Raw genomic sequence first — 225,787 nt, 5'->3', positions numbered from 1 at the left:
TCAAATGTGTGCTTGGTGGCAGGACTACAATCAGCCTGCAGAAGTCAGGGTATGCGCGGCCCTGACATGGCTGTGCCTCACCGACGGCCCTGCCCCCGACAACCTTCGAGCCTTCCTGGAGCTGTCCATCACGGACGATCTCGCCGCTCTTCTCGAATCGATCCCGTGGTTGGACCACATCGTCGACGGCGGGTTGCGTCGCTGTCTTGATCAGATGTTCTATCCAGAGAAATACCCCCACTTTACTACTGAACTTGATTGAGTGATGTCGGAGCCGTTCGCCTGACGGCGGTGGGTGGGTTCCGGTAGCTTTGGCTCCTGTCGACGCCGCTGTCCTCCGCCTGCTGGCGAAGCCTCATGTACTCCCAGAACGCCTTCTCTTCCTGGGCGGCGCGGTCAGCTTCGGCGATGGCTTGCGTCTGTGCGGCGTCGCTGATCGCGGCGGCGTTCTCGGCGGACTGGCGGGCGGCGGCGACGGCGGCGACGGCGGCGGAGGCGATGTCGGCGGAGGCCCGGGCGGCGGTGGCGCTGCCGGCCGCGCGCAGCGCGAAGGCCTGGGCGTCGACGGCGCTGGCATGGGCCTGGGCTGCGGCTTGGTTGGCCTGGGCAGCGGAGGTGCGGGCCGCGGTGGCGGACGTCTGCGCGTCCTTGGCGTAGCCGGCGGCATCCTTGGCGTAGTTGTTGGCGTCGGCGGCGGCTTGGTCGGCTTCGGCGCTGGCGTTGTTGGCGTCGGCGGCGGCTTTGGCGGCGAGTGCGGCGTTCTGCCCTGATCCGCGGACGCTGCGACTGGGCGCGGACCGCCGGACGGTACTCCGACGCCCGGCCCCTGTTTCCCGCCACGCACCACCACGGAACGAGCAGGCGAGCGGCCCCATCGAGGTACCGGCCACCAGGGGGCAGATGACCTTGACGAGCGGCGACCCACGTAGCCGGTGACTCGGTGGCCACCGGGGAGGCGACTCACCGCCGCCGCTTCGCGACAGCTCCGACACAGGGATCTCAACAGCTCCAGACTAGAGAGAGTTACCTCACCTGGTACGCCCGCAGTCGGCGCAACAGCGCCCTCGCCCACCTCGCCGGCACCGACCACCTCACCCAGCCCGGCACCGACCGCACCCACGCCCAGGCGCTCCGGCACATCCACCTCGCTGCCCGCCGCTTCGACTTCCGGTGCCGCAGCATCCAACAGCTACTCGAACAGGTCCCCGGGAGCGAGCGAGCCCGCTGGGATCCGTACACCCGCGCCCTCTCGGCGTTCGCTCTCCTCGGAAGCTCCGCCCCCGGTGCCCTCGAAGCCCTGGACCGCAGCCTCGCCGAGGCCGGCGACAACCCCCAGGTCTGCCACGCCCTGCTCCATGGCCTCTGGTTCGGAGACGGACTACCAGACCAGGCCGAGCGGATCCTCGAGCTGGCCGCATGGCCCACCTTCGACGACACCGACCCGATCATGCTCTTCCGCACCGCCACCGCCTGGCGGAGCCTCGGGCGCCGATCCGAAGCCCTCGACGCGATCGACAGCGCCATCGAAGCCCTCGACCCGGACCAGCCCGACGTCCACGCCCACATGGTCCGTGAGCGCGCTCTGATCACCGCGCTGGCCCGAGAACCGCGGCACCACCGAGGACACTGACCCCGCTCGACTCCCGGCGGCGCCGGGAACCGCCACCCCCTGACGCAGAGGACCAATACATCGAACAGCCGAACCCCCAGGACCATCAGCCCGCAGCCCCTCACCCGAGCCTTGTTGGAGGGGAGGAAGCCCGGACCTACCAGCTCGACCTGAGCCGCTGGGCCGCCCGCCGCGCCCACATCCAGCAGGCATCAACTCGGCCTCCGCCCCGCGGGCAAGCGAACCGACCGCCACCGCACCACCCCCGCCTTCTCGGCCCCGCCGGCGGTAACCGCCTCGCTGGCCAACCCGGCACCGCTGAAGGTCACGGTCCGCCCCGCGGACCCGGCCCTTGAACGAGCGGGCCAACCAACGGCGATGGGCCGCACCCCTGGAATTCGCCCGAAGGGGTGCGGCCCATCGCCGTTGACGAGCTACGCGGCAGCCGCGTAGCTCGTGCGCAGCAGCTCCATCGACCGATCGAGGTCCTCCACCGACCCGATCCGGACCTCCAGCTCGCCCGTCCCGAGGTGCCCGATTCTCCGGACGTCCCGGGTCCAGCCCGGGACCAGGTGGACCGTCGTCGGGTCGACCCGCAGGAAGATGACCAGAGCCTGAGCCTGCGCCAGCACCCGGACGCAGGCGAAGTTCCGTCGGCGGCGGTAGGCAACGTAGTGCTGCAGCGGCACCGCGTGGCCCTCGCCCAGGTCGAGCAGTCGGGCGTCGAGCTCCTCGTACAGCCCGCGGATCTCGCCACTGGCCTGCGCGAGGACGTCGGTGACTGTCCGGCGGCTGGCCGCGACCGGGCGGGCAAGTTCCGTCCGCCGACCCGAGAGGGCGCCGCACCCGCCGGCGACCGACGCCGCCAGCTCCAGCGTCACCAGGTCGTCCCCGTAGCGCCGGTAGACCACCATGTCGATCCGGTGGTGGGACATCCCGGCCGCCACCAGGTCGTACCGGGTGAAGTCTGCCGCGATGCAGACCACCCGAGGGTTGCTCCAGTCCACCTGCTCGGCGACCTCGGCGCCGAGCCGCTGCTCGACGAGCGCCTCGAACTCGGCGCGGTTCTCCACCAGCCACGAGAGGTAGAACAGCCCCTGCGCCAGGACCGACTCGCTGCTCGTGCGCTTGTACTCGATCAGCACCGGGCTGCCGTCCTCGTCCAGACCGAGGCTGTCGATCCGGCCCCGGTGCACCGGACCGGTGGAGTACTCGCTCGCCAGGAAGCGGACACCGCCCAGCATCTCCTCCATGTTCGCCTCAACGAGAGCCTGGAGATGGCGCTCCAGCTCCACGGTGTCGCCCCCGACACGATGAACATCCCCATCAGAAACGCGGAACACCTGCAGACCCGCCACGTACCCCCCAGCACACCATCCACCGGACTACCCGGGGATGAGCCGGACAATGTACATGCCGGAAGCAGGACAATCTAGTTCTTGTTGCGTTTATCGCACTTTGCGTCAGCAGGGAATAGAGGGGAACGCCGGTGGGCCGGTGTTCTCGACGTGGCAGCTCTACTGGGGCAGTTGCGGCACCGGCAGCCCAGTAGCTGTCCCGATTCCGGTGAGAACCATGTTCTGAGCCATAGGGTTCGTCGCCACGCTTTGGACCACCGAGCCCACGCGCGCGCCCGGCCCTTGGTCAGACGAGCGGTTCGCGGTGGGCGGTGGCCTCGCGGACGAGCTGGGCGAAGCGCTTGCGGCTGCGCCGCTGGTGCTGTTCGGCCTGTTCGTCGGTCCAGACTTCCGCGCTGGTGTCGTCGTCCTCGTCGTCGAGGTCGTCGTACTCGGTGTGGAGGAGCCAGCACGCGTGGATGCCGGTGAGGAGGTCTTCGAGGAGGTCGCGGGCCGGGCGCTTCGGGTCGAGCGGAGTCAGGCGCAGTTCGACGTCGGCGAGGTCGGGCGCGTCGTCGCCGTAGTCGGCGAGGGTCTCCTCCAGGTCGTCGAGCTGTTCGCGCAGGGCGTCGGGGTCGGGCAGGAGTCCGTCGGTGATGCGCAGGGCGTGGCGCACAAGGTTGGTGACGGCTTCGTACGGAGTGGCGCCGGCGTCGATGAGGCCGAGGACGAGAGTGGGGGTCTCGTGGGGGAGGGCTTCGATGTTGTCGGCTTCCTGGACGACGTCGACGGCGTCGTGGCCGGAGGCGTCGGCAGTGACTTCGGCTGCGGCGGCGAGCCAGTGGGCCGCGGCGACGGCGGCCGCGGTGGGATCGACGGCGGAGAACAGCTCGGCCGGGCCGAAGGGGTCCTGTTCGAGGAACCGGTTGGCGGCGGCGACGACGGGGGAGGCGTCCTCCCGGCTGAGGAGGACGGCCTGCTGGGCGCGGCCGGTGAGGTCGCCGAGTTCGGCGTTCTCCACAGCGGCGAGCTCGGTGGCGGCCTCGCCCAGGACGGCTTCCGTCAGCGCCGTGTCGGCGAGTTCGTGGAGGGAGCGGCCGGTCTGGTGGGCGGATTCGAGTAGGCGGCTGTAGGTGACGATCGTCGCGCCGCCGCTGGGCAGGTTCGGCTTGGCGATCGCGTCCGCGACCGCGCCGAAGTGCCCGCGTTCCTGTTCGCGGCGCCAGCCCTCGGTGTTGGGGTCCTGGGAGGCAGTGGCGCTGGCCGGGTGGGTGTAGGTACGCCACGCGGCCTCGGACAGGTGGGTGAGGGCGCGGGCCAGGCGCAGTAGCGCGTCCGTGTCCGTGCCGGCCGGGAGGGCGGCGATACGGGTGGCGAGATCACCCTCACCGGTTCCCCAGGTGGCGATCAGTTCGTGCCGTTCGGAGTCGATGCTGTAGCGGGTCATGAAGCCGCACCTCCGGTGATCTGCTCGGCGGCGTCGCCGGGCATCGAGCCATTCTGGCGCATCGTCAGAACGCTCTGGCTCGTGCAGCTGGCTGGCGTCGACGGCCGGGAGAGGGCGAGCCCCCTCGTGGGCAGAGGCGGTTGAGCCCGGGTTGCGGGCTCCTCGGCGGGTTCGGCCGAGACCAGCGGTGCGAGTGGATCGCGGAGACCATCGTGCTCGAGTGACCGCCGGATGGGAGGTTCCGACCTGCGCAAGGGGCAGGTTCGGCCCGCGCATGCCGGGGCTCGTCGGCTACCAGCGGCGGCGTTCTCGGCCGACTCCAGGAGGCACTCGGGGCGGCAGGTGGCTGCGGCTTCGGCTGTGGGGCTGGGTGTTCTTCGCCTGGTGGGACGTGCGGCTGGAGTGGCCGGTGGCTCGAAGGGGCGAGCCATGGGGGGTGGGTTCTCTTCTCGGGATGAGGCATCTCGAAGCATGTCATATGGTGCAAATCCGAACTCTTGGTGCCGCCATCTCGGGCTATGGCGTGAACAGGGGACGAGGGCTGCGTCGTGTCCGACAGTGCCGAGCCGATCCACGCGCGCCTTGCGGAGCTGGCCCGCTTGCAGGAACCCGGCCAGGTTGTTGTTGATCTCGGCTGCGGTGCGGGACCGACGCTGCGGGCCGTCAGCCGGATAGCGCCGCAGGCTTCCCTCATCGGGATCGACCGTTCGGCGGCGTCGCTGCACCAGGCCCGGGTGGGTCTGGCAGGCCACAAGGGGTCGACGGCGGCGATCGTTGCGGATCTGCGCGATCCTCTCCCGTGCTCCGACGAGAGCGTGGACGTCGTCCTGTCGTACAACACCATCGAGTGCCTGCCGAACCCGAAGGAGATGCTGGCCGAGGTGGCACGAGTCCTCCGGCCTGGCGGGCGGGCGGTCATCGCGCACGTCGACTTCGACTCGATCGTCGTCGCGGGCGCGGACACCGATCTCGACCGGCGGGTGTGCCACGCGTTCGCAGACGACGCGCAGAGCTGGATGGATCACACGGATGGCAGGATCGGCCGCAAGCTCGGGCTGCTCCTCGCCCGCAGCCCGCTGGACCTCGTCGGCGTCGAGCCGCTGCTGGCGTGGTCGACCGAGTTCACGGGGCACGCACAGGACCGGGTTGGCCAGACCCGGAAGGCCCTGCTGTCCGCCGCCAGGCACGGTCGTGGCGCGGTCGCCCCTGAAGAGGTCGAGGCTTGGTACACCTCGGTGTGCGATGCGGACCGGCTGGGTGGCTTCTTCTTCTCCGAGCTGGCGTTCATCGCGGTGGCGGAGAAGGCCAGGGGCGGCCGCAGCGGGCATGGGGCCGGCTCGCACGACGGGCGGCAGACGGCCCCCGTGAGAGCCGGTTCGATGCCGCATCTCCCGACTGCTGCTTGACCGATGTCTATGGAGAAGTGGCGTTCGCGAGGACGGTGGCGGCGAAGGTGTACAGGGCGTTCGCGGTGGTGTTGAGAGGGACCGTGGTGTCGAGCGCCAGCGCGGGCTGTTCGGGGCCGGACCACGACAGCTCCGGCGCGTCCGGTGCCGGGTTGGTCCGGTAGGCGCGGACGGCGTCGCGGGCGTGGCGCACCGGTTCGGGGGCGTGGACGTGGATGAGGTGGAGGCGTTCTCCGAGGAGGTCTGCGGCCAGCCGTCGTTCCGCTTCGGTGGAGGTCATCAGGGTGACGATGCCGACCTGATCCTGGCGGCGGCGTGCGCGAGGGATCGGAGCGTGGCGAACGCTTGCTTTCCCCACGTCGGGCGGGTTCGTGCTTGTTGCTGATGGCCACTCAGGATGAGCTGCGATCAACGGTCTTGAGTGTTCGGGCTGCGCTCCGTAGCGAAGGAAGTTGGGCCGTTGGCTGTGGGGGGAATGGGATACTCGGCAGACGACGCTGGCTGACTCGACGTTGCGGCGCTGTGCGACGCCTGCGGCCCGGCCGCGGATCCGCCCTCTCACAGAAGTGGTCCTTCGTTCTATGCCTACGGTCCTCTCCATCGCCGACGCGCTGCGCGAGCGCTTCGCACAGGCGATCTCCACTGCGTTCCCCGACGCCGCGGACAGCGACCCCCAGCTGCGACGAAGTGACCGCGCCGACTTCCAGGCCAACGGCATCATGAGCCTGGCCAAGCCGATGCGCGCGAACCCTCGCGAGGTGGCCGCGCGTGTGCTCGAGAACCTTGGTTCTGACCAGGTGATCGCGAACCTGGAGGTCTCCGGGCCCGGCTTCATCAACGTCACCGTCACCGACGCCGCCATCCTCGAGAGCCTGGCCGCCCGTGCTGCCGACGCCCGACTCGGTGTCGGCAGCGACGCCGAGGCCGGCGTCACGGTGATCGACTACAGCCAGCCGAACATCGCCAAGGAGATGCACGTCGGGCACCTGCGCTCGACGATCATCGGCGACGCGCTGGTGCGCACTCTGGAGTTCAGCGGAGAGAAGGTGATTCGGCGCAACCATCTCGGGGACTGGGGCACGCAGTTCGGCATGCTCATCCAGTACCTCATCGAGCACCCCGACGAGCTCGGCGACGGCACCGAGCCGGACGACTCCGGGCCGTCGATGTCCCGGCTGAACCGCCTGTACAAGGCGTCGCGTGCCAAGTTCGACAGTGACACCGACTTCGCCGACCGCGCCCGCCAGCGCGTCGTCGAGCTGCAGGCCGGCCACGCCGAGACCGTCGCCTCCTGGCAGGGCATGGTCGACGAGTCGAAGGTCTACTTCGAAGCCGTCTACGCCCGTCTCGGCGTCCTCCTCGAAGACGCCGACGCCATCGGCGAGAGCTACTACAACCCCATGCTCGCCGACGTGTGCGCCGACCTCGAAGCGTCCGGCGTCGCCGTCCGCTCCGACGGCGCCCTGTGCGTCTTCTTCGACGACATCAAGGGCCCCAACGGCGAACCCACCCCGCTGATCGTCCAGAAGAGCGACGGCGGCTACGGCTACGCCACCACCGACCTCGCCGCCATCCGCGACCGCGTCGGCCTGCTCGGCGCCGACCAGCTCCTCTACGTCGTCGACAGCCGCCAGGCCCTCCACTTCCAGATGGTCTTCGAAACCGCCCGCCGCGCAGGCTGGCTCCCCGACAACGTCCGCGCCCTGCACCTCGGCTTCGGCACCGTCCTCGGCAAGGACGGCAAGCCCTTCAAGACCCGCTCCGGCGAGACCGTCCGCCTCATGGACCTCCTCGACGAAGCCGTCGACCGCGCCCGCACCGTCGTCTCCGAGAAGAGCCCCCAACTCGCCACCGAGGAACTCGAAGACCGCGCCAAGCAGGTCGGCATCGGCGCGGTCAAGTACGCCGACCTCTCGACCTCCCGCACCCGCGACTACATCTTCGACGCCGACCGCATGGTCTCCCTCAACGGCGACACCGGCACCTACCTCCAGTACGCCTACGCCCGCATCCAGTCCATCCTGCGCAAGGCCCCCGACACCGTCACCCCCACCGCCCATCAGGACCTCGCCCTGGAACCGGCCGAACGCGCCCTCGGCCTCCTCCTCGACGAGTTCGGCGCCACCATCACCCAGGTCACCACCACGTTCGAGCCACACCGCCTCTGCGCCTACCTGCACAACCTGGCGTCGGCGTACACCACCTTCTACGAGCGCTGCCCCGTCCTCAAGGCCCCCAGCTCCGAGGTCATGGGGACCCGCCTGCTGCTCTGCCAGCTCACCGGCCAGACCCTCCGGCAGGGCATGGACCTCCTCGGCATCGGAACGCCCGAGAGGTTGTAGCTCTATAGGCGGCTGTCGGCCTGTACCTGCGCGGGCGTGTTGGCGAAGTGGGCGCTGGTGTCGAGGAAGTCGGCGTCGACCACGCAGCTGAACAGCATCCGCATCAGCACGTCACGGCTCAGCTCGCAGGCCAGGCCTGTCGCGCGGGCGAGCCAGGCCGGCAGGGGGATGCGTCCGGTCGGGGCGATCTTCGGGGCGACGGCCGCCGTGCGGGCGATGACCTGGAGTTTGGGGAGTCCACCGTGGTGCCCCTGCACGACGGCGCCGAACGGGACTCCCGCGTGCGAGGTGGCCAGCCACGCGCCGGCCTCCTTGTGGGGGACGGCGACCTTGCCCTGCTTCTTCTCCGCCTCGTCCAGGCCGTGCTGCCAGGCGCACGAGCCCTTCCCGACGTCGTGGACCAGCGCCAGGTACTCGGCCAACTCGCCTGCGCCGAAGGGCGATCCGAACCGGCGCGCCAGCGAGGCAGAACCCCGGAGATGGTCCTCCAGAGTGTGGCGGGCACCTGGTAGGTTCCGGCTGTGGGCCCACAGTGGTGCCGCTTCGCTGTTTGAACTGTCCATAGTGGTTACCTTGTTCACGGCCGGACCGTACCGCTGCTGACTGACGTCGGCGGGCAGCGGTTCGGAACCCCGAGTGTGCAGCCGACACGCGGATCGCACCGAAGCAGGATGTCCGAAGTCTGTAGATTTGCCTGTCCGGTGGTCGCGCAAGAGCACGTGAGAAGGCCGGTTTCTGCTGATGGGCCGGTGTGGCGGTCGCCCTTCGGGGCGGCCGAGGATCGCAACGCGTCGGCGGTCATGTGGGCGGCCTGCTGCTGCAGGGTGGCGGTCGCCCTTCGGGGCGGCCGAGGATCGCAACGGGTTGGCCGGCCGCCCGGTGCAGGCGGCCGGCGGGGTGGCGGTCGCCCTTCGGGGCGGCCGAGGATCGCAACATGTCGCCCCGGACGATCTCCGAGGCCAGGAGACGGGTGGCGGTCGCCCTTCGGGGCGGCCGAGGATCGCAACATGTCGGACGGGGGTGGCACTCCGGACCGGCTCAAGTGGCGGTCGCCCTTCGGGGCGGCCGAGGATCGCAACCTCGACTACGTTGAGCGGTCCGGCCCGCAGCTGGCAGTGGCGGTCGCCCTGCGGGGCGGCCGAGGATCGCAACGTCGACCGCGGCGACGTGGACGCATGAGTCGGAGGTGGCGGTCGTCCTCCGGTGCGGCCGAGGATCGCAATACCATCGCCGGGGTGCTGGCCGCGACCGTGCTCTACGTGGCGGTCGCCCTGCGGGGCGGCCGAGGATCGCAACCCCGGCTGCGCTGAACCCAGGGAGCCCAAGGTCGTCGTGGCGGTCGCCCTGCGGGGCGGCCGAGGATCGCAACCGCAAGGGGGTCGCGGGCATGATCGGCCGGGGCCAGCGTGGCGGTCGCCCTTCGGTGCGGCCGAGGATCGCAACCCGCAGACCAGACCCGCCCGTCAGCCCAACCCGCAGTGTGGCGGTCGCCCTCCGGTGCGGCCGAGGATCGCAACCTCGCTGGCCCGCCGCAATTCGTCGGCACCCAGTCCGTGTGGCGGTCGCCCTCCGGGGCGGCCGAGGATCGCAACTCCGAGGTGAGCGAGCACCAGGACGGCGGCTACCTCGCGTGGCGGTCGCCCTCCGGGGCGGCCGAGGATCGCAACCTGTCGCTGCTGGCGGTCGCCGCCCTCGCGCTGACGTGGCGGTCGCCCTTCGGGGCGGCTGAGGATCGCAACCATGTACTGCACGTCCGGTGCCGGGCCGGGCCAGCGGTGGCGGTCGTCCTCCGGGGCGGCCGAGGATCGCAACGTTGCCGACGCGGTCCGGCGCGCCCACCAGGTCGGGACTGCGCCCAAGTGCGGTCTCGTGGTCGGCGTGCGTGGAACGAGGGAGGCTCCGGGGCGGTTTCCGCGCTGAGGAGGACTCAGAGGAGGAAGGCGGTTCGGTCTTCGGGTTGGGCGGGGTCGAGTCCGCGGTGGGGGTGGTAGGTGCCGTTCCACAGGAGGAGGTTGCCGATGACGGGTTCGGCGAGGCCGGCGGTGAGGGCGGTGTCGGCTTCGTGGCGGGGGAGTTGGGCGGTGTGGGGCTGGAGCCGGCGCAAGGGTTCCGGGCCGCACGGGTAGGGGGATCTGAGGGCGGTGATGTCGGCTTCGACGGCGGCGCGGTGGGCTTCGTCGCGGATGACGACGACGGGCTGGTTGAGGGTGTTGTCGATCATGCGGAAGGCGTCGTCTACGGCGGGGAAGTCGAGTTGGGCGCGCAGGGTGTCGATGTGGGCGCCCATGCCGGTGGGGCCGCTGCCTTGGAGGGTGTAGCGCAGCGGGTAGTACTTGTCGAGGGCGTCGAGGTTGTCGGGTCGGGCGAGGTCCGGGCCGATGTGGGCGGCGGTGGCGTCGAGTGCGGCGGTGTAGGCCTTGTCGCGGGGCTGTCCGGCGTCGTGGACCTTGAAGACGACGACAGTGCCTTCGTCCTGGTGGCCTTCACGGTTGCACCGGCCGGCGGCCTGCTGCAGGGACTCCGCGGGCGCCCAGGCGCGGAACACACGGGGGAAGTCGAGGTCGACGCCGGCCTCGATCAGCTGGGTGGACACGACGTGGACGTCGCTGCCGGGCTCCAGGAGCCTGCGGATGTGTTCGATGACGCCGCCGCGGTGGCCGGCGGTCATCCGGGTGGACAGGTGCAGGACGGTGCCGCTCGCCCGTTCTTCCAGGAGGCGGTGCAGGTGTGCGGCGTCCTTGGTGGTGTTCACCACGGTCAGTGTCTGGCGGCCGCTGCGCCGGCCGATCTCGTCGGCCATCGACTCCCAGGTGACGTCGGGGCCGGTGCGCCAGTCGTAGGTGACGCGCCGAAGTTTCTCGAACAACTCGGCTGGGTCGGCGATGAGTTGGCGGCGGGGGAGGCCGTCGAGCTGGGCGAGGGACCAGAAAGCGGGCTGGGTGGCGGAGGTGAGGACGACGGCGGCGCCGAAGTGGTCGACCAGGCCGCGCAGGGCGCTGAGGATCGGGGCCAGGAGCCGGTCCGGCAGGGCCTGGACCTCGTCGAGGACGATGACCGCGCCGGCCAGGCGGTGGATCTTGCGCATGGCGGCGGGCCGGTGGGAGAAGAGCGATTCGAAGAGCTGGACGGTGGTGGTGACGACGAACGGCGCGTCCCAGTTCTCGGCAGCGGTGCGCGCCCAGGTTCCCTTAGCGCCGTCCAGATCGACCGAACTGTGGTGCTCCAGGACGGTCGGGGGAAGGTCCGGGTCGTCGGGGTCGAGCATGCGACGGTAGGTGCGGGCGTTCTGCTGGGTGATGCTCGTGTAGGGGACAGCGACGACGACACGGCGGTGGCCGTGCGCGACGGCGTGGTGCAGGGCGAAGCCGGCGGAGGTGAGGGTCTTCCCGCCGCCGGTGGGCACGTGGAGCACGTACATGCCGGGCGCGCCGGTCGCTGCGGCCACCGTCTCCTCGTAGACCCGCCGGCGGATGCCGTCGATCTTCGAGGCGCGGCGCCGGGACAGGGCTTCGTTCCGGCGCGTGTCGAAGACCTCCAGCAGGTGCGTCATGTCGGCGTCGGCCCGGACCTGCGCAGGCGTGTTCGCGAAGTGGGCGCTGGTGTCGAGGAAGTCGGCATCGACCACGCAGCTGAACAGCATCCGCACCAGCAGGTCACGGTTCAACTTGCCTTCCGGGCCTGCCGCGCGGGCGAGCCAGGCCGGCAGGGGGATGCGACTGGTCGGGACGATCTCGGGGACGACGGCCGCCGTGCGGGCGATCGCCTCCTCGATCAGCGCCTGGTTCGCGTGGGCGCCGGTCTTCACGGCGTGGACGAGGTCCTTCACCGCCTGGAGTTCGGGGAGTCCACCGTGGTGCCCCTGCACGACGGCGCCGAACGGGACCCCCGCATGCGAGGCGGCCAGCCACGCGCCGGCCTCCTTGTGGGGGACGCCGACCTTGCTCTGCTTCTTCTCCGCCTCGTCCAGGCCGTGCTGCCAGGCGCACGAGCCCTTCCCGGCGTCGTGGACCAGTGCCAGGTACTCGGCCAACTCGCGTGCGCCGAAGGCCGATCCGAACCGGCGTGCCAGCGAGGCGGATCCCCGGAGATGGTCCTCCAGGGTGTGGCGGGTACCTGGTAGGTTCCGGCTGTGGGCCCACAGTGGTGCCGCTTCGCTGTTTGAACTGTCCATAGTGGTTGCCTTGTTCACGGGCCGGACCGTACCGCTGCTGACTGACGTCGGCGGGCAGCGGTTCGGAACCCCAAGTGTGCAGCCGACACGCGGATCGCACCGAAGCAGGATGTCCGAACTCTGTGGATTTGCCTGTCCGGTTGGTCGCGCAAAAGCGCGAGAGACAGCCGGTTTCCGCTGGGCCGGTGTGGCGGTCGCCCTTCGGGGCGGCCGAGGATCGCAACTGGGCGGGGCCGGTGCCACTCCGACCTGAAAAAACTGTGGCGGTCGCCCTTCGGGGCGGCCGAGGATCGCAACGACACCGCCACGAAGGCGCTGCGCACCTGCACCGACGGTGGCGGTCGCCCTTCGGGGCGGCCGAGGATCGCAACGACATGCCGGTCCGCGCGAGCCAGTCGGCCAACTGCGTGGCGGTCGCCCTTCGGGGCGGCCGAGGATCGCAACCCGCACTGGGCGACCCCTTCGGGGCGGCCGAGGATCGCAACGACGCGGGGATCTACGCGCCGCCGTACCTGGACCCGGGTGGCGGTCGCCCTTCGGGGCGACCGAGGATCGCAACCCCACATGCAGACCGGCCTCGGCCGCGGAGCCTGGGGTGGCGGTCGCCCTTCGGGGCGACCGAGGATCGCAACTGGGTCCCGTACCAGGGCGGGATCAGGTCGCCGACCAGTGGCGGTCGCCCTTCGGGGCGACCGAGGATCGCAACTTTGCTCCGGGGAGCTGTGCGTAGGCCGAGGTCAGGGGTGGCGGTCGCCCTTCGGGGCGGCCGAGGATCGCAACGTGAAGCACCGCGCCCGCACCGCCACCGTCGCCCGCCGCGTGGCGGTCGTCCTTCGGGGCGACCGAGGATCGCAACGTGAAGCACCGCGCCCGCACCGCCACCGTCGCCCGCCGCGTGGCGGTCGTCCTTCGGGGCGACCGAGGATCGCAACTGCACAGTACGCCGGGTTACGCCCAGCACCCGACCAAGTGGCGGTCGTCCTTCGGGGCGACCGAGGATCGCAACACGAACGCGCTGACGAGGGGGTAGAAGAAGTTCGCGGGGTGGCGGTCGTCCTTCGGGGCGACCGAGGATCGCAACACCGCGGGCAGCGCCATCACCCGCGTGACACCCGCGGTGGCGGTCGCCCTTCGGGGCGACCGAGGATCGCAACCCCGGCCCGTCGCCGGACGGGTCGAGGAACACGGTGTGGCGGTCGCCCTTCGGGGCGACCGAGGATCGCAACAGCGAGGCGTACGACTCCCGGCCGGAGGACCCCCGGGGTGGCGGTCGCCCTTCGGGGCGACCGAGGATCGCAACACCTCAACCCACTGCCTGTCGCGGTTGGACAGTCGCGTGGCGGTCGCCCTTCGGGGCGACCGAGGATCGCAACCGGTTCGCCGCCACCCGCGAGATCACCACCCGGTAGTGGCGGTCGCCCTTCGGGGCGACCGAGGATCGCAACGGCTGCGCGGTACACGCGATCTCCCTGGAAGCGGCGGGTGGCGGTCGCCCTTCGGGGCGACCGAGGATCGCAACTGCAGTAGGGACAGCAGCCCGGATTCCTGCGCCAGCGTGGCGGTCGCCCTTCGGGGCGACCGAGGATCGCAACACCCTGTCCGACCGGCCGTCCTTCATCGAAGCCAAGGTGGCGGTCGCCCTTCGGGGCGACCGAGGATCGCAACTGGCAAACCTTCTACGAGGAACCGCACCTGATGGTCGTGGCGGTCGCCCTTCGGGGCGACCGAGGATCGCAACCGCTCCGCAGCGGCGGCCGCTGCCGAAGCGGGGGACCGGTGGCGGTCGCCCTTCGGGGCGACCGAGGATCGCAACCGCCCTGGCCGGGACGCTGGAATCGCTGTCGTCCCCGGCCGCCCAGTGGCGGTCGCCCTTCGGGGCGACCGAGGATCGCAACCCCTTGCCTCGGCCGGAACGGACGACCGGCAGCGGGGTGGCGGTCGCCCTTCGGGGCGACCGAGGATCGCAACAGCGGTGTCGACCATCGCAGGACGGTCGCGCCGTGGGTGGCGGTCGTCCTTCGGGACGGCCGAGGATCGCAACCGGGCAGAACTGTGGCCGTGCGGCATGGAGATTTCCGGTCATTTTTGACTGCTGTTCGGTCGCGGATCGGTCGTCACAAGTCCCCGGCTGGTCTTCGGGGTGGGGTTTGTTGAACTTTCTGTCTGTTTTTTGGCTGATGCCGACCGAACCTGTTCTCCATGGCGGGTGCGGGGGAGTCTGCGCTCCGGTCGTTGTCGGTGGGCTGGTCTACGGTCGCCTCGGCGCAGCAGAACTGATGTTGCGTCATTTTCTGTGTACGGAAAGGCGATTGTGGTGGCCGGAAGGGTTGCTGCGGCGGGGGAGCGGGATGCTCTTGCTCGTCGTCGGGGGAATGCGGGGTGGGTGTTCCCGGATCTGGTGGTGGAGGTGTGGGGGCCTCTTGCGTGTTTCACCAGGCCGGAGTTGAAGTCGGAGCGGGTGAGCTATCCGGTGATGACTCCGTCGGCCGCGACGGGGGTGTTGGAGGCGATCTACTGGAAGCCCGAGTTCCGGTATGTGGTGCGGGCGATCGAGGTGCTGCGGCCGGTGCAGTGGATGCAGGTGCGTCGCAACGAGGTGAAGTCGGTCGTCACGGCGAAGAAGGTGCAGGAGCTCCAGACCGTCCCGGGCGCCCGGTACGACGTGGAGGAGGATCGGGACCAGCGGAACACGATGGCGCTGGCGGACGTCGCGTACCGGATCCGGGCGCAGATCGTGGTGGCGCGGCACGCGAACGCGCCGGAGGAGAAGTTCCGGGAGCAGCTGCGCCGGCGGGTGGATCGGGGTGCGTGTTTCTCGCAGCCGTTCCTGGGGTGCCGGGAGTTCAGCGCCTCGTTCGGGCCGGCGAGCGAGGCGCCCGCGCCGGCGGGGCGGATCGAGGAGCTGGGGGTGATGCTGCACTCGATCGTCTACACGCCGAAGGGCGAGCGCTACCGGTGGTTCCGTGCGCGGCTGGTGGACGGGGTGATGGAGGTGCCCGAGGAGCCGCTGTCCGCGGACGCGGTGGCGATGCCGTCGGCACCGTGGCGTGTCGACGGCGAGGGGTGAGCCGGTGCTGCTGCAGCGGTTGGCCGAGCAGGCCGGGCGGTTGGAGGGCCTGCCGCCGGAGTTCTATCGGTACCGGCAGGTCGACTGGGCGCTGGTGATCACGACCGGTGGCGCGGCCCCGTCTTTGGCCGATCGTCGGCCGCCGCCGAAGTCACGGGGCGAGGCGACCGTCGAGGCGGTGCCGTACGTGCAGCGGTCGGGAACGCGCGTACCGCCGTTCCTGCTGGTGGACACCGCCGAGTTCGTCCTCGGCCGAGCCCGCGGCGAAGGCGACGAACACGGGCCGAGCGAGAAGGACGTGGCCGAGGCCGCCCGCCGAAGAGGGGAGTACCTCGCCCTGCTGCGCCGCTGGGCGGACGAGGTGCCTGACGATCCGTCGGCCGGCCTGGCTCTGGAGGTGCTCACCCGCGGCCTCGCCAAGGACAGGATTCCTCCGGAGGTGGACGCCCGGCACACGGTCGGCGTACTGGTGGACGGCCGCTGGCTGCACGAGCGTGCATCGGTGCGGGAGTTGTGGGCGCGCGTCGTGCGCGAGCGCAAGGGTGCTGGCGGTGCGCAGCAGGAGCTGTGCCTGGTGTGCGGCGAGCCGGGCGACCTGCTGTCGACGATCCCCGAGCCGATCAGGAAGGGCACGATCCCGTCGACCGGGGGCAGTAACGAGGCGCAGCTGGTGAGCGTCAACTCGCCCGCGCAGGGTAGGGGCGGAGCTGTCAAGCTGGTCAACACCCCGGTGTGCGACCGCTGCGGAAGCCGCTCCATGGCCGCGCTCAACACCATGCTCGCCTCCGCCCGGCACCGCCGTTCCCTGTCCGACGGCGTGCTGCTGTGGTGGACGCGCGAGCCCGTCGACGAGCCGCTCATCGAGCTCATCGACGACAACGACCCGGATCCGGACGCCGTCGCCCACCTCATCGACACCCTCCACCACACCCCCGACCCGGCCGCCGCCGGCCGCGTCGACCCCAACGACTTCTACGCCCTCACCCTGGGCCTGAACAACGCCCGCACCGTGGTGCGGGAATGGCTCGACGTCCCCCTGCACACCGTCAAGGCCAACCTCGGCGCCTGGTTCGAGGACCACGGCGTCCACGACGGTTGGCGCGGCACCACCCGCTACCTGGCCCTGTGGCACCTCACCCTCGCCGCCGGCCGCCACAACGGCACCCAGTACGTCAAGGGCACCGCACCCCACGGCATCGAACGCGAACTCCTGCACAGCGCCCTGCGCCGCACCCCGCCACCGGCGCGCCTGCTCCCGCTCCTGCTCCAGCGCATCCGCGCCGACCACCGCATCGACGCCCCGCGCACCGCGCTGCTGCGCCTCGCCCTCAACCGCTCCCACGACCGAACGGACCGCCCGATGCCCAGGCTCGACTCCGACAGCACCGACCCCGCCTACCTGTGCGGGCGGGCGTTCGCCGTCCTGGAGGCGATCCAGGCGGCGGCCCTGCCCGACGTGAAGGCCACCATCGGCGACAAGTACTTCGGCACCGCGATGACCGCCCCGGCCGCGGTCCTGGCCAACCTCCGCCACGGCGCCAACGCCCACCTCAAGCGCCTGCGCCGTGACAAGCCGGGTGCTCACGCCGCCCTGAGCGAGCGGCTGGCGCAGGTGCTCAGCGCGCTCACCGACGACCCGCCCACGCACCTGTCGCCCCGCGAGCAGGCCCGCTTCGTCATCGGCTACGAACAGCAGCGTGCCGCCGACTTCGCCGCCCGCGCCGTGGCAGCAGCTGCCAAAGCCGCCGCGAAGGCAGCCAAGGCCGCCGCGAACACCCCCGACGAACAGCCCTCCTGACCAAACGCCAATCCCCGTCCGTGTACCACTTCTTGGAGAACGAGACCGCCATGACCGACGCCCACCTCGACCCCGCCCGCAAGCACGACTTCGTCTTCCTCGTCGAGGCCGTCGACAGCAACCCCAACGGCGACCCCGACGCCGGCGGAAGCCCCCGCACCGACCCCGTCTCCGGGCAGGGCCTCATCACCGACGTCGCCATCAAGCGCAAGATCCGCAACACCGTCGCCATGCTCAACCAGCACCAGCCCAGGCCCGGTTACGACATCTACGTCGAAGCCGGCGTTGCCCTCAACAGCCAGCACGAACGCGCCTACACGGCCCTCGGCGCCAAGACCCAGCAGGCCGACGCCCGCGCCTGGATGTGCCAGACGTTCTACGACATCCGCATGTTCGGCGCCGTCATGAGCACCGGCAAGAAGCCCGCCGGCCGTGTCCAGGGCCCCATGCAGCTCACCTTCTCCCGCTCCATCGACCCGATCACCCCCCTCGAGATCGGCATCACCCGCGTCACCCCCACCAAGCAGGAAGACGTCGACGCGTTCAACAAGCCCACCGAGGACAAGAAGGGCAAGGAGACCGAGATGGGCACCAAGCACATCGTCCCCTACGCCCTGTACCGCGGAGCCGGCCACTTCAGCGCCCCGCTCGCCAAGCGCACCGGCGTCACCAGCGACGACCTCGTCATGTTCTGGCGTGCCTTCGAGATCATGTTCGAACACGACCGCGCCGCCGCCCGCGGCAGCCTCGCCCTGCGCGGCCTCTACGTCTTCACCCACGACGACGCCTTCGGCCGCCTGCCCTCCCACACCCTCTTCGACCGCATCCGCATCAAGCAGCTCCACGACGCCACCGCCCGCAGCATCACCGACTACGGCCCCATCGACATCGACGAAACCGGCCTCGCCGACAAGGGCGTCACCCTCACCCGCATCGTCGGATGACCCACCCCAACCCCCGCCCGGGAGACGGCGACCAACCCCAAGTCGCCCTCTCCTGGCCGGAGCACTACACCTGTTTGCCCTCTTAATGGCGGTCGTCCTTCGGGACGGCCGAGAATCGCAACACCGAGGACGCCGCCACCACCCGCGGAACCCTCCTCCACCAACGCGTCGACACCCCCGGCAACCGCGGACGCGGCACCATCCGCACCCTGTACGCCCTCCGCGTCTGGCACGACGACCTGGGACTCACCGGAGCGTGCGACACCGTCGAACTCCACGACAACGGCACCATCCCGCCCGTCGAACACGAATCAGGCCGCTACCACCCGGGCGGACCCGCCGACGTCCAAGCAGCAGCCCAAGCCATCTGCCTGCAACACATGTTCCAACAACCCGTACCCCACGCCGCGATCTACTCCGCAGCCGACCGACGACGCCACACCATCACCATCACCCCCGAACTGTACCAACGCGTCGCCACCACCACTCAGGCCGTCCGCCAGCTCCTCACCACCCGCCAACTACCGCCACCCGCAAACGACAACCGCTGCCGCCGCTGCTCCATGGCCGCCACCTGCATCCCCATCATCCTCACCCGAACCCGCCACTACCACCACGCCCTCACCGACCTCTCACCCTCCCCGACGAAGATTCCACACACCCATGACCCTCGAACTCCTCAACACCCTCTACGTCCAAACCCAAGGCACCGACCTCCGCCTCGACCAGGACGCCCTCCGCATCCACCTCCCCGACACCCCCGGCCGCAAGACCCTCCCCCTGCGACGCCTCGACGCCATCGTCCTCTACGGCCACATCAACCTCTCCACCGAACTCCTCACCCGCTGCGCCCAGGACGGACGCCCCATCACCTGGATGACCCGCGGCGGACGCTTCCAAGCACGCCTCGAAGGCCCCGTCCGCGGCAACGTCCTCCTGCGCCACGAACAACACCGCGCCCACACCGACCCCCACCAACGACTCGCCATCGCCCGTAACACCGTCGCCGGAAAAATCCGCAACAGCCGCTGGATCCTGCTCCGCGCCGCCCGCGACACCAACCCGACCGCACAGACCCGCATCCGCGTAGCCGCCGCCAAACTCGCCGAAGCACTCACCGATACCCAGTACACGGACTCGCTCGACATCCTCATGGGCATCGAAGGCAACGCCGCCCGCAACTACTTCGCCGCCCTCCGCGACATACACCGCCCCACCGACGACATCCCCGCCTTCACCCACCGCAACCGCCGCCCACCGACCGACCCCGTCAACGCCACCCTCTCCTTCACCTACGGACTGCTGCGCAACCTCGTCCACGGCGCCATCGAACAGATCGGCCTCGACCCCTACATCGGCTTCCTCCACGGCCTGCGCCCCGCGAAACCGGCACTCGCCCTCGACCTGATGGAAGAATTCCGGCCCGTCCTCGCTGACCGATTCGCCCTCACCCTCCTCAACCGCCGAGAACTGAGGGCCCACCACTTCGACACCCTCGCAGGCGGAGCCGTCAACCTCACCGAAGACGGCCGCAAAACGGTCCTCGCCGCCTGGCAGGAATGGAAGACCCAACCCTGGGAACACCCGGCAGCCGGCCGGACAGTCCCCGCCGCACTCCTCCCGGTCCTGCAGTGCCGCATCCTCGCCCGCCACATCCGAGGCGACCTCCCCGGATACCTACCCTGGACGGCCGGCTGATGGACCTGCTGCTCACCTACGGCGTCGACACCACCACACCCGAAGGCCGCCGCCGACTCCGGAAAGTCGCGAAGCTGTGCGAAGGCCACGGCCTGAGGGTCCAGAAGTCCGTCTTCGAGATCGCCGCGACCGACGTCGACCTCCTGCACCTCCTCAACGACATCGGCAACACCATCGACGAGAACACCGACAGCATCCGGATCTACCGCCTCCCGCACAACGGCTTCAACGACGTACGGACACTCGGCATCGCCCAAGTGCAAAGCCACCGTGAGGACCTCATCCTGTGACAGAGCAAGCTTCGGAACCCCAAGTGCACACACGCCACGCGGATCGCACCGAAGCGCGATGTCCGAGTTGAGCGGAATCAGCCGGTGAACAGCCTCCGCATCGCAGTCACTCGGGACGTGTTCACCCTGGTTATATGCCGTGGCGGTCGTCCTTCGGGACGGCCGAGGATCGCAACGCGCCCGATACCCCCGGGTACCGCCCTGATGCCCCGGTGGCGGTCGTCCTTCGGGACGGCCGAGGATCGCAACTCCCAGGCTCCGGAGTCGAGCAGGCCGAGGCCGTGGGTGGCGGTCGTCCTTCGGGACGGCCGAGGATCGCAACTTCCTGCGGCCGGCCTACCGGCTGTGACCCCGCGCCGGTGGCGGTCGTCCTTCGGGACGGCCGAGGATCGCAACTTCCTGCGGCCGGCCTACCGGCTGTGACCCCGCGCCGGTGGCGGTCGTCCTTCGGGACGGCCGAGGATCGCAACCGGAGCGCTGCGTCGTCACGGCCGATCATCAGCTGGGTGGCGGTCGTCCTTCGGGACGGCCGAGGATCGCAACATCGGCGGCAGCAGCAGTGCCGGGTGCGGCGCCGGGTGGCGGTCGTCCTTCGGGACGGCCGAGGATCGCAACATCTCGTCTGCCCAGACTCACGCGGAGGTGCGCCGGGGTGGCGGTCGTCCTTCGGGACGGCCGAGGATCGCAACCTTCCGGGGGTGTCGTGACGGCTGCGGGGGGCGGGCCGTGGCGGTCGTCCTTCGGGACGGCCGAGGATCGCAACCTGGCACCCGTCTTGTCCTCGGCACGGAACGTCGACGTGGCGGTCGTCCTTCGGGACGGCCGAGGATCGCAACTGCACCGGGATCATCGTCTCGCCCCGCTGCTGCCACAGTGGCGGTCGTCCTTCGGGACGGCCGAGGATCGCAACCGGTGAACAGTGCCTCCACCACGGCCGTCGCACTGGTGGCGGTCGTCCTTCGGGACGGCCGAGGATCGCAACGACGCAATCTACGCCCGCCGGGCGGAGCTCGGCCCGGTGGCGGTCGTCCTTCGGGACGGCCGAGGATCGCAACGGCGAGGGCACGCCCATCGCGCTCGACCGGGTCAAGGTGGCGGTCGTCCTTCGGGACGGCCGAGGATCGCAACCGTTCGACGTACCGCACCTCGGGTGCCGGGCCGGGGTGGCGGTCGTCCTTCGGGACGGCCGAGGATCGCAACATCCGTCTCCCCGGAGGCGGGCGCCAGGAACAGTCCGTGGCGGTCGTCCTTCGGGACGGCCGAGGATCGCAACACTGTTGCCGCGACGTCGGTCCGCTGCTCGCCGTCTGCTACATCGGCGTCCGGCGGCGGCACCTGGGGAACCTCGTTCACGAGTGGGCGCCCATTCCATTTTGATGGCCCGTTGCCGGACGAACCGCCTCGCAGGCCGGCTGCTGCCCGCTCTGCTCGGGGGAAGACTTCCTCCGCTACGGCCGCAGCCATTCCGTCCACCACGCCAAGCTCGGCTCGGGTGTTGGCCAGTTTCATCCTGGCGGATGATGCGCGCACGACCCGCGCACGATGTGACGGGGCGGGGCAGTGGATGAAGGTGTGGTTCCCGCGACTGAGGAGGGAACCCGCAATGGATCGATTGGACCGGGTGGGTCGGCCGGCTGCGTACGGGGCGGCGCTGGTGATGACGCCCTATCTGTTGATCAAGGTCTCGTGGGTGGTCGGCGCGATCGCCGGACTCTTACCGATCGGCGACGGATTCGGCCTGGCCGGCTGGGTGGTGCTCAACACCGTGACCATCGGCATGGCAGGCACCGGGATCGTCATGGCCCTCGCTCTCGTGCGGCCCTGGGGAATGCGGATACCGGGGCCGCTGGTGGCGTTCGCGGCCTGGGTGGGTTCGGGATTCCTCGTGGCCATGGAGGCGGAACCAGACGCCGACGGGCGGGCAAGGTGACCAACGCCGCGTCCGCCTCGGCGTGGGACCCGCAGGGGAGGCGGTGCACAGCGGCCAGGCACAGGTCTGTGTGGCGGTGCAGGCATGCTCGCCGAAGGGCAGGCGCGGGGGGCGGGCGTCTGCGCGAAGGCGCCCGGCCGCAGCGGCCCCTTGGCGCGGCCGCATGGCGGTGCGGGCCTGCCGGACACGGGCGCGCCCGGGGCGCTGACGTGGGCCGGCCTGGCCGGTGGCGGACTGCTGACGGTGGGCGACGTACTGCTGGTGCGGGCCCGTAGTGGGACCGACTGACGGGGCAGTGCTTGTCCTCCCTCGCCAGATGAGAGGAGAAGCGCGGAGCCAGCTGGTTGCTCCTGGGGCCCTTCGGGCGCGAGGGGCGTTGTCACGCGTCCGGCCCGGTGCCGGAACGCGCGAGCGACCCCGCCACCAGCCGAAGCCGGGATGGCCGCATCGCCCCAGCCACCTACTCCCGTCCTGATGGGCGGTATGCATTCGATTGCCGTGACACCCCTTGCTGCCGCGCGCCGACGGCAGCAGCGGTTCGGATTCCCTGGCTAGAACGTGTGGTCGAAGACCGCTGTGACGGGGGCGTGATCGGACCAGCGCTCGGCGCTGGAGGCCGGGCGCTCCACGTAGGCGTCGGTGCAGCGGCTTGCGATACCCTGCGTTGTAAAAATCATGTCGATCCGCCAGCCGGAGTCGTTGTCGAAGGCGCGGCCCCGGTAGGACCACCAGGAGTACGGGCCCTCCTGGTCCGGGTGGTGCTGACGCAGGACGTCGACGTAGTCGTGGTCGTCGAGGACACGGGAGAGCCAGGCGCGTTCCTCGGGGAGGAAGCCGGCCTTCTTCGAGTTGCCCTTCCAGTTGCGCAGGTCGATCTCGCGGTGGGCGATGTTCCAGTCGCCGCAGACCAGCACCTCGCGGCCCTCGGCGGCGGCGCGCTCGCGCAGCGCTCCGAGGTGGACCAGGAACTCGGCCATGAAGCGTTCCTTCTCGTCCTGCCGCGGGGTGCCGACCTCGCCGGAGGGAAGGTAGAGGGAGGCGACGGTCACGCCGGGGAGGTCGAGTTCGGCGTAGCGGCCGGAGACGTCGAACTCGGCCGAGCCGAAGCCGATCCGGGTGGCGTCCGGCTCGCGGCGGGAGAGAACGGCAACGCCGGCACGGCCCTTCGCCGCGGCCGGCGCCCAGACCGCGTGCCAGCCGTCGAGCCGGGCCAGTACCTCGCCGAACTGCTCGGGCTCGGCCCGGACCTCCTGCAGGCACACCACCTCGGACTTGGTGTCGTCGATCCACTCCAGGAAGCCCTTCTTGGCGGCAGCCCGGATCCCGTTGACGTTGACCGTGGAAACACTCTTCACCCGGCGAGAGTACCGGGTTGCGGTCGCGCGCAGGTTCGCTTTGCCCCGAAGGAGCCCACCCATTGGTCTTGACCATGTCCACGGGCACCCCCTACTGTCGCTTACTGCAAAGACCTTTAATAAAGAAGCACGGATAAAGCCCGCCCTCCCCACCTGCCGAAACCGGGGGAGCAGCGGCGGGGCCGTCGCTCTTCAGGGTGGAGGACACGGTGGGGCAAGGAACGCTCACGGCGACTGCGGAGCCGAAGTACTGGCACCTGCGCTCGGTGCTGCTGCGCACCATGGACGCCGAGTTCTCCACCGGCCAGATCCTGCCCAACGAGCGTGAGCTCTCGGCCCGTTTCGGCGTGGCCCGCGCCACCCTGCGGCAGGCGCTCGACCAGCTGGAGCTGGAGGGCCGCCTGGTGCGCCGTCGCGGCATCGGTACGCTCGTCGCCGCCCCGCGCGTCGGCATCCCGGTCGGCGAACGCGAGTCCGCCCGGGCCGGGGCCGCGCGCGGCCAGGAGTGGAAGGTCGTCGACTGCACCACCGGCGCCGCCTCCGCCGCACTGGCCCGCACCCTCGGCATCGCCGAGGGCGAGCAGGTGCACACGGTGCGCCGGCTGCGGATCGCGCAGGGCGTGACGGTCGCCGTCGAGTCGCTGCACATGGCGGCCGCCGGGCAGCCGCGGCTGGCCGTGGTGGTGGACGAGGGCGACCGCGCCCGCGGCGTGCTGCGCCAGCTGGAGCGCCTCGGCGCCGACGGCGAGTCCCGCTCGGTGGAGCTGGGCGTGGCGGAGTCCGCCGAGGCCGCGCTGCTGGAGCGCCCCCCGGGCACCCCGGTGCTGGTGGTCACCACCCAGTACGCCGCGGCGGGCCGGCTGGCGGCCGTCGGCATCTCCACCTACCGCGCCGACACCTGCAAGCTGACCTTCGGCGAGTTCGGCACGGCCGTCCAGGTCGCGACGCCGGTCACTGCCAACGCGGCGGCCAACGCTGCGTCCTGACGGTCCGTCGGAAGATTTTCAGCTGCCCGTGCCACCCCTGGTCACCGATGCGGAACGGTGAACAGGGGTGGCACGGCTTTGAGCCGGACCGGTCGCGAACCGATGCCCGCGACCGGGGTGGGGGCCGGGTCGGGGACCGGTTCGGCGGTCGGTTCGGGGACCGGCTCGGCGGCCGGGAGTTGCGCCGTCTGCCGTGGGACGGCGTGCGTTACCGCACCGGCGGATCGACGGCGAACAGCTGCTCCTCGACGTGGTCGAGCGCGATCCGCAGGGCGCCCATCGCCACCACCTCGGAGCCGAGTGCGGCGAGGGCGACCTCGGGCGCGCGCAGCGTGTAGCGGGAGAGCTGTTCGCGCAGCGGTTCCAGGACGCCGTCCAGGCCGGCCGCCCAGCCGCCGACCACGACGAGTTCGGGGTCGAGGGCGAGGACGAGCGCGGTGACGTCGTGGACCAGGCGGCCGAGGAAGCGGTCCATGGCGACCTGGGCGACCTGGTCGCCCTCCCGGGCCAGGCGCAGGACGCGCGCCACCGCGGCCTCGTCCAGCGGGTCGAGGGGCTGGCCGGTGGTGGAGAGCAGCCGCTCGGGGGTGGCCTGCCGGCCGAGCAGGTGGAGGGCGCCGATCTCGCCGGCCGCGCCGCCGAAGCCGCGGTGCAGCCGGCCGCCGATCAGCGAGCCGGCGCCCGGGCTGAGGCCGGCCATCACGAACACCACGTCGCCCTTGCCGACGGCGGCGCCCTTCCAGTGTTCGGCGATGGCGGCGAGGTTGGCGTCGTTCTCGATCACCACGGGGCAGCGGAACGAGCGGCGCAGCCGGGCGCCGAGGTCGAGGCCGGTCCAGCCGGGCATCGCGGTGCCGAGCCGGACGACGCCTTCGCGGTCGACGATGCCGGGCGTGCCGACGGCGACCTCCCACAGGTTGTCGCGGGAGACCCCGGCCTTGCGCAGTACTTCGGCGACGGTGGTGCGGAGTTGGGTGAGCCGTTCCTCGGCCTCCATCGACTCGTCCACCGGCTTGGCGAAGCTGGTGAGTACCTCGCCGGCCAGGTCGGCGAGGACCACCCGCAGGTCGTGGACGCCGATTTCGATGCCGAGGACGTGCCCGGCCTCGGCGCGGAAGCGGAACCAGCGGGCCGGGCGGCCGCGTTGACGGCCCGACTCCTGGACGTGTTCGACCTCGGCGACGAGCCCGGACTCCAGCAGCCCCTCGATGACGCCCTCGACGGTGGGTCTGGACAGGCCGGTGTCGCCGACGAGTTGGGTGAGCGTGACGGCCTGTCCGTCGCGCAACGACCGCAGGGTGACCGCCGCGTTGATCCGCCGCAGCAGCGAGGAGTCCCCGCCGGTAAGACGATCCGCCAAGTCGCTGCCCTTCCGCTTCGCGCCACCGCCCTGGCGCGCGGTGCCGTGGACGCGGGTCGCGGCACACCGGCGTGTGGTACCGGGCGCGCCCGCGCGAGTTGCCGCCCGCGGCCGGGCACAACCCGTGTGCGGTGGTGCCGTGAAAACCGGGGCGTCTGCCCGGATCGTACTCGGGCGCCCTCAGCGGAGCGAGCGTTTCCGCAGCTCATCACGGCTTCGGTATCGAAACGGTACGTGGCCTGTGTTCGGTCGGTGCTCGTGCGGAGGCAATCGCGGCGATCGTGTGGGCGGCCTGCTGCTTGCGCGTGGGAAGCGATCACTGGCCCTAGGCTGTGCGCCATGGGGAACGACACCGCCACGCTGCGGGGTACCGCCGAGCGTCAGATCTCTTCCGCCGACACGGAGTTCGTGCGCGCCCACACCCGGCCCGGGCCGGTGCCGTTCGTGCCCGAGGTGCGGCTGCGCATGGCGCAGGACGCGATCGCGCTGTGGGAGGTCACCGAGCGGGAACGCGGTGAGATCGGGTTGCCGCCGCCGTTTTGGGCGTTCCCGTGGGCGGGTGGCGTCGCGGTGGCCCGGCACGTGCTGGATCGGCCCGAACTGGTGGCGGGACGCAGCGTGCTGGACCTGGCGGCGGGCTCCGGCCTGGTCGGGGTCGCGGCGGCGCTGAGCGGCGCGGCGCAGGTGCGGGCGGCGGAGATCGACGCGTACGCGGTGGCGGCGATCGCCGTGAACGCGGCCGCCAACGGTGTGTCGGTGACGGCGGAACTGGCGGACGTGCTGGACGGCGACGGCGACGGCTGCCAAGTGGTGCTGGCCGGCGACGTGTTCTACGAGCGGGCGATGGCGGCGCGCTTCCTGCCGTTCCTGGAGCGCGCCGCCGCCCGGGGCGCGACCGTGGTGGTCGGCGATCCGGGCCGGGCCTATCTGCCGCGCGAACGCTTCACGGCTCTCGCCGAGTACGCCGTCCCGGTCGCCGCGGACCTGGAGGACGCGGCCGTGAAGACCACCACGGTCTGGGCGCTGCGCGGCTGAGGACCCGTCAGCTCCGAGGCGGGGGCGGAGAGTGCGGACGGTGCAGGGGTGTCAGCCGGCGGACGGGGCGGGCGTCGCGGTCGGCGTCAGGTGGCAGGGCCGGCCGAGGGTGCCGGGCTGCCGCCGGCCGGGACCGGGGTGCGGGTGTTCCGCGGCTGCCCCGGGCCCCACAGCTCGAACGAGCTGATCCGGTACGGCCCTTGCTGGTACCAGCCATGGAAGTACACCATCAGCGTGCGGGTGTCCGGGCCGGTGGTGACCGTCCCGGTCAGTTCGTTCCAGTCGTTCCGGTTCGACCAGAGGGCGAGGTCCGTGGTGCCGGATCCGGTGACGCCCGCGAAGGCGAACGGCCCGGTGACCCGGGCGCTCAGCCGGTACGTGGAGTTCGGTTCGACCGTGACGCGCTGGGTGCAGCCCGCGAAGCTGCTGTCGGTCGGACGGCCCTCCAGCGTCCCGAAGGCGTCGGACGGCGGCAGCACCCGGCCGCTCTCGCAGCTCCAGGCGGGCATCCGGTTGCCCTGGTCGAAGTGCCCGTTGTCGACCACATCGACGGTCGGCGGCGCCGCCGACGCGGGGGAGTCGAGGCCGAGGCCCAGGCCCGCGCCGGCCAGGGCGAGGGCGGCGGCCGCGAGGCCGATCGGCAGGCCGTCGCGGCGGTAGCGATGGGCGGTTCTTTGCGCACGCATGCCATCTCCGAGGTGGGGAGGGTCGGGACGGGAAGCGGTGCGAGGGAGTGGCCCACACCTTGCTGGGGCGGGGCCGGTGCCGTCAAGAGCGGGTCCGCACATGGCTGGTGGCCGGGCCGTCGCCGCTGGTAGGAAGGGGTGCCATGAACGAGTACGAACTGCGGGCCGCGCTGCCCGCCGACATCGACGCGGTGCTGGCGTTCTGGGCCGAGGCCGCCGAGGGCACCAGCATCAGCGACGACCGGGCAGGCCTGGCAGGGCTGTTGGAACGCGACCCGCAGGCGCTGATCCTGGCGGTGCGGGACGGCGCGATCCTGGGCACGGTGATCGCGGGCTGGGACGGCTGGCGCTGCCACCTCTACCGGCTGGCCGTCCACCCGTCGGCCCGCCGCCGCGGCATCGGCGGCGCACTGCTGGCCGCCGCGCACGCCCGCTTCGAGGCACTGGGCGGGCGGCGGGCCGACGCGATGGTGCTGGAGCACAACGAACTCGGCCGGTCGGCCTGGCGGGCGGCCGGGTACGGGCGCGAGGAGCAGTGGCGCCGCTGGACCCGGCTGCTGAGCTGATTGAACGTCAACTTGTTGCTGTTCAGGCGGACTTGAGGGTTCCGCCGTCAACCACCAGGTCCGCTCCGTGGATGTTGGCGGCCCGGTCGGAGAGGGCGAAGACCACCAGGTCGGCGACCTCCTCCGGGGTGGAGAGCCGGCCCGACGCGGTGCCCGCCCGGGCGGGCAGGCCGTCCAGCAGGGCATCGAGGGGGACGCCCATGGCGTCCGCCATCCGGCCGCCGTAGCCGTCGGCGGCGGTCCACTGGTCGGTGGAGGTCGGGCCGGGCGAGACAGTGTTGACGCGCACCCCGCGCGATGCGAGTTCCTCGCTGAGGCGCTTGCCGAACTGGGTGAGCGCCGCCTTGGCCTCGGCATAGCCGACCGGGGAGCCGGTGGGGATACGGGAGTTGATCGAGGAGACGTTGACGATCGCGCCGCGCCGCTCCAGCAGGCTGGGCAACGCCGCCCGGGTGGTGCGCACCGCCGACATCACGTTCAGATAGAACAGCGACTGCCACTGCTCGTCCGCCGCGTCCAGCACGCCACCGAGGGCGAAGACGGAGGGGTCGCCCGCGCCCACGTTGTTGACCAGCAGGTCGATGCCGCCGAGCGTCGCCAGCGCCTGCCCGACCGCGTCCTCGGTGCCCTGGCGGGTGCTCAGATCGGCGGTCGCCACGGTGGCGACGGCGGCCAACTCCGGTGTGGCGGTGCGGGTCGCGCCCACCACCTTCACTCCCTCGGCGGCCAGCGCGCGGGCGATGGCGAGGCCGATGCCGCGTCCCGCGCCGGTGACCAGGGCGGTGCGGCCGTTGAGTCCGAGATCCATGGCTCCTCATTTCCGGTCCGCCCGTTGCGGGCGGCCGACATTCTTGAATCGGAGGTCAAATATCAGGGTGTGCGAGACCGCGCGGCGGCAAGGCTGTGCGGTCAGGGGGTCGTGCACTTGGGGGTCGTGCGCTTGGGGGTTCCTCAGGGACCGAAGACGGTGGTGACGGTGGTGTCGACGATCGCCAGGACCGTCTCGCGGTCGTAGGCCCGGGCCATCACCCGCAGCCCGGCGAGCGCGGTCATCAGGAACCTGGCCTGCGTCCGCGCGTCCATCGAGCCCGGGATGTCGCCGTCCAGCTTGCCCCGCTCGATGCGCGCGGCCAGCAGGTCGGCGCTGTGCTCGGTCAGTCGGCGTACTGCGAGCGCGGCGTCCGCGTCCCGCCCGCCGAGCTCCAGTGCGGTGTTGACGGCGAGGCAGCCGCGTCGCACCGGGCCGTCGAAGTCCCTGTCCACCAGCATTGCCAGGTAGGTCCGGATGCACTCCTTCGCGGTGCCCGGCCCCGCCAGGAACTCCTCGGTCAGCTCGGTGCCGGTGCGGTCGTACGCGTCCAGCGCCCGGCCGAAGAGCTCCCGCTTGGAGCCGAAGGCGTGGTACAGGCTGCCCTTGCCGATGCCCGCCGCCTCGGCCAGCTCGGCCGGCGAGGACCCGGCGTAGCCGTTCGTCCAGAACACCTGCATCGCCTGCGCGATCGCAGTGCCCTCGTCGAATTGCTTCGGTCGTCCCATGACCTGACGGTACGACATATTTGACCTTGCGGTCAACAACGGCGTCGTCCCGAGGGCGCCAAGGTCGGCGGTGCCGGTGCCGGGCTCCGTGGACCGCAACGCGATCCGGTCCAGCGCCCGGACGGGATCCGAAACGGCGCACCCCACCGGATGCCGCAGGCGAGGCGAACGCGGCCGTCGCGGCCGTGAGTTGCCGCGGCGAGGCCGTTCGGGACGGCCGGTACTTCCTCCGACGGGCTCGTGGAACCCCAAGGATTCGAGGATCCGCCCGGGTCGGCAGCGGTCTGGCCTCGAACCGGTCAGGCGGCGGGCGGCTCACCGTGAATCGCCCTCAACTTCCCGAAGGGGGAACCACCATGGAGCGAGGAATCACCGCCATGCCGCGCCGCACGGGCCTGGTTGTCGCAGTCGCCGCGACCGCGCTGCTGCGCAGCAGGTGAGCCCGGCGGAGGGGGAGCTCCGTTGGGGTGGGGGCGTCAGGGGAGTCGTGTCACTGGCCGAGGAGGTGGGCGAAGTCGTAGCCCAGGCCGCCGAGTTGGGGGAGGGCGCCCAGGTCGGTGATTGCGCCGACCGGGATGCTGTAGGTCTGGTCCGGGGTGGTGGCGGCGGTGGCCGGGGCGGCCGCGAGGAGGAGGGCGGCGAGGGTGGTGAGTGCGGTGCGCATGACGGACTCCTCGGGGGCGGGGGCTGACGGTTGTTCAACGGGCGGGCGGGGGCGGTGGTGACGCGGGGACGCCCGTTCGGGTGCAGGTGAGGGTGCGGGCCCCGGTGGTGATGCGGGTGGCCAACTCCTGGGCGAGGCGGGCCGCGATCGTGTCCGCCGCCTCCACCAGCACCCGGCCCGCGTCCGTCAAGGTCACGCCCCGGGTGGACCGTTCGACCACCGGCGCGCCCAGGCTGCGCGCGTCCGCCGGTGCGGGGTCCGCGGTCCGTTCCGTGCGAACCGTCCGTTCGGGCGGGTGGTTCGCGGGGAACGACCGAGGGCATGACGATTTCTCACCGCTCGACCGGCACCGGCGACCACCACGTCCTGGTGCTCCACGACTGGTTCGGCACCAGCGCCGGCTGGGGCCCGTTCCTCGACTACCTCGACGGGGACGCGTTCAGCTACGCCTTCCTCGACTACCGCGGCTACGGGCAACGCAAGGACGTCCCCGGCAGGTACACGCTCGCCGAGATCGCGGCCGACGCGCTCGCCCTGGCCGACCAGCTCGGCTGGGACCGGTTCTCCCTGGTCGGCCACTCGATGGGCGGGAAGGCGGCCCAGCAGGTGCTTGCCGAGGCGCCGCTGCGGGTGCGCAAACTGGTCGGTCTGGCCCCGGTGCCGGCCGGGGCGTACCCGCTGGACGAGGCGGGTGAGGCGCTGTTCTACGGTGCCGCCGAGGACCGGGAGAAGCGCTTGGCGATCCTCGATCTGGTCACCGGACAGCGGGCCGGCCGGGTCTGGCTCGACCGCATGGTCGAGCAGTCGCTCCGGCTGTCCGCCCCCGAGGCCTTCGGCGGTTACGTCCGCGACTGGGCGACGGCCGACCTGGAGGGCCGGATCAGCGGCAACCCGGTGCCGGTCAAGGTGATCGTCGGCGAGCACGACCTCGCCCTCACCGCCGACGTGATGCGCGGGACCTTCCTCACCCACTACCCCAACGCCGAGCTCGAGGAGCTGGCCGGCAGCGGCCACTACCCGATGTACGAGACCCCGGTGGCCCTCGCGGCGTCCCTGGAGGGTTTCCTCCGCGACTGAAGCGACTGAAGCGACTGAAGCGACTGACGCAGCTGGCACGGCTGGCACGGCTGGCGCAGCTGACGCAACTGCCGCCCTGCCGCCCGCTGTTCGGCGCGGCGGGCCCGCACGGGAGGCCGGCCCCGCCCGGCCTCCCGTGCACCGCGCCGGTGGGCCCCGCCCGGCGCCGGCCGCGCGCCAGGGTGTCGCACGGCTACTCGGCCGCGCGGTAGGTGGAAATGGTGCCGCCGTTGCTGAACTCCAGCGTCTCGACGTGGGCGAACGGGCGCGGCCGGAACTCGCCGGCGAACGCGGGGAGGCCGGTGCCGGCCACCACGGGGTAGCGCTTCCAGATCAGTTCGTCGATCTCCGGCAGCAGTTCGCCCGCCAGCCGGGCGCCGCCGCACAGCCAGATATCGCCGTCGCCGCCCTGCTGCTTCAACTCCCGTACCAGGCCCAGCGGGTCGGCGCGGACCAGGTTGACCGTCGGATCGGTCGGCTCGGGCAGGGTGGAGGACACCACGTACTGCTTCAGGTGCCCGTACGGGCTGGTGACGCCGATGTCGAGCGCGGGCCGGTAGGTGTTCAGGCCCATCACCACGGTGTCGAAGCGCTTGTTGGGCACCCCGTCGAGGCCGAGGTGCGGCCGGGCGTGGCTCGGCATCGTCTCGGGGAACTCGGCCCGGAGGTACTCCACCATGTCGGCGGGCTGGGGGTAGAAGTCGTACTCGCCTGCCGGGCCGGCAATGAAGCCGTCGATGGAGACGGCGACGTAGTACACGAGCTTTCGCATTCAGTGCCTTTCGAAGGGGTTTACCACTTGGTCTGTAGTACTCTGTTTGGAGTGGTAGGAACGTAGCACTACGAGTGGAGTGGTTACAAGCAATGGCCCGAAGCAATCCCGAACGACGCGCGGCCCTGCTCGACGCCGCCATCGAAGTCCTCGCCGAGGAAGGCGCCCGCGGGCTGACGTTCCGGGCGGTGGACCAGCGCGCCGCCGTCCCCGCCGGCACCGCCTCCAACTACTTCAGCAACCGCGACGCCCTGCTCGCCCAGTGCGCCGAGCGCGTGTACGAGCGCCTCGGCGCCGACCCGGAGGCCCTCGCCCAGGGCCTGGCCGGGCCGCGCGACAGCGCGAGGGTCGCCGAGCTGATGCACCAACTCGTCGACCGGGTCGCCGACTTCCCGACCGGCTTCCTCGCCCTGCTGGAACTCCGCCTGGCCGCGCTGCGCCGCCCCGAACTGAGGGAGACCGTCACCCGCCGGATCGGCGCGGACCTCCAGTTCAACATCGACTACCACCTCGCCGCCGGCCTGCCGGGCGACGCCACCGCGGTGCAACTGCTGTACCTGGCCCTGAACTGGCTGATCCTGGAGCGCCTCGCCCTGCCCGACCTGTTCACCCCCGAGCAACGCACCAAGCTGGTGGACGAGTTGGTGACCCGCCTGATCGGCGGACCGGGAGGGGCGGGGGAGTAGCGCGAGGACCGGCCGCCCGCCGCGGTGTCCGGGCTTCGGCGGCCGGGAGTCCACCAGGGTGCCCGTCGGCGCGTCGAGCAGCACCGGGTGCCCGCCCGCCTCCGGCGAGTACGACCCGGCGAACGCGGGCACCTCCGCCCAGGCAGATCGCGGCCGGTCGGATGTCCGCCACCTTGCCGCTGTTCGTCATGGACGTCACCGACGACGCCTACCTGGGCCTGTGCGTCGGCGGGATCGGCTCGTGGTTGCCCGGCCCGCCGGTCGCCCGCCCGCGTTCGGGCGCGGAGCGGTTCGGGCGTCTCAGCCGGGGTGGTGCGCCGTCGCGAACGCCTCGGCGTCCCAGTGACCGCCCAGCGACGGGGCGAGCGAGGATGCGGCCAACTCGCGGAAGGCGGACGGCGATTGGGCGGCCGCCGCGCCGGCCGGCAGGGCGCCCAGCAGGGGGGCGCCGGCGGCGGACGGGAGGTCGGCCAGGTTGCAGCGGGCCGCGAGGTCGGGGTCGGCGGGCCAGCTGCCGACCACCACCCCGCGCAGCGCCAGGCCGCGGTGGCGCAGTGCCTCCGCGGTCAGCGCCGTCGCGTTGAGGGTGCCCAGGCCGGCTGCCGCGACCAGCAGGAACTCGACCTGGACGCCCGCGAGTTCGCAGGCGGCGGCGAGGTCCGCGATGGTCCGGCCCTGCGCGTCGTAGCGGACCAGCAGCCCGCCCGCGCCCTCCACCAGCACGGCGCCGAAGCGTCCGGCCAGGTCGGCCACGGTCTTCGCCACCTCGTCCGGTGCGAGGGCCGGAAGACCGGACCGGCGGGCCGCCGTGTCGGGCGCCAACGGCTCGGGGTAGCGGGCCAGTTCGACGCCGTGCACCAGCGGCCCGGCCAGCCGGGCCACCTCTTCCACGTCGCCCGGCTCGCCCGGCGCCAGCCCCGTCTGGCCGGGCTTGAGCACCGCCACCGGATCGGTGCGGAGCGCGGCGAGGGCCGCGGTGGTGACGGTCTTGCCGACCTCGGTGTTGGTGCCGGTGACGAACAGAACGGACGACATGGTGCTTCCTCAGGAGGGTGGTTCAGCCGCTGTGCGGGGTTCAGCCGCTGTGCGCGGCGTGGGACGCGGCAGCGGCGGCGGCGACGGCGCGGCCGATCGCGGCCACGTCGGCGTCCCCGGTGACGAACGGCGGCATGGTGTAGATCAGGTCGCGGAACGGCCGCAGCCACACGCCCTGTTCGGCGGCCGCCGCGGTGGCCGCCGCCATGTCGACCGGCGCGTCCAGCTGCACCACGCCGATCGCGCCCAGCACCCGGATGTCCCGCACCCCGGGCTGCCCCGCGCACGCTGCGAGGGCGGTGCGGAGCGCGGTCTCGATGCGCTTGACCCCGGTGCGCCAGTCCTGGCTCAGCAGGAGGTCGATCGAGGCGTTGGCGGCGGCGGTGGCCAGCGGGTTGCCCATGAACGTCGGACCGTGCGCCAGCACCGGGACCTCGCCGCGCGAGATGCCCTCCGCGACCCTGCTGGTGCACAGGGTGGCGGCCAGCGTCAGGTAGCCGCCGGTCAGCGCCTTCCCGAGGCACATCACGTCCGGGGAGACGCCCGCGTGGTCGGCGGCGAACAGTTCGCCGGTGCGGCCGAAGCCGGTGGCGATCTCGTCGAAGACCAGCAGGACGTCGTGCGCGTCGCACAACTCCCGCAGAGCGGTCAGGTAATCGGGGGAGTGGAAGCGCATTCCGCCCGCGCCCTGCACCACCGGTTCGACGATCACGGCGGCCAGCTCGCCGGCGTGCCGTTCGATCAGGCCGGCCAGGTGCGCCAGGTACTCCGGGTCGGCCGGGGCGTCGTACCCGGCGGGCGGTTCGGCGGCGAACAGCTGACGGGGCAGCACCCCGCCCCACAGGTGGTGCATCCCGCCCTCGGGGTCGCACACCGACATGGGGTGGAAGGTGTCGCCGTGGTAGCCGCCGCGCCAGGTCAGCACCCGCCGCTTCTCCGGCCGTCCCAGCGACTGCCAGTACTGGAGGCACATCTTCAGCGCCACCTCGACCGCCACCGAACCGGAGTCGGCGAGGAACACGTGCTGCAGCGGCTCGGGCGTCAACTCCACCAGCTTGACGGCGAGTTCGACTGCGGGGCGATGGGTCAGGCCGCCGAACATGACGTGGCTCATCCGCTCCAGCTGATCGTGGACGGCCGCGTCCAGCACCGGGTGCCGGTAGCCGTGGATTGCCGCCCACCAGGACGACATCCCGTCGATCAGCTCCTCGTGCCCGCCCACCGGCTCGGCCAGCCGCAGGCGCACGCCCGCGGCCGACTCCACCACGAACGGCCGGACCGTCCCCGGCATCGGACCGTACGGGTGCCAGACGTGCGCCCGGTCCAGGTCGAGCAACTGCGCGTTGTCGCTCACGCGTTCGGCGCCAGTTCGGTGCCCGCGCCACGACGGCGCACCCGCACCAGGTCGGTGCGCGCCTCGTCCTCGGTGACGGCCTGGTCCTCGGTGGCGTCCTCCGTCGGGTGGCCGCCGCAGGGGCCACAGGCGCCGCCCGTCCCGCAGCCGCCGCCCGTCCCGCAGGCGTTCGCGGCGTCGTCGCCGTCGTGGTTGCCGCAGATGGACGCGCCGCCGCCGCAGCCACCGGCCGCCGCAGCGCGGTGGCGGGGCAGGGTGGTCTGCTCGGCGCCCTCCACCTCGAAACCGGCGTCCTTGATCATGTCGAGGTCGGCCTGTCCGGCCTGGCCCTCGCTGGTCAGGTAGTCGCCCAGGAAGATCGAGTTGGCGATGTGCAGGCCCAGCGGCTGCATCGACCGCAGGTGCACCTCTCGGCCGCCCGCGATCCGCACCTCGATGTCCGGGCAGACGAACCGGACCATCGCCAGGATCCGCAGGCAGCGCTGCGGCGTCAGGTTCCACTCCTCCGCGAGCGGGGTGCCCTCGAACGGGATCAGGAAGTTCACCGGCACCGAGTCCGGGTCCAGCTCGCGCAGCGCGAAGACCACGTCCACCAGGTCCTCGTCACTCTCGCCCATGCCCGCGATCAGCCCCGAACAGGCCGACAGCCCGGCCCCGTGCGCCTTCTCCACGGTGTCCACCCGGTCCGCGTAGGTGTGGGTGGTGGTGATCTCGCCGTAGGTGCTCTCGGAGGTGTTCAGGTTGTGGTTGTACGCGTCCGCGCCGGCCGCCTTCAGACGCTCCGCCTGATTGTCAGACAGCAGACCCAGGCAGGCGCACACCTCGACCTGCTCGTCCGCGTCCTTGATGGCAGCGATGGTGTCCGCCACCCGGTCGATGTCCCGGTCCGTCGGCCCACGGCCGCTGGCCACCAGGCACACCCGCTTCGCGCCGCCCGCGACACCCGCGGCCGCCGCCTCGGCGGCCTGCTCCGGCTTCAGCCAGGTGTACTTGAGGATTTCCGCCTTCGACCCGAGGCGCTGCGAACAGTACGAGCAGTCCTCCGGGCACAGCCCGCTCTTCAGGTTCACCAGGTAGTTGAGCTTCACCCGCCGCCCGAACCACTGCCGGCGCACCCGCCCCGCCGCTGCGACCACGTCCAGCAGCTCGTCATCCGTGGTGGCCAGTACGGCCAGCGCCTCCTCGCGGGTGGGCAGTTCCCGGCGAAGGCCCTTGTCGGTCAGCGTGTCGAGGAGATCCATGGCCCGATCCTGCCCGGGCCGCCCCGCCGTTCGCCAGAGGGAACACACCAGAAGATCGCCCGGAGCGTGTGCGAGTAGTCACAACAGGCCTTGACCTGCCGCTTTACGCACCATCTGACGGTATTCCGAACCCTGGCGGGCGGGCCTGCGAGACATTGCTCACACACGCGCCGTCGCGGCGGGCTGCGCGGCGGCGTGCAGCCGTGCTTCCTGAGCGGACGTGATCTGCTGGATCACCAGGATCGCGAGCGCCGCCGCAGCAAGGCCGGCCACCACGTCGAAGGCCGAGTAGCCGTTGGAGTTCGCGTTGAGTCGGTTGACCCACAGGGCGCCGAGCGTCTTGGCGAGCCACGCGGCCCACCAGGCATTGATCAACCAGGTCTTGCCGGTGGGCGCGGTAGCGCGCCAGATGTCCAGCGCGATCCGGCGCGGAATCCACCACATCGCCAGGGGGACGAACCAGCCGCCGACGGCCCATCCGGCCGAGTACTTCTGAGTCCCCGGACCGAAGCGGTCGACGTTGAGCCGGCAGCGCCGGAACCAGAGAAGGAACACGACGCAGGTGCCGAGGAACAGTCCGATCAGGAGCGGCGCGAGCGCCAGGAAGAGCGCCGAGCGGGTGCCGCCGGCCACGGCGACCGTCACCTGCAGGGCGGTCTGAAGGCCGATCAGCACCTGCGCGGCCAGCGCCAACCGCCGGAAGCCGGTGGCCGATCCGCTGTCGGGCAGGACCTGCGGGCCCGGCGCGTGGTGAACGTTCTCGGAATGCACAGTGATCCCCCGCCGAAGTGGTGTCTGCGGTGTGGATCACGCGCAGAGATGGCGTGAAGGATAGGGGTCGCGTGCGAATTGTCAAAGTCGGTTTCACGCAGCCCGGTCGAGGCCCCTACGGCTTGCGGGCCAGGGCGCAGGAGATCATCTGCTCCCACACCGTCAGTTCGCGGCGGCTCGCAGCGGTGGTGCCGAGCGGTGCGGATTCCGGGCGCCACAGGGGGCAGTTGACGAGGCCCGGATCGAGGAGGTCGAGGTCGCCGAACAGGGCGGTGATCTCCTCGTCGGTGCGCCAGCGGCCGCGGCCGAAGACGCTCTGCAGTTTCTGTTCGGCGATCCGGGTCTGTTCGTTGTCGCCGGAGCGGAAGTGGGAGATGTAGATCCGGCTGCCCGAGGGCACCCGGTCCGCCCACCAGCGCACCACCTCGCCGGGGCGTTCGGCGTCGTTGAGATGGTGCAGGACGGCGCTGAAGACGATGCCCACCGGCTGGTCGAAGTCGATCAGGCGGGCCACCTCGGGATGGCGGTGGATGCTCTCCGGTTCTCGTACGTCCGCCCCGATCACCGTGGTGCGGTCGTCGGCGGCCAACAGGGCGCGGCCGTGAGCCAGTACGGTCGGGTCGTTGTCGACGTAGACGACGCGCGCGTCAAGGCGGTGCCGCTCGGCGACCTGGTGCACGTTGTCGGCGGTGGGCAGGCCGCTGCCCATGTCGAGGAACTGGCGAATGCCGTCGTCGGCCATCGCCGCGACGGCGCGAATCAGGGCCCGGCGGTTTTCGATCGGGACCGCGGCCGAACCGGGCAGTTCCCGGAGGAAGAAATCGCCGATCTCGCGGTCGGCGGGGTAATTGTCCGTGCCGCCGAGCAGATAGTCGTAGACGCGAGCGATGCTCGGCGTGGACGGGTCGATCCCCGTGGTGTCGTCCGGCATCGAAATCACCCCTGTCGCTGGGACTGTCGGCGCCCAAATCGTAGGAGAGGGCGCCCGGCTCGGAGCGGTGAATCGCCGTGTCCGCCCACCCGGACGCGAGTGGGGGACAGCAGCGGCTTCCTCGGGTCGGGGAAGAGTTCGTGGGGGAAAGGTGGCAGACGGATCGAGCCTGCCCGGGTACGGTCGGAGACATTGGGACGGGAGGGCAAGGCATGACGGCAATGGCGGAGTCCGGCACGCTGCGGGTGCCGCGGAGCATCAATGGCATCGGGCATGCGCTCACCTATGACGAACGGGCCAGGTTCTACGGGGAGTTGGGCCCGGTCGAGGATTCGCTGGACCGGGAGGCCGTGATCACCTCGTGGTGGCTGCGGGCGATGTCCGCGGCGTACGGCAGCGACCGCTCCGGGTTCCGGGCGGCCGTCGGCCCCGTGCTCGCCGCCGCCCGGTCGCGACAGATCGGGGCCGTCGCGTGAAGGGTTGGCGGTTCTGGCTGCAGGACCAGCCCGCCCAGACGATGCTCGAAATCTCCAAGGCGGACGACCTGTTGTTCGCCCTGGTCACCGCCGCGCTGGTGACCCTCGACGGCCGGGCCGGCACCCCCGTCGACGAGTGGGGCGACCTGCGCAGCGCGGTGCTCGCCCCGTCGGTCACCGCCGAACTGTTCGTCAACCCGGAGGAACGCACCATCGACGTCCTGCGCCTGGTGTGGGTGCCGGGGCTCGGTGAGTGAGCCCGTGGGCGAGTCGGTGGGTGCCGAGGTGGCGGGTGCCGGCCGGCGGGCCGGCGGGTCGCCCGAACCGGGGGAGCGGGGCCGGCCGCTGGGCTGGGAGATGATGCCGTTCGCCAAGCCGGATGCGGTGCGAGTGATTTTCTGACAACCACCCAGTGCCGGGCTGGGGCATACAAGTTGGACATAACGGCATTTCTGCCGATAAGTCGAGTGCCTGCCGCCGCGGTCCATGGCATGGGTGCTTTCGGTACGCCCAACCCGAAGGTGGGATTGTGGGATGACCTGCTTAGAATCTGCGCCATGACCATCCAGGGGGACGCGCCCGCAGGCGCCGATGAGGACCTGCCGGTGACCGGGCATCGGGCCATCGGCGAGCGGAGACGCCTGGCCGTCCTGTGGAGTGTCGTCGCGGTGCTGGCCGCCGGTGGCGTGTGGGTGGTGTCCACGCCGCACCCCGGTGACATCCTGCCCGGACTCGGCCCGACCAGCACTCTGCCCGCCGCTGCCGCTGCCGCGCCCGGACAGGTGGCCAAGCCGCTGACGGAGCCTCAGGCATTCGGGGCGGAGCGGTACTTCCCCGCCCAGCGCGCGTACGAGTACGACGCGTTCAAGGCCCGGCGGACCGCCGCCCGGGACGGGGCCGACTGCCAGGGCGTCCAGATCGACAAGAGCCACAACCTGCTGGAGAAGCTCGACTGCCAGGGCTGGCTCGGCGTCGCGCTCACCCGCAACGACCAGCCCGTGATCAGCAGCATCACCGTGCTGCGCTTCAACGACCGGGACGCCGCCGCCCGGGCCGTGCAGACGGTGCGCGAGCACGCGGCGGAGTTCGAATTCACCTTCCCGGACGGGCTGGTGGCCCCCGCCGCGGGCATCCGGCCGATGGCCGCGACCCAGGTGGAACTGGTCGGCCACCACATCACCATCGCCGTCTCGCGCTACGCCGACCAGCGGGCCGGCGACAACCCGGACGAGATACTGACCGCCAGCGCCCGGGTCGCCGCCGCCATTGCTGGTCAGCCGTTCATGTGGATGTAGTACCACCGCTTCGGTTGCGTGCGGCGCTCACCCGGAGGAACCCCGCCGCACCGCACGCCAGCACCGCCGCCAGCGCGAACACCGCCACCGCGCCCGACGGCAGTGCCAGGCCGCCCAGCACGGTGCCCCCGCCGATGCCCAGATAGATCGCCGACGCGTTCAACGACACCAACAGCGCGGCCTGTTCGGGGGCCGCCGCCAGCAACCGGTGCTGCTGGGCCGGGGTCTGGCACCAACTGCTCGCGCCCCACAGGAACGCCAGCACACCGGTGGGGATGCCGGTGCGCGGATGGCCCGCCGCGAGGCCGGTCAGCGCCGTGAACGACACCGCCATCGCCGCATAGCCCGCCGTCAGCACCCGCACCGGACCGGCCCGGTCCGTCCAGCGCCCCGCCAGCAGGTTGCCCGCCACCGCGCCCACCCCGTACAGCACCAGCACGACCGGCACCGCGACCCGCCCCGAGACGCCGACCGCCGCCAGCATCGGCACGCTGTACGAGTACGGCACGTAACACGCCGCCATCCCGAGCACCGTCAGCGGCAGCACCGAGAGCACCCCCGGGCGGCGCAGCGCGGCCAGCCTCCGACGCAGCGAAACGGGCTCGGCGCCCGGGAGTCGAGGGAGCGCCAGCCCGACCGCGAGGGCGCCCAGCGCGGACAGGGCCGCGACCGCGCCCAGCGCCGCCCGCCACCCCAGGCCGACGGCGGCCACCCGTCCGAGCGGCACGCCGAGCGCGGTGGCCGCCGTCAGCCCGCCGATCACCACCGCGAGCGCCCGCCCCCGCGACTCGGCCCGCACCAGCGCCGCGGCCGTCGCCCCGGCGGTCGGGGTGAACGCGGCCGCCCCCAGAGCCGCGAGGACGCGGCCGGCGAGCAGCGCGGCGTACGTGGGCGCCAATGCGGACGCCGCGTTCGCGGCGGCGAGCAGCACCAACGCCCCCACCAGCAGGGTGCGACGGGGCAGGCGGGCGGTGACGACGGCGAGGAGCGGCGAGGCCACCGCGTACACGGCGGCGAACAGGCTGACGGACTGCCCGGCGGCGGCGGTGGACACCTGCAACGCGTCGGCCATGGCGGGCAGGAAGCCGGCGGTGACGAAAGCGTCGGTGCCGACGGCGAACGTGCCGAGAGCGAGCACAGCGGCCGGCCGGAGACCGGCTCCACGAGGGGCGAGGGCGGAGGCGGGTGGGGACTTGACGGTGCTGGGCATGGTGGGGCTCCTGGCGATATTCGGGATGCTTGATATCCGGAATTGGGCGACGGTGGAAGGGTGGGTGCGAGAATTACGAGGGCGCGAGAGCGGGTGTGCGCGAAATCAGGGGCGCGTGGAACTGCGCGACAAGCGCAAGCCACGTCCGTGAGGTCGCGATCAAGTGCAGGTCATTGTCCTGCGTCGCGATCTTGCGGATGTGGTGCGTTCCCCTTCGCGCAGTTCCCCGCGCCCCTGGTTGTGCTCTCCCTGGTTGCGCTCGCGCTCGCGCCCCCCTTACGCGGCTGAGGCGAGGCGGGCGTAGTTGTGGCGGATGCGGGTGATGGAGGTGGCCGGGGCGTTCTGGGCGAGGTCGGTGATGGTGCGGGCGGCGAGTTCGCGGCGCCAGGCGAGTTCGGCGCGGCGCATGGCGGCGGCGATGCCGCAGGGGCGGGTGAACTCGCGGGGGCCGGCGCCCTCCGCGGAGGCGCCGTGTTGGCGGATCTCGGCGCAGGTGAAGAGCGGGTCGGCGCCCTCGACGGCCGTCACCACGTCCATCATGGTGATCCGGCCCGGGTCGCGGGCCAGTCGGACGCCGCCGCGCGGGCCCGGGGTGGACGTCAACAGGCCTGCGCGGGTGAGTCGTTGGAGCACCTTGTTGAGGTACGTCGGCGACAGTTCGAACATCGCCGCCAGCCGGGCCGAGGGCACCGGGTCGGTCTCGTCCAGCCATACCAGGGCGAGGCAGCAGTGCAGGCCCCACTCGACACCTTCGCTCGTCCGCATATTCGGGATACTAGCTGTCCGGAATCCCCCGCCGCCAGTATCCGGCCGTGCAACGGGGGCCCGTCAGGAGGGCAGCTGGTCGATCGCGGCCAGGATCTGCCCGAACTGCGCTGCCACCCGGTCGAATTCGCCGGGCTGTTCGGCGGCCAGCACCCGGTAGAGGTCGAGTGCTTCGAGCGCGGCGTCCTGTGCCTCCGTGCGGTGGCCGAGGTTGTGTCGGACCAGGGCGAGGATGCGCAGGGCGGCGGCCAGTGGCGACAGGTGGAGTTCCGGGTCGGCGCGGTGGAGTGCGCGGCAGATGTCGGCGGCTTCGAGGATGGGGGCGAGTGCGTCCTGCGCCCGGCCGGCCAGGCCGGACTGGGTGCCCTGGACGATCAACGCGTGGGCCAGCAAAGGCAGATGGGTGTCGGGGTCGGTCTTGGCGAGGGTGCGCCGGAGGGCTGCCGCCTCCTCGGCCAGGGCGAGGCTCTCGGCCCACTGGCCCGGTTCGTCGAGGCAGTCGGCGAGGTTGGTCAACGCGTGGGCCAGCAAGGGGAGATGACGCTCCGGCATGGCCTCGGCGAGCTCGCGGCCGAGGCCGAGGGCATCGCGGGCGGGATGGACGGCCGAGGCGAAGTCCCCGGCGAGCCGCAGTTCCTCGCTGAGCCGGATCAGGACATGGGCGAACCGCGACAGGTGGGCGCCCGGGTCGGCCTCGGCCAGGGTGAACCAGAGCGTGACGGACTCGGCGCAGACCGGCACCGCCTCGGCGTGCCGCCCCAGGGAGCCGAGCAGGTGGGCCAGGCTGTCCAGGGCCGTGGCCAGTTGGGGGCGATGGACCGGTGCGTCGAGCGCACGGAGCAGGCTGACCGCCTCGGCCCGGCTGTCCAGCGCCTCCTGCGTCCGACCCAGCAACTGAAGGTGGCCGGACAGGTGGTCCAGGGCGACGGCGAGCCGGGCCGAGTGGACGGCCGGGCGCAGGGCGTTGAGCGCACGGCACAGCTCGACCGCCTCCTGGGCGACCGCCAAGCCCTCCTCGGCCCGGTGCTGCACACCGAGGTGCCGGGCCAGACCGGACAGGGCGGCGGCGAGATCGGGCCGGGTGGCGTCCGACGGGGTGGCGTTCAGCGTCCGTGCGATGGCCACGGCCTCCCGGGCCAGGGCCAGCGCCTCGGCGGGCCGGCCGAGATCGTGCAGGTGGTCGGAGAGGGTGGTGAGGACGGTGCGCAGCCGCGGCAGGTGCGCATCGGGATTGTGGTCGGCGAGTCGGCGCAGCAGCGCGGTCGCCTCCTCCGCCGGGGCCAGCCCCTGGTCCGGCCGGCCGAGCAGCCGCCAGGCCTGGGACTCGTTGGCGAGCGCACCGGCCAGCTCGGACAGGTGGGCGTCCGGATCGGACTCGGCGAGCTCCCGGCTCGCGGCCACCGCCCGGCGGGCCGCCAGTGTGCTCTCCCGCAGCCGGCCCAGATCACCCAGCCGGATGGCCAGGTTGGCCGTCGCGGCCGCCCGCCGTCGCAGCTGCGTCGACGGGTCGGCCCCGGCGAGCCGATCGATCACGGCGAGGGCCTCCTGGACGGCGGCCAGCCCGTCCTCGTGCCGTCCCAGCCTGCCGAGAACGGTGGTCAGGTTGATCAGAGCGTCGGCCAGCTCGGGCAGACCCGCCTCGCCGCGCGCCCGGTGCAGCTCGACGGCCTCCCCGGCGAAGGCCAGACCCTCGTCCGGCCGGCCGAGGGCGGTGAGCCGGTCAGCGAGGTTGTCCAGCATGACGGCCAGATCGACGGTGTGGAGCTCGGGATCGGCGGCGGCGCACGCCCGGCACAGCTCGACCGCCTCCTGAATCGCGGCCAGGCTCTCCTCGGCGCGGCCGAGCTGGTCCAAGCGGTGGGAGAGGTCCTGGAGCGTGCCGGCCAGCGCCAGGCGGAACCGGTCCGGGTCGGCGGCCGCGGGCTCCCGCAGGCGGTCCGTCAGTACCTGGGCCACCCGGGCCGCCTCGTGCACCAGGGCCTGACTGGCGGGCGGGAACAGCAGGTGGAGTTCGAACAGCTGGTCCAGCGGCGTCCCCGGGTCCGAGACGATCGCGTCCAGCGCCGCCACCAGCGGCCCCGGGCGCGGGCTGCGGGTGGCCAGGAAGACGAAGTACGGGGCCAGCGTGGCACGTTGACGGACACACAGCGCGGTCAGCGTGGCGTCGAGGCGGCCACCGATGGCAGGGTGCGCGGCGGCGCGGGTGTAGACCGTGAGGAGCTGCGCGATGCGGCGCGGGTCGAGGGCGGGCAGCAGGTGCTCGGGAAGCGCGGGATCGGACTCGACGACCCGGGCGATGTGGCGTTCGGCGAGCCGGTCGGGCGGGAGCGGGCCGAACGGCTGGGGCTTGGGGGCGAGGTAGAGCGCGCCCAGCCAGTCCGTCACCGTGTCGCGGCGGTCGCGTGGCTGGTCGGCCAGCGCCGGGAGTTGACACCACAGCCGGTCCGCCTGTTCCCGGTCGGCCGCGCCGGCCAGGTTCGCGGCGGCGACCACGGCGTCCAGCGCCCGCGCCGACAGCGCGGGGGAGAGGCCGAGCGCGGCGGCGGTGCGCTGCCAGTAGCGGCGTTCGTGGCCCAGCAGCCGGTCCTCCACCACGGCGGCACCGGGCCGTCCGGCGGAATCGGCGGCCCCGGTGGTGTCGAGCAGGTCGGCGAGCGCCGCCATCTGCAAGGTCAGCGCATTGTCGTACCCGGCCCGGCCGAGTTCGGCGGGCACCGGCAGCGCAGCCGCGACACCCGCCCAGTCGGGCCCCGACTGGCCGTCCACGAACGGCAGCGCGGCGGCCAGCGCCTCCACCGCGGCCCGGTACGCGGCCGGGCGGCCCGAGGGCTCGTCCTGGAGCGGCTCCAGCCGCCGGGTCGGGGCGAACTCCAGGTGGTCCTGCGCCACGTCGTCGGCGGTGACGGCCTGCTGCCACCAGTCGCCGTCGGTGCGGGCCAGCAACAGGAGCTTGAACGCCGTCGGACCGCGGTGCGCGGCAGCGGCCCCGACCAGCGCCGCCAACTGCTCGGTGCGGTGCTCGGCGTAGTCCAGAACGATCAGCAGCGGACGCGTCGCCCGCCGGCAGTCCGCCAACTCCTCGGCCCCGGCGTCCGGACGCGGCCACAGCACCGCCCACTGGCGCTCCGACAGCCGGGCCGCCAGCTCGTGCGCCAGCCGGGTCTTGCCCTGCCCGCCCGGACCGTGCAGCAGCCAGGCGCCGAACCCGCCGCGCCCGCACCACTCGACCAGCTCACCCAGCAGCTCCCCCCGCCCGTGGAACGGCACCACCTGCCGGGCCGCCCGCAGCAGCGCCGCCGGCGAGCGGACCGGCCCCGCCGCCCGCTCCGGAGCGAGGGCCGGATCGGCCAGGTGCTGCAACTCGACCGGCTCCAGCGCCGCCGCCGGCACCCCGTGCGCCGCCAACACCGCCCGGAACGCCGGATCGTGGTGCAGCACGTACCCGGGCACCAGGTTCAGCTGCGCCCCGCCCGAGTGCGCCCGCTCGGAGGCCACCACCCCCACCAGCAGGTCACCGCAGTGCACCGCCGCGCCGGACAGCCCGCCCCACGGCGAACCGCCGGACCACTGCGGCGGCTGCTGACGCAGGTCCAGCACGTGCCGGTTGTCGACGTAGCCGGTACCCGGATTCAACTCCCCGACCAACTGCACCGCTTCGGCCGGACGCCCCGCCCGCTGGCCGACGTCCGGCAGGCCCCAGGTCTCACCGGCCGTCCCCGGACGGTCCGTCACCAGCCGCCCCCAGCGCACCGGCCCCGGCGGCTCCGCCCACAGCGACTTTTTGAGCAGCAGCAGCGCCGCGTCGTCCCGCCCGCCCGGCGTCCCGCACCACAGCACCTCGGCGCCGACCGGACCCGGCCCCGCCGGACGGAACACCTCCACCGGCCCGCCACCACCCACCACATGAGCGGACGTCAGCACCAGCCGCCCACCGATCGCGTACCCCGAACCCGGCCCGCCCGGCCCACCGACCCCCACCAGCCGCGACCGCTCCACGACGCCCCGCCCCCCTGCCGACCCTGCGAACCCCACCATCCTAGGAAGTCATCCCCGGTGGAGCACGGGCGGTAGCACCTGAGCAGCAGGAACCTTGCCGGCCTGACCCCGCCCGTCTTTGTCATAGGCTTCGTGGGATTCTTCTCGATCGGCGTCTCGCTCGGCGTGTGCTCCCTGTCGTACCAACGCCGGACCGGACCGCAGCCCACGGCCACCGGCCCCGCTTGACCTCGGCATCCCGAAGCCGGTGGAGCGGGACGACGGCGGCTTCGAGGGCCTGACCGCCGAGCAGATCCCGGCGTCCGGTGCGGTCAGCGGTGCAGGGTGGTGACGGTGAGGCCGGGGGCGGAGCGGATCTCGGCCTCGGTGAAGCGCTCGGTCACCCACTGCTTGGCGGCGTAGCGGCGGGTCTGGTCGGTGAAGTGCGGGGAGGCCGGGTCGGCCGACTGCCCGTAGGTGAGCAGCGTTCGGGTACGCGGGCCCTGCCGGGTCAGCTCGGTGGCCATCAGGAAGCTGGAGCCGTGCGGGATACCCGCACCGGCCGCCGGGTAGGTGCCGCCGCCCGCGCCCGAACCCGGCTCGGCCGTCAGCACGTTGAAGCAGCCGAGCTGGCCGGCGCAGCCGTGCAGCGGGATGCCCGCCCAGCGCTGGACGGCTCCGATCGGGGCGTCCACCGGCAGCCCGGCGGCCGCCAGGCCGCGGACGGCGTCGGCGAAGGCGCGCTGCGCGTCGGCGTTGTCGGCGGCGATCCCGCGCGGGGTGGTCAGCGGCCGGGCCGGGTCGTACGGGACCGTCTGCCAGGCCCTGGTGCGGGTGCCCGCCAGCGCGTCGCGGTACGCCTGCCACAGGACGGTGCCCCGACTGTCGGCGTCGGCCCGGGTGTCCCAGGCGGCGAGCGCCTCGCACGCGGCACGCACGTCGACCGCCGGTCATCGCTCCACGGGACGAGGCGGCCCTCGCCCGCGAGACGTAGCCAGGCACCTGTGGAGTAAGGGGCATCCCCGATGCCCGAGCCGCCTTCTGGCGTGGCGCGGAAGCCTGGAGTTCCGGCCCGGCCTGCACGCTCGAAGGATCCAACCGATCACCTACAGTGGGGCGAATGGCCACTGACACCCAACCCATCGTCGTCGCCCCCTACGATCCAGCCTGGCAGGCACACGCACTCGCCCTCGCAACCGAGTTGCGCTCGGCACTCGCGCCGCTGCCCGTGCACATCGAACACATCGGCAGCACCGCGATCCCCGGCATGGCCGCGAAGCCGGTCCTCGACCTCCAGATCACCGTCACCGACCTTGCCGAAGCCGAACGCGCCTTCGACCAGCCCTTGGCCGCGAGGGGATTCCGGCGTTCCCCGTACCAACGCGACCACGTCCCGGCCGGACTCGACGACGACCCCGCGCGGTGGGCCAAGCGCCTGTGGCTGCGCCGCGGACACGCCGACGCCGACTGCAACCTCCACGTCCGCCTGCTCGGCTCCCCCAACGAACGCCTCGCGCTCCTCTTCCGCGACTGGTTCCGCGCGCATCCCGAAGCGGTGCCTGCCTACGCCCACTTCAAGACCGTCCTCGCCGGTGCGGTCGGCGACCTCGACACCTATGCCGACGTCAAGGATCCGGTCGTCGACCTCGTCATCACCGTCGCCAACTCCTGGGCCACCGAAGCAGGTTGGTCCCCGCACAGCAATTCGGCATAGCCTGCCGGACCGGACCGATCAGCCGGCCGGGCTGCGGGCGCGCAGGAGGCAGAAGACATGGCCCCCGGGGGTCTCCCACGTCCTCGCCCGCATGAAGACTTGGAATGGCCCGGATGATGTCCGCCGCAATCTGCTGATACGGGTGCGCCTCGGCGTCCGGGGCGATGGGGGTGACGTCCAGGGCAAAAGCGTAGGACGACCCAAACGACCTCGCTCGCCGGGGTGGTGGCGTGATGGCCAAGCCCTGCACCAGGGAGCAGCCGGACGGCACCCGGAGGGGCAACACGCGGGGGCTGAGGCGTCACTTCGTTGTGGCGGGGCGGAGCGCTCGTCGATTCGGTGCAGCGGGGCCGGAAAGGCGGGAGGGAAAGCCATTGCACCTGCCTGCCGCCTGCGACCACCGATCCGTCGGGGAATTGTTGCGGAAAGCATACTGAATAGCACTGTCGAAAATTTCCCAAATATGATATGATGTCAGAAATTGGCATTAGTGTTCCGGGTCATGGACAGTCACGCACACCAGCCCAGCCGCACCGCCCTGATGTCGGCCGCCGCCCGAGCGGCCCACCTGCTCGTCGACCAACAGCCGCCGATCTTCGCCGACACCCTCGCCGCCACCCTCATTGGCGAGGCCGCCGAGCAACTGCTCGACTATCACCGCGAGTTCGGCAGCCACCCGATCCTGGCCGGTGCCCGCACCACCGCCGTCACCCGCAGCCGCTGCACCGAGGACCGCCTCGCCGAGGCGGTGACCCTGCGCGGCATCGACCAGTACGTTTTGCTCGGCGCCGGTCTGGACTCCTTCGCCTGCCGCAGCGAACTCGCCCACAGTGTCCGGGTGTTCGAGGTTGACCACCCCCACACCCAGAACTGGAAGCGGAACCGGCTGACCGACGCCGGGATCACCGTCCCACACACGGTGTCCTTCGTTCCGTTCGACCTCGAACAGGGCGGGGCGCGCGCACTGACCGCAGCGCTGACGGCCGCCGGCTTCGACCCGCACCGACCGGCCGTGGTCGGCTGGCTGGGCGTCACCATGTACCTGAGCGTCGAGGTGATCGGCCAAGTCCTCTCCACCATCGGCGAGTTCGCGCCCGGCACTGAACTGATCGCTGAGCACCTGCTCCCCGCGGAACACCGCGACCCGGCCGGGCAGACCTATGCCGAGCACGTGCAGGCCGCAGCCGCGGAGGGCGGTGAGCCGTGGCGGACCTTCCTCACCGTCGAGGAGATGGAGACCCTGCTGCGCACCCACGGCCTGCGCCCGCTCAGCCACCTGCGCCAGCGCGATGCCGTGGACACCCACCTGTGGGAGGAACGGACGGACGCGCTGCGCCCGTTCGAACTCTCCGTGCTGAGCCATGCGGTGGTGCCCGAGCGGTGATCGGTGGCGGAGGCGCTCGCTTCGGTCACAGCCCGGCCGGGTCGTCCAGGACGGCGCGCAGGCGGGCGACGCACTCGGCGACGAACGCCGGGTCGGTGTGCCAGTAGTACGGCACTCCGCTGATCGCCACGGCCACCGCCCAGCCACAAGCCCGTTGCCACGTCGGCTCGTTGACGCCCAGCGCGTCCCGGTAGGCGTGGCGGGCGGCCGCTGGCATGTCCCACAGCGGGGCGTGTTCGGCGTCCGGGAAGCCGATCGACAGGCCGCCGAAGTCGATGATCGCGTGCAGTCGGCCGTCCCGGACCAGCAGGTTGGACGGCTTCAAGTCCCCATGCAGCCACACCCGGGGTCCGGCCGGGGCGGGGAGGTCGAGCGCCCCGCGCCAGATCGCCTGCAGGCGGTCGAGGTCCAGGTCGAGGCCCGGGAGGGTGCGGGCCTGCGCGAAACACTCATCGACCCGGTCGGCGCAGGGCGTCAACTCCCCACCCCGGTACCAGTGCAGGCCGCCCCGCTCGGCCTCGGGCGGCAGCGGGGCGGTGTGCAGGCTGCGGACCGCCCCCGCCAACTCCGCCCCGAACGCGCCCCAGTCGGGCACCGAACCGGGCCCCGGTTCGGTGCCCTCGATCCATCGGTACACCGACCACGGCAACGGGAACCCACCCCCCGGCACCCCCTCGTGCACCGGCTCCGGCACCTCGCACGCCAACTCCGGCGCCAGCCTGGGCAACCACCTCTGCTCCTTGCGCACCGCCTCCGCCGTCCCCGGCGTCCGCGGCAACCGCACCAGCAACTCGCCCCCGAGCCGGAACATCCGATTGTCCGTCCCCGACCCCGCCGCCCGAATCGGCAACTCGGCCCACTCCGACCGCTGTTCGGCCAACAGCCGGCGGACCAGGGCTTCGTCGGCCGGGAACTCGTCCTCGTGCAGTGTCATCCGTCGATCATTCACCGCACACCCGCCCGAGAGCGAACGAAATTCCTTCGCACGGCCGGAGCGCCCGTCGCCACGCTCCCGCTGTGGCATACGCATGGGACGTGGACCAACTGATCGAGGACGGCTTCGCGCCCGTGGCCGTCGAGCACGAGTGGGTAGGACGGGGGAGGCGCACCTGTTCCCGCGCGAGCTGCTCCACCGGGCACGGGAGCTCGTCGCCGCGCACACCGTACTGACGGTCGAGCCCGATCCGGCCTCCGTGCGCGCCTTCGGCCCGGACCTGAACGACCGGACGCGGCCTGGGTACCCGCCCACCGGGAGGGGCTTCGCCAGGCCGCCGGGACCGCGGAAACGATTCCGCCTCGGCCGGCCCGCCCGGCCTGAGGCACAGAGATGACCCGGCCCGCCCCGCTCTCGACGGGACGGGCCGGGCCGGGTGCGAACCGGCGAAGTGTCAGGGCTTGAGGATCAGGCGGATCGGGTTGCCCTGCTTGGTGTGCAGGCGCTCGACGGCCGCCGCGGCCTGCTCCAGCGGGAGCACCTCGCTGACCGAGCGGGAGAAGTCGAGTCGGCCGCCGGCGGCGAGGGAGATCAGCTGCGGGACGGCGTTCTCCTCCGAGCCGTAGTGGCCCAGGATCTGCTGCTGGAGGTAGGAGAAACGGACGCTGTTGGCGACCGTCAGCGGCTGGTCGGTCAGGCCGACGAGGACCAGGCGCCCGTGCGCCCCGAGGACGGCCAGCGCCTGCTCGCGGACGGCCGGGACACCGGCGAAGTCGAAGGCGGCGGCCAGGCCGGCCCCGCCGGTCGCGGCGCCGATCTTCGCGGCGAGCTGCGGGTCGGCGGAGTCGAGGACCACGTCCGCACCGAAGGCGAGAGCCCGTTCGCGGGCGGCGGGGGAGGGGTCCACGGCGATGACCGGGTTCGCGCCGATCGCCCGCAGCAGCTGCACGCCGTGCGCGCCGAGGCCGCCGACGCCCCAGACGCCGACCGGCTCGGCCGGGCGCACCTGGCCGGTGGTGGTGATGGCGGCCCACGGGGTGGAGACCGCGTCCGGAATGATCGAGCCCTGTTCGAACGGGATCGACTCGGGCAGCCGGACCAGGGTGTCCTTGCGGGCGAGCGCGTACTCGGCCCAGCCGCCGTCGTAGTCCACGCCGCGCGTCCAGGTGATGCCGTCGCGCTTCTCGCCGGCCTGCAGCACCACCCGGTCGCCGATCTCCCAGGCGCCCGCGTCCTCGCCCAACTCGGCGACGGTGCCCGCGACTTCGTGTCCGAGGGTGACGCTCTCGCCGGGGAGGTACAGCGGGGTGAGCGAGCCGTCGATCAGGTGGACGTCGGACAGGCAGACGCCGGCCGCCTCCACCTTGATCAGCACCTGGCCGGCGCCGGGGACGGGGCGCTCCACCTCCTCGACGCTCAGCTTGCGGGTGGGCAGGTGCAGGCGGACGGCACGCATCCGGGCCATGGTCGATCCTCTCCGGCCGGCGGCGTACGTGTCGGCGGCCTCGTTGCCGCAGCGCCCTGCCCGAGGTGTATCGCAAGGCGACTTGCATTGCCGAGGCTACGACGCGACACACGGCAATGCAAGGAGGCCTGCGTTAGGCTTCGGGCGTGTCGAAGGAGAAGCCGGTGGGACCTGCGGGGACGGACGCGGCCGAGGGCAGGGCCGCCACCCCGCTGCGTCGGCGCGGCGCCGCGATGCGGCGGGCCGTGCTCGACGCCACCGTGCGGCTGCTCGCCGAGGGCGGACTCGACGCCGCCAGCGTCTCGGCCGTCGCGGCCGCCGCCGGCGTGCACGAGACGTCTGTCTACCGCAACTGGGGCACCCGCGAGCACCTGCTCCGCGAGGCCCTCGCCGACTACACCGACCACGCCCTGCCACTGCCCGACACCGGCAGCCTGCGTGAGGACCTGCGCCAACTCCTCACCGCCCTGGGCGCGTTCCTCGACACCCCGGAGGGCCCGGCGCTGCTCCACCTGAGCATCGCCCCGGCCACCGCCGAGACCCGCAGCGGCCGCGACGCCTACTGGGCCGAGCGGCTGGAACGCGCCGAGATCCTGCTGCGCCGGGCCGCCGAACGCGGCGAGATCCGCTCGGACGCCGATCCCCGGGCGGCGGTCGAGGCGCTGATGAGCCCGCTGTTCGCCCGCCACCTGCTGCTCGGCGAACCCGTCACCCCCGCCTTCCTGGGCTCCCTGGTCGATCTGGTGGTGGACGGCCTGGCCCCGCGCTGAGCCGGCCGATGGACGTCCGGCACGAACCCGTCCCGTTCCGGCTGTAGAGAGCCTCGTCGCCCGAAGTACAAGATCTGTGACTCTTCCCCTTTCCGGTCTGTTCGGGTGAATCTTGATGTGCCGGGCCGATCTGGCTCGTTGACGATTCATCGGAACGAAGTGGGGGCACTGCCATGGGCGAAGACTGGTATGTGGACGATCGATGCACCGGGTGCGACGTGGCGCGGCAGCTCGCACCAGACCTGATCGTGCAGGTGGGCCGGGGCTCGGAGGTGGTGCGCCAGCCGCGCGACGCCGCCGAGCGGGCGCAGTTGAACGCGGCCGCGTTCGCCTGCCACACCCGTTCGATCCGCCGGCACTCGGGGCCGCTGGACGCGGCGGCCGACCCGTTCCCGCTGGCGATCGACGAGAACGTCCTGCTCTGCGGCCACAATTCGCGGCAGACGGCCGGCGCCAACTCCTACCTGCTGCGGCGGCCGGACGGCACCGTGATGATGATCGACACGCCGCGCTGGTCGGAGTCGCTCGCCGCCCGCTACGAGGCGGTCGGGCGGGTGACGGACGTCCTGCTGACCCACCGGGACCACGCCGCGCACGGCCGCAGCTACGCGGACCGCTTCAAGGCCCGACTGTGGATCCACGAAGGCGACTTGGCCGCCGCGCCGGACGCCGACCGGGTGCTGCGCGGCACCGATCCGGTCGAGATCGCCGACGGCGTGACCGCCCACCCGGTGCCGGGCCACACCGAGGGCAGTGTGCTCTACCTCGCCGACCGGCGGTACTGCTTCAGCGGCGACAGCATCTACTGGTCGCGCACCGCCGGCGCGTTGGCCGTCGCCGAACACGTCACCTGGTACTCGATCGAGGAGCAGGCCGCCTCGCTGGCCCGCGTCGCGCCCCTGCTGCACTTCGAATGGATGCTTCCGGGACACGGCGACCGCAAGCAGCTGACGCCCGGGCAGATGGCCGAGCAGTTGGGCGCACTGGTCGCCCACGCCGCCCAACTGGTCTCCAGCCCGGTGGACTTCGCCGCGCATCAGTGGTGAGAGGGGCAGATAGGGTGGCCCGGTGACCATTCGGGTGATCGTGCTCAACGGCGGCTCCAGCAGCGGGAAGAGCAGCCTGGCGCGCTCGCTCCAGGACCGGCTGCCGGAGCCCTGGCTGACCTTCGGGATCGACGGCCTGATCGAGGCGATGCCGCCCGCCCTGCTGGCGGAGGACGCCGGGATCGACCTCGGCGGCGACGGCGCCGTCACCGTCGGCGACACCTTCCGCCGACTGGAAGCCGCCTGGATGGCCGGCGTCGCCGCCACCGCCCGGGCGGGTGCGCGGGTCCTCGTGGACGACGTGTTCCTCTCCGGGGCGGACTCCCAACACCGTTGGCGTGAAGCACTGTTGGGCCTGGAGGTGCTCTGGGTCGGGGTCCGCTGCGACCCGGCCGCCGCGACCGCCCGCGAACGCGCCCGGCCCGACCGCACCCCGGGCATGGCCGCCGACCAGGCCCTGCGGGTGCACCACGGCGTCCACTACGACCTGGAGGTGGACACCACCCGCACACCCCCGTCCGAGTGCGCCCGAGCGATCGTGGAACGGCTGGAGCAGCTGAGCGCCAGTGGCCGTCACTAGCGTGCGGTGGCAAGGGTCACGCACCGCACGCCGACTTCCCGATGCGCCACTGTGAATGTGAACGAGGCTGTCTGGTAAGGATTTTGACGCTGCATTAGAATTCCTTGCCTCGGGGGTGAGGCGGATGGAGCCTGGCACTGCCGCGCCGAGCGACACCTCGGTGGTGAGGGTCCTCGGCCGGGACGGGCGGCCGGAGGGGGCCGGGTTCCTGGTGGGGCGGCGCGACGTGGTCACCTGCGCGCACGTGGTGGCCCGGGTGCTCGGCGTGGCGGCGGACGCGGCGCAGGCGCCGGGCGGTCGGCTGGAGGTGGACTTCCCCCTGGTCGCGCCGGGGCGGCGGACGGCCGCCGAGGTCACCGGGTGGACGCCGATCGCCCCGGACGGGTCGGGTGACGTCGCGGTGCTGCGCCTGGTCGAGGCCGCGCCCGCCCGGGCAGCCTCGGCCAGGGTGGTGGAGCAGGGCGCGGCATCCGACCGGCGGGTACGGACGTTCGGGTTCCCGGCCGGGCACGACGACGGGGTGTGGAGCGTCGGGTGGCTGCGCGGGCGGACGGCGGCCGGCTGGTACCAGTACGACACCGACCCGGCCGGGCAGCACCGGGTGCGCCCCGGCTTCTCCGGCGCACCGGTGTGGGACGTCGCCGAGGGCGGCGTGGTCGGCATGGTGGTCGCGGCCGACGGCGCGGGCGGCGGCCGGTCCGCGTACCTGATCCCCACCGAGACGCTGCGCGCCGGCCGTCCCGAACTCGGCCCGGCCGCCCGGCCGGTGAGCCCGTTCCGGGCACTGGAGCCGTTCGCGGAACGCCACGCCGACCGGTTCCACGGCCGCGAACAGCTCACCGGGCGGATCGTCGACCAGCTCGCCTGGGCGCCCGTGCTGGGCGTCGTCGGGCCGTCGGGCTGCGGGAAGTCCTCGCTGGTGCACGCCGGAGTGCTGCCCGGGCTGCGCCGCCAGGACGGACTCCACGTGGTGACGCTCCGCCCGGGGCAGCACGGCCGAAGCCCGGTCGAGGCGCTCGCGACAGCCCTGCTGCCCGCCCTCGAACCGGCCCTCAGCGAGACCGCCCGGCTGGCCGAACTCCCCGCCCTCACCGAGCTGCTGCGGGACGGCCGACTGCCCGAACTGACCGACCGGCTGCTCGCCCGGCAGGGCAAGGACCGCCTGCTGCTGATGGTCGATCAGTTCGAGGAGGCCCTCAGCGGCACCGAAGCCACCGACCTCGACACGCTGGCGGCCGCCCTCGCCGCCGCCCTGCGCCCCGGCTCCCCGCTGCGCGTGGTCACCGTCCTGCGCAGCGACTTCCTCACCGCCGCGCTCACCCACCCCGGCCTCGCCCCGCTGTTCGGCGGCGACCGCCTGGTCACCGTGGGCGCGATGACCGACAGCGAACTGCGCGCCGCCGTGCAGCGGCCACTGGAGGGCACCGGCGTCCGCTACGAGCCGGGGCTGGTCGACCGGATCCTCGGCGACCTCGGCGGCGACCCCGGCCGGCTGCCGCTGCTCGCCTTCACCCTCGCCGAGCTGTGGGACCGCCAGCAGGACGGCGCCATCGGCCACACCGCGTACGAGGCCCTCGGTGGCGTCGGCCAAGCACTGGCCAGGCACGCCGAGCAGCTGTGGACGGGCAGCCTGAGCGAGGACGAGCAGCGGGCGGCCCGCGCCCTGCTGGTCCAGCTGGTGCAACCCGGCGGCGACGGCACCGCCCCGACCCGGCGGACCGCCGCCCGCTCCGACCTGAACGACCGCCAGTGGCGGATCGCCCAGCGCCTGCTGACCACCCGGCTGATCGTCCCCGGCGCCGAGTACCTCCCCGCCGACGGGCCGCCCGAGGAGACCGTCGAACTCGCCCACGAGGTGCTGCTCACCCACTGGGACCGCCTGCGCGGCTGGTTCGAGGCGGACCGCGAGTTCCGCACCTGGCAGGCCGACCTGCGCCGGCGGATCGGCCGCTGGCAGGGCGACGGCCGTCCGGCCCGCCGCCTGCTGCGCGGCGCCGAACTGCGCGACGCCCGCACCTGGCAGCGCCGCCGTGCCGACGAACTGCCGCCCACCGAACGGGAGTTCATCGCGGCGAGCGTGCGCGGCAGCCATCGGCGATGGAGCACGGCGGTGGCCCTGACGGTCGTTCTCGGCCTGCTCGTGGGACTGGGAACGTGGGCCTGGCAGGACACCGTCCGGGACGAGGCGGCGACCACCGCCTCCGAGGTGCTGGTGCAGCAGTCCCGGGACGCCGACGGCGCCTTCGTCACCGACCGCGGCTCGTCCTACACCGCGCTGTTGCTGGCGATGCGCGCCTACCGCACCCGTGACACCGAGCAGACCCGGGCCCGGCTCGGCGAGATGTACGCCAAGTACGGCTTCGCCGACCTGCTCGTGCCCCGCTACCCGAGCTCCGAGTCGCCGCTCGCCGGGCTGACCGGCGCACTGCCCGCCGCGACGCTCACCGACGCCTCGGGACGGATGGTCGTCGGGTGGGCCGGGGACGGCACCGCGGTGGTGCTCCGCCTCGGCACCGACGGCGTGCACCGGCAGCCCACCGGCCGCCGCGCCGCCGTGATCGGCGTCAGTCCGGACGGCTCGGCGCTGGCGATGGGACACACCCCGCCGTTCACCGCGGACTCCGATTCCCGGGGACTGCCGGTCGAGCTGTACGACGTGCGGACCGGCGCCGTGCGGGAGCTGGAGAGGCCGGTCGAGGGCGACCCGCTGCGCTGGGACCTGGACGTGAGCGGGGTCCTGCCAGGCTTCGAACTGCCCGACCTCGCACAGGCCGGTGCGGACGGACTGACCCTGCCGACCCAGTACGCGCAGTTCTCCTTCTCGGCCGACGGCTCGCTGCTGCTGGCCCGCACCGGCGCCTTCGGCACAGCAGGGCGGGTGGTGCTGTGGGACACCGCGTCCGGGCGGATCAGGAAGGTGATGCCCGCCCCCAGCGACCTGAACGGCCAACTCTGGCTCGGCGCGGGCGGCGACAGCCTGCTCAGCCTGAACGAGGGCCTGGGCCGGGACATGGCGATCGTCCACTCGCTCAGACTCTGGGACCTGCGCGGCGACGCTCCCACCGGGCGGGAACTGCTGCACTGGGACGCCTCCGCCACGGACGGCCTGGTGGTCGGCGTCAGCCCGACGGCGGACCGGGCGGCGGTCGTGGAGAGCCGGATCGGGGCCGGGGGGACGGTCAGTCACCACCTGGTGGTGCACGAGCTGCCGAGCGGACACGTCCTCAGCGACACCACCAGCGACCAGCAGGTGGTGGCCTCCGGCGTCACGATCGCCCCCGGCGGCTCACACGCCGTGCCCTACCAGACCGACGGTGCCTTCCCCATCGCTGACAGCCGGCCCGTCGCCACCGGCCCGGACGACGGGCCCGTCCTGTCCATCGGCGGCAACTGGACGCTGGACCTGTTCGGTACCGAAGCCGAACCGGCGGTCCTGATGGCCGACCCCGGCCTGCTCGCCGTGGTGGCCGGCCGCGATCCGCTGACCCGCCTGCCCAAGCCCGGGCAGCGCCCCGACGCGGCGGACGCCGGGGCGCGGCTGGCCGCGCTCTGCCGGGCGCTGGGCGACGAGACACTGCCCGACGCCGCCGCCCGAAAACTCCCGCCCGGGGCGTACCGGGGGCAGGTGTGCAGCACCGGGAAGGAGTGACCTGACGCACGGAACACCGCTGGTGCGGTTCCCCCTCGGCGGCCCGGAGGACGGCTGCTCCGGGCACCTGGCGCCGGAGGTGGACACCGGAGCCGCCGCCGACCGACGGGACGTCAGTGCGCGCCCACCGCCGTGATCTTGACGATCGCGCGGCCCTCCTCGTCGGAGCCGTACAGGTCCACCTCCGCGGAGATGCCCCAGTCGTGGTCGCCGTTCGGGTCGTCGAAGATCTGCCGGACCCGCCACAGGCCCTCGTCCTCGACCTCCTCGATCAGCAGCATCTTCGGGCCGCGCGCGTTCGGGCCGGTGAACAGGTCGTCGTACTCCTCCCAGTACCCGTCCATCGCGTCCGCCCAGCGGTCCGCGTCCCAGCCGTCCTCGCCGTCGAGTTCGGCCAGCTCGTCGTAGTGCTCCAGCGCGCACAGCTCGACCCGGCGGAACAGCTCGTTGCGGACCAGCACCCGGAACGCCCGCGAGTTCGCGGTGACCGGCGCCGGCTTGTCGTCGAGGCGCACCTCGCCCGCCTCCGGCTCGGTCGGGTTGGCCAGCGCCTCCCACTCGTCCAGCAACGAGGAGTCGACCTGGCGGACCAGCTCGCCCAGCCAGGCGATGACGTCCTTCAGATCGTCCGTCTTGATGTCGTCCGGGACGGTCTGCTCCAGCGCCTTGAACGCGCCCGCCAGGTAACGCAGCACGATGCCCTCGGTGCGCGCCAGCTCGTAGAAGCCCACGTAGTCGGTGAACGTCATGGCGCGCTCGTACAGGTCGCGCACCACCGACTTCGGCTGCAACGGGTGGTCGCCGATCCACGGGTGCGCCCGGCGGTACACGTCATAGGCGTGACCGAGCTGCTCCTCCAGCGGCTTCGGGTACGTGATCTCCTGGAGCCGGTTCATCCGCTCCTCGTACTCGATGCCGTCACGCTTCATCTCCGCCACGGCCTCGCCGCGCGCCTTGTTCTCCTGCGAGGCGAGGATCTGCCGCGGGTCGTCGAGCGTCGCCTCCACCACCGAGACCACGTCCAGCGCGTACGACGGCGACTCCGGGTCCAGCAGGTCGAACGCGGCCAGCGCGAAGGTGGACAGCGGCTGGTTCAGCGCGAAGTTCTCCTGAAGGTCCAGCGTCAGGCGCACCGTGCGGCCCTCGGAGTCCGGCTCGTCCAGCTGCTCCACCACGCCGCCCTCCAGCAGCGAGCGGTAGATGGCGATCGCGGTCCGGATGTGACGGCGCTGCGCCGGGCGGTCCTCGTGGTTGTCGGTGAGCAGCTTGCGCATCGCCTCGAACGCGTTGCCCGGGCGGCCGATGACGGACAGCAGCATCGCGTGACTGACCTTGAACCGGGACACCAGCGGCTCCGGGTCGGCCCCGATCAGCCGCTCGAAGGTCTCCTCGGTCCACGAGACGAACCCGTCCGGGGCCTTCTTGCGGACCACCTTCTTGCGCTTCTTCGGGTCGTCCCCGGCCTTCGCCAGCGCCCGGTCGTTCTCCACCACGTGCTCCGGCGCCTGCGCCACCACCTGGCCGACGGTGTCGAAGCCGGCCCGGCCCGCCCGTCCGGCGATCTGGTGGAACTCGCGGGCCCGCAGGATCCGCACCCGCTGCCCGTCGTACTTGGACAGCGCGGTGAACAGCACCGTGCGGATCGGCACGTTGACGCCGACGCCGAGCGTGTCGGTGCCGCAGATCACCTTCAGCAGACCGGCCTGCGCGAGGCGCTCCACCAGACGGCGGTACTTCGGCAGCATGCCGGCGTGATGCACACCGATCCCGTGCCGGACATAACGCGACAGATTGCGGCCGAACTTGGTGGTGAAACGGAAGTTTCCGATCAGATCGGCGATCGCTTCCTTCTCCTGCTTCGAGCACATGTTGATGCTCATCAGCGACTGCGCCCGCTCCACCGCCTCCTTCTGCGTGAAGTGGACGACGTACACCGGCGCCTGACCGGTGTTGAGCAGCTCCTCCAGCGTGTCGTGGAGAGTCGTCCGCCGGTACTCGTAGAACAGCGGCACCGGGCGGGTCGCCGAACGCACCGCGACCGTCGGGCGGCCGGTGCGGCGGGTCAGGTCCTCCTCGAAGCGGCGGACGTCGCCGAGGGTCGCCGACATCAGCAGGAACTGCGCCTGCGGGAGTTCGAGCAGTGGGATCTGCCAGGCCCAGCCGCGGTCCGGCTCGGCGTAGAAGTGGAACTCGTCCATCACGACCTGGCCGATGTCGGCGCGCGGGCCGTCGTGCAGCGCGATCTGCGCCAGCACCTCGGCGGTGCAGCAGATGATCGGCGCGGTCGGGTTGACCGAGGCGTCGCCGGTCATCATGCCGACCTGCTCGGTGCCGAAGATCTTGCACAGGTCGAAGAACTTCTCCGACACCAGCGCCTTGATCGGCGCGGTGTAGAACGTCCGCTTCCCCTCGGCCAGCGCGGCGAAGTGCGCGCCCGCCGCGACCAGGGACTTGCCGGAGCCGGTCGGCGTCGCCAGGATCACGTTGTTCCCGGAGACCAGCTCGATCAGCGCCTCCTCCTGGGCGGGGTAGAGAGTGATGCCGCGCTCCGACGCCCACTCGGCGAAGGTCTCGAACAGCGAGTCGGGCGTGGCGGGTTTCGGCATCAGGTCCAGGAGGGTCACCCCGCTATCTTGCCCGTCCGGCATGACCATGGGCAAAGCTCGGGCCCGCACGGCCCGCCCGCGCCGCCGCCGGACCGTCCGGGCGATTCCGTTCCGTACCCGGCCTGTTGCTGCGCGTCACGGGAGCGATCGGGCCGCCCGCCCCCGCAACCCGCCTGGGGGTTCTTCCGTGGAAGAAACCCCTGGCGCAAGCGAGTTGCCCGCCCGACCGCTGCTCCGGTGACGGTGACGGTGACGGTGACGGTGGGGCCGGCCGCGGCGTGCACCGAGGCGGTGGCCGCGACCGGCGTGGCCTGACGGCGGTGGGTGATTCAGGGGCAGGTGACGACCTGGCCGGCCCAGGACAGGCCGCCGCCGAAGGCGAACAGCAACACCCGGGCGCCGGAGGCCAGTTCGCCACGCTCCACCAGCTTCGCCAGCGCCAGCGGGACGGAGGCCGCCGAGGTGTTGCCCGAGTCCGCCACGTCCCGGGCGATCACCGCGTTCTCCGACAGGCCCAGCTTCTGCACCAGCGACTCGATGATGCGCAGGTTCGCCTGGTGCGTCACCACCCCGTCCAGCTCCGCCGGGCTCAACCCCGCCGCCCGGCACGCCTGCTCGGCCAGCGCCGGCAGTTCCGTGGTCGCCCAGCGGAACACCGCCTGCCCGTCCTGTTCGAACCGCGGGTGCCAGTCGCCCAGCAGCCGCACCGCGCTCGCCCGCGAGGGATCCGACCCCCACACCACCGGCCCGACGCCGGCTTCCGTGCCGTCGGTCGCCGACAGGACGGCCGCGCCCGCGCCGTCGCCCAGCAGGATGCAACTGCGGCGGTCCGTCCAGTCGGTGACGTCCGACATCTTCTCCGCGCCGATCACCAGCGCGTGGCGGGCGGCGCCCGCGCGCAGCGAGTGGTCGGCCAGCGAGAGCGAGGTGCAGAAGCCCGCGCAGCCGTTGTTCACGTCGAACGCCACGGCGGACGGGATCCCCAGCCGGGCCGCGACCTGCGCCGCGGTCGACGGGCACCGGTCCATCGCGCTGCAGGTGGCCACCGTGATCTGCCCGATCTCCGCCGGGTCCAGCCCCGACGCCGCCAGCGCCTTCGCGGCGGCGGTCGTGGCGAGATCCGCCACCGACTCGTCCGGCCCCGCGATCCGCCGGGTGGCGATGCCCGTTCGCCGCCGGATCCACTCGTCGTTGGTGTCCACCATGGTCGCCAACTCGTCATTGGTCAGCACCCTGCCGGGCTGGTGGTGGCCGAGACCAGTGATACGGACTCCGGGCATGGCAGTTCCCTTCCGCAACAACGGCCACCGGCCGGTGCCGGGGGCAACGGCCGCGAATATAGCAACCGATCGGTCGGAAGCTAAAAGCCGAACCGCCGACCGCCGCCACCCGCCGGGGCTGCTGACCCGCCCGGAACGGACCCCGCTGGGGCGGCCGGGCTGTCGTCAGCGGGTGAACTCCTCGATGGCCGCCGGCGTGACGGGGGTGAAGAAGTTGACGAGGTTGCCGTCCGGGTCGCGGAGCAGGAGTGAGCGGTTGCCCCAGGGCATCGTGGTGGGCCCGGCCACGAAGTCGGTGACGGAATCGGCCAGGTTCCGGTGCACGCCGTCCACGTCGGTGACGAGGAATTCGATGATCACGGAGTTGTTGTCGGCCGGACGGGCGGAGCCGGGCGCGAACAGTGCCACGGTGCGGGTGCTGCCGATCGCGAGGGTCGCGCCGGCGGTCCGCAGTTCGGCGAAGTCCTCGGTGGACCAGTCCGCCCGCACTCCGGTGGCCCGCTCGTAGAAGCCGACGAGGCGCGCGATGTCGTCGGTGATGATCCGGGTCGAAACGAAGTCCATGGTGCTCTCCTCGGGTCGGTGAAGCCGTTGCCCCCCGGACGCTAGAGCAGATAGTGGACAGAATCGGTCCGGTATCGGCGCTAGGCTCCTGGACATGGCTCGACCCACCAGCCGCGTGCTCACCCTCCTGGAACTCCTGCAGTCGGGCGGCGTCAGAACGGTGGCCGAACTCGCCGGCCGGCTCGGCGTGGACGGGCGCACCGTGCGGCGGTACGTGGACCACCTGGTCGAGCTCGACATCCCCGTCGAGGCGGTCCGTGGCCGTTACGGCGGGTACCGGCTCGCCCCCGGGTACCGGCTGCCGCCGCTCATGCTCAACGACGACGAGGCGCTCGCGGTGCTGCTCGGCCTCGTCGCCGGCCGCCGGACGGGGTTGCTGACGGCGACCGGGACCGCGGGCGAGACCGCAGCGGCCAAGATCCGCCGGGTCCTGCCCGAGCGACTGGCCCGCCGGCTCGACGCCGTCATGGAATCCCTCGCCTTCACGGCTCCGCCCGGCGAGTCCGCCACCCCGGAGACCGGCGTCCTGCTCGCCATCGCCGATGCGGTACGCCACCGCCGCCCGATCGCGATCAGGTACACCACCCGGGACGGCCGACGGAGCGAACGCGCCCTGCACCCGTACGGGATCGTCACCCATGAGGGCCGGTGGTACGTCACGGGCGCCGATCCCGGGATCGGCCAGGACCGGACTTTCCGCCTCGACCGCATCGCGGACGCGAGGACGCTGCCGGGTTCGTTCGAGCCGCCCGCCGGACTCGATCCGGCCCAGCACGTCCTGTCTGGGCTCGCCAAGGCTGCGTACCGGCACGAAGTGACCCTGCGGATCCACGGGACGGTCGAACAGATCCGCACCCGACTGCCGGCCAGCGTCGCGAGCGTGGCGGAGGCCGCGCCGGCGGAGGGCGACACGCACACCGAGCGGTGGCTCCACGTCGAAGTGCGAGCAGAGCGGCTCGACTGGTTGCCTCCCGTCCTCGCCTCGCTCGACCGGCCGTTCGTCATCGAGCGCCCGGACGAACTCCGCGACCTCGTCCTCGCGCTCGCCGAGCGGCTCACCGCCTCTGCCCGCCGAGCCTGACGCCGCTGTCGGCCATCCTGCGGCCATCCTGTGGTCGGTCGGTCGGGCCCTGGAAAAGGAGTTTCGGTGCCACGGGAGCCTATTCCGGCAGCTCACCGAGCGGGGGGATCACATCGAGCTGCTGAAGGAAGCCGAGAATGTCCTTGTCCGACCACTTCTCGGCGAGCTTCCCGTTCTCGATGCGGTGAACCACCGTCGCCGTCATGGTGATCGGCCGCCCGGTTGCCGGGATGCCCGGCAGGTCGCCCACGCTCGTCCCGCGCCCCGTCAGCCGGGTCACGACCTTGTCGCCCTCCGCGATCTGGTCCTCGATCTCGTGCACCCCGGGTGTGGCCTCCCAGAACAGCCGGAACGCCTGCTTCAAGCCCTCACGCCCGGGCGCGAGCCCCGGGAACGGCGGCGGCGAGTGGTCCACGTAGTCCTCGGAGACCAACTCGTCCATGGCCTCCAGGTTGCCCGCATCGATCTCCCGATAGAACCGGCGGACCAGACTCTTGTTCTCCTCGACGGACATGGGCGCCTCTCTGCAGGTTCGACCGCGCCGCCGGACCGGCGCACGACGGCTGCATCCTCGCCCGCCGACTCCCCCCGCCACGCCCTCGGCGCGCCACGGACGCGGTGGCCGTTCACTCAGAAGCAGCCCCTCCGGACCGCTCGGCGTGCCGCGTCACCGCCCGCCCCCTGACCTGCCGATCCACCAGGCACACGGGTTCACCGCGCCAGGTCGGCACCACGTAGGATTCGCGACCGGGGTGCCGACCTGGCGCCGCCGGTCCGGGCAGCGTGACGGAGGTGGACCGATGAGCCCGCGCAACACCGTGGCCGAGGCGCGTCGGACCCGGGCCCGGATCATCGACCGGAGCGTGGCGCTGGCGTCCGTGGACGGGCTCGAAGGCCTCACCATCGGACGGCTCGCCACCGATCTCGGGCTCAGCAAGGCCGGCGTGCTGGGCCACTTCGGTACCAAGGAGACCCTCCAACTCGCCACCCTGGAACGGGCGTCCGCGCTCTTCACCACCCTCGTCTGGGAGCCGGCCGCGCACGCCGAGCCCGGGCTGCGGCGGCTGCGCGCCGTCTGCGAGAGCTGGATCGCGTACCTGGAGCACGCCCGCGAGATCTTCCCCGGCGGCTGCCTGTTCACCACCGCCGCCGTCGAGTTCGACGCCCACGACGGGCCCGTCCGCAAGAACGTCGCCCGCCTGCTGCTGGTGTGGCGCCGCCGCCTGGCCGGCGAGGTCCGGCTCGCGATCGAGGCCGGAGAACTGCCCGCCGACACCGATCCCGAGCAGATCGTCCACGAGCTGACCGGTATCTACCTGGCGCTCAACCAGTCCCTCCAGCTCCTCCGCGACCCCCTCGCCGCCACCCGCACCCGCCACGCCCTGAACCGCCTGCTGCCCCCGACCGCCTGACGGACGCGGACGCCCGGTCACTCGAAGTCGGGCCGGGCCACCGCCGTTTCGACATCGGCGCCGGGCGGGGACGCGTGGGGCGGGTGGGGTGTCCGGGGGGCGCGGTCGGTGGTGGACGCGCGGGGTGAATTCCGCTCCGTAAAACGTACGATCCGGAAATCGTCCCTGTATTGAATTTCCGTCGTCTTCCGCGTGGCACACCGGCATTTCCCGTGCACCTCCTAGTCTCGACGATCTACGGTGCCTCTTCCGCCGGGCCTTCGAGCGAGGAGTACGACTATGAGTCGTGTCGTCAGGGCTGCCCTGTTCCAGACCGCGTGGACGGGCGACAAGGAATCCATGATCGCGGCGCACGAGACGGCCGCACGGGAGGCCGCCGCGCAGGGAGCGGAGATCATCGGGTTCCAGGAGGTGTTCAACGCGCCGTACTTCTGCCAGGTGCAGGAACCCGAGCACTACGGGTGGGCCGAGCCGGTGCCGGACGGGCCGACCGTGCAGCGGATGTGTGCGCTCGCGGGCGAGCTCGGAATGGTGATGGTGGTGCCGGTCTTCGAGATCGAGCAGGCCGGGTTCTACTACAACACGGCCGCCGTGATCGACGCCGACGGCCGCTTTCTCGGCAAATACCGCAAGCATCACATTCCGCAGGTGCACGGATTCTGGGAGAAGTACTACTTCAAGCCCGGAAATCTCGGCTGGCCGGTGTTCGACACGGCGGCCGGCAAGGTCGGCGTGAACATCTGTTACGACCGGCACTTCCCGGAGGGCTGGCGGGCGCTCGGGCTCGCGGGGGCGGAGATCGTCTACAACCCGTCGGCCACCAGCCGCGGCCTGTCCGCCTACCTGTGGCAGCTGGAACAGCCCGCCGCGGCCGTCGCGAACGAGTACTTCGTGGCGGCGATCAACCGGGTCGGCGTCGAGGAGTACGGCGACAACGACTTCTACGGCAGCAGCTACTTCGTGGACCCGCGCGGGCAGTTCGTCGGCGAGGTCGCCTCCGACAAGCGCGAGGAACTCCTCGTCCGCGATCTCGACCTCGGCCTGATCGACCAGGTCCGGCAGCAGTGGGCGTTCTACCGGGACCGCCGGCCGGACGCCTACGGCCCGCTGACCGGGGCGTGAGCGCGATGACCCGGACCCTGATCACCGGCGGACTGGTCGTCACGGCCGCCGAGGAGATGCCCGCCGACGTGCTGATCGAGAACGGCACCGTCCTCGCACTCGGCCTGCCCGGACGCCACCAGTGGGCGGCGGAGCGGGTGTTCGACGCGAGCGGCAAGTACGTGATTCCGGGCGGGGTGGACGTCCACACCCACATGGAGCTGCCGTTCGGCGGGACGTACGCCTCCGACACCTTCGAGACCGGCACCCGGGCCGCCGCCTGGGGCGGCACCACCACCATCGTGGACTTCGCCGTGCAGTCCAAGGACGCCTCGCTGCGCGCCGGACTCGACGCCTGGCACGCCAAGGCCGACGGGCGCTGCGCCATCGACTACGGCCTGCACATGATCATGTCGGACGTCAACGAGTCGACGCTGCGCGAGATGCCCGGACTGATCGGCGAGGGCGTCACCTCGTTCAAACTGTTCATGGCCTACCCGGGCGTCTTCTACTCCGACGACGGCCAGATCCTGCGCGCCATGCAGCAGGCCGCCGAGACCGGCGCGCTGATCATGATGCACGCCGAGAACGGCCCCGCCATCGACGTGCTGGTCGAGCAGGCTCTCGCCCGCGGCGAGACCGACCCCCGCCACCACGGCGAGGTCCGCAAGGCGCTGCTGGAGGCCGAGGCCACCCACCGCGCCGTCCAGCTCGCCCGGGTGGCCGGCGCACCGCTGTACGTGGTGCACGTCTCCGCCCGCGAGGCGCTCGCCGAACTCGCCGCCGCCCGCGACCTGGGCCTGCCGGTGTTCGGCGAGACCTGCCCGCAGTACCTGTTCCTGTCCACCGACAACCTCGCCGAACCGGACTTCGAGGGCGCCAAGTACGTGTGCTCGACGCCCCTGCGGCCCAAGGACCACCAGGCGGCGCTGTGGCGCGGGCTGCGCACCGACGACCTCCAGGTGGTCTCCACCGACCACTGCCCGTTCTGCTTCAAGGGGCAGAAGGAGCTCGGCCGCGGCGACTTCTCGAAGATCCCCAACGGCCTGCCCGGCGTGGAGAACCGGATGGACCTGCTGCACCAGGCCGTGGTGGACGGCCACCTGACGCGCCGCCGGTGGATCGACATCGCCTGCGCCGCGCCCGCCCGGATGTTCGGCCTGTACCCGCGCAAGGGCACCCTCGCGCCCGGCTCGGACGCCGACGTGGTGATCTACGACCCGCACGCCACCCACACGCTGTCCGCCGCCACCCACCACATGAACGTCGACTACTCGGCGTACGAGGGCCGCACCGTCACCGGCCGGGTGGAGACCGTGCTGTCGCGCGGCGAGGTCGTCCTCGACCGCGGCCACTACCTCGGCCGCCCCGGACACGGTGCCTTCCTGCCCCGTTCCACCTGCCAGTACCTCTGAGAAAGTGGGGATTTTCCGCAGTGGACTTCGGACTCGTCCTGCAGACCGACCCGCCGGCCTCCAAGGTCGTCGACCTGATGCGCCGCGCCGAACGCAACGGCTTCCGCTACGGCTGGACCTTCGACTCCGCCGTGCTGTGGCAGGAACCGTTCGTGATCCACAGCCGGATCCTCGAACACACCGAGCGGCTGCACGTCGGCCCGATGGTCACCAACCCCGGCACCCGCAGCTGGGAGGTCACCGCCTCCACCTTCGCCACCCTCAACGACATGTACGGCAACCGCACCGTCTGCGGCATCGGCCGCGGTGACTCCGCGATGCGGGTGGCCGGCCGGCGACCCAACACGCTCGCCCGGCTCGGGGCGGCCATCGACGCCATCCGCGAGCTCGCCGAGGGCCGCGAGGCGGTCGTCGACGGCACCCCGATCCGCATCCCCTGGATCAAGGACGGCCGCCTGCCCGTGTGGATGGCCGCCTACGGGCCCAAGGCGCTCGCCCTGGCCGGACAGAAGGCGGACGGCTTCATCCTCCAACTCGCCGACCCCTACCTCACCGAATGGATGGTCAAGGCCGTCCGCCAGGCCGCCGAACAGGCCGGCCGCGACCCCGCCGCGATCACCGTCTGCGTCGCCGCGCCCGCCTACATCGGCGACGACCTCGACCACGCCCGCGAACAGTGCCGCTGGTTCGGCGGCATGGTCGGCAACCACGTCGCCGACCTGGTCGCCCGCTACGGCGAACACTCCGAGCTCGTCCCCGAGGAACTCACCGCCTACATCAAGGGCCGGCACGGCTACGACTACAGCCACCACGGCCGCGCCGGAAACCCCTCCACCGACTTCGTCCCCGACGCCATCGTCGACCGGTTCTGCCTGCTCGGGCCCGCCGAGGCACACATCGAGAAACTGCACGTCCTGCGGGAGGCGGGCGCCGACCAGTTCGCCATCTACGCGATGCACGACGCCCGCGAAGCCACCATCGACGCCTACGGCGAGCACGTCATCCCGGCGCTGACCCGTTGAACCGGCGCACCTTCCTCGCCCTCGCCGCGCTCTCCGGCGCCACCGGGACGGCCGGCCTCGCCGCCGGCTGCGGATCCGGCGCCGGGCACCACCTCCCGCCCCCGCCGCTCGACCTGTCCACCCCCCTGCGGATCCCGCCGCTGCTGCACCCCGACCCGGACGCCGACCGGGTCCGCCGCTTCGAGCTGATCATGTTCGCCGGGCAGTCCGAACTGCTGCCCGGCAAACCCACCACCGCCTGGGGCTTCAACGGCGCCTACCTCGGCCCCACCCTGCGGGCCAGCCGCGGCGACCGCGTCGCGATGTCCGTCCGCAACGCCCTCCCCGAAGCCAGCACCGTCCACTGGCACGGCATGCGCCTGCCCGCCAGGATGGACGGCGGCCCGCACCAGCTGATCGCCGCCGGCGCCCGCTGGACCCCCAGCTGGACCATCGACCAGCCCGCCGCCACCACCTGGTACCACCCCCATCCGCACGGAGCCACCGCCAAGCACGTCTACCGGGGCCTGGCCGGAATGTTCCTGATCGACGACGACCACGAGGTCCAACTGCCCAGCGGCTACGGCACCGACGACATCCCGCTGATCCTCCAGGACAAGAACCTCGACGACCACGGCCGGATCGACGGCGACCCGCTCAAAGGCCCCTTCGGCATCCTCGGCGACCGCATCCTGGTCAACGGCACCTACAACCCGCGTTTCGACGTCACCACCACCCGCCTGCGGCTGCGCCTGCTCAACGCCTCCAACGCCCGCATGTACCAACTGGCGTTCGCCGACCACCGCAGCTTCCACCTCGTCGCCACCGACGGCGGACTGCTGCCCGCACCCCTCGCCACCGACACGCTCGCCCTCACCCCCGGCGAACGCGCCGAGATCGTGGTCGAGTTCAGCCCCGGCGACAACGTCGTGCTGCGCAGCCTCGACACCGGCCTCGACATCGCCATGGGCGACCTCGACCTGATCCGCTTCGTCGCCGCCGAGCAGCTGCGCTCCGCACCCGACCTCCCCGCCACCCTCCCCGCGCCCGACCCGATCGTCCCGCCCGCCGGCGCGACGGTCCGTCACTTCACGCTCAGCGGACGCGACAGCATCAACGGCCGCCCGATGGACATGAAGCGGATCGACGAGGTCGTCCCCTCCGGAGCCGTCGAGATCTGGGAGGTCGAGAACAGCACCGGCACCTCCCACAACTTCCACATCCACGAAGTCGCCTTCCAGGTCCTGGACGACGAAGGCGCCCCCACCGGCGGCCACAAGGACACCGTCTTCACCCCCGCCCACACCACCGTCCGCCTGGCCGTCCGGTTCGGCCCGTTCAGCGACCCCGTCGAGCCGTACATGTACCACTGCCACATCCTGCGCCACGAGGACGCCGGCATGATGGGGCAGTTCGTGACCGTCGCCCCCGGGACGGAGAGCACGGTGCCGCGGAGCTACACGGGCGCCGAGCACGCGCACTGAGCACTGTCCGGGGCGGCTGCGAGGATGCCCGGATGGAACAGTCGATCAGTTATCTGCGCGGGGACGCCTCCGCGCCGCAGGGCAAGGGCGCGCGGATCATCGCGCACGTCTGCAACGACCTCGGCGGGTGGGGCAAGGGCTTCGTGCTCGCGCTGTCGCGCCGGTGGCCCGAACCCGAGGCCGCGTACCGGCGCTGGCACCGGGAGCGGTCCGGCAACGACTTCGGGCTCGGCGCGGTGCAGTTGGTGCAGGTCGAGTCGTACCTGTGGGTGGCGAACATGGTCGGCCAGCGCGGCATCAGGACCGGCCGCTCCACCGGCGTCCCCGTCCGCTACGAGGCCATCGACACCGCCCTCGCCACCCTCGGCGGCCACGCCCGCCGCCTCGGCGCCTCCGTCCACATGCCGCGGATCGGGTGCGGGCTGGCGGGCGGACGCTGGGAGCGCATCGAGCCGCTGGTGACCGCGCGCCTGACCGCGCGGGGTACGGCCGTGACGGTCTACGACTACTGATGGAGCTTCAAGTCGCTGCTTCCGGTGGGGTGTTGACCGGGTGTCGGCGGTCTGCCTAGATTGTCTTTGCTTGCAAACATAATCTGGGAGCGGGGGAGAGGCTCAGCCATGGAAGAGAACGTCAACCAGCGGGTCATCAGGGAATTCCGGGCGGGCGGCGGACGGGTCGAGGGCTTCCCCGCGATCCTGCTGCTCACCACTGCCGGCCGACGCACCGGCCGGCCCCGCACCACGCCGCTCGCCTACCACCGGGACGGCGGCCGCTACCTGGTGTTCGGCTCCAACGGGGGCGCCGCCGAACACCCCCAGTGGTACCGCAACCTGCTCGCCGCCGGCGGCGGCATCATCGAACTCCCCGACGGCGAAGGCGGATTGACCACCCTCTCGGTCCGCCCCGCCGAACTCGACCCCGCCGAACGCGACCACCAGTACGCCGAACAGGCCCGCCGCGTACCGTCGTTCGCCGCCTACGCGGAGCGCACCGACCGCACCATCCCGGTCCTCGCGCTGCACCCGCTCGATCTCACCGACAACCCCGCGACCGCCGCCGCCGTGGTCGGCCAACTCCGGCTCCACCACGAGGACCTGCGCCGCCAGCTCGCCGACCTGCGCACCCGGCTGGACGACGCCGGACCCGTCCCCGGACCCGACCTCGCCGCCCAACTGCGCCAGCACTGCCTGGAGTTCTGCTACGGCCTCGGCATGCACCACACCCGCGAGGACGGCGCCTTCACCGCCTTCGAGCGGCAGTACCCCCAGCTGATCCCCGCCCTCGCCCGGCTGCGCGCCGAACACCGCACCGTCGCCGAAGCGCTCACCCGCTTCGAGGAACGGCTGGCGGCCCCGGGCACCGATGCCGCCGAGCTGCGCACCGAACTCGACCGGCTCACCGACGGCCTGGAAGCCCACTTCGCCTACGAGGAGACCCACCTGCTGCCGCCGTCCGCCCCGCACCTGCCGCGCTGACCGACTCGTCCGGTACGGTGAGGCCCGGCGGCCAGGAACCGGACAGCGCAAGGAGGCTGGATGGCCCACGCATCCCGTCCCCGGCCGGAGCCGGACGACGGCCTCACCGCGCCGGACGCCGTCCGGGCCATGCTGCTGCTGATGCCCCGGGTCGCCGCCCGGGTCAAACGGATCGCCGTCCCCGAGGCGCTGGCGGGCTTCCAACTCGCCCCCCGGCACCTGTCGTTGCTCTCCTACCTGGTCTACGACGGCCCGATGCCGGTCGGGACGCTGGCCGCACGGCTCGAAGTCGCGCCCACCACGGCCAGCCTGATGGTCGGCGACCTCACCCGCCAGGGCGTCCTGGAACGCCGCTCCGACCCCGAGGACCGCCGCCGCACCATCGTCTCCCTCACCTCCGACCCCACCACCCGCACCGCCATCGAACACTGGCTCGCCAACGGCGCCGCCGCCTGGCATGCCGCGTTCGCCCCGCTCACCCCCGCCGAACGCGCCCTGTTCGTCCGCACCATGACGGCCTACGAACAGGGCGCGGCCGGCGAGTAGCGGCCGGGCGGGTGGCTAGTCCTTCACCCGGCCCTGGAGGGCCTTCGACAACTCGGCGATGCAGGCGGCGAGTTGGGTGTTGGTCAGCTGGCTCGGGTCGCCGCCGCAGTTGGCCGTGGGTTGGCCCGACGGTTGGCCGGTCGGCTGGCCGGTCGGCTGGCCTGGGGGCTGGGGTTGGGGTTGGCCGCCCGGGGCGGTGATCGGGCCGGTCAGGGAGACCAGGTTGGGGGTGACGGTGGCGTCGCCGGAGAGGTCGATGTAGTCCTGGGTCTGGCCGTTGAAGTCGACGAAGCCGCGCCACATGTCGCGGCCGAACGGGATGATCTCCTGGAGGGCGCCGCCCTGGCCCGCGCTGATGGTGATCGCGGTCTGCTGCGCCATGTAGGAGACCATCCGGCTGGCCAGCACGTCCAGGTTCACCGCGGGGGCGTCGTCGCTGCGGACGTACACGTGCAGGTCGTTGAGGCCGCCACCGGCCCGGTCCGCCTGCAGGACGGCGAAGGCCACCACCAGCTGGGAGGAGCTCTCCCGGGGGACGAGCGGCGTCACGTAGTACAGGTGGCCGTCCGCCTTCGAACGGAGCAGGAACTCACCGGGGTTGGTGGCGTTGGTGCCCGCCGAGGTGTGCGCGAAGCCGAAGCCCTGGTCGTCCTTCGCGCCGCGACCGCCCAGCCACTGCACCTCGTGGATCTGCGAGCGCACCACCGACGCCGGGTACACCGCCCCCGGCAGCTCGCCCGGTTCGACCTGCGCCCGGTACGTCACGTCCGGCTTCCCGTCGGACGATCCGCGCAGCACCAGCACCCCGGCCGGGGCCACCACCGTGCGCTGCTTCCAGGCGAGTTGCCGGGCCACCGAGATCACCACCACCGGCTGGGCGGTGCGCGGGTCGGGGCCGTCGCAGTAGCCCCAGATGTCCTGGTCGCTGTAGACCAGGCCGGGGAACTTCTCGGCGAGCAGGTTGCGCAGACTGACCGCACCCGTCCCGCCGAACGCCCGGTCGAACGCGTGGTCGCCGCGGAACGCGCAGCTGGCCACCGAGTTGGACTTGCCGTCCCAGACCGCGACGCCCTCCATCGGCTGCTCGCCCGAACCGTCCAGCACCGCCGTCCACGCGCCGCCGCCACTTGCCGCGCCGGGCAGGTAGTGCAGGCTGTGGTTCATCAGATGGACGCCCGAGGAGAGACCGGCGCTGTCCGTGAGCGCCTTGGTCGCCGCCGCGTACGAGGCGGTGCGCGCCTCGAAGTCGAAGTCCGGCATCGACGCGGTCTTCACGCAGGCCGGCACGTCCGCCGTGCCCACCAGGTCGCACCGGGTGCCGTCACCGGGCCGGGAGTGCTGCGTCACCGGCAGCACCGAACGGGGCGCGGCCGCGCCGCCCGCCGGTACGTCCAGCACCGTTGAAGCCGCGTAGAACCGGCCCGCGTCCTTGTCGTTGTCCCACACGCCGGTGCCGGCCCGCACCAGCGAACCGACCAGCGCCAGCAGCACCACCGAGACGGCGAGACGCGCCCGCCAACCGTCCAAGCCCACAGCGCCCACCACCGCCCACGCCGTGCCGCACAAGCCCACCGCGAGCCAGAACCAGAACAGCGGCGCGGCATCGACCGGCCCGCCGTGCGGGAAGAACTGCCGCTTCAGCAACAGCACATAGCTCTGGTCCTGCTGCCCGAACCCGCCGAACACCGCATGCTTGACCACCCACACCAGCGCGGCGAGCAGTGGCATCCACAGCCACCACACCGCCAACCCCGGTGCCAACGACTTCAACCGACGCCACATCACCGGCCCCCTCCCATTCGCTCCGGACCTTCCCCGCTCCGCCGACCCGCCAAGCCTGCCACGCGCCCCCGACAGCACCTGCGGCCGGCCATCGGCGGATGTTGTGGAGGCTTCCGGGGACGGGAGTCCGCGCTCATCCCCGCAGGGCCAGGACTCCCGCGGTCCCGATGCCGACCTTCCGGCCGAGGAAGCGGAGCGTTGCCGGGAGCCGAGGATGCGCCGACGACCGGGGCACGGACGCACAGCGCCAACAGGTCCGCCGACGGTCGGCGGGCGGACTGGGCAGCACCATGCCGCCACTCGAACGCGGAGCCGAACCGCCCGACCTCGGCCACCGCGCGCGGCCTCCGGTGTCCACCGGTGCGCCCGCTCGGCGGACGGCCTGTCGGCGGACCCGGGGGAGTCTGCCCAATCCCCTTGTGGCGACCGGAAAATCAAATCGTTGGCGGTGCCGCGGGGGTGGTTGCTACCGTACGGAGCACCGTGACAGGACGCGAGGAGGTGAACACCCATGAGAGCTGGACCAAGGTGGGTGCTCCCCCTTTTCCTCACGGTGTGCGGCTGATCGAGCCGCTGTCGGGAGCGCCCTGCTGTGCAGGTACTTCCGAAAGGCGACAGCCATGAACACTGTGATGATTTCCCGGGTCGACGAGGCCCAGTGGCAGGCGGTGGCGGACGAGCAGATCGTCGGCCGCGGTGATGTCTGCGAGCGGCCGGACGGGCGGCTCTTCGTCAGCATCGACGTGTGGCAGGACGAGGCGTTCAACCCGCTCGCCGAGGCGATGCTGGGCGAGCTGCCGAATGCCGTGCTGCACACGCTGGTCGGTGGCGAGGACGCCGAACTGGCGGCCCGTTGGGGGAAGGCCGGGTTCGCCGTTGAGCGGCGCGAGTGGGAGTTCCTCCTGCCCACCCGCACGGAGACCAGCGGCCAGGCTCCGGAGGGCGTGGCAATCCTGCCCGCCGGCACGGCCGATGAGCGGCTGCTGCGCGAGCTCGATCGGGAGATCCGGACGCAGGTCGAGGCCACCGTCGGCTGGCACACCATGCCCGCCGAGCTCAGGTCCGGCCCGGCAGGGGACACCCTGGTGGATCCGTCGCTGTACGCCGTCGCCGTGGTGGACGGCCAGTACGGCGGGTTGATCCGGGTGGTATCGCGGGGCAGGCGCGCCCGGATCGGGCTGCTCGCCGTGCGTGCCGAGTACCGGCGGCGGGGGATCGGACGGGTGCTGCTCGGGCATGCGCTCGACACGCTGCACGAGGCCGGAATCGACACCGCCTGGACGGAGATCGACCAGGCCAACACCCCTGCCACCACCCTGTTCGAACACTTCGGCGCCCGGCGCACGGGCCAGCTCGCCGAGCTGGTGCGACGCCCGCACTGACACCGCCACCAAGCACCACCACACTTCGCTTCACCGACTCGAGAAACGAGCTGTCTTGCCGCGTATCGCCAAAGGCCTGGAAATCGAGGGCACCGTACTGGAGTGCCTGCGCAACGCCACCTTCAAGGTGGAACTCCAGAACGGCCACCAGGTGCTCGCCCACATCAGCGGAAAGATCCGCAAGAACTACATCAAGATCCTCCCGTTCGACCGCGTCCTGGTCGAGCTCAGCCCGTACGACCTGACCAGGGGACGGATCCTGTTCCGCTACCGCAACTGACCAGCCGCCAAGGCGCCCGGGGCGGCGGCCGGCACCCCGGTGTGTGCGAAGGCGCACATCGGGGCGGCGGCCGTTGCCCCCGGCCGGGGCAGGGTGACAGAGTGCCGGACATGGAAGAGTCGCAGGTCAGGACGGGGACGCGGGGCGCGCGCCCGGAGACGGTGTTCGACTGGGTGGACGCGGCGGCCGCCGAACGGGAGGCCGCCGGGCTGACCAGGCGGCTGCGCAGCCGGGCCGCCGAGGACGAGGTGCTCGACCTCGCGTCCAACGACTACCTGGGACTGACCAGGCACCCGGCGGTCACCGGCGCGGCCGCCGAGGCCGCACTGCGCTGGGGCGGCGGCTCCACCGGCTCCCGCCTGGTCACCGGCACCACCGCCGCGCACACCGAACTGGAGCGGGAACTCGCCGAGTTCTGCGGCTACGAGGCGGCCCTGGTGTTCTCCTCCGGTTACACCGCCAACCTGGCCGTGCTCACCGCACTCGCCGGCCCGGACACCCTGATCGTCTCCGACGCCCACAACCACGCCTCGCTGATCGACGGTTGCCGCCTCGCCCGGGGCCAGGTCGCCCGGACCGCCCACTGCGACCCGCAGTCCGTCCGCGAGGCGCTCGCCGCCCGTACGCAGCCGCGCGCCCTGGTGGTCACCGACTCGGTGTTCTCGGTGGACGGCAACGCCGCGCCGCTCGCCCAGCACCTGGCCGCCGCCCGCGAGTTCGGCGCCGCACTGGTCCTCGACGACGCGCACGGCCTCGGCGTGCTCGGCCCCGGCGGCGCCGGAGCGGGCGCCGCCTTCGGCATCGCCGGCCAGCCCGACGTGCTCTCCACCGCCACGCTCTCCAAGTCGCTCGCCTCCCAGGGCGGCGTGGTGCTCGGCCCCGAACGGGTGATCCGCCACCTGATCTCCGCCGCCCGCACCTTCATCTTCGACACCGGCCTCAACCCGGCCGCCGTCGGCGCCGCGCTCGGCGCGCTGCGCCTGCTGCGCGCCGAACCCGGCCGGGCGGCCGACGCGCTCCGGGTGGCCCGCGAACTCTCCACCCGCCTCGCCGGGTTCGGCCTCGACACCACCGCACCCGACGGCGCGGTGGTGTCGGTCCGGGCCGACGACCCGGAGCACGCGGTGCGCTGGGCCGCCGCGTGCCGCGACGAAGGACTCGCGGTCGGCTGCTTCCGCCCCCCGTCCGTCCCCGACGGCGTGCCCCGGCTGCGCCTGACCGCCCGCGCCGACCTGACAGCCGACCAGATCGCCTTCGCGGTCGGCGTGGTGGTCAAGACGCGGTAGGCCCGGGCCCCGACAATCAGACTGACGGTGCGTCAGGTAAGCGACGACGCGTCTTGACCGCCTCCGGCCGGCGCTCCGGCTTCCAGCGGCGGCAGGGAAGACTTCCCAACTGTTGGGAGCTGCCGATGGTCACGCCCAGGAGGCCGGCCCGGCGCGCCGCCCTCGGCGGGCTTCCCGCCGCCCGCACTCCGTGCCGGTGGAGCGGTGGTGCGTCAGGCCGGGATGGTGTAACTGTCGCCGTACACCTGCCAGGTCAGCGGGGGCTGGAGGTCGAGGTTGCCGGCGCGCAGGAAGACCCGCTGCTCGGTGTCGATCCTGGAGGTGTCGCGGTTCGGGTTGCCGGACAGCATGTACGCCTTGCGGGCGTCCAGGAAGGCGTCCAGGTAGGCGGTCTCGTCGCCGCCCTTGGCCGGAGTCCTCGCCTTGCCCAGTGCGGTGGTGCGGATGGCGGCGAAGCCCTGCGGGCCGTGCACCACCAGCGCGTCGTAGTAGGCGAACTGGCCGAGCGCGTGCAGCCCGTCCGTCCTGGCCTGTCCCACCGCCGGGGTGAAGTACTGCCGGTCGCGTTCCTCGTTCTGGGCCTGCTGGAGCAGCGGGTCCGACGCGGCGCGCTGCCAGTCGCCGACGAAGGTCGGGTCGAGGCCCTGGTGCGAGGGGCTGCCGTCGAGCAGCGCCAGCGCCGGCAGGTACTTGGCCAGCACGTTGTCGGGCTTCAGGGTGGTGTAGCGCCGGATCACGTCCGCCAGGTCGCCGGTGCCGGAGCAGAAGCCGATGATCCCGGCGGTGTAGCCGTTGCCGTCGCCGATGTCCTCGATGTACGGGTACTGGGAGCGCCAGTCGAGGGTGGAGTTCTCGGCGCTGGAGACCAATTCCTGCGCGTACTCCTTCCACTTCGGGTCGGTGAGGTCCGGCCGCGTGGCGGGCGCGGTGGTCGTGGCAGTGGTCGCGGCGGCGGTCGGCGAGGGCTTGGGCGCGGCCTGGGTGGTGGCGGTGGCAGTGCCGGTCGCTGTCGGCGCGGCCGAGGAAGAGTCGGGTGCGGGCGGGAGATAGGTCGCGGACGGGGCGGCCGAACTCGCCGCCGCAGATGGGGAGTTCGATATGGACCCGGCGGTGGGCGGCGGCGCCGAGGCCGCGCCGTGACGCCGGGAGGCGGCGGCCTCGCCCTCCGGGCCGACCACGGCGAGGCCCGTGGTCACCACCGCGGCCACCCCCACGGCCAGCGCCACCTGGACGGGCCGGGGCGCTCTACCGGATCTGGTGCGGGTTGCTCCGCTCTGCATGGGTGCGGCTCCGTTTCCTGTCGGCTACCGCCCCGCCCGGGGGAGCGGGGCGACGGTCGGCCGGACCAACAGCCGCCACACGTCCGAAGGGTTCCCCCACCGGCACCGGGCGTCCGGATCCCGACCGGGCCCTGACGCTACCTCAGAAACGGAACCACGTCTTCCCGAACCGGACCTCCGTCCATGTCCTGAGCGTCCCGGCAGCCCCCGGCCGACACCGAACCGTCCGCGCGGCGGCGGCAGGGACTATCCGTCGGTGTCCCAGTTGCACCCGGAGGAGAGCATCTTCTTGAGGATCGTGTCACCGTTCCCGGTGAGTACCGGGCGCCAGGTCTCCAGGTCCCAGGTCGGACCGCCGAGATGCCCCCCGCTGGTGTTCGGGTAGGAGAACTCCGCGTGGCACATCAGCTGTTGATACGTCGAGTTCTGCGCGGCCGGCGTGGCACCCGGGAACATCTGCGTGTTGGACCACACCTGCCGCCAGTCGTCCTTCACGTCACTGGCGGCGTCGTCGTGCCCCAGGACGGTCTTGAACGCGGCGGACGTCGGAGTGACGTGGACGGAGGTGAAGCGGCTGTCGTTCCAGTTGATGTAGACCTCGGTCTTCTGCACCCACTTGGTGTTGGTGATGCCGCCGTAGCCGATGCACGCGGACTGGCAGGACTCGAAGGCGTCGGCCTGGCCGGCGCTCCACAACAGGTACTTGCCGGACTGGAAGTCCTGGCGCACCCCGTTGTTGTCCTCGACGTTTCCGCCGACGTGCCCGGCGCCGTACTCGTCGCTCGTGGGGTAGCCGTACGTCCCGCGCTCGTACCCGTACTGCCCCCACCACCAGCCGATGTTGCCGTGCACCGCGTGCGCCCCGGTGCTGGGCGACCAGTAGACGGTGGCGCCCTGGAACTCCTGGCGGACGCCGACCCCGTCGGGGTTCCGCAACTCGTCGGTGAGCGGGTACCCCAGGTAGCCGCTCTCCCACCCGTGCTGCGCCCACTCCTCGCCGATCAGACCCCACACGGCGTGTGCCCCGGTGCGCGGGCTCCAGTAGATCGAGCCCTTGTCGAACACCTGCCGCCGGCCGACCCCGTCGGGCAGGCCGAGTTCGTCACTTCTGGGACACCCGAGGGCCTCCCGCACGCCGGGCGTCTGGGTGTACTCGGTCCAGATGGCGCCATCGACCGAGTAGGTGCCGCAGATGACTTCCGCGGCCGCGGGGGTTGCCTGGAGGTTCACGAGCAGGGAGGCGCCGGCCGCAAAAGCGGCGAGAGCGGCGAGGAACCGCGGAGCTGCTGGTCCGTTCATGGCCAGCAGTATCCAGGGAAGTAGATGGTGCACGCAGCATCAGAACGAGCCAAAGTACGCGGTCACTTGAGAGCCCGTCGGGACGGCGCGCCGCGATGCCCTGACGGATCGCCACGTACCCTCGGCCGCCTGGACACCGAACTGAGCCGCCGCGCTGAACTCGACAACCCGAGCACACCCTGACAGCACCTCAGGGGTCGCCCTCCGGAGCGGCAGGGATCACCCTTGCGTGGCCCTTGTGGGGTTGGCGAGGGCATGTCGCTGGGGCCTGCGGCGGATCTAGCGTACGGCGCCAACTCTCAGGAGCGGTACCGCATTTCGAAGGCGTGGGCCGCCGTCTCGTTCGGCACCGCTCTGCCCGACCCGGGCAACGGCAGCCCCAGCCCGTCCCCGTCCGGCTCGCCCACCGGCAACCCGAACTCCGGAAACGCCCTCACCAACGGCGACTTCGAGCAGGGTGCCACCGGCTGGACGCAGAGCGCCAACGACATCACCAACTCCAACCAGCGGACCCCGCAGGGCGGTTCGTGGTACGCGTGGATGATGGGCTACGGCTCCGCCGCCGGCGAGACCCTCGCCCAGAACAGCATCGCGGTGCCCGCCACCGGCAGCCCCAAGCTCACCTTCTGGCTCAAGGTCACCACCCAGGAGACCGGCACCACGCCCTACGACACCCTGAAGGTCACCGTCAACGGCGCCACCCTGGCCACCTACTCCAACGCCAACGCCGGCGCCGGATACGTACAGAAGACCGTCGACCTCGGCGCCTGTCGCGGCCAGAGCGTCAATCTGCAGTTCGCCGGCCAGGAGGACGCCCACCTGGCGACCACCTTCCTGCTCGACGACGTCAGCATCGGCTGACCGGCCAACCCGCGGTCCGTCCCGGCGGACACCAACCGGGCAGTCTTAAAGGGGGCTTAACGCCAAGTCGCGACAGTGTCGTGTTCATGTGACACCCTCGCGCGACCCGGGCGAAGGCGGCACACTGACCGCCATGACCGGCTTTCGCCCCGGCCCGGCCGGAACAGCCACCACCATGGCAGGTCCGGCCGAGCCCGCACTCGTCGACCGTGCGCACCTGCTCGCCGACATCCGTGCCACCCTCGACGCCACCGGCGGCGTCCTGCTCCACGGCCCGGCCGGCATCGGCAAGACCGCACTGCTCGACGCACTCGCCCAACAGGCCGACGCGGCAGGGGAGTCGGTCCTGCGCAGCAGCCCCACCGCCGCCGAGGCCGACCTGCCGCACCTCGCCCTGATCGACCTGCTCGGCGAGACCCTCCCCGCGCTCGCCGAGGAACTCCCCGGCCACCTGCGCCAGGCCCTCGAATGCGCGCTGCTCCACCGCGCCCCCCAACCCGGCGCCGCCACCGACCCGTTGGCCGTCCGGGTCGCCGTCCTGGAGACCCTGCGCCGACTCGCCGGGCGCCGCCCCGTGCTCGTCCTGCTCGACGACACCCAGTGGCTCGACGAAGCCAGCCGCCAGGTCATCGCCTTCGCCGCCCGCCGCCTCGCCGACCGCCGGGTCCGCTTCGCCGTCACCGAACGCACCGAACACGCCGACGCCGCCCCCACCATGGGCGCCCTCTGCCCGCCCACCGCCCGTGACCTCCCCGTCGGCCCGCTCGGCGAACGCGGCACCGGCGCCCTGCTGCGCGAACGGCTCGGCCTGCGCCTCAGCGGCCTCACACTCGGCCGCGTTCACGCCGTCAGCGGCGGAAACCCGTACTACGCCCTGGAGTTGGGACGCTCACTGGCCGCCGGCGGCAGCGACGCCGCGCTCGCCACCGACCCCGCCCGCCCGCTCGACGTCCCGCACCGGCTGCGCGCCCTGGTCTCCGCCCGCCTCACCGAACTCCCCGCCAACGCCCGCGCCGCCCTCACCGTGCTCGCCGCCGCCCGCACCGGCACCGGCCTGCCCGCCACCGTCACCGAACCCCTCGCCGCCGCTCTGCGCCACGGCATCCTCCGCCAAACCCCGACCGGCACACCGCAGTTCAGCCACCCGCTGATCGCCGAAGTGGTCCTCGCCGACGCCAACCCCGCCGCCCTGCGCGACGCGCACCGCCTGCTTGCCGCACTCACCGCCGACGCCGTCGAACAGGTCCGCCACCAGGCCCTCGCCGCCGAACACCCCGAACCGCACCTCGCCTCCCGCCTCACCCGCGCCGCCGACACCGCCCTCACCCGCGGCGCCCCCGGCACCGCCGCCGAACTCCTGCGCCACGCCGCCCACCACACCCCCGACCCCGACACCGCCGGACGCCGCCTGCTCGCCGCCGCCCGCAACGCGGCCGCCGCCGGCCTGCCCGACCTCGCCCGCGCCTGCGCCGAAGCCCTGCTCGGCGCCCCCGCCGCCGACCTGCGCGTCCACGCCCGGCTGCTGCTCACCCGCCTGCTCGGCCCCGACCACCCCGGCGCCGAAGCCCTGCTCACCGCCGCCGCCGACGACACCCGAGGCCACCCCGCCCTCACCGCCGCCGTCCACCAGGAACGCGCCGTCCGCGCCCTGCACCGCGGCGACCGGGCGGAAGGACTCGCCGAACTCGAAATCGCCGAGAAGCACGCCGACCAGGCCGACCACCCCGACCTGCTCGTCGAACTCCTCGCCCTGCGCGCCCCCATCACCCTGCTCACCGACCCCGCCCACGGCCTCGCCCTGCTCGAACGCGGCTGCCGCCTCGCCGCCAGCCGACCCCCCACCGCCGCCGCCGTCCGCTGCCGCGAAGGCCTCGCCGTCGCCGCCCTGCGCAGCGGCGACACCACCCGCGCTCTCGCCGAGGTCGAAACCCTGCGCACCGAAACGGAGGCCGCCGGCCGCACCGAGGACCTCGCCACCGTCCTCCACATCGCCGCCTCCGTCCTGGAACGCGCCGGCCGCTGCACCGAGGCCTACGCCGCCGGCCGCGCCGCCCACGACCTGCGCGAACGCATCGAACCCACCCCCGGCCCTGCCCGCGTCCTCGGTGGTGCCGCCGAACTCAACGGCGGCACCGCCGACCGCGCCGCCCGCCTCCTCGACTCCGCCATCCGCGCCGCCGAGGACGACCAGGACCACGAATGGCTCGCCTACGCCCACGGACTGCGCGGCCGCGCCTCACTGCTGCTCGGCCACCTCCCGTCCGCCGTCCAGCACCTCACCCGCTGCCAACTCCTGCTCCGCCGGATGCAGTTCACCGACCCCAGTCTGTTCCTGGTGGACGCCGACCTCGCCGAGGCACTCGCCCTCTCCGGCCGCCCCGCCGACGCCGCCGCCACCCTCGCCGACGCCCGCGACCGCGCCACCCGCCTCGGCCGCGAAGTCGTCCTGCTCGGCCTGCACCGCGCCGAAGCCCACCTCACTGCCCTCACCGACCCCCGCCGCGCCGCCGACACCCTGCGCGCCCTCCTCCCCGCCGCCCACCCCTACCCCCTCGAACTCGCCCGCGCCCAGCTGGCCCTGGGCACCCTCGAACGCCGCGCCCGCCGCCGCGCCGCCGCCCGTACCGCCCTCCAGGACGCCCACGCCCGCTACGCGGCAGCCGGCTGCCTGCCCTGGCTCCGGTACGTCGAGACGGCCCTGGCGTCCTTGGACGCACTGGAGGCCGACCCGACGCCGACACAGCAGCAGATCCTCGCGCTGATCCGGACCGGGGCGACGAACCGGGAGATCGCGGCGACGCTGCACCTGTCGGTGAAGGCCGTCGAGGCGAACCTGACCCGCCTGTTCCGGCAGTACGGGGTGCGGGGGCGGGCGGAGTTGGCGAAGTTTCAGGAGTAGACGGGGTGTTGGTCAGTCGACGACGATCCCGCCGAGACGGACGACCGTCGCGAGGGTCTCGTCGTCGAACCCGCAGTCCCGGGAGAACCGGGTGCCGCGCAGGCGCTCGGTGAGCGGGGCCCGGGCCAGCACCTCGCCGGTGCGGAAGTCGAGCAGCCACAGCTCGCCCATGGTGGTCACGATGGCGAGCCGCTCGCCGGCCGGGTCGGCCCAGATCCCGTTGACCGGCCAGCCGATGGTGCGCTCCCACACCGGATCGCCCGCCTCCGCCGTCATCGACCATGCCGTGATTCGCCCGAGTTGGGCGAGTACGGCCAGCCCGATTCCGGCCCGGAACACGAATCCTTCGAGGCCGGTGTCCCCGTCGATGCGCAGCGGCAGGCCCTCGGGTCGGACGAGTGCCTGCTGGGCAATGGCGTCGATCGCCATGACCGGACGCCCGCCGGGAACGATCAACGCGCTGTCGCCGGACCCCACCTGACTGAAGCGGTCGCCGCCGTGGTCCAGCACCGCGACGGTCCGCCAGCCGTCCGCCGCGTCACTGTCGGGCACGAGGTAGGACATCCGGTCGCCGTTGACGGCGATCACGCTCGCCCGGAAGTTTCCGCCGAGAAGCACCCAGTGCCGGGCACCGTCGGCAGGAGGAGTCCAGCGTTCGATCTCCTGGCCGGTCCGCGGATCGCGGAAGGAACCCTCCGTCGGCTCAAGCAGCAGCCGTCGGCCACGCCAGCGGACGGGCAGCAGCATCGACCCGTCGAGCACGGTGCTGCTGGTGGGCCGGCCCGCCCGGGTGTCGACCAGCCGACCGGCCTCGAAGTCGGAGGTCCACCAGACCGACTCGGTCCACTCGTGGAGGATCAGGGCATCATCGAGACCGAACCGCAGGGGAGGCCCGACCGGGAGGCCACCGGGCCAGTGCAAGGCCCGGTCGCGCCTCCAAGCCACGACCCCCGCCCGAGGTGAGCAGGCACTGCCAGCCCTCGGCGCTCCGGAGGATCGACCGAGACAGCTGCGCGCCCGTGAGATCGGCCCCGGAGAGGTCGGCACCCCTCAGCTCCGCCGCCGTGAGGTCCGCACCGCGCAGATCCGCGCGCGACAGCGAAAGCTTCCGGTAGGTCATCCAGATCCCGAAACCGGACAGGTCGAGCCCGGCCAGTGGAGCGTTCTCCAGATGGCCGTCGGCCTCGGCGAGCAGGCGCAGGCAGTTCAGCAGCGGCCTGCCCGAACTGCTCACCTGCGCCAGTTCCAGCAGCCGGGCGCGATGGTCCGGGTGTTCGCGGACCATGGTGGCCAGGAACTCGAACACCGCGTCGTCCGGCCCCAGCTCGCCGAAGGTTCCGGCCAGCGCTTCCGCCGGCTCGGGCGCGAACGCGGTCAGACCGGGCAGGCTCCCGTCCGCGCCGCGCGCCGCGAAGTGCGCGGACCAGGACCGGGAGCCGTCGCCCGCCGCCGCGCCGGGGACCCGCACGGCGTCCAGGAAGTCGCCCGTGAGCAGGCCGAGTTCACCCGCGAGCTTCAGCGCGACCAGGAACTCCAGCAGCGACTTGTGCGAGGGCCCGTAGTCGCCCTCCGCGTTGCGCACCAGCATGCCCTGGTTGCGCATGTCCTGCTCCCAGAAGTCCAGGTCCGCGTCACGCTGCACCACCGGGCCGAAGAACGAACGCAACCTCCCGGGAAAATCACGGTAGTTGAGGGTCAGCCGATCGGTGGAGAGCATCTCCCAGGCGACCTCGCAGAGGAAGTACAGCTTGTCGGCGCGCGAGGTGAAGGTCCGCTCGGCGTGGATGTCGCGGTCCATCTTCCGCCGCACCGCGTACAGGTAGATCCGGGCGAGGTCGATCTCCGCGCCCTGCTCGATCTCCGGCAGCGCGTCGATCACCAGCTCGGACATCAGCGGGCGCCGCATCAGCTCCCGAACGGTGGGATGCCGCATGACCTCGCGGACCTTGTCCTGCTTCAGCCGGTGCCGGAGCATCCGCTCGATCTGCTCGTCCTCGAACTCGACGAGCTGGACGATCTCGAAGATCGGGCCGTCCGCCGTCGCGCCGTGCCCGGCCGCGGTGATCTTCGCGCCGAACAGGTCGCGGGCCTCCCGGTCGTCCCGGAAATGCTCCTTGCGGCTGCTCAGCAGCACCTTCGCGCCCTGGTCCACCGCCGAGGCCAGCGACCAGAAGTTCGCCACCACGGTGTTGCGGTCGGCGCGCGCCGCCATCTCGTCGAAGCCGTCGAAGATCAGCAGCAGCCGGCCCATCCGGTTGAGCACCCGGACCACCTCGGCGCTGCGCAGATTCACCTTGTGCTTGTCGAAGAAGAACTCCGCCAACAGTCCCTGCACGGTGGTCTGCTTGACGTAGTCGCGCAGCGGTATCAGCAGCGGCAGCCGGGGCCGGGGCACACCGCGCCGCTTGGCGTCCCGCCAGGCCAGCACCATGGTGTGCGCCAGATGCAGCGCGAACCAGGACTTGCCCATGCCGAACTCGCCCAGCACGGACAGGTGTTGCTTGGCCGGCTCGTCCAACCAGCGGGCCACGTAGTCGTCCAGGCCGCCGTCCTGCCAGTGGTACCGACTGGTGGCGATCGGCTGCCCGGTGGCCGGGTCGATCTCGCTCTTCTCGCAGGACTGCGGCACGTAGCGGGTGTCGATGCCGCGCCGCCGCACCTCCTCCTCCACCCAGGCCAGGTACGGCTCGAAGTCGGCCTCCTCGTCGATCAGTTCGTCGAACGAGTAGCAGAACAGCCGGTCCTCGCTCGCGGCCGCCCTGGCCCGGGCCGCCGCGCTCACCCGCAGCCGCGCGATGCCCCAGCCCTCCGCCGCATCGGCCGAATCGGCAAGCCCGGCCAGCGTGTTGAGATGGTGCGGCCCCAACTCGCCCGCCACGCACAGCATCACCGTCCGGTCGAAGCGTCCCCGGCGCCGCGGAATATCCACCAGCAGCGCGATCGCGTCCTCCCCGACCGGCCACTGCGGCTGCCGGATCTCGTACCCGACCGCCCGGAACCACTCCTCGGCGTCCCGCGCCAGCCGCTGCGCCGGCGTGAGTTCGGCCCGCCCGGGCTCGATCCGCAGCCGCCGGCCCTCCTCCTCCTCCCGCGTCCGGCTCACCTGGCTGACCAGCGCCTTGACGGTCTCCTCCAAGCGCGCCTCGTGCGGCGCCCGCGTCCGGTCCACCACCTGCTCGAACGCGGCGGCGAACCCGTCCACATGCTCCTCGAACCCGTGCGCCAGGTGCCCGAACTCCCCGGTCTCCCGATTCCGCTCGACCGCCTCGGCGACCTCGCGGCGCACCCGCGTCAAGTCCCGGAGCGCGAACGACCGGCGGAACGACCCGATCACGTACTCGTCGCGGAACACCGCCAGCACCGACTCCGCGCGACCCGCGCAGTACTCGATCAGCGTGACGGCGTAAATACCGTCGAAGTCCTGCGGCGGCTTCCGCGGATCCAACCTGACGGCCTTCAACGCCCGCAGCACCCGCTCCTGCCGCATCGCCGCATCCGTCAGCGGCTTCGCCACCAGCTTCCCGAGCACACCCGCCGCCGTCGCGACCACCGACATCCCACAGCCCCTTCGCTCCACCCGTCCCCGCCCGCACCCTACCGGCCCAACGGACCGTCAGTGAGCAGCGCAGTCAGTCGGAGACAAGCCCACCGAGCCGCACGATCGCATCGAGGGTCACGTCGTCTGCCGGGTGCGGCCGAATCCACCCCGTCTGCGCTTCCCGGGCGACCACCCAGGGGTGAACCTTCGGGACGCCCCTCCCTCGCCGCCGCAAGGGTCGCCGACGTCCCGTCAGGGCCGGACGGCCGCACGCTCCCTTTGCGGGCCTCCGGAACCCGTGGCTGTCTGGATTTCGGCAGGGCCACCACCGCGCCCCGCCACCGCCCCAACCTCTCGGAGGAGATTCTCATGCGTGCTCTCAAGCGTGTCCTGGCCGTCACCGCCCTCGCCGCCCCCCTCGTGATCGGCTGCGCCGGACTCGCCTCCGCCCACGAGGGCCACGAGGGCCACGAAGGCCCGGAGGCCCACTTCTCGCAGAACCAGTTCGTCGCCAACGAGGAGGGCGCCGGCGAGGCCCACGTGTTCTCCGAGGTCGATGGCGACGGCGTCGAGCACGGCGTCAGCTGCGTCTTCGCCGGTGACGAGGGCGTCGAGGGCTCCCACACCGAGTCCGGTGCCGACTTCTAAGGGCTGACCTCGACATTTCACCTTCAGGTGCCCGGCGGGAACCCCACCCGCCGGGCACCGTCGTGTGTCCCGGCCGGGCGTACTGCGGGCCCCGGGGCGCGACCACCGCGCCGCCGCGAGGAAGACCGACCGCCCGCCCGACCTGCACCACTTCTGCGTCGCCCGGCGGCCACCCAGGGGTGAACCTTCGATCTGCCCCGCCTGGGCGGGCACCAGGGCCCATCACGCCCCGTGAGGACCACACGGCGGCATGGCCCCTTTTGCGGGCCTCCGGAACCCGTGGCTGTCTGGATCTCGGCAGGGCCACCACCGCGCCCCGCCATCGACCAACTTCTCGAAGGAGATCTTCATGCGTGCTCTCAAGCGTGTCCTGGCCGTCACCGCCTTCGCCGCCCCGCTCGCCCTCGGCTGTGCCGGATTCGCGTCCGCCCAGGACAGCGTGGCCGCACACTTCAGCGAGGATCAGTTCGCCGCGAACCAGAACGGTGCCGGCGAGACCGAGGAAAGCTCCGTCGTGTCCCCCTACGGCGTCTACCACACCGACTTCGGGGTCTGGGCCGACGACACCGGTGTCTCCGGTGGCTTCAGCGACGCCGACGCCATCTGGCAGGACAGCTAGAACTGCGCGGTGGCGCCCGGTGGTTGGGGTTCCCGCCGGGTGCCGCCGAGTCTCGGTGCGTGGCGACCGGCCTGCGAGCCGCGCAGGTCGGTCGATCGCTGCCGGGACTCCTTCGGGGACGCAGTGAGCTGACGGTGCGTCAAAAGCATGCCTGGAGTCGTGGCACGATGGGCCGCATGAGCGACTCACCCCGACCCCTGCTGGTGGACAGTACGCCCTTCCCCGACGGCATCGACGATCGCCTGCGTGCCCAACTGACCTTCCTGGTGGAGATCGACCGGCTCAAGACGATCCTGCGGCAGTCGCCCCTGGTGGCGGCCGAGCGCCGCGAGAACGACGCCGAGCACTCCTGGCACCTGGCGATGATGGTCACCCTCCTTGCCGAGCACGCGGACGAGCCGATCCATGTCGGGCGCACCGTTCAACTCGTCCTGCTGCACGACCTGGTGGAGATCCACGCGGGGGACACGCCGCTGTACGACGCGGCGGCGGGCGTCGATCAGGCGGAGCGGGAGTCGGCGGCCGCGGACGAGTTGTTCGGGCTGCTGCCGAAGGACCAGGCCCGGTGGATGCGGGAGTTGTGGGACGAGTTCGAGGAGCGCCGCACACCGGAGGCGCGGTTCGCGAAGGCGATGGACCGGTTGCAGCCGCTGCTGCTCAACTGGATGGCGCACGGCGGCACTTGGCGCACCCCTGGGGTGACGGCGGACGACGTCCGGGCCCGCAAGGCGGTGATCGGTGACGCGTCGGCGGCGCTGTGGGAGGCCGGGCGGCGGCTGATCGACGAGGGCGAGCGGCGCGGCTGGTCACGGAGCGGCAGCGGCAGCAGCACCGAGCAGGGCTGACGGCACGACCACGAGGGGGCCGCGCGGGCCGGCGCCGCCGTTGACGGTGACCGTCGGGAGCCGGTGCAAGAGGCCAGGAGTCCTGGTGGCCGCAGTACCCGCACCAGGACGGACCAGGCGCGTTCCAGCGGATTTCCTTGACGAAGAGAATTCCCGGGCCGTGAATTCCGCCCGAGTGGAGCGGAGGCAGCGCCCGGGCCCCCTCGGCAGGGAGCACCAGGTCGGATGTGCTTGGCTTGACGTCACGGCCGCGCAACGGATCGCGCGAGCGGGAGAGTTCGGAGAGAGGTGGATGGTCGTGCCGATCATCGCGGTGAGCGTGCTCAGTCACACGGGAGTGGTGCGTCAGCACAACGAGGACAGTGTGGCGGTCGGGCCGTGGACGCTCTGTGCGACGGCCACCGACAGCCCGCAGACCTTCTACTTCCCGCTCGGCGACACCGCTCTGACGGTGGCGGTCGCCGACGGGCTGGGCGGCCACCCGGGCGGCGACCTGGCCTCCTCGCTGATCGCCGGCCACCTCGCCTCGACCGGCGCGGAGTTGACCGATGAACAGGCCGTCCGGGACGCGCTTCAGGCCGGCCACGCGACCCTGCACGACGCGGCCGACGCCGACCCCGCCCTGACCGGCATGAGCACCACGGTGGCAGGGCTGGCGCTGACCACCGAATCCGTGCTCGTGTTCAACGTCGGCGACAGTCGCGTCTACGAACTCACCGACACCGAACCGAAGTTGCTCAGCACCGACGACAGCCCGCCGCTCGCCGAGGGGCAGCGCACCACCCACCTGGTCACCAGCGTCCTCGGCGGCGCCACCCCCCGCGACGCCCTCCACCCGCACGTCACCCGCCTGCCCGTCCGCCGCGGCGCCCGCTACCTGCTGTGCACCGACGGCCTGAGCGACCCCGTCCCGCCGGAGCAGTGGACGACCCTGATTGCCGACGGCGACGCGGGCGAGGACGACCAGCACGCCGTCGTCGAGCTCTGGCGCGCCGCAATCCGCGCCGGCGGCCCGGACAACATCACCCTCGCCCTGGTCCGGATCGACGACTGACACCCGGCCCCCGACTGCCCGGGGGCCGCAGCCACGAAATGGTGAACGGCCCGCCGGTTCGGCACGGGGAGTCGCTTTCGGTGGAGAAGCGGGCGGGAAGTCGACGGCCCCCACCCCTTCGGCAGCGCCGTCCGGCTGCCCGCCCCGTTCGACCTGGAGCTCGGCACCGGCCGGTTCTGACCGAACCGCCTTCCCCGGCCCGGGCGCCGGGGCGGTCAGACGCGGTCGAGCGGGCGGTGCGGGCCGTCCGGCAGGGTGACGGTGATGGTGTCGCCGGGGTGGATCGGGCCGCCGGTGCGGACGATGCCCATGATGCCCGCCTTGCGGACCAGGTCGCCGTTGTCGTTGCGGAAGACCACCTGCTTGAGCAGGCCGTGCTGGAAGTTGTCGATCTGCGCGCAGGGGTTGCGCAGGCCGGTGACTTCGACCACCGCTTCGGGGCCGAGGTGCAGCAGGGCGCCGACCGGGAGGCCGAGCAGGTCGAGGCCGCGGGTGGTGACGTTTTCGCCCAAGTCGCCCGGGGCGACGGTGAATCCGGCCTCGGCCACCTCGTCGAAGAGCTCGGCGTGGATCAGGTGGACCTGGCGGAGGTTCGGCACCGTCGGGTCCCGGGCGACCCGGGAGCGGTGCTTGACGGTGACGCCGGAGTGCACGTCGCCCTCGACGCCGAGGCCTTCGAGCAGGCGGATGTCGGGCCGGTTGGGCTTGCTGAAGGAGTATTCGCCCTTGCTGCTGACTGCCACCACGTTGCCGGACACCCGGACCGCCTTTCGTTGAACGAACGTTCCTTCCGTCAGCCTATGCGGCGGTCAGTCCGGTGGGAGCAGGCGGCTGCCCGGTGGGAGGGAGCCGGCCCGGTCGGCGTCGACCAGGTAGGCGAGCAGGGCGCCGCGGAAGGCGCTCGCGGCGCGGGTCAGCGGGAGGTCGCGGCCGTGCGCGAGGGCGATGGTGCGGCCCAGGCCGGGCGGGGCGAAGGGCGTGGAGCCCAGGCCGGAGCTGGCGGCGACCATGCCGGGGACGACGGCGGGCCCGAGGCCGGCCCGGACGGCGGCCAGGACGGCGTCCATCTCGCCGCCCTCGACGGCGTACGTCGGCTCGAAGCCGGCCGTGCGGCAGGCGGCGAGGGTGGTCTCGCGGACGTCGTAGCCCTCCCGGAACATCACCAGGCCCTGGCCGCGCAGGTCGGTGATCCGGGCCCGGCGGCGGGGGAGCGGCTCGGCGGAGACCAGCACCAGGTCCTCGTGCAGCAGCGGCGTGACGGACAGGCCGGCGGGCGCGGCGGACGGCGCGGCGATGATCAGGGCGAGGTCGAGTTCACCGGCCTCCAGATCGCGGACCAGGTCGCGCGAGCCGCCCTCGGTCAGCCGCAGGTCCACGCCGGGGTGCAGCGCCCGGTAGGCGCGCAGCACCTCGGGCACCAGGCTGGCGCAGAGCGAGGGCGGCGCCCCGAACCGGACCCGGCCCCGGCGCAGCTGCACCGTCTCGGCGACGGCCCGCCGGGCGCTCTCCGCGTCGGCCAGGATGCGCCGGGCGAGTGGCAGCAGCGCCTGCCCGGCGTCGGTCAGCGAGCTGCCCGAGCGCGATCGGTGGAACAGCTCCGCGCCCAACTCCTGTTCCAGGGAGCGGATTTGTTGCGAGAGTGACGGCTGTGAGACGTGCGTCAGTTCGGCGGCCCGGGTGAAGTGCCGGGCGTCGGCGACGGCGACGAAGTAGGTGAGCTGCTGCAACTGCACACCGGCCATCCTAGGCAGCAATCATAGGAATCGCCTATCGTCGGCAGCGGTTTCATGTCTTGGACAGCGCCTGCGCGCCGGGCCTACCGTCATGCTCATGGCTTCTGCTACCCGGACAAACCGGGAGAACCGGACCCTCACTCCCGGTCGGCATCCGTCCGCCGCGGTGGCGCTGTGGCGCAGCTCCGTCGGCAAGAAGGCGGTGATGGCCGTCAGCGGGCTGCTGATGCTCGCCTACCTGGTGGCCCACATGCTGGGCAACCTCAAGGTGTTCTTCGGCCCGGACGACCTCAACGGTTACGCACACTGGCTGCGCACCATCGGCCAGCCGCTGCTGCACTTCGGCTGGTTCCTCTGGCTGGCCCGCGCCGTCCTGCTGGCCGCCGTGGTCGCGCACGGCGTGGCCGCCTACCAGCTCTCCCGCCGCGACCTGCGGGCCCGCCCGCAGCAGTACGTGCACCGGCGCCGACAGGCCGGCTACGCGACCCGGACGATGCGCTGGGGCGGGGTGATCCTCGGCCTGTTCGTCGTCTGGCACATCCTCGACCTGACCACGCTCACCGTGAATCCGGCCGCCGAGGAGGGGAACACGTACCGGAACATCGTGGCCTCGTTCTCCACCTGGTACGGCGGCGGAATCTACTGCCTGGCGATGCTCGCGCTCGGGCTGCACATCCGGCACGGGTTCTGGAGCGCCGCGCAGACCCTGGGCGTCAACAACCCGCGCCGCGACCGGGTGTTGAAGCTCGCCGCGAACGCGCTGGCGCTGCTGCTGACGGTCGGCTTCCTGTCGGTGCCGGTCTCCGTGATGGCGGGACTGGTCCGATGAACCACGACGGAACGAACGCCGGAGAGGCCCCGATGAGCTACCTCGACTACACCGTCGGCGCGCCCGTCGCCGACACCCGGGCCCCGGCCGGGCCGATCGAACAGCGGTGGGACCAGCGGCGGTTCGAGGCCAAGCTGGTCAACCCGGCCAACCGCCGCAAGCACACCGTGATCGTGGTCGGCACCGGCCTGGCCGGTGGCGCGGCCGGCGCGACGCTCGCCGAACAGGGCTACCACGTCGTCCAGTTCTGCTTCCAGGACTCCCCGCGGCGCGCCCACTCGATCGCCGCGCAGGGCGGCATCAACGCCGCGAAGAACTACCGCAACGACGGCGACTCGATCCGCCGGCTGTTCTACGACACCGTCAAGGGCGGCGACTTCCGCGCCCGCGAGTCCAACGTGCACCGCCTGGCCCAGGTCTCGGTGGAGATCATCGACCAGTGCGTGGCCCAGGGCGTGCCGTTCGCCCGCGAGTACGGCGGCCTGCTCGACACCCGCTCCTTCGGCGGCGTCCAGGTCTCCCGCACCTTCTACGCCCGCGGCCAGACCGGCCAGCAGCTGCTGCTCGGCGCCTACCAGGCACTGTCCCGCCAAATCGCCGCCGGGAACGTCGAGTTGCACGCCCGCACCGAGATGCTCGACCTGATCGTGATCGACGGCCGGGCCCGCGGCATCGTCGCCCGCGACCTGGTCACCGGCGAGATCCGCTCCCACCTGGCGGACGCCGTGGTGCTCGCCACCGGCGGCTACGGCAACGTGTTCTACCTGTCCACCAACGCCAAGAACTCCAACGCGACGGCCATTTGGCGCGCCCACCGGCGCGGCGCGTACTTCGCCAACCCCTGCTTCACGCAGATCCACCCGACCTGCATCCCGCGCTCCGGCGACCACCAGTCCAAGCTGACGCTGATGAGCGAGTCGCTGCGCAACGATGGCCGGATCTGGGTGCCGAAGGCGAAGGGCGACACCCGGCCGCCCGGGCAGATCCCCGAGGACGAGCGGGACTACTACCTGGAGCGGATCTACCCGGCGTTCGGCAACCTGGTGCCCCGCGACATCGCCTCCCGGGCCGCCAAGGTGGTCTGCGACGAGGGCCGCGGCGTCGGCCCCGGCGGGCAAGGGGTGTACCTGGACTTCGCCGACGCGATCGCCCGGCTCGGCCGGGCCGCCGTCGAGGCCAAGTACGGCAACCTGTTCGAGATGTACGAGCGGATCACCGCCGAGGACCCGTACACCGTGCCGATGCGGATCTACCCGGCGATCCACTACACGATGGGCGGCCTGTGGGTCGACTACGACCTGCAGACCACCGTCCCCGGCCTGTTCGCGATCGGCGAGGCCAACTTCTCCGACCACGGCGCCAACCGGCTCGGCGCGAGCGCGCTGATGCAGGGCCTCGCCGACGGCTACTTCGTCCTGCCGCCCACGCTGAACGACTACCTGGGCCGCACCCCGCTGGAGCCCGTCCCCGGCGACCACCCCGAACTCGCCGAGGTGGAGGCCGAGGTGACGGACCGGCTGCACCTGATCCTCTCGGTGGACGGCGACCGCACCCCCGACTCCTTCCACCGCGAACTCGGCGAACTGCTCTGGGACAACTGCGGGATGGCCCGCGACGAGGCCGGCCTGCGGCACGCGCTGGCCCGGATCCCCGAACTGCGCGAGGAGTTCTGGCGGCGGATCAAGGTTCCCGGCACCGGCGCCGAACTCAACCAGGCGCTGGAGAAGGCAAATCGGCTGGTCGACTACTTCGAACTCGCCGAACTGATGTGCCTGGACGCGCTGCACCGCAGCGAGTCCTGCGGCGGCCACTTCCGCACCGAATCCGCCACCCCCGACGGCGAAGCCGCTCGCCGGGACGAGGAGTTCAGCTACGCCGCCGCCTGGGAGTTCACCGGCACCGGCGACGCCCCCGTCCTGCACAAGGAAGAGCTCGTCTTCGAGCACGTCCACCCCACCCAGCGGAGCTACGCGTGAACCTCACCCTGCGCATCTGGCGCCAGCAAGGCCCGGACACCCCGGGCGAGATGACGATCTATCAGATATCCGGCATCAGTGAGGACATGTCCTTCCTGGAGATGCTGGACACCCTCAACGAGGAACTCATCCTGCGCGGCGAGCGCCCCGTCGCCTTCGACCACGACTGCCGCGAAGGCATCTGCGGCGCCTGCGGCATGGTCATCAACGGCCAGGCGCACGGCCCCGAACGCACCACCACCTGCCAGCTGCACATGCGGCACTTCAACGACGGCGACACCATCGACGTCGAACCCTGGCGGGCCGGCGCCTTCCCCGTGGTGCGCGACCTGGTGGTGGACCGCTCCGCGCTGGACCGGATCATCGGCTCCGGCGGCTACATCACCGCACCCACCGGCTCCGCCCCCGAGGCGCACGCCACCGCCGTCCCCAAGGAGGCCGCCGACCTCGCCTTCGAGCACGCCGAGTGCATCGGCTGCGGGGCCTGCGTCGCCGCCTGCCCCAACGGCTCGGCGATGCTGTTCACCGCCGCCAAGGTCGTCCACCTCAGCGTCCTCCCGCAGGGCGCGCCCGAACGCGCCTCGCGGGTACGGAACATGGTGGGCGCGATGGACGCCGAGGGCTTCGGCGGCTGCACCAACACCGGTGAGTGCGCCACCGCCTGCCCCAAGGGGATCCCGCTGACCGGAATCGCCCGGCTCAACCGCGAGTTCCTGCGGAGCTGACCGGCTCCCCGGGCAGCCGGCCCCCGTAGGGAAGTCGATCGCCAGGCGGGGCCGCCTCGTGCACCAGGTGTCCCACCGGGACGGTGTGCAGGCGGCCGTGGGGGATGGTGCGGGCCGACGCGGCGACCCGGCTCTGCGGTCGGTGACTGGCCGGACCGCCCGCGATCACCAGGGTCGGCGTGGTCGCGGCGGCCCGTCCGGCCGGACCACCGGACCGGTTGGGCATCGGGCCCGGTTCGGGGCGGGCGGCGGACACGCCCACGATCCGTTCAATGCGGAGGTTCGGGGCGCTTGAGCAGGTGTGATCGGGGTCAGATTGTCCGATCATCACATGAGGAGTTTTCCATGCGTATTCGCACGTCCCTCGCCGCCTCCGGACTGGCCGTGGCCTGCCTTCTCGTCGGAGCCGGCTCCGCCGCCGCCGACGCCGAAGCGGAAGGCGTCGCCGCCAACTCGCCCGGCGTCCTCTCCGGCAACCTGATCCAGATCCCCATCGAGGTGCAGGCCAACGTCTGCGGCAACTCGGTCAACATCGTCGGCCTGCTCAACCCGGCGGTCGGGAACATCTGCATCAACAAGTGACCGACGACGGTCCAGGCGCGCCCGGGCCCGCCGCGCTCTGCGGGCGGGCCCGGGGCGGCGCCCCACGCTCCAGCCAGCTGCGCAGCGCCCACCACCAGTGCGCGGTGTGCTCGACGCCACCGGTCAGCGGGTCGCCACCGGTCAGGTCGCGCAGTCGCCGCAGCCGGTACTTCACCGTGTTGGGGTGCACGTGCAACTCGGCGGCCGTCCGGTCGGTGCGGCCGCCATGGGTCAGCTGGGCCAGAGCGGTGGCGGCGAGCTCACGGTGGAAAGGATCGCCGGGGTCCAGGGCGCCCAGCAGGGAGCCCGCCAGCAGGGCCCCGAGCTCGCTCTCGGCGGGCGTGGCGGTGAGCAGGGCCAGCTCGGCCAAGTGGTGAAGTCCCGTCAGGCCGGCCGCCTCGGCGGCTCGAAGGGCTTGCCGGGCGAGGACGTACAGGGGGGCCAGGCCGGACGGTTCGGCAGGCGGCGTGACGACGGCGGTCGGGCCGTCGATGGGCAGGACGGGCAGGGGTCCGGTCAGCGCCGCCAGCCGGCCGTCCACGAAACCGCACAGGCCGGGGCCCGCCGCGGCGAGCGCCTGCTCCAGCGGGCCCGCCAGCGCCGGATCGCTCACCGCCGTCACCACGCACCGGTACCGGCCGGTCGGCGACAGCGGCGCTCCGGGCGTCTCCACCTGTTCCCCGTGCAGGAGTTGACGCAGGGTCTGGGCGTGGCCCTCGCGGGCGGTGCGGGCCGCCGCCAGCTCCGCCACCCGGTGCGCCTGCACCATGCGGCGAGCCAGCATGATGGTGATGTGGTCGATCCGGGTCACGCCGTCCAGCAGCTCGTCCGCCGGGACGGCGCAGCGCCGGCCCTCCGCGATCACCGCCCCCACCAGGTGCGAGCGGCCCGCCTGGAAACCGTCCAGCAGCGCCGCCACCGGCACCCCCTGGCGCGCCCGGTCCGAGCCCAGCAGCGCCGCCGCCGCGAGCGCCTGCGCCCCCGGCTCGCCGTCGCCCTGCAACGCCGCGCGCACCCCGTCCAGCAGGGCCCGGGTGTGCCGTCGCACCTCCCGCTCCGGCAGCGCGGCGACCAGCTCGGACGCGGCCCGCGCGGCCCGTACCGCCGCCGCGAGCACCTCCGGGTCCTCGGTGCGCCCGGCCACCAGCCGCACGAACGCCTCCACCGACCGTCAACCTCCTGTGCTCGACCCTGCCTGTGCTCGACCCTGCCTGTGCTCGATCCGGCCTGTGTTCGACCCTGCCGGTGCTCGACCCCGCCCGTGCTTGACCCCGGCGGACAATCGGCGCCGTCCGCGTTGGGCGCCGCCAGCCTATGCCCGGCCCGGCCGGCCCTGGTGAGCTGTGCCCGCCCCCGCCAGTGCGCACCCCATGGAGAGGTGACCTGCCATGTCCGACACCGAGTCCCTGCTCGACCGCCTGCCCGGCGACCTGATCTTCCGACTGCCACCGAGCTTCGACACCGTCGAGGAGGAGCGCCGCCACCGCAAGGAACGCCTGGCCGCCGCGCTGCGGATCTTCGGCAAGCTCGGGTTCGAGGAAGGCGTCGCCGGGCACATCACCGCCCGCGACCCGGAACTCACCGACCACTTCTGGGTCAACCCGTTCGGCCTGTCCTTCAAGCACATCAAGGTCAGCGACCTGGTGCTGGTCGACCACCACGGCACCGTGGTCGAGGGCCGCTACCCCGTCAACCAGGCCGCGTTCGTCATCCACTCGACCATCCACCGGGCCCGCCCGGACGTGGTCGCCGCCGCGCACAGCCACTCCACCCACGGGCGGGCGCTGTCCGCCCTCGGCCGCCGCCTTGAGCCCATCACCCAGGACGTGTGCGCCTTCTACCAGGACCACGCCCTGTTCGACGACTACACCGGCCTGGTCACCGACCTGGAGGAGGGCGAGCGGATCGCCACCGTCCTCGGCCCGCACAAGGCCGTCATCCTGCGCAACCACGGCCTGCTCACCGTCGGCAGCACCGTGGACGCCGCCGCCTGGTGGTTCATCACCATGGAACGTTCCTGCCAGGTCCAATTGCTCGCCCAGGCCGCCGGCCCCACCGTCCCGATCTCCCCCGAGAACGCCGCCCTCACCCACCGCCAGATCGGCAACGACCTGGCCGGCTGGGTCAACTACCAGCCCCTGTACGACCAGATCACCCGCGAACAGCCCGACCTGTTCGAGTGAGGGCGGGTCATTTCTTGGCCCGGCTCGGCTGCACCCGGCGCGGCTCGCCCGGCATCTTCGGGTGGTCCGGCGGGTAAGGCAGATCGCCCGCGTCCTGGTGCGCGTACAGCTCCAGCACGCGCTCCAGGGAGGCGGGTCGGCGTTCCATGTCGGCGTGCAGGTCGCCGAGTTCGGCGAACCGCTCGGGCACGGTGCGCAGGGTGAACTCGGTGGGGGAGACCTGCTCGACCTCCTCCCAGCGCAGTGGCGTGGAGACGGTGGCCTGCGGGCGGGGGCGCAGCGAGTACGGGGAGGCGATGGTGCGGTCGCGGGCCATCTGGTTGTAGTCGACGAAGATCCGCTCGCCGCGTTCCTCCTTCCACCACTTGGTGGTGACCTCGCCGCCGCTGCGGTGCTCCAACTCGCGGCCGAGCGCGATGACGGCGTGCCGGCAGTCGGTGAACGTCCAGCGCGGCTCGATCGGCACGTACACGTGCAGACCCCGGCCGCCGGACGTCTTCGGCCAGCCGGTCAGGCCGAACTCCTCCAGCAGCGGCCGCAGTTGGAGCGCCGCGCGGACGGCGTCGGTGAAGTCGGTGCCGGGCTGCGGGTCGAGGTCGATGCGCAGCTCGTCGGGGTGCTCGGTGTCCGCGCGGCGCACCGGCCACGGGTGGAAGGTCAGACAGCCCAGGTTGGCCGCCCACAGCACGGCGGCGTCCTCGGTCGGGCAGATCTCGTCGGCGCTGCGGCCGGACGGGAAGGCGATCCGCGCGGTCGGCAGCCACTCCGGCAGGCCCTTCGGCGCCCGCTTCTGGTAGAAGAACTCGCCGTCCACGCCGTCCGGGAAGCGCTGCAGCGTGGTCGGCCGCTCGCGCAGGCCGCGCAGCACGCCCGGGGCGACCGCCAGGTAGTACTCGGCGACGTCCCGCTTCGTGTACCCGGGCTCCGGGTAGTACACCTTGTCCGGGTTGGACAGCCGTACCGTGCGGCCGCCGACCTCCAGTTCCACAGCAGAAGCCATGCCGTCCACGCTAGGCGGCCCGCCCACGCATCGCGCGTTGCGCCCACTGCGCGTTGCGCCCACTGCGCGTTGCGCCCACTGCGCGTTGCGCCCACCGCTCAGGCAGCCGACACGCCGGGGCGGCCCGACACGCCGTGGCGCGGTGCGCGGGCCGGGGACCATCGGGGGCATGCAGCTACCCGTGATGCCGCCGGTCTCGCCGATGCTCGCCAAGGCCGTCACCGCGATCCCGCCCGGCATGCAGTACGAGGCGAAATGGGACGGCTTCCGGGCGATCGTGTTCCGCGACGGAGACGAGATCGAACTCGGCTCGCGCACCGGCAAGCCGCTGACCAGATACTTCCCCGAGGTGGTGGCGGCCGTCCGGGACCAGTTGCCCGAGCGGTGCGTGGTGGACGGCGAGATCGTCGTCGCGCACGACGGACGGCTGCACTTCGAGGAACTGCTGGAACGCATCCACCCCGCCGCGTCCCGGGTCCGCACCCTCGCCGAACGCACTCCCGCCTCGCTGGTCGCCTTCGACCTGCTCGCCCTCGACGACGAGGACCTCACCACCCGCCCGCTGATCGAACGCCGCGCCGAACTCGCCCAGCTGCTGGCGGACGGCACCCCGCCCGTCCACCTGGCCCCCGCCACCACCGACCTCGACACCGCCCGCGGCTGGTTCTCCCGCTTCGAGGGCGCCGGCCTGGACGGCGTGGTCGCCAAACCGCTCGACGCCCCCTACCGGCCCGGAGAGCGCACCATGTTCAAGGTCAAGCACGTCCGCACCGCCGACTGCGTGGTGGCCGGCTACCGCGAACACAAGAGCGGCCCCGTGGTCGGCTCCCTGCTGCTCGGCCTGTACGACCCCGAAGGACGCCTCCAGCACGTCGGCGTCAGCGCCTCCTTCCCGATGGCCCGTCGCCGCGAACTCGCCGAGGAGCTCGCCCCGTTGAGGCTCGACGCCGACGACCTGAGCGGCCACCCGTGGGCGGCCTGGGCGGACGAACAGGCCCAGGCGAGCAGTCGGCTCCCCGGCGCGGTCAGCCGCTGGACCGGCAAGAAGGACCTCTCCTGGGTGCCGCTGCGCCCCGAGCGGGTGGCCGAGGTCGGCTACGACCACATGGAGGGCACCCGGTTCCGGCACACCACCCAGTTCAAGCGCTGGCGGCCGGACCGCACGCCGGAGAGCTGCACGTACGCGCAGCTGGAGGAGCCGGTCTCCTACGACCTGGGCGAACTGCTGGGCTGAGCGGCCGAGTTGACCAGTACCGCGAGGCCGTCCAGCAGGCGCTGGAGCCCGAACTCGAAGAGCTGGTCGAGGTCGAAGTCGTAGCTCTCGTGGGTGAGCCGGAGGAAGGTGGGGTGTTCGGCGATCAACTCCATGAACCGGGGCTCCTGCTGGTCCATCCAGGCCTCGGCGTCCTGCCCCGTGGCGGCCTCGGCGGCGGCCTCCATCTCCAGGTTGAGCGCGGTGCCGCGGATGTAGTTGAACAGCGTCAGGTACGCGGTGAACACGGTCTGAACGTCCAGGCCCTCGGCGACCAGGGTGGACAGCACCCACTCGCCGTACGGCAGCGCGTTGGCGACCGGTTGGGGGCGGGTCACCGACATTGCGGACGCCAGCCAGGGGTGCGCCCGGAACAGGTCCCAGAGCAGGCGGGCGGCCAGTTCCAGCCGGGCCCGCCAGGGCAGCGCGGCGTCGGCGGGGGAGAACCTCATGTGGGCGAAGACCTGGTTCATCATCAGGTGCACCAGGCCGTCCTTGTCGGGCACGTGCCGGTACAGCGACATGGTGGCGGCGTCCAGCTCGGCCGCCACCCGGCGCATCGACAGGGCCTCCAGGCCCTCGGCGTCCGCGATCGCCACGGCCGCCGCGACGATCCGGTCCGCCGTCAGGCCGCCCTCGACGGTGAGCCGGCGCGGGATCTGCCGCTCGCCGCCGGCGGTCGTGCGGGCTGCGGGCCTGGCGGGTGCGCCGTGCGCGGTGGGAGCGGCGGCCTGGGCGACGACGGTGCCGACGCCGGGGACCATCCGCACCAGGCCCTGGCCGCGCAGCTCCGTCAGCACCTTGGTGGCGGTGGCCATCGCCACGTTCCAGCGGCGGGTGATCTCCCGGGTGGACGGCACCCGGTCGCCGGGCCGGAGCTCGCCGCGCTCGATCCGCTGCCGCAGTTCGCCCGCGATCTGTTCGTAGCGATCCACCCGCTCCACCTCCGCACTAGTGCACCAGTCGGCCCGTGCCAGCTGCCCGTCTCGGCACCGTACCAGGGTTCGGAGTGCTTCGGGCTGCACTAGTGCACTAGTGCAGTAATTCGAGGGATCGGCTTGATTGGGTTGTGCAGTGCGGTGCGTACGCCGTACGTTCGATGCCATGAAGAACGCGGACATCCTCGTCTCCGGCGGCGGCATCGCCGGACCCACCCTGGCGTACTGGCTACGCAAAGCCGGCTTCCGTCCCGTCGTGGTGGAACGCGCCCCCGCGCCCCGCCCCGGCGGACAGGCCGTGGACCTGCGCGGCGCCGGACGCACCGTCATCGAGCGGATGGGCCTGCTCGACCAGGTCCGGCAGGTCACCGTGGACCAGCGCGGCCTCGCCCTGGTCGATCGGGACGGCAAGCGCATCGCCGAGATACCCACCGAAGCCTTCGGCGGCCAAGGCATCGTCTCCGACCTCGAACTCCTCCGCGACGACCTCGCCACCGTGCTGTACCGGGCCACCGCCGACGACGTCGAGTACCTCTTCGACGACACCGTCACCGCCCTCCGGGAGGACGCCGACGGCGTGCACGTCACGTTCGAGAACGCCCCGCCCCGCCGCTTCGACCTGGTGGTCGGTGCGGACGGCCTGCACTCCACCGTCCGCCGCCTCGCCTTCGGGCCCGAGAGCGAGCACTTCGTCCCCATCGGCGGCTACACCGCGTGGTTCACCGCCCGCCTCGACCTCGACCTCGACGACTGGTTCCTGATGTACAACGCCCCCGGCGGGCGGGTGGCGATGGCCCGCCCCGGCCGGGCGCCCGGCGAGGTCAAGGCCGGACTCAGCTTCCGCTCCGCCCCCCTCGCCTACGACCGCCGCGACCGCGCCGCCCAGCAGCGCCTGCTCACCGACCGTTTCGCCGGGGCCGGTTGGGAGGTCGACCGACTGCTCGCCGCGATGACGGAGGCCGACGACTTCTTCTTCGAGCACCTGGGACAGGTCCGCCTCGACCGCTACACCCGCGGCCGAACAGCCCTGATCGGCGACGCCGCCTGCTGCCCCACCCCGCTCACCGGCCTCGGCACCAGCCTCGCGCTGGTCGGCGCCTACCTGTTGGCCGGCGAACTCGCCACCGCGAACGGCGACTTCACCACCGCCTTCGCCCGCTTCCAGCACCGGATGAAGCCCTACGCCGCCAAGGCCCAGGAACTTCCCCCGGGAGGCATGGCGGGCTACGCCCCCAACGGCCGCACGATGATCGCGCTGCGCGCCGCGTCCATGCGCTGGATGACCCGCAGGCCACTGCGCTCCATCATGGAGGCCCAGGCCGCGAAGGCGAGCGAGGTCGAACTGCCCGACTACGCCAACGCCTTGGCCCCACACGGCGGTTGAGCGTGGAGCCGTCGTCAGGAACGGCCGAACCAGCGGCGCTTGGCCGGGGGCCGGGGCGGCGCGGGGGCGTCCGCCGGCGGGCCGTCGTACTCGCGGGAGACCACCTGGACCTGGCCCGATTCGGCGTCGTGGCGCACCGTGTCCAGGCCCTGGCGGTCGAGTTGGGCGATGGTGTCGGCGTGGGTGGTGGTGTTCAGGGCGATCATCCCGATCTTCGGATGCTTCGGGCCCTGCTCCACCTCCTCGTGGAGCAGGGTTTGCATCAGGCGGTCGGCCGAGCCCGAGGGAAGGTCCTCGTCCACCGAGATGTGCAGCAGCAGGTGCTCCTCGCCGGTGGTCTGCCACCGGACTTGTGCGATCCAGACCGAGCGGACGGCGGGGAACTCGCGGATCCGCCGAACCAGGGCCTGGCGCAGGGCGACTGCGGTCGGGTCGGTGGACCAGTCGAGCCTGAACTCCGCCCCGGGTCCGTAGGCCGCCCGATCCCGCAGCAGCTGCCCGGGAAAGGACGCCCACCAGCGCCCGGAGTACACCTTGAGCTTGCCGACGCCGGTCTGCTCCAGGATGTCCCGCAGCCGTGCCTCGTCGCAGTGCAGCATCGCGGGGGCCGTCGGAAATCGCTCCGCGCCGACTTCCGCGCTGGTGAACCCGATCAGGATGGGCGACTGGTCGTCGTCGGGGAGGAAGATCACCTTCCAGGCGTCGGTGACGGGAATGAACGCCCCGCCCTCGACCAGCGCGGCGAGCAACGCCTCCGGCGCGGGCTCGTGCCCGTCCGCGTGGCTGTCGAGGAGCTCGGCGAGACGGTGGTTCGACTGCTTGTTCCCGGGCGCACCGGAGTTCTTGGGCGGCTGCTGCCCGCCGGGTCTCCTCGACGCCCGACTGCCGCTCCCCGCAGGCGAGTTGGGCGGGGGCGCGGGGGTGTTCATCGGGTCGTCGTGTTCGTGGGAGATCACTTGGACCTGGCCCGACTCGGCGTCGTGGCGCACCGTGTCCAGGCCCTGGCGGTCGAGTCGGGCGATGGTGTCGGCGTGGGTGGTGGTGTTCAGGGCGGCCATCGCGACCTTGGGCCGGCCCGGGCCGAGTTCCACGTCCTCGCGGAGCACAGTCTGCATCAGACGGTCGGCGGAACCGGAGGGCAGGTCCTCGTCCACGGCGAAGTGCACCATCAGGTGTTCCCCCTCGGCCGTCACCCGGGCGACCCAGACCGAGCGGACGGCGGGGAACTCGCGGATCCGCCGAGCCATCGCGTCGCGCAGGGCGATCGCGGTCGGGTCGGTGGACGGGCCGTATTCCATCTCCGTTCCGGGCCCGCAGTCCGCCCAGTCGCGCAGCACCTGCTCGGGCAGCAGCGCCTGCCCGTCCCTGGAGCGGATCGCGAGCCGGGCGATGCCGGTCTGCGCCAGGATGTCCCGCAGCTGCGCCACGTCGCAGTGCAGCATCGCGGGGGCCGACGGCAGCAGTTCCGCGCCGACCTCCGCGCCGGTGAACCCGAGCAGGGTGGGCGGCATCTCGTCGTCGGGGAGGACGATCACCTTCCGGTCGGTGGTGACGGGAATGAAGGCCCCGCCCTCGAACAGTGCGGTCAGCACCGCCTCCGGCGCGGGCTCGTGCCCGTCCGCGCGGCTGTCGAGAAGTTCCTCAAGACGGGCGTTCGATTGCTCAGTCACGCGCGCAGCGTAGTGCTCGGACGGCCGGTGTCGGGGGCGAACGGCATGATCAACGTCATGCGCTGCGACCTCTGTGACCACGACCTGGCCAAGTACGACGTGCCGCCTTCCCGGTGGTACCGCGAGATCCGGATCTGCACCTGGTGCTTCGCGGTCGTCCGGGTCGGCATCGACGGCGCGTGCGCCCGGCAGGCGTACAGCGAGTGGGACTTGCGGTGGGAGGCGGCCTGGAGCGACATGCTGCCGGATGCCCGGCGGCACGCGTACGGGTACTTCCGGCGCACGCTCTGCGGGATCGAACGCCCGGACCTGACCGGCTCGCCGTTCGGCATGTGGGGCGGCGGCCAGGACGAGTGCCCCGACTGCACCGCCACGGCCCGGGCCATCGACGCCCGCTGGCCCGAGGACCGGCGCGACGACCTCGGCGGGTTCCTGGTGCCCGAGCCCGAGCCCGCCCCGGAGGACCGGGACCCGCTGCCGGACGAACTCGGCCACCCGGACGTCCAGTTGCCCGAAGCGCGGTGGAGCCCGCACACGCGGGTCCTCGCGGCAGCGCCGCCGCCACCGGAGGACGCGTACCGGGCGATCGGCGACGGCCCGTCGGCGGTGCGGCTGCCGGCGTGCTGGGCCGGGTACGGCATCGGCCCCTACCGGCCGTACGACCGGCAGTCCCGGACCTTCGCCTGGTTCCAGGCCTACGCCCCGGACACCGTGCCGCCGCTGGACGAGGCGAGCTTCGTCGGCGACTACGCGTGGTTCGGCGAGACCGGCGAGCCGCTGGACTACCGCACCGCCGTGACGGACCCGATCGCGGCCGAGCTGGCCCGGGACGGGCTCGAACTCCCGGCGGATTTCCTGGCGTTGATCACCCGGGCCGCTCTGCACCGCTGCCTCGACCGGGTCGGCGGCGGCGCGTGGACGGACGTTTCCGGCCCGGTGCCCAGCCCGCTGGACCCGGCCGACCGGCTGGTGGCGTTCTTCCGCGACCAGCAGAGCTGCATCGTCTGGTACCTGTACCTGCACCACAACGGGCGGTCGGCGGTGGTCAGTTCGGCCCGGGACCTCACCGAGGAGCCGGAGGCCCGCTACGGACCGGACGGCGAGCTGGTCATGCCCTCGCCCCCGGAGCTGTTCTGGAACGCGCCGAGCACCGAGATCTTCGCCTACCGCTTCCTCGCCGAGGGCCACCTCATCGAGGCGATCAACGACCGCAGACGCGCGGCCGACCTCGACCCCGAGCACCTCGCGTACCTGGCGCACTACCTGCCGGGTGCGAACGCCGACTGAAGGCACAGCGGTTGTGGACGGCGCGCCGAGCGGCCGTCGGGGCCCCCGTCGCGCTGCTCCGTCCGGGTGCTTTCCGGCACGCCGCCGACCGCCGCGCCGTCCTGCTCGGGCACGATCGTTCAGCCCTGCTGTGGCACCCGTTAAGAATTCCTCGATGGACCGCACCCCCCGTGACCAGGCAGATTTCACCCTGCCCGGCCGGTGAACCGCCGCACGCCGGGCCACCCCCGGGCCTGCCGACCGCAGGACCGCCCGCACTTCGCGTCAGGAGCCCTCGCAGTGAAGGCACTCGTCAAGCTGGACGCCGCCCCCGGCCTGTGGATGACCGACGTCCCGGAGCCGGAGATCGGCCCGGGCGACGTCCTGATCAAGGTCCTGCGCACCGGCATCTGCGGCACCGACCTGCACATCCGCAAGTGGGACGGCTGGGCCCAGCAGACCATCAAGACCCCGATGACCATCGGCCACGAGTTCGTCGGCGAGGTCGCCGCCCTCGGCGCCGCCGTCACCGACATCAGCGTCGGCGACCTGGTCAGCGGCGAGGGCCACCTGGTCTGCGGCAAGTGCCGCAACTGCCTGGCCGGCCGCCGCCACCTGTGCCGCAACACCATCGGCCTGGGCGTCAACCGCGACGGCGCGTTCGCCGAGTACGTCGCGCTGCCCGCCTCCAACGTCTGGGTGCACCGCGTCCCCGTCGACCTCGACGTGGCCGCCATCTTCGACCCGTTCGGCAACGCCGTGCACACCGCGCTGTCCTTCCCGATGGTCGGCGAGGACGTGCTGGTCACCGGCGCCGGCCCGATCGGCATCATGGCCGCCGCCGTCGCCAAGCACGCCGGCGCCCGCAACGTGATGATCACCGACGTCTCCGAGTACCGCCTGGAGCTGGCCCGCAAGCTCGGCGTCACCCTCGCCCTGGACGTCTCGCAGCACACCATCGAGGACGGCCAGCACCAGCTCGGCCTGCGCGAGGGCTTCGACGTCGGCCTGGAGATGTCCGGCCGCCCCGAGGCCATGCAGTCGATGATCGCCAACATGACGCACGGCGGAAAGATCGCCATGCTCGGCCTGCCCGCCGACCAGTTCCCGATCGACTGGTCCGCCGTGGTCACCTCGATGCTCACCATCAAGGGCATCTACGGCCGCGAGATGTTCGAGACCTGGTACGCGATGTCCGTGCTGCTCGAAGGCGGACTCGACCTCAGCCCGGTGATCACCGGCCGGCACGCCGCCCAGGACTTCGAGGCCGCCTTCGACGAGGCCGCCGGCGGCAACTGCGGCAAGGTCATCCTCGACTGGACCACGCTCTAGACCGCAAGCTCGGCAAGCCTGTTGACCCTCGTTAGGAGCGACACCCCCGTGTTCGACACCGTCCGCGACGACCTCGCCGCCACCCTCGTCGAGATCCGCGAAGCCGGCCTGTTCAAGCCCGAACGCGTCATCGGCACCCCGCAGTCCGCCGAGATCACCGTCACCTCCGGCACCGGCGGCCAGGTGCTCAACTTCTGCGCCAACAACTACCTCGGCCTCGCCGACCACCCCAAGGTGATCGACGCCGCCAAGGAGGCACTGGACCGCTGGGGCTACGGCATGGCGTCCGTCCGCTTCATCTGCGGCACCCAGGACGTGCACAAGGAACTGGAGCAGCGGCTCTCCCAGTTCCTCGGCCAGGAGGACACCATCCTCTACTCCTCCTGCTTCGACGCCAACGGCGGCGTCTTCGAAACGCTGCTGGACGAGCGCGACGCGGTCATCTCCGACGCCCTCAACCACGCCTCCATCATCGACGGCATCCGGCTCTCCAAGGCCCGCCGCCACCGCTACGCCAACCGCGACCTGGCCGACCTGGAGCAGCAGCTCAAGGCCACCCAGGACGCCCGCCGCCGGCTGATCGTCACCGACGGCGTGTTCTCCATGGACGGCTACATCGCCCCGCTCGCCGAGATCTGCGACCTCGCCGACCGCTACAACGCCATGGTCATGGTCGACGACTCGCACGCCGTCGGCTTCGTCGGCCCCACCGGCCGCGGCACCCCCGAGCTGCACGGCGTGATGGACCGCGTGGACATCATCACCGGCACCCTCGGCAAGGCCCTCGGCGGCGCGTCCGGCGGCTACGTCGCCGCCCGCCGCGAGATCGTCGCGCTGCTGCGCCAGCGCTCCCGCCCGTACCTGTTCTCCAACTCGCTCGCCCCGGTGATCGCCGCCGCCTCGCTCACCGTGCTCGACCTGCTGGAGACCAGCGACGACCTGCGCGAGAAGCTCGCCGCCAACACCGAGCTGTTCCGCACCAGGATGACCGAGGCCGGGTTCGAGATCCTGCCCGGCGAGCACCCGATCGCCCCCGTCATGATCGGCGACGCCGCCAAGGCCGGACGCCTCGCCGAGCTGCTGCTGGAGCGCGGCGTCTACGTGATCGGCTTCTCCTACCCGGTGGTGCCGCACGGCGCCGCCCGGATCCGGGTCCAGCTGTCCGCCGCGCACAGCACCGAGGACGTCGAGCGCGCCGTCGCCGCGTTCATCGACGCCCGGGCCGCGCTCGGAGAGTAAGCCCCACGACCCGGCGCGGGCCAACCCTCAACCGCGCCATCCGCGACGGGCCGCCTCCTTCCCATCCCCCGGGCGGCCCGCCGAGGCGCGGGGAGCCGATCCCCGGCTCCCCGCGCCACCTCCGAGCACCCGTTCGGATCACCCCCGCGGCGCTGGCAGAATTGACCCGTGATCGACGCACGACGGCTGCGGACCCTGCGGGCCGTGGCCGACCACCGGACCGTGACCGCCGCGGCGGCCGCGCTCTACCTCACCCCCTCCGCGGTCTCCCAGCAGCTCGCCGCCCTCGAACAGGAGACCGGCCACACCCTGCTGGTCCGCGACGGCCGGGGCGTCCGCCTCACCGCCGCCGGCGAGATCCTGGTCTGCCACGCCGACGCCGTCCTCGCCCAACTGGAACGCGCCGAGGCCGACCTGGCCGCCTACAGCTCCGGCGCCGCCGGCGAAGTCACCGTCGCCGCGTTCGCCACCGGCATCGCCATGGTCCTCGCCCCCGCGATCGCCGCACTGGCCGGCACCCACCCCGGCCTGCGCGTCAAGGCACGCGACTCCGAGGGCGACGCCAGCCTGCCGATGCTGCTCGACGGCCGCGCCGACATCGCCGTCGCCGTCGAATACCGCGGCGCCCCGCGCCCCGACGACCGGCGGCTCACCCGGCTCCCGCTGTACGCCGAACCCTTCGACGCCGTCCTCCCGCTCGACCACCCGCTCGCCGCCGGCACCGGCCCCGTCGCCGTCGCCGAACTCGCCGACGAACCGTGGATCGGCCCCTACCCCGGCAACCCCTGCCACGACGTGGTCCTGCTGGCCTGCGAGAACGCCGGCTTCCAGCCCCGGCTGGTGCACTCCTCCGACGACTTCAGCGCCGTCACCGCACTCGCCTCGGCCGGCGCGGGCGTCGCCCTCGTCCCACGCTCCGCCCTGCGCGCCGCCGACCGCGGCCGGGTCGCCGTCCGCCCCGTCACCAGCGCCCTCGCCACCCGCAAGGTGTTCGCCGCGACCCGGGCCGGCGCCGAACTCCACCCCCTGATCCGGCCCGTCCTACGCGCCCTCGCCGAAGCCGCCGGCCACCTCGACCGCCGCGCGGGGCAAGCGGTTTGACCTGCTGACAACCACCAGCCCTACACCGACCCGCACCCCGACGACGCCGTCGAGTTCGTGCTGCGCCTGGCCCAGGGTGGCTACGCCGGCCAACTGCCGGACGCGGTGGCCGACTTCCGCGGGATGCTGGGCGCATCGGCGGCGCAGGCGCAGTCGTCGGAAACGGAGCCCGGAGACGGGGTGATTCGGCCGGTCCATTCGCAACCTGACTGCTCAACAGCGGTCTGGCATATGCTGCCGGGTGGCCCGCGCCGGGCCGTCATCCACCTCGCAGGAGTGCCCAGAATGAGCGATCACGCGTCCGACCGCACCGCCGCCCTTCCGATCGGTGTCATCGGGCTCGGAGACATCGCGCAGAAGGCCTACCTGCCGGTCCTCACCGCCCAACCCGGCCTGGACCTGCGGCTGATGACGCGGGACAGGGCCAAGCTGGACCGGATCGGCGAGGCCTACCGGATCCCGTTCCGGACCACTGACCTGGACGAGCTGATCGACTCCGGCATCCGGGCCGCGTTCGTGCACGCCGCCACCGAGCAGCACGTCCCGATCGTGGAGAAGCTGCTCACCAGGGGCGTCGAGGTGTACGTGGACAAGCCGCTGGCCTACCATCTGGACGGCGCGCGGCACCTGGTCGAGCTGGCCGGGCGCGAAGGCCGTTCGCTGATGGTCGGATTCAACCGCCGCCACGCCCCCGGCTACCTGCTGGCCGCCGAACGCCCGCGCGACCTGATCGTGCTGCAGAAGCACCGCGAGGGGCTGCCCGAGCAGGCCCGCACCCTGGTCTTCGACGACTTCATCCACGTAGTGGACACCCTGCGATTCCTGGCCCCCGGCGAGATCGAGCAGGTGGACGTCCGGGCCCGGGTCCGGGGCGGCCTGGTTGAGCACGTCGTGCTGACCCTGGCCGGCGAGGGCTTCACCGCGCTCGGCCTGATGAACCGGGTCTCGGGCTCCGCCGAGGAGATCCTCGAAGTGTCCGGAGCCGACTCCAAGCGCGAGGTCCACAACCTCGCCGACGTCATCGACCACAAGGGCCAGCCCACCGTCCGCCGGCGCGGCGACTGGGTGCCGGTCGCCCGCCAGCGCGGCATCGAACAGGTGGTCCTGCACTTCCTGGACGCGCTGCGGGCCGGCAAGACCCTCGACGCCACCGACGCGCTGCGCACCCACGAACTGTGCGAACTGATCGTGGAACGCATCGAGTCCGCCGTCTGACCCCCGGATCCCGTTCTGCCGACAGGCCGTCAGCCGGCCCCGGCGCGGATCGCTCGAACGAGCGATTCACCCGATCGGTGCGCACCCCGAAAGGATCAGTTCCACCGGCACCGGGACGGGGCATGCGCCCAGCAGAGAAGCCGCCGACCGGCTGCCGACGAGCCCCTGACCAGGCATCGGACGGCCACCGGCGGTCGGCGGCGCCAACTGTACGGTGGCGAACGAGATCCGACCGCAGGAGAGCCACGTGACCGCACCCGACCCCGGGCCCCCACCTCACGACGGGGAGCAGCCGGACGGCCCGCACCCCGCCGAGGGCCATCCGGACCGGGTGACGTTCCACGCCAGCCGCGACGGCGTCTCCTGGGAGGCCCCGGACACCCAGGCCAACCGGCGCGCCCTGCTGCTCTCGCTCGCCATCCTGGGGACGGTCACCACGATCACCGTCCTCGCCATGAACGCGGCCGGCATCATCACGGCGCTCCCCATCGGCATCAAGTCCAACGAGGCCGTCAGCACTCCCCGGGTCCCGCCGCCACCGTCGGCGCCCGTGCCGTCGGCCCCGTCCGTGCCCGCGCCGTCGCCGCTCCCGTCGCCGTCCGCCGAACCGAGCCCGAGTCCGAGTCCGAGCATCCGGGCGCCGCGCACCGTCTCGTTCCAGATCGACGTGGTCAGCACCGGCTACGAGCTGATCGACCTGGACGCCCCGAACGACAAGCCGCTCTCCACCCTCGTCACCGACGAGGACTGGAACGCGATGTCCGAGGCCGACCAGAAGTCCTACGAGCTCGTCGCCCACGACCACCCGGCGCCCACCCTCGTGCTCGGCAACCTCGCCGCCGTGCTCCCGCCCGGCACCGAGCTCACCGAAGCCGGCTGCCGCGAAGCCGCCCGGGCCGGCACCATCAAGAGCTTTCGCTACGCCACCGCCGCCGAGCGCCCCGCCAACGACGCCAAGGGCCTTCGGGCCGGCGCGACGCTCTGCCTGACCAGCAGCAAGGGCGCCGTGATCGCCGTCCGGATCGCCGACATCCCCTACGATCTCGGCCTGGTCAAGCTCGACGTGACCATCTGGTGACGGACGGCCCTACCGGTCGCGGGTCAGGGCACGGAAGCTCTCCAACGCCTCCAGCAGGTCGCGGGCGTCCGCCCGGGCGGCGTCCGGCAGGCCGGCCAGCAACTCGCCGACCGGGACCGGCTTCCGTCCGGCGAGCCGCCGCAGCAGCGGCTCCGCCTGCTGCCGGGTCAGCGCGCTGCGCAGCAGGTGCCCGTTGGCGGCGCACAGCAGCGCCCCGCCGACCGGCTCGTACAGCACCCGGGCGCGCACCCGCACCACCGTGCCGTCGTCCAGGGGCCGCAGTGGCTCGGGCGGCGGCACGGGGCACAGGCCGGAGGCGCTCAGGTCGCGGAGCGAGACCGAGGCGACCCGGTCCCGCATCCGGTCGGGGTCGCGGTACGCCTGGAAGACCCGCAGGGTCTGCTCCAGCGCTTCGGGCAGCGCGCCGTCCGCCGGCAGTTCGGGCACCGACAGCGGAGCGGTGGCGGCGGGCAGCCGCACCAGGGCGGCGTCCGGATCGACCATGGCGTCCGCAGCCCGGCCCAGCAGCAGGTCGTCCACGTCGTGGACCGCGCGGTGCGCCTCGCGCGGCACGCCGACATTGACGCTGGTCGCGACCGCGCCGTCGACGCTCTCGCCGACGTGGTAGTAGTTCGCGGGCCAGTACAGCAGGTCGCCGGGCTCGGGCTCGGCGGTGAACGAGGTGGCCAGGTGGGCCTGGTAGTCCAGCTTGGTGGTCACCGGCTCGGTCCACGGGCGCTCCCGCCAGAACCGCATCCGCTTGTGGCCGGCGAGGGCGAACAGGAAGGTGGCGAAGCGGTCCCGGTGGACACCGACCGGGGTGTGCTCGTAGTTGCCGTGGAAGAGCGTGGTGATCGCCCCCGACAGCGGCAGCCCCGTGCGCTCCCACAGCGGTTCGAAGAACGCCCGCTGGCGCTCCCACTGCCCGGCGTGGAAGGCGTGGAAGGCGTGCACGACCAGCGCGTACCGCCGCTCCCGCGAGAAGGCCGCCAACTCGGCGTCCAGCCGCCGCCGGTAGCCGTCGAAGCTGCCGTCCCCGGAGCGCGGGAACCAGTTCGCGGGCTCGGACTGCTGGAAACGGCCGACGGCGAACTGGGCGTTCGGCGGCATCAGGTACGCGCCGGGCGGCCGGGTGCCGAGGGTGGTGGCGGCGAAGACCTCGCGCAGCTCGAAGGGCGCCGGGAGGGCGGCCTTGATCAGCACCGGGCGCCGGTCCCAGTAGAGCGCGGTGAACTCGTCCCAGCGGAGCGGTCCCTGGACGACGGCCAGGTCGCTCACGGGTGCGGTCGTCATCCGTCCGTCCTCCCGCCATCGGTCAGGTCGATTCCCCGCAGCCGGTGGAGCGTGCCCAGCAGCGCGGTCACGGCGCCGTTGTGCTCGTCCGCGCCCACCGCCCGGCACAGCTCGCCGACCGTCAGTTCGCGGCCGGGCCGCAGCTGCTGGGCGATCCGCTCCCCGGCGGCCCCGCCGACCGGGAAGACGTGCCCGTTGACGGCCCAGATCCAGCGGCCGGGCCCGTCCGGCAGCCGGACGATCCCGGGCATCACCCGCAGCCGCTGCCCGGGGGTGAGCGGGACCTCGGCGCGTGGCCCGGGTGCGGGTTCCAGCCCGGCCGAGGAACACCAGGCCGCCCACCGGGTGCGCAGCGCGGCGGGCAGCTCCGCGCCCCCGGCCGCCGCGCGGGCCGCCTCGCCGACGGCGACCACCGCGGCGGCCGGGACGGGCGGCCGGTCAACGGGCGGCGGGTAGGGCAGGCAGGGCACCGTGCCGTCGTACTTCAGGCGGTCCCGGACGTCCTCGGCCAGCAGGTTCTTCACCGCTCCGGTCGCCAGGCGCTGCGCACGGGGGACGGAGATCCGCAGCGTCAGGCAGCCGTCGAGGTGGCGTTCGCGCCAGCGGGAGCCCTCCGGCCAGTACAGCAGTTCGCCGGCGGTGGCCCGCAGGACGCGCAACTCGCCGTCCGCCTCGTGCAGTTCGGCCTCCAGGGCGCCCTCCAGCACCCAGGTCAGAACCGCGTGTTCGGAGGGGAGGCCCAGGCCCCGGAGGTGGGTGAAGTCGTCGCCCTCGGTCAGCTCGGCCACGACCGGCAGGCACGGCAGGCCGACCTGGCGCCAGAGCGCGGCGAGGGTGTCCCGGACCGCCGACCACAGCGACCAGTCGGTGTGCAGAGGCTGACGGACGCTCAGCAGGAATCCGGCGTCCGTCCCGCTGCCTGGCGGCTCGCCGCGCAGCCGGGCCCGGTAGGCGGCCGGGCTCCGGTCGGCGGCGTCGGGCAGCAGCCGTCCCGGCGCGCCGAGCCAGCCGAGCGGGGTGTGCAGGCGGACCTGCGGCAAGGTCCGGAACACCGCTCCGGCGCGGAAGGGCTCGCAGGCGGCGACGATCGTGCGGTGCAGGTGCGCCGGGTCCGCCGGGGCGGGTGCCGGGAGCAGGGCGGGCTCCTTGCCCCAGGCTCCGGCGAGGAGTTCGGTCCAGTCGGTGGTGCTCACGCCTGTACCCCTTCGTTCTCGGGTGCCGGATACTTCCGTGCCAGCAGGGCGGCGTAGTCGGCGAGCGGGCCGAGGCCGACGGCCGCGCGTCGCTCGTCCACCCGGTCCTCGTCCTCGATCGGGCAGGGCCGCAGTGCGCCGCCCGCGACCCGCTCGAACTTCGTGCCGTACAGCTGCGGGCGGCCCTCGGCGCGGCGCAGCGAGTCGGTGAGGTAGGCGGCGTCGCGCCGGGGCAGGTCGCCGTGCTCGGCCGCGGCCTCGATCAGCGCCAGGCACTCGCGCCGGAACGCGAGGTCGCCGGTGTGGTGCTGGAGCAGGGCGCACGCCACCGTGGCGGCCTGCGCCCCGACCAGGGCGCGGCCGGGCCAGCCGTGCTCGGCGACCACGCCGCGCAGCCAGCTGATCCCGGTGCTGGTCAGCCGGTCGAGCTTCGCTTCCAGCCCGGTGTCGGCGAAGCCCCCGGCGGCCCACGGCTCGCGCAGCGCGGCGTCGAGCCGGCCCAGGCGCAGCAGCCGTGCGCGGATCCCGGCGGCGGCCTGGGCCTTCGCACCGTTCAAGGGGTCCACGCGCAGCCGCAAGGTGGTCTCGTCCCACCGGTAGGTGATGCGGCGGTCCGCCTGCGGCCAGTCGAAGGACGCCTCGCCCTCACGCGGGCCGCGCCAGGCGATCCGCACCCCGCGCTCGGGGTCGTGCAGCTCGCTCCGCTGCGGCTCCAGGTCGCCGTACACGTGCTCGACCGCGTCGCGCAGGGCGATGCCGAGCCCGGCGAGGTCCAGCTTCCCGCCCTCGCGGACAGCGGCGACCGGCGGCCAGAGGCGGCCCCCGTCCCACCCCGGGGCATCGGCCGGGTCCGTGCGCAGCTCGCGGCCGGGCGGCATCCGCAGCGCGAGCAGCGGACCGCCGTCGGCCGCGCGGAAGAAGTACGGGACGTCGCCACCCGCGAGCTGCGCCAACTCGCCCTCGGTGAACGGGATTTCACCCCCGTTCGGGTACTCGGCCGTCGGGCGGGCGATCACCCGCAGCAGGTGCCCGGCGGCCCGCTCGCCGATGAACTCGGCGAGCCGGGCGCGGTTTCGGCACATCAGCGTCCAGGCGTCGAACATGCCGCGCAGCATGGCCGGCAGGTAGGGGCCGTACCCGGCGCTGCCCTCGGTGTCCCCGACCACCGCGCGGGTCTCGGTGCGGGCCAGGGGCAGGGTCCGCCGTTCCAGCCGCAGCGAGCCGTCCGGCTGCGGGCGCCAGCAGGTCGCGGGGCCGTCCACGTCGCACCAGCGCGCGACGTTCTCCAGGCCGGTGTGGTGCTGCGCGGAGACCGCGGGATCGAACAGCAGCCCGGTCTCGAACAGGCGCTTCAGATCGGCGAAGTACGCCTCCAGATCGACCGGGAACGGCAGCGGCTCGCCGTCCTCCGGGCGCTGCCCGATCAGCACGTTGCCACCGATCAGGTCGGCGATCCCGAACGCGAACGCGGCGGCGGCCAACGACCCGGCGCGGTGCCAGTAGCGGGCCGCCGCCCCGGGGTCGAGGACGGCGCCGCGCAGGCTGAACCCGCCGTCGGCGCGCAGGACGCCCCACTCGTCCGGCGGCTCGATCCACTCCTGCCAGGAGTAGCACGCCCGGTCCGGGCCACTGCCCGCCCAGCTCCGCATCGTCGGCAGCCGGATGGGGCAGGCCGCCGGGGGCAGCGAGTTGAGCAGGGCGAACACCGAGCCCTCGGTGGCCAGGAACAGGATCTCGCCGTTCGCCGGGCGCGGCTTGTACGCGAGCCGGCCGCCGTCGGCGAACTCGACCCGCAACACCCGCTGGCCGCCGTTGTGCGTCTCCTCGCCGTTCGCCCACAGGCCGGTGACCCGGTGGCCGGAGGGCCGGTCGCGGGCCAGCCGCTCCAGGAACAAGGTCAGGAAGTCCAGGTACTGCCCGGCCCGCCGGTCGGCGAAGGCGGCGGCGCGCCCGGGCGGCTGGTCCAGACAGGCCGCCAGGGTCTCGGCGAGCAGCGGACCGAACAGGTCCGCGTTCTCCAGCCGCAGCACCTGCGGATCGACCCGCCGGGCATCGGCCCGCGCCGACCACGCGTCGATCCGCCGCAGCACCTCGTGCAGTGGCACGAAGCGGGCGTCGGCCAGCGCCTGCTCCAGGGCCCGCGCGTCGGACGGTCCACCCAGCGGGCGCGCGACGGCGAGCGTGCCGTCCGGCCCGGGGACGGCCACCGGCGGGAACGCCCGCCCGGCCCTGCCCTCGGCCAGTGCCGCCAGCAACCGCCGTGTCGCGGGCGGGAGTTCGGGCGCACGGGTGGCGCCGCCGTGGTCGCGCAGTTCCATTCCGCCCCTGGTCAGGTGGTCGGGGTACGACGCCGCGCGGCCGTTCGGGCCGGGCGCCGCGCGGCGCCCGGCCGCGCGGCGCCGTGGGCTACGTCGCGCCCGGAGCTAGAAGCAGCAGTAGATGCGCGAACACGTCGCGGTCGGGACGCTCTCCATCCTGGTCTGCCGGTGCTCCGGAACGCCCTGCTCCAGGTCACCGATCACCAGATCAAACTCCTCCTCCGCGGTGAAGGTGAAGTCCTGCGGCGCCTGCACGGTCAAAGTCTCCATCGATTTCCCTGACGGTAGGAGGGGCCCAGCGATTCGGAAACGCTTACTGCGGAACGCAGTAGATGTGCAGGGTGCAGGTGGTGGCGCTGGGCGTGTTCGCCGGAGCGGTCTGCTCCAGTTCGCCGACCACGAGGTCGAACTCCTCGTCGAGGACGAGGGTGTCGCCCTGGGGTGCTTGCAGGGTAGGAGCTTCCATGGAGGGTCCTCCTGACAAGAGCGCACGGCAGGCCACCGCAACCTTCGGTGACCGGGCGTCGTGCGGGTGACTGAATCTGCCGCAACCGCTTGACGCGACCGCGTCAGACAGTGTTGCCCAGCCGGACCGGTTCGTCAACATAACTTCCGTGTGCGGCGACAGTATTGGCCCGGCCGGGCCGATTGTCCGTGGGGCCCGCTACTGTCGCCCGCGCGGACCAGGACGGAAAGTGGGTGGCCGGTGGGGCGGCGTGCGGTGCTCGACCACTTGGTGGCGTTGCTGGCGGGGTCGGCCTGGGGCGGCGCGCTGGTGCTGCGGGGGAGCATGGTGATGCCCGCCTGGGTGGGTGAGGCCGCGCGGGAACCCGCCGATCTGGACTGGGTCGTGGAACCGTCCACCCTGGTCCCCGTCGACCAGGCCGACCCCTACCCGTACGTCCAGGAGTTGACGACGCTCCAGCAGTGGCCCGAGGCAGCCGACGGCGCGGCCGGGTACGAGATGTGGGCGTTCGAGGAGTTCGAGACGCGCGGCCTGCGCGCGCACCTCCCGCCCGAAGGATGCCACTGGGTACCGGAGGCCGAGGCCGACGACCAGGGGCCGGAAACGGTGCTGCGCGAGCTCGTCGCCCGGCACCCGGTGGCCGCCCCCGGCATCGCGCTCGACCCCAACTCCGTTCGCACCGACGGCGGGTGGACCTACGACAGCGACGGCGAGGTACCGGGCGTGCGGATCGCCGTGCAGTGGACGGCGGACGGGCGGCCGGCCGGCGAGGTGACCGTCGACTTCGCGCACGACGAACGGCTGCCCGAGCCGCCCGTACTGACAGCCGTGCCACGCGGTGACGGCGCCGGGGTGACGGCGGTCCGGACGGCGAGCAGGGAACTGTCGCTCGCCTGGAAACTGCTGTGGCTGCACGCCGACGGCGCCGAGGGCCGAGCCCGCGCCAAGGACCTGTACGACGCCGTCCTGCTCGCCGAAGTGTGCGCGGCCACCCTCGCCCCGGACCTGCTGCGTCGCGTCCTCGCCCGCGAGCCCGGCCACCCGGGGCGACTGCGGCTGGACACCCTCGCCGTCCCCCCGCCCGACTGGGCGGACCTGCGAGCCGCCGACCCCCGAATCACCGGCACCGCCGACGAGTGGTCGGGACGACTGCGGGACGCCCTCGCCGCGCTGCGCCACTAGCCGGTCACTTGGTCGAACAGCAGTCCGCCGCCGCGCCGTGCTGCGTTGCCGCGCCGTGCTGCGTCGGCGTGCCGTGCTGCGTCGGCGTGGCCTGTCCGGCGAGGGCCCGGCGGAGGGCGGCTTCGTCCGGCAGGCCGGACATCCTGCCGTCGGGGTGCCAGTAGAGGCGGCAGGACAGGCTGGGCTCCGCGCCGGGCGGGGCGAAGGGGTCGGCGCCGTTGATCAGGATGGTCGGCGAGCCGTACATGCCCAACTGGGCGGCCTCGGACTCGTCGGCCACCTCGATCAGGTCGACCTCGGCCTCCTGCCCAGCCAGCGCGGCGGTCACCAGCGAAAGCGCGGGGCGCGCGTTCGGGCAGTCCGCCACCGTCAGCACCGTGATGCGCATGTGCCGCTCCTCCACTTCTCCGGCGTCCCGTCGCCTCGCCGCCTCGTCGTTCGAGGCTGGACCTTCCACCGTACTGGTAGGTCAAGCGCCGGCCTGGGGCCATGCGCATCGGCGACCTCGCCGCCCGCACCGGGCCGAGGACCAAGACCGTCCGCTTCCACGAGGACAGCGGCCTGCTGCGCCCGCCCCCGCGCACCCCGGGCGGCTGCCGCGACTGCCCGGACAGCGCGGTGAGCCGGCCCGGTTCCTCCGCGACACCCGAGGTGCCGGACTCACCCTCGCCGAGATCCGCTCGCTGCTCACGCTGCGCGACGACGGTCACGCCCGGTGCGGCCACGTCAACCGGCCTCATCCACGAGGACCTCTCCGACATCGAGCGCCGGATGGCATCTGCACCACCGTCACCCCCGGCGCGCAATCCGGCTGGTCGTCAAAAATGCGCCGTCGGTGAAGTGTTCGCGCCAACTACCGGCCGCCGCTTCCCGGTTCGGCGGCCCGGTCGGGTTAGCCTGAGGCCATGGTTGCCTACCACAACGAAGAAGTAGCCATGCCCGACGCGGAGTTCGTCAACGGCCTTGCGCTGATCCTCCGGTCCCTCGCCGCCGACCCGGACCGGCCGGCCATCGTCACCGCCGACGGCGCCGGGATCACCGCCGGCGAGTTCGCCGCCGCCACCTACCGCCTCGCCCACGAGCTGATCTCCCGGGGCGTCGCCCGCGGCACCACCGTGACCCTGCTGACCGGCAACACCCCCGAGGCGCTGAGCGCCCGGTACGCGGCGGGCCTGGCCGGCGCCCGGGTGGTGAACCTGTACGACGGGATGAGCGCCCCGGTGCTGGCCGAGATCACCGCGAGCGTCGACACCGCCGTGCTGCTCGTGGACGCCGAACGGTACGCCCACGCACCGGAGTTGCTCCCGCTGATCGACGTGCCGACCGTCCTCACCCTGGGCCCCGGCCCGGCCGACGGCACCAACGCCATCGGTGCTGACGTGATCGCCGCGGCCGCCCACCGCCCTGCCGAGCCGCCGGACGTCCGGATCGGCCCGGAGGACGACCTCGGCATCCGCCACACCGGCGGCACCACCGGCATCCCGAAGGGCATCGTCAGCCTGCACGGGCCCTACCGCCGCGTCTTCGACGCCCCGGTGGGCAGCGGCGCCCTCGCGCCCCGGCTCCTCGTCGCCACCCCGCTGGCCCACCTCGCCGGGATCTTCTCAGACATGGTCCTCCAGCGCGGCGGCACGGTGGTCCTTCAGCGCTCCTTCGACCCCGGCGCTGTCCTGGCGGCCATCGAACGCGAACGCATCACCGAGTTCTGGGTGCTGCCGGCGCTGCTCCACCAGCTGCTCGACCACCCGATGATCGGCCGCACCGACCTGTCCAGCCTGCGGCTGATCATGTACGGCGGCAGCGCCGCCTCGCCGACCCGGATCCGCGAGGCGCTCAAGGTCTTCGGCCCGGTGCTGGTCGGCGTCTACGGCATGTCGGAGGCACAGCTGATCTCCGCCCTCGGCCCCCAGGAGCACGGCCGGACCGGCCGCGGCGGGCAGATCCCGGTCGGCCGGCCCGTCCCGGGCGTCGAGGTGGCGATCCGTGACCTCGACGGCGCCGACCTGCCGACCGGCGAGGAGGGCGAGATCCACCTGCGCTCCGAGGCCGTCATGGCCGGGTACTGGAAGCAGCCCGAGCTCACCGCCGCGGTGGTGCGGGACGGCTGGCTGCACACCGGCGATGTCGGCTACTTCGACGAGGACGGCTACCTCTACCTGTCCGACCGGGTCAAGGACCTGATCATCGTGGTCGGCGGGCACGTCTACCCCTCCGAGCTGGAAGACCTCCTGGTCACCCACCCGACGGTCGCCCGCTGCGCGGTCTTCGGCGTCCGCGACGAGCAGGAGACCGAGCACGTCCACGTCGCCGTCGTCCCCGCCCCGGGCCGGCAGCCGTGCCTGGACGAGCTGCGCGCCTTCGTCACCGAACGCAAGGGCCGGATCTACGCCCCCGAGGTGCTGCACCTCGTCGAGGAGATCCCGCTGACGCCCGTCGGCAAGCCGGACAAGAAGCGCCTGCGCGAGGCCGCCGCGAACTGACCGCCGCCCCGGGCTCCCGGGAGCTGACGGAGCGTCAGGGAGCCTGGGAAAAACGGGAGGCGGCGCTCCGGCGGGGCCGATAGGTTGACCGGATGCTGCTGACGAAGTATGTCCACGCGTGCGTCCGGATCGAGGACGACCAGAAGTCCGTGCTGATCGACCCGGGGTGCTGGACGGCGCCGGAAGCCTTCGCGGGAGTCCGCGCGGTGCTGATCACCCACGGTCACCGCGACCATGTGGACCACGACCTGCTGGCGGCGGCCCGGAAGGCCGACCCGGCCCTCGAGGTGTTCGCCCCGGAGGACGTCGCCGCCGAACTGGGCGACGGCGTCCGCCCGTTGGCGGTGGGGGAGCGGTTCGAGGCGGGCGGCTTCGCAGTGCGCGCCGTCGGCGGGCGGCACGCCCAGGTCATCGACAACCACCCGGACTGCCCGAACCTCGGCTACTTGGTCGAGGGCGCTCTCTACCACCCGGGCGACTCGCTGCACGTCCCCGACGAGGAGGTGCGTACCCTGCTGCTGCCCACCACCGGGCCGTGGCTGACCATGCGCGGGGCGATCGAGATGGTGCGCGCCGTCCGCCCGGGGCGCGTCGTCCCGATCCACGACCACTACCACAGCGCGGCCGGCCGGGAGAACTTCGACGGCTGGCTCGACGGCGAGGCGGACGCCCGCTACACGCGCCTCGCCCTCGGCGAGTCCACCCGGCTCGACTGAACCCAGCTGGTCTCGGCTTTCCCCGGCCGGTTCCGACCGGCCCGGCCCACCGCCGGCGGGCGGCGGCGCACCCCCGTCGCCCGTCCGTGTGCCGTCTGGGAATTCACTGGGAGCCCGGGCGCGCGGCTTGAGGTTTCTCCAAGACGCTCTTGCTAGCTTCGTGACGCATGATCGACTCGTCCCACTTGGCAGCCCGGTCACGTTCGCTGCTGGTCAATCTTCTGGCCAGACTCCGCCCCAGGCACTCCGCCTGGCCGCTGTTCGCCCTCGCATTCTGGCGCTACCTCGCGGTCTACGGACTGCCCTACGCCAACGACGTGGTCTTCCTCTGGCTGATCGCCGCGCTGGTCGCCGCGTCCGTGCACAGCGGCGGCCGCAAGGGCTGGCTGCACGTGCTGCGCGACTGGGTGCCGGTGATGGCCGTGGTCTGGGCGTACTCGCTGCTCAGAGGCTACGGGGCGCACACCCCCTGGCGGCCGCACTACGCCCCCCAGCTCGCCTTCGACAAGGTCCTCGGCTTCGGCGAGACGTGGACGGTGCGCCTGCAGCACCTGCTCTACCACCCGGGCCAACCGCAGTGGTACGACTACGCGATAGTCAGCGTCTACATGTCGCACTTCTTCGCGGTCTTCGTGATCCTCGCCGTGCTCTGGAAGCGCAACCACGCCCGGTTCCGGCACTTCCTCGCCTGCTACCTCGCCATTACCTTCGCCGGCTTCCTCACCTACGTGCTGTACCCGGCCGTCCCGCCGTGGCTGGCCGGGATCGAGAACCACATGCCGGCCGTCGACCGGATCGTCAACGTCGTGCTGGAGAACAGCGGCCTGCACCGGGCCGGCACCATATTCGAGAACGGCAGCCGGTTCGCCAACGACGTGGCCGCGATGCCTTCGCTGCACTCCGCGTACCCGATGATGATCGCCCTGGTTTTCTGGCCCCGGGCCGGCCGCACCCTGCGGGTGATCCTCGCCGCGTACCTCCTGGCCATGGGCTTCACCCTGGTCTATGGCGGCGAGCACTTCATCATCGACGTGCTGGTCGGCTGGGCCTACGCCTGGGCGGCGGTCACCCTGGTCAATCGTTTCTTCGCCCGCCGTGCCGCGAGCCGCACCGCGAAGCAGGAAGCTGCCGCCGTCAACGCGACGCCGTCCTCCGTCCCGGTCGGCTGAACTTTCGACGTACGGGCCCCCGGCCCGGGACCGGCAAAGTGGTGCCGGACCGGGGCCGGGGTGTCTGCGCAGGACCTCCGCACGGCCGCCGCTCCCTCGGCGCGTTCTCCTCACCGCCTGCGCAACCCGCGCGGAACCCCCCTGCGAACGGCCGGGGAGTTTCCTGGGCGTTCGCTGGGAGCCGAAGGACGCCCGTCGCGGCCGGTTGGACCGCGTGCGGGAGCTGACGGACCGTCAAAACCCAGGACCGGCCCGCCCGTCCGCCGGTCGCGGTAAAGGCTTTGCCAATCCGTGGCGGAGTCTTGTTGTGGACGCGGGTAGCGTCGTGCGGAACACCGCAGGAGGACCCACCATGGCCACACCCCACACCCCGTCTGCGCCCGGCGAGCGCCCCCGACCCGCCGCCCTGCCGACCGCCCGATGATCTCCGGTCACACTGTCGCGCCCGCGCTCTGGGTGATCGCCCCGCTCGGCGCCGTGCTCTTCGCCGTCGGTCTGGCCTCCACCATCCGGATCCGCCCCGGTACCGACCGCCCGCGCGACCACCTCCTCGGCCCCCTCCTGATCGCCACCGGCATCCTGGTCACCGGCTTCGGCCTCTGGCTCCTCTGACCGGCCCGGCGGACGGGTGGGTGCACCGGTCGTCGAGAAGCGCCCGGTCGAAGTTCCGCCGCCACGCCGACAGGCCCGCCACCGCAGCGGGGGAGTCCGTCACCGCCCGGTCATGCCCGGACGGGAGGCCGTCGCGGTACTCCAACCGGTAGCACGCGCTGTCCCGCCGGTACCGCACCTGCACGTACCGGTCGCCCGCCGGCTCGTCCGCGCCGGTCCGCTCGGCGAACGGGAACGCGTCCCCGCACCGGAGGGCGGCCACCCGCCGGTGCGGCAGCAGCGTCGTGGCGTCCGGCTCGAAGACCGCCGGCCGCGCCCTGTCCCGCAGCGCACCGCCCGACGCGCACCGGTACGCCCCTTCCACCCGACCCCGGGTACCAGCTCCCGCCCGCCCGGCAGGGCCACCGCGCCGTTGAGCTCGGCATTGACCGTCCTGGAGCGGGCCGTCAGGGGCAGGCCCAGCAGTACAGGCGCGCACCGCCGGCCTCCGCCCGCACCGCGATCCCGGACAACTCGCTCAGGAACTCGGCGAGCTCGGCCTGGTCGTGGACCATGTCCTCGGTCGCTGCCCACCGCTCGGCGACCTCGTGCAGCAGCGCGGCGTCCTCGTGGAGCTGCCCGAGCGCGCCCCGGAAGGTGTCCGACAGGGTCAGCACCACCACCTCGCCGCCCTCGGCCATGCCGACCAGCGCCGCGCGCCGCGGGTCCGCGCGGAGCTCGGCGGCCGAGCGGCCCGTCACCAACTCCTCGGCCGGGCCGAGCACCACCATCGGATCGATGCCCTTCACCACCACCCCGTCGTACCCCGCCCCGAAGGGCTCGTCGTCGTCCCGGACCACTGCCTCCAGGGCGTCGTCATCGTCAGCGGCGGCGAAGTAGCCGAACAGCACTCCCATGCGGGGGAGCATCGCACGCCACACCGACACGCCATCACTCCGCCGCCCGCTTCCCCGCAGGCGCGCGCCCGATCCACACGTGGCGCCCAGGGCACCGGGATCAACTGCCGGGCGCCGTAAATCAGTCGAGGGCAGGATCGCCCCCTGCTACGGTGGCGCGATGCCAACGGTCAAGAAGTTCCAGGTCACCTTCGACTGCGCCGAACCGGAGCGCGTCGGTCGTTTCTGGTGCGAGGCGCTCGGTTACGTTCCTCCGGCCGTGCCGGAGGGCTTCGACAGCTGGGGCGCGTACACCGAGTCGCAGCCGGCCGAGCAGCGTGGCTCCTGGTTCGTGGCCAGCGACCCGGAGGGCGTCGGCCCGCGGATGTATTTCCAGCGCGTCCCCGAGGGCAAGGTCGTCAAGAACCGCGTCCACCTCGACATCCGGGTCGGCACCGGCCTGGTCGGCCAGGAGCGCCTCGCCGCCCTCGAAGCAGAATGCGCCCGCCTCGAAGCCCTCGGCGCGACCCGCGGCCAGCTCCTGCTCGCCGACGGGTACAACGAGTCCTGCCAGGTCATGCAGGACGTCGAGGGCAACGAGTTCTGCCTCGACTGACGGCCCGACCGTCACCCGGCGCCCGGCCCGGCACTCCCGCCGGGCCGGGCGATCGGCGTCGGCGTCCAGAACGCGGTGATCCTGGTGGCACCGGGCCCGAGGTCCTGCCAGGAACCGTCGAACTCCAGGACGGCCACCGAGGCGGTCGGGAAACCGGAATCCGCCACCCGCCGCGAGAGCTCGCCGCCGGCCGTTCCGAGCAGAAACGCGACCAGCTCCGGCAGGCTCGGATTGTGCCCGACCACCAGCAGCTCGCCCACCTCCTCGGGCGTTTCCCGCAGCAGCGTGACCAGTTCGCCGAGAGGCGCCGCCCGCCGGTGGATCTCCACGCTGAGGTCGTAGAGCCCCTGCTCGTGGACCACCTCGGGCAGCCGCGCCAGTGCCGCGCCCACGCAGTCCCAGGTCTCCCGGGTCCGTCGGGCGCCGGACACCCGCGCGAGCTCCGGCACGACACCGAACCCCGCGAGCCACCGCCCGGCCGCGAGCGCCTCCGCCCGCCCCGGCCCGTCGAGCCGCCGCTCCTGATCAACGGCCGTGTCCCGCTCGGCCTGCCCATGCCGCACCAGCACAAGCCTCCGGCCGGTAGCCGACGTCACATCGCCCTCCCATGGCCGCCGTCCGCCGGCGCGGCCCGGCGGAATCGCTTGATCACTTTCCGCTGAACGCTACCCGAGGCGTGCGGGCCGGTCGCTGGGCCGCCCGCGCCCGTCCGTGGCTCGTTCGCCTGCGCGGGTGTCGTGGGCGGTGAGGCGACGAAGACGTCGGTCACTCAGCCGAGCGGATCTGCAGGCACGTCTTCCGGCAGCTGGTGGAGCGGGCTCCGCCACCGACCCGTCGCGGTCCCCAGCCTCGCGGCCGGAAAGTCAGCTGTCGCGGACGGCCAGTTCGGCCACCACCGCACGGTGGTCCGTCCGGACCAGGGTGTGCTCGTCGATCGACACGGGGAGCATGGCCGGGCCGTGCAGGACGTGGTCGATCTGGATCATCGGCGGCAGGTACGGGAAGTCCAGGTTGTGCTCCGGCCAGGTCGGGAACAGTCCGGCCCCCAACTCGGCGTGCACGTCCGCCAGTCCGGTCGCCAGCAGGCTCCGCATCGGCGCGTGGTCGAGCGTCGCGTTGAAGTCGCCCAGCAGCACCGCGTTGCGGCTGCGCCCCGGCGCGGCATCCCGCAGCGCGTGCATCCCGGCCGCCCACTTGCGGGCGTCACCCAGCGGGTAGTACGTGTGCACCGCCACCAGCTGGACCGGCCGGCCGTCCACGGTGACGGTCACGTTCGTGGTCGGCCAGGCCGGATCGGCCGCCGCCGTCACCGGCAGCCGGGTGTAGATCGCGGTGTCGGTGCCGTCCGGCATCTCCCGGTGCGGCAGCAGCTCGCGGATGCCCGCCGCGTCCAGCGCGGCCGCCGCCGAACCGCTCAACTCCTCGACCGCCAGCGCGTCCAGTCGCTGCGCCCGGACCAGGTCGACCAGTGCCTGCGGCGAGACATTGCCCATGTACGCGTTGCTGGTCGCCACCCGAAGCCGCGGCGCACCGTCCGGCACCTGCGCCCCGTCCGGGACGAACCGCGGTACCAGCCACCACAGTTGCAGCCCGACCAGGACGGCGGCCAGACCCGCGAGCCAGCGGCGGCGCAGCACGGCCAGTACCGGCACCAGCAGCAAGGTCAGCAGAGCGGCGAACGGCAGCCCGGCGATCGGCAGGGCGAGGACCGTCCCGTCGTCCAGGCCCAGGACGCGGACCGTGGCGAGCGCGGCAGGCCCGAGCAGCAGCAGGCCGCACAGGACGGTCAGCGCCGGACGCCACCAGCGGCCTCTCCGCGCGAGTGAACCGGTTCCCGACACGCCGTCAGCCACGATGCTCCTCCGGTGGGGGCGCCGGTGGCATTCATGATCACCGGTCGCCGTCGTCGGGAGAAGACGCCCGGCGGGGGAGCTCGGTTCCGCACCCGGGCCGGCCCTGCGCCCCCGGCCGGCCCTGCGCCCCCGGCCGACCCTGCCCGCCCGGCCGACCCGGAGGCTACTCGCCGATGACCGCCTTGTAGCCGGCCGCGTCGCGCAGATTGTCGAGCTCGGACTTGTCGGACGGCTTGAGCCTGAAGATCCAGGCGTCGTAGGGCTCCTCGTTGAGGAGTTCCGGGCTGTCGTTCAGCTCCTCGTTGACGGCGACCACCGTGCCGCCGACCGGCGCGTAGATGTCCGACGCGGCCTTGACCGACTCGACCAGACCGGCCGCGTCGCCGGCCTTGAAGACCTTCCCTACCGCCGTCAGCTCCACGAACACCACATCGCCGAGCGCGTTCTGGGCGTGATCGCTGATTCCGACCGTCACCGTGCCGTCGGCCTCCAGGCGCGCCCACTCGTGCGACTCGGCAAACCGCAGATCAGCAGGGATGTTCGACATGTTCACTCCTCCGGAAGGTGGTTGACCACAGCAGGCTCAGCATGCCCGAGGCCGTCGATCCGCCGGTGGATTTCCTCCCCAAAACCGACGAAACGTCAGTTTTGCTTGACAGGTGGGCGGGCGCCGTGCGCCGGCAGAAAAACAAGCACGCGTGCTTGATTTGTCGGCGGGCCAGTGTCACGCTCGGTCGCGACCACCCGGACGAACGGTGGTCGGACGGCTGGGAGTTGGGAGGTTCCGTGCTGCGGATCGGCAATGCTTCGGGGTTCTACGGGGACCGGTTCGCCGCGTTCCGGGAGATGCTGACCGGCGGTCCGCTGGACGTGCTGACGGGCGACTACCTGGCCGAGTTGACGATGCTGATCCTGGCCCGCGACCGGCTGCGCGACCCGCAGCGCGGCTACGCGCGGACGTTCCTGCGGCAGGCCGAGGAATGCCTCGCCGAGGCGATCGACCGAGGCGTGCGGATCGTCGTCAACGCGGGCGGCCTCAACCCGTCCCGCCTCGCCGAGGCACTCGGCGAGCTCGCCGACCGGCAAGGGGTGCGGGCCCGGATCGGGTACCTGACGGGAGACGAACTGTTGCCCCGCGCCGCGGAGTTCGGCTGGACGGGGGAGGACCCGCGCCGTCCGCTGCTCGCCGCCAACGCGTACCTGGGGGCGTTCGGCATCGCCGAGTGCCTGCGCGGTGGCGCGGACGTGGTGGTGACGGGGCGGGTGACCGATGCCGCGCTGGTGGTCGGGCCGGGGATCGCGCACTACGGGTGGACGCCCGGCGACTTGGACGCGCTGGCGGGTGCGGTGGTGGCCGGACATGTGCTGGAGTGCGGGGCGCAGGCCACCGGCGGGAACTACGCGTTCTTCGCCGAACACAGGAACGGCCTCCTCGACCACCCCGGCTTCCCGCTCGCCGAACTGCACGCCGACGGCAGCAGCGTGATCACCAAGCACCCGGGCACCGGCGGCGTGGTGAACGTCGGCACCGTCACCGCCCAACTCCTGTACGAGACAGGCGGACCGCGCTACCTCGGCCCGGACGTCACCGCCCGCCTGGACACCGTGACGCTCACCCAGGACGGGCCGGACCGGGTGCGGATCGACGGGGTGCGCGGCGAGGCCCCGCCGGCCACCCTCAAGGTCGGGCTGAACCGGCTCGGCGGCTACCGCAACGAGCTGGTGTTCGTCCTCACCGGGCTCGACATCGAGGCCAAAGCGGCTTTCCTGCAACGGCAGTTGACCCGCGCGCTGGCCGACCCGCCGGCCGAACTGCGCTGGACGCTGGCCCGCACCGATCATGCGGACGCCGACACCGAGGAGCGGGCCAGTGCCCTGCTCCGGCTCACCGCCCGCGACCCGCAGGAGGCCAAGGTCGGCCGCGCTCTTACCGCGGCCGCCGTCGAACTCGGCCTGGCCGGCTATCCGGGCTTCCATCTGACCGCCCCGCCCTCCCCGGCCACCCCCTACGGGGTGTTCGAGGCAAGGGAGTTGGACGCCAAGGAGGTCGAGCACCTGGCCCACCTGCCCGGCGGCGCCACCGTCACCGTCAATTCCCACCAGCACGGTGTGACCCAACTCGCCCCGACGGAACAGCAGTTGCCGCCCGAGCCGGAGAAGGGCCCGACCCGCCGGGCCCCGCTCGGCCTGGTCGCCGGAGCCCGCAGCGGCGACAAGGGCGGCGACGCCAACCTCGGCGTGTGGGCCCGCGACGAGGCCGGCTGGCGCTGGCTCGCACACACCCTGACCACCGAGAGGCTCCGCGAACTCCTCCCGGAGACCGGCCAGTTGACCATCGAGCGGCACCTGCTGCCGAAGCTCCGCGCCGTCAACTTCACCATCCGCGGCCTGCTCGGCGAAGGCGTCGCCGCCCAGGCCCGGTTCGACCCGCAGGCCAAAGCGCTGGGGGAGTGGCTGCGCTCCCGGCACCTCGACATCCCGGAGGCACTGCTGTGACCGTACTGCCCACTCGGCTGGACACCAGCGGGCCCGCGTACACCGCCAACCGCGCCGCCATGCTGGAGAGGCTCGCCGCGCTGGACGCCGAACACGCCAAGGCGCTGGCCGGCGGCGGGCCCAAGTACGTGGAGCGGCACCGCAGTCGGGGCAAACTACTGGCCCGGGAGCGGATCGAGCTGCTGATCGACCCGGACTCGCCGTTCCTGGAACTCTCGCCGCTGGCCGCCTGGGGCAGCGACTACCCGGTCGGCGCGTCGCTGGTCACCGGGATCGGCGTGATCGAGGGCACCGAGTGCGTGATCACCGCCAACGACCCCACCGTGCGCGGCGGTTCGTCCAACCCGTGGACGCTGCGCAAGGCCCTGCGGGCCAACGAGATCGCACTGCGCAACCGGCTGCCGCTGGTCAACCTGGTGGAGTCCGGCGGCGCCGACCTGCCCAGCCAGAAGGAGATCTTCATCCCGGGCGGCGCACTGTTCCGCGACCTCACCCGGCTCTCGGCGGCCGGAATCCCCACCGTGGCCGTGGTGTTCGGCAACTCCACGGCGGGCGGGGCGTACGTGCCCGGCATGTCCGACCACGTGATCATGGTCAAGGAGCGGGCCAAGGTGTTCCTCGGCGGACCGCCACTGGTCAAGATGGCCACCGGCGAAGAGGCCGACGACGAGTCCCTCGGCGGCGCCGAGATGCATGCCCGCACCTCCGGCCTGGCCGACCACCTCGCCCTCGACGAACCCGACGCGCTGCGCCTGGCCCGCCGGGTGGTGCACCGCCTGCACTGGCGCAAGTCCGGCCCCGAGCCGAGGAGTTGGTACGAGCCGCCGAAGTACCAGGAGGACGAGCTGCTGGGCATCGTCCCCGGCGACCTGAAGGCACCGTTCGACCCGCGCGAGGTGATCGCCCGGATCGCCGACGGCTCCGACTTCGACGAGTTCAAGCCGCTGTACGGCAGCAGCCTGACCACCGGCTGGGCCACCGTCCACGGGTACCCGGTCGGCATCCTGGCGAACGCCCAGGGCGTGCTGTTCAGCCAGGAGTCGCAGAAGGCCGCCCAGTTCATCCAACTCGCCAACCAGCGCGACCGGCCGCTGCTGTTCCTGCACAACACCACCGGCTACATGGTCGGCCGCGACTACGAGCAGGGCGGCATCATCAAGCACGGCGCGATGATGATCAACGCCGTGTCGAACAGCACCGTCCCGCACATCTCGGTGCTGATGGGCGCCTCCTACGGCGCCGGCCACTACGGCATGTGCGGGCGCGCCTACGACCCGCGCTTCCTGTTCGCCTGGCCCAGCGCCAAGTCCGCCGTCATGGGACCGCAGCAACTGGCCGGGGTGCTCTCGATCGTGGCCCGCCAGTCCGCGGCCGCCAAGGGCCAGCCGTACGACGAGGACGCCGACGCCACCATCCGCGCCATGGTCGAGCAGCAGATCGAGGCCGAGTCGCTGCCCGCGTTCCTGTCCGGCCGGCTCTACGACGACGGGGTGATCGACCCGCGCGACACCCGGACCGTGCTCGGCATCTGCCTCTCCGCGATCCACAGCGGCCCGGTCGAAGGCGCCCGCGGCTACGGCGTGTTCCGGATGTAGCGCCACCGACGAACTCAACCTCCCTACAGCGAAAGCGAACTGACGGATGATCAGCTCTCTGCTGGTGGCCAACCGCGGCGAAATCGCCCGCCGGATCTTCCGCACCTGCCGCACCCTCGGCATCGCCACCGTCGCCGTGTACGCCGACCCGGACGCCGACGCCCGGCACGTCCAGGAGGCCGACACCGCCGTCCGGCTGCCCGGCGCCGCGCCCGCCGACACCTACCTGCGCGCCGACCTGCTGATCCGGGCCGCGCTGGACGCGGGCGCCGACGCCGTCCACCCCGGCTACGGATTCCTCTCCGAGAACGCGGGGTTCGCTCGCGCCGTCCAGGACGCCGGCCTGCTCTGGATCGGCCCGCCACCCGCCGCGATCGCCGCCATGGGCTCCAAGACCGCCGCCAAACGGCTGATGGCCGCCGCCGGCGTCCCCGTGCTGAGCGTCGGGCCCGAGCCCGCCGAGGCCGACCTGCCGCTGCTGGTCAAAGCCGCGGCCGGCGGCGGCGGACGCGGCATGCGAGTGGTGCGCACCCTCGCCGACCTGCCCGAGGCGCTGGCCGCCGCCCGCGCCGAGGCAGCAGCCGCGTTCGGCGACGACGAGGTGTTCTGCGAGCCCTACCTGCCCACCGGCCGCCACCTGGAGGTCCAACTGCTGGCCGACGCGCACGGCACCGTGTGGGCTGTCGGCGACCGCGACTGCTCGCTGCAACGCCGGCACCAGAAGGTCGTCGAGGAAGCCCCCGCGCCCGGCCTCGACCCCGAACTGCGCACCCGCCTGCACACCGCCGCCACCGCCGCCGCCCGCGCCATCGGCTACCGCGGCGCCGGCACCGCCGAGTTCCTGCTCGCCCCCGACGGGCGACTCGCCTTCCTGGAGATGAACACCCGCCTCCAGGTCGAACACCCCGTCACCGAAGCCGTCACCGGCCTCGACCTGGTCGCCCTCCAACTCGCCGTCGCCGAAGGCGAGAAGCTCCCCGCCGCCGCACCGCCCACTCAGGGCTGCGCGATCGAGGCCCGGCTGTACGCCGAGGACCCGGCCCGCGACTGGCAACCCGCCACCGGCACCGTGCACCTGCTCGAAGTCCCGGGCGTGGACGTCGAGTTCGACACCCGTCCGGCACCCGCCGGACTGCGCCTGGACGCCGGAATCGGCGAGGGAGCGGGCGGCGGCGGCGACCGGATCACCGTCCACTACGACGCGATGCTCGCCAAGGTGATCGCCTGGGCCCCCACCCGCCGCGCCGCCGCCCGCCGCCTCGCCGACGCCCTGGCCCGCACCCGCCTGCACGGCCCGGCCACCAACCGCGACCTGCTGGTCCGCGCGCTTCGCCACCCGGCCTTCCTGGACGGCGCCGTGCACACCGCCTTCCTCGCCGAGCACGCAGACCAACTCCTCGACCAGGACGGCAAATCCGCACCCCTGGCCGCCCTCGCCGCCGCCCTCGCCGACGCCGCCCGCCACCCCGGCGCCGTACCGTCCGGCTGGCGCAACCTGCCCTCCCAGCCGCAGCTCAAGCGCTACCGCACCAGCGACGGCACCGAACTCGACGTCCGCTACCGCCTCACCCGCGACGGCCTGCTCGCCGAGGACCACCCCGAGGTCCAACTCCTCGGCAGCACCGCCGAATCCGTCGATCTCGCGGTCGGCCCGCTGCGCCGCCGCTACCGGATCGCCCGGCATGGCGACCAGGTCTTCGTGGACGGCCCGACCGAACACCACACCCTGACCGTGCTCGACCGATTCCCGGACCCCGCGGCCCAGTTGGCCCCCGGAACCCTGCTCGCCCCGATGCCCGGCACGGTCGTGCGGATCGCCGCCGAAGCGGGCGAGACCGTCACCGCCGGCCAGCCGCTGCTCTGGCTGGAGGCGATGAAGATGGAACACCAGGTCACCGCACCGGCCGACGGCGTACTCGCCGAACTCCCGGTCGCCGTCGGCCGGCAGGTCGAGACCGGCGCCGTGCTCGCGGTGGTCCGGTCCGAGGACTGAATCAACTCCCCTGCAAAACAAGCCGGTTGCGCGATCCGCGCCGCCCGGCCACCAACGCCCGGAAGGATCCCGCGATGTCCGCACCGCGCACCACCGCAGTGCCCGCCTCCCCGCTGATCGAGTCCGAGGACCGCCGCGCCCTGCGCGAGGCCGTCGCCGCGCTCGGCCGCCGCTACGGGCGCGAGTACTTCCAGCGCAAGGCCCGCGCCAACCAGCCCGTCGAGGAACTCTGGTCGGAGGCCGCCAAGTTGGGCTACCTCGGCGTCAACCTGCCCGCCGAGTACGGCGGCGGAGGCGCCGGCATCGGCGAACTCGCCGTCGTTCTGGAGGAGTTGGGCGCGGCCGGCTGCCCGCTGCTGATGCTGATCGTCTCGCCCGCGATCTGCGGCACCGTGATCGCCCGGTTCGGCACCGAGGAACAGAAGCAGCGCTGGCTGCCCGGACTCGCCGACGGCAGCAAGGTGATGGCGTTCGGCATCACCGAACCCGACGCCGGCTCCAACTCGCACCGGATCGGCACCGTCGCCCGCCGCGACGGCGAGGACTGGCTGCTCAGCGGCCGCAAGGTGTTCATCTCCGGCATCGACCAGGCCGACGCCGTCCTGTTCGTCGGCCGCACCGAGGACGCTCGCACCGGCAAGCTCAAGCCCGCCCTGTTCGTCGTCCCGCGCGACACCCCCGGCTTCGACTACCGCCCCATACCGATGGAACTCACCACCCCCGAACAGCAGTTCCAGGTCTTCCTGGACGACGTCCGGCTCCCCGCCGACGCCCTGGTCGGCGACGAGGACGCCGGACTGCTGCAACTGTTCGCCGGACTCAACCCCGAGCGGATCATGACCGCCGCCTTCACCCTCGGCATCGCCCGGTACGCCCTCGACACCGCCGTCGGCTACGCCCGCACCCGCACCGTCTGGGACCGCCCGATCGGCACCCACCAGGGCATCGCGCACCCGCTCGCCCAGTGCGCCATCGAGGTCGAACTCGCCCGCCTGATGACCCAGAAGGCCGCCCACCTCTACGACGCGGGCGAGGACCTGGCCGCCGGCGAGGCCGCCAACATGGCCAAGTACGCGGCCGGCGAAGCCTCCTGCCGAGCCGTCGATCAGGCCGTGCAGACCCTCGGCGGCAACGGCCTCACCCAGGAGTACGGCCTCGCCTCCCTGATCACCGCCACCCGGGTCGGCCGGATCGCCCCGGTCAGCCGCGAAATGATCCTCAACTACGTTGCCCAGCACACCCTGGGCCTGCCCCGCTCCTACTGACACCCCGCCAGGAGGCCCGGTGCACCGGTGCGCGGACCGGCCCGACAAACCCGCTCCCCGCACCGGCGCCGAAGGTTACGCTCCCGCCATGACGATCACGCCCACGGCCGACGGCCACCCCCAGGACGCCGAACTCGCCCGCCGCGCCGCCGAGGCCGGCGCCGAGGCCGTCCGCGCCCACGCCTGGGCCACCGTCGAGCGGCACCACAAAGGCGGCGGCGACTTCGCCACCGCCGCCGACCTGGCCGCCGAGGGCGCCATCCTCGACCTGCTGCGCGCCGCCCGCCCGGGCGACGCGTTCACCGGCGAGGAGAGCGGCCGCACCGGCGCGGCGGACGCCGACCGGCGGTGGCTGATCGACCCGCTCTGCGGCACGCTCAACTACGCCGTCGGCACCCACCTGGTGGCCGTCAACGTGGCCCTGCGCGAAGGCGGCCGGACGGTCGCCGCCGCCACCGCCGACCCTTACACGGGGGAGACCTACTGGACCGACGGCGAACGGGCGCTCCTGCGCCACGACGGTCACGACACCCCGCTGGCGCCGTCCGCCGAATCCCACCTGGTCGACCTCAACCTCGACCCGCCGTACCCGAACGCCGCCGCGTTCCGCGCCGCACACCTGCTCACCGACCCCGACTTCGAAGCCGCGTTCCACCCCCGGGTGGTCTCCAGCACGCTGGCCGTCGCCTGGGTCGCCGCCGGCCGGCGCGCCGCCTACGTCACCGACGGGCACCTCGCCGACAGCGTGCACTTCGCCGCCGGCCTGGCGCTGTGCCAAGCGGCCGACTGCACCGTCACCGACCTGCGCGGCAAGCCCCTGCACAGCGGCGAGGGCGGCCTGCTGGTCGCCGCCGACCCCGACACCCACGCCCGCCTGCTCGACCTGATCGACCGCCAGTACCGTCAGCACCGCCAGCACCGCTGACACCGCCAGTACCGTCAACACCGCCAGTAACCGCCGCGCGACCCCACAAGCCCGCCACGCGCCCTGCCCGCGCCCCGCACGACCCGGGCACCCTTGGCCAGCAGCACGCACCGCCCCCGAGCACCCGCACCGCCCCCGAGCACCCGCACCACACGAACCACCAGGCACCACCAGGCACCACCAGGCACACGAGCAGCACCACCGAACAGGACAGCGCCGCCACCCCGACCCCCGAGCCCGCCCCGGAGGCCCGCATGGTGTTCCACAGCGACTACCCGACCGTCGCCCCGCTCGACCGGCCCATCCACGACGCCGTCCTCGGCGACTGCGCCACCGGCGAGCATGCCGACCGGCCGGCCCTGATCGACGCACTGACCGGACGGACCGTCAGCTACCGCGAACTCGACGCGGGCAGCCGCCGGATCGCCGCCGGGCTGGCCGCGGCCGGCGTCGGCAAGGGCGAGGTGGTGGCGCTGTTCAGCCCGAACACCGTGGCCTACCCGCTGGCGTTCTACGGCACCACCCGCACCGGCGCCACCGTCACCCCGGTCAGCTCGCTCGCCACCGCCGCCGAACTCGCCGGCCAGCTGCGCGACTGCGGGGCCCGCTGGATCATCACCGTCTCCGCGTTCCTGCCGGTCGCCCTGGAGGCCGCCGCCGCCCATCCGGTCGCCGAGATCTTCGTCTGCGACCAGGCCGACGGTCACCGCTCGCTCGCCGACCTCGCCGCCACCGACGCCCCCGAACCGGCCCCCGAACTCGACCCCGCCACCGACCTCGCCGTGCTCCCGTACTCCAGCGGCACCACCGGCCTGCCCAAGGGCGTGATGCTCACCCACCGCTCGGTCTCCACCAACCTCGCCCAGATCGAGGGGCTGCTGAAGACCGCCCCGGGCGAACGCATCCTCGCCGTCCTCCCCTTCTTCCACATCTACGGCCTGACCGCTCTGCTCAACCGCCCCCTGCGCGCCCGCTGCACCGTCGTCGTGCTGCCCCGCTTCGACCTGGAGCAGTTCCTGACGGCCATCCAGAACCACCGCATCGAAGCGGTGTACGTGGCCCCGCCGATCGCCCTCGCGCTCGCCAAGCACCCGCTGGTGGACCGCTACGACCTGTCCTCCGTCCGCTACGTGCTCAGCGCCGCCGCCCCGCTGGACGCCGGACTCGCCGCCGCCTGCGCCCGCCGCCTCGGCCTGCCGCACCTGCTCCAGGCCTACGGCATGACGGAGCTCTCCCCGGCCACCCACCTCGTCCCGCCGCACGACCCGCACCCGCCCGTCGGCACCGTCGGCCGCCTCGTCCCGGGCACCGAACTGCGGGTGCTGTCCCTCGACGAGCCGCGCCGCGACCTCGGCCCCGGCGAGGACGGCGAACTGCTGTTCCGCGGCCCGCAGCTGATGAAGGGCTACTTCGGCCGCGACTCCGAGACCGCCGCCACCGTGGACGCCGACGGCTGGCTGCACACCGGCGACGTCGGCCACGTGGACGGCGAGGGCTACCTGCACGTGGTCGACCGGGTCAAGGAGCTGATCAAGTACAAGGGCTACCAGGTCGCCCCGGCCGAACTGGAGGCCCTGCTGCTCACCCACCCGTCCATCGCCGACGCCGCGGTGATCGGCGTCACCGACGCCGAGGGCACCGAACGCCCGAAGGCGTACGTGGTGCCCGCGTTCGGGTGCGAACTCGCGGAGCAGGAGGTCATCGAGTACGTGGCCCGCCGGGTCGCCCCGTACAAGAAGGTGCGCGAGGTGGAGTTCCTGGACGCCGTCCCGAAGTCCGCCAGCGGCAAGATCCTCCGCCGCGAACTGCGGGACCGCGCCGCAGGCGGCTGACGGTCTGCGAGGATCGGGACGCCCAGACCACCCAGCCGAGCAGGAGCCGCCGATGACGACCAGCACCCCCGCCGCCCGCGCCCCCCAGCAGGACCGCAGTCGCGCCACCCGCCGCCGGCTGCTGGAGGCGGCGGTGGAGTGCCTGGCCGAGGTCGGCTGGAACGGCTCCACCGTCTCGGCGGTCGCCGAACGGGCCGGCGTCACCCGCGGCGCCGCCCAGCACCACTTCCGCACCCGCGAGGACCTGTTCACCGCCGCCGTCGAACACGTCGCCGCCGAGCGGCTGGCCGCCGTCCTGGCGCACGTCAGCGAGCTTCCGCCGCCGGGGCCCGCGCGCACCGAGGCGGTGGTCGAGATGATCGTCCGGCTCTACACCGGCCCGCTGTTCCGGGCCGCCCTGCACCTGTGGGTGGCCGCCGCCACCGAACAGCCGCTGCGCGAGCGGATCGTCACCCTGGAGAACCACGTCGGCCGCGAGGCGCACCGGGCCGCCGTCGAATGGCTGGGCGCCGACGAGAGCGCCACCGGCGTCCGGGAGACCGTCCAGGCGACGCTGGACCTCGCCCGCGGCCTCGGCCTGGCCAACCTGCTCACCGACGACGGCCCGCGCCGGGTCGGCATCGTCCGCCAGTGGTCGCGCCTGCTGGACGCCGCACTGGCCGGCTGAGCGCCCGGACACCGCCCTGACCGGCCGTGAAACCGGCAGATCACCGTCTTCCCCTTGCCCGGAATGGCCCGGATCGAGGAGACTCTCACCTTCGGTCACGTCGCCCGCACGATCACCAGTCGCAGGCGTGCGACGGGCCGTGCAGTCTGGTGGAAGCCGGAACGACCGGCAGAACCGGGGAAGGTACCGGGCAGGTGGCCAACTGAGCACGCACGGATTCGAACAGACGCCCGGCCGCGACGCGGCGGGTGCCGCCTCCGCGCGCCTGGCCGGGCACCGCCTGGTCCCGCTGGCCACCGCGCTGGTCCAGGAGGACGGCCGCATCCTGCACTGGAGCGAGGAGGCCGAGGCCCTCACCGGCTGGCCCGCCCGCGACGCCCTCGGCGCGCACCCCGCCCAGCTGCTGCTCGCCGACGACGGGGCGGACGCCGGTGAGGAACTGTTCCGCAGACTGCTGGCCGGCCGCGGCTGGTCCGGCACCCACCGGGTCCGCCGCCGGGACGGCTCCACCGTCGAGCTGGAGTTCCACACCTACCCGATAGTGGAGCCCGACGGCCGCACCCTGCTGCTGGCCACCGCCTCCGACCTGCACGCCCTGCACGAGGTGGAGTCCGACCTGGCCGTCTTCGACGGCTTCTTCAACCAGTCGCCGATCGGCCTCGCCGTCTACGACACCGACCTGCGCTTCGTCCGCCTCAACGGGGCGCTCGCCCGGATCAACGGCCTCACCGCCGAGCAGCACCTCGGCCGGCGGATCACCGCCGTGCTGCCCGGCATCAACGCCGCCGAGGTCGAAGCCGTCATGCGGCAGGTGCTGGCCACCGGAAAACCCGTCATAGACGCCCGCTCGCACGGCCGCGTCCCCGCCGACCCGCACCACGACCGGGCCTGGTCGGCGTCCTACTTCCGGCTGGAGGACTCCACCGGCCGGGTGCTCGGCGTCTCCTCCTCGATCATCGACGTCACCGAGCGCTTCCAGGCCGAGGCCCGCGCCGCCCGCGCCCAGGAACGCCTGGCACTGATCGCCTCCGCCAGCGCCCACATCGGCACCACCCTCGACCTGCAGCGCACCGCCGAGGAACTGGTCGAGGCGGTCGTCCCGCGGTTCGCCGACTTCGCCACCGTCGACCTGCTCGAACCGGTGGTGCGCGGCGAGGAACCCGCCCCGATCCAGCCCGGAAAGGCCGTCCAGGTCCGCGCCCTGGCCGTCGGCGAGGCCTACGGCACCAGCCTGACCGGCGCCGCCGACCAGGTCGGCGGCACCACCGAGTACGGCGCCGAACGCACCTACACCCAGTGCATGCGCAGCGGCCGCCCGCTGTACAAACCGCAGGTGGACGAGGAGGTGCTGCGCGGCATCGTGCCCAGCGAGGACCGGGTCGCCCCCGGCATCGCCGCCGGCATCCACTCCTACCTGCTGGTGCCGCTGAGCGCCCGCGGCATGGTGCTCGGCGGCGCCGAGTTCATCCGCACCCGCAACCCCGAGCCGTTCAGCGCCGCCGACGTCTCGCTCGCCGAGGAACTCGTCGCCCGCACCGCCCTCGCCATCGACAACGCGCGCCTCTACCGGCGCGAACGCGAAACCGCCCTCACCCTGCAGCGCAGCCTGCTGCCCCAGGAGATCCACCGCACCCTCGGCCTGGAGATCGCCCACCGCTACCTGCCCTCCAGCGTGGTCAGCGAGGTCGGCGGCGACTGGTTCGACGTGGTCCCACTGTCCTGCGGACGGGTCGCCCTGGTGGTCGGCGACGTGATGGGCCACGGCATCCGGGCCGCCGCCACCATGGGCCAACTGCGCACCGTCGCCCGCACCCTGGCCACCCTCGACCTGTCGCCCGAACAGGTCCTCGCCCGGCTCGACGAGACCGCCTCCGCGATCGGCGACGGCCAGTTCGCCACCTGCGTGTGCGCCGTCTACGACCCCGTCGACCGCAGCGTGGTGATCGCCTCAGCCGGCCACCTCCCGCCGGTGCGCGTCGACCCCGACGGCAGCGCCCACGTGATGCACCTGCCGCCCGGCGTCCCGCTCGGCATCGGCGGCGGCGCCTTCGAATCCACCGAGTTCACCCTGCCGCCCGGCTCGACCTTCGCGCTCTACACCGACGGCCTGGTCGAACGCCGCGGCCGCGACATCGACGAGGGCATCGACCTGCTCGCCCGCACCCTCGCCGCCCCGGGCCGCACCCTGGAGGAGAGCTGCGACGCGGCACTGGCCGCGTTGGTCACCGACGGCACCGAGGACGACATCGCGATGATCATGGCCCGGGCGCTGCCCGTGCCAGCCGACCGGATCGCCACCCTGGTCCTCCCCACCGAAGGCCCGCTGCCCGCCCGCGCCCGCCGCTTCACCCGCGCCACCCTGGACAGCTGGAGCCTGTCCACCCTCACCGACTACGCCGAACTCGTGGTCAGCGAACTCGTCACCAACGCCCTGCTGCACGCCGACGCCCCCCGCCGGCTGCGCCTGTTCCGCGACCGCACCCTCACCCTGGAGGTCTCCGACGCCGGCGGCCAGCCGCCCCGGCTGCGCAGCTCCGCCGAGGAGGACGAGGGCGGCCGCGGCATCCACCTGGTCAGCGAACTCGCCCACCGCTGGGGCACCCGCCCCACCAAGAACGGCAAGGTGGTCTGGGCCGAGATCGAACTGCCCTACCGGCCCGGCTGACCTCCGGGGCGCAAACACGCCGCAGTGACACCCGCTCGGCGGCCACCGCTCGCCCGCCCGGCGGGGCTGACGGACAGTCGGAGAAACCCCTCCGTCCGGAAGGCCCCGCCGTGCAACTGCGCCTCCCCGCCGCCGTCACCGCCCTCGTCCTCGGCCTGGCCCTCGCGCCCGCCGCCCTCGCACCCGCCGCCCTCGCCGATCAGGACCCCGACACCGAGGACTCGGACGTCGCGACCGTCATCGCGATCACCGGGGTCGGCATCGATCCGAAGGTCCCCAGCCGGGTCCAGGTCGAACTCACCTACACCTGCGCCCCCACCGACGGCCCGCGCTCGCTCAACACCTCCGTCGAGCAGACCGACCCCGAGGATCCCGCCACCATCGCCTTCGGCTCCACCCGCACCTCACCCGCCCAGGTGGAGTGCGACGGAACCGAGCACACCCAGATCGCGGTGGTGCAGTCCAAGACCAGCAACTGGCTGACCGGCGTGGACGCCGTGGTGATCACCACCCTCACCGACCTCGGCGCCACCCCGCCCGCCTTCGCCGACGCCCGGCAGCTGGCCCTCGACCTGCTGCCCGACGCCTGACTTGAGATCATCCGACCGATCGTCAACCCCGGCGCGCCGCCCGCCCGCCACCGCCCGCGCCGCCCAGACTGGACGCCGGACGGAAGGAACACACGTATGGCCCAGCCCACGACCGCCAGCGGCGCGAGCACCGGGGTGCGCCGCTGGCGGGCCCTCGCGGTGTGCCTGGCCGCCGGATTCATGACGCTGCTCGACGTGTCGATCGTCAATGTCGCGCTGCCGTCCGTGCGCACCGGCCTGCACATGTCGGAAGCCGGACTCCAATGGGTGCTGTCCGGCTACTCACTGGCGTTCGGCCTGGTCCTGGTCCCCGCGGGGCGGCTCGGCGACGCGATCGGCCGCCGCCCTGTCTTCCTCACCGGCCTGGCGGCATTCACCGCCACCAGCGCCCTGGCCGGCGCCGCCCAGAGCGAGGACTGGCTGGTCGCCGCCCGCCTGCTGCAAGGCATGTCCGGCGGACTGCTGGTGCCACAGGTCTCCGGCTTCATCCAGCAACTCTTCCGCGGCGGCGAACGCGCCCGGGCGTTCGGCCTGCTCGGCACCACCATCGGCTTCTCCACCGCCGTCGGCCCGATGCTCGGCGGCCTGCTGATCGCCGCGTTCGGCACCGAGGAAGGCTGGCGCTGGGTCTTCTACGTCAACCTCCCGATCGGCCTCGCCCTGCTCCCCTTCGCCGGCCGCCTGCTGCCCGCCCCCACCCCCGAGACCTGCGCCCGCCGCGACTTCGACCCGGCCGGCGTGCTGCTGCTCGGTACCGGCACCGTCCTGTTGCTGCTCCCGCTGGTCCAGGCCCAGTGGCACGACCCCCGCAAGTGGCTGCTGCTGGCCGGCTCCCTGCTGGTGCTGGCCGCCTTCGCCGGGTGGGAGCTCCGGTACGCCCGCCACCGCGAACCGCTGGTCCACCCCGCGCTGTTCCGCACCCGCTCCTTCACCTCCGGCTCGCTGGTGTCGCTGCTGTACTTCGCCGGGTTCACCGCCGTGTTCTTCGTCTTCACGCTGTACCTGCAGGCCGGCCGCGGCTACAGCGCGCTGTACGCGGGCCTGGCCATCACACCGTTCGCACTGGCCTCCGCGGTCGCCTCCACCGTCGGCGGACGGATCGTGGTCCGCTACGGGCGGCGGCTGATCGCGTTCGGCCTGGCCACCGTCGCCATCGGCCTGGCGTTCGCCGCACTCGCCGTCCACCTCTTCAACGGCCCGTTCGTCGGCTGGGCCACCGCCCTGCCGCTGCTGGTGGCCGGCCTCGGCAGCGGCCTGGTCGTCTCCCCGAACCAGGCCCTCACCCTCAACGAGGTGCCCGTCGCCCGGGCCGGCAGCGCCGGCGGCGTCCTGCAGACCGCCCAACGCATCGGCTCCGCCGCCGGCATCGCCACCGTCGGCGCCACCTTCTTCGGCCACCTGCACACCCCCGCCGACTACCCCGGCGCCTTCCAGCTCAGCCTCGCCGTGGTGATCGCTTTCGTCCTGCTCGCCCTGCTCGCTGCCCTCCGCGACTGAGGACCGGAGCGGGTGCGAAAACAGGGGGGAACTGTGAGGGTGCGAAACCGGGGGCGCGGGGAACTGCGCGAAGGGGAACGCACCCGTCGGCAAGATCGCGACGCAGGACAATGACCTGCACGTGATTGCGACCTGACGGACCTGGCGTGCGCTTGTCGCGCAGTTCCCCCCGGCCCAAGCGGGCCGAGAGGTACCCCCACACGTCCCCGGGTTCGCACCCGCCCGCGCAGCGGCCTACCGCCGTGGCCCGGCGCAGCCGTACAGCGTGGTGCCCACCAGTAGCAGCGCCGCCGCCGTCGCGGTGGCCGCCGTGGTGCCTGCGGGCTGGACCAGCCAGAAGGCCACGTGGCCCGGCCGGCCGGCCATCGGCGGGACCAGCATGGTGAGAGCGAGCCAGCCGGTCGGCAGCGTCCACGCGTACGTGGTGCCCCAGCAGGCGGTGCCGAGCGCGGCCAGACCCACCAGGCCCGCACTGTCGCGGACCACCACCGAGGTGGCGGCGAGATGCGGCCCGGCCCCCTGGACGGCCAGCAGGGCCGCCCCTGCGGCGGCGCCGATCAGCAGGACGTGCGCGACGCGGCGCGGCACCCAGCGGATCGCGGCGGTGCGGTCGAGCACCGTGTCCTGCCCGCCGAGGCCGACGATGGCCGCCAGTACGTTCGCGGTCAGCACGAGGGCGGTGGTCCCCCGGTCCTCCGAGCCGTCCGGAGCGCCGTCCACCAGCGCCCACACGGCCAGCGCGACGGCGGTGACGACGGCGGCCGAGAGCAGCACCTGACGCGAACGGGCGTACAGCACCAGCCAGTTCATCGGGCCTCCGATCCGGTCAGGACAGGCAGACGGTGCTTCATCGAGCAGGACAGCGCGGCGTCGTGCAGCGCGGCGATCCGGGCCCGCTGTTCGGCCGGGGGAGCGGCGGTGAACGCCGTCCACACGGTTCGGGCCTCCTCCCAGGCCTGCTGGTCGTACGTGCCGGCGCCCGGAGTCTCCACCGGCACCATGGTGTTCTCGCCGAGCGCCCAGCTCGCGGCGATGCTCTGCACGGTGGCGTCCTCGACCGAGCCGCCCTCCCGGCCGGTGCGCGGGTAGCAGGTCGGCACCAGGCCCTGCCCGACCAGGGCGCGGGTGAGGTCCAGCCCGCTCTTCCCGTCGAACTCCCGCTCGTCGAAGTCCACCAGGATCGTTCCGGCGGACACCTGCCGGAGGTCGCCGAGGGCGTGCAGCGTGCTGTCCTCGGTGACCGACTGCGGAGCCCGCTCGCCCAGCACGCCGTTCAGGACCCGCAGTGCCTCGGCGCTGCGCGCCGACAGCTCAGGATGCCGGGCCCGGTTCAGTGCGGTGACGCACACCGGCCCGTCGCACACCGGCCGCGCCGCCGCCGGATCCACCACGTAGGTGTGGCGCGCGTCGCCGGGCAGTACCGCCAGCGCCAGGGCCGCGCCCGCCAGCACAGGGGCGAGGGCCAGCAGCCGGGCCCGCCGGGACGCGGCGACCAGCAGGGCGAAGCCGGTCGCGGCCAGGCCCAGCAGCCACAGCGTCTGGCCGAGGTGGACCGAACCGGCCAGGGTGAGCAGCGACTCACGCGGATCGACGGTCACCGGGGAGAGCAGCGCGAGCCGGTTCGGCGTGACGGTGGCACGGGGCGTCGCACCGTCGCCGGTGAACCGCAGCAGGCCCGTCGCCACCAGCGAGAGCACCACTAGCGCGGGCGGAGTCAACACCGACGGCACGGTCCGCGCCACGCCCATGCCGAACACCGCGGCCGCCACCAGGGCGAGCGCCGCCACCAGCGAGATCGGTACCCAGCCCAGCGGCCGGTACCCGGTGTCGCCGAGCGCCACCTGCACCGCGCCCGCCGTCACCACCAGGCCGAACCCGGTCACCAGCACCCCGGCCATCGCCCCGGCGGGCAGCGCGGCGCGCCGCCAGGCCGGCTTCGGCACGGTGCCGAACAGCTCCGCCGTCCCCGAACGCTTGTCGCGCAGGCCGTACAGCGCGCCGACACCGACCGTCAGTGGCAACCAGAACCCCAGCAGCCAGCGCGTCCACATCGCCATCGACGTCCACTGAGCCGTCCAGCCGGCCGTGCCGCGCCACCAGATGCCGTCGATCGCGAACAGGACGGCCAGCGAGCCGCCGAGCACCAGCAGCCCGGCCCACGGCGCGGCCGAGCGACGCAGCTCGGTCCGCAGGACACGTACGTTCACCAGATACCCCCGGGCCGCTCGGTGTGACGGAGCAGCGCCGAGTAGCCGCGCTCCAGCGGGCTGTCGCCCGGGTGTTCGGGGCCGCCCGCGGCGGCCAGGTCCTCCGGGGTGCCCTGGAAGACCAGGCGGCCGTCCGCGAACAGCACCACGTCGGAGCAGGCGGCGGCAACGTCCTCGACGAGGTGGGTGGAGACCACCACGCAGGTGTCCCGGCCGAGTTCCTGCAGCAGTTCGCGAAAACGCAGCCGCTGCGCCGGGTCCAGCCCGGCGGTCGGCTCGTCCAGCAGCAGCAGGTCGGGATCGTTGATGATGGCCTGGGCGATGCCGGCCCGCCGCACCATGCCGCCGGACAGCGTCTTCATCCGGTGATCGGCGCGGTCCGCGAGGCCGACCCGCTCCACCGCCCGCTGGACGGCGCCCGGGATCTCGGCCTTCGGGACCTCCTTCAACCAGGCCATGTACTCGACGAACTCGCGGACAGTGAAGCGCCGGTAGTAGCCGAAGTCCTGCGGCAGGTAGCCGATCCGGCGGCGCAGCGCCCGCAGGTCGGCGCGGCCGGCGGCGGTGCCGAGCAGTTCCAGTTCGCCACCGGCCGGGCGCAGCACGGTGGCCAGCGCCCGGATCAGGGTGGTCTTGCCCGCCCCGTTCGGGCCGAGCAGGCCGTGGGCGCCGGTGCCCAGGCGGAGATCGAGGCCATTGACGGCCATTTTCTTGCGCCCGGCCCGGACGAGCAGGCCCTCGGCCCGGATCTCCCAGGCATGGGTTTTGGGCGCGACGGAGGCCGCGCTGATGGCGCGTGGCATGGGAGTGGTTCCTTCCGATGGGGAGGGGTCAGGTGCGGAGTAGGCGCGTCGGCGGGCGGGCGCGGTGGCGGCGCGCCGAGGGCGAGAAGTGGCGCCCAGCTGGTGGCCCGGAGGGCGGTCAGTGCGGTGGCGGTGTGGCGGGGGTCGTGTTGATGGTGCCGTGGCATGGGGGGTGGGTCCTTCCGGCGGGGAGGGGTCAGGTGTGGGCTGGGCGCGTCGGTGGGCGGGCGCGGTGGTGGCGCCGGGGACGAGCAGTGGCGCTCAGCTGTTGGTGCCGCAGGTGCGAAGGGCGGGCGGCCGGTGGCCCAGGGGGCGGTCAGTGCGGTGGCGGTGTGGCGGGGGTCGTGTTGATGGTGCGTGGCATGGGGGTGGTTCTTTCCGATGGGGAGGGGTCAGGTGTGGAGTAGGCGCGTCGGTGGGCGGGCGCGGTGGTGGCGCCGGGGACGAGGAGTGGCGCCCAGCCGGGCAGCTGTTCGGGCCGCAGGTGCGAATGGCGGTCAGTGCGGTGGCGGTGTGGCGGGGGTCGTGTTGATGGTGCGTGGCATGGGGGGTGGGTCCTTCCGGCGGGGAGGGGTCAGGTGTGGGGTGTGGAGTAGGCGCGTCGGCGGGCGAGCACGGTGGTGGCGCCGAGGACGAGCAGCGCCGCCCAGTCGGGCAGGTGTTCGGGCCGCAGGACGAACGGCAGGCGGCCGGTGGCCCAGACGGGGGCCGCGACGGCGGCGGCCCAGACGGCGATCAGCGCGGCGGCGGCGCGGCCGACGCCGATGACGCTGCCGAGGGCGAGCGCGGTGGTGGTGAAGGCGAGCGAGGGCAGCAGCCACTGCGCGGCCGTCATCGCCCCGGTCAGCGGGCCCGCCGCCAGCAGTACCGGCACCACCGCGGCCAGCGCGGCGGCGGTGCGCCGCAGCAGCAGCGGGAGGCCGGAGCGCGGGGTGGAGGCGGTCAGCTCGTGTGCCGGGTCGAGGCCGGTCGCCCAGGTCGCGGCGGCTGCGCACAGCGGCAGCACGGGCGCCACCAGCAGCAGCGGCGACACCTGGCCGGACAGGTCCGGCGGCCCGGCGGCGTCCAGCACCAGCGCCAGCAGCACCACCGCGACGGCGGTCAGCAGCCAGAGCACCACGGCCGGCGCGGCCCAGACCGGCCGCCACCTGGCCAGGCGGCGGCGCACGGGCACCGGGCGGGCCGCGTCCAGTTGCGGCAGCAGCGCGGCGTGGACGGAGTCGACGAGCGCCGCGACGCCGGGCACCCGGGCGGGCACGGCGGCCGTCAGCAGTCCCCGGCAGTGCGGGCAGTCCTCCAGGTGGGCCTCCAGAGCCCAGACGGTGTCCGCGGGCAGGTCGTCGCCGCCGCGCGCGTACGCGTCGATCAGCCCGGCCGATGCGTGTTCCGCTTTCATGCCAGTTCCTTCCGCATCGCGATCCGGGCCCGGCGGGCGCGGGTCTTGACCGTGCCTTCGGGCAGTCTGAGCAGGACGGCGGTCTCCCGGACGGAGAGCCCGTCGAGGACGGTGGCCTGCAGCACCGCGCGCAGTTCGGGGGCCAGGCGCCGCAGCGCGTCCCCCACGTCGCCGCCGACCGACGCGGCCAGCGCCTCGTCCTCGGCGGCCGGGGCGGTGGCCGTACCGGCCGCGGCGGCCGGCGGCTCGGCGTGGTGCGCGCGGCGGCGGAAGGCGTCGACCAGGCGGCGGGCCGCGATGGTCCACAGCCAGCCGACGGCGCTGCCGCCCACCGCGCTGCCGGCGAACGCGCCCGCCGCGCGCCAGACCGCGAGATAGGTCTCCTGCATGACCTCGGCGACGATCTGCTCGTCCGCGCACCGGCGGCGCAGGCGCACCGCCAGCCACGGGGCGGTGCGCCGGTACAGCTCGTCGAACGCCGCCCGGTCGCTCCTGGCGACCAGGCGGAGCAGACGTTCCTCGTCCAGCTCGTGCAGTGCTCTCCCGCGTGCTCTCACACCTGCCAGACGCGAGGGCTTGCGCCCGGGTTCTTGCCGCGGCGTGATCCCCGTCACATGACGTCGGGTCGGGTCGTGGGCGCGAAACGCCGGCGGGCGCGAAGCCGGGGGCGCGGGGAACTGCGCGGGAAGGGAGCGCAACGTCCGCAAGGTCGCGATCAAGTGCAGGTCACTGTCCTGCGTTGCGATCTCACGGTTGGGTGCGTTCCCCTTCGCGCAGTTCCCCGCGCCCCTGTTGCGCTCTCCCCCTCAGGCCAGCCCCGCGACCCCGCGGACGGCGACTCGCAGGGCCGCGGCCGGGTCGCCGACGGCGCCGGTGGCGCGCCAGCCGACGAAGCCGTCCGGGCGCACCAGCGCGGCGCCGCCCGGGTGCAGTCCGTACGCTTCGGGCCAGGTGGTGGGGGAGACCGGCCCGGTGGGGCGGGCGCCGGACGGGGGGTCGGCGGGCGGCTCGGGCACCAGGTCGCCGCCCTCGCCGACCAGCAGGCAGCGCACCGGCACCCCGGTCTGCTCGGCCACCTGTAGGGCGGCCGTCGGCCAGGCCCGGCCGCCCTGGACCGGGGCCAGCAGCAGCGGACCGCCGTCGAACAGGTCGAGGGTGGACAGCCGCTTGCCGGCGACGTCGCGCAGCCACAGGTGCGGGGCGCGGGTGCCGGGTTCGCCGGTGGCGGCGAAGCGCTCGGGGACGACACCCGCCGTGGCGTCCGCGCCGACCAGCGCACCCTCGGGGTAGCGGTAACCGAGCGCCACCGCAAGGACGTTGGTGCGGGGCCCGCCGGTGGGGGCGGCGTCGAAACCGGGGTGCTGGTGTTCCACCGAGCGGGCCGCCGCCCGGGCCGCGGTCTGCACGGCGACCGGGCGGCGCTCGCTCTCGTAGGAGTCCAGCAGCCGCGGCCCGCCCCAGCCGGCCAGGACGGCGGCGAGCTTCCAGGCCAGGTTGTGGGCGTCCTGGATCCCGGTGTTGGAGCCGAACGCGCCGGTCGGCGGCATCTCGTGCGCGGCGTCCCCGACCAGGAACACCCGCCCGGCGCCGTACCGGTCGGCGACCCGCTCGGCGGCGTGCCACGGGGCCCGGCCGGTGATTTCCACCTCCAGGTCGGGCACCCCGGCGGCGGCCCGGATGTGCGCGACGCAGCGGGCGTCCGTGAAGTCCTCGACGCTCTCGCCGCGTTCGGGGTGCCAGGGCAGGTGGAACACCCACTGCTCGCGGTTGTCGACGGGCAGCAGCGCGCCCGCCCCCGCCGGATCGGTCAGGTAGCAGGCGATGAACCGCCGGTCCCCGACCACGTCCGCCAGCCGCTTGGCCCGGAAGGTGACGCTGATGTTGTGGAACAGGTCGCCGCGCCCGGACTGCCCGATGCCCAGGCATTCCCGGACGGGGCTGCGCGGCCCGTCCGCGGCGATCAGATAGTCGGCCCGCACCTCGCGCTTCTCACCGGTGGCACGGTCCAGCAGCAGCCCCGTCACCCCGTCGGCGTCCTGCTCGAAGGAGACCAGCTCGGTGTTGAAACGGACGTCGCCACGTGCGGCGGCGTGCCGCCGCAGCACCGGCTCCAGGTCGTTCTGGCTGCACAGGCACCAGGAGGACGGGCTGAACCTGGCCAGGCCCCCGCCGGGGTCGATCTCCCGGAACAGCCACTCCTGCTCGCCGCCGGACAGCGTCTCGGCCTGCAGGATGCCGTGGTTGTCGGCCAGCACCGACGCGGCCGCCCGGATGTCCGCCTCCACCCCGGCGGCCCGGAACAGCTCCATGGTCCGCAGGTTGTTGCCGCGCCCGCGCGGATGCCGGGAGGTCTCCGCGTGCCGCTCCACCAGCAGATGCGGCACGCCGAGCCGGCCGAGGAAGAGGGACGCCGACAGCCCCACCAGGGAACCGCCCGCGACCAGGACCGGCACCCGGTCCGCCATCTGTGTGTTCATCAGCTCTGCTCCATCCGTGCAGGGCGCTGGATGCGCCAGACCCGACATCCATCCCCCACCACCGACGGCCACGCAGGGTGCTTCGCCCGGATGGCCGCGAACTCTCGCGCCACCCCCGTACCCCCGTGACGATCGAGTGCGAACCACGCCCCGCCCGCCGACCCGCACGGCACCGGCCGGCCGAGGGCCCATGTGAACAAACGACAGGATCCGCCGCCATGACCCTGCTCTCCACAACCGAGGAGACCGCCACCACCGGCCGGCCCGCCACGGGCCGGCTTCGCGTCGTCCTGATGCTCGACGTCCACGACGGCGCCCAGGACCACTTCCTGAACGTCTACGAACTGCTGCGCCACCAGGTGGCCGCCGTCCCCGGCCACATCAGTGACCAGCTCTGCCAGTCCATCGACGACCCGTCCCGCTGGCTGATCACCAGCGAATGGGAGAGCGCCCCACCGTTCCTCGCCTGGGTCGACAGCCCCGCCCACCGCGAGATGGTCAAGCCGCTGCACGGCTGCGTCCGCGACACCCGCTCGCTGCGCTACACCGTGCTGCGCGAAACCCAGGGCGAGCACACCATCGACAGCCTCGCCGCCCCGCTGGGCCCCGGCGAGCACCACCCGGGCGTGCCCGCCACGCCCCGGCCCGGGCCCGACGGCGTGGTGCGGCACGCGCTCAGCTTCACCGTGCGGCCCGGCACCGAGGCCAAGGCCGCCGAACTGCTGGCCGGCTACCGCTCCCCGCAGGCCCGGGTCGACGACACCACCCGGCTGCTGCGCACCTCGCTCTTCATGCGCGGCAACCGGATCGTGCGCTGCGTCGAAGTCGCCGGCGACCTGGTTGCCGCGCTGCGGCACGTCGCCCAGCAACCCGAGGTGCGGGCCGTCGAAGAAGCCATCAACCCGTACCTGGAGGAGAGGCGCGACCTGAACGACCCGCTGGCCGCCCGCGACTTCTTCCTGCGCGCCGCGCTGCCTGCTGTCCACCACCACGCCGCGCTGAAGGCCGGCCCGGTGCAGCGGCACGCCTACCTGTACCCGGTCCGCCCCGGCTGCGGCGCCGCGCTCGCCGAACTGCTGGCCGGCGAGGACCAGCACGCCGCCGCCGACCCCGGCTCGCCGCTGGTGCGCGCCACCGTCCACTGCCGCGAGGACCTGGTGGTCCGCCTGGTGGACCTGCTCACCGACCCCGCGAGCGACCCCGCCACCGCCCTCGGCGTGGCCGGCCCGCGCGCCGCCGCGGTGCTCGGCAAGCTCGCCGACATCCCCGCCGAACACCCCGTGCCCAGCGCCGACGGCCTGCGTCACCTGCTCGCCGAATGCACCATGACCCCGGTCACCGACCGCCGCTCCGCCGACGTCTGACCACCCGCCCCCGCACATCCCACGCCCGGAAGGAAGTCCACCGTGACCACCGAGATGCCACGAGTCGTCCACGTCGACGACGCGCCCCCGAACCGCAAGCGCGGCGGCGACCTGCGGGCCATGCTCACCCCGACGGCGGTCGGCGCGACCAGCGGCTTCATGGGGGTGGCGATCGTCGAACCGGGGGAGCGGATCGGCGAGCACTACCACCCGTACTCCGAGGAGTTCGTGTTCGTGATGTCCGGCGAACTCGAGGTCGACCTCGACGGCAAGACCCAGCCGCTGCGGCCCAACCAGGGCCTGATGATTCCGATCGGGATGAAGCACCGGTTCCGCAACGTCGGCGCCGGCCAGGCCCGGATGGTCTTCCACCTGGGGCCGCTCGCGCCCCGCCCCGAACTCGGCCACGTCGACACCGAGGAGGAGAGCACCTCCGAAGCCGGCCCGCCGGAACCGGCAGGGGCAGCCTCGTGAACCGCCGGGTCGCGGTGACCGGGATCGGCGTGGTCGCACCCGGCGGCATCGGCGTCCCGCAGTTCTGGGCGCTGCTCACCGCCGGCCGCACCGCCACCCGCGGCATCACGCTGTTCGACCCCGACGGCTTCCGCTCCCGGATCGCCGCCGAGTGCGACTTCGACCCCGCCGCGCACGGCCTGACCGCCGACCAGATCGCCCGCAACGACCGCTACGTGCAGTTCGCGCTGGTCGCCGCCGCCGAGGCGCTCGCCGACGCCGGACTCGAACCCGAACGCGAGGACCCCTGGCGCATCGGTGTCTCGCTCGGCACCGCGGTCGGCGGCACCACCCGGCTGGAAGCCGACTACGTGCTGGTCAGCGGCCGCGGCGAGCACTGGGACGTCGATCACCGGCCCGCCCGGCCGCACCTGGAACGGGCCTTCACCCCGGCCACGCTGGCCTCCGCGGTCGCCGAACGGATCGGCGCGCACGGCCCCGTGCAGACCGTCTCCACCGGCTGCACCTCCGGCCTCGACGCCGTCGGCTACGCCGCCCTCAGCATCGAGGAGGGCCGCGCCGACGTGATCGTCGCCGGGGCCTGCGACTCGCCGATCTCACCGATCACCGTCGCCTGCTTCGACGCCATCAAGGCCACCTCGGCCCGCAACGACGACCCCGAACACGCCTCCCGCCCGTTCGACGCGAGCCGCGACGGCTTCGTGCTCGGCGAGGGCGGCGCCGTCATCGTGCTGGAGGAATGGGAGCACGCCAAGCGGCGCGGCGCCCGGATCTACGCCGAACTCGGCGGCTTCGCCACCTTCGGCAACGCCTACCACATGACCGGCCTCACCCAGGAAGGCGTGGAGATGTCCGAAGCCATCGACCGCGCCCTCGCCCACGCGCGACTGCCCGGCGATGCCATCGACTACGTCAACGCGCACGGCTCCGGCACCAAGCAGAACGACCGGCACGAGACCGCCGCCGTCAAACGCTCCCTCGGCGCGCACGCCCGGCGCACCCCGATGAGCTCCATCAAGTCGATGGTCGGGCACTCGCTCGGCGCGATCGGCGCCATCGAACTGGTCGCCTGCACCCTCGCCCTGCACCACGGTGTGGTCCCGCCGACCGCCAACTACACCGAACGCGATCCCGAGTGCGACCTCGACTACGTCCCCCGCACCGCCCGCGAACTGCCGCTGCGCCACGTGCTGTCGGTGGGCAGCGGCTTCGGCGGCTTCCAGTCCGCGGTGGTGCTGAGCAGAGTGGAGACGGCGGCATGAACCCGACCCGCAGCGCGGTGATCACCGGAGTCGGCGTGGTCTCCCCGCACGGCATCGGCGCCGACGACTACTGGAAGGCCCTCGGCGAGGGCCGCTCCGCCCTCGCGCTCATCGACCGCGAGGGCTGCGAGCGGCTCCCGCTGCGGGTCGCCGGCCTGGTGCGCGGCTTCGACGCCGAAGAGTACGTCGAGCCGCGCTACCTGGTGCAGACCGACCGGTTCACCCACTTCGCGATGGCCGCCGCCGAACTCGCCATGGCCGACGCTGACCTGACGCCGCAGCCGGACGACCCGTTCCAGGTCGCCGTGGTCACCGCGGCCGGCTCCGGCGGCGGCGAGTTCGGCCAGCGCGAACTCCAGCACCTGTGGGCCGAAGGACCCCACCACGTCGGCCCCTACCAGTCGATCGCCTGGTTCTACGCCGCCTCCACCGGCCAGATCTCCATCCGCGGCGGCTTCAAGGGCCCGTGCGGCGTGGTCGCCTCCGACGAGGCCGGCGGCCTCGACGCCCTCGCGCACGCCGCCCGCGCCGTCGGCCGCGGCACCGACACCGTCCTGGCCGGCGCCGCCGAAGCCCCCATCGCCCCGTACTCGATGGTCTGCCAACTCGGCTACCCCGGACTGTCCACCACCGACGACCCCGACCGCGCCTACCGGCCGTTCGGCTCCGACGCGGACGGCTTCGTCCCCGCCGAGGGCGGCGCCATGTTCGTGGTCGAGGACGCCGACACCGCCCGCCGGCGCGGCGCCCGCACCCGGGCCCGGATCGCCGGACACACCGCCACCTTCACCGGCGCCGCCCGCTGGGCCGAAAGCCGCGAAGGACTCGCCCACGCCGTCCGCGGCGCCCTCGCCGAGGCACACTGCGCGCCCGACGAGATCGACGTGGTCTTCGCCGACGCCCTCGGCATCCCCGAGGCCGACCGCGCCGAAGCCCTCGCCCTGGCCGACGCGCTCGGCGAACACGCCGAGCGCGTCCCCGTCACCGCCCCCAAGGCCGGCTTCGGCCGCGCCCACTGCGGCGCCCCCGCGCTCGACGTGGCCGCCGCCGTGCTCGCCCTCGAACAGGGCCTGATCCCGCCCACCCCGCACACCGCGGACTGCCCGTACGGCCTCGACCTGGTCATCGGCCACCCGCGGCCCGCCGAACTGCGCACCGCCCTGGTGCTCAGCCGCGGCCAGATGGGCTCCAACACCGCCCTGGTGCTGCGCCGGGCCTGACCCCACCCCACCGCTAGGAGCAACAGATGGCATCCGAGATCACCTACGAGGAACTCGCCACCCTGATCAAGGCCCGGGCCGGCGTCCAGGTCACCGTCGACGAACTGGCCGACCCGGGCTGCATGTTCCTCGACCTCGGCGTCGACTCGCTGGGGGTGCTCGGCGTCCTCGCCGACCTGGAGAACCGCTACAGCGTCTCCATCGACTCCTCCGAACTGCTCGGCCGCCCCGTCGCCGAGTTCCTGCAGACCGTCAACTCCACCGTGAAAGCTGGTGCCTGAGATGCCCGGACACACCGACAACACCATCCTCATCAACGCCCCCGTCGACCTGGTCTGGGACATGACCAACGACCTGGAGCAGTGGCCCCAGCTGTTCAGCGAGTACGCCTCCGTCGAGGTCCTCGACCGGCAGGGCCCGCTGGTGAAGTTCCGGCTCACCATGCACCCCGACGAGAACGGCCAGGTGTGGAGCTGGGTCTCCGAACGCGAGACCGACCGCGACGCGCTCACCGTCCGCGCCCGCCGCGTCGAACCCGGCCCGTTCGAATTCATGGAGATCCGCTGGGAGTACGAGGACCTCCCGCAAGGCACCCGGATGCGCTGGATCCAGGACTTCGCGATGAAGCCCACCGCCCCCGTCGACGACCTCCAGATGACCGACATGATCAACCAGAACTCCAAGGTCCAGATGGAACTGATCCGCGCCAAGGTCGAACACCGCGCCGGCGCGGCCCGGTGACCGGCATGCACCGCGCCCTGATCGTCGCCCGGATGAAACCCGGCACCGCCGACCACATCGCCGGCGTCTTCGCCGACTCCGACCGCGGCCCGCTGCCCGGACTGATCGGCGTCCACGGCCGCAGCCTGTTCCAGTACGGCGACATCTACCTCCACCTGATCGAGTCCGAGCGCCCCGCCGGACCCGAGGTCGCCAAGTACACCGACCACCCCGAATTCCGCGACATCAGCGAACGGCTCGCCGTCTACGTCGACGCCTACGACCCGTCGACCTGGCGCAGCCCCAAGGACGCCATGGCCCACGAGTTCTACCGCTGGGACCGCTGAACCATCCTGCGCTGTACACGGAAGGGAGAGCCGCCGTGGCCGAACAGAGCGAACCGGCGGACTGGGTGCGCTGCGAAGGCTGCGCCGGCCTGGTCTACGGCAGACGCTACGCACGCACCCTGCAGGTGTGCCCCGACTGCGGGCACCACGGACGGCTCACCGCCCCGCAGCGGCTCGCCCAACTCCTCGACCCGGGCACCGCCGAACCCCTCGGACCGGTGCCCGCCCTGCACGACCCGCTCGGCTTCGTCGACAGCCGCCCCTACCAGGACCGCCTCGACGAGGCCCGCGACCGCACCGGCCTCCACGAGGCCGTGCTGGTCGCCGCCGGACAGATCGAGGGCCAACCCTGCGTCGCCGCCGTCATGGACTTCCGCTTCCTCGGCGGCAGCCTCGGCTGCGCCGTCGGCGCCCTCATCACCCAGGCCGCCACCCTCGCGCTGGAGCGCCGCGCCCCACTCGTCCTGGTCACCGCCAGCGGCGGCGCCCGGATGCAGGAAGGCGTGCTGTCGCTGATGCAGATGGCCAAGACCGCGCAGGCCATGGCCGAACTCGACGAAGCCGGCATCCTCACCGTCTCGGTGATCACCGACCCCACCTACGGCGGCGTCGCCGCCTCCTTCGCCACCCTCGCCGACGTCATCCTCGCCGAACCCGGCGCCCGAATGGGCTTCGCCGGACCCCGCGTCATCGAACAGACCACCGGCGAAAAACTCCCCGACGGCTTCCAGACCGCCGAGTTCCTGCTCGCCCACGGCATGGTCGACGACGTCGTGCCCCGGATCGGCCTGCGCCCCGTCCTCGGCCGACTGCTCGGCCTGCGGCCCGCCGAGGCGCCCCGGCCCCCCGGTGACCCCACCGCCATCCTGCGCGCCGCCCACGAACTCACCGACCGCGACCCCTGGCAGAACGTCCGCCTCGCCCGGCACCCCGAACGGCCCAGCACCCTCGACTACATCCGCCGCCTGGTCGACGACTTCCAGGAACTCCACGGCGACCGGCTCACCGAGGACTGCCCCGCCATCGTCGCCGGCACCGGACGCCTGGCCGGCACCCCCGTCGTCCTGATCGGCCACCACAAGGGCGGAACCGACCTGGGCGAACGCCGACGCCGCCGATTCGGCATGGCCCAGCCCTCCGGCTACCGCAAGGCCAACCGGCTGATGCGCCTCGCCGCGAAACTCGGCCTGCCCGTGGTCACCATGATCGACACCCCCGGCGCCAACCCCGGACCCGAGGCCGAGACCGGCGGACAGGCCGCCGCCATCGCCGAGAACCTGCGCCTGATGGCCCGCCTGCCCGTCCCCGTCGTCGCCGTCCTGATCGGCGAGGGCGGCAGCGGCGGCGCCCTCGCGCTCGCCGTCGCCGACCGCGTCCTGGTCAGCGCCAACGGCATCTACTCGGTGATCAGCCCCGAAGGCTGCGCCGCCATCCTGTGGAAGGACCCGCAGGCCGCACCCACCGCCGCCGCCTCGCTGCGCCTGCACCCCGGCGACCTGCTCAGCCTCGGCGTCGTCGACGGCATCGTCCCCGAACCGCCCGAAGGAGCCCACCAGGACCACGCCGCCGCGGCCGACCTGCTGGAAGCCGCCGTCACCGAGGCCCTGCGCGAACTGATCCCCTGGGACCCGGACCGGCTGCGCGCCGCCCGCCGGGCCCGCTTCCACCGCTACGGCGCCGACACCGGCCCCGACGCGGCAGATTGGAGCCGGCCATGACCGTCGAGGTGAAACACCAGCCGTCCCACGGACGGATCGCCCTCACCGGTGACGGATCCGGCGGCCCCGACCGGGTCGCGGACCTCGCCGACCTGTGCCGCAGCGTCGCCGAACTCGCCCGCACCAGCACCCGCCCACCCCGCCGGATCCGGCTCGAACACCTCGGCACCGCCGTCGAGGTCGAATGGGACGAGACCACCGCGCCGGACCGCAGCAGCCCCCACCCGGCACCCGAGACAGGGCCCGAGACGGAGCCCGGAGCCGCCGGCCACCACGTGTGCGCCCCGATGATCGGCACCTTCTACCACGCGCCCGAACCGGGCGCGCCGCCGTTCGTCGCCGTCGGCGACACCGTCACCGTCGGCCAGCCCATCGGCATCCTCGAAGTGATGAAGATGATGAGCCCCGTCGAAGCCGACATCGCCGGCCGGGTGGCGGAGATCCTCGTCGCCGACGGCACCGCCGTGGAGTTCCAGCAGCGCCTGATCGCCGTCGAACCCGCGTAAGGGGCCCGCGCATGTTCACCACCGTGCTGATCGCCAACCGCGGCGAGATCGCCCTGCGGATCGCCCGCACCTGCCGGGAGATGGGCATCCGCACCGTCGCCGTCCACTCCACCGCCGACCGCGACTCGGCGGTGGTCCGCTTCGCCGACCGGGCCGTCCACCTCGGACCCGCCGCCGCCAGAGCCAGCTACCTGCACATCCCGTCCATCGTCGAAGCCGCCCGGCTCACCGGCGCCCAGGCCGTCCACCCCGGCTACGGATTCCTCTCCGAGGACCCCGACTTCGCCGAGATCTGCGAAGCCAACGGCCTCACCTTCATCGGCCCGCCCCCGCACGTGATCGAACAACTCGGCGACAAATCCGCCGCCCGCCGGCTGATGGCCGAAGCCGGACTGCCCGTCCTCCCCGGCTCCACCGGCGCCGTTCGCAGCCCCGCCGAAGCCCGCGAGACCGCCGCCCGCACCGGCTACCCCGTCATCCTCAAAGCCGTCGCCGGCGGCGGCGGACGCGGCATGGCCGTGGTCCGCGACGGCGCCGACCTGCCCACCGCCTTCCAGGAAACCCGCGCCCACGCCCGCGCCGTCTTCGGCGACGAACGGCTCTACCTCGAACGCTACGTGGACGGCGCCCGGCACATCGAGGTCCAGGTGCTCTGCGACCGCCACGGCAACGCCGTCCACCTCGCCGAACGCGACTGCTCCGTGCAACGCCGCCACCAGAAACTCATCGAGGAATCCCCCGCACCCAACCTGTCCGACCCGCTGCGCCACGAGATCTGCGCCGCCGCCGTCCGCGGCGCCCTCGCCGTCGGCTACGTCGGCGCCGCCACCTTCGAATTCGTGCTCGCCCCCGACGGCACCTTCTACCTGATGGAGGTCAACTGCCGCCTCCAGGTCGAACACCCCGTCACCGAGATGGTCACCGGCATCGACCTGGTCCGCGAACAGCTCACCATCGCCGCCGGCGAGCCCCTGACACTCCGCCAGGACGCCGTCCGCCCGCGCGGCGCCGCCGTCGAGGCCCGGGTCAACGCCGAGGACCCCGAACGCGGCTTCCTGCCCACCCCCGGGCTGCTCACCGAATTCGTCCCGCCCGGCGGCCCGTTCGTCCGGGTCGACACCCACGCCTACCCCGGCTGGCCGATCGGCCCCGACTACGACTCCCTGCTCGCCAAGACCATCGCCTGGGCGCCCGACCGCGAACAGGCCGTCGCCCGCCTCGACCGCGCCCTCGCCGAGTTCCGCATCGACGGCCCCGGCGTCCGCACCACCACCGACTACCTGCGCCGCACCCTCGCCGACCCGCGCTTTCGGGCCGGCCGGCACACCACCGCGCTGGTCGCCGAAATGGCCGCGGAAGCGGCGGCCGCTGTCTCGTAGCCGAGGCCACCGAGAAGCCGTCCGGACCGCTGTGGTCCGGACGGCTTCTCGGTGGGCGGGCGGCGTCAGGGCACCGTGCAGGTGAACGCGTGCAGGTACGCGTTCACCGGGGCGACGGCCTTCAGCAGCAGGCCGGACTCCTCGATCAGCGCGGTCAGGCTGCCCAGGGTGTGCTTGGCCCCACCGACATTGAGCAGCAGCAGCAGGTCCATCGCGGTGGTGAACCGCATCGACGGGGAGTCGTCGACCAGGTTCTCCACGATCACCACCCGGGCACCCGGGCGGGCCACCTGACGCAGGTTGCGCAGCGTGCGGCGAGTGGATTCGTCGTCCCACTCCAGGATGTTCTTCACCAGGTACAGATCGGCCTGCACCGGGATCGCCACCCGGCAGTCGCCCGGCACCAGACGCGCGCGGTCGGCCAGCGGGCCACCGGGCAGCAGCCGCGGATCGGCGTGCTCGACCACCTTCGGCAGATCCAGCAGCGTGCCGTGCAGGCCCGGCAGACGCTCCATCAGGGCCGCCAGCACGTGGCCCTGGCCGCCGCCGATGTCGGCGGCCGAGGCGATGCCCGTCAGATCCAGGAAGTCCGCCAGGTCCTGCGCGGACTGGCGGCTGGACTGCGTCATCGCCCGGTTGAACAGCGCCGCCGACTCCGGCGCGTCGTCGTGCAGGTACTGGAAGAACTCCTTGCCGAACGCGTCGGCGAACACGCTGCGCCCGGTGCGCACCGCGTCGTCCAGCCGGGACCAGGACTGCCAGGTCCACGGCTCGGTGCACCACAGCGCGATGTCGCGCAGGCTGCCCGGCTCGTCGGAGCGCAGCAGGCGCGACAGCGGGGTGTGGCAGTAGCGGCCGTCACCGGCGGGGGCGAACACCTCGTAGCTGGCCAGGGCCCGCAACAGGCGCTCCAGCGGGCCGGCTTCGACGCCCAGCCGCACCGCCAACTCCTCGGCGGTGGCGGGCTGATCGTCCAAGGCGTCGGCCAGCTTCAGACTGGCGGCGGCGCGCACCGCACCCGCGCAGGCGGCGCCGAAGACCAGCTCGCGCAACAGCATCGCGGGCGGCACACCGGGAGGCGTCGTGGTGGCGGGGGTGGTGGCGGGGCCGGTCGTCGCGGGGGAGGAGGACGGCGGGACCGGTCGGGTCGGGGCGGAGGTCATGGGCGTGGCGGCCTTTCGTCGGGGCTGGAGGGCTCGGTAAGGCCGGTCAGCAGTGGCCGGCGGGCTGGGAGGTGTGGCAGATGTTGTTCGTGAAGGACTCCCCGTTGCCCTGATCGCGGTCGGCGAGATCGGCGGGCACGTTGTCGTTCAGCGTGTTGTCGGTGACGACGGCACGGGCGTTCGGCGCGCCCACCACGCTCGGGTACAGCACGATGCCGCCCGACATCGGAGAGGCGCCGGAGTGGTCGACGACCAGGTTGTCGGTGACCGCGACGTCCTCGGTGCCGGTCAGCAGGATGCCGGTCCCCTGGACCGAGTCCAGACGCGGATTGGGCTCGCAGTAACGGTTGTTGGCGCGCACCACATTGCCGGCGACGGTCAGCGCACCGGCCCGCGGCACCCCGTCGTCGCCGACCACGAAGATGCCGCCGCAGTTGCCGGACACCAGGTTGGCCGTCGCCGTCAGGTCGCGCACCCGGCGCAGCTGCAGGCCGATCCGGTTGCCGCTCAGCCGGTTCGCCGCCACCTGGGTGCCGCGGGTCTCCAGCGCGCCGCCCTTGCGGTCGAACCAGTTGGCGATGAAGATCCCCGCCTGGCCGTTGTCCCGGGCCTCGTTGTCGAGCACCATGGTGCGGGTCGACATCTCCACGCTGATGCCCTGCAGGCCGTTGTCGTGGGACGTCACCTCGCGGACGGTCAGCCTGTCGGTGACGGCGGCGGCGATCCCGTTCTTCGCGAACCCCGCCACCGCCAGCGACTCCACCACCGCGCCCGACACCGGCCGCACCGGCGCCCCCCGGTCGTCCGCCACACCCGTCACACACAGCCCGTTGCCGGCCGCGGCGCAGGCACTGTGGTCCGCCGGATCGGGCACCAGCACGGTGCGGCCGCCGCCCTGCCCGCGCAGCGTCACCCCGTCCGTGGTGAGGGTGACACTGCCCGGGTAGCTGCCCGCGGCCAGCTCCACCACATCACCCGGGCGGGCCGCGTCGACGGCGGCCTGCACCGAGGCACCGGGCGGCAGGTGAAACACGTTCGGGCTTGCTGCGAGGGCGGCCGGGAAGGCCGGCAGCGGGAGCGGGACGGCGAGATGGCCCGGCACGGCGAAGACCGAGTGCGCCAGGGCGACGGAGGTGGTGGGCGCCGGACTGACGGCCAGCAGGGCGGGCACGGTGGCGGCGGAGACGAGCAGTACGGCGGCGAGGCGGGTGCGCGGGCGCGCCGGATCGAAGAGAGAAGTCATCAGGAGAAGCCGGTTTCCAGAGGGTTGCGGTCGCGGACGGCGTTGGCGCGCGCCCGCCGCCTCGAAGCTAAGGTCGCGTCCCGTCCACGGCCAGCCGGGTTCGGTCGCACGAGTTGCCCACGCCCGCCGACCGGGTGGCCGGAAGGACGGCACCACCCGTACACCCGATCGGGGGGCACTACGGCCGGGTACCGGGCCCCCCTCGACCGGCCGGAACCACTATGGACCCATGACCCTGCACAGAGGACGAATCACCGAACACACCGACCCCGCCCCCGACGACCTGCGCCCCACCGGCGCCGGCCGGACCGAACTGTTCCCCGCCGAACCGCACTCCGCCGACCACTACCGCACCGAGCGGCAACGCAGCGAGGAGTACCGGCTCGACGAGGAACTCGCCGCCCGGCAGAGTGCCACCGCCGGCCCCGAGACCGAAGCGGAGACCCCGAGCTGGCCGGACACCGAGGACCCCGCCTGGGACTACGACGACGTCATCTTTCGGTCGGTCAACTGAGTGCCCCTCGACGCACTGTGCCCGCCGCTCGACCGTGATCGAGCGGCGGGCACAGTACGTCGAGGGGCACTCAGCGGGACTCAGTAGCGCTGGGCCTTCACCACCACCGGGCTCAGCGTGGTGCCCGCGCCCTTGGTGGAGAACGCCACCGGGTTCGCGGTCGCACCCGGCGCGAGGTTCTCCACACCCACCACCGAGGAGTCCACGCTCTGCCCGTTGCTGTCGGTGAAGTCCACCTGGATCGCGTACGAGCGGGTCTCCTGGGTGCTGTTGGTGACCGTCACCTTCGCCGCCGTCAGATCGCCGGTGACCTGGGTCGGAATCCCGGTCAGCGTCACATCGCCCAGCGCGTTGCCCGAGCCCGAGACGGTCGACAACACCTGGGTCGCCTTCGCCCGGCCCGCCGCCAGTTGCGCGTTGGCCGACGCCTCGAACTCCGCCGCCCGCTGCGAGGCCGACGCCTGCGCCGCCGACACCGAGGCCAGCGCCGAGGAGTGCAGCGAGCCGAGCGGGGACGGCGGCTCGCCCGAGAACCGCTCCGTCCCCACCGTGAACGTCGACATCGCCGCCTGCACCGGGTCCTCGCCCGAGCTGCCGCCACAGGACGCCATCACCGCGATCCCGGCCGCGCCCGCGCCCAGCGCGAGCACCAGCCGCGCGCCGCGCAGGGCCCGCCCCCGTCCGGGCTGCTCCGGCCGGACCGGCGGGCCGACCCGGCCCTGGCGCACCAGCGGCTGGCGGGGCGTTGGCCCTTGGCCGGAACTGTTCTGGTCCGCGTCTCGCATCGCGCTGCACCCTTTCGCTCAGAACCGCGCCGGCCACTTCGCGCCGCGGTCGATCCGGCGAGCCGTCGGCCCGCGCCCGGACATGCGGAACCAGCGCTCCGCTCTCCGTCCCCATCGTCGGAGCCCGGCAACCCCCCAGGCCAGCGGCGCTGCGCCATTGGGGGGAGCCCGACGGTCCGTCAGATCGGCGGCTGGGATGGGGAGATACCGGTGGCTGGTGGCTGTTGGCTGGCGGCTGGTGGGCGAATGAGCGCGGTGGGGAGGCCGGCGGCGGTGGGGGAGCAGCGGATCGTACGGCGCGTGCCGAGTTGGAGCGCGTTGGTCGGGGTGGATCTGGAGCCGGCCCGCCTGGCTGAGCGGGCGGCGCGTCCATGACGTCTCACCGGCCATGCGCCGGTGCCCCCTGCGGGAGCAGCCTTGACGGGTGTTGTTGACGCGGCGTGTTGACGCGTCGGCCCGTCTCAGTGGTGGGCCGGCCCGTGGGGGTTCGGCTCGTGGGGGGTCGGCTCGTGGGGGGTCGGCTCGTGGGGGGTCGAGGAGGCTTCGGCCGGAGTGGGGACTTGGGTGCGGGTACGGGTGCGGGGGCGGAGGAGGTGGCGGGCGAGGGCGGCGGCGGCCAGGAGCAGGACGGCCGAGACCCACGCGGCGATGTTGATGCCGTGGACGAACGCGTTGTTGGCGCTGGTCAGCAGCGGGCCCGCGAGGTCGCCCGGCAGCGTCGAGGCCGCCTCCACCGCACCGCCGAGCGACTGGCCGGCCTGGTCGGCCACAGCCGGGTCCGTGTGCGCCGGGACGGTGAGCGACCCCGCGTACAGCGCCGTCACGATCGAGCCGACCAGGGCGATGCCGAGCGCCGCGCCCAGTTCGTACGCCGTCTCCGACACCGCCGAGGCGGCGCCCGCCTTGTCGGCCGGGGCGGCACCCAGCACCAGGTCCGAGGAGAGGGTGTACACCACCCCCTCGGCGGTACCCAGCGCCAGGAAGGACGAGCCGAGCAGCAGATACGTGCTGTCGACCCGGACCATGCCCAGCACCGCTATGCCCAGCCCCATCACCAGCAGGCTGACCGTCAGCACCCGACGCGCACCCGCGCGCCGCGCCAGCCGGGCCGTCAGCAGACCGCCCACCACCGAGCCGACGAAGGCCGGCATTTCGGCGACACCCGCCGAGAGCGGCGAGTACCCGCGCACCAGCTGGAGGTACTGCGACATGAAGAAGATCACACCGGACAGCCCGATCAGGCTGATCAGCGAGGACACCACCGCCGCCGTGAACCGCGGGTCACGGAACAGCCGCACCTCCAGCAGCGGGGTCTCCAGGCGGAGCTGACGCCGTACGAACAGCGCCAGTGCCGTCGCACCGAGCACGAAGGCCGCCGGGGTGGTCCAGGTGGACAGGCCGTGCGCGGCGAACTCCTTGATCCCGTACACCGCGCCGATCACACCCGCCATCGACAGCAACACGCTCAGCATGTCCCAGCGGCCCGGGCGCGGATCGCGGGACTCCGGCAGCAACCAGGCGCCGAACACCAGCAGCAGCACCATCACCGGCAGGTTCAGCAGGAACACCGACCCCCACCAGAAGTGCTCCAGCAGCACCCCGCCCACCAGCGGCCCCAGCGCCGCACCCGCCGTCGCGCCCGCACCCCAGATGCCGATCGCGGTCGCCCGCTCCCGGGCGTCCGGGAACAGCGAGCGGATCAGCGACAGCGTGGACGGCATGATCGTCGCGCCCGCCACGCCGAGCAGCGCCCGGGCCAGGATCAGCCAGCCCGGCCCCGGCGCGTACGCCGCCAGCAGCGAGGCCACGCCGAACGCGGCCGACCCCGCGAGCAGCACCCGCTTGCGGCCCAGCCGGTCGCTGAGCGCGCCCATCGACACCAGCAGGCCGGCCAGCACGAACGAGTAGACGTCACCGATCCACAGCAACTGGGTGCCGGACGGGCGGAGGGTCTCGGTGATCGACGGGATGGCGAGGGAGAGCACCGTCGCGTCCACCGCCACCAGGGTGACGGCGAGCACGAGGACGCCGAGACCGGCCCAGCGGTGGCCGCCCGACCTGCCGGATTGGGCGGGCCGGCCGTGGACGGGCCGGTCGTGGGCGGGCCGGTCGTGGGTGGGCTGGGCCTTTACGGGCTGGGCGGCTATGGGGGAACTCATGGGGTATCAGGTCTCTGTAGAGCGCCGCCGAGGAACAGCTCGGCGAGCGAGAATGCGCTTTCGCGAGGGGCGAGCCGGCCTTCCTGGACGGCCCAGCCGATGCCGGCCACCAGATCGAAGAACGCCTCGCTGAGCCAGCCGGCCGAGAGTTCGATCCGGAACGTTCCTTCCCGCTGCCCGCGCAGGAACAGCGCGCGGACCCGGGCGTCCTGGAGCTCCCAGAGGTCGTTGATCCCGGGATCGTCGTACAGCTGGTTCTCGCCGGCCAGGAAGGCGCACAGCGCGGCATCCGGCACCACCGCATCCACCAGCCGACGCAGCGCCGCCTCGGCGCTTCCCTCCTCCACCCGTGCGGTGTCCAGCGCGGCGGAGAACCGGCGCAGGCCGAGGGCACCCACCTCGCGGATCAGGGCCTCCCGGCCCGGGAAGATCCGGTGCAGGGTGGCGCGGCTGATGCCGGCGGCGCGGGCGATCTCGTCGAGATGGGCCGTCGGGCGGCGGGAGAGGACGCCGACGGCGGCCTCGAGGACGGAGTCGCGGTCGGTTGCCATGAGAGCAGCATAGCGCAGATGAGACATCGGTGTCTCGCTTTGGAGTCGCGGGTCTCGGGTGCGGAGTGCAGGGAGCGCGGGTGGGGGCGCGGGTGGGGGTGCGGGTGGGCTGGGGCGTACGCGAAAGACCCCGCGCGGGGCGCGGGGTCTTCGAGGGGTGTGCTGTGGGGCTGTGCCGCTGGGCGTGGGCCGCTGGGTGTGGGCCGGGCGGGATGCCGGCCCGGCGACGTCAGCTCTGGTTGTAGAAGCCGGATTCGTCGAGCGGGCGGTCGATGACCATCACCTCGACGTCCGCCGGCGTAAGCAGGAACACCCGGCGGGCGATCCGCTCGATGCCGCCGCGGGTGCCGAAGATCAGACCGGAGGCGAAGTCGACCATCCGCTTGGCCTCGGCATCGTCCATCTCGGTGAGGTCCATGACCACCGGTGTGGCGGCGCGGATGTGCTCGCCGACGGTGCGGGCGGCCTCGAACCCGGTGGGCCGGAGCGAGACGATCTTGGACGGCCCGATCTGCCCGCCCGGCAGCGTTTCCTCGCCGTCCCACGATTCCTCGTACATCGCGGCCGGGTAGCTGCCGGAGGGCATCAGCCACCCGTTGTGGTGCTCGTCGCGAAGTGCTCCCATTAACCGCGCCTCCCTGTCTCGTTCCGTACTCGTCCCCCGGGGGATGACGAGTCGTTTTGACACGTCATCCACTTGTTGGAACTGTCCGAGTATCGCACTGATCACCGCAGAAGTGCCCGCACGCGCCCACCCGACGGGTTGTGGCGTGGGCGAATATCCGTGCTTACCCGGATATTCGTAACGACGCCAACGGCCGGTGAACGGTTGCGCCCGACGACACTATCGGTGGCAGCCGGAGGACAGTTGACTGAGTGTCAACGATCGTGTAACAGCGCCACTCAATGGGGTTCACTTCGGCTGCGGATTCTCGGTTCTGTCCCCGTGTGTCGTGTCTGCCGTGTGTGGTCGCATGTGTCGCAAGTGTCGCGGCTTCGGGTGTGTGCCGTGGTTTCGGTGCGGCTGAGTCGGGTCGGCGGATGGCCCGGGCTCGGTGGGTCGGCGGGGCTTGTGCGGTCACTCGCCGGTCGCGCCGTCGATCCGCTCGCGGATCAGGTCGGCGTGACCGTTGTGCCGGGCGTACTCCTCGACCAGGTGGACGAGAATCCAACGGAGCGTCACCACGTTGCCACGCCAGGGACGCTTGGCCACCGTGTCCAACGGAACGCCCTCGACCGCGGTGCGGGCGTAGGCGATGTCCTCCTGCCAGGCGGCGGTGTCGGCCACCGGATCCGCGGTGTCGACCAGGTCGAAGTCGCCGTCCGGGAACTCCTCCGACCAGTAGCGGCTGGTCGGCCCGAGATCCTCACCGTTCAGGTACAGCCGGAACCAGTGGCGTTCCACCTCCGCCATGTGCCGGACCAGCCCCAGCAAGGACATCGACGACGGCGGACAGGACCGTTTGCGGAGCTGGTCCGGTGTCAGTCCCTCGCACTTGAGGGCGAGCGTGGCGCGGTGGAAGTCCAGCCAGGAGGTGAGCATGGTCACCTCGTCGGAGGCGAAGGCCGGGTCGGTGCGGGTGGTGGTAGGGGCGGCGCTGCTGTTGTTCGTCATGCCGTCATGGTGGGGGCGGGGCGGCGATGGGGGCGAGCCGATTTCCGGTGGTGGGCGGGGCGGTTCTGGGTGGTGGCGGGCGGTGCTGGGGCGTGGCGGGCGGTGGTGTGTGGGTGTGGTGGTGGCGGGCGGTGCTGGGTCGGTGTGGTGGTGGCGGGCGGTGCGATGATCGGATCTTCATTGCTGATTGACTCGGGTGGGGTGTCAGGGTGCGCAAGGTGATGACGGGGGTCCAGCTGACGTTGCGTCTGCTGCTGGAGCTGGCCTCACTGGTCGCGTTGGCGGTGGGTGGCTACGGCCTGTGGAGCGGTGGCCCTGTGGTGGTGCGGGTGCTGATCGCGCTGGCCCTGCCGGTGGTTGCGGCCGTGCTGTGGGGGCGCTATGCGGCGCCGCGACGGCCCGTACGTGACTCGGTGGCCGCCTGGTACGGCGTGCAACTGCTGATCTGGGGCGGCTCGGTCGCCCTGCTGGCCGCCACCGGCCACTCGGGTTGGGCGCTGTGGCTCGGTGCGCTGATGGTCGTCAACACGGTGTGGCTGCGGCTGGTCGGCGAATGGTCGCCGGAGATCGAGCGGTAGGCAGGGCGGCCGGCACCGCACTCGTTCTCCGGTGCGGCGCCGAGATATCGACGGGTGAACAGGCGCTGGTGCGAGTCGGGGTGGCTTTGGACCGTGGTGTCGGCGTCGGCGCGCGGTGCCGGGCGGTCAGGTGGCGCGGCGGGGGCGGGCCCGCCAGAGCGAGACGGCGCTGAACACGCACATCGCCGCGATCACCGACGCCGAGATCAGGAACGCCGGGGACCCGGGAGAGCTGGCGCTGGCCCCCGCGATGACGTACGCGGCCGTGGTCGGGACCACGCCGAGCACCGTTGCCGCCAGGTACGGCCAGAATCGGACCCCCGAGAACGCGCACGCGAAGTTGCCGGCCTGGAACGGCGCCCCTGGGAACAGTCGCACCAACAGCACGCTGCGGAAGCCCTGTTCGGACAGCCTGCGGTCGATCTCGGTCAGCACCTTTCCACGTACCAGTGGCCGCAGCGCCTCCCGGCCGAGTGACCGGCCGAGCGCGAACGCCGCGATCGCGCCGATCGCCGACCCGGCGACCGCCAGCGGTACGCCCCACAGCGACCCGAACAGCAACCCCATCCCCGCGTTCAGCGCCGGGCGAGGCAGGAACGCCACCGTGCCGAAGGCGTAGGCCGCCAACGCGATCGGCATTCGCCACGGACCGGTCGCCGCCGCGAGTACCGCCGTCGGATCCCAGAGCAGCAGCGAGGCCGCCGCAGCGGCGAGGACGGCCACGAGCAGGCCGAGGCGCAGCAGCGCGTGGCGGTGCGGGCGCGGGTGCGGTGCTGGCACGTCCGGTGCGTGGGCGTGGGCGCGGGAGTGGACGTCCGGGATGGCGCCGGCACCGGCGCTCGCGGTGGTGCTGGTGGTGCCGGCGTCGGCGTCGGCGGGGAGTGGCGCGGTGGGGCCGGATGTCGGCTGCAGGGCGGGCACCCGGGGAGCTTAACCGGCGCTGTGGCCGGCGTTCGGCGAGGGGCTGCGGGTGTGCGGTTTGCGGTGCGCGGTGCTTCGGGGCGGGCGGTGCTGCCGGCGTGGTCGGTGGCGGGACCCGGCGGGTGCGGGTTCAGACGGCCGGGAGGCGTAGCTGCTTCAGCAGGGCGATGTCGGCGGCGTGCCGGACACCTTCGACGCGCTCGGGGTCGTGGCGGCCGTCCGGGGTCTCGATGATCAGCGGGACGCCTGCGGTGGCCGGGTGCGCCAGCAGAGCCCGGAACGCGGGGGCGCCGATGTGACCGGCACCGATGTTCTCGTGGCGGTCCTTGCGGGCACCGGCCACATCCTGCGAGTCATTGGCGTGGATCAGCCGGAGCCGGTCCGGGCCGACGGCCTGATGCAGGGCGTCGAAGAGCTCGTCGACCCCACCCGGGGCGGCCAGGTCGTGACCGGAGGCGAAGGCGTGGCAGGTGTCCAGGCAGACGCCGACCAGCGGGTGGTGGTCGAGCGCGTCCAGGTAGGCGGCGAGGTCCTCCATCCGGGCACACAGCGAGCTGCCCTGGCCGGCCGTCGGCTCCAGCAGCAGCCAAGGGGCTTCGTCCCCGTACCGGTCGAGGCCGTCCAGGATCGGCAGGAGCTGCGAGCGAACCTGGGCCAACGCCTCCTCCCGGGTGCCGCACAGTGCCGAACCCGTGTGAACCACCGCGCCGAGCGCGCCGATCGCCGCCGAGCGGTGCAGCGAGTGCGTCAGCGACTCGGCCGAACGTTCGCGGGTCGCCGCCGAACCGGAGCCGAAGTTGATCAGGTAGGGCGCGTGGACATACGCCGGGATGCCCTGCTCCGCGCAGACCGTCCGGAACGCCAGGTCGTGCGCGGGATTCCCGGCCGGAGTGGCCCACCCGCGCGGGTTGGCGACGAACACCTGCACCGCCTCCGCACCGACCTTGGCGGCGTAGGCCAGCCCCGTCCCCGCCAGACCCTTTCCGGCAACGGGAACATGGGCGCCGATCGGGTTTCGCGGGCCGGAATGCATGACCACGAGCATCCCACGGCAGGATGGACCAGCAGGTCACCGGGGTCGGCAGCGGCCATTTCGCTACGGCGGCCGGCAACTCGGGGGAGCCGGCCGGGCGGGGTGGCCGGCTGGATCAGGTCGGGCAGAGTTGGCCGGGTGGCTGACGGGCGGCCACGGGACGGAGAGGCGAGAAAGCAGATGGACAAGTCACTGTCGCGGGCGCAGCGCGAGCACTGGGAGCGTACGTACTCCGCGCACCCCGGCATGTACGGGGACCGGCCGTCGGAGTCGGCGGAGTACGCCGCCGCGGTATCCCCGCCCGGGGGAGCCGTCCTGGAACTCGGCGCCGGCCATGGACGTGACGCGCTGTTCTTCGCCCGCCAGGGCTTCACCGTCACCGCAGCCGACTTCAGCCCCGTCGCCCTCGGCCAGCTCACCGCACGGGCCGAAGCCGAGGGTCTGACGGTGACCACCCTGGTGCAGGACGTCCGCCGGCCGCTGCAGCTGCCGGACGGGTCGGTCGACACGGTGTACGCGCACATGCTGTTCTGCATGGCGCTCTCCACAACCGAGTTGGAGGCCCTGGCCCGGGAGGTACGGCGGGTGCTGCGGCCCGGAGGTGCACTCGTGTACACCGTGCGGCACACCGGCGATGCGCACTACGGGGCCGGGATCGACCATGGCGACGACATCTGGGAGCACGGCGGTTTCGCGGTGCACTTCTTCTCGCGGGAACTGGTGGACCGCCTCGCGGAGGGCTGGGGCCCGGCAGAGATCGAACCGTTCGAGGAGGGCGATCTGCCGCGCCGGCTCTGGCGGGTCACGCAGCGTCGGACGGATTGAGACGCGGCGCTGGGCACGTGGGGGGCTGGGTGCGTGGGGGCCGGCCACGTAGGGCCCGCGGGTGCGTGCTGTGTGTGGGTGGGGTCTGTGGCGCGCGGTACGCCGGTCGATTCTGATTCGGGCGCAGGCCCGGGCCGGGGACGCGCCGGCGCGGTGAGGGGTGCGGGGCGGCCACCCCGTGCCCCTCACCCGGCGGGTCAGTGGCCGGTTCGGCCGCCGGTTCGGTCGCCGGTTCGGTCGGGGACAGCCTCAGCGCGTGGGTTCCAGGGAGCCGGACGCGGCCGTGGGGTCCGCCGACGTGCGCTGGCGCATGGCCGCGGCGGACGGAATCAGGGCGGCCGCCAGCAGCGTGACGACGAGGAACGAGACCGTCAGCGAACTCGCCTGGGCGATGCCGCCCACCACGGCCGGGGCGACCAGGCCGGAGGTGTACGTGATGGTGGCGACGCCGGCGATGGACTGGCTCGGGTTGCTGCCGGCCCGTCCGGCGGCGGCGAACGCGAGCGGAACCACTACGGCGATGCCTATGCCGATCAGCGCGAACCCCGGTATCGCCAGGTACGGACTGTGGGCAAGCACCACCAACAGACCGCCGACGCCGGCGACCACGCCACTGACCTGTACGGTGCGCACCGGGCCGAGGCGTCGGATCACCGCATCGCCCGCCAGGCGGGCTGCGGCCATGGTGGCGGCGAAGGCCGTGAAGCAGGCGGCGGCAATCGATGCGGAGGCGCCGGTGATGTCACGCAGGTAGACGCCGCTCCAGTCCATCGACGCGCCCTCGGCGAAGACCGCGCAGAAGCCGACCAGGCAGATGACCAGCGCCTCCTTCGGTGGCAGTGCGAAGCGGGGCGGTGCCTCCTCGTCGGCGGTCGGCCGGACGTCCAGCACGCCGCGCGACACCACCTGTGCGAGCAGGACCAGAACCAGTGCGGTCACCGCGTACTGGATCCGGGCGTCCACCTGTCGATGCGCCGCCAGCACGCCGAAGCCGGAGGCGACCAGGCCGCCCAGGCTCCACATCCCGTGCAGACCCGACATGATCGACCGGCCGAGCCGCTTTTCGACCTCGACGCCCTGGGCGTTCATCGCCACGTCCGACATGCCGGACGTCGCGCCATAGAGGAACAGCGAGAGGCAGAGGACCACCAAGTGCGGCGAGAGCGCGGGCAGCGCCAGCGAGAGGCACCACAGCGACAGCAGACCCCGCAACGCGGCCCGGGCGCCGAAGCGGTGGACGATGCTTCCGGCCAGCGGCATCGCGAGCGAGGCACCGACCGCCGGGAACACCAGCGCGAGACCGAGCTGACCGGGGCTCAAGTCCAGCTGGTCCTTGATCCACGGGATGCGGGTGACGAAGGTGCCGGTGACGGCACCGTGGACGGCGAACACCAGCGCCACGCTCAGCCTTGCGCGCCGGACATCCTTGAGAGTTTCGCCCATGCCGGGCTCCCCCTTGGGTCGGTCGGATTCGAATAAACTATCAGGGACCCTGCCTGATAGAAACCTCTGGAAGGATGCAGGCTCATGACGACCGCTCGCACTGCGACGCCGAGCACCGCCCGGGCCATCAACGACCGGCTGGCCCTCGACCTGCTGCTCGAACGGGGCCCGCTCACCGCATCCGACCTGCGAACGCTGACCGGGCTCTCCCGGCCCACCGTCGCCGACCTGCTCGAACGCCTCCAGCGCAGCGGATTGGTCGCCCAGGCCGGTGAGAGCGCCGCACTCCGTCGCGGCCCCAACGCCCGGCTGTACGGGCTGGTCGCCGATCGCGCGCACCTTGCCGGGATCGACATCCGCGCCACCGGCGTCAGCCTGGTGGTCGCCGACCTGACCGGACGCACCCTCGGCACGGCCACCATCGCGGCGCCGCCGGCATCGACGCCAGCGCCGACGCCAGTGCCGAGCGAGGCCGGGGGGCTGGGGCGGCCGTTGACGTTCGCCGACGGGGCGGCAGACGTGGCAGGGGCAGTCGGAGGCGGCGACGGTGCGTCGATGCCGACCGGGGCGGGAGCGGCCGTGCCCGCAGAAGGAGGGGCGGGGGACGGCGATCTGCTCGTCGAGCGGACCGTCGAAGCATTGCTCGCGACCGCCGCCGCAGCCGGCGCCAAGGAACTGCACACCGTCGCGGTCGGCGCGCCCGGTCTGGTGGACCCGGTGAGCGGCGCGCTCAACAACTCCGGGAAGCTGCCCGAGTGGCACGCCAAGCTGCTTGCCGCCCTGCGAGCACGCCGCGGGACCGAGGTGATCCTCGAGAACGAGGTGAACCTGGCCGGGATCGCCGAGCACCGGATCGGCGCCGCCCAGGACCGGAAGGACTTCGCCCTGATCTGGCTCGGCCACGGCGTCGGCGCATCGGTGGTCCTGGACGGCCGGCTGCGGCGCGGAGCCTCCGGCGGCACCGGCGAGATCGGGTTCCTGCCCATCCCCGGAACCGGAGGCCTGCCGGACGCCACCCGATGCGACGGTGGCTTCCACTCGCTGGTCTCGAGCGCCGCGATCTGCGAACTCGGTGCCCGCCACGGCCTGGAGGCCGAGCCCGACGGGTCGGAGCCCGGGGCCGAAGCCGTCGTGCGACTTGCTGTCCGCGGAGGGGCCGACGACTTCCTGGAGGAACTGGCCGGACGCATTGCCGTCGGAGCCTCCTCGATCTGCGTGGTGCTCGACCCGGGCTGTGTGGTGCTGGGCGGTGAGATCGGCCAGGCAGGCGGCCCCGAACTGGCTGCCCGAGTCCAGCGCCATCTCGCTCGGCTCTCCCCACTCGCCACCGAGGTCCGCGCCGGCACGGCCGGTGGCGGCGCCGTGCTCGCCGGCGCGGTGCTGACCGCCGGGGACGCGGTACGGCGCGAGCTGTTCGGAGGCGAGTGAAGCTCCAGCCGTGGCCAATACGCGGACTGGGTGCCGGCGTTCTGTCCCGCTGGCGGGTTGCTGGGGCGGGCAGTCCCCGTATGGGTAGTGGGCCGGGGGTGAGCAAGGCCTTGGCGGGACTGGAGAGGTGGAGCAGTCGCTGATTGCTGCACGGGCGTGGTCGCCGGGAGGTGCGGCGCGGTCGAGGCCGGGGCGCATCCGGAGGCCCGGCCGCGTGCGCCCGGACGGCGGTTCGAGGAATACCGGAGGTGGGGTGCGTACCGGGCTGCTTGCCGGTACGGCAGGATGACGGAGTCTGTCCCTCCTTTCGCGAGCCGCCCAGGAGCTGCATCCATGGCCATCCCCGACCTGCCTGTCCACCCGTACCGCATCGGCGAGGCGGCCTCGATGCTCGGGGTGAGCGCCGACACCATGCGGCGGTGGGTGGACGCGGGGCGACTGCCGGCGACCCGCGACGAGCACGGGCACCGCATCATTGCCGGGGCCGAACTCGCCGCCTTCGCCCGTGAGTTGGCGCGCCCCGAGAACAGTGAGGCGGAAGGCCGGTCCTCGGCCAGGAACCGATTCCCGGGGATTGTGACCGCAGTGGTGCTGGGTGACGTGGCCGCACAGGTGGAGATCCAGGCCGGGCCGTTCCGAGTGGTCTCGCTGATCAGCCGCGACTCCGCAGAGGAACTCGGCCTGGTGCCCGGCGCACCCGCCACCGCCGTCATCAAGTCGACCAACGTCGTCGTCGAGCGCCGCTGACCCGCTGCCCGGCCGGTGAACCGATGCCGCTGGTGCAGCGGCTTCCCGGGTCGGCCCGGCACGATACCTGCCGCCAGGTATCGGAGGTACCTGCACAGCGTCGAACGGGCGCGGCCTAGGATGCGGAGTTCTGCGGCCCACCGCTGGCGAGGCGGCCGGTGGTGTGAGCCACCCGACCGTGCGAGAGGACGACCCCGTTGAAGAGCCGCGTGCGCGCCGTTGCCCACCGTGGTGACCCGTACCAGCACCGCGAGAACACCCTGCCGGCGGTCAGCGCCGCCCTCGCGGCGGGAGCGGACGCCGTGGAGGTCGACGTCCAACTCACCAAGGACGGTGTTCCGGTCCTGCTCCACGACCGGACCCTGGAACGGTTCTGGAACGACCCGCGCCCGATCAACCGCGTGACCTCCGAACAGCTCGCGGAACTGGCCACACCCGGTCTGCGGATCCCCGCCCTCGCCGAGGTACTCCCGATCGTCGCGCAGACCGACGGCCGACAGTTGCTGATCGATCTCGATGACGCCCAGCCGGCCGCCGCGACCTGGCGGACCGTCAGCGATCTCGGCCTGACCGACCGCGTCGCATTCTGCGGACCCGTCGCCGCGATGCTCGCCGTCCGGGAGCTCGCACCCCAGGCGGAGATCTCGCTGACCTGGAACCGACCTCAACTGCCCAAGCAGCGGCTGCTGGACGAACTGCGCCCCAGCTACCTCAATCCGCCCTTCGGACTGGTCGACGAGCGACTGGTGGCGACCGTGCACGACGCCGGCCTCGCCCTCGCCACCTGGACCGTCGACCTGCGCAGGACGATGCGACGAATGCTCGACCTCGGCGTCGACTCGCTGACCTCCAACCGGGTGGCCCTGCTGCGCCGGACGATCGACCAGCACGCCCGCTGAGCCACCGCGCTCGGGCCACGCCATCGGCCGGGCCCGGCCCGGGGCGGCCGCTGTGCTGTCGCCGCGCTGCATCGATTCGACGTCGGCGTCGGTACCGCCGGCGTGGCCCTTGTCGACCTTCGCCATGCTGAAGCCGATCGCGGGCTCGACAGTAAGATGCCGGGCCTCGCTCTGACTCCGGAGTCGGTGTGCGGGCAGCGGCGGTGTTCTGCGTGCGGTGCCCGCCGTGGGCCGAGTCTCCGGGCTCGGTGAGCCTCGTGACATCCCGCTGCTGTCGGGCTCGCGAGCGAGCGGTCGGGGGAGGCGCCAGCGTGCCTTCTTTCGTGCGACGTCAGAGACCCGGGCGGCCGCCCTGGCGAGGAGGGTGAGGGTGGTGGTGCAGACAGTGATGGCAAGTGAGGTCACGGTGTGTCCGATCTGCCTGCCGATCCGGCAGCGTGTTGGGGAGTGCGAGGGTGTGGTGGGTGATAGGGCTCCGGGCCGGAGACGGGTCGCCCGGACAAGTTGATGGCCCGTTCGCCGGCAGCGCGAGCGGCGGCGCGCCGCCCCACAGGCGACTACCTGCTGTGACGGCTGATATGTGCTGCAATGACACGATCACGGCGGCGCGTGGGCGGCGGAGGTGGCGGTGGCAACGGAGGGCTCCCCGGAACCACACGAACCGGACGAGCACGCCGGGCCGCCGACACCGTCCGGCGGCGAGGATGGCCCCGAGCAACCCAGTGTGAACGACCCGAATCGTGGCCCGTCAGCGGCCGGCCCGGATGACAACTCCGGCGCGCCGGGACCAGATGATCGCAGACCATCCGCTGGTGGAGACGCCGGTCCAGCCGATGATGGTGCAGCCGGTGGGGCCAGCGGAGGGCAGGATGACGGCACTGTCTCCGGTGGGAAAACCGGGGAGAGCGGCCGGGGCCATTCCGGTGCGGTGCCAGCAACTGGCGAGCGGTCGACGCCAAGTGAATACACCTCCATAGATGCTGAGGGTTCGTCGGAAACAGGTGCGGTGGTGGCCACCCGAGTTGCGGCGCCGGACGATCGGAGGCCGGCCCTGATGCTGCCGCCATCCATTCGTTCCGCTGCCGCCTGGTCGGCTGCGGTGATCCTCTTCATCACCGTTGCCGGGATCGCGGTGTTCGTGGTCGTGGAACTCAGAGCGGCGACCATTCCGATGGTGGTTGCACTCCTGGCCACCGCCCTGCTCTACCCGGTGATGCCGTGGCTGGTGAACCGGGGTGTAGGCCGCGGCACGGCAGCCGGACTGACCTGTGCCACCCTGGTGCTTGTTGTCACCGGCGCCATCGCACTGCTCGTCAACTCTCTCGTGGACAGCGCCCCACAGATCGCTGCGGGACTCCAGCAGGCGGGTGACCGGATCGCCTCGTGGCTCGGACCACTCGGCGACAGGATCCATTACGCCCTCCGGCAGAGCGCCGGCTCGGGAAGTAATCTGGTGGATTCACTCGCCAACGGGGTGCTGTCGGGACTCGGCCTGGTCACTCAAGTGTTGACCGGAGGAGTGCTGGCTCTCGCGCTGGTTTTCTTCTTCCTGCGCGATGGCCATCGGTTCGCCGACGCCATTCACGAAATGATGCCGGGCAAGCACTCCGACACGGTGATCGCCTGTGGTCAGCAGGCCTTCGCGGCTATGGCCGGTTTCATGCGTGGCACCACGCTGATCGCGCTGATTGACGCGACGTTCATCTCCATCGGACTGCTGCTCCTCGGTGTCCCGGGTGCGGCCGGACTGGGCGCTCTCGTTTTCATGGGGTCTTACATTCCGTTCGTAGGGGCCTTTCTCTCCGGGACTTTGGCGGTACTCGTGGCGCTGGCGAACGGCGGTCTCGGCACCGCCCTCTGGGCTCTTGGCGTGGTGCTGGCAGTGCAAGCGATCGAGGGCAACGTCCTTCAGCCGGTCATTCAGAGCCGGACCGTCGAACTCCACCCGGCGACGATCATGATTGCCGTGGTGGCCGGCTCCGGGATCGCCGGAATCATCGGTGCGTTGCTTGCCGTTCCGGTCAGCGCGGCCGGCCTTGGTGTGGTGTCTGTGCTGCGCGGCGGCGCGGGGACACCGGGAGTGTCCACGAGCCGTCGCAGGCGACAGCGTTCCGAGAGCTGAGGTGTTCGCCGATCAGAGCTTGCGATGGCGGGTATGGTCGGGCGTTTTCGGACAGGTGCAGATCTGACCGCTGATCAGCGATGGCCTCCCAGTTGAGATCGCGGTCGATACGGGTCGATGGTCGTCTGCGTCACCATCGGGACCGGGTGGTTGGTTGCCCCGGTGGTGGTGAAACGGTCAGGGAGCGGGGAAGTAGGCGGTGAGCCAGCGGTCCAGCTCGGTGAACACCTGGGTCCGGACCGGCTCGGCCGAGAGGACCAGGTCATGGATACCGCCTTCGATACGGATGGTGGTGACGTGCGGGCCGAGACGTGGTGCGAGCGCCGCGATGTCGTCGGCTCGCAGGACCGCATCGGTGTGCATCAGTGCGGGATCCCACCGGCTGGTGACAGTGGAAGCGGTGGAAGCCATCATCAGGATCGGGCAGCTGACGGAGAGCCCGCGCCGGATCGTGCGGTGCCCGCGCTGGATCCCCGCCAGCCAGCCGGCGTAGAGCGGGAAGCCCTCAGCCGGCTTCAAAGCCAGGTCGAAATCCCAGCTACCACGGTGCTCCCGGTGAAGACTGTGGACGTAGTGCGGGTTGAGCGGCGCGGGCAGTTTCCGGGTGGGGGCGGCCCGGCCGAGGGCATCGAGCGCCGGCGCCCCGAGAGTGCGAACTGCGGGTGAGGCAGGCATCGACAGGAACGGGCTATTGAGAAAAAGGCCGTCGACCAGCCCACGCCCATCACGCCGGGACGCCCACAGCGCCGCCACCAGCCCACCGGTGGAGTGCCCGTTCACCAGGACTCGGCTGTGGCCGTCGAGTTCCCGGATCACGCGGATCGCCTCGTCCAGTTCTTCGTCGTACGACGCGAGGTCAGTGACAAAGTTGGGTGACTGGTGGGGCCGAAGCGACCGGCCGTACTTGCGTAGGTCCAGGGCGTAGAAGGAATAGCCGGCGGCGATGAAGTGGTCGGCGAGGTGGGTCTGGAAGAAGTAGTCGGTGTAGCCGTGCAAATACAGCACCGCCTGGCGGGATCCCGGAACCAACCTGCGGACCAGCGTGGCGCTGACCTCTCCTTCCTCGTCAGGGGCCAGTGGGAGCTCCGCCGCCTCGTACGGGGCACCCAGGATGTCTTCGCGGAACTCCATGTCAGCCACACCCACTTCCTGTTCTGCTTCCTGTTCTGCTGCGCCACCCCGGGCCGTCCAGGGCGGTGCCGCTTCCGCGACCATACCGGTCGGTAGATCGCTCCGTTTGGGAAGACTGCCCTGGTCGGGCCTAAGCTGCCCGCATGGCTGCCCCCTCCTCAATCGTTCTCCCTCCTGCCACGTATTGGAGGGCTGTCCGATGACCGGTCCGACCGCCGGCCTGCCGGACCCGCGCCCCGTCGAGCGCGAGGTGGCGCTGGGGACAGCCAAGTTGATGCCCGACATCGACGACGAGGGCGGTTGGCTGCTCACCCTCGATGGCACCCCGCAGTCGTATGTCGATCTCCAGGACCCCACGCACCTCGAGTTCGAGTACGTTCAGCGGATTGCCCACCTGCTTGACGTGGTCGCGGACGCCGGAGAGCCGCTCGATGTCCTGCACCTCGGGGGTGGCGCGCTCACCCTGCCCCGCTACCTGGCGCAGACTCGGCCCGGCTCGCGGCAGCAAGTGGTCGAGGTCGACGGGCCATTGACCGAGTTCATCGCGGAGCACCTTCCGTGGCCGTCCGGCATCGACGTGGTGGTCGGCGATGCCCGCTCGGCACTCGAATCCGTGGTGCCGAGGACATTCGACGTCGTGGTGGCTGACGTCTTCCGTGGCTCGCGGACGCCGGCGCACCTCACCAGCGTGGAGTTCGTCCGGCTGGCCGCCGCCACGCTCAGGCCCGGCGGGTGCTACGCGGCGAACCTCGCAGATGGCCCGCCACTCGCATTCGCCAAGGCCCAGGCGGCCACCGTCGCCGCGGTCTTTGCTCACGTTTGTCTGGTGGCCGAGCCCAGCGTGCTGCGGGGCCGGCGGTACGGGAACGTTCTGTTGATCGGCTCCGATGAGCCGCTGCCCACGGGGGAGCTGAGTCGGCGGCTCGCCTCCGACCCCTTCCCCGCCCGGCTGACGGAATCGCCGCAGCAGGCTTCCGAGCCGGTCACGGATGCGACTGCCGAGGATTCGCCGCCGCCACCGGCCGGGGCGTTTTCGTTGAGCTGACGTGGACAGCGGGCCGCGCGGGCTGCTGTGCAGGAAGTCGTACTTGATGGCGAGCTCCTTTCCGTGGGCGGCGAGGGTGAAGGATCAAGAGTTGGTCGGCGGGGCGGACAGAGACTGAGAATCGGCTGGACGGACCACTTGAAACGGCGGCGTGGGCGGACCGTCCAGCCGACTTCACGCATGGTTGGGCGGACTGGTCGTGTGGTCGGGCTGATCAGTTCGCGGAGAGAACAAGCCGGCGCGCTGTTTCGCGGTAACCGAGAAGTTCGAAAGCGGCGATCATGGGATGGTTGGTGAGGTCCGTGTCGGCGCGGATGACAGGTTCCTCAGCCTCGGCGACGAGGACTCTGGTGACCTCGGCGAGGATCTCGGCCACGAAACCCCGTCCGCGGAACTCGGGAACGACTCCGAGATAACCCACCACAGAAGTGGTGGAGTTGCGTGAGGGGATCCCGAAGCCGACCACCTGCCCCGTGGGCGTTCGAGCTATTCGCCACCAAGAGCGTTCGCCGAGCATGTCGTGGTGGTAGAAGGCGACATCGTTCCGTGCTTGTTTCGCCGGCCCGAGAAGCAGTGCCTCCCGTGTGGTGGCCGCATCAAGACTTCCGGGCAGGGCCCGGCGGAAAAGGTCGACGAAGACCTCGTCATCGGGTTCCGGTGCGAACACCAGCCGGTCGGACAGGGTGGGGACCGGTCGCTCCGCGTTCCACTCAAAACGGAGACGCTCGGTGGCGAGGCGGAGACCGGCCACCTTCGCGGCCTCGCTGCGCCACTCCACTGCTGCCGCAGCCTCGGGCTGGCCGCGCCAGCTCGGTGGCAGCAGCAGGTGGTACTCCGGTGGCACGGCCAGGCCGTCTGCGGCGAAGACCTGGTGTGCTGCGGTGAGCAGAGCGGCGGCGACCGCAGCGCGAGGATCGCTGGGTGGCTGGTGCACTGCCGACCCCAGGGTGTCGAGGGCTGTGAGAGCTGTGGCCGCCTTCGTGATGAACAGGGTGTCGGTGGTGAACAGGGCGTCCAAGCTGCGCGGACAGGCGTCGTCGGGCATGCCCCACCAGATGGCGAGTGCCAACGGCACTCGTCCAGGGCCGTCCTCCGCGATCCAGATCCATTCAGGACGGTACTCGCCATCGGCGATGCGGGCGCGGACGAGCTTGGCGGAGATCGTGGTAGACGGGTCGGACCGAAGGCAGGTCAGGACCGCGTCGAGCTCTTGAGGGACGATCGGGCGGAAGATCACAGTGTCTCCGAGGAAGAGGAGTAGGGGACGCAGCCCGACCGCGATGATCCGTGGCGACCGCCCAAGGGACGGCGTGTCAGCTGGACGCGGGGGTGATCGGATGCGCCGTGGGACGGAGCTGAGTTATTGGAACCATCACAGGACCTCCTCTCGGCATATGGCAACGCGGGTGCGAAGCCACTCTGTGGCTGGCCGTGCGTTGGACCGTCGGTAGAGCTGATCCACCGTCAGTGGCCCGAAGCTTAGAGAGGTTGGCGGATGGTTCGCAAAGTATTTTTCGGAGATTCTTTCGCGGGCCTGGCGCGGCCAGGATATCGGCAGTCCCGAGAGCCGTCGTTGGGCGGTGGCGTATGCATGCCGAGCTGGATCATCCGTCGTGCGACTGTGCTGCTAGTCGCTGTGGAAACGGTCTGCGCGTCGTGAGGTTTTGGCGATAAGCATTTATTTGATGCGCAACGGTTTCCGGTACGTCGACGGCTGGGGGCAGGTTACGCTGAATTACTCGAAAGAGTGCATCTGTAAATATCGGCCTCGAGCGCGGTTGGTGCTGACTCGGCAGCGGTAGAAATGCCACCGGCGGCAGCGAACCCGGAAGGAGGTGTCGACCAATGAGCGGGCGGAGTGCCGGGCCGGCGCACGGGGGCGCCGGCCTCTAGCGCCTCGGGCACCTAAGGGGGCGCTGTGAGTCAGATGCGGTCGCCGAGATCGAAGCCGGCTCCGGTCACGGCAGATCGGACCTGCTCATCGTCCAAGGGCTGGGCCGACTCAATGGTGACCTGGCCGGCCTGCGTGTCGACGATGACATCGGTGATGCCTGGCAGCGCAGTCAACTCGGCCGTGACGGTCCGTTCGCAGTGGCCGCAGCTCATTCCTTCGATGGTGAAGGCAGTGGTGATGGACATGGGTTACCTCCGTTGACCTGGTCGGATGTGGCGGGTCGTCCGACTGTGCGGGGCGCCGCCGTGGTGCTCAACGGGCGCGTCGTGAGGGAGGCACCGGGGCGCACTGCCAAATGCCCCCAATGAGTGGTTGCTCGACAGCGGAGGAAGGGCGCCCGCGCCGGTGGGCGCGGGGCAGAGCGAAGCGTGGCGGCTTTCGTCCGTCTCTGGCGGTCATGCCTTGGCAATCAGGCCTGCTGGAAATGTTCGCAATGTGTGGATTTGATCGACAGGTTTCGGGTCATAGGGGCATGGGGTGAAAGCCATATAGAATGCTCGCTTTGGCGCCGGGAAGTGTCAGGAGCTGATCGGTGGAAGTGTTAACCGGATCGGGCTGCGAAGCTCGGAGGGTGGATGCTCGGTGCGACACCGGTGTCATTGGCCTACCTGGAGCTGGCCGGCCAAGGGGAGATGTACCGGTTTCGTCGATCTCTGGATCGGCATGCGGTTTCTGGCGCAGAAGGCTGACTGGTTGGCGGCGACGTCAGGCCTGGACTGTCCAGGATGATAATCATCAGTGGAGCGAACATGGAAGGTGATTAAATGAGTGGATCGGCGGGGCGCATTATTTTTCTCAATGGCACGTCCAGCTCGGGAAAATCGAGCATTGCGCGTGAGTTGCTGGACATTCTCGATGATGAGATCTGGTTCCATCTCGGCGTCGACACTTTCAACGCCATGCGGACCAGGCGTCCGCTGGAGCAGGCCCAGTTCGACGAAGCGCTGAAGCGGACCAGGAAGGGATTTCACCGGTCGATCGCCGCGATGGCGGAAGTCGGCAACAGTGTGATCGTTGACCACGTCCTGAGTGAGCCGTGGCGGCTGTCCGACTGTCTGGATGTGCTCAGGCCCTACCGAGTCTTGTTCGTCGGGGTTCGCTGCGACGTGGAGGAGCTAACGCGGCGTGAGGTAGTCCGGGGTGACCGACCGCCCGGTCTGGCGGCCCACCAGTACGACCTGGTGCACCGTCACGGCGACTACGACTTCGAATGTGACAGTGGAGCGTACTCGCCGCGTGAGTGCGCCGAGCAGATCAAAGCGTTTCTGCCCAACCAGCCAGACTCGACCGCCTTCGGACGGCTGCGAGAAGGCATAGGTCGGTAGCCCCCGGCATCCGAGACAGCCATCCGACCAATGGGTGAGACGAGGGAGTAAGCGAACCAGAGCGAGCCGATTGGCGACTGAGGAGCCCGCTGGGGGCCAGGTCCGGACGCCATGCGATGTCCCTCGAACTGTCCTCATTGGGCGGGGAGAACTTGGGGGGCGGGAGCTCAGGGAGATCCGCGAGAGCTGTCGTCAGGGGTCCGGCCGTGGCGGGTGGTCTGCAACTCGAGCTCGGGCGAGCCGTGGTGACGGGCTGATCAAAAAGACGAGGTGACGGTGTGTCGGAGAAGGGGAACGGCGTGAGGCAAGTTCGGGTGGCGGCGGCTCAGTTCGAATGTGTGCCGGGAGATGTGGGGGCGAACGTCGAGCAGATCACGGCGCTGGCGCAGCGGGCGCGAGAGGCTGGCGCGTCTGTGGTGTTCGGTCCGGAGTTGTGCCTCACCGGATATGAGCTCGGAATGATAGCCACAGATCGGGGGCTGTGGACGGAGCCGGATGACGTGAGGCTCGACCCGGTGCGGGGCATCGGCATCGCAGTGGTGGTCAACGGCCCCGCTGCGGGGCCGGGGGATCGACCGCAGATCGTCAGCACCGTGTACGGGCCGGACGGGAGCGTGGTGACGACGTACGCGAAGGAGCACCTGTACGAGAACGAGCAGGAGGTGTTCACCCCGGGCAGCGGTGGCGGCCGGTTCTGGCTGGATGGGATCGGCTTCTCACTGGCCACCTGTTTCGACAACCACTTCCCGGAGGTGACGGCACGAAATGCGGCGCTGGGATGCCAGGTGCATCTCGCCAGTTCTCTCTATGGCACCGAGGGCGGGAGGGAAGAGCGGCGGACGGTGCATCCGGCGATAGCGAAGGCGACCGGTATGCAAGTGATGCTGGCCAACCATGTCGGCGTTGCCGGGCCGTGGACGGGCTGCGGAGGCAGTGCTGTGTGGGCTCCGGACGGATCTGTGGTGGCGGAGGCGGACGAGACCGGTCCGCAGGTGCTGGTGGGTGACCTGGAGGTGGAGATGAGCAGTTGAGACAGGCGGGTAGCCGGCGGTGGGTGCTGGGCGTCAGCGGTATTTGTCGTCGGGCACCCGGTCGGCCAAGTCGTCGAGAACAGTGAACTGGACCGCCTCGCGCAGCGGCTCGTCGGGCACGGCGTCGTCGAACTCGGCCTCGGCGTCCTCGTCCGGGTAGACCAGGTGCACGGCGGCCTCCTCGGCGCTGGCCGCCCCGCCGTCGGGGCCGACGTCGGAGCCTGCGGTGTCGGTTCCGTCCTCTACCAGGCGCCCGGCGCGCGGGGACGGCCCTTCGGTCCAACGGTCGTCGACCGTCTCCGGGGTGTCGTCGGGTTCTTCTTCGGACAGCAATTGGTCCAGGGACTCCCCGCGTGCGGCCTCCCCGGGTGTTGTGCCGTACGCGGTCGCACCGTAGTACCCATCGGGAGGGATGACTCCGGTGTCCAGCGGGTCGTTGTCGAGCCGGTCCGTCAGCAGGGAGTCGGCCGGTTCGAGAACGCCGTCGTCCTCGGCGGGTTCCGGGTCCTGGGCGTCCCAGTCGGTCATGACAGCACCTGTCCTCGTCACTCGGGGTGAGGTCCCACCCAGCTTCTTCATGCTCGCCAGGGAGCCACCCGGCTCGCAACACGGCGCGGTGGCAGCGGCCTGAGAAGGCGGTGCGGGACGGCCGGCCAGCCGGGCGTTGGGTGGCGTCGCCGTTCGCGCGGCTCACGGCGGGAGACACGCCCTCGCGGCGTGGATCGGAGGAGGTCTGTGCTGCTCAGGGAAGCGTCAAGGCGGACGGCGTCGGCGTAGCGATGGCGTCAACGTGCGGGGCGGGGCGGCTGAAGGGAGGTGGAGTGGGGTGGTCGGTGCAGGAAACGAGCGTCGGGAGGCGGTCGGCAATGGGAGAGCTGAGCGAGCGGGAGAGCCTGCGGGCAGGAACGGTGCGGCGACAGGTGGTGGTGGGGCCGTGGCCGGGGTCCGGGGCCGCGATGGCAACGGGGGTGGACGGAATGGCGGCGGACGGCGAGGCGGAGGTGAGTGAGCGGGGGCAGTGGTCGAGGGAGGTACGGTGCCGGTTCGGGTCTGGCTATTTCGAGTAGACAGGGTTGATGAGGCAGGCCAGCACCGGTGCCGGAGAGCGGATCCGCTGGTCAGTGACGTGATGCGGCGAAGTGGCCGACGGACTGGGCCGGCGGTGATGGGAGGCTGGTGCAACAGGGCACGATGAGCGGCGCGGAGGCCATGTGGTCTGCTGGCTGGCGAGATCGGAACGGTTGACGGAGGAGGTGCGCGGTGTTGAGGGTCGGAGGAATGCCGGAGTTCGTCGGGCGGCGGCGAGAGCTGGCACGGCTGGTTGCGGCCGTGCGGGCGGCACCTTCGGTGGTACTGGTGGAAGGTGAGGCGGGCGCCGGCAAGTCCGCGCTGGTGCGACAGGCGTTGGCGGAGGCCGGGGTGGCGCCGGGGCGGGTGCTGACCGGGCACTGCCATCCGTTCGCCGAGCCGACGCCGTACGGGCCCGAGCCGACGCCGTACGGGCCGGTGCTCGATGCGCTGCGACGCAGCGGTCCGCTTCTTGCCGAGGTGGCGGAGCTGCCGCCGAGCGCCGGTGCGCTTCGGCCGTGGCTGCCGGATCTCGGAGCGTGGCTTCCGGAGGAGGTCGAGGGCGGCGACGACCGGTACCGGCTGGTGCAGGGCGTGCGGGCGCTGCTCGGCGCACTGGGCGGCGTGGTGCTGCTGATCGAGGACGCGCAGTGGGCGGACCGGGCGAGCCGCGAACTGTTGCTGCTGCTGGCCAGGGATCCGCTGCCGGGCCTGTCGTTGCTGGTGACCTACCGGGCGGAGGAGACGGTGGCAGGCGCGCCGGTGCTGGGTGCGGCCTACCGCTGCCCGCCGGGGGTGGTCGGCGGGACGATGCAGCTCGGGCCTCTGGCAGAAGCCGAGGTGCGGGAGCTGGTCGGCCAGGAGTGGGGCGCTGATGTGGTGCCGGGGCTGGCGGCCGTGCTGGGCGAGAGGTCTGGCGGCCTGCCGGCGGTCGTCCTGGAGGACCTGGCGGCCTTGCGTGACAGCGGCCCGCACCCGGAACCCGTTGCGGCGCTGACCGCCGCCGAGCCACCGCGGGGCTTGTGGGACGCGGTCACCGAACGGCTGTCCACGTTCGGACCGGACGCGCTCGCGGTGGCGGAGACAGCCGCGGTGCTGGGCGAGCCCGCCGGGGAGGAGATGATCGGCGAGGTGGCGCGGTTGTCGGCCGAACGGGTGGCGGCGGGCCTGGTGGAGGCGCTGCGGGCGGGGGTGCTGGGCGAGCCCACCGCAGCCCGGTACGCCTTCCGCAGGGAACTGGTCCGGCAGGTGGCGTACCGGCGTATTCCGGGTCCGTTGCGGTCGGCGCTGCACCGGCGGGCGATCGCTGTGCTGCGCAGCCACGAGCCACAGCCGCTCGCCCGGATCGCCGCACACACCCGGGCGCTCGGTGACCGGGAGGCATGGCAGCAGGTGGCCGAAGCAGCGGCCGAGCAGGCGGCGGAGCAGGGTGATCCGGCGGCGGCCGGGCTGCTGCTGCGCGAACTGCTGGCTGACACGGATGTGGTGTCCGAGCGGCGGGTGCGGGCTGCCCGGGCCCTGTCGGCGATCGCCGCGAACGCCGCCGACGACGCAGCAAGCACCGCGGCGCTGGCCGGCATCATCGCCGACCCCCGTCTGCCGGTCGGCGACCGGGGCGAGATCCGGCTGACACTCGGTCTGCGGATGGCCGTTCAGGGCGGTGACCGTGCGGGGTTCGCGCAGATCGAGCGCGCTGCCGATGAACTTGCCGAGCGTCCCTCACGGGCGGCGCGGGCGTTGCTCGCGCTCGCGATGAACGAACGCGCCGGCGCCGGTGCCGCCGCCCGGGAACGCATGGCGAAAGCTGCGGCCGCACTGGAGATGGAACCGGACGAGGAGGTCACCGCTGCCTACCGGGCCACCCTCCTGACCTTTCAGGCCCGGGAGGGCGACCCCGAATTGTGGCCCGAGCTGGATCGGTTGCCGCGCCACTCCACCAACCCCGAGGTGGTCCGGCAGACCACCCGCGCCCTGTACAACGTCGGCGACATCGCTCTCGACACCGGGCACGACCAGCAGGCGGGTCGGCTGCTCGCCGAGAGCCGGGCGCTGGCCCGGCAAGCTGCGATCGCCTACCTGGAGTGCTACAGCCGGATTGCCCTGCTGCGGTTGGACGGGCTGGCGGGGCGCTGGCAGGGGCTCGAAGAACGGTTCGCGGTGTTGGGGACAGAGTTTCCCGACGTGGCCATGGCGGGCGCCGAACGAGCCATGTTGCTGGGCCGGTTGGCGGCCGCCCGGGGGAGACTGGCGGTGGCCAGGGCAGAGTTCACCAGCGCGGCCAGGTACGGCGAGCGGGAATCGCAGGTCACCGCCGCGCTGCGGGCTGCCGCCGGTCTTGGTTCGCTCGAACTGGCCGAGCACGGCGGGGCGGCTGCTGCTGCGGTGGTGGGGCCCGCGGTGGCGATCCTGCGGCAGGCGGGGGCCTGGGCGCGTAGCGCGGAGCTGCTGCCGGTGGCGGTGGAAACCGCACGAGCGGTCGGCGACATCGACGCCGCCCGTCACCTCACCGAGGAAGCGGCGGAGGCGCTGGAAGGCGTCGATGCGCCGGCGGCGCACGCCGGACTCGAACTGGCCAGGGGCTACCTGCTGGACGGCGTCGGCAGCGGCGACGGCGCGGCCGGGGCCTTTGGGCGGGCGCGGGACGCCTGGCGGGCGATCGGCCGCCCGTACGAGGCCGCCCGTGCGGAGGAGCGGCTGGCCCGGGTGCTGGCCGAGCACGATGCGCAGAGTGCGGCCGAGCGACTGGCCGCCGCAGAGGCGACGTTCACCACGCTCGGGGCCGCGTCCGACGCGGCACGCTGCCAACACGTCCGGCGTGATCTTGGTCTCGGGCGGATGGCGTCGCCGGGGCGGCGGGGCTACGGCGAGGCACTGTCGCCACGCGAGCGACAGGTCGCGGAACTGGTCGGGCAGGGGATCAGCAACCAGGACATCGCCCAGGCGCTGTTCCTGTCGCCGCGCACGGTCGAGCACCACGTGGCGAGCGTGCTGCGGAAGCTCGGGGTGGGGCGGAAGGAGGTGGCGGAGGCGTTGGCAGCGACATGACGGCCGGTGAGCCGATGGGCGCGGGTGCCGAGTTGGCGGGTGCGGGCGGAGAGCCGCCGGGCCGGGGAGCCACAGGGCTCAGGGACGCGGGCGAGGGGTCAGGCGGGCGAGGTGGGAGAGGGTGGCACGGCGGGTCTGGCGTTCGACGAAGCCACGGCGGGGGCAGCGCGGGGTGGGGTGCTCGGCGAGGGCGGTGAAGTGCTCGCTGGCGTAGAGGCGGAAGCGTTCGCGGCGGGTCATCCGGATCTCCTGACTGGGGGTGGGGAGAGCGAATACCAGCTTTGCGGTGGGACGGTGGGCTGATCAATGCGTAGGGGATACCCATCCGGCGCGGCGAAGAGTGCGTAGTGGCAGGAGTGGGTCGGCAGGACCCGCCGCCAGGACACGCCGACGGGACATGCTGGCGGGACACGCCGACAGGGCAGGTCGACAGGGCAGGTCGAAAGGAGAAGGAGTTCAGCGGATGACGTGCGGGAGGAAGCGGGCGCCCTGGTGGGTGATGGGGCTGTCGTCGGTTTCGCGGATGCCGAGGCCGGCGGATTCGCCGTCGACGACCCAGGTGCCGAGGACGGGACGGTTGCCGTCGAAGTCGGGGAGGGGGTGGTACTGCTGGTAGCAGTGGCCTTCGGCGCCGTAGCGGTCCGGGTCGCCGGCCCAGTCGGCGAGACGGGTCTGGGTGCCGTCCGGTTCGACGATGCGGATGCCGGCGCCCTCGCGGCCCAGCAGCGGCTTGGCGGCGTAGCCGGGGCCGTCGGGGTCGGCGAGCTCGCGCGGGCCGTCGAGGTAGGCGGGCAGCAGGTTCGGGTGGCCGGGGTTGAGTTCCCAGAGGACGGCCAGCAGCGCCTTGTTGGACAGCAGCATCTTCCAGGCGGGCTCGATCCACAGGGTGGAGCCGGTGCCGCCGCCGAGGTCGATGACGTCGAGGAGCTGGTCGGTGAACTCGTCCTCGGCGAGCCACTCCCAGGGGTAGAGCTTGAACACGGAGCGGATGAAGCGGTGTTCGAGATCGACGAAGCGGCCGGTCAGGCCGTCCCAGCCGATGTCCTCCATGGCGATGCCGACGGTCTGCAGTCCGGCCTGTTCGGCGCACTCCTGGAGGTAGAGGGTGGTCAGCCAGTCCTCGCCCTCGGTGTCGCCGCGGGAGTGGGCGAAGTGCACGGGCCCGGGCGGCAGCAGGTGCTTCTGACGGTGCCAGGAGGCGATCAGGCGTTCGTGGAGGGAGTTCCACTGGTCGGCGTCGGGGAAGCGGTCCTCCAGCCAGAACCACTGCGGTCCGGCGGCCTCGATCAGCGAGGTGGGGGTGTCGGCGTTGTACTCGAACAGCTTGGCGGGGCCGGTGCCGTCGTAGGCGAGGTCGAATCGGCCGTACACGCTGGGCTGTTCGTCGCGGCGGTGCCAGGATTCTGCGACGACCGCGGCGAGCCGGGGGTCGGTGATGCCGAAGTCGGCGAAGCGGCCGGTGCGTACCACGTGGTCGGCGGCGGCGAGGGAGAGTTCGTGGAGTTCCTCGACGACTTCTTCCAGGGCCTCGACCTCGGGCAGCGAGAATTCGTAGTAGGCGCTCTCGTCCCAGTAGGGATGTGGGCCGCCCTGGTTGCACGGGTCGGAGCACATCGCGTACACGAGGCCCTGGGATTCGACGGTGGCCAGCCAGTCGGGGCGGGGGGTGATGGTGTGACGGCGCATCAGGGGTCAGCCGCCGCCCGAGCCGCTGCTGCTGCCCTTGGGGCAGCCGAAGCCGCCGCGCTTGGTGGCGGCCTTGTCGAAGGTTCCGCCGTTGACGGTGTCGGTGCCGTACCCGCAGTAGTACCAGCGTCCCGCGCCCGAGCCGCCGGCCGAGCAGGAGTGGCTGTCCAGCACCTTCAGCGTGGTCGGGTTGACGCAGCGGCTGGGCGGGGTGCTGGAGGAGGAGCAGCCGGACAGGGTGAGGGCGAGCGTGCCGACCATCCCCAGCGTGACGAAGCCGGACCGGCGGCGGGCGTCCGGTATCGGTCGGTCCGGGGCGGTACTGGCGGGCGGCGGCGGTGTCATGGCGGACCATCGTACGCGGAAGATGTGATGTTCGGTCCAGTGCTGTCGGAAACTGACGGGCGGCCAGGGAGATGGGTTATGTTTTGCCGATCCTTGACCATGGCGCGGCCCGGCGCGGCTGCCCGACCCCGGGAGAGCCCCGCTGATGAACGACATAGTCCACGGCCTTGGCGCGGCCGCCGTCTACGGCCTGGTCGGCCTGGTGCTGTTGCTGCTCGGCTATCTGCTGATCGACGTGCTCACCCCGGGCAAGCTCGGCCGGCTGATCTGGGCAGAGGGCAACCGCAATGCCGCCCTGCTGCTCAGTTCGGCACTGCTCGGCGTCGGCGGCATCGTCTATACCGCGATCCGCACCACCTACGACGATTTCGGCAAGGGCCTGATCTCCACGCTGGCCTTCGGCGTTCTCGGGCTGTTGCTCATGGCGCTCGCGTTCTGGCTGCTGGACCTGCTCACCCCGGGTCGGCTGGGCGCCATCCTGGTGTCGAACGAGTCGCACCCGGCGGTATGGGTGTCGGCCAGCTGCAACCTGGCCGCCGCGGCGATCGTCGCCGCCTCGATCGCCTGACGGTCGGGCACCTCCGGCGCGGTGGTGCGCGTTCATCGGTCGGCGCCCGGCAGGAGTTCGGCGAGCAGCGGTGCCACCTGGTCGGCCTCCAGCAGGAAGCCGTCGTGGCCGTGCGGCGAGGAGATCAACCGGAGGGCGTCGGCGTGCGGCAGGTGCGCGGCGAGTTCGGCCTGCTGGGCGGGCGGGTAGAGCCGGTCCGAGTCGATGGCGACGACCAACGCGGGCGCGGTCACCCGCCGCAGGGCGGCGGCCGTCCCACCACGACCACGGCCCAGGTCGTGGGCGTTCATCGCCTCGTTGAGGACCACGTAGCTGCCCGCGTCGAAGCGGTGCGCCAGCTTCGACGCGTGATGGTCGAGGTAGGACTCGACGGCGAACCGTCCGCCGTGCCAAGGGTGTTCGCCGGGCTGCGGGGCGCGGCCGAAGCGGGCGGCGAGTTCGGGTTCGCTGCGGTAGGTGATCTGGGCGAGCCGGCGGGCCAGGCCGAGGCCGCGGTGCGGCCCGGCGCCGGGCGGCAGGTGATGGTAGTCACCGCCGTGCCAGCCGGGGTCGGTGCGGATCGCCTGCACTTGCGTGGAGGCATGCGCGATCTGCTCGGCGGAAGCGGCGGCCGTGGTGGCCAGCACCAGCAGCGTGCCCACCCGTTGAGGGTGCGTCACCGCCCATTCCAGCGCCCGCATCCCGCCCATCGACCCGCCGACCACCAGCGCCCAGCGCTCCACGCCGAGCGCGTCGGCGAGGAGCGCCTCGGCGGCGACCTGGTCGCGCTGGGTGAGGAACGGGAAGCGCCCGCCCCAGGCTCGCCCGTCGGGCGCGGGTACGGACGGCCCGGTGGAGCCCTGGCAGCCGCCCAGCACGTTCGCCGCCACCACGAACCAGCGATCGGTGTCCAAGGCCCGGCCGGGGCCGACCAGTTCGTCCCACCAGCCGGCCGTGGGGTGCCCGGCCGCAGCGGGCCCGGCGAGGTGGCTGTCGCCGGTCAGCGCGTGCAGCACCAGGACGGCGTTGGAGCCGTCCGGCGCGAGCACTCCCCAGGTCTCGTACGCCAGTCTGCCGCCCGGCAGGGTGCCGCCCGCCTCCAGGACGAGCGGTCCGGGCAGCGCGAACCAGCGCCGCCGGCCGACCGGGTCGCCGTCCCGCCAGGCTCCGGTGGCGGGCGGGACGGCGAGGCCCAAGGTGCCGTTCAGGACGCGCCCTTCGCCGAGCGGAAGCCCGCCTCCAGGTCCGCCTTCAGATCGGTGACGCTCTCCAGCCCGACCGACAGCCGCACCAGGCCGGGCGCGGTGCCGGTGGCCGCCAACTGTTCGGCGTCCAGCTGGCTGTGTGTGGTGGACGCCGGGTGGATCACCAGGCTGCGCACGTCGCCGATGTTGGCGAGGTGGCTGAAGAGTTCGAGTCCGTCCACGAACCGCCGCCCGGCCTCCACACCGTCGCGCAGCTCGAAGGAGAGCACCGCGCCCGCGCCGCGCGGCAGGTAACGCTGCGCGGCGGCGTGCCAACGGCTGGACGGCAGGCCCGGGTAGTGGACGGCCGCGACCTCGTCGCGGGCCTGGAGCCAGCGGGCCAGTTCCAGCGCGTTGGCGGTGTGCCGCTCCAGCCGCAGCGACAGCGTCTCGATGCCCTGCAGCAGCAGGAACGCCGAGTGCGGGGCGAGCGCCGGACCGAGGTCGCGCAGCAGCTGCACCCGCAGCTTGGCGGCGAACGCGCCCGGCCCGAGGGCGTCCCAGAAGCGCAGGCCGTGGTAGCTCGGGTCGGGTTCGGTGAAACCGGGGAAGCGTGCGGGGTGGGCGCCGAAGTCGAAGGTGCCGCCGTCCACCACCACACCCCCGATAGTGGTGCCGTGCCCGCCGAGGAACTTGGTCGCCGAGTGCACGACCACGTCCGCGCCGTGCTCGATCGGTCGGAGCAGGAACGGCGTGGGCACGGTGTTGTCGACGATCAGCGGCACCCCGGCGGTGTGCGCGACCTCGGCGACGCCGCGCACGTCCAGCACATTGCCGCGCGGATTGCCCAGCGACTCCGCGAACAGCGCCTTGGTGTTCGGACGGACCGCCGCCCGCCAGGCGTCCAGGTCGTCCGGGTCGTCCACGAAGCTCACCTCGATGCCGAACCGGGGCAGGGTGTGTCGCAGCAGGTTGTAGGTGCCTCCGTACAGGGACGCCGAGGAGACCAGGTGGTCACCCGCTCCGGCCACCGTCAGCAGGGCCAGGGTCTCCGCGGCCTGCCCGGAGGCCAGCGCGACCGCAGCCACCCCGCCCTCCAGGGAGGCCAAGCGCTGCTCCAGCACGTCGGTGGTCGGGTTGTGGATCCGGGTGTAGATGTTGCCCGGCTCGACGAGGGCGAACAGGTCGGCGGCGTGTGCGGTGTCCCGGAACGCGAACGAGGTGGTCTGGTAGATCGGCACCGCCCGGGCCCCGGTCGCGGGGTCGGGCTGCGCGCCCGCATGGATCTGCCGGGTCTCGAACGACCAGCCGGGGGTGGCAACGGGGCTCTGCTCGGACATGCTGCTCCTGTACGCGTGCGGGGCGGGGACGGCTGCGCGGGCAGGGCGAAACCGTCGCGGGGAGGCGTAGTTGACGAACCGTCGGGATGCCGGGCGGTGGAGGAGGCCGCCGGGACGGTCACGGCGTCAGGTAAGCACAGCGCGGGAACGGCCCGCCAGCGGATCACCGGAGCGGACATGCGGGGACACGTGGCGACACATCGCGGAGACCTGACGGGCCATTATCGGATCGTCGGATCAGCAGACTTCAGGTAGGCGCATCAGCCGGAATGCCCAGCAGATCGAGGAAGGCAGCGGTGGCCGGTGTCGGGCCCGTGCGGCTCCACACCACCGTCTCGATCCGGGTCGGCGCGTCCGTGACCTCGACGGTCGCGACGCCCGTCAACCGGTCCACGTACGCGGCGGGCAGCATCGCCACGGCCAGGCCCGGGCCGACCAGCCGGGGCGTGTAGGCGGCGTCGGTGACCTCGAACGCCACGTCGCGGACCAGGCCGGCCGCTCTGAACGCCAGATCGGTCTGGGCGCGACCGGCCGTGCCCGCGGGCAGATCGACGAACGGCTCGGCGGCCAGCGTGCGCAGGCTCACCCGGCTGCGGGCGGCCAGCGGATGGTCCGGCGCGACGACCGCGACCAGGCGGCCGCGGGCCAGTTCACGGGCCGTGACCCCCTGCGGGCGCAAGGTCGGCGGCAGGCCGAGGAAGGCGACGTCCAGGACGCCCTGGCGGACCTGTTCGATCAGATCGTCGCTGGCGCCGACCCGCAGGCTGATCCGCACCTGCGGATGGCGGCCGCGGAACGCGTGCAGCCCGGCCGGGATGTCCACGGCGGTGACGGTGGGGATCAGACCCACCGCGAGCCGCCCGCGCACCTCGCCGACCGCCGCCGCGACCTCGGCCGCCGCCCGCTCCGCCGCTTCCAGACACTGGCGGGCGGCCGGCAGGAAGGCCTCGCCGGCCGCGGTCAGCCGTACCCGGCGGCTGGTGCGCTCGAACAGCCGGGCGCCCAGCTCGTGTTCGAGCCTGGAGATCTGATGGCTGAGCGCCGACTGCACCACCAGGCAGCGCTCCGCGGCGCGGGTGAAGTTGAGCGTCTCGGCCACCGCGACGACGTAGCGCACCTGCTGGAGCTCCATGCACCCCATCCTGCATCCATCGCGGAACAAGATCAATGCGCTGACAAACATGTGTTGGACTCATCGATCGAGTGAAAGTCAGACTTTCCGCATGACAGCGACCAGCACCGCCACCCCGTCCGCCGAACCGCTCACCACCCTTGCACCGTCCGGCAGTTCGGGCGGTGACCGCGGCGTCCTGCCGCGCACCGCGCTGACCGCGATCGCCCCCGCCGTCTGGGGCACCACCTACGTGGTCACCACCGAACTGCTGCCGCCCGGCCACCCGATGTTCGCCGCCCTGCTGCGCGCCCTGCCGGCCGGCCTGATCGCCCTGGCCGTCACCCGGACGCTGCCGCGCGGAGGCTGGTGGGGCAAGGCCGCCGTTCTCGGGGTACTGAACATCGGACTGTTCCTGCCGCTGCTGTTCACCGCCGCCGAACGCCTGCCCGGCGGAGTGGCCGGAACCCTTGCCGCCGCCCAACCGATGATCGTCGCCGTGCTGGCCGTGGCCGTACTGCGCCAACGGCTCTCCGGCCGACAGCTGCTGTGGGGCCTGGTCGGCGTACTCGGCGTCGGACTGGTGGTGATCGGCCCGAGCGCCGCCCTGGACGCCGTCGGCGTGGCCGCCGGACTCGGCGGCGCCGCAACCATGGCGCTCGGCGTCACCCTCACCAAGCGCTGGGGCCGTCCCGAAGGCGTCTCCCCGCTCGCGCTCACCGGATGGCAACTCACCTCCGGCGGCCTGTTCCTGCTCCCGCTGACCTTTCTGTTCGAGGGCGCTCCGCCGGCCATCGACGGGCGAGCCGTGCTCGGCTACCTGTGGCTGGGCCTGATCGGTGGACTGCTCACCTACGCCCTCTGGTTCCAGGGCATCACCAGCCTTCCGGTCACCGGCGTCGCGGTGCTCGGGCTGCTCTCTCCGCTGGTGGCCGCCGTCCTCGGCGCGGTGGTGCTCGACCAGACCCTCGGCCCGGTCCAGCTGGTGGGCTTCGCCCTCGCGCTGGCCTCGATCGTCGCCGGACAGTTGCCCGACCGCCGCCCCGCCCCCGCTCGGGGCTGATTGGCGATCAGGTGCCGGGGCCTTGGCCCCGCGCGCGTCAGACCCGGCGGATGACGTTGATCGAAATCGCGTCGACCTTCATGACCTTGACCACGTCACCGGCCTTCGGCGCGTGCACCACCATGCCGTTGCCGATGTACATGGCGACATGGCTCCGGTCGGACTTGTAGATCACCAGATCGCCGGGCTGGGCGTTGTGCCAGTCGGTGCCCACATTGGTTCCGGCGGTGGCCTGCGCCTGCGAGGTGCGCGGCAGCGAGACGCCGGCCTGCGCGTACGCCCACACCATCAGGCCGGAGCAGTCGAAGGTGTTCGGGCCGGTCGCGCCCGAGATGTAGTCCGACCCCTGCTTCTTGAGCGCGGCCTCCACCGCGACCTTGGCCGCGCCGCTGGCCGACGGCAGGCTGGCCGGATCGACCCGGGAGGCGCTGCGCGAGGCGGACTCGTCAGTGCCCCGCACGATCGCGGCCCGGTCGGCGGCCGACAGCGTGGCCAACAGGCGCTGGGCCTCCGCCAGCTTGGACTGCACCGTGCTCCGGGCGCCGTTGAGCACCTGGGTCTGGTCGTCCAGCTCGGCCAGCACCGTCGCCGCCTCCCGCTTCTGCTGCTCAAGCCGGCGCTGCTGCTCCTGCAACGCCTTCAGGGTGGCGGACTGGGTGCTGGCGGCCTGGTCGAAGGACGACGCCTGTGCCAGGTACTTGTCCGGGTCGGACGAGAGCATCAGCTGCATCGACGGATCGACGCCGGCGTGCCGGTACTGGTCGCCGGCCACCGCCGCCAGCCCGGAGGCCAGCTCGTTCAACTGCTCCTGGCCGCGGGCCAGCTGGTCCTGCAACTGGGCGGCCTGCTTGTGCAGCTGGTCCGCCCGCTCCTTGGCGCCGTTGTACTTCTCGGTCGCCTGCTCCTGCTCCTCCAGCAGCTTGTCGACCTGGGCCTTCACCTCGTTCTTGTTCGGCTGGGCCGGCGCGGCGTGCGCGCTCACCTGGGCCGACAGCGCGACCGCGGTCGCTGCGGCACCGGTCAGGACGTAGGTACGGGCGCGGCTCGGTTGTTTCGGGCGTCGGTGGGAAGCCATGGGGCTCCTTCTTTCTGCTCCGGCCGGATGCGTCTGATTGCGTGATCATCCGACAATGAGTTTGGTGTCAGACCGTAATCAAGGCAGGGCCTCCGCGTCCACTTCCACAGCTCCGTGAACCAGCGTGTGCAGCCGTGGCGTTGACTACCCTTCAGTGGAAAATGCCTTGTCAGGCTGGCTTGCTAGCTTGCCCGCATGACCGACACCCTCCACCAACTGCGCTACCTGCGGCCCGACGCCGACCTGGCCGCCGTCGCCGCCCTGCTGCCCGCCGGACGGCTGGTGAAGCCGGACGACAACGAGGAGGACGCCACCCCCCTGCTCTGGATGAGCGATGGGCCGGCACCCCTCGGGCTCTGGGAGAAACTGCACCGCGAGCACCCGGCCAGTGGGCTGTGGCCGCTGCTGCTCGCCCCGCTCTCCGCCGGCGACGCCGAGTTCCGCCCCTGGGGCTCCGGCGAACTCCAACCGCGCGACGCCACCAAACCCGACTGGTACGACCCCGCCGCACTGCTGCGCACCGGCTGGGAGCACTCCGCCACCCCCGCCGACGATGACATTCCCGACCCCGAGGAGAGCGCCGAACTCGCCAAGAGCATCGCCCCGTTCACCGACGGCTGGCCCGGAACGGCACCTGCCGCCCAACAACCCGGCGACCCGGACCGGGCCGCCCGCGCACTGGCCCGCGAACTGCTGGCCAACAACGCGCACCTGCGGATCGGCCTGGTACCCGCCGCCACCGGCGCCGAAGCGCTCACCGCCTGCGGTTGGACCGGACCGGTCAACCACGAGGGCGACATCGCCAAGGTCTCCGCCGTGCTGCTCGACTGGGAACGCCGCTACGGGACCCGACTGGTCCAGGTCGGCTTCGCCGACCTGGAGTTGAGCGTCGGAGCGCCGCCCCAGGAGGACGACCTGGCGCTTCGGATCGCCGCCGAACACCTCGCGTTCTGTCCCGACAACATCTTCCAGGGCGTCGGCACGATCGCCGATTACGCACCCGGCCTGGTCAACGCAGACCAGTGGTCCTTCTGGTGGGACTGACCGACCCCGGACCTCGGACCGCGGACTCCGGACCGCGGACTCCGGACCTCGGACCCGGAGCCTAGGCAACGTGCCGCCTGGCACCGGGAATTGATGGAAACCGTCAACGTCGTGCGGACCTGATCCACCTGTGCGGGCGGAGAATTGCCCTCCGGCTCACCCCGCCGGGTGGTTTGGGGTCTGTACCAGCGGGTTTGGCCAGGAACCGCCCCTAGGCTTCGGAACATCCAAAACGGGCCGAAGCCGAAAGGCCGTTGAGTGGCCGTCGGGCCACCGGAAGGAAAGGGGGTACGGACCCATGACACACGCCGCACGAGCGGAATCGGACTCCATGCTGCGCCGCACCCTCGGCGAGCGCCGCATCGCCCTGGTCGCCTGGCGGCTGCTCGTCCTGCAGAACGCCCACCCCGCCGTCGGCGCCGGAGTCCACCAACTGTCCACTTACCGGAGCCACCCCTGGCGGCGGATCGAACACACCATGGACAGCGGCAGGCGCCTGTTCTTCTCCGATCAGGAGGCGCTGCACCGCGAGATCCAGCGCCTCGAACGCAGCCACCGCCGGATCGCCGGAGTCGACGCCCAGGGCCGCCCCTACACGGCCCTCGACCCCGCCGTCCGGGTCTGGGTGCTGGTCACCCTGTACGAGGCCATGACGGCTCTGCGGGCACTCTCCGGCCGCCGGTTGAGCCCCGTCGAACTCGACAGGCTCTACCGGGAGTTCCGAGAGGTCTGTACGGCCTTCCGGCTCCCCGACGAGCTGTTCCCGCCCACCGCCGCCGACGTGCCCGGCTACATTCGGGACACCATCCGGGAGACCCTTGAACTCACCGAAGCCGCCAAGGACATGCTGTACACCGTCCTCACCCGTGCCCCAGCGCCACGCCGCCTCGGCCGGCTCCGACCCGCCTGGCCGCTGCTGCGCCGACTCGTCGCCCGCTTCCTCACCACGCTCACCCTGGCCGACCTGCCGGTCGAGTTCCGCGCCAAGTGCGGCCTGCCACGCAGTCGCGGCGCCGCCGCGCTCTCCTGGACGGTCCACCGCAGCGCGCGCCTGATCTCCGAGCGGCTGCCCGACCGGCTCCGCTACCGCACCCACCCCAGCGGCGAGCAGTCCCGGGCGGCCACCACCGCACCAGGCCGGCCGCCACGCCCGCCACGCACACCACGGCGGGACGACCGACCGGCCCGGATCGCCGCCTTCTACCACCAGGTGATGGACCAGACCGGCGACGGACGCCTCACCGCTGCCGACTTCCGGGCCATGGCACACAACGTCTGCTGGCCGCTGGAGCGCGACGAGGAGACCGAGTCCGCCGTCTACACCGCCTTCGACACCTGGTGGGAGCACCTGCTGGCCACCGTGGACGCCACTGGCGACGGAGAGATCTCCTGCGAGGAGTTCGTCACCGCGATGCTGGCCGGGATCGACCGTGACCCCGGCTACCTGGAACAGGGCCTGCACGTCGCCGTCCGCGCCATGTTCCACGCCGCCGACGTCGACCACAGCGGCCAGCTGTGCGCCGACGAGTACCGGACCCTGTTCGGCGGCTCCCGCGTCCACCCAGCCGAACTCACCCACGGCTTCCGCCAACTGGACACCGACGGGGACGGCCAGATCACCGAGGAGGAATTCGTCCGGGGCTTCACCGAGTTCTTCACCGCCCGCGGCAGCAGCACCGCCGGCACCCAACTCCTGGGCCGACCATGACCGACGCCCGGTGCTCAGCGCGCCCGGTGCCGGGAGACGCGGCAGGGCCACCCCCCGGGAGGAGTGGCCGCCGAGGGCGTAGGCACGCCGGACAGGGTTGTGGCGTCCGGGCGCGGTATCAGAGCGCGGTGATGGGACGGGTGCGCAGCAAGGCGCGTCCGGGAAGAGCGGTGGCGGCCAGGCAGAGCAGGGCAGTCGCTGCGCCGAGCGGAAGGGCGGTGGTGAGGGGAACATGTGGACCAGCGGAGGTCAGAGCGCGGGTGATCGGGGTGAGCGTCGCCCAGGCGATCGCGGCACCGGTCACCAGGCCGATCGCAGCGATCAGCAGTGCCTCCCAGCGCAGCATCGTGCGGACCTGACGGCGGGTGGTGCCGGCCAACCGCAGCAGGGCGATCTCGCGGCGGCGGTCCAGCACCGTCATCACCAGGGTGTTCGCGGCTGTCAGCGCCGCGAACCCGGCCAGCACACCTGCCATCACGTTGTTCACCCAGCCGTTCAGCTCGCGATCCTGGTCGGCCTGGGCCGCGTAGCCGTGGCGGTCCGTCACTGTCAGGCCCGCTGGTGCGAGTTCGGACAGTGTCTTCGTAATCGAGGCTCCGTCCGTGCCGGGGGCCTCGGTGACCAACAGCCGGGTCGCGTAGGGCGAATCGGTGTGCGCGGTGACCGCGGCCTTTGGGAGCAGCGCCTGCCCGAGGCCGAGTCCGCGGCGGTAGATCGCGACCACCATGGGCTCGACCCGGGTGCCGTCGCCGAGCCAGAACGCCGCCCGCTGGCCGACCTTCACCTTCAGGCTCTCGGCCAGCAGGCCGTCCAGCGCGACGGTGTCGGCGGACCGGGACAGGTCGGCCGGCGAACCCGACGTCACGCCAAGGTCCAGGACCTTCGCCAGCGCGGCCGGATCGCCGTCCACCGCCTCTGCGGTGGCCGCGCTGAGCGCGCCGGAGCTCTGGTACACCAGGCCGGTGGGCAGCAGGCCGACCGCGGCGTCCACGCCCGGCACCTTGGCCGCACGTTCCACGGCGTTCGCGGGCAGTCCAGCACCGGCGCCGGCGGTGACCACCCGATCCGCCTTCAGCCCCTCGCGGACCTGCTCGGAGGCGGCGTGCTGAAGGCTGGACTGCAGGAACACCAGAGTCCCGCAGAAGGCGATGACCATCACGATCGGGACGGTCGCCGAGGCCAGCCGCCGGGATCCGGCACGGGCGTTGTCGGCGGCCAGCGAGGCCGACGCCCCGGCAGCGCGCAGCAGCACACCCACCAGACCGACCGCGCCGCGCACCAGCCACGGACCGAGCAGCCCCACGGCGACCATGAAGCACAGCACCACACCCAGGGCCAGGTTCGCCGCCGTGGCACCCGCCAGGTTGGCCGCGACCACCGCCAGCGAGACCGCGCCCGCGGCGAACAGCGCACCGATCACCGCCCGAACCGCGCCAGGTGCACCCGGCCCGTTGTCGGCCTCGCCGAGTGCCTGGGTCGGCCGCATCCGGGCACTGTGCCGGGCCGCGAGCAGACCGGCCGCCAGTGCCGTCCCCGTGCAGACCGCGACCGAGACGAGCAGGGGCAGCGGGCCGACATCGAGCGACACCCCAGTGGGCACCGCACCGCGAGCGACCAGTTCACCGAACCACCAGCGGGCCAGTGCCAGCCCGGGCAGGATGCCGATCGCGGCGGCGACCGGGGCGATCAGCACCGCCTCGGTGGCGATCGAACGCCGAATCTGACGTGGCGTCGCCCCGACCGTCCGCAGCAGCGCGAACTCACGGGCCCGCTGGCCGGTCGCCAGCGTGATGGTGCTCGCCAGCACGAACACGGCGACGGTGACAGCCGTCCCGCCGAAGGAGCCGCCGATGCCGGCCAGCACCTCCCTCGCCTCGAGCAGCACCGGCTGTTCCACCTCGCCACGCTGCTGACCAGTCGTCACCTGCGCCTTGCCGTCCAGCGCCTGGCGCAGCGCGCCGGCCAGCGCGGCCGGGGCGGTGCCCTGCGCGGGGCGGACGGCAAGGGAGTCGATCCGGCCCGGGTGGCCGGAGATCCGATCGGCCGTACTGTCCGCGAACCAGGCGGTGGCCCGGCCGGGCTGCGCTTCGGCGAGGCCGGAGACCCGGTAGGACGCGGTGCCGACGGGCGTGTCGACGGTCAGGTCCGCTCCGGGCGAGAGGTGGGCGGCGCGGGCACTCGCGGCGTCCAGCACCAGTTCGCCGTCGGCCGGGGCGCGGCCCTCGGTGAGCCGCTCGCCCCGGGCGATGCCCAGCGCGGCCCAGCCGCGACCGGTGAGCGCCGGCAGGCCGGATCGGCCGGCCGACACCGGGAACGCGGAGTCGGGCCGGGCCTGTTCGACGCCCGGCACAGCGGCCACGACAGCCGTCAGGGAGGCGTCCAGCCGGGCCCGTTCGGGGAGGGTGTGGGCGATCGTGTCGGGCTCCTTGCCGCGCACGACCGACACCTTCACCTGCTGGTCGGCAGACACCAGGATCGGTGCGTCCGCGTACCGGTCGGGCTTGATGCTCGCGGTGAGCCCGGTCTGCAGCAGCACGCCGCACGCGGTCACGATCGCCGAGGCGAACAGCAGCGCCAGGAAGGTACCCGCGAACGAGGCGGGCCGGAAACGTACGGCGGCGCGGGCCAGTCCGTTGGTCATGCGGTCAACTCCGGGGCGTGGCAGAAGAGGAGGGCGGAGGGGCGGGTCGCGAGGCCGGCGCGGGCCGGTCCGTCGGGCCCGCGGTCGCCTCCGGGGCATGGGCAGGGACGGCGGGGGCTCATGCGCGGGTGCCGACGGGCTGGGCGGAGAGGGTGAGCATGTGGTCGGAGACTGTGCGTGGGTCGGGATGATGGAGCTCGCCCGCGAGGAGTCCGCCCGCCAGGAAGACCGCGCGGTCGGCGAAGGACGCGGCGACCGGGTCGTGCGTGACCAGCACCACTGTCGCGCCGAGGCCGTCCACCGCGTTGCGCAGCAGGCCGAGGACTTCGTGTGCGCTGTGCGTGTCGAGCGCGCCAGTGGGCTCGTCGGCGAAGATCACGTCGGGCCGGGTGATCAGCGCCCGGGCCAGGGCGACGCGCTGCTGCTGGCCACCGGAGAGCTGGCCGGGCCGACGGGCGGCGTGCTCGCGCAGGCCGACCCGGGCGAGCAGCTCGTGGGCCCGGGCCTTGTCCGGCCGGCCACCGGCCAGACGTTGCGGGAGCAGCACGTTCTGAAGGACCGTCAGCGAGGGCAGGAGGTTGAACGCCTGAAAAACGAAGCCGATCCGGCTGCGCCGGAGCTTGGTCAGCGCGTCCTCCCCGAGCGAGCTGATCGGATGCCCGGCCAGCAGCACCTGCCCCGCATCGGGCCGGTCGAGGCCGGCGGCGCACTGCAGGAAGGTGCTCTTGCCGGAGCCGGACGGGCCCATCACGGCCGTGAAACTGCCTGCGGGGAGCGTCAGGTCGATCCCGCCGAGGGCGTGAACCGCTCCCGCACCGCGACCGTAGATCCGGCGCACGCCGCGCAGTTCGACCGCCGGCTGCCCGTTGGTGGGCCGTCCGTCCGTCAGCCGTCCACCGGAGGGCCGTCCATCCATGGGCAGGCCGGGCGCAGCCGCGGACGCTGCGGAGCCGGGCCAGGGCGACCCGGGCGCGGCGGCAGCGTCGGAAGCGGCAGGATGGGCGGGCCGGCCGGGCTGGGAACGGCGCAGGCGGGGCGACATGGTGAAGCCTTCCTCGGAGGGTGACGCCCCGGCGGACCTCCCTTCGGGGCATCACCAACGCTAGGAAATCCGCAGGTCACCCACCATGAAGGGGGCACGAGACTTCAAGGTGGGGTTATCCCCACCACCGTTCACCTGCCAACCCCCGACACAGCCATGGGTTTGAGACAGCTTCAGGAGGACGGTCCGCGATCGGCTCAGCTCGGGTTGGCCGCCCGCACCGGGACCCGGTTGGTGGCGGCCAGCACCTCGCCCTGCGGCAGTACCCCGAGGGCTCGCCGCAGCTCGCCCACCTCCGGGTCGGCCATCGACACCGTGACGGTGTACGGCGCCGGGCCGGTGATGGTGTTGCCGCCGTCGGTGCGCAGTGCCAGTCCGGTGGCGAGGGCCTGCGCGCCGACGCCCGGGCAGAGTGCCGCCGCCGGCAGCACGACGTGCGCGACCGCGCCGTGGTCGGAGATCAGCCACCCCCGGCCGTCGGAAGTGTACGGCGCGCCCTCGACCGTCGCGGGCAGCCCATACGCGCCGGCCACCAGCCCGTCCGGCCCCTCGATCTCCACCGCCACGCCCTCCGGGCCGAGCGGACCCGACAGCGCCATCGGCGTCGCGGAGCCCGAGCTGAGCCGCAGGTCGAAGGTGAACTCGCCGGGCCGGTCGGTGTCGAGACCACGGAAGCCCTGAGCGGCCAGCAGCAGCGCCGGACCTGACAACCCGTCGAGGCTGAGCGAGACGGGCGCGGTCGAGAAACGGTGGTAGCCGCGCGTCCCGCACCGACTACCGGCGGACACCCCGCCGCCGGGCAGCGCACGGTCCTCCGAGGGCGACGGCCTGCCCGGCCCGCCTGCCGCGCGGGCCAGTTGCGGCGTGTGGGCCCGCTGCGGTTCGAACAGCACCCCGCCCACCGCCAGCAGGACGATCAGTAGCCCGAGCACCACCGTCCACCGCTCACCCCGGCTGAGCGACCGGAACCGATGCAGCCGCCCGAATCGTCCGGTGCGGTATGGAGGTTGGGCCCGGCCCGCCCACCCGAACCACCGCCTGCGGCGGGGCGGCCGCGACCCGCCCGGCGACCAGCGACGGCCGCCCGGATCGACCGGCGGCTCGTGGCGCCAACGCTCGGCCAGCATCCGGGCCCGCGCGGACGGCTCGCGCACGGTGGCGGATCGGACGAACTCCTCGTCCAGGACCAGACCTTCGAACGGGTCGGGCGGTTCGATGGCATCGGACGGGCGATGGTCGGACATTGCGCCAGTATGCCTGCCGCCGGCGACAGTGCGGGGCCGTGTTTTCGATCTTCTCCGCACCACGGCCGGGGCTCGTTGCTCGGGGTGTTCGGTCGTGAGGAGAGGCGGCGGGGAGTCGCACTCGGAGGCCTTCATGGTGGCGCCGGTCGGGGACTGCGGATGGTCGTGCATCCAGACTTTGGCGAGGGCGACCGGCGGTTCCATGAGGTGGTTGCCTGAGGTTTGGTAGTTGTTATGTACCCGGGCGATGAGGCTTGGGCGGTCGAGGGTGTTGTTGGTCCGGGGGGAATTGTCCGACATGTGGATTGATTCACCGGCGAGTTGGTCAATACCTGCATGGCATTGGCTCAGAAGTCAGGGCGAACACGTAGAACTCGTAACGCGATTACTGTGTCTGTCGGGTGAGGCGTCGCCAGCAGATGAGTCCGCAGGCGAGTGAGACGAAGGCGTTGTGGAGATCGAGGCGTCGTTGTCAGTGGGCGGCGAGGCGCTTGAACTGGCGGAGTTGGGTGAATGCCTGCTCGATGGTGTGGCGGGGCATGTCGAGGCCGGTTATGTAGGGCTTGCCGCGGTGGGGGGAGGACCGGCAGGATCTGGCGTTTGCGCGGTTCCCGGCGGTTGGGGTTGCTGTCGTAGCCCTTGTTTCTGAGCAGGGCGCTGGGGCATGTGTGCGCGGGTGGGTAACCCGGCTGGCCACGGGGGGCGTCGGGGAGTGTCCGGGTGACGTCGTTGACGTTGGTGGCGGTGGTGATCACGTGGAAGGGGATGCCTCTGCCGTCGCTGATCAGGTGGTGTGCTTGCTGCCGGTCTTGGGCCGGTCGACCGGTGACGGGCCCGTCGCCGCGCCCCTTTTACGCGCGGACGTGGGAGGTGTTCACGCAGGCGCTCGTCCGGTCGATCGGGTCGGCCGCGTTCAGCTCGGCCGGGAGTAATGCGGTTCAGGGCCTGGCGTCCTGCTGGCGGGCCGAGTCGCCGCCAGCAGGTCCGGGCGGAGCCGAATCCCAGCTGCGATGGCAGTTGCGGCCAGGTGGTGCCGGTGTGCAGCACGAAGAGGATGCCCTGCAGGGACAGGGGGTTGTCCACCGGGTGCGGGCCCGGTGATTGCTCGGGCCAGGCCGGGAGCAGCGGCCCGATCGGGGTGCGCAGCTCTTCATGCTCACACCCTCACGAACGGACGAATCGTCACATCGGCCACGCCCATCAGCAACGATCAGCAAGATTGTGTGACGAGCTCGTAGCGCCGTGAGGGCCGCAGGTGGACAAGGCCCCTGCTCCCAAATCACGCTGAGCTAAGGACCGGTGGTCAGCCTGACACTGCGTGACCGGCTGGGCGAATCGTGCTTGGTGAGGCTATGGAACTACGGCACCGGAGGACATGTCGTACAGGTACCTCCGCGAGCTGCGGCGAACGCCGATATCACGGCGGCAGGATCGCCGACTGGAATCTCGTGCGCCAACCCGTCGCGGGATAGACGCGCTTGTTGTCCACCCGGGGCGCCGCAGCCTCGACCGGTAGTGCTGGCTTGGGGTTTGCGTGGTCGTTGTGGACCACCGGCCGCCGAACCACCACATCCTGAACCTGGGCGCGCTCGGCCGGGAAGATGCCGACCTCGGCCGCTGGACGAGTAGTTCTGGAGTCGGCCGGGTTTGCCGGTTCTGCTCCGGATGTGCGGGAGGGTGCCCAGCATCGGGATTGTGACGATCTGCGAGCTGGACACCCTCCTGACTGCACTCTACGTGCGGATCGATGATCATCTGCGCCGAATGCGCATACTGGGCCGCCCTCTGCGGCTGACGAACTGCGAAGTGGTCTGGCTGGCCGTGGCCCAGGTGCTGTCGGCGTACATGTGAATGTGCCCAACCACGCACGAGTGAACGTGCCCAGTTCCTGAGGTGCGGAGAGTCCTCGTTCGGCAGTCTGCTGCTTGGCCGGTTCGGATGGCGGAGGGCGGCTGACGATGTCTTGGATCCGCATCGATGGTTGGAACTCCGGCGGTTCCACGGTCTGTTCGAGTCCGGGGCGATGAGCCTGTCGGAGATCTCGAAGGAGACCGGGCCGAATCGCCGCACGGTCCGCAAGTACCTTTCCGCGCAGGGGCCGGTCGGGCCGCCCCGCCAGATGTCGAACGGGCAGGCCCGCAAGCGGGTGGTGGACGAGGTCGCGCCGTTGATCGACGCGATGCTGCGGTCCGAGATCCTGATCAAGGGGACGGTGGTCCACGAGCGGCTGGCCAGCGAGTACGGGTTCACGGGCAACAACCAGCGCGTGAAGATCTCGCTGCAGGAGGCCAGGCCGCGGATCGCCGAGGAGCTCGGCATCAGCCCGGGTGAGCTGGCCGGCCTGCACCGCCGGTTCGAGGTGGTCCCCGGTGCCCAGGCCCAGGTCGGCTGGGGCGACGAGGGTACATCGCCCCGGGTGAGGCTGTCCCGCTCCACCCCGAGGCGGTGGCCTTCGCCGGCCACTACGACCTCGACATCGACGTGCTCGCAGCCTACCGGCCGCAGGGCAAGGGCCGGGTCGAGCGGCAGGTCGCCATCGTCCGTGATCACGTCCTGGCCGGCTGGGCGTTCTCCTCGATCGAGGAGCTCGACGCCGCGTTCTCGGCCTGGGTGCCACTGCGGCGATCCCGCGTCCACGGCACACCCGGCGAGGTCATCGGCCATCGTGCGGTCCGCGATCACGTGGCCCTGCGGCCCACTGCCGAGAACGCCCTACGTCGTCACGCAGCGGCACCTGCGGCATGTCGGCAAGGACTGCCTGGTCGCCTTCGACGCCAACCTCTACTCGGTGCCTGCCCGCAGGGTCCGCGCCCGTCAGCTGGTCGAGATCAGGGCCAGGAAGTCTCAGGTGATGCTCCACGCCACTGTCCCCGACGCGAACGGCAACATACTGCTGGCCGTCCATCGTCGGGCGCTGGGCCGCGGCGCTCGCGTCGTCCACGAACGCCACTGGGACGGTCTTCTTCCGAAGGGCGACACCCGCCGCGTCGCCACGGGGGACCTTCTTCCCCAGCCCCGACGCGATCGTTCCGTGGCCGAGGAGACCAGTCCGCTGCAGGCCCTGTTGAGTCAGGCCGCCGCCGCCCACGTCGAGGTCGGCCGCAGGCCGCTGTCGGTCTATGACGAGCTGACCGGAACCCGTCCCGTTACCACCAAGTCCGCGACGAGGGAGTTCCGTTGAGCCAGCTGGTCAGCACCCGCATCCGCACCACGGCCGCCAAGCTCGGCCTGCCCCACCTTGCCGAGGGCATGAACCAGTACGCCCAGCGGGCCGATGAGGCGAGGATGGGCTATCTCGAGTTCGTTGACCTGGTCCTGGCGGAGGAGCTCGCCGTTCGGGATGACCGCCGCTTCCGCCAGAACCTGCGGCTGTCGAAGCAGCCACACCACAAGACGCTCGACGATTACGACTTCTCGTTCCAGCCCGAGCTCGACCCCCGCAAGATCAAGGACCTCGCCACCCTCTCCTTCGTCGAGGCCAAGGCCAATGCCGCCCTGCTCGGGCCGCCCGGGGTCGGCAAGACCCACCTTGCCGTCGCTCCGGCGGTCGCCGTCTGCCGGGCGGCCTTCTCGATCTACTTCACCAGCCTTGACGACATGGTCAGACACTTCAAGGCAACGGAGGCCGCGGGACGGCTGACCAGCAAGCTCCGCACCTACCTGCGGCCGAGCGTTCTCGTGGTGGACGAGGTCGGCGACCAGCCTCTCGACCGTGCCGAGGCGAACCTGGTCTTCCAGGTGATCTCCAAGCGCTATGAGAAGGGCTCGATCATCCTGACCTAGAACAAGACCTCCAGCGAGTGGGGTCAGGTCTTCGGCGATGAGGTCCTCGCAACCGCCGTCCTCGACCGGCTCCTCCACCACTGCGAAGGGGTCTCCATCAACGGACCCAGCTACCGGCTGAAGAACCGGCTCGCCGCCATCGAACGCGACACCGAGGCGGCCTGACCCGCACGCGAATCCCTCGCGCTGGAAGAACGGCGTCAACTGTCCGAGTCGGTTCATACGATCACCGGGTGACCGATGACGAGATCATTGAAGCCTGCCGGAGGATCGCCCGGGAACGGCAGGCGCCTCCGCCGGCCCCGCCGGAGGCCGTTGCCGAGGCGGAACGTGTCATCGGGTTCGCCTTCCCACGCTTCTCCGGCGTCTCTACACGGAGGTGTCCAACGGCGGCTTCGGCCCCATCGACGGGGTCCCGCCAGTCGATGTGGGGTCGTGGCAGGAGCACATCGCAGTGCCCTATGAGAACGGGCCGGATCCCAGCGGGCGCATTCCTGCAGGTGTCGTGCCGCTCTACGACTGGGGCTGCACGATGTGGTCGATGATCGACTTCCGCGACCCGGACGGCGCGATGTGGTCCAACGCAGACGGTGGCTGTTGGCCGCAGGGGATCTCCTTCGCCCAATGGCTGGTCGCCGCGATGGACGGAGAGTTGCGCTTCGCCTGGCCGGACGGGGTGCCCGCGGAGAGCGAATGGCACCGACCGAACACACCGGCTGGCCAGCGGGAGACCTAGCAACAGCCGCTATCAAGCCTCCATCTCGCTAGTAAAGCCAACGGACGGACCGCCGCGGCGAGCCGGTACGTAGTGCTCGGCCGGCTCGGCACGCGCCCGCTCGGCACCGGCGGGTCCGGAGCGCCGACCGGGCTGAGGCCGGGCAGATCACGGAGTTCGCCGACCGGCTGGCCGCCGCGGCCGGACACACTGCCGAATGCCGGTGTCCTGGACGTCGGGTGGCTCCTCGACGAGGCCTTCTACGACGAGGTGAAGGGCAGCGCCGACGTGGACCTGAAGATCTGAATCGGCTGACCGGTTGAGGTCTTCTGCACGGGCACCGCGCCTCGACGCCCGACTTCCCCTGGCCGAGCTCCATCAAGGCGGCCCTCCTGGCCGGGGCGGGGCGGGCCCTGGCCGTGTACAGCCTGGCCTTGCCGCGTGGGAGCACTCACTCGGCCCCGGCGGTCGGCCCCTCGGCGAACCGGCCTCGGCCGGCCTTCGGTCGGTGCCCTTACGCGGGTCGGAACTCGGTGACCAGCTGATGGAAGGCGTCCGGGCGCGTCAGGTTGACGAAGTGGTCGGCGCCGGGAACGTCGATCCGCCGGGTGCCCGACACACCGTGCGAGATCCGCAGCGCGCAGCGTCGGGTGAAGTCCGTGTCGTGCTCGCCAACCACGACCGTAGTCGGCGCCTGGACGAGGCCCAGATGTTCGATCCCCGGCCGGGCCTCGGGCAGCGGCTCGGCGGGCCACCCGGCGAAGAAGCCGGGCGAATCGGCGTACATCTCCTGGATGCGGGCGCGCTGTTCTGGCGTGGTCCTGGGGGACCAGACATTCAGGTCGTGGCTGGCCGCGGCGGCGAAGTCGCCCCGGTCGACGGCGTGTTGGCGAGGGGTGAGGGCGTACAGGAGTGCGGCCAGGGCGGCCTGGTCCTGCGGATCGGGGTCCGGAAGGTACATGGCGGTGCCGACCAGGATCAGGCCGGACACCCGGTCGGGGTGTGCCACGGCGAAGTCGAGGGCCTTGCGGCCCCCGTCGGACGATCCGACCAGCACCGGGCGCGCGACGTCCAGCGCGTCGAGGACGGCGAGCAGGTCGCGCGTGAAGGACCACGGACGCACCGGTTTCGCGGAGCGCGTGCCGGTGCCGCGATCGTCGTACCTGGTCACCCGGTGCCCGGCGGCGAGGGCGCCGAGGTTGGAGTCCCACATCCGAAGGTCCATGGCCCCGGCGTTCAGCAGGACCAGGTCAGACCCGGCACCCGCCTGCGTGGCGAAGATCTTTCCGCCGTCGGAGGTCTCGACGAATCTGTCGACCGATCGAACCATTGACCTGTCTTCCTCTCCTCGGGTGCGGACCGCGGCTTGGGGTGAGGGGTGTTCGCCGGGGTCTTCCCACATGCGGACACTGTTCGAAGTATCAGAAGTGTGACATGTGAGGTTGCACTGACGAAATGCCAGCTGCCAAGGCGGACCAGTACCGGTCTCGCCCTCGACAGTCCAACGTCACCCTGACAGGCCGAAGTCAGTAAGCACGTTCATCTGTACCTGGCTGAGCACTTCAACAAGTACGCGGACAGGTGCTGCTCGGGTTCCGCTCCGAGGCCCGCTGGGTTTGCTTCGCCCATGCCCATTTGCGGGGCATGTTCCCCGGTCTGCCCGGGCGGCCCGCCTGCAGCAAGCATCTGCGAGCCGCCCGGCCACCGTTGCAGCGGGCCGTCCGCGATCTGGCGAGGGCGGGCGACCTGTGGGCCGAGCCGGTGTGGATCACCGACTCCACGCCGGTGGAATGCGGCCGCTCCCGCGACATCGTGCGCCGCTCGGCACTGGCCGGGTGGGCCGGTTGCGGCCCCGCTCGCGCTCCCGCTGGTTCTGGGCCGTGGTGCGGTTGTGCCAGACGCCGTACTGGTCGAGGAGGCGGTCGAGGTTCGGCGGAGACATGGCCCTTGTCGGCGAGGATCTGCAGGCCGGGCCGTTCGCGGACGAGGTCGGGTTCGGTCTCGATCAACGCGGCCAGCACCTCGCGTTCGTCGATTCGGGCAGCCCGGCCGGGGTGCAGACCAGATGGAGTTTCAGGCCCCAGAAGCAGCGGGAGTGGGAGCGGCTGTAGCCGTGGCGGGTCAGTTCGGAGTTCGTCAGCTGCGGAGGGCGGCGCAGTATGCGCATTCGGCGCAGATGATCATCGGTCCGTGCGTAGAGTGCGGTCAGGAGGGTGTCCGGCTCGCAGATCGTCACAATCCCGGTGCTGGACACCCTCCCGCATGTCCGGAGCAGAACCGGCCGACCCGACTGGCTTCGGGACTACTTGTCCAGCCGCGTTGATCGGGACGGAGCTCGAGCTTGCGCGCGAGCGGCCCGGCCTGCTGGGCCTCGCCGGCAGGGCTGCGTCTCGGCCGAACTCGACCGGTACGGCATCCGGCTGGTGCGGCCGTCCTGTCGGACCAGCGCTCCGTGACCGGGAGGTACCTGCTGAAGTCGTGTTGTGCATGGTGCGACGAGCGTGGGTGCCGTGTGGTGGTGGAGGGTCAGAGTTCGAGTACCGGGCGGGTGGAGAAGTCTTCGTACATGTCTTCGCCGTCCGGTCCGTGGACGAACTCGGCGTAGAACGGGTTGCGGTTGGCGGTGGCCAGGGGCAGCCATCCGAGGAGGTGGCCGTAGCCGCCGCAGGCTGACTCGCCGCCGTCGCCGCCGTGTACGGCGGTGGTGTCGCTGGTGAGCTCGGTGCGGTAGGTGTCGTGGGCCATGCGGAGGCCGAGGGCGTTCGGGTGGTGCTGGGGGCCGGTGTGGTCGTCGTAGGGGATCCGGTCGAGGGGGCATTCGTTGCCCCATCGGAAGAGGGTGTTCGCGCCGGCTCCGCAGGCGTGTTCCCATTCGTCGGAGGTCGGCATTCGCAGGCCGCGGGCTGCGAGTACGGCGGGCATGTCGGCGGGTGGCTCGGTCAGGTTCTCGTCCTTCACCGCCATGAGCACCGTCGCCAGGGTGACGTGCCGGCGCGGGCTGAGCAGATGGGCGAGGTGGGCTCGGAGGTCCGGGCCGTACCCGAAACCCTGCTCCAGGCTCTCCTGGTAGTCGGCGGCCTGTTCGGACGTCGGTTGCCAGGTGTCGAGGTCGAATCCGAGCCTCACTGTGCCGCCCGGCACCAGGGCGAATTCCTGTGCGTTCCGGTCGATCAGGACGCGGTGCATCCGGGTGCCGAGGTGTTCGACGGTTTCGACGGCAGTCACGCGGCCGCCCGCCAGTTCAGCTGCCTGTTGTGCGATTCGGCGGGCGATCGTGAGGTCGAAGGACTGCCACTGGTCGAAGGTGAGGTCGGCGAGGGACATGCGCTGCAGTCTTGCACGGGAGCCGGACAGGGCCCTCCACCAGGGAAAGTTTGAAGGTTGGGGTGTCCGGCGGTCGCAGTGCGGTGAGACCGTTCCGGTGGGCTGTCGAGGCAGCTATGGCCGGGCGGCGCCACCTGCGAGAGGAACGTGCCTCGCCGTGTTCGGTGGCCCCGCGCGCAACCCGCTGGTGCCAACGACGCTGCCCCGCACCGCTCCCACCGTCCCCGCCGGCACGGAAAGGAGCTGGAGTCTCCCCGACTTCGAAATCGTCCGGGAGCCGTTGGCGGGGTCGATCAGCCGATCGGTGGTGCGAGGTACTCCAGGGCGTAGCCGTGGCCGGAGGGGGTGACGCGGGCGATGCCGGGTGAGTCGAGGTGAGCGCCGGCCACGAAGTGGTGGGGGTGGGGCAGTTGGTCGAGGAGGGCTGCTCGTGCGGCGCGGGCCTGGGGCTGGTCGCCGTCGAACTCCCAGGAGACGTTCGGCCGGTCGAACTGGAGGGTGGGGACGTGGACGGTGTCGCCCCAGACCAGAAGGTGGCCGCTGCTGCTCCTGATGTCGTAGACGGTGTGACCGGGTGTGTGGCCGGGGGTCGGGACCGCGGTGGTCCAGTCGTTGACCGCGACCTTCTCCGACACGGGTACGACCCGGTCGCGGATCGGTTCGAGTCGCCCCGTGAACACCGAGGTGTCGCCCGCGCCGATCCACACGCGTTCGAGTTCGGGGAACGCCTCCGAACCGTCCGGTGCGATCAGGCCGCTGACGTGGTCCTCGTGCTTGTGGGTGATGGCCACATCGGTGACGCGCGCGCGGTCGATTCCCGCTTCGTCGAGCGCGTCGTGGATCAGCCCCATGGTGGGGTCGTGCCAGACGTTGGACGCGCCGGTGTCGGCGAGGACCGACCGGGCGCCGTCGGTGACGAAGAAGGCGTTGACCGACAGCCGAAGGTTGCCACCGGCCAGCGGGACGGCGGCCGGCAGCACGTCGAGCGGGCGGCCGTCCTCGTCGCGGAGCCGGGTCGGTGGCATGTCGATGTACCCGTCCCGCAGCGAGGTCACCTGCAGGTTGCCGAATTCGAACGTGGCGTGGTGCCGGGCGATGCTGTCCAAGGTCGAACGCGGTGAGAAGAGTCCGACGATCGGCGTCGCGTCCAGGATCGCCCACGCGCTCGATGCGTCGCTGTCGGATCTGGTCGGTGCGCCTGCCGGCGCCGCGTCCGGTGTGGCCATTGTCATGCGGAAGGATGATCGTCCGATTTTCCGTGACCCGGAGACCGGCTTCGAGCGGCACATCGTGTCAGCGGCCCCGGGCGCGGGGGGATCCGAGATGGTCGTTCACCACCTGCCCGCGCAGGTCTCCACCGTGCTGATGCCCGCGTATCCGCCCGGTACGGAGAAGCAACTCGTGGTGCTCGCAGGTACCGTCACCGTTGCGATCGGCGGAATCACCGAGACCCTCAACGCGGGCGACTCCCTGTTCTTCCAGGCCGACGCGGAGCACGGTTTCGCCAACTCGACGAACGCTCCCTGCGAATACCTGATGGTCATTTCGCACAGAACCTGATCGGCGGCAGGGGGTGGGCCGAGAGGTGTCGGCTTCGGGTTGTTCTGTGGGTCGGTGTCGGGGGTTACTGGGAGCAGGTGTTGCTCGAGGTGGTGGGGCCGGGAGCCGTGCATGGGGGCGGTGATCGATCCCGGGGACGGTCCCCGAGCGTCGTTGCCCGAACTGCCGGGGTCGCGGGTCGCTTTGGGCGTTGGCCGGGCCCGCGCCGGAACGGGTTCGGGTCACGGGATTGAAGCGGGGGACCAGTGAGTGGCTGGTGTGAGGTCGAGAATGACCATCTTGTCGGTCCGGCAGCTGTCCAGGTTCGGGTTGTGCCAGGACTCGCCCGTGCGGATCTGGGATCGCAGGTCGGTTCGCCATTGGCGGCTCCCGGCTGATGCGTCGCCAACTCGCGTGCTCTGCGTGTCAGTGCCCCGTGATTGACTCGCTTGCCGGAAGGCCCCCGTACGTTCAGGACTCCCGCTTGCCGTGGCCTGCCACGGCTCCCGATGGACAAGGAAGGCGCGATGAAGCTTCTTCTCACCTCCGGCGGCGTCAGCAACCGGAGCATTCGCGACGCGCTGGTCGATCTGCTGGGCAAACCCATCGCGGAGTCCACCGCGCTGTGTATTCCCACCGCGATGTACGGCATGCCCGGGACGGCCGTCGGGGCGTGGCGGCAGATCGCCGGGCAATCGTCCACCCCCTTGGTCGAGTTGGGGTGGAAAACCGTGGGGATGCTGGAGCTGACCGCGCTGCCCAGCATCGACGAGGAGAACTGGGTCCCCATGGTCCGGGAGGTCGACGCGCTGCTGGTGTGCGGGGGCGACGTTTTGTACCTGCACCACTGGATGCGTGCATCCGGCCTGGCGGATCTGTTCCCCACGCTGAGCGAGACGGTCTACGTGGGACTGAGCGCCGGCAGCATGGTGATGGCCCCGCACGTCGGGGAGGAGTTCGTCGGCTGGAAGCCGGCTGCGGGCGGCGACAGTGCGCTGGGCCTGGTCGGATTCTCGATCTTCCCACACCTGGACAACGTGATGTGCCCGGAGAACTCCATGGCCGACGCCGAGAAGTGGGCCGCGCGCGTGCCGGTGCCGGGGTACGCGATCGACGACCGGACGGCCATCACGGTGGTGGACGGTGTCGTCGAGGTCGTTTCCGAGGGGAGTTGGAGGCTGTTCGATCGCTAGGTTCTGTCCGGCGGGTCATGGCCGGAGCCAGAGACGGATCGCTGCGAGGGTGACTGTGCCGTGGAAGACGTAGGCCCGCTTGTCGTAGCGGGTCGCGACGGCGCGGAAGGTCTTCAGTCGATTGATCGTGCGCTCGACCTCGTTGCGGCGTTTGTAGGCCTCCGTGTCGAACGCGGGTGGGCGGCCGCCCCTGCTGCCGCGACGGCGGCGGTTGGCCTGCTGGCCCGGGGCTCCGGGATGGTGTGCTTGATCTGACGTCTGCGCAGGTAGCAGCGGTTGCGGCGGGAGCTGTAGGCCTTGTCGCCGCCCACCCGGTCGGGCCGCGTGCGCGGGTGCCCGCCGCCCCGTCGCGGGACGTGGATGTGCTCCATGACCGGTATGAGCTGCGGGGTCAGGGAGCGAAGTACCAGCAGTACAGGTCGAGATGCTCCTCCGTGCGACCGTTGGCCAGGGCTGCCACACGTTCGAGGAGGTCTGCCGCGTTGGCTGGGGAGATCTCGTCGTCCGGTTCGGAGGTCGCCTCGGCCCACGCACGAGCTGCGGCTCGGAGCCGGGCTCTTCCCGCAGTGGCCAGAGCCCTGCATAGCGGCTCGGGGATGGCGAAGACGGTGAATCCGTCGTTGGCCATGGGCACCACGTCTCGCAGGGTGCTCCTGGTGCCAGTCAGCTGGGCTTCCCACCGCAGAACCGCGTCATCGGGGTAGATGCCGTCGCACGGTACAGCCGGGAAGTCGTGACTGCGGCGTGGGCCCACCCGCAGGGCGGACTCGTCGTCTTTTGCAAGGAAGAACTCACCTACGCGCACCATCCGCCGATCTTCGCAGTCCCAGAGGCCGCTCATCCGAGCGGCCGGCCTGTAACGGCCACCAGTGACGGCGAGGCGTCCGGCTCTCCGGATCGGTCAAGATCGCTTGTCCACCGGTCAAGGTCACCTGTCAGAGGACATCTGCCGTCAGTACTTGCGGCGGCAGGGTATCCGGCATGCGATCCGGAGAAGGCCGACAGTCACGCCGCTCGTCTGCGCCGGGGATCAGGAGGCGGACGGCCACCGGGTTTCGACGAGGACCGGTACAGGGAGCGCAACACTGTCGAGGGGGCCATCAACAGGCTGAAGAACTCCCTGGCCGTCGCGACCTGCTACGACAAGCGCGGCTACGTCTTCCTCGGCATCGTCACTGCGGCCGCCCTGGTCATCTGGCTGCGATTATGAGGCCCTGTCACAGGGCGAAGGGCCGGTACTCCAGAGCCTGATCGACGACCTCGGCAGCTGTCAGCTCCCGGCCCGTGGGCCAGAAGATCAAGTCGCTTACATAGCCGGTCGGACAGCCGAGGGCCCTGCCCAACGCCGTCAGTACGCCGTACGCCTCGGCATCGTCGGCGTAGTCCGCATCCATGATCTTCTGCACCAGCGCAACGGCCTTTGCGCGAGCCATCACCGTCACAGCTACCCCTTCCGGAAGAGGGCCAGCCTGGACAGTCACGTGATCGGCCGGACAGCTCCTACAGGAGTTGGGAGTTGTGCGGCCGGTCATTGGTCGGTGCGTACGGTCGGCGGTGGTTGTCTGCGCGGTCCCGCAATGCGTTCGTCGTGGACCTCGGGCCGTGTCTCGGCCAGGCCGACGAGGGGCTGCCGCTCATCCTGGTTGGCGCGGTCCGCCGGGCTTCCGTGCTCGACCTGAACACGAGTGGCCGGTCCGGGATCACTGACCGGATCCCCGTGCTTGCGCAGGTGTTTGTGGAGGGCCCGGGAAGGAGCAGGCCTCGTTTGTCGGGGTCATGGGCGGACGTGTCTGTGGTCGAGTGACGGGCCGGGGAATCCGGGTGGGGGCCGTGGTGTGCTCGAAGGTTGGTGTGGCCTGGAGTGGGATCGGCGGGCAGGTGCACTCGCGGCAACAACGGCTCTGCCGGCGCCCGCTGCGCGTCAGCCGGTGGCATATCGGACCGGTGGACCGTGCAGGCCGGGACGCTGGGGCGGGGAGGCGTCGGCGGGGTGGGCCAGTAGGTGCTGCAGTACTCGATCGGCGGTGGTGATCTCGTTGCGGGGTGGGTGGCGGGTATGGCGGCGGCTGCGGTCCTGTCGGCCGGATCGGGGGTCGGCAACGGGCGTCCTCGGTCAGCTTTCAGAAGCTCTGCGTGGTCATGAGGCCGGAGCTTGGCAGGCTGGTCCGGCGCCGGTGGGGGGGGAGAGGGGAGGTTCGGCCGTGCTGGGTCGGGCGGTTGAGGAGTCAGTAGAGTCGGCTGACCACGGACGTCGGCGTGCCGGGAGGGACCCGGGCCGTTGGGCGTTCAGGAGGGTGTTCGCGATGCCGCAGATTTTGATTGACCACTCGCCGGGCCTGGACTTCGATGCGACGGCGTTTGCGAAGGAGGTTCACCAGCTGATTCCCGAGGTGATCGACACGGCCACCGCCGATTGCAAGACGCTGGTGCGGCCGGCGGTTTCGCATCTGGTCGGTGACGGGGCGTTGGGGGAGGCGGTGGTGCTGGTGGAGATCAAGATCCTGGCCGGGCGCAGTGCCGAGGTGCGCAGTGAGTTGTCCGTGCGGGTCACTGATCTGCTGCGGTCGTACGTCCGGGTGCCGGCCGCGTTCGGTGTCGAGGTGAGTGAACTGGACCGGGAGGCCTACGTGTTCGTTCATCACGCCGGGCACTGAGGCCGGTCGGGGAGGCGGGGGCGAAATTCGTTTGTCGGGGTGTGCCGGGCGGATCGACACTGAGGCCATGCTCGGATTCGTCAGGACCGACAACGAAGCCCTCGTCTCGTACTTGGGCGACCCGCAGCGTGCCGTGGCGGCGTACTGGGAGCTGCTGCGACGCAAGGACGCTGGCGTGGGTGCTATTCGGACCGGGCTGTCCCATGAGAGCGCGGCTGTCCGGGAGGGCTGCTGCCGGCTTCTGGACCACCTGGTCGACACCGAGTCCATGGGGCAGCTGATCGCCATGGCCGACGATCCCGACGCCCAGGTCAGGATCGCCGCGTTTCACGCCCTTGCGTGCGACCGGTGCAAGGACGACGCATGCGCACCGGGTGCGGACCAGGTCCTCGAGCCCGCGTTGCGGCATCTGGCCTCCGATCCCGACCCGCGAGTCCGGGCGCGGGCAGCCGAGCTCGTCGGCAAGTTCGCCCGTAGCGATGCCAGGGCCCTCGCAGCCCTGCAGACGTCCCACGGGCAGGACCCGAGCCCGGCCGTCCGGAAGAAGGCGGGCTGGTTCATCCCCGGCGGGGCCATCTATGAACGGACCGGTCCCCGCGTGCCCAGATAGCGCGGCGGTCGGCCGAACGTTGGGGTGGGCTCAGGTGGGGAGCTGCCATTCGATCAGGCGGCCGGGGCGCTTTGGCGGGCGGCGAACCGGCTGTCGTTCTGCGGGAGTTGGCCGATCAGGCAGGTGGATGCCGTGGTCAGCCGTTTTGTGGCGGGCAGGGTGGGGCCGCCGGTCAGTGGTTCGGGGACGGCCACGAAGTAGCAGCGGAGAAGTAGCAGCAGAGTCTGTTCCGGTCCTCCACCGGTCGGGCTCCCGTCTGCGGCGGTGCCGGTCCCTGGCGGGCAGTTGATCGTATGTGCCCGGGCGGGGTGGTGCGTGGGAGCCCGCCCGGTGAGGCGGGTCGGGGTTACCGGGCGGGGGCGGGGTGGGCCAGCCGGAGGAAGAGGGGTGGGAGGGCCAGTTCGATGGCGGCCAGGGCGATTTGGAACCAGTGCGGCCAGCCGTGTACGGCGAGGGAGAGGAGTCGTCCGAGGGCGCCCAGGAGCAGGATTCCGGACAGCCATTGGACGGTGGTGGTGCGGATCGGCGACTGGCGGGCGGCCCGGAGCCAGGCGACGCCGTAGCCGGCGAAGATCGCGCCGAAGAAGCGGCCGAGGCTGTCGATGGTCGGGCCAGCCGAACTCTCGCCGGGGATCGCGGAGTTGCCGAGCAGGACGTGGAGGAGCCCGATCGCCACGCAGCTGAAGCCCATGGTGAGCATGAGCGCGCGTAGTGCCTTGGCCTTGGTCATGACAGCGTCAACCCCCTGTTAGTAGACACGCGTCAACCAGAGTCATCAGGCTACGCGCCGCTAGTGGACGCGTGTCAAGTAGCATGGCCGGATGCCTCCTCGCCAGCGCCTCAGCCCCGCCGAACGCCGCGCCCAACTCCTGGCCGTCGCTGCGCAGTTCTTCGCCGCGCACGCGTACGACGAGGTGCTGATGGAGGACATCGCCGAGCGCGCCGGGGTCTCCCGGGCGCTGCTCTATCGGCACTTCCCTAGCAAGCGGGACCTGTTCGCCGCCCTCTACCGGCAGGTCGCCGAGCAGCTGCTCGCCAAGACCCGGTTCGACCCCGCGGACTCCCTGGTCGAGCAGCTCGCCGAGGGGCTGGACGCGCACATCGAGTACTTCGCGGAGAACCGCAACACCGTGCTGGCGGCGAACCGGGTGCTGGCCGGCGACCGGCTGGTCCAGACGATCATCGCCGACGAGCTCGACGCGCTGCGGGAGCGCCTGTTGAGCGCGCTCCCGCCCGCCGGGGACCGGAGCCGGGAGGCCGTGTCGGGCGTGCTGAAGAGCTGGCTGGTGTTTGTTCAGGTGCTGTGCGTGGACTGGTTGATCGCGCCGAACTGCACCCGCGCCGAGCTGCGCGACGTCTGCATCGGTGCGGTCCTGGGCGCGATCAGGCCGCTGCTCGACGAGGACCCCGCGCCGGACTGGCCGCGCTGAGCGGACGGTTGGGGCGGGGCGTGCGTGCTTCAGGAGGAGTCGTTGCGGGTCCTGGAGAGCCTTGGCCTCGGTCTGCTGGAGGAGCGGGTGCCCCGCACTGGTTGACGGCGGGGACGGTCCGGGCGGCCTCGTCGCCGGGCGCAACTCCACGCGGCGGGCAGGGTGGGCGGCCGTGTGATTCGGAGCCGGCCCGGCCGATCGGCGAACTGTCCGTCCGCAGCGAGGAGTTCGGCACCGTGCGGGGCGGCCGTGACGTGCGCGTGGTCCGGGCGGGCGTCAGACGTTTCCGGCGCCCGGTGGTCGGCGAACCGGAACGTGGCCGCGAGGGAATGGGGGTGCCGGAGGGGTTCGGTGCGGTGGTCTGCGGCGCGCCTGCGGACGGTGCCGCCGCGGACGCGCTCACCCTGCTTGCCGGTTGGGTTGCCCTGGGCCCGGCCGGGGGTGGGGCCGGGGTCTGGTGACGCAGGTCACGTTCGGGTGCTGTCAGCAATCGGTGCGCCGTCCCGTTCAGAGGGCACGTGAACCAGACAGGAGCACCCTCATGAGGCACCGCATCGTCGTCCTCGGCGCCGGCTACGCCGGAGCCTTCGCCGCCGGAAACCTGGCCCGCCGGCTGAACGCCGAGGACATCGAGATCACCGTCGTCAACGCCGCCCCAGACTTCGTCGAGCGGATGCGGCTGCACCAGCTCGCGAGCGGCCACCAGGTCGGATTCCGCCCGCTCGCCGACATGTTCGCGGGTACCGGGGTGCGGGTGCGGGTGGCCCGCGTCACCGGGCTCGACCCCGAGCGCCGGACCGTGGCCGTCAGCGGTGCGGACGGGGACGCCGAACTCGCCTACGACACCCTGCTGTTCACGCTCGGCAGCGCGGTGGACCGGCACGGCGTCCCCGGTGTGGCCGAGTACGCGTTCGACGTGACCGGCCTGCCCTCGGCGCTGCGGCTGCGCGACCGGCTGGCCGCGCTGGGCGCCGGCGGCACCGTACTGGTGGTGGGGGAGGGGCTGACCGGCATCGAGACCGCCGCCGAGATCGCCGAGGCCCGCCCCGACCTGGCGGTCGCGCTCGCCGCCCGCGGCGAACTCGGCGCCTGGCTCTCCCCGAAGGCCGGCCGTCACCTGCGGGCGTCCTTCGCCCGGCTCGGCATCACCGTCCACGAGCACACCGGCATCGAAGCCGTCGAGCCCGGCCGGGCGATCGCCGCCGACGGGCGCGCCCTGCCCGCCGAAGTGACGGTCTGGACAGCAGGGTTCGCCGTGAACCCGCTGGCGGCCCTGAGCGGCCTGGAGCTCGCCGCGGACGGCCGGATCCTGGTCGACGGCACCATGCGCTCCGTCTCGCACCCGGACGTCTACGTCGCCGGGGACTGCGCCCATGCGACCGGAGTGAACGGCCGCCCGCTGCCGATGTCCTGCGCCTCGGCCGGCCTCACCGCCGGCCAGGCCACCGCCGCGATCGTCGCGCGCCTGACGGGCCGCGAAGCCACGGTCTCCGGACTGAAGTACTTCGGCAACCACATCAGCCTCGGGCAGCGGGACGCGCTCGTACAGATGGTGGACGGCGCCGAACGCTCCAAGTCCTGGTTCCTGGGCGGCCGGACCGCCGTGCGGTTCAAGGCGAGCGTCCTCAAGGCCTCCGCGTGGACCATCGCGCACCCGACCTACGGCCTGCCCAGGCGCAAGCACCACCTGACGGCCGTCCCCGCGCGGACACCCGGCCAGAACGCCGGCCAGAACCCCGCGCAGGGCCCGGTGCGGAGCGCCGCCTAAGTTGTCGCACATGGACAGCGCCGCCATCGACCGCTTCGAGGCCAGCCGGAGCCGGCTGGCCTCGCTCGCTTACCGTCTGCTCGGTTCGGCCGGCGACGCCGAGGACGCCGTGCAGGACGCCTTCCTGCGCTGGCAGGCCGCCGACCGCGACCGGATCGAGGTGCCCGAGGCGTGGCTGACCAAGGTCGTCACCAACCTCTGCCTCGACCAACTCCGTTCGGCCCACGCCCGGTACGAGCGGGCCGTCGGCGACCTGCTCCCCGAACCGCTGCTCCAGGGCGACCCGATGCTCGGCCCCGCCGAAACCGTCGAGCAGCGTGAGTCGGTGTCGCTGGCCGTGCTGACCGTCATGCAGCGCCTCGCGCCCGTCGAACGCGCCGCGTACGTGCTGCGCGAGGCGTTCTCGTACCCGCACGCCGAGATCGCCGGGATCCTCGACATCAGCGAGTCCGCCAGCCAGCAGCACGTCCACCGGGCCCGCCGCCGGGTCGCCGCCGAACGCCCCGGCGGCGGCCGCGCGGCCGACCCGGCGTCCGCGCGGCGGGTGGTGGAGGAGTTCCTGACCGCCGCCACCTCCGGGCGGGTCGACCAGCTGGTGGCGATGCTCACCGCCGACGCCACCATGGTCTCGGACGGCGCCGGGCTGGCCAAGCGACTGCTGCGGTTCACCACGCGGGAGCAGATCGCCGCCACCGTGCGGGCCGGCTTCCGTCCCACCCCCGCCAAGCGGCGGCTGGCCGGCGGCTCCGTCGCGCTGCACCTCACGGACGTCAACGGCACCCCGGCCGTGGCCGCCGTGGTCGACGGCCGGGTGGCGGGTGTCGTGGTGTTCGAGCTCCGCGACGGCCAGGTCGCGTCGCTGTGCGGCATCGGCGCCGCGGACCGGCTGACGCGTCTCAACACGGTCTGGGGGCAGCACGAACCGGGGGCGCCGCTGGTCGCGGAGTGGTGACGGTCGGTCACCTGGTAGGTCACATGCGGTCGGCTTGACCTTGACCCGAGGTCAAGCCCCACGCTGAAGGCATGACGAAGAACGCGAACACCACGACCCACAAGGCTCCCTGGTCCGGGCTGGTTCCGGTGGAGGACACGGCGCTCGCCGTCACCGACACCGGCGGCCCCGGGCAGCCCGTGCTCTACCTCAACGGCTCCTACGCCACCCAGCGGAACTGGCGGCACGTCATCGCCGAACTCGGCGACGGCTACCGGCACATCACCTTCGACGAACGGGCTCGCGGCCGCTCCAAGCAGTCGGCCGACTACTCCTTCGCCGCCTGCCTGCGCGACATCGACGCCGTGCTGGACGCCACCGGGGTGCAGCGGCCGCTGCTGGTCGGCTGGTCCTACGGCGCGGCCCTGGCCCTGCACTGGAGCACCCGCAACCCGGACCGGACGGTCGGCGCGGTGATGGTCGACGGCGGCTACCCCTGGGACTACCTGGCCACCGTCGAAGGCGGCCGGGAGGCCGGACGCGAACAGATCCGCGCCATGTTCCGGAAGTTCGGCTGGATCATGCCGCTGGTCCGGCCGCTGGGCATGGCCGCGCGGATGTCCGCCGAGGAACACGCCGAAATCAACATCGAACTGAACGAGATCGTCGCCGACAGCGACCCGGCCTTCGACCTGGTGACCTTCCCCATGCGGTTCCTGGTCGCCACCGGCGCCAGCCTCGGCGGCACCGAGGAGGGCCTGACCGCGATGCGCGCCACCCTCGACCCGATCCTCGCCCGCAACCCGCACGTGCAGGTCAGCGCCACCGTCCCGAGCAAGCACACCACCATCGTGCGCAAGGACCACCGGGCCGTCGCAGCCGCCGTGCGCGAGGTTGGACAGGACGCCTCGCAGTGAGGTTCTCTGACGGGATGACAGGCAGAATGACAGACGGGATCACCATCGGACAGGCCGCCGCGTTCGCCGGCATCACCGTGAAGACCATCCGGGTCTACCACCGCAACGGCCTGGTCGAGGAACCCCGCCGCGACAGCTCCGGCTACCGCCGCTACGGCACCGCCGAACTGCTGCGCCTGGTCCAGGTCCGCATCCTGGCCGGGGCAGGCGTCCCGCTGGCCGGGATCGGCCCCATCCTGGACGCCGAAGGAGAGGACTTCACGACCGCGCTCGACCAGGTCGAGGACGACCTCACCCGCCGGATCGAGGAACTGACCGCCCGCCGCGACACGCTGCGCCGACTCGCCACCGGCGACCGGGTGCTGCTGCCCGATCGGGCCTGCGCCATCCTCGACCGGATGCCCGGACTGGGCTTCTCCACCGAGGACATGGCCATCGCCCGGGAGGGACTGATCCTGGTCCGGGCCCTGGTGCCCGAGGGATTCGACGACTACCTCGCGCAGATCGAGCACGGCCTCGACGACCCCCGGCACGTCGCCCTGATCAAACTCACCTGGAGCGCCGGGAATTGGGCCGCCGACGACCCCCGGATCGAGGAACTCGCCGAGGAGATGGCCCAGCACTTCCTCGCCGACCCCTCCCTGCTGCCCACCCTGACCGGCCTCCAGGACAAGGACGACGCCACCACCCGCCACGACCTGCTCACCCACCACGGCGAGGACACCCGGCCTGGGTGGAGCCGGCTCACCGAGCTGATCCAGCAGAAGCTGCACACGACCGGGGCCGAACTGCCCTGACGGGTGGCGGAGGCAGGCGTCGTCGAACTTCTTGAGACCACGCACCGCGTCATCCTCGCCCGCATGGACATCAGCCTCGAAGTATCGGCCCCGGTCCTGGACGAAAGCGCGGGCACAGGCTCGGGCTGGCTCGCGGCACGAGGTGCTCCGGTCGGGGGAGGGCTCCGCCGGTCGGGGACAATCGGGGCCGTGTTTGACTCACCGAATTTCGCCGAGGTTTCCGCTGCCCGACTGACCGAGTCCGCGTGGCAACGGCTGCGTGCGGAGGCGGCCGTCCTGGAGTATTCCTGGGCCGAGTCGTACCGGCAGCTGGTCGAGGCTGCCTGGGCGGAGCCGGTGTTGCGTGCGCTGTATCCCTTCACCAGCCACTGGGGGCTGCGTTTCTCCACTGCTACCGGGCCGTTGATGGTGGCGGTCGGGCCCGTTCTGTCGGCGAACGGGGACGGTGAATTCGGGGTGGGCACCGGGATTCTCGCCACCTCGAACCTTGGGCGGTTCGCCACCGCGGGCGAGGCGGTCGCGTGGGCCGTTCGTGAACTGCCGCCCGGCGTCGGCCCCGTGCGGCTCGGCGGTCCGGTGCGGCCCGGCGGCGAATGGTAGCCTGCCGCGCGTGTTCGAATACCACGGCTGGGTGACCGTCCGGGAGCGCGCCGACGCGGAGGACGACGAGGACTTCGCGGTGGAACAGGCGCGCCTGTGGCGGCTGGTGGAGGGCATCGAGGAACGGGCCCGGGAGTTCGCCGGGCACGGGCTGGTCGATGTGCGGTGGATCAATGGCGAACCGTTCCTGCATCTCGGTGGCTTCAGCAACCACACGTACCCGGGGATCCTGGCGTTCTTCCGCGAGGTCGGAGTCCGCGCGCCCGGCTCCTACGGGCTGCTGTACGTCCACGACGAGGAGGACCGGGTGCACGCGGACGGGTTCGTGGTGCACCGGATGGTCCGGGGGCAGGTGAGCGTGCACGAGGACGCCCACCTGTCGCCGTGCATTCCGGTGCTGGAGGACCCCTGGCTTTCCTGACGCGGTGTCAGGGGCGGCGGGCGAGGAAGACGAACTCGCGGCCCGGGCGGTCGGGGGCGTCGCGGACCTCCCGGAGCTCGAAGCCCGACGCCTGCAGGTCGGCCGCCACCTCGGCGCGCTCGCGGAAGCGCAGCGTGGAGTCGGAGGTGAGGTGCCTGCCGTCCGAGCGGAAGACGTAGTGCGAACGGAAGGCCACCAGCGGCCCGTTGACGTCCAGCAGGTCCAACCAGGTCTCCACCGGGCCGATCTCCGGCAGGTCGGTGACCTGGTGGGTGGCCTCCCTGGTCCAGTGCTCCCAGGCGCGACGGGCGGGGTCGCGGGTCTCGAACACCAGGTGGCCGCCCGGCCGGAGCGCCGCGTGGACGCCCCGCAGGGTGCCGAGCCAGCCGGCGGGGTCGGTGATCGCCTGGGCGACGTTGGCCGTCATGGTGGCCAGATCGACGTGAAGCGGCGGCAGCGTCGTTCCGTCGCCGCAGATCCAGCGGACGCCGTCGCCGCCCGGCTTGGATCGGGCCACCTCGATGGACGCGGCTGCCGGGTCCGCCCCCGTCACCTCGATGCCGCGGGCGGCCAGCAGCAGGGCGAACACGCCGGTGCCGCAGCCGAGATCGAGGACGCTGTGTGCGGCGAGTTCGGTGGCCAGGCCGAGGTAGGGGAGCAGGTCGGAGCGGTCCGGATCCAGCGCGTCGTAGAGCGCGGCCAGGCGGGGGTCGGTGAAGCACTCGTCTGCCATGCGGGCGAGGGTATGCCGGGCGGAGGGGCGGGCACCTGCGATTTTCGGCGGGCGGTGGAAAACCCGTTGCCGCCCGGGCGGGGTGTTGCGTACGGTGCCCGGGTGAACACCGGAACGGCCATGGGCCACACACGGATCGGTGACCCGGTGGGCGGCTGAGGCCGCCCCGGGTGCCCTCGGGGTGCCCGCCGGTCAGGGGACCGCCCGGTCCTGGGGGCAGTGCCACCCAGACCGAGCAGACGAGCAGACCGGGCAGGCCGACAGGGCCTGCGCCAACTCCCCGAAACCGGAACGAGGTTCACCCAAAGCCATGCCTGCTGCCTTCAATCACACCATCATCGCGTCCGTCGATCGCGAGGTGGCCGCACGCTTCTACCGCGAGCTGCTGGAGGCCGAACAGGCCCCGTCCTGGGGGCCGTTCACCAACCTGACGCTCGCCGACGGCGTGCTGCTCCAGTTCGCCGAGCCGCCGGTGGAGATCCAGCGCCAGCACTACGCCTTCCTGGTCGACGACGAGCACTTCGACCGGGCCTACGCGCTGCTGTGCGAGCGCGAGATCCCGCACTGGGCCGACCCGCAGATGCAGCGCCCCGGCGAGACCAACACCGAGCACGGCGGGCGCGGCGTCTACCTGCTCGACCCGGCGGGCCACGGCCTGGAGTTGATCACCCGCCCGTACCTGTAGGGCCGGTAGCCGGTCAACGGTGCGGGTGCGAGGATGAGCTGATGAACGATCAGGATCTGCGTGCGGCCCTCGCGGAGCTGCGGCTCACCCTCGCCCCGCACCTGGACGCCGACTGGAGCGTTCCGGCGGGCGGGCTGGAGTGGTCGTGCCAGGAGACGCTGGCGCACATCGGCCACGATCTGCTCGCCTACGCCGGCCAGTTGGCGGCCCGGCCCGCCGACCGCTACCTGCCCTTCGACCTGACGGTCCGTCCGGGCACCGACCCCGCCACCACGCTGCAGATCGCTCTGGCCTGCGGCGAGTTGCTCGCCCTCGCGCTGGCCGCCACCGATGCGGACCTGCGGGCCTGGCACTGGGGCCCGGCCGATCGGACCGGCTTCGCCGCGATGGGCGTCGCCGAGATCCTGCTGCACACCCACGACATCGCCACCGGCCTCGGCCTCGACCGCACCCCGCCGCCCGGGCTCTGTGCCGCGGTGCTGGCCCGGCTGTTCCCGGACGCGCCGACCGGTGACCCGGTGCGGGTGCTGCTGTGGTGCACCGGGCGCGGTCAACTGCCGGGCCTGGCGCGGCGCGAGTCCTGGGGCTGGCGGGCGGCGCTGTCGTCCTGACCGGTGGGTCAGGACGGCATCGGGACCATCCGGTGCAGGCCCTTGCGGTCGTAGTAGAAGGTCATCGCGAAGCCGAAGACCAGGGCCACCACGAAACCCACCGCGATCATCACCCAGCCGCGGGTCAGCCCCGCGTCGGCCTGCGCGTCGAAGTAGAGGATCGCCCGCACCCCGCCCGCGACCTGGCGCATCGGCTCGAACGCGCCGAGGAACCGGTAGAAGGACGGCGTGGCCTGGAGCGGGACCGTCGCGCCCGAGGACGGCAGCGCGAGCGCGATGAAGACGAACATCGCCACCAGCTGGCCGAGCGAGCCGAACGCCGCGTTGATCGCCTGCACGCCCAGACCCACCGCCACGCAGGCGCAGAACGAGAACAGCCACAGCAGCGGCAGGTGCGGGGCGTCCATGCCGAGGATGCCGATCGTCGCCAGCATGATCATCGTGGTGGTGACGACGGACAGCTCCGCCGTCATCACCATCTTCACCACCAGCGTCTGGGTCCGGTTGATCGGGACCGTCGGCCGGCGCCAATGCCAGGGCCCGATCTCGCTGTCCGCGTAACCGAGCGAGGTGTCCACCCCGTTGTGCACCAGGTTGGCGCTCAGGAAGCCCGCCAGCACCAGCAGCAGCGTGTAGTAGAAGGCACTCAGACCGAGCCCCGTGTGCCGACCGATCGGATGCCCCGGCTGCACCTGGACGTCCGCCGGGTCGGCCAGCAGCAGCCGCGCCGTCGCCGTGGCGTTCGGCACGGCCGCCGTCAGCCGAGTGCCGAGGGTCTGCGAGGAGCGGTGCGCCGACTGCTGGGTGATCTGGCTCGCCAGCGAGGACGCCAGCGAACCGGCGCCCGGATTGGTCAGCGTGAGCAGCACCGGACGCTTCGAGGCCTGATCCGCCGTCAAGGCGGCCACCGTGCGGGAGAAGTCCTCCGGCACCACCAGCGCCCCGTACACCCGGCCCGAGGCCAGCAGCTCCTGGGCCCGCGCGCGCGACACCCGCTGCCACTGCACCTGCCCCGGCGGCGTCCCCGCCGCCACCGCGTCCGTCAACTCCGCTCCCAGCGGCGCGGATTGACCCGGCAGCGGCGGACCGGCGTCCGAGTCCACCAGGGCGATCGGCATCCGATGCAGATGCTCCGACGGGGTCAGGATGCCGCCCATGTACAGCAGCGACAGCACCAGCGCGACCAGCGCGCTGAGCACCCCCGGGACCAGCCACATCCGCCACCGGCGCAGCACCCGCCCCGCGCGGACCTGCGGGGCGGGCTCCTGCGGGGGAACTTCGGTCGCCATGCCACTCCACCCAGTCGACGCCGGCTGCCGTCCCCCGGCGGGAACGCCCACGACGATAGGGTCCGGCCCCGGCCGGGGCGGCCGCGACACCGGCCGCGCTCACTCCAACGGGCCAGCCTGGGTTGCGCGGTGCGTTCGCTAGGGTGGGGCCATGGACGAGCAGGATTTCTTGGACGAGCAGGTGGCGGCGCCGTTCGGGAACTTCCCCGAGGTGCGGCGCGCGCTGGACGCCGTCGCCGAGCTGGCCGGGCCGGTGGCGGCAGCGCTGAAGCACTGGGACGCCGAACTCGCGGGCGCCGTGCGGTACGTGGACACCGACCCGGAACTCGCCGACACCGCCGTGTTCTGCGCCGCGTACGA

The 225,787-nt window shown here is 72.2% G+C and carries 208 protein-coding genes, 6 pseudogenes and 4 CRISPR repeat arrays (2 of these 218 only partly in view); of the genes and pseudogenes, 123 read left to right on the top strand and 91 right to left on the bottom strand.

The window, feature by feature from the left end; genetic code table 11:
* Positions 1-262, top strand: partial view of a HEAT repeat domain-containing protein gene (locus ACFV18_RS03880; protein WP_380478891.1) — the final stretch only. The gene continues 701 nt to the left of window position 1, outside the view; only the last 262 of its 963 coding nucleotides appear in the window; the start codon falls outside the window, past its left edge; it ends in the stop codon at positions 260-262.
* On the opposite strand, the gene ACFV18_RS03875 is transcribed toward ACFV18_RS03880, so the two are convergent.
* On the bottom strand, positions 246-890 hold the full coding sequence (locus ACFV18_RS03875) for a hypothetical protein (protein ID WP_380478889.1): 645 nt from the start codon (positions 888-890) through the stop codon (positions 246-248). The genes ACFV18_RS03880 and ACFV18_RS03875 overlap by 17 nt on opposite strands.
* A 50-nt stretch (positions 891-940) precedes the next feature.
* On the opposite strand from ACFV18_RS03875, the gene ACFV18_RS03870 reads away from it, so the two are divergent.
* On the top strand, positions 941-1,630 hold the full coding sequence (locus tag ACFV18_RS03870) for a hypothetical protein (RefSeq protein WP_380478887.1): 690 nt from the start codon (positions 941-943) through the stop codon (positions 1,628-1,630).
* 413 nt (positions 1,631-2,043) lie between these two features.
* Here ACFV18_RS03870 and ACFV18_RS03865 read toward each other — a convergent pair whose 3' ends face one another.
* Positions 2,044-2,862, bottom strand: coding sequence for a DUF5655 domain-containing protein (locus ACFV18_RS03865; protein ID WP_380478885.1), 819 nt, complete (start codon positions 2,860-2,862; stop codon positions 2,044-2,046).
* A 391-nt stretch (positions 2,863-3,253) separates the two neighbouring features.
* Positions 3,254-4,393 (bottom strand): hypothetical protein, encoded by a 1,140-nt coding sequence (locus ACFV18_RS03860; RefSeq protein ID WP_380478883.1) that lies wholly within the window; start codon positions 4,391-4,393, stop codon positions 3,254-3,256.
* A 548-nt stretch (positions 4,394-4,941) separates the two neighbouring features.
* On the opposite strand from ACFV18_RS03860, the gene ACFV18_RS03855 reads away from it, so the two are divergent.
* A complete protein-coding gene (locus ACFV18_RS03855; RefSeq protein ID WP_380478881.1) occupies positions 4,942-5,799 on the top strand; it encodes a methyltransferase domain-containing protein in 858 nt (285 codons plus the stop codon).
* Between the two features lie 7 nt (positions 5,800-5,806).
* On the opposite strand, the gene ACFV18_RS03850 is transcribed toward ACFV18_RS03855, so the two are convergent.
* Positions 5,807-6,079 carry a hypothetical protein gene (locus tag ACFV18_RS03850; protein WP_380478879.1) on the bottom strand — a complete coding sequence of 91 codons (273 nt, stop codon included), beginning with the start codon at positions 6,077-6,079 and terminating at the stop codon, positions 5,807-5,809.
* A gap of 301 nt (positions 6,080-6,380) precedes the next feature.
* Here ACFV18_RS03850 and argS point away from each other — a divergent pair, with 301 nt between their 5' ends.
* A complete protein-coding gene (argS, locus tag ACFV18_RS03845) occupies positions 6,381-8,141 on the top strand; it encodes an arginine--tRNA ligase (protein WP_380478877.1) in 1,761 nt (586 codons plus the stop codon).
* 2 nt (positions 8,142-8,143) lie between these two features.
* On the opposite strand, the gene ACFV18_RS03840 is transcribed toward argS, so the two are convergent.
* The gene (locus tag ACFV18_RS03840; RefSeq protein WP_380478875.1) at positions 8,144-8,704 is read right to left on the bottom strand and encodes a CRISPR-associated endonuclease Cas3''; all 561 of its coding nucleotides are present in this window, start codon (positions 8,702-8,704) and stop codon (positions 8,144-8,146) included.
* A gap of 188 nt (positions 8,705-8,892) precedes the next feature.
* Positions 8,893-9,953: a CRISPR direct-repeat array (repeat unit 37 nt; unit sequence GTGGCGGTCGCCCTTCGGGGCGGCCGAGGATCGCAAC).
* A 115-nt stretch (positions 9,954-10,068) separates the two neighbouring features.
* The gene (locus ACFV18_RS03835; protein ID WP_380478873.1) at positions 10,069-12,312 is read right to left on the bottom strand and encodes a CRISPR-associated endonuclease Cas3''; all 2,244 of its coding nucleotides are present in this window, start codon (positions 12,310-12,312) and stop codon (positions 10,069-10,071) included.
* Positions 12,313-12,499: 187 nt separating this feature from the next.
* A CRISPR array of direct repeats spans positions 12,500-12,756; the repeat unit is 37 nt; unit sequence GTGGCGGTCGCCCTTCGGGGCGGCCGAGGATCGCAAC.
* A 4-nt stretch (positions 12,757-12,760) separates the two neighbouring features.
* Positions 12,761-14,353: a CRISPR direct-repeat array (repeat unit 37 nt; unit sequence GTGGCGGTCGCCCTTCGGGGCGACCGAGGATCGCAAC).
* Positions 14,354-14,695: 342 nt separating this feature from the next.
* Between ACFV18_RS03835 and cas5c the strand changes: the two genes are divergently transcribed.
* From cas5c to ACFV18_RS03795, 8 genes and pseudogenes are all read left to right on the top strand, one after another.
* Entirely contained in the window at positions 14,696-15,379 is a 684-nt protein-coding gene (gene cas5c, locus ACFV18_RS03830) for a type I-C CRISPR-associated protein Cas5c (RefSeq protein ID WP_380478871.1), read from the top strand.
* A 4-nt stretch (positions 15,380-15,383) separates the two neighbouring features.
* Entirely contained in the window at positions 15,384-17,177 is a 1,794-nt protein-coding gene (cas8c, locus tag ACFV18_RS03825; protein ID WP_380478869.1) for a type I-C CRISPR-associated protein Cas8c/Csd1, read from the top strand.
* Between the two features lie 20 nt (positions 17,178-17,197).
* The gene (gene cas7c / locus ACFV18_RS03820) at positions 17,198-18,121 is read left to right on the top strand and encodes a type I-C CRISPR-associated protein Cas7/Csd2 (RefSeq protein ID WP_380478867.1); all 924 of its coding nucleotides are present in this window, start codon (positions 17,198-17,200) and stop codon (positions 18,119-18,121) included.
* A 200-nt stretch (positions 18,122-18,321) separates the two neighbouring features.
* Positions 18,322-18,690 (top strand): annotated as a pseudogene (locus ACFV18_RS03815) (Dna2/Cas4 domain-containing protein); the annotation flags it as partial.
* Positions 18,691-18,784: 94 nt separating this feature from the next.
* Entirely contained in the window at positions 18,785-19,819 is a 1,035-nt protein-coding gene (gene cas1c, locus ACFV18_RS03810; protein ID WP_380478865.1) for a type I-C CRISPR-associated endonuclease Cas1c, read from the top strand.
* Positions 19,819-20,109, top strand: a complete 291-nt coding sequence (gene cas2 / locus ACFV18_RS03805; protein ID WP_380478863.1) for a CRISPR-associated endonuclease Cas2 — start codon at positions 19,819-19,821, stop codon at positions 20,107-20,109. Before cas1c ends, cas2 begins: the two co-directional genes overlap by 1 nt.
* Positions 20,110-20,248: 139 nt before the next feature.
* Positions 20,249-21,382: a CRISPR direct-repeat array (repeat unit 37 nt; unit sequence GTGGCGGTCGTCCTTCGGGACGGCCGAGGATCGCAAC).
* Positions 21,383-21,712: 330 nt separating this feature from the next.
* A complete protein-coding gene (locus tag ACFV18_RS03800; RefSeq protein ID WP_380478861.1) occupies positions 21,713-22,039 on the top strand; it encodes a hypothetical protein in 327 nt (108 codons plus the stop codon).
* An 84-nt stretch (positions 22,040-22,123) separates the two neighbouring features.
* Complete coding sequence (locus ACFV18_RS03795; protein WP_380478859.1) at positions 22,124-22,327, top strand: hypothetical protein; 204 nt, start codon at positions 22,124-22,126, stop codon at positions 22,325-22,327.
* A gap of 263 nt (positions 22,328-22,590) precedes the next feature.
* Here the strand turns inward: ACFV18_RS03795 and ACFV18_RS03790 are convergent, their stop codons facing one another.
* Positions 22,591-23,394 (bottom strand): exodeoxyribonuclease III, encoded by an 804-nt coding sequence (locus ACFV18_RS03790; RefSeq protein ID WP_380478857.1) that lies wholly within the window; start codon positions 23,392-23,394, stop codon positions 22,591-22,593.
* A gap of 209 nt (positions 23,395-23,603) precedes the next feature.
* Between ACFV18_RS03790 and ACFV18_RS03785 the strand changes: the two genes are divergently transcribed.
* Positions 23,604-24,380: a GntR family transcriptional regulator gene (locus ACFV18_RS03785; protein WP_380478855.1), complete on the top strand. Its 777-nt coding sequence runs from the start codon at positions 23,604-23,606 to the stop codon at positions 24,378-24,380.
* 208 nt (positions 24,381-24,588) lie between these two features.
* On the opposite strand, the gene ACFV18_RS03780 is transcribed toward ACFV18_RS03785, so the two are convergent.
* The gene (locus ACFV18_RS03780; protein ID WP_380478853.1) at positions 24,589-25,740 is read right to left on the bottom strand and encodes an ROK family protein; all 1,152 of its coding nucleotides are present in this window, start codon (positions 25,738-25,740) and stop codon (positions 24,589-24,591) included.
* Between the two features lie 339 nt (positions 25,741-26,079).
* Here ACFV18_RS03780 and ACFV18_RS03775 point away from each other — a divergent pair, with 339 nt between their 5' ends.
* Entirely contained in the window at positions 26,080-26,775 is a 696-nt protein-coding gene (locus tag ACFV18_RS03775) for a class I SAM-dependent methyltransferase (protein WP_380478851.1), read from the top strand.
* Positions 26,776-26,861: 86 nt separating this feature from the next.
* Here the strand turns inward: ACFV18_RS03775 and ACFV18_RS03770 are convergent, their stop codons facing one another.
* The gene (locus ACFV18_RS03770; RefSeq protein ID WP_380478849.1) at positions 26,862-27,461 is read right to left on the bottom strand and encodes a hypothetical protein; all 600 of its coding nucleotides are present in this window, start codon (positions 27,459-27,461) and stop codon (positions 26,862-26,864) included.
* Between the two features lie 143 nt (positions 27,462-27,604).
* Here ACFV18_RS03770 and ACFV18_RS03765 point away from each other — a divergent pair, with 143 nt between their 5' ends.
* Complete coding sequence (locus ACFV18_RS03765; protein WP_380478847.1) at positions 27,605-28,027, top strand: GNAT family N-acetyltransferase; 423 nt, start codon at positions 27,605-27,607, stop codon at positions 28,025-28,027.
* 22 nt (positions 28,028-28,049) lie between these two features.
* On the opposite strand, the gene ACFV18_RS03760 is transcribed toward ACFV18_RS03765, so the two are convergent.
* From ACFV18_RS03760 to ACFV18_RS03745, 4 genes are all read right to left on the bottom strand, one after another.
* Positions 28,050-28,835 carry an SDR family oxidoreductase gene (locus ACFV18_RS03760; protein ID WP_380478845.1) on the bottom strand — a complete coding sequence of 262 codons (786 nt, stop codon included), beginning with the start codon at positions 28,833-28,835 and terminating at the stop codon, positions 28,050-28,052.
* Positions 28,836-28,978: 143 nt separating this feature from the next.
* Positions 28,979-29,563 carry a TetR/AcrR family transcriptional regulator gene (locus tag ACFV18_RS03755; RefSeq protein ID WP_380478843.1) on the bottom strand — a complete coding sequence of 195 codons (585 nt, stop codon included), beginning with the start codon at positions 29,561-29,563 and terminating at the stop codon, positions 28,979-28,981.
* A 490-nt stretch (positions 29,564-30,053) separates the two neighbouring features.
* Positions 30,054-30,227, bottom strand: a complete 174-nt coding sequence (locus tag ACFV18_RS03750) for a hypothetical protein (RefSeq protein ID WP_380478841.1) — start codon at positions 30,225-30,227, stop codon at positions 30,054-30,056.
* Positions 30,228-30,261: 34 nt separating this feature from the next.
* Positions 30,262-30,423, bottom strand: a complete 162-nt coding sequence (locus ACFV18_RS03745) for a hypothetical protein (RefSeq protein ID WP_380478839.1) — start codon at positions 30,421-30,423, stop codon at positions 30,262-30,264.
* 125 nt (positions 30,424-30,548) lie between these two features.
* Here ACFV18_RS03745 and ACFV18_RS03740 point away from each other — a divergent pair, with 125 nt between their 5' ends.
* Positions 30,549-31,304, top strand: coding sequence for an alpha/beta fold hydrolase (locus tag ACFV18_RS03740; protein ID WP_380478837.1), 756 nt, complete (start codon positions 30,549-30,551; stop codon positions 31,302-31,304).
* Between the two features lie 193 nt (positions 31,305-31,497).
* Here ACFV18_RS03740 and ACFV18_RS03735 read toward each other — a convergent pair whose 3' ends face one another.
* Positions 31,498-32,076, bottom strand: a complete 579-nt coding sequence (locus ACFV18_RS03735; RefSeq protein ID WP_380478836.1) for a dihydrofolate reductase family protein — start codon at positions 32,074-32,076, stop codon at positions 31,498-31,500.
* A gap of 92 nt (positions 32,077-32,168) precedes the next feature.
* Here ACFV18_RS03735 and ACFV18_RS03730 point away from each other — a divergent pair, with 92 nt between their 5' ends.
* Entirely contained in the window at positions 32,169-32,762 is a 594-nt protein-coding gene (locus tag ACFV18_RS03730; RefSeq protein WP_380478834.1) for a TetR/AcrR family transcriptional regulator, read from the top strand.
* 300 nt (positions 32,763-33,062) lie between these two features.
* Here ACFV18_RS03730 and bioD read toward each other — a convergent pair whose 3' ends face one another.
* The 5 genes from bioD to ACFV18_RS03705 form a co-directional block, all read right to left on the bottom strand.
* Positions 33,063-33,797 carry a dethiobiotin synthase gene (gene bioD / locus ACFV18_RS03725; RefSeq protein WP_380478832.1) on the bottom strand — a complete coding sequence of 245 codons (735 nt, stop codon included), beginning with the start codon at positions 33,795-33,797 and terminating at the stop codon, positions 33,063-33,065.
* Between the two features lie 40 nt (positions 33,798-33,837).
* The gene (locus ACFV18_RS03720) at positions 33,838-35,133 is read right to left on the bottom strand and encodes an adenosylmethionine--8-amino-7-oxononanoate transaminase (RefSeq protein WP_380479252.1); all 1,296 of its coding nucleotides are present in this window, start codon (positions 35,131-35,133) and stop codon (positions 33,838-33,840) included.
* Between the two features lie 14 nt (positions 35,134-35,147).
* Positions 35,148-36,392, bottom strand: a complete 1,245-nt coding sequence (bioB, locus tag ACFV18_RS03715) for a biotin synthase BioB (protein WP_380478830.1) — start codon at positions 36,390-36,392, stop codon at positions 35,148-35,150.
* 159 nt (positions 36,393-36,551) lie between these two features.
* On the bottom strand, positions 36,552-37,163 hold the full coding sequence (locus tag ACFV18_RS03710) for a DUF4328 domain-containing protein (protein ID WP_380478828.1): 612 nt from the start codon (positions 37,161-37,163) through the stop codon (positions 36,552-36,554).
* Between the two features lie 115 nt (positions 37,164-37,278).
* Complete coding sequence (locus ACFV18_RS03705; RefSeq protein ID WP_380478827.1) at positions 37,279-38,094, bottom strand: SAM-dependent methyltransferase; 816 nt, start codon at positions 38,092-38,094, stop codon at positions 37,279-37,281.
* Positions 38,095-38,306: 212 nt separating this feature from the next.
* Here ACFV18_RS03705 and ACFV18_RS03700 point away from each other — a divergent pair, with 212 nt between their 5' ends.
* The 4 genes from ACFV18_RS03700 (at position 38,307) to ACFV18_RS03685 (ending at position 39,865) form a co-directional block, all read left to right on the top strand.
* Positions 38,307-38,570, top strand: coding sequence for a hypothetical protein (locus tag ACFV18_RS03700; RefSeq protein ID WP_380478825.1), 264 nt, complete (start codon positions 38,307-38,309; stop codon positions 38,568-38,570).
* Positions 38,567-38,827, top strand: coding sequence for a hypothetical protein (locus ACFV18_RS03695; protein ID WP_380478824.1), 261 nt, complete (start codon positions 38,567-38,569; stop codon positions 38,825-38,827). Before ACFV18_RS03700 ends, ACFV18_RS03695 begins: the two co-directional genes overlap by 4 nt.
* Positions 38,820-38,972 (top strand): hypothetical protein, encoded by a 153-nt coding sequence (locus ACFV18_RS03690; protein ID WP_380478822.1) that lies wholly within the window; start codon positions 38,820-38,822, stop codon positions 38,970-38,972. Before ACFV18_RS03695 ends, ACFV18_RS03690 begins: the two co-directional genes overlap by 8 nt.
* Before the next feature lie 155 nt (positions 38,973-39,127).
* Complete coding sequence (locus tag ACFV18_RS03685) at positions 39,128-39,865, top strand: hypothetical protein (protein ID WP_380478820.1); 738 nt, start codon at positions 39,128-39,130, stop codon at positions 39,863-39,865.
* On the opposite strand, the gene ACFV18_RS03680 is transcribed toward ACFV18_RS03685, so the two are convergent.
* The 4 genes from ACFV18_RS03680 to ACFV18_RS03665 form a co-directional block, all read right to left on the bottom strand.
* Positions 39,852-41,075, bottom strand: coding sequence for an MFS transporter (locus ACFV18_RS03680; RefSeq protein ID WP_380478818.1), 1,224 nt, complete (start codon positions 41,073-41,075; stop codon positions 39,852-39,854). The genes ACFV18_RS03685 and ACFV18_RS03680 overlap by 14 nt on opposite strands.
* Positions 41,076-41,351: 276 nt before the next feature.
* A complete protein-coding gene (locus ACFV18_RS03675) occupies positions 41,352-41,840 on the bottom strand; it encodes an RrF2 family transcriptional regulator (protein ID WP_380478816.1) in 489 nt (162 codons plus the stop codon).
* A gap of 63 nt (positions 41,841-41,903) precedes the next feature.
* Positions 41,904-45,836 (bottom strand): tetratricopeptide repeat protein, encoded by a 3,933-nt coding sequence (locus tag ACFV18_RS03670; RefSeq protein WP_380478814.1) that lies wholly within the window; start codon positions 45,834-45,836, stop codon positions 41,904-41,906.
* 311 nt (positions 45,837-46,147) lie between these two features.
* Positions 46,148-46,753 carry a penicillin acylase family protein gene (locus ACFV18_RS03665; RefSeq protein WP_380478812.1) on the bottom strand — a complete coding sequence of 202 codons (606 nt, stop codon included), beginning with the start codon at positions 46,751-46,753 and terminating at the stop codon, positions 46,148-46,150.
* Between the two features lie 182 nt (positions 46,754-46,935).
* On the opposite strand from ACFV18_RS03665, the gene ACFV18_RS03660 reads away from it, so the two are divergent.
* Both ACFV18_RS03660 and ACFV18_RS03655 read left to right on the top strand, forming a co-directional pair.
* Positions 46,936-47,529 (top strand): GrpB family protein, encoded by a 594-nt coding sequence (locus ACFV18_RS03660; protein ID WP_380478810.1) that lies wholly within the window; start codon positions 46,936-46,938, stop codon positions 47,527-47,529.
* Between the two features lie 502 nt (positions 47,530-48,031).
* Entirely contained in the window at positions 48,032-48,913 is an 882-nt protein-coding gene (locus tag ACFV18_RS03655; RefSeq protein ID WP_380478808.1) for a class I SAM-dependent methyltransferase, read from the top strand.
* A gap of 25 nt (positions 48,914-48,938) precedes the next feature.
* Here ACFV18_RS03655 and ACFV18_RS03650 read toward each other — a convergent pair whose 3' ends face one another.
* Together ACFV18_RS03650 and ACFV18_RS03645 are read right to left on the bottom strand one after the other, a co-directional pair.
* Entirely contained in the window at positions 48,939-49,847 is a 909-nt protein-coding gene (locus ACFV18_RS03650) for an aminoglycoside phosphotransferase family protein (protein ID WP_380478806.1), read from the bottom strand.
* Between the two features lie 454 nt (positions 49,848-50,301).
* Positions 50,302-51,312 (bottom strand): zinc-binding dehydrogenase, encoded by a 1,011-nt coding sequence (locus ACFV18_RS03645; protein ID WP_380478804.1) that lies wholly within the window; start codon positions 51,310-51,312, stop codon positions 50,302-50,304.
* A gap of 233 nt (positions 51,313-51,545) precedes the next feature.
* On the opposite strand from ACFV18_RS03645, the gene ACFV18_RS03640 reads away from it, so the two are divergent.
* The 4 genes from ACFV18_RS03640 to ACFV18_RS03625 all read left to right on the top strand — a co-directional run bounded on the left by ACFV18_RS03640 (position 51,546) and on the right by ACFV18_RS03625 (position 57,357).
* Positions 51,546-52,082 carry a TetR-like C-terminal domain-containing protein gene (locus tag ACFV18_RS03640; RefSeq protein WP_380479250.1) on the top strand — a complete coding sequence of 179 codons (537 nt, stop codon included), beginning with the start codon at positions 51,546-51,548 and terminating at the stop codon, positions 52,080-52,082.
* A 173-nt stretch (positions 52,083-52,255) separates the two neighbouring features.
* Entirely contained in the window at positions 52,256-53,128 is an 873-nt protein-coding gene (locus ACFV18_RS03635; protein WP_380478802.1) for an MBL fold metallo-hydrolase, read from the top strand.
* 22 nt (positions 53,129-53,150) lie between these two features.
* A complete protein-coding gene (cpt, locus tag ACFV18_RS03630; RefSeq protein ID WP_380478800.1) occupies positions 53,151-53,708 on the top strand; it encodes a chloramphenicol phosphotransferase CPT in 558 nt (185 codons plus the stop codon).
* 124 nt (positions 53,709-53,832) lie between these two features.
* Positions 53,833-57,357 carry a trypsin-like peptidase domain-containing protein gene (locus ACFV18_RS03625; protein WP_380478798.1) on the top strand — a complete coding sequence of 1,175 codons (3,525 nt, stop codon included), beginning with the start codon at positions 53,833-53,835 and terminating at the stop codon, positions 57,355-57,357.
* Between the two features lie 113 nt (positions 57,358-57,470).
* On the opposite strand, the gene ACFV18_RS03620 is transcribed toward ACFV18_RS03625, so the two are convergent.
* The 3 genes from ACFV18_RS03620 to ACFV18_RS03610 form a co-directional block, all read right to left on the bottom strand.
* Positions 57,471-60,005, bottom strand: a complete 2,535-nt coding sequence (locus ACFV18_RS03620; RefSeq protein WP_380478796.1) for a DEAD/DEAH box helicase — start codon at positions 60,003-60,005, stop codon at positions 57,471-57,473.
* 287 nt (positions 60,006-60,292) lie between these two features.
* Positions 60,293-61,243, bottom strand: coding sequence for a beta-ketoacyl-ACP synthase III (locus ACFV18_RS03615; RefSeq protein WP_380478794.1), 951 nt, complete (start codon positions 61,241-61,243; stop codon positions 60,293-60,295).
* Between the two features lie 165 nt (positions 61,244-61,408).
* On the bottom strand, positions 61,409-61,807 hold the full coding sequence (locus ACFV18_RS03610; RefSeq protein ID WP_380478792.1) for a VOC family protein: 399 nt from the start codon (positions 61,805-61,807) through the stop codon (positions 61,409-61,411).
* Positions 61,808-61,901: 94 nt separating this feature from the next.
* Here ACFV18_RS03610 and ACFV18_RS03605 point away from each other — a divergent pair, with 94 nt between their 5' ends.
* A complete protein-coding gene (locus ACFV18_RS03605; RefSeq protein WP_380478790.1) occupies positions 61,902-62,888 on the top strand; it encodes a helix-turn-helix transcriptional regulator in 987 nt (328 codons plus the stop codon).
* A 79-nt stretch (positions 62,889-62,967) separates the two neighbouring features.
* Here ACFV18_RS03605 and ACFV18_RS03600 read toward each other — a convergent pair whose 3' ends face one another.
* Entirely contained in the window at positions 62,968-63,402 is a 435-nt protein-coding gene (locus ACFV18_RS03600; RefSeq protein ID WP_380478788.1) for an ester cyclase, read from the bottom strand.
* Between the two features lie 286 nt (positions 63,403-63,688).
* On the opposite strand from ACFV18_RS03600, the gene ACFV18_RS03595 reads away from it, so the two are divergent.
* From ACFV18_RS03595 to ACFV18_RS03560, 8 genes are all read left to right on the top strand, one after another.
* Positions 63,689-64,300, top strand: a complete 612-nt coding sequence (locus ACFV18_RS03595; protein WP_380478786.1) for a TetR/AcrR family transcriptional regulator — start codon at positions 63,689-63,691, stop codon at positions 64,298-64,300.
* A 279-nt stretch (positions 64,301-64,579) separates the two neighbouring features.
* The gene (locus ACFV18_RS03590) at positions 64,580-65,422 is read left to right on the top strand and encodes a nitrilase-related carbon-nitrogen hydrolase (RefSeq protein WP_380478784.1); all 843 of its coding nucleotides are present in this window, start codon (positions 64,580-64,582) and stop codon (positions 65,420-65,422) included.
* 5 nt (positions 65,423-65,427) lie between these two features.
* The gene (hydA, locus tag ACFV18_RS03585) at positions 65,428-66,816 is read left to right on the top strand and encodes a dihydropyrimidinase (protein WP_380478782.1); all 1,389 of its coding nucleotides are present in this window, start codon (positions 65,428-65,430) and stop codon (positions 66,814-66,816) included.
* Between the two features lie 20 nt (positions 66,817-66,836).
* Positions 66,837-67,838, top strand: coding sequence for a TIGR03842 family LLM class F420-dependent oxidoreductase (locus ACFV18_RS03580; RefSeq protein WP_380478780.1), 1,002 nt, complete (start codon positions 66,837-66,839; stop codon positions 67,836-67,838).
* The gene (locus ACFV18_RS03575) at positions 67,835-69,301 is read left to right on the top strand and encodes a multicopper oxidase domain-containing protein (protein ID WP_380478778.1); all 1,467 of its coding nucleotides are present in this window, start codon (positions 67,835-67,837) and stop codon (positions 69,299-69,301) included. Before ACFV18_RS03580 ends, ACFV18_RS03575 begins: the two co-directional genes overlap by 4 nt.
* Before the next feature lie 32 nt (positions 69,302-69,333).
* Positions 69,334-69,813, top strand: coding sequence for a macro domain-containing protein (locus ACFV18_RS03570; RefSeq protein ID WP_380478776.1), 480 nt, complete (start codon positions 69,334-69,336; stop codon positions 69,811-69,813).
* A gap of 108 nt (positions 69,814-69,921) precedes the next feature.
* Positions 69,922-70,779: a nitroreductase/quinone reductase family protein gene (locus ACFV18_RS03565; protein ID WP_380478774.1), complete on the top strand. Its 858-nt coding sequence runs from the start codon at positions 69,922-69,924 to the stop codon at positions 70,777-70,779.
* Between the two features lie 60 nt (positions 70,780-70,839).
* A complete protein-coding gene (locus ACFV18_RS03560; RefSeq protein WP_380478772.1) occupies positions 70,840-71,325 on the top strand; it encodes a MarR family winged helix-turn-helix transcriptional regulator in 486 nt (161 codons plus the stop codon).
* Positions 71,326-71,340: 15 nt separating this feature from the next.
* On the opposite strand, the gene ACFV18_RS03555 is transcribed toward ACFV18_RS03560, so the two are convergent.
* Positions 71,341-73,107 carry a hypothetical protein gene (locus tag ACFV18_RS03555; protein ID WP_380478771.1) on the bottom strand — a complete coding sequence of 589 codons (1,767 nt, stop codon included), beginning with the start codon at positions 73,105-73,107 and terminating at the stop codon, positions 71,341-71,343.
* 620 nt (positions 73,108-73,727) lie between these two features.
* Here ACFV18_RS03555 and ACFV18_RS03550 point away from each other — a divergent pair.
* From ACFV18_RS03550 to ACFV18_RS03540, 3 genes are all read left to right on the top strand, one after another.
* Positions 73,728-74,489: a GNAT family N-acetyltransferase gene (locus ACFV18_RS03550; protein WP_380478769.1), complete on the top strand. Its 762-nt coding sequence runs from the start codon at positions 73,728-73,730 to the stop codon at positions 74,487-74,489.
* 55 nt (positions 74,490-74,544) lie between these two features.
* Positions 74,545-74,769, top strand: a complete 225-nt coding sequence (gene infA / locus ACFV18_RS03545; RefSeq protein WP_380478767.1) for a translation initiation factor IF-1 — start codon at positions 74,545-74,547, stop codon at positions 74,767-74,769.
* Between the two features lie 110 nt (positions 74,770-74,879).
* Entirely contained in the window at positions 74,880-76,055 is a 1,176-nt protein-coding gene (locus ACFV18_RS03540; protein ID WP_380478765.1) for an 8-amino-7-oxononanoate synthase, read from the top strand.
* Between the two features lie 212 nt (positions 76,056-76,267).
* On the opposite strand, the gene ACFV18_RS03535 is transcribed toward ACFV18_RS03540, so the two are convergent.
* Together ACFV18_RS03535 and ACFV18_RS03530 are read right to left on the bottom strand one after the other, a co-directional pair.
* Complete coding sequence (locus tag ACFV18_RS03535) at positions 76,268-77,269, bottom strand: chitosanase (RefSeq protein ID WP_380478763.1); 1,002 nt, start codon at positions 77,267-77,269, stop codon at positions 76,268-76,270.
* A gap of 312 nt (positions 77,270-77,581) precedes the next feature.
* Positions 77,582-78,634: a DUF2599 domain-containing protein gene (locus tag ACFV18_RS03530; protein WP_380478761.1), complete on the bottom strand. Its 1,053-nt coding sequence runs from the start codon at positions 78,632-78,634 to the stop codon at positions 77,582-77,584.
* A gap of 255 nt (positions 78,635-78,889) precedes the next feature.
* Between ACFV18_RS03530 and ACFV18_RS03525 the strand changes: the two genes are divergently transcribed.
* Complete coding sequence (locus tag ACFV18_RS03525) at positions 78,890-79,495, top strand: hypothetical protein (RefSeq protein WP_380478759.1); 606 nt, start codon at positions 78,890-78,892, stop codon at positions 79,493-79,495.
* A 133-nt stretch (positions 79,496-79,628) separates the two neighbouring features.
* The gene (locus ACFV18_RS03520) at positions 79,629-82,394 is read left to right on the top strand and encodes an AAA family ATPase (protein WP_380478757.1); all 2,766 of its coding nucleotides are present in this window, start codon (positions 79,629-79,631) and stop codon (positions 82,392-82,394) included.
* Between the two features lie 12 nt (positions 82,395-82,406).
* On the opposite strand, the gene ACFV18_RS03515 is transcribed toward ACFV18_RS03520, so the two are convergent.
* Entirely contained in the window at positions 82,407-83,315 is a 909-nt protein-coding gene (locus tag ACFV18_RS03515) for a hypothetical protein (protein WP_380478755.1), read from the bottom strand.
* On the bottom strand, positions 83,260-85,950 hold the full coding sequence (locus ACFV18_RS03510) for an NACHT domain-containing protein (protein WP_380478753.1): 2,691 nt from the start codon (positions 85,948-85,950) through the stop codon (positions 83,260-83,262). The genes ACFV18_RS03515 and ACFV18_RS03510 overlap by 56 nt, the downstream gene beginning before the upstream one ends.
* Positions 85,951-86,301: 351 nt before the next feature.
* Here ACFV18_RS03510 and ACFV18_RS03505 point away from each other — a divergent pair, with 351 nt between their 5' ends.
* The 4 genes from ACFV18_RS03505 to ACFV18_RS03490 all read left to right on the top strand — a co-directional run bounded on the left by ACFV18_RS03505 (position 86,302) and on the right by ACFV18_RS03490 (position 89,098).
* The gene (locus tag ACFV18_RS03505) at positions 86,302-86,580 is read left to right on the top strand and encodes a hypothetical protein (RefSeq protein WP_380478751.1); all 279 of its coding nucleotides are present in this window, start codon (positions 86,302-86,304) and stop codon (positions 86,578-86,580) included.
* Positions 86,581-86,929: 349 nt separating this feature from the next.
* Positions 86,930-87,199 carry a hypothetical protein gene (locus ACFV18_RS03500; protein ID WP_380478749.1) on the top strand — a complete coding sequence of 90 codons (270 nt, stop codon included), beginning with the start codon at positions 86,930-86,932 and terminating at the stop codon, positions 87,197-87,199.
* A gap of 176 nt (positions 87,200-87,375) precedes the next feature.
* Positions 87,376-88,044 carry an HD family hydrolase gene (locus ACFV18_RS03495; protein WP_380478747.1) on the top strand — a complete coding sequence of 223 codons (669 nt, stop codon included), beginning with the start codon at positions 87,376-87,378 and terminating at the stop codon, positions 88,042-88,044.
* Positions 88,045-88,336: 292 nt separating this feature from the next.
* Positions 88,337-89,098: a PP2C family protein-serine/threonine phosphatase gene (locus tag ACFV18_RS03490; RefSeq protein ID WP_380478745.1), complete on the top strand. Its 762-nt coding sequence runs from the start codon at positions 88,337-88,339 to the stop codon at positions 89,096-89,098.
* A 215-nt stretch (positions 89,099-89,313) separates the two neighbouring features.
* On the opposite strand, the gene ACFV18_RS03485 is transcribed toward ACFV18_RS03490, so the two are convergent.
* Positions 89,314-89,856: an MOSC domain-containing protein gene (locus ACFV18_RS03485; RefSeq protein ID WP_380478743.1), complete on the bottom strand. Its 543-nt coding sequence runs from the start codon at positions 89,854-89,856 to the stop codon at positions 89,314-89,316.
* Positions 89,857-89,907: 51 nt separating this feature from the next.
* Positions 89,908-90,831, bottom strand: a complete 924-nt coding sequence (locus ACFV18_RS03480; RefSeq protein WP_380478741.1) for a LysR family transcriptional regulator — start codon at positions 90,829-90,831, stop codon at positions 89,908-89,910.
* A 97-nt stretch (positions 90,832-90,928) separates the two neighbouring features.
* On the opposite strand from ACFV18_RS03480, the gene ACFV18_RS03475 reads away from it, so the two are divergent.
* The 4 genes from ACFV18_RS03475 to ACFV18_RS03460 all read left to right on the top strand — a co-directional run bounded on the left by ACFV18_RS03475 (position 90,929) and on the right by ACFV18_RS03460 (position 94,943).
* Positions 90,929-91,660 (top strand): succinate dehydrogenase cytochrome b subunit, encoded by a 732-nt coding sequence (locus tag ACFV18_RS03475; protein WP_380478739.1) that lies wholly within the window; start codon positions 90,929-90,931, stop codon positions 91,658-91,660.
* A gap of 32 nt (positions 91,661-91,692) precedes the next feature.
* Positions 91,693-93,636: a fumarate reductase/succinate dehydrogenase flavoprotein subunit gene (locus ACFV18_RS03470; protein ID WP_380479247.1), complete on the top strand. Its 1,944-nt coding sequence runs from the start codon at positions 91,693-91,695 to the stop codon at positions 93,634-93,636.
* Positions 93,633-94,361, top strand: a complete 729-nt coding sequence (locus tag ACFV18_RS03465; protein WP_380478737.1) for a succinate dehydrogenase/fumarate reductase iron-sulfur subunit — start codon at positions 93,633-93,635, stop codon at positions 94,359-94,361. Before ACFV18_RS03470 ends, ACFV18_RS03465 begins: the two co-directional genes overlap by 4 nt.
* Before the next feature lie 345 nt (positions 94,362-94,706).
* On the top strand, positions 94,707-94,943 hold the full coding sequence (locus tag ACFV18_RS03460) for a chaplin (protein WP_380478735.1): 237 nt from the start codon (positions 94,707-94,709) through the stop codon (positions 94,941-94,943).
* Here ACFV18_RS03460 and ACFV18_RS03455 read toward each other — a convergent pair.
* The gene (locus tag ACFV18_RS03455; RefSeq protein ID WP_380478733.1) at positions 94,933-96,108 is read right to left on the bottom strand and encodes a helix-turn-helix domain-containing protein; all 1,176 of its coding nucleotides are present in this window, start codon (positions 96,106-96,108) and stop codon (positions 94,933-94,935) included. The two genes, ACFV18_RS03460 and ACFV18_RS03455, sit on opposite strands and share 11 nt — an antisense overlap.
* Positions 96,109-96,331: 223 nt before the next feature.
* On the opposite strand from ACFV18_RS03455, the gene ACFV18_RS03450 reads away from it, so the two are divergent.
* The gene (locus ACFV18_RS03450) at positions 96,332-97,126 is read left to right on the top strand and encodes a class II aldolase/adducin family protein (RefSeq protein ID WP_380478731.1); all 795 of its coding nucleotides are present in this window, start codon (positions 96,332-96,334) and stop codon (positions 97,124-97,126) included.
* A gap of 7 nt (positions 97,127-97,133) precedes the next feature.
* Here ACFV18_RS03450 and ligD read toward each other — a convergent pair whose 3' ends face one another.
* Complete coding sequence (gene ligD, locus ACFV18_RS03445; RefSeq protein WP_380478729.1) at positions 97,134-98,126, bottom strand: non-homologous end-joining DNA ligase; 993 nt, start codon at positions 98,124-98,126, stop codon at positions 97,134-97,136.
* A 169-nt stretch (positions 98,127-98,295) separates the two neighbouring features.
* On the opposite strand from ligD, the gene ACFV18_RS03440 reads away from it, so the two are divergent.
* Positions 98,296-99,360 (top strand): ATP-dependent DNA ligase, encoded by a 1,065-nt coding sequence (locus ACFV18_RS03440; RefSeq protein WP_380478727.1) that lies wholly within the window; start codon positions 98,296-98,298, stop codon positions 99,358-99,360.
* Here ACFV18_RS03440 and ACFV18_RS03435 read toward each other — a convergent pair.
* Complete coding sequence (locus tag ACFV18_RS03435; protein ID WP_380478725.1) at positions 99,333-100,313, bottom strand: TetR/AcrR family transcriptional regulator C-terminal domain-containing protein; 981 nt, start codon at positions 100,311-100,313, stop codon at positions 99,333-99,335. The genes ACFV18_RS03440 and ACFV18_RS03435 overlap by 28 nt on opposite strands.
* 169 nt (positions 100,314-100,482) lie before the next feature.
* Between ACFV18_RS03435 and ACFV18_RS03430 the strand changes: the two genes are divergently transcribed.
* On the top strand, positions 100,483-101,700 hold the full coding sequence (locus ACFV18_RS03430; protein ID WP_380478723.1) for an FAD-dependent monooxygenase: 1,218 nt from the start codon (positions 100,483-100,485) through the stop codon (positions 101,698-101,700).
* Between the two features lie 14 nt (positions 101,701-101,714).
* On the opposite strand, the gene ACFV18_RS03425 is transcribed toward ACFV18_RS03430, so the two are convergent.
* Positions 101,715-103,370, bottom strand: coding sequence for a hypothetical protein (locus ACFV18_RS03425; protein ID WP_380478722.1), 1,656 nt, complete (start codon positions 103,368-103,370; stop codon positions 101,715-101,717).
* Positions 103,371-103,415: 45 nt separating this feature from the next.
* Here ACFV18_RS03425 and ACFV18_RS03420 point away from each other — a divergent pair, with 45 nt between their 5' ends.
* The 6 genes from ACFV18_RS03420 to ACFV18_RS03395 all read left to right on the top strand — a co-directional run bounded on the left by ACFV18_RS03420 (position 103,416) and on the right by ACFV18_RS03395 (position 110,601).
* Entirely contained in the window at positions 103,416-104,657 is a 1,242-nt protein-coding gene (locus tag ACFV18_RS03420; RefSeq protein ID WP_380478720.1) for a hypothetical protein, read from the top strand.
* Positions 104,658-104,936: 279 nt separating this feature from the next.
* Entirely contained in the window at positions 104,937-105,968 is a 1,032-nt protein-coding gene (tdh, locus tag ACFV18_RS03415; protein ID WP_380478718.1) for an L-threonine 3-dehydrogenase, read from the top strand.
* Positions 105,969-106,016: 48 nt separating this feature from the next.
* Entirely contained in the window at positions 106,017-107,207 is a 1,191-nt protein-coding gene (locus tag ACFV18_RS03410) for a glycine C-acetyltransferase (RefSeq protein WP_380478716.1), read from the top strand.
* Between the two features lie 168 nt (positions 107,208-107,375).
* On the top strand, positions 107,376-108,308 hold the full coding sequence (locus ACFV18_RS03405) for a LysR family transcriptional regulator (protein WP_380478714.1): 933 nt from the start codon (positions 107,376-107,378) through the stop codon (positions 108,306-108,308).
* A gap of 285 nt (positions 108,309-108,593) precedes the next feature.
* Positions 108,594-109,523 carry a Gfo/Idh/MocA family protein gene (locus tag ACFV18_RS03400; RefSeq protein WP_380478712.1) on the top strand — a complete coding sequence of 310 codons (930 nt, stop codon included), beginning with the start codon at positions 108,594-108,596 and terminating at the stop codon, positions 109,521-109,523.
* 247 nt (positions 109,524-109,770) lie between these two features.
* The gene (locus tag ACFV18_RS03395) at positions 109,771-110,601 is read left to right on the top strand and encodes a hypothetical protein (protein ID WP_380478710.1); all 831 of its coding nucleotides are present in this window, start codon (positions 109,771-109,773) and stop codon (positions 110,599-110,601) included.
* Positions 110,602-110,610: 9 nt separating this feature from the next.
* Here the strand turns inward: ACFV18_RS03395 and ACFV18_RS03390 are convergent, their stop codons facing one another.
* The 5 genes from ACFV18_RS03390 to ACFV18_RS03370 form a co-directional block, all read right to left on the bottom strand.
* Complete coding sequence (locus ACFV18_RS03390) at positions 110,611-111,894, bottom strand: JmjC domain-containing protein (protein WP_380478708.1); 1,284 nt, start codon at positions 111,892-111,894, stop codon at positions 110,611-110,613.
* Positions 111,891-113,087, bottom strand: coding sequence for a hypothetical protein (locus ACFV18_RS03385; RefSeq protein WP_380478706.1), 1,197 nt, complete (start codon positions 113,085-113,087; stop codon positions 111,891-111,893). The genes ACFV18_RS03390 and ACFV18_RS03385 overlap by 4 nt, the downstream gene beginning before the upstream one ends.
* Positions 113,084-115,405 carry a DUF4135 domain-containing protein gene (locus ACFV18_RS03380; RefSeq protein WP_380478704.1) on the bottom strand — a complete coding sequence of 774 codons (2,322 nt, stop codon included), beginning with the start codon at positions 115,403-115,405 and terminating at the stop codon, positions 113,084-113,086. Before ACFV18_RS03380 ends, ACFV18_RS03385 begins: the two co-directional genes overlap by 4 nt.
* Before the next feature lie 105 nt (positions 115,406-115,510).
* Complete coding sequence (locus ACFV18_RS03375; protein WP_380478702.1) at positions 115,511-115,675, bottom strand: hypothetical protein; 165 nt, start codon at positions 115,673-115,675, stop codon at positions 115,511-115,513.
* 43 nt (positions 115,676-115,718) lie between these two features.
* The gene (locus ACFV18_RS03370) at positions 115,719-115,871 is read right to left on the bottom strand and encodes a hypothetical protein (protein WP_380478700.1); all 153 of its coding nucleotides are present in this window, start codon (positions 115,869-115,871) and stop codon (positions 115,719-115,721) included.
* 240 nt (positions 115,872-116,111) lie between these two features.
* On the opposite strand from ACFV18_RS03370, the gene ACFV18_RS03365 reads away from it, so the two are divergent.
* A complete protein-coding gene (locus ACFV18_RS03365; RefSeq protein WP_380478698.1) occupies positions 116,112-117,053 on the top strand; it encodes a nucleotidyl transferase AbiEii/AbiGii toxin family protein in 942 nt (313 codons plus the stop codon).
* Between the two features lie 4 nt (positions 117,054-117,057).
* Here ACFV18_RS03365 and ACFV18_RS03360 read toward each other — a convergent pair whose 3' ends face one another.
* On the bottom strand, positions 117,058-117,441 hold the full coding sequence (locus tag ACFV18_RS03360; protein WP_380478696.1) for a DsbA family protein: 384 nt from the start codon (positions 117,439-117,441) through the stop codon (positions 117,058-117,060).
* Positions 117,442-117,542: 101 nt separating this feature from the next.
* Between ACFV18_RS03360 and ACFV18_RS03355 the strand changes: the two are divergent.
* From ACFV18_RS03355 to ACFV18_RS03330, 6 genes and pseudogenes are all read left to right on the top strand, one after another.
* A pseudogene (locus ACFV18_RS03355) lies at positions 117,543-117,635 on the top strand (MerR family transcriptional regulator); the annotation flags it as partial.
* Between the two features lie 11 nt (positions 117,636-117,646).
* On the top strand, positions 117,647-117,892 hold the full coding sequence (locus ACFV18_RS03350; RefSeq protein ID WP_380479245.1) for a MerR family DNA-binding protein: 246 nt from the start codon (positions 117,647-117,649) through the stop codon (positions 117,890-117,892).
* A gap of 66 nt (positions 117,893-117,958) precedes the next feature.
* Positions 117,959-119,533, top strand: a complete 1,575-nt coding sequence (locus tag ACFV18_RS03345; RefSeq protein WP_380478694.1) for an AMP-binding protein — start codon at positions 117,959-117,961, stop codon at positions 119,531-119,533.
* A 92-nt stretch (positions 119,534-119,625) separates the two neighbouring features.
* The gene (locus ACFV18_RS03340) at positions 119,626-120,249 is read left to right on the top strand and encodes an MBL fold metallo-hydrolase (RefSeq protein WP_380478692.1); all 624 of its coding nucleotides are present in this window, start codon (positions 119,626-119,628) and stop codon (positions 120,247-120,249) included.
* Positions 120,250-120,416: 167 nt separating this feature from the next.
* Complete coding sequence (locus tag ACFV18_RS03335; RefSeq protein ID WP_380478690.1) at positions 120,417-121,418, top strand: phosphatase PAP2 family protein; 1,002 nt, start codon at positions 120,417-120,419, stop codon at positions 121,416-121,418.
* A 420-nt stretch (positions 121,419-121,838) separates the two neighbouring features.
* Positions 121,839-122,030 (top strand): hypothetical protein, encoded by a 192-nt coding sequence (locus ACFV18_RS03330; protein ID WP_380478688.1) that lies wholly within the window; start codon positions 121,839-121,841, stop codon positions 122,028-122,030.
* On the opposite strand, the gene ACFV18_RS03325 is transcribed toward ACFV18_RS03330, so the two are convergent.
* Both ACFV18_RS03325 and ACFV18_RS03320 read right to left on the bottom strand, forming a co-directional pair.
* Positions 122,002-122,394, bottom strand: coding sequence for a hypothetical protein (locus tag ACFV18_RS03325; RefSeq protein ID WP_380478686.1), 393 nt, complete (start codon positions 122,392-122,394; stop codon positions 122,002-122,004). The two genes, ACFV18_RS03330 and ACFV18_RS03325, sit on opposite strands and share 29 nt — an antisense overlap.
* Before the next feature lie 82 nt (positions 122,395-122,476).
* Entirely contained in the window at positions 122,477-122,926 is a 450-nt protein-coding gene (locus ACFV18_RS03320) for a hypothetical protein (protein WP_380478684.1), read from the bottom strand.
* 160 nt (positions 122,927-123,086) lie between these two features.
* Here ACFV18_RS03320 and ACFV18_RS03315 point away from each other — a divergent pair, with 160 nt between their 5' ends.
* Positions 123,087-123,521, top strand: coding sequence for a VOC family protein (locus ACFV18_RS03315; protein WP_380478682.1), 435 nt, complete (start codon positions 123,087-123,089; stop codon positions 123,519-123,521).
* 11 nt (positions 123,522-123,532) lie between these two features.
* Here the strand turns inward: ACFV18_RS03315 and ACFV18_RS03310 are convergent, their stop codons facing one another.
* The 3 genes from ACFV18_RS03310 to gcvH form a co-directional block, all read right to left on the bottom strand.
* Positions 123,533-124,084, bottom strand: coding sequence for a SixA phosphatase family protein (locus ACFV18_RS03310; RefSeq protein ID WP_380478680.1), 552 nt, complete (start codon positions 124,082-124,084; stop codon positions 123,533-123,535).
* A 300-nt stretch (positions 124,085-124,384) separates the two neighbouring features.
* Positions 124,385-125,374, bottom strand: coding sequence for an endonuclease/exonuclease/phosphatase family protein (locus tag ACFV18_RS03305; protein WP_380478678.1), 990 nt, complete (start codon positions 125,372-125,374; stop codon positions 124,385-124,387).
* Positions 125,375-125,537: 163 nt separating this feature from the next.
* On the bottom strand, positions 125,538-125,921 hold the full coding sequence (gene gcvH, locus ACFV18_RS03300) for a glycine cleavage system protein GcvH (protein WP_380478676.1): 384 nt from the start codon (positions 125,919-125,921) through the stop codon (positions 125,538-125,540).
* Between the two features lie 299 nt (positions 125,922-126,220).
* Between gcvH and ACFV18_RS03295 the strand changes: the two genes are divergently transcribed.
* The 10 genes from ACFV18_RS03295 to ACFV18_RS03250 all read left to right on the top strand — a co-directional run bounded on the left by ACFV18_RS03295 (position 126,221) and on the right by ACFV18_RS03250 (position 140,899).
* Complete coding sequence (locus ACFV18_RS03295) at positions 126,221-127,870, top strand: acyclic terpene utilization AtuA family protein (RefSeq protein WP_380479242.1); 1,650 nt, start codon at positions 126,221-126,223, stop codon at positions 127,868-127,870.
* A complete protein-coding gene (locus ACFV18_RS03290) occupies positions 127,867-129,465 on the top strand; it encodes an acyl-CoA carboxylase subunit beta (protein ID WP_380478674.1) in 1,599 nt (532 codons plus the stop codon). Before ACFV18_RS03295 ends, ACFV18_RS03290 begins: the two co-directional genes overlap by 4 nt.
* 46 nt (positions 129,466-129,511) lie before the next feature.
* Positions 129,512-131,458 carry an acetyl/propionyl/methylcrotonyl-CoA carboxylase subunit alpha gene (locus ACFV18_RS03285; protein WP_380478672.1) on the top strand — a complete coding sequence of 649 codons (1,947 nt, stop codon included), beginning with the start codon at positions 129,512-129,514 and terminating at the stop codon, positions 131,456-131,458.
* A gap of 74 nt (positions 131,459-131,532) precedes the next feature.
* Entirely contained in the window at positions 131,533-132,723 is a 1,191-nt protein-coding gene (locus ACFV18_RS03280; protein WP_380478670.1) for an acyl-CoA dehydrogenase family protein, read from the top strand.
* An 88-nt stretch (positions 132,724-132,811) separates the two neighbouring features.
* Positions 132,812-133,648: an inositol monophosphatase family protein gene (locus tag ACFV18_RS03275; RefSeq protein WP_380478668.1), complete on the top strand. Its 837-nt coding sequence runs from the start codon at positions 132,812-132,814 to the stop codon at positions 133,646-133,648.
* Between the two features lie 254 nt (positions 133,649-133,902).
* A complete protein-coding gene (locus ACFV18_RS03270) occupies positions 133,903-135,480 on the top strand; it encodes an AMP-binding protein (protein ID WP_380478666.1) in 1,578 nt (525 codons plus the stop codon).
* A 52-nt stretch (positions 135,481-135,532) separates the two neighbouring features.
* On the top strand, positions 135,533-136,147 hold the full coding sequence (locus ACFV18_RS03265; protein ID WP_380478664.1) for a TetR/AcrR family transcriptional regulator: 615 nt from the start codon (positions 135,533-135,535) through the stop codon (positions 136,145-136,147).
* A gap of 139 nt (positions 136,148-136,286) precedes the next feature.
* The gene (locus ACFV18_RS03260; protein WP_380478662.1) at positions 136,287-138,812 is read left to right on the top strand and encodes a SpoIIE family protein phosphatase; all 2,526 of its coding nucleotides are present in this window, start codon (positions 136,287-136,289) and stop codon (positions 138,810-138,812) included.
* Between the two features lie 110 nt (positions 138,813-138,922).
* On the top strand, positions 138,923-139,402 hold the full coding sequence (locus ACFV18_RS03255; protein WP_380478660.1) for a hypothetical protein: 480 nt from the start codon (positions 138,923-138,925) through the stop codon (positions 139,400-139,402).
* A gap of 96 nt (positions 139,403-139,498) precedes the next feature.
* Complete coding sequence (locus ACFV18_RS03250; RefSeq protein WP_380478658.1) at positions 139,499-140,899, top strand: MFS transporter; 1,401 nt, start codon at positions 139,499-139,501, stop codon at positions 140,897-140,899.
* Between the two features lie 234 nt (positions 140,900-141,133).
* Here the strand turns inward: ACFV18_RS03250 and ACFV18_RS03245 are convergent, their stop codons facing one another.
* The 6 genes from ACFV18_RS03245 to ACFV18_RS03220 form a co-directional block, all read right to left on the bottom strand.
* Entirely contained in the window at positions 141,134-141,709 is a 576-nt protein-coding gene (locus tag ACFV18_RS03245; RefSeq protein WP_380478656.1) for a hypothetical protein, read from the bottom strand.
* The gene (locus tag ACFV18_RS03240) at positions 141,706-143,106 is read right to left on the bottom strand and encodes a hypothetical protein (RefSeq protein WP_380478654.1); all 1,401 of its coding nucleotides are present in this window, start codon (positions 143,104-143,106) and stop codon (positions 141,706-141,708) included. Before ACFV18_RS03240 ends, ACFV18_RS03245 begins: the two co-directional genes overlap by 4 nt.
* Entirely contained in the window at positions 143,103-143,909 is an 807-nt protein-coding gene (locus ACFV18_RS03235; RefSeq protein WP_380478652.1) for an ABC transporter ATP-binding protein, read from the bottom strand. The genes ACFV18_RS03240 and ACFV18_RS03235 overlap by 4 nt, the downstream gene beginning before the upstream one ends.
* A 574-nt stretch (positions 143,910-144,483) precedes the next feature.
* Positions 144,484-145,305 carry a zf-HC2 domain-containing protein gene (locus tag ACFV18_RS03230; protein WP_380478650.1) on the bottom strand — a complete coding sequence of 274 codons (822 nt, stop codon included), beginning with the start codon at positions 145,303-145,305 and terminating at the stop codon, positions 144,484-144,486.
* Positions 145,302-145,862 (bottom strand): RNA polymerase sigma factor, encoded by a 561-nt coding sequence (locus ACFV18_RS03225; protein WP_380478648.1) that lies wholly within the window; start codon positions 145,860-145,862, stop codon positions 145,302-145,304. Before ACFV18_RS03225 ends, ACFV18_RS03230 begins: the two co-directional genes overlap by 4 nt.
* 249 nt (positions 145,863-146,111) lie before the next feature.
* Positions 146,112-147,782 carry an FAD-dependent oxidoreductase gene (locus ACFV18_RS03220; protein ID WP_380478646.1) on the bottom strand — a complete coding sequence of 557 codons (1,671 nt, stop codon included), beginning with the start codon at positions 147,780-147,782 and terminating at the stop codon, positions 146,112-146,114.
* Positions 147,783-148,000: 218 nt separating this feature from the next.
* Between ACFV18_RS03220 and ACFV18_RS03215 the strand changes: the two genes are divergently transcribed.
* The 10 genes from ACFV18_RS03215 to ACFV18_RS03170 are packed head-to-tail and all read left to right on the top strand — an operon-like array spanning position 148,001 to position 156,772.
* On the top strand, positions 148,001-149,146 hold the full coding sequence (locus ACFV18_RS03215) for a SchA/CurD-like domain-containing protein (protein WP_380478644.1): 1,146 nt from the start codon (positions 148,001-148,003) through the stop codon (positions 149,144-149,146).
* 42 nt (positions 149,147-149,188) lie between these two features.
* A complete protein-coding gene (locus ACFV18_RS03210) occupies positions 149,189-149,620 on the top strand; it encodes a cupin domain-containing protein (RefSeq protein WP_380478642.1) in 432 nt (143 codons plus the stop codon).
* Positions 149,617-150,882: a beta-ketoacyl-[acyl-carrier-protein] synthase family protein gene (locus ACFV18_RS03205; RefSeq protein ID WP_380478641.1), complete on the top strand. Its 1,266-nt coding sequence runs from the start codon at positions 149,617-149,619 to the stop codon at positions 150,880-150,882. The genes ACFV18_RS03210 and ACFV18_RS03205 overlap by 4 nt, the downstream gene beginning before the upstream one ends.
* The gene (locus ACFV18_RS03200) at positions 150,879-152,102 is read left to right on the top strand and encodes a beta-ketoacyl synthase N-terminal-like domain-containing protein (RefSeq protein WP_380478639.1); all 1,224 of its coding nucleotides are present in this window, start codon (positions 150,879-150,881) and stop codon (positions 152,100-152,102) included. The genes ACFV18_RS03205 and ACFV18_RS03200 overlap by 4 nt, the downstream gene beginning before the upstream one ends.
* Before the next feature lie 26 nt (positions 152,103-152,128).
* A complete protein-coding gene (locus ACFV18_RS03195; RefSeq protein WP_380478637.1) occupies positions 152,129-152,383 on the top strand; it encodes an acyl carrier protein in 255 nt (84 codons plus the stop codon).
* A 1-nt stretch (position 152,384) separates the two neighbouring features.
* Positions 152,385-152,843 (top strand): SRPBCC family protein, encoded by a 459-nt coding sequence (locus ACFV18_RS03190; RefSeq protein WP_380478635.1) that lies wholly within the window; start codon positions 152,385-152,387, stop codon positions 152,841-152,843.
* A gap of 5 nt (positions 152,844-152,848) precedes the next feature.
* Positions 152,849-153,169: a TcmI family type II polyketide cyclase gene (locus tag ACFV18_RS03185; protein ID WP_380478633.1), complete on the top strand. Its 321-nt coding sequence runs from the start codon at positions 152,849-152,851 to the stop codon at positions 153,167-153,169.
* Between the two features lie 35 nt (positions 153,170-153,204).
* Entirely contained in the window at positions 153,205-154,887 is a 1,683-nt protein-coding gene (gene accD, locus ACFV18_RS03180; protein WP_380478631.1) for an acetyl-CoA carboxylase, carboxyltransferase subunit beta, read from the top strand.
* A complete protein-coding gene (locus ACFV18_RS03175) occupies positions 154,884-155,393 on the top strand; it encodes an acetyl-CoA carboxylase biotin carboxyl carrier protein (protein ID WP_380478629.1) in 510 nt (169 codons plus the stop codon). Before accD ends, ACFV18_RS03175 begins: the two co-directional genes overlap by 4 nt.
* Before the next feature lie 11 nt (positions 155,394-155,404).
* Complete coding sequence (locus ACFV18_RS03170; protein ID WP_380478627.1) at positions 155,405-156,772, top strand: acetyl/propionyl/methylcrotonyl-CoA carboxylase subunit alpha; 1,368 nt, start codon at positions 155,405-155,407, stop codon at positions 156,770-156,772.
* Between the two features lie 65 nt (positions 156,773-156,837).
* On the opposite strand, the gene ACFV18_RS03165 is transcribed toward ACFV18_RS03170, so the two are convergent.
* Both ACFV18_RS03165 and ACFV18_RS03160 read right to left on the bottom strand, forming a co-directional pair.
* Positions 156,838-157,935, bottom strand: coding sequence for a methyltransferase (locus ACFV18_RS03165; protein ID WP_380478625.1), 1,098 nt, complete (start codon positions 157,933-157,935; stop codon positions 156,838-156,840).
* Between the two features lie 46 nt (positions 157,936-157,981).
* Entirely contained in the window at positions 157,982-159,178 is a 1,197-nt protein-coding gene (locus tag ACFV18_RS03160; protein ID WP_380478623.1) for a nitrous oxide reductase family maturation protein NosD, read from the bottom strand.
* A gap of 229 nt (positions 159,179-159,407) precedes the next feature.
* On the opposite strand from ACFV18_RS03160, the gene ACFV18_RS03155 reads away from it, so the two are divergent.
* Positions 159,408-159,692, top strand: coding sequence for a hypothetical protein (locus ACFV18_RS03155; protein ID WP_380478621.1), 285 nt, complete (start codon positions 159,408-159,410; stop codon positions 159,690-159,692).
* An 80-nt stretch (positions 159,693-159,772) separates the two neighbouring features.
* Here ACFV18_RS03155 and ACFV18_RS03150 read toward each other — a convergent pair whose 3' ends face one another.
* From ACFV18_RS03150 to ACFV18_RS03130, 5 genes are all read right to left on the bottom strand, one after another.
* Entirely contained in the window at positions 159,773-160,477 is a 705-nt protein-coding gene (locus ACFV18_RS03150) for a hypothetical protein (protein ID WP_380478619.1), read from the bottom strand.
* Positions 160,478-160,938: 461 nt separating this feature from the next.
* Entirely contained in the window at positions 160,939-162,636 is a 1,698-nt protein-coding gene (locus tag ACFV18_RS03145; RefSeq protein ID WP_380478617.1) for an MFS transporter, read from the bottom strand.
* The gene (locus ACFV18_RS03140; RefSeq protein ID WP_380478615.1) at positions 162,633-163,187 is read right to left on the bottom strand and encodes a TetR/AcrR family transcriptional regulator; all 555 of its coding nucleotides are present in this window, start codon (positions 163,185-163,187) and stop codon (positions 162,633-162,635) included. The genes ACFV18_RS03145 and ACFV18_RS03140 overlap by 4 nt, the downstream gene beginning before the upstream one ends.
* A gap of 229 nt (positions 163,188-163,416) precedes the next feature.
* Entirely contained in the window at positions 163,417-163,812 is a 396-nt protein-coding gene (locus ACFV18_RS03135) for a cell division protein SepF (RefSeq protein ID WP_380478613.1), read from the bottom strand.
* Between the two features lie 453 nt (positions 163,813-164,265).
* Positions 164,266-164,802: a DinB family protein gene (locus ACFV18_RS03130; protein ID WP_380478611.1), complete on the bottom strand. Its 537-nt coding sequence runs from the start codon at positions 164,800-164,802 to the stop codon at positions 164,266-164,268.
* 221 nt (positions 164,803-165,023) lie between these two features.
* On the opposite strand from ACFV18_RS03130, the gene ACFV18_RS03125 reads away from it, so the two are divergent.
* On the top strand, positions 165,024-165,380 hold the full coding sequence (locus ACFV18_RS03125) for a YrdB family protein (RefSeq protein ID WP_380478609.1): 357 nt from the start codon (positions 165,024-165,026) through the stop codon (positions 165,378-165,380).
* A gap of 126 nt (positions 165,381-165,506) precedes the next feature.
* On the opposite strand, the gene ACFV18_RS03120 is transcribed toward ACFV18_RS03125, so the two are convergent.
* Together ACFV18_RS03120 and ACFV18_RS03115 are read right to left on the bottom strand one after the other, a co-directional pair.
* A complete protein-coding gene (locus tag ACFV18_RS03120; RefSeq protein WP_380478607.1) occupies positions 165,507-166,301 on the bottom strand; it encodes a TVP38/TMEM64 family protein in 795 nt (264 codons plus the stop codon).
* A 130-nt stretch (positions 166,302-166,431) separates the two neighbouring features.
* Entirely contained in the window at positions 166,432-167,334 is a 903-nt protein-coding gene (locus ACFV18_RS03115) for a deoxyribonuclease IV (RefSeq protein ID WP_380478605.1), read from the bottom strand.
* Between the two features lie 180 nt (positions 167,335-167,514).
* On the opposite strand from ACFV18_RS03115, the gene ACFV18_RS03110 reads away from it, so the two are divergent.
* Positions 167,515-168,159 (top strand): class I SAM-dependent methyltransferase, encoded by a 645-nt coding sequence (locus ACFV18_RS03110; RefSeq protein WP_380478603.1) that lies wholly within the window; start codon positions 167,515-167,517, stop codon positions 168,157-168,159.
* Positions 168,160-168,408: 249 nt separating this feature from the next.
* Here the strand turns inward: ACFV18_RS03110 and ACFV18_RS03105 are convergent, their stop codons facing one another.
* Positions 168,409-169,602 carry an MFS transporter gene (locus ACFV18_RS03105; RefSeq protein WP_380478601.1) on the bottom strand — a complete coding sequence of 398 codons (1,194 nt, stop codon included), beginning with the start codon at positions 169,600-169,602 and terminating at the stop codon, positions 168,409-168,411.
* Between the two features lie 84 nt (positions 169,603-169,686).
* On the opposite strand from ACFV18_RS03105, the gene ACFV18_RS03100 reads away from it, so the two are divergent.
* From ACFV18_RS03100 to ACFV18_RS03085, 4 genes are all read left to right on the top strand, one after another.
* The gene (locus tag ACFV18_RS03100; RefSeq protein WP_380478599.1) at positions 169,687-171,030 is read left to right on the top strand and encodes an ROK family transcriptional regulator; all 1,344 of its coding nucleotides are present in this window, start codon (positions 169,687-169,689) and stop codon (positions 171,028-171,030) included.
* Positions 171,031-171,363: 333 nt separating this feature from the next.
* Complete coding sequence (locus ACFV18_RS03095) at positions 171,364-171,777, top strand: molybdopterin-binding protein (RefSeq protein WP_380478597.1); 414 nt, start codon at positions 171,364-171,366, stop codon at positions 171,775-171,777.
* Positions 171,778-171,974: 197 nt separating this feature from the next.
* Positions 171,975-172,676 carry a glycerophosphodiester phosphodiesterase gene (locus ACFV18_RS03090; RefSeq protein ID WP_380478595.1) on the top strand — a complete coding sequence of 234 codons (702 nt, stop codon included), beginning with the start codon at positions 171,975-171,977 and terminating at the stop codon, positions 172,674-172,676.
* A gap of 1,009 nt (positions 172,677-173,685) precedes the next feature.
* Positions 173,686-174,798 carry an AI-2E family transporter gene (locus tag ACFV18_RS03085; RefSeq protein ID WP_380478593.1) on the top strand — a complete coding sequence of 371 codons (1,113 nt, stop codon included), beginning with the start codon at positions 173,686-173,688 and terminating at the stop codon, positions 174,796-174,798.
* A gap of 177 nt (positions 174,799-174,975) precedes the next feature.
* On the opposite strand, the gene ACFV18_RS03080 is transcribed toward ACFV18_RS03085, so the two are convergent.
* Positions 174,976-175,929 carry an alpha/beta hydrolase gene (locus ACFV18_RS03080; protein ID WP_380479239.1) on the bottom strand — a complete coding sequence of 318 codons (954 nt, stop codon included), beginning with the start codon at positions 175,927-175,929 and terminating at the stop codon, positions 174,976-174,978.
* Positions 175,930-176,128: 199 nt separating this feature from the next.
* Here ACFV18_RS03080 and ACFV18_RS03075 point away from each other — a divergent pair, with 199 nt between their 5' ends.
* Positions 176,129-176,974 (top strand): spermidine synthase, encoded by an 846-nt coding sequence (locus ACFV18_RS03075; RefSeq protein WP_380478591.1) that lies wholly within the window; start codon positions 176,129-176,131, stop codon positions 176,972-176,974.
* Positions 176,975-177,188: 214 nt separating this feature from the next.
* Here the strand turns inward: ACFV18_RS03075 and ACFV18_RS03070 are convergent, their stop codons facing one another.
* On the bottom strand, positions 177,189-178,211 hold the full coding sequence (locus ACFV18_RS03070) for a GNAT family N-acetyltransferase (RefSeq protein WP_380478589.1): 1,023 nt from the start codon (positions 178,209-178,211) through the stop codon (positions 177,189-177,191).
* Positions 178,212-178,897: 686 nt separating this feature from the next.
* Positions 178,898-179,113, bottom strand: a complete 216-nt coding sequence (locus ACFV18_RS03065) for a heavy-metal-associated domain-containing protein (RefSeq protein WP_380478587.1) — start codon at positions 179,111-179,113, stop codon at positions 178,898-178,900.
* A gap of 579 nt (positions 179,114-179,692) precedes the next feature.
* Between ACFV18_RS03065 and ACFV18_RS03060 the strand changes: the two genes are divergently transcribed.
* Both ACFV18_RS03060 and ACFV18_RS03055 read left to right on the top strand, forming a co-directional pair.
* Positions 179,693-180,253, top strand: a complete 561-nt coding sequence (locus ACFV18_RS03060; RefSeq protein ID WP_380478585.1) for a chloramphenicol phosphotransferase CPT family protein — start codon at positions 179,693-179,695, stop codon at positions 180,251-180,253.
* 278 nt (positions 180,254-180,531) lie between these two features.
* On the top strand, positions 180,532-181,284 hold the full coding sequence (locus ACFV18_RS03055; RefSeq protein ID WP_380478583.1) for a carbon-nitrogen hydrolase family protein: 753 nt from the start codon (positions 180,532-180,534) through the stop codon (positions 181,282-181,284).
* Positions 181,285-181,317: 33 nt separating this feature from the next.
* On the opposite strand, the gene ACFV18_RS03050 is transcribed toward ACFV18_RS03055, so the two are convergent.
* The gene (locus tag ACFV18_RS03050; protein ID WP_380478581.1) at positions 181,318-181,812 is read right to left on the bottom strand and encodes a DUF5709 domain-containing protein; all 495 of its coding nucleotides are present in this window, start codon (positions 181,810-181,812) and stop codon (positions 181,318-181,320) included.
* Positions 181,813-182,562: 750 nt separating this feature from the next.
* Between ACFV18_RS03050 and ACFV18_RS03045 the strand changes: the two genes are divergently transcribed.
* Positions 182,563-185,397 carry an AAA family ATPase gene (locus ACFV18_RS03045; protein WP_380478579.1) on the top strand — a complete coding sequence of 945 codons (2,835 nt, stop codon included), beginning with the start codon at positions 182,563-182,565 and terminating at the stop codon, positions 185,395-185,397.
* A gap of 78 nt (positions 185,398-185,475) precedes the next feature.
* On the opposite strand, the gene ACFV18_RS03040 is transcribed toward ACFV18_RS03045, so the two are convergent.
* The 3 genes from ACFV18_RS03040 to ACFV18_RS03030 form a co-directional block, all read right to left on the bottom strand.
* Entirely contained in the window at positions 185,476-185,637 is a 162-nt protein-coding gene (locus ACFV18_RS03040; protein WP_380478578.1) for a hypothetical protein, read from the bottom strand.
* Positions 185,638-185,853: 216 nt separating this feature from the next.
* Positions 185,854-187,083, bottom strand: a complete 1,230-nt coding sequence (locus tag ACFV18_RS03035) for a glutathionylspermidine synthase family protein (RefSeq protein ID WP_380478576.1) — start codon at positions 187,081-187,083, stop codon at positions 185,854-185,856.
* Positions 187,084-187,089: 6 nt separating this feature from the next.
* Positions 187,090-187,428, bottom strand: a complete 339-nt coding sequence (locus ACFV18_RS03030; RefSeq protein WP_380478574.1) for a hypothetical protein — start codon at positions 187,426-187,428, stop codon at positions 187,090-187,092.
* A gap of 145 nt (positions 187,429-187,573) precedes the next feature.
* On the opposite strand from ACFV18_RS03030, the gene ACFV18_RS03025 reads away from it, so the two are divergent.
* On the top strand, positions 187,574-187,996 hold the full coding sequence (locus ACFV18_RS03025; protein WP_380478572.1) for a DUF350 domain-containing protein: 423 nt from the start codon (positions 187,574-187,576) through the stop codon (positions 187,994-187,996).
* Positions 187,997-188,028: 32 nt separating this feature from the next.
* Here ACFV18_RS03025 and ACFV18_RS03020 read toward each other — a convergent pair whose 3' ends face one another.
* From ACFV18_RS03020 to ACFV18_RS03010, 3 genes are all read right to left on the bottom strand, one after another.
* Positions 188,029-189,171: a homoserine O-acetyltransferase gene (locus ACFV18_RS03020; RefSeq protein ID WP_380478570.1), complete on the bottom strand. Its 1,143-nt coding sequence runs from the start codon at positions 189,169-189,171 to the stop codon at positions 188,029-188,031.
* 8 nt (positions 189,172-189,179) lie between these two features.
* On the bottom strand, positions 189,180-190,499 hold the full coding sequence (locus ACFV18_RS03015; RefSeq protein WP_380478568.1) for a bifunctional o-acetylhomoserine/o-acetylserine sulfhydrylase: 1,320 nt from the start codon (positions 190,497-190,499) through the stop codon (positions 189,180-189,182).
* Positions 190,500-190,746: 247 nt separating this feature from the next.
* The gene (locus ACFV18_RS03010) at positions 190,747-191,631 is read right to left on the bottom strand and encodes a LysR family transcriptional regulator (protein WP_380478566.1); all 885 of its coding nucleotides are present in this window, start codon (positions 191,629-191,631) and stop codon (positions 190,747-190,749) included.
* A gap of 91 nt (positions 191,632-191,722) precedes the next feature.
* Between ACFV18_RS03010 and ACFV18_RS03005 the strand changes: the two genes are divergently transcribed.
* Positions 191,723-192,673, top strand: a complete 951-nt coding sequence (locus ACFV18_RS03005) for an EamA family transporter (RefSeq protein WP_380478564.1) — start codon at positions 191,723-191,725, stop codon at positions 192,671-192,673.
* Between the two features lie 37 nt (positions 192,674-192,710).
* Here the strand turns inward: ACFV18_RS03005 and ACFV18_RS03000 are convergent, their stop codons facing one another.
* Entirely contained in the window at positions 192,711-193,748 is a 1,038-nt protein-coding gene (locus ACFV18_RS03000; RefSeq protein WP_380478562.1) for an NlpC/P60 family protein, read from the bottom strand.
* 195 nt (positions 193,749-193,943) lie between these two features.
* Between ACFV18_RS03000 and ACFV18_RS02995 the strand changes: the two genes are divergently transcribed.
* A complete protein-coding gene (locus ACFV18_RS02995; RefSeq protein WP_380478561.1) occupies positions 193,944-194,792 on the top strand; it encodes a DUF4253 domain-containing protein in 849 nt (282 codons plus the stop codon).
* A 331-nt stretch (positions 194,793-195,123) separates the two neighbouring features.
* A complete protein-coding gene (locus ACFV18_RS02990) occupies positions 195,124-196,500 on the top strand; it encodes an oxygenase MpaB family protein (RefSeq protein WP_380478559.1) in 1,377 nt (458 codons plus the stop codon).
* Between the two features lie 118 nt (positions 196,501-196,618).
* Here the strand turns inward: ACFV18_RS02990 and ACFV18_RS02985 are convergent, their stop codons facing one another.
* From ACFV18_RS02985 to ACFV18_RS02970, 4 genes are all read right to left on the bottom strand, one after another.
* Positions 196,619-199,141, bottom strand: a complete 2,523-nt coding sequence (locus ACFV18_RS02985) for an FtsX-like permease family protein (protein ID WP_380478557.1) — start codon at positions 199,139-199,141, stop codon at positions 196,619-196,621.
* 118 nt (positions 199,142-199,259) lie between these two features.
* A complete protein-coding gene (locus ACFV18_RS02980) occupies positions 199,260-200,057 on the bottom strand; it encodes an ABC transporter ATP-binding protein (protein ID WP_380478556.1) in 798 nt (265 codons plus the stop codon).
* Between the two features lie 323 nt (positions 200,058-200,380).
* Entirely contained in the window at positions 200,381-201,427 is a 1,047-nt protein-coding gene (locus tag ACFV18_RS02975; protein ID WP_380478555.1) for a hypothetical protein, read from the bottom strand.
* A 552-nt stretch (positions 201,428-201,979) separates the two neighbouring features.
* Positions 201,980-202,552: a transposase gene (locus ACFV18_RS02970; RefSeq protein WP_380479237.1), complete on the bottom strand. Its 573-nt coding sequence runs from the start codon at positions 202,550-202,552 to the stop codon at positions 201,980-201,982.
* 570 nt (positions 202,553-203,122) lie between these two features.
* Here ACFV18_RS02970 and ACFV18_RS02965 point away from each other — a divergent pair.
* The 5 genes and pseudogenes from ACFV18_RS02965 (at position 203,123) to ACFV18_RS02945 (ending at position 206,231) form a co-directional block, all read left to right on the top strand.
* Positions 203,123-203,278, top strand: coding sequence for a hypothetical protein (locus ACFV18_RS02965; RefSeq protein WP_380478553.1), 156 nt, complete (start codon positions 203,123-203,125; stop codon positions 203,276-203,278).
* A gap of 172 nt (positions 203,279-203,450) precedes the next feature.
* A pseudogene (locus ACFV18_RS02960) lies at positions 203,451-204,608 on the top strand (IS21 family transposase).
* Positions 204,605-205,375, top strand: a pseudogene (gene istB / locus ACFV18_RS02955) (IS21-like element helper ATPase IstB). The pseudogenes ACFV18_RS02960 and istB overlap by 4 nt, the downstream one beginning before the upstream one ends.
* 289 nt (positions 205,376-205,664) lie before the next feature.
* A complete protein-coding gene (locus ACFV18_RS02950; protein ID WP_380478551.1) occupies positions 205,665-205,946 on the top strand; it encodes a hypothetical protein in 282 nt (93 codons plus the stop codon).
* 72 nt (positions 205,947-206,018) lie between these two features.
* Positions 206,019-206,231, top strand: a complete 213-nt coding sequence (locus ACFV18_RS02945; RefSeq protein WP_380478550.1) for a hypothetical protein — start codon at positions 206,019-206,021, stop codon at positions 206,229-206,231.
* Between the two features lie 208 nt (positions 206,232-206,439).
* Here ACFV18_RS02945 and ACFV18_RS02940 read toward each other — a convergent pair whose 3' ends face one another.
* Complete coding sequence (locus ACFV18_RS02940; RefSeq protein ID WP_380478548.1) at positions 206,440-207,255, bottom strand: alpha/beta fold hydrolase; 816 nt, start codon at positions 207,253-207,255, stop codon at positions 206,440-206,442.
* A gap of 610 nt (positions 207,256-207,865) precedes the next feature.
* On the opposite strand from ACFV18_RS02940, the gene ACFV18_RS02935 reads away from it, so the two are divergent.
* Entirely contained in the window at positions 207,866-208,036 is a 171-nt protein-coding gene (locus tag ACFV18_RS02935; RefSeq protein WP_380478546.1) for a hypothetical protein, read from the top strand.
* Between the two features lie 415 nt (positions 208,037-208,451).
* Here ACFV18_RS02935 and ACFV18_RS02930 read toward each other — a convergent pair whose 3' ends face one another.
* Both ACFV18_RS02930 and ACFV18_RS02925 read right to left on the bottom strand, forming a co-directional pair.
* Complete coding sequence (locus ACFV18_RS02930; protein ID WP_380478544.1) at positions 208,452-209,249, bottom strand: hypothetical protein; 798 nt, start codon at positions 209,247-209,249, stop codon at positions 208,452-208,454.
* Between the two features lie 293 nt (positions 209,250-209,542).
* Positions 209,543-210,355 carry an MBL fold metallo-hydrolase gene (locus ACFV18_RS02925; protein ID WP_380478543.1) on the bottom strand — a complete coding sequence of 271 codons (813 nt, stop codon included), beginning with the start codon at positions 210,353-210,355 and terminating at the stop codon, positions 209,543-209,545.
* Between ACFV18_RS02925 and ACFV18_RS02920 the strand changes: the two genes are divergently transcribed.
* Together ACFV18_RS02920 and ACFV18_RS02915 are read left to right on the top strand one after the other, a co-directional pair.
* Positions 210,345-210,809, top strand: a complete 465-nt coding sequence (locus tag ACFV18_RS02920; RefSeq protein WP_380478541.1) for a helix-turn-helix domain-containing protein — start codon at positions 210,345-210,347, stop codon at positions 210,807-210,809. The genes ACFV18_RS02925 and ACFV18_RS02920 overlap by 11 nt on opposite strands.
* 506 nt (positions 210,810-211,315) lie before the next feature.
* Complete coding sequence (locus tag ACFV18_RS02915) at positions 211,316-211,981, top strand: Type 1 glutamine amidotransferase-like domain-containing protein (protein ID WP_380479234.1); 666 nt, start codon at positions 211,316-211,318, stop codon at positions 211,979-211,981.
* 15 nt (positions 211,982-211,996) lie between these two features.
* Here the strand turns inward: ACFV18_RS02915 and ACFV18_RS02910 are convergent.
* A pseudogene (locus tag ACFV18_RS02910) lies at positions 211,997-212,370 on the bottom strand (transposase); the annotation flags it as partial.
* A gap of 561 nt (positions 212,371-212,931) precedes the next feature.
* Between ACFV18_RS02910 and ACFV18_RS02905 the strand changes: the two are divergent.
* A pseudogene (locus ACFV18_RS02905) lies at positions 212,932-213,191 on the top strand (IS5/IS1182 family transposase); the annotation flags it as partial.
* Positions 213,192-213,198: 7 nt separating this feature from the next.
* Here ACFV18_RS02905 and ACFV18_RS02900 read toward each other — a convergent pair.
* Complete coding sequence (locus ACFV18_RS02900) at positions 213,199-213,414, bottom strand: e9imm peptide (RefSeq protein ID WP_380478539.1); 216 nt, start codon at positions 213,412-213,414, stop codon at positions 213,199-213,201.
* Positions 213,415-214,284: 870 nt separating this feature from the next.
* On the opposite strand from ACFV18_RS02900, the gene ACFV18_RS02895 reads away from it, so the two are divergent.
* The gene (locus tag ACFV18_RS02895; protein WP_380478537.1) at positions 214,285-214,635 is read left to right on the top strand and encodes a 5-carboxymethyl-2-hydroxymuconate Delta-isomerase; all 351 of its coding nucleotides are present in this window, start codon (positions 214,285-214,287) and stop codon (positions 214,633-214,635) included.
* A gap of 67 nt (positions 214,636-214,702) precedes the next feature.
* Positions 214,703-215,245, top strand: a complete 543-nt coding sequence (locus ACFV18_RS02890; RefSeq protein ID WP_380478535.1) for a HEAT repeat domain-containing protein — start codon at positions 214,703-214,705, stop codon at positions 215,243-215,245.
* Between the two features lie 53 nt (positions 215,246-215,298).
* Here the strand turns inward: ACFV18_RS02890 and ACFV18_RS02885 are convergent, their stop codons facing one another.
* Both ACFV18_RS02885 and ACFV18_RS02880 read right to left on the bottom strand, forming a co-directional pair.
* Positions 215,299-215,439 carry a hypothetical protein gene (locus ACFV18_RS02885; protein ID WP_380478533.1) on the bottom strand — a complete coding sequence of 47 codons (141 nt, stop codon included), beginning with the start codon at positions 215,437-215,439 and terminating at the stop codon, positions 215,299-215,301.
* 152 nt (positions 215,440-215,591) lie between these two features.
* A complete protein-coding gene (locus ACFV18_RS02880) occupies positions 215,592-215,975 on the bottom strand; it encodes a DUF4345 domain-containing protein (RefSeq protein WP_380478531.1) in 384 nt (127 codons plus the stop codon).
* 91 nt (positions 215,976-216,066) lie between these two features.
* On the opposite strand from ACFV18_RS02880, the gene ACFV18_RS02875 reads away from it, so the two are divergent.
* From ACFV18_RS02875 to ACFV18_RS02840, 8 genes are all read left to right on the top strand, one after another.
* Complete coding sequence (locus tag ACFV18_RS02875; protein WP_380478529.1) at positions 216,067-216,675, top strand: TetR/AcrR family transcriptional regulator; 609 nt, start codon at positions 216,067-216,069, stop codon at positions 216,673-216,675.
* A 20-nt stretch (positions 216,676-216,695) separates the two neighbouring features.
* Positions 216,696-217,136, top strand: a complete 441-nt coding sequence (locus ACFV18_RS02870; RefSeq protein ID WP_380478528.1) for a hypothetical protein — start codon at positions 216,696-216,698, stop codon at positions 217,134-217,136.
* 80 nt (positions 217,137-217,216) lie between these two features.
* Complete coding sequence (locus ACFV18_RS02865) at positions 217,217-218,443, top strand: NAD(P)/FAD-dependent oxidoreductase (RefSeq protein ID WP_380478526.1); 1,227 nt, start codon at positions 217,217-217,219, stop codon at positions 218,441-218,443.
* Between the two features lie 10 nt (positions 218,444-218,453).
* On the top strand, positions 218,454-219,395 hold the full coding sequence (locus ACFV18_RS02860; protein ID WP_380478525.1) for a sigma-70 family RNA polymerase sigma factor: 942 nt from the start codon (positions 218,454-218,456) through the stop codon (positions 219,393-219,395).
* A gap of 71 nt (positions 219,396-219,466) precedes the next feature.
* On the top strand, positions 219,467-220,291 hold the full coding sequence (locus ACFV18_RS02855; protein ID WP_380478524.1) for an alpha/beta fold hydrolase: 825 nt from the start codon (positions 219,467-219,469) through the stop codon (positions 220,289-220,291).
* 26 nt (positions 220,292-220,317) lie between these two features.
* Positions 220,318-221,088 carry a MerR family transcriptional regulator gene (locus ACFV18_RS02850; RefSeq protein WP_380478523.1) on the top strand — a complete coding sequence of 257 codons (771 nt, stop codon included), beginning with the start codon at positions 220,318-220,320 and terminating at the stop codon, positions 221,086-221,088.
* 63 nt (positions 221,089-221,151) lie between these two features.
* On the top strand, positions 221,152-221,688 hold the full coding sequence (locus tag ACFV18_RS02845) for a DUF6193 family natural product biosynthesis protein (RefSeq protein ID WP_380478521.1): 537 nt from the start codon (positions 221,152-221,154) through the stop codon (positions 221,686-221,688).
* A 10-nt stretch (positions 221,689-221,698) separates the two neighbouring features.
* Complete coding sequence (locus ACFV18_RS02840) at positions 221,699-222,109, top strand: Imm7 family immunity protein (protein WP_380478519.1); 411 nt, start codon at positions 221,699-221,701, stop codon at positions 222,107-222,109.
* Positions 222,110-222,116: 7 nt separating this feature from the next.
* Here ACFV18_RS02840 and ACFV18_RS02835 read toward each other — a convergent pair whose 3' ends face one another.
* Positions 222,117-222,842, bottom strand: a complete 726-nt coding sequence (locus tag ACFV18_RS02835; RefSeq protein WP_380478517.1) for a class I SAM-dependent methyltransferase — start codon at positions 222,840-222,842, stop codon at positions 222,117-222,119.
* A 310-nt stretch (positions 222,843-223,152) separates the two neighbouring features.
* Between ACFV18_RS02835 and ACFV18_RS02830 the strand changes: the two genes are divergently transcribed.
* Both ACFV18_RS02830 and ACFV18_RS02825 read left to right on the top strand, forming a co-directional pair.
* Entirely contained in the window at positions 223,153-223,527 is a 375-nt protein-coding gene (locus tag ACFV18_RS02830; protein ID WP_380478515.1) for a VOC family protein, read from the top strand.
* A gap of 41 nt (positions 223,528-223,568) precedes the next feature.
* Positions 223,569-224,138 (top strand): maleylpyruvate isomerase N-terminal domain-containing protein, encoded by a 570-nt coding sequence (locus ACFV18_RS02825; RefSeq protein WP_380478513.1) that lies wholly within the window; start codon positions 223,569-223,571, stop codon positions 224,136-224,138.
* A gap of 8 nt (positions 224,139-224,146) precedes the next feature.
* Here ACFV18_RS02825 and ACFV18_RS02820 read toward each other — a convergent pair whose 3' ends face one another.
* On the bottom strand, positions 224,147-225,427 hold the full coding sequence (locus ACFV18_RS02820) for a YhgE/Pip domain-containing protein (protein WP_380478511.1): 1,281 nt from the start codon (positions 225,425-225,427) through the stop codon (positions 224,147-224,149).
* A 151-nt stretch (positions 225,428-225,578) separates the two neighbouring features.
* Here ACFV18_RS02820 and ACFV18_RS02815 point away from each other — a divergent pair, with 151 nt between their 5' ends.
* Positions 225,579-225,787: the 5' end (the start) of a YbaK/EbsC family protein gene (locus ACFV18_RS02815; RefSeq protein ID WP_380478509.1), read on the top strand. Its footprint extends 370 nt past the window's final position; the window shows 209 of its 579 coding nt (coding positions 1-209); the start codon lies at positions 225,579-225,581; the stop codon falls past the right edge of the window.

The sequence above is a fragment of the Kitasatospora sp. NPDC059673 genome, from assembly GCF_042734215.1.
Taxonomy (GTDB): Bacteria; Actinomycetota; Actinomycetes; order Streptomycetales; family Streptomycetaceae; genus Kitasatospora.
Note: the sequence above shows the minus strand (reverse complement) of the source record. Positions and strands in the feature narration are given on the sequence as shown.

Bases quoted from the DNA above. Each gene is read 5' to 3' on its own strand.
- ACFV18_RS03865 (WP_380478885.1), bottom strand. From the start codon at position 2,862: ATGGAGGAGATGCTGGGCGGTGTCCGCTTCCTGGCGAGCGAGTACTCC.
- ACFV18_RS03860 (WP_380478883.1), bottom strand. From the start codon at position 4,393: ATGACCCGCTACAGCATCGACTCCGAACGGCACGAACTGATCGCCACC.
- ACFV18_RS03850 (WP_380478879.1), bottom strand. From the start codon at position 6,079: ATGACCTCCACCGAAGCGGAACGACGGCTGGCCGCAGACCTCCTCGGA.
- argS (WP_380478877.1), top strand. From the start codon at position 6,381: ATGCCTACGGTCCTCTCCATCGCCGACGCGCTGCGCGAGCGCTTCGCA.
- ACFV18_RS03840 (WP_380478875.1), bottom strand. From the start codon at position 8,704: ATGGACAGTTCAAACAGCGAAGCGGCACCACTGTGGGCCCACAGCCGG.
- ACFV18_RS03835 (WP_380478873.1), bottom strand. From the start codon at position 12,312: ATGGACAGTTCAAACAGCGAAGCGGCACCACTGTGGGCCCACAGCCGG.
- cas1c (WP_380478865.1), top strand. From the start codon at position 18,785: ATGACCCTCGAACTCCTCAACACCCTCTACGTCCAAACCCAAGGCACC.
- cas2 (WP_380478863.1), top strand. From the start codon at position 19,819: ATGGACCTGCTGCTCACCTACGGCGTCGACACCACCACACCCGAAGGC.
- ACFV18_RS03800 (WP_380478861.1), top strand. From the start codon at position 21,713: ATGGATCGATTGGACCGGGTGGGTCGGCCGGCTGCGTACGGGGCGGCG.
- ACFV18_RS03795 (WP_380478859.1), top strand. From the start codon at position 22,124: ATGCTCGCCGAAGGGCAGGCGCGGGGGGCGGGCGTCTGCGCGAAGGCG.
- ACFV18_RS03775 (WP_380478851.1), top strand. From the start codon at position 26,080: ATGGGGAACGACACCGCCACGCTGCGGGGTACCGCCGAGCGTCAGATC.
- ACFV18_RS03770 (WP_380478849.1), bottom strand. From the start codon at position 27,461: ATGCGTGCGCAAAGAACCGCCCATCGCTACCGCCGCGACGGCCTGCCG.
- ACFV18_RS03765 (WP_380478847.1), top strand. From the start codon at position 27,605: ATGAACGAGTACGAACTGCGGGCCGCGCTGCCCGCCGACATCGACGCG.
- ACFV18_RS03760 (WP_380478845.1), bottom strand. From the start codon at position 28,835: ATGGATCTCGGACTCAACGGCCGCACCGCCCTGGTCACCGGCGCGGGA.
- ACFV18_RS03755 (WP_380478843.1), bottom strand. From the start codon at position 29,563: ATGGGACGACCGAAGCAATTCGACGAGGGCACTGCGATCGCGCAGGCG.
- ACFV18_RS03750 (WP_380478841.1), bottom strand. From the start codon at position 30,227: ATGCGCACCGCACTCACCACCCTCGCCGCCCTCCTCCTCGCGGCCGCC.
- ACFV18_RS03740 (WP_380478837.1), top strand. From the start codon at position 30,549: ATGACGATTTCTCACCGCTCGACCGGCACCGGCGACCACCACGTCCTG.
- ACFV18_RS03735 (WP_380478836.1), bottom strand. From the start codon at position 32,076: ATGCGAAAGCTCGTGTACTACGTCGCCGTCTCCATCGACGGCTTCATT.
- ACFV18_RS03730 (WP_380478834.1), top strand. From the start codon at position 32,169: ATGGCCCGAAGCAATCCCGAACGACGCGCGGCCCTGCTCGACGCCGCC.
- bioD (WP_380478832.1), bottom strand. From the start codon at position 33,797: ATGTCGTCCGTTCTGTTCGTCACCGGCACCAACACCGAGGTCGGCAAG.
- bioB (WP_380478830.1), bottom strand. From the start codon at position 36,392: ATGGATCTCCTCGACACGCTGACCGACAAGGGCCTTCGCCGGGAACTG.
- ACFV18_RS03705 (WP_380478827.1), bottom strand. From the start codon at position 38,094: ATGCCGGACGACACCACGGGGATCGACCCGTCCACGCCGAGCATCGCT.
- ACFV18_RS03700 (WP_380478825.1), top strand. From the start codon at position 38,307: ATGACGGCAATGGCGGAGTCCGGCACGCTGCGGGTGCCGCGGAGCATC.
- ACFV18_RS03685 (WP_380478820.1), top strand. From the start codon at position 39,128: ATGACCATCCAGGGGGACGCGCCCGCAGGCGCCGATGAGGACCTGCCG.
- ACFV18_RS03680 (WP_380478818.1), bottom strand. From the start codon at position 41,075: ATGCCCAGCACCGTCAAGTCCCCACCCGCCTCCGCCCTCGCCCCTCGT.
- ACFV18_RS03675 (WP_380478816.1), bottom strand. From the start codon at position 41,840: ATGCGGACGAGCGAAGGTGTCGAGTGGGGCCTGCACTGCTGCCTCGCC.
- ACFV18_RS03660 (WP_380478810.1), top strand. From the start codon at position 46,936: ATGGCCACTGACACCCAACCCATCGTCGTCGCCCCCTACGATCCAGCC.
- ACFV18_RS03655 (WP_380478808.1), top strand. From the start codon at position 48,032: ATGGACAGTCACGCACACCAGCCCAGCCGCACCGCCCTGATGTCGGCC.
- ACFV18_RS03650 (WP_380478806.1), bottom strand. From the start codon at position 49,847: ATGACACTGCACGAGGACGAGTTCCCGGCCGACGAAGCCCTGGTCCGC.
- ACFV18_RS03645 (WP_380478804.1), bottom strand. From the start codon at position 51,312: ATGGCCCGGATGCGTGCCGTCCGCCTGCACCTGCCCACCCGCAAGCTG.
- ACFV18_RS03640 (WP_380479250.1), top strand. From the start codon at position 51,546: ATGCGGCGGGCCGTGCTCGACGCCACCGTGCGGCTGCTCGCCGAGGGC.
- ACFV18_RS03635 (WP_380478802.1), top strand. From the start codon at position 52,256: ATGGGCGAAGACTGGTATGTGGACGATCGATGCACCGGGTGCGACGTG.
- ACFV18_RS03625 (WP_380478798.1), top strand. From the start codon at position 53,833: ATGGAGCCTGGCACTGCCGCGCCGAGCGACACCTCGGTGGTGAGGGTC.
- ACFV18_RS03620 (WP_380478796.1), bottom strand. From the start codon at position 60,005: ATGCCGGACGGGCAAGATAGCGGGGTGACCCTCCTGGACCTGATGCCG.
- ACFV18_RS03615 (WP_380478794.1), bottom strand. From the start codon at position 61,243: ATGCCCGGAGTCCGTATCACTGGTCTCGGCCACCACCAGCCCGGCAGG.
- ACFV18_RS03610 (WP_380478792.1), bottom strand. From the start codon at position 61,807: ATGGACTTCGTTTCGACCCGGATCATCACCGACGACATCGCGCGCCTC.
- ACFV18_RS03605 (WP_380478790.1), top strand. From the start codon at position 61,902: ATGGCTCGACCCACCAGCCGCGTGCTCACCCTCCTGGAACTCCTGCAG.
- ACFV18_RS03600 (WP_380478788.1), bottom strand. From the start codon at position 63,402: ATGTCCGTCGAGGAGAACAAGAGTCTGGTCCGCCGGTTCTATCGGGAG.
- ACFV18_RS03595 (WP_380478786.1), top strand. From the start codon at position 63,689: ATGAGCCCGCGCAACACCGTGGCCGAGGCGCGTCGGACCCGGGCCCGG.
- ACFV18_RS03590 (WP_380478784.1), top strand. From the start codon at position 64,580: ATGAGTCGTGTCGTCAGGGCTGCCCTGTTCCAGACCGCGTGGACGGGC.
- hydA (WP_380478782.1), top strand. From the start codon at position 65,428: ATGACCCGGACCCTGATCACCGGCGGACTGGTCGTCACGGCCGCCGAG.
- ACFV18_RS03570 (WP_380478776.1), top strand. From the start codon at position 69,334: ATGGAACAGTCGATCAGTTATCTGCGCGGGGACGCCTCCGCGCCGCAG.
- ACFV18_RS03565 (WP_380478774.1), top strand. From the start codon at position 69,922: ATGGAAGAGAACGTCAACCAGCGGGTCATCAGGGAATTCCGGGCGGGC.
- ACFV18_RS03560 (WP_380478772.1), top strand. From the start codon at position 70,840: ATGGCCCACGCATCCCGTCCCCGGCCGGAGCCGGACGACGGCCTCACC.
- ACFV18_RS03555 (WP_380478771.1), bottom strand. From the start codon at position 73,107: ATGTGGCGTCGGTTGAAGTCGTTGGCACCGGGGTTGGCGGTGTGGTGG.
- ACFV18_RS03550 (WP_380478769.1), top strand. From the start codon at position 73,728: ATGAACACTGTGATGATTTCCCGGGTCGACGAGGCCCAGTGGCAGGCG.
- ACFV18_RS03540 (WP_380478765.1), top strand. From the start codon at position 74,880: ATGGAAGAGTCGCAGGTCAGGACGGGGACGCGGGGCGCGCGCCCGGAG.
- ACFV18_RS03530 (WP_380478761.1), bottom strand. From the start codon at position 78,634: ATGAACGGACCAGCAGCTCCGCGGTTCCTCGCCGCTCTCGCCGCTTTT.
- ACFV18_RS03525 (WP_380478759.1), top strand. From the start codon at position 78,890: ATGTCGCTGGGGCCTGCGGCGGATCTAGCGTACGGCGCCAACTCTCAG.
- ACFV18_RS03520 (WP_380478757.1), top strand. From the start codon at position 79,629: ATGACCGGCTTTCGCCCCGGCCCGGCCGGAACAGCCACCACCATGGCA.
- ACFV18_RS03510 (WP_380478753.1), bottom strand. From the start codon at position 85,950: ATGTCGGTGGTCGCGACGGCGGCGGGTGTGCTCGGGAAGCTGGTGGCG.
- ACFV18_RS03505 (WP_380478751.1), top strand. From the start codon at position 86,302: ATGCGTGCTCTCAAGCGTGTCCTGGCCGTCACCGCCCTCGCCGCCCCC.
- ACFV18_RS03500 (WP_380478749.1), top strand. From the start codon at position 86,930: ATGCGTGCTCTCAAGCGTGTCCTGGCCGTCACCGCCTTCGCCGCCCCG.
- ACFV18_RS03495 (WP_380478747.1), top strand. From the start codon at position 87,376: ATGAGCGACTCACCCCGACCCCTGCTGGTGGACAGTACGCCCTTCCCC.
- ACFV18_RS03490 (WP_380478745.1), top strand. From the start codon at position 88,337: ATGGTCGTGCCGATCATCGCGGTGAGCGTGCTCAGTCACACGGGAGTG.
- ACFV18_RS03475 (WP_380478739.1), top strand. From the start codon at position 90,929: ATGGCTTCTGCTACCCGGACAAACCGGGAGAACCGGACCCTCACTCCC.
- ACFV18_RS03470 (WP_380479247.1), top strand. From the start codon at position 91,693: ATGAGCTACCTCGACTACACCGTCGGCGCGCCCGTCGCCGACACCCGG.
- ACFV18_RS03460 (WP_380478735.1), top strand. From the start codon at position 94,707: ATGCGTATTCGCACGTCCCTCGCCGCCTCCGGACTGGCCGTGGCCTGC.
- ACFV18_RS03450 (WP_380478731.1), top strand. From the start codon at position 96,332: ATGTCCGACACCGAGTCCCTGCTCGACCGCCTGCCCGGCGACCTGATC.
- ligD (WP_380478729.1), bottom strand. From the start codon at position 98,126: ATGGCTTCTGCTGTGGAACTGGAGGTCGGCGGCCGCACGGTACGGCTG.
- ACFV18_RS03440 (WP_380478727.1), top strand. From the start codon at position 98,296: ATGCAGCTACCCGTGATGCCGCCGGTCTCGCCGATGCTCGCCAAGGCC.
- ACFV18_RS03430 (WP_380478723.1), top strand. From the start codon at position 100,483: ATGAAGAACGCGGACATCCTCGTCTCCGGCGGCGGCATCGCCGGACCC.
- ACFV18_RS03420 (WP_380478720.1), top strand. From the start codon at position 103,416: ATGATCAACGTCATGCGCTGCGACCTCTGTGACCACGACCTGGCCAAG.
- ACFV18_RS03400 (WP_380478712.1), top strand. From the start codon at position 108,594: ATGAGCGATCACGCGTCCGACCGCACCGCCGCCCTTCCGATCGGTGTC.
- ACFV18_RS03390 (WP_380478708.1), bottom strand. From the start codon at position 111,894: ATGACGACCGCACCCGTGAGCGACCTGGCCGTCGTCCAGGGACCGCTC.
- ACFV18_RS03380 (WP_380478704.1), bottom strand. From the start codon at position 115,405: ATGGAACTGCGCGACCACGGCGGCGCCACCCGTGCGCCCGAACTCCCG.
- ACFV18_RS03375 (WP_380478702.1), bottom strand. From the start codon at position 115,675: ATGGAGACTTTGACCGTGCAGGCGCCGCAGGACTTCACCTTCACCGCG.
- ACFV18_RS03370 (WP_380478700.1), bottom strand. From the start codon at position 115,871: ATGGAAGCTCCTACCCTGCAAGCACCCCAGGGCGACACCCTCGTCCTC.
- ACFV18_RS03360 (WP_380478696.1), bottom strand. From the start codon at position 117,441: ATGCGCATCACGGTGCTGACGGTGGCGGACTGCCCGAACGCGCGCCCC.
- ACFV18_RS03345 (WP_380478694.1), top strand. From the start codon at position 117,959: ATGGTTGCCTACCACAACGAAGAAGTAGCCATGCCCGACGCGGAGTTC.
- ACFV18_RS03340 (WP_380478692.1), top strand. From the start codon at position 119,626: ATGCTGCTGACGAAGTATGTCCACGCGTGCGTCCGGATCGAGGACGAC.
- ACFV18_RS03335 (WP_380478690.1), top strand. From the start codon at position 120,417: ATGATCGACTCGTCCCACTTGGCAGCCCGGTCACGTTCGCTGCTGGTC.
- ACFV18_RS03330 (WP_380478688.1), top strand. From the start codon at position 121,839: ATGATCTCCGGTCACACTGTCGCGCCCGCGCTCTGGGTGATCGCCCCG.
- ACFV18_RS03320 (WP_380478684.1), bottom strand. From the start codon at position 122,926: ATGGGAGTGCTGTTCGGCTACTTCGCCGCCGCTGACGATGACGACGCC.
- ACFV18_RS03315 (WP_380478682.1), top strand. From the start codon at position 123,087: ATGCCAACGGTCAAGAAGTTCCAGGTCACCTTCGACTGCGCCGAACCG.
- gcvH (WP_380478676.1), bottom strand. From the start codon at position 125,921: ATGTCGAACATCCCTGCTGATCTGCGGTTTGCCGAGTCGCACGAGTGG.
- ACFV18_RS03295 (WP_380479242.1), top strand. From the start codon at position 126,221: ATGCTGACCGGCGGTCCGCTGGACGTGCTGACGGGCGACTACCTGGCC.
- ACFV18_RS03285 (WP_380478672.1), top strand. From the start codon at position 129,512: ATGATCAGCTCTCTGCTGGTGGCCAACCGCGGCGAAATCGCCCGCCGG.
- ACFV18_RS03280 (WP_380478670.1), top strand. From the start codon at position 131,533: ATGTCCGCACCGCGCACCACCGCAGTGCCCGCCTCCCCGCTGATCGAG.
- ACFV18_RS03275 (WP_380478668.1), top strand. From the start codon at position 132,812: ATGACGATCACGCCCACGGCCGACGGCCACCCCCAGGACGCCGAACTC.
- ACFV18_RS03270 (WP_380478666.1), top strand. From the start codon at position 133,903: ATGGTGTTCCACAGCGACTACCCGACCGTCGCCCCGCTCGACCGGCCC.
- ACFV18_RS03265 (WP_380478664.1), top strand. From the start codon at position 135,533: ATGACGACCAGCACCCCCGCCGCCCGCGCCCCCCAGCAGGACCGCAGT.
- ACFV18_RS03250 (WP_380478658.1), top strand. From the start codon at position 139,499: ATGGCCCAGCCCACGACCGCCAGCGGCGCGAGCACCGGGGTGCGCCGC.
- ACFV18_RS03245 (WP_380478656.1), bottom strand. From the start codon at position 141,709: ATGAACTGGCTGGTGCTGTACGCCCGTTCGCGTCAGGTGCTGCTCTCG.
- ACFV18_RS03235 (WP_380478652.1), bottom strand. From the start codon at position 143,909: ATGCCACGCGCCATCAGCGCGGCCTCCGTCGCGCCCAAAACCCATGCC.
- ACFV18_RS03230 (WP_380478650.1), bottom strand. From the start codon at position 145,305: ATGAAAGCGGAACACGCATCGGCCGGGCTGATCGACGCGTACGCGCGC.
- ACFV18_RS03220 (WP_380478646.1), bottom strand. From the start codon at position 147,782: ATGAACACACAGATGGCGGACCGGGTGCCGGTCCTGGTCGCGGGCGGT.
- ACFV18_RS03215 (WP_380478644.1), top strand. From the start codon at position 148,001: ATGACCCTGCTCTCCACAACCGAGGAGACCGCCACCACCGGCCGGCCC.
- ACFV18_RS03200 (WP_380478639.1), top strand. From the start codon at position 150,879: ATGAACCCGACCCGCAGCGCGGTGATCACCGGAGTCGGCGTGGTCTCC.
- ACFV18_RS03195 (WP_380478637.1), top strand. From the start codon at position 152,129: ATGGCATCCGAGATCACCTACGAGGAACTCGCCACCCTGATCAAGGCC.
- ACFV18_RS03190 (WP_380478635.1), top strand. From the start codon at position 152,385: ATGCCCGGACACACCGACAACACCATCCTCATCAACGCCCCCGTCGAC.
- ACFV18_RS03185 (WP_380478633.1), top strand. From the start codon at position 152,849: ATGCACCGCGCCCTGATCGTCGCCCGGATGAAACCCGGCACCGCCGAC.
- ACFV18_RS03175 (WP_380478629.1), top strand. From the start codon at position 154,884: ATGACCGTCGAGGTGAAACACCAGCCGTCCCACGGACGGATCGCCCTC.
- ACFV18_RS03170 (WP_380478627.1), top strand. From the start codon at position 155,405: ATGTTCACCACCGTGCTGATCGCCAACCGCGGCGAGATCGCCCTGCGG.
- ACFV18_RS03165 (WP_380478625.1), bottom strand. From the start codon at position 157,935: ATGACCTCCGCCCCGACCCGACCGGTCCCGCCGTCCTCCTCCCCCGCG.
- ACFV18_RS03160 (WP_380478623.1), bottom strand. From the start codon at position 159,178: ATGACTTCTCTCTTCGATCCGGCGCGCCCGCGCACCCGCCTCGCCGCC.
- ACFV18_RS03155 (WP_380478621.1), top strand. From the start codon at position 159,408: ATGACCCTGCACAGAGGACGAATCACCGAACACACCGACCCCGCCCCC.
- ACFV18_RS03150 (WP_380478619.1), bottom strand. From the start codon at position 160,477: ATGCGAGACGCGGACCAGAACAGTTCCGGCCAAGGGCCAACGCCCCGC.
- ACFV18_RS03145 (WP_380478617.1), bottom strand. From the start codon at position 162,636: ATGAGTTCCCCCATAGCCGCCCAGCCCGTAAAGGCCCAGCCCACCCAC.
- ACFV18_RS03140 (WP_380478615.1), bottom strand. From the start codon at position 163,187: ATGGCAACCGACCGCGACTCCGTCCTCGAGGCCGCCGTCGGCGTCCTC.
- ACFV18_RS03135 (WP_380478613.1), bottom strand. From the start codon at position 163,812: ATGGGAGCACTTCGCGACGAGCACCACAACGGGTGGCTGATGCCCTCC.
- ACFV18_RS03130 (WP_380478611.1), bottom strand. From the start codon at position 164,802: ATGACGAACAACAGCAGCGCCGCCCCTACCACCACCCGCACCGACCCG.
- ACFV18_RS03125 (WP_380478609.1), top strand. From the start codon at position 165,024: ATGACGGGGGTCCAGCTGACGTTGCGTCTGCTGCTGGAGCTGGCCTCA.
- ACFV18_RS03115 (WP_380478605.1), bottom strand. From the start codon at position 167,334: ATGCATTCCGGCCCGCGAAACCCGATCGGCGCCCATGTTCCCGTTGCC.
- ACFV18_RS03110 (WP_380478603.1), top strand. From the start codon at position 167,515: ATGGACAAGTCACTGTCGCGGGCGCAGCGCGAGCACTGGGAGCGTACG.
- ACFV18_RS03105 (WP_380478601.1), bottom strand. From the start codon at position 169,602: ATGGGCGAAACTCTCAAGGATGTCCGGCGCGCAAGGCTGAGCGTGGCG.
- ACFV18_RS03100 (WP_380478599.1), top strand. From the start codon at position 169,687: ATGACGACCGCTCGCACTGCGACGCCGAGCACCGCCCGGGCCATCAAC.
- ACFV18_RS03095 (WP_380478597.1), top strand. From the start codon at position 171,364: ATGGCCATCCCCGACCTGCCTGTCCACCCGTACCGCATCGGCGAGGCG.
- ACFV18_RS03080 (WP_380479239.1), bottom strand. From the start codon at position 175,929: ATGGAGTTCCGCGAAGACATCCTGGGTGCCCCGTACGAGGCGGCGGAG.
- ACFV18_RS03075 (WP_380478591.1), top strand. From the start codon at position 176,129: ATGACCGGTCCGACCGCCGGCCTGCCGGACCCGCGCCCCGTCGAGCGC.
- ACFV18_RS03065 (WP_380478587.1), bottom strand. From the start codon at position 179,113: ATGTCCATCACCACTGCCTTCACCATCGAAGGAATGAGCTGCGGCCAC.
- ACFV18_RS03060 (WP_380478585.1), top strand. From the start codon at position 179,693: ATGAGTGGATCGGCGGGGCGCATTATTTTTCTCAATGGCACGTCCAGC.
- ACFV18_RS03050 (WP_380478581.1), bottom strand. From the start codon at position 181,812: ATGACCGACTGGGACGCCCAGGACCCGGAACCCGCCGAGGACGACGGC.
- ACFV18_RS03045 (WP_380478579.1), top strand. From the start codon at position 182,563: ATGCCGGAGTTCGTCGGGCGGCGGCGAGAGCTGGCACGGCTGGTTGCG.
- ACFV18_RS03040 (WP_380478578.1), bottom strand. From the start codon at position 185,637: ATGACCCGCCGCGAACGCTTCCGCCTCTACGCCAGCGAGCACTTCACC.
- ACFV18_RS03035 (WP_380478576.1), bottom strand. From the start codon at position 187,083: ATGCGCCGTCACACCATCACCCCCCGCCCCGACTGGCTGGCCACCGTC.
- ACFV18_RS03030 (WP_380478574.1), bottom strand. From the start codon at position 187,428: ATGACACCGCCGCCGCCCGCCAGTACCGCCCCGGACCGACCGATACCG.
- ACFV18_RS03025 (WP_380478572.1), top strand. From the start codon at position 187,574: ATGAACGACATAGTCCACGGCCTTGGCGCGGCCGCCGTCTACGGCCTG.
- ACFV18_RS03015 (WP_380478568.1), bottom strand. From the start codon at position 190,499: ATGTCCGAGCAGAGCCCCGTTGCCACCCCCGGCTGGTCGTTCGAGACC.
- ACFV18_RS03010 (WP_380478566.1), bottom strand. From the start codon at position 191,631: ATGGAGCTCCAGCAGGTGCGCTACGTCGTCGCGGTGGCCGAGACGCTC.
- ACFV18_RS03005 (WP_380478564.1), top strand. From the start codon at position 191,723: ATGACAGCGACCAGCACCGCCACCCCGTCCGCCGAACCGCTCACCACC.
- ACFV18_RS03000 (WP_380478562.1), bottom strand. From the start codon at position 193,748: ATGGCTTCCCACCGACGCCCGAAACAACCGAGCCGCGCCCGTACCTAC.
- ACFV18_RS02995 (WP_380478561.1), top strand. From the start codon at position 193,944: ATGACCGACACCCTCCACCAACTGCGCTACCTGCGGCCCGACGCCGAC.
- ACFV18_RS02990 (WP_380478559.1), top strand. From the start codon at position 195,124: ATGCTGCGCCGCACCCTCGGCGAGCGCCGCATCGCCCTGGTCGCCTGG.
- ACFV18_RS02985 (WP_380478557.1), bottom strand. From the start codon at position 199,141: ATGACCAACGGACTGGCCCGCGCCGCCGTACGTTTCCGGCCCGCCTCG.
- ACFV18_RS02980 (WP_380478556.1), bottom strand. From the start codon at position 200,057: ATGGATGGACGGCCCTCCGGTGGACGGCTGACGGACGGACGGCCCACC.
- ACFV18_RS02975 (WP_380478555.1), bottom strand. From the start codon at position 201,427: ATGTCCGACCATCGCCCGTCCGATGCCATCGAACCGCCCGACCCGTTC.
- ACFV18_RS02940 (WP_380478548.1), bottom strand. From the start codon at position 207,255: ATGGTTCGATCGGTCGACAGATTCGTCGAGACCTCCGACGGCGGAAAG.
- ACFV18_RS02935 (WP_380478546.1), top strand. From the start codon at position 207,866: ATGGCCCTTGTCGGCGAGGATCTGCAGGCCGGGCCGTTCGCGGACGAG.
- ACFV18_RS02930 (WP_380478544.1), bottom strand. From the start codon at position 209,249: ATGTCCCTCGCCGACCTCACCTTCGACCAGTGGCAGTCCTTCGACCTC.
- ACFV18_RS02920 (WP_380478541.1), top strand. From the start codon at position 210,345: ATGCTGTCCAAGGTCGAACGCGGTGAGAAGAGTCCGACGATCGGCGTC.
- ACFV18_RS02915 (WP_380479234.1), top strand. From the start codon at position 211,316: ATGAAGCTTCTTCTCACCTCCGGCGGCGTCAGCAACCGGAGCATTCGC.
- ACFV18_RS02900 (WP_380478539.1), bottom strand. From the start codon at position 213,414: ATGGCTCGCGCAAAGGCCGTTGCGCTGGTGCAGAAGATCATGGATGCG.
- ACFV18_RS02895 (WP_380478537.1), top strand. From the start codon at position 214,285: ATGCCGCAGATTTTGATTGACCACTCGCCGGGCCTGGACTTCGATGCG.
- ACFV18_RS02890 (WP_380478535.1), top strand. From the start codon at position 214,703: ATGCTCGGATTCGTCAGGACCGACAACGAAGCCCTCGTCTCGTACTTG.
- ACFV18_RS02880 (WP_380478531.1), bottom strand. From the start codon at position 215,975: ATGACCAAGGCCAAGGCACTACGCGCGCTCATGCTCACCATGGGCTTC.
- ACFV18_RS02875 (WP_380478529.1), top strand. From the start codon at position 216,067: ATGCCTCCTCGCCAGCGCCTCAGCCCCGCCGAACGCCGCGCCCAACTC.
- ACFV18_RS02865 (WP_380478526.1), top strand. From the start codon at position 217,217: ATGAGGCACCGCATCGTCGTCCTCGGCGCCGGCTACGCCGGAGCCTTC.
- ACFV18_RS02860 (WP_380478525.1), top strand. From the start codon at position 218,454: ATGGACAGCGCCGCCATCGACCGCTTCGAGGCCAGCCGGAGCCGGCTG.
- ACFV18_RS02855 (WP_380478524.1), top strand. From the start codon at position 219,467: ATGACGAAGAACGCGAACACCACGACCCACAAGGCTCCCTGGTCCGGG.
- ACFV18_RS02850 (WP_380478523.1), top strand. From the start codon at position 220,318: ATGACAGACGGGATCACCATCGGACAGGCCGCCGCGTTCGCCGGCATC.
- ACFV18_RS02845 (WP_380478521.1), top strand. From the start codon at position 221,152: ATGGACATCAGCCTCGAAGTATCGGCCCCGGTCCTGGACGAAAGCGCG.
- ACFV18_RS02835 (WP_380478517.1), bottom strand. From the start codon at position 222,842: ATGGCAGACGAGTGCTTCACCGACCCCCGCCTGGCCGCGCTCTACGAC.
- ACFV18_RS02830 (WP_380478515.1), top strand. From the start codon at position 223,153: ATGCCTGCTGCCTTCAATCACACCATCATCGCGTCCGTCGATCGCGAG.
- ACFV18_RS02825 (WP_380478513.1), top strand. From the start codon at position 223,569: ATGAACGATCAGGATCTGCGTGCGGCCCTCGCGGAGCTGCGGCTCACC.
- ACFV18_RS02820 (WP_380478511.1), bottom strand. From the start codon at position 225,427: ATGGCGACCGAAGTTCCCCCGCAGGAGCCCGCCCCGCAGGTCCGCGCG.